The organism is Nocardiopsis sp. B62, assembly GCF_018070675.1.
GTDB lineage: Bacteria > Actinomycetota > Actinomycetes > Streptosporangiales > Streptosporangiaceae > Nocardiopsis > Nocardiopsis prasina.
Genome location: NZ_JAGPXK010000002.1, coordinates 1 through 226,434, shown reverse-complemented (window position 1 = coordinate 226,434; position 226,434 = coordinate 1). Strand labels below are relative to the sequence as shown.

The following is a 226,434-nucleotide window of genomic DNA, read 5'->3' as shown; positions in this document are numbered from 1 at the left end:
GGCCGCGTCCACGGCGGCCCTGGCGGTGATCGCGTTGGTGTGCGCCCGGTCCAGTTCCTCCAGCAGGATGCAGTCGAACGCGACCCGCGCGTCGTGGATGGTCGCTTCCAGCTGACGTGATGCCTCTTCCAGACTCATGCTCCTTCCCTTCCCCAAAATTGGGCACCCGCACACACTCGCCACATGGGCCCCGTCACCCCACAGCCTGGGACGTCCTCCTCCGCGCCTACGATGGTTCCGAATCGCCGCTGTTCACGGCGGTGACGCCGAGGCAGGCACCGGGAGACCGCCCGGTCGGAGAGGGACCCCATGCGCAACCGCTACCCCGGCACCTGTTCCACCTGTTCGGTCCTGGTGGCGACCGGGGAGGGCTCCCTCCTCAGGGTGGATGCCCGCTGGCGCACCTACTGTGTCGGGCACGAACCGCGCCCGGTCCCGCCACCGCGCGGCGAGCACCCCGGCTGGCACACCCTCGACCTGCTCGGGTTCGACACCGAGACCTCGTCGCCGGACCCGGCCACCGCCTTCCTGGTATCGGCCGCCCTGATCGACGGCGACGGCCACCGACGCACGTGGCTGGTCGATCCCGGTGAGAAGGAGATCCCCGCCGGAGCGGTGGCCGTCCACGGCATCAGCACCGAGCGGGCGCGCGCCGAGGGCCGTCCCGCCGTGGAGTGCCTGAGGGAGATCGCCGAGGCGCTCGCCGGACACCTGGGCCGGGGCGGGGGGCTGGTCGTGTTCAACGCGCCCTTCGACCTCACCCTGGTCGACGCCGAGCACCGCAGGCACGGTCTGGGTCCGCTCGCCGAGGCTCTCGGCCGCCCGCCGGAGCCGATCGTGGACCCGCTGGTGATCGACCGCGCCGTGGAGCCCTTCCGGCGTGGCAGGCGCACCCTGGGCGACCTGTGCGCGTACTACGGGGTCCCGCTGACCGACGCGCACACCGCCGGGGGCGACGCCCGGGCCGCGCTGGCCCTGGCATGGGAGATCGGGGCCCGCCACGCCGAGACCGCCGCGCTGACCCTGCCGGAGCTGCACCGGCGCCAGGTGGAGTGGGCCCTGGAGTTCGCCCGCAGGCGGCAGGAGTGGCTGGACCGGGAGAAGCCCGACCACGGAACCGTGATCGACGGCACCTGGCCCTGAGGTGCGGCGCGGCTTTGGAGGTCGGGCCTCGGGGTAGGTCACCGAAAACGCTGACTACCCGGGGGTCCACATGCTCTACCTCGTCCTCGTCCTGCTCGCCGTCTGGCTGATCCTCGCCATCCTCGGAGTGGTGATCAGGGGACTGTTCTGGCTGGCGGTGATCGGCGGTCTGCTGTTCGTCGCGACCGCCGTGTGGGGCTGGCTCCAGAACCGCCGGAGGGTCTGAGGCCCGCCCGGTTCAGGGTTCGAGCGCGGGCCGTTCCTCGCCGCCCAGGCGTCGCACGACCCCGCGCGCACGCACCTCGTCAGCGCCGAGGCGGGTCCGCACCATCCGGACCGCGTCGTCGGTGTGACCCAGCGCGACCAGGTTGCGCACCCGCGCGCGGAGTTCGGCGGGCAGTTCGTCGGGGTGGCCCTGGACCGGGACGTACCCGCCCACGTGCGGGTCGGGCCCGACCCTCGGGGGCGGTTCGGGCTCCGCCACCGTCATGGGCGGGTCCATGTGGGCGAGGACGCGGCGCAGGGCGTAGGAGCCACCGCCGAGGACGACCACGGCACCCATCAGGGCGAACAGCATGAACATCAGACTCATAACGCCCACTTACCCATACTTCGGACACAGCAGGCGCATCACCCCCACACGCTGAGTAATCATTCCCCCAAGTCGGGTCCCCCGTCGGGAAGGTCCTCCGGCAGCAGGGTCCGGAGCTGGTCCACGTCGGGGCTCTCCCCCGACAGCGCCGCCGCCTCGATCCGCCTCGCCTGCCTGGTCAGACCGGCCTCGAACAGCGCGCGCACCCGGTGCCCGCCGCCCTCGGCCAGGCCCCGGGAGTCCACCCCCAGCAGCTCCGACAGCGCACGCCGGGTCGCCTCCGGCACCAGGAGGTCGGCCCGCTCCGCCATCCCGACGAAGATGGCCGCCAGCTCCTCCCTGTCGTAGGAGGAGAACTCCAGGGTCCGCGAGAGCCGCGCCGCCAGGCCGGGGTGGTCCGCGAGGAACCCGGTCGTCTCCCGGGCCCGGCCGGACACGACCACCACGACCTCGTCCCGGTGCTCCTCCATGAGCCGCAGCAGGGTGTCGACCACCTCCTGTCCGACCCCGCGACCTCCGGTGAAGTCCCTGTTCAGCACCTCGGCGTCGGACAGGAGCAGCAGGCCCCCGCGCGCCCGCTCGAACAGTTCGCGAGTGCGCAGCGCGACCCTCCCGGGTCCCCGCTGTCCCGGCGGCCCCACCAGGCTCCCCGGCGAGGCCTCCACCACGTGCCCACGGGGCAGGACCCCCACGGCCGCCAGCAGCTCCCCGTAGAGCCGCGCCACCGTGCCCTTCCCGGTTCCCGGCGGCCCCAGGAACACCAGGTGCCGGGCGGCCGGGGGCCGGTCGCCCTCCGAACGGGCCCGGCACAGGAGGTCTGTCAGCCCCTTCACCTGGCGCTTGACCTCTCCGAGCCCCACCATGCCGTCCAGGCTCGCCAGCAGGGCGTTCACCCGGACCCCGTCCACCGCCTCGGTGGCCGTGGCCCGGCCCTCGGCCACCACACCCCCGAGGTCGTCGGTCCGGATCCGGGTGAGGTCCGCGACGGTCTGGTACCCACCCGCCGTGATGCGTTCGGCCTGGACCCGGAGCACCTCCTCGAACACGGCTCGCGCCTCCCGGCCGTGACCGAAGGAACCCTCCGCGATCCGCCCCCGGAAGTGCCGGAGCAGGAGGTCGCGCGCCCCCTCACCCAGGGTGTAGCCGCGTTCCTCGGCCATGCCCTCGAAGATCCCGCCGAGCTGCTCCGGGGAGTAGCCCTCGAACTCCACGGTGCGCGCCACCCGCGCGCGCAGCTCCGGGTTCGCGTCCAGGAGCGCCCGCATCCCGTTGGTGGGCCCGGACAGAACCACCACCACCTCGTCGCGGAGCTCCTCCATGAGCCCGGACAGGGTGTCGACCGCCTCCTGCCCCGAACCGTCGCCCCGGGACAGCGCGTACGCCTCCGCCACGAACAGCACGCCGCCCCGGGCCCGCTCCACCAGGTCCGCCGTCCTCTGGGCGCTGCCGACCCCGCGGTCGGCCACCAGGTCGTCCCGTGAGGCCGTCACGAACTGTCCCTGGCTGAGCAGGCCGAGCGAGCGCAGGATCTCCCCGTAGAGTCGGGCCACGGTCGCCCTGCCCGACCCGGAGGGCCCGGAGAGCACCAGGTGGCGGCTGACGTTGAGCGGCGGGAACCCCGCCTCCATACGCTTGGCGCTCACCGTCTGGATGTTGACGAGGGCGCGGACCTCCTTCTTCACACGGTCCAGCCCCACCAACCCCTCCAGTTCGGCCAGCAGGGTCTCCAGCGGGCGGGCCCGGTCCCGCACGGTCGCGTCACCGGACTCCTGCGCCGCCGTCCCGCCCTCGTCGGGACGGGCCGCCCCCGTCCCCGCGACCCGGGCGGCCGCCCGGTCGCCGTTCCCGCCCTGGTTGGCGTCCCCGCCCCGGTTGCCGCTGAAGGTGGTCTCCTCCAGGTACACCGACGAGCTGTCGGCGGCCCACAGGCCCTCCTCGTCGTTGCCGGTCACGGTGCACCGCACCAACCGAACCCGGCCGCCCTCCTCCACCATGACCCCGTCCCCGCGCCCGTCCCGGATGGAGGTGTCCTCCAGGGCGGCCACGCCGCCCTCCCCCACCCGGATCCCGCGCTCCCCGCTGCCGGACAGAGTGGAGGAGCGCACCGTGACGTGCCCGCCCTGGACGTAGACGGCGTCCTCACCGCAGTCGGAGAGGTCGGCCTGGTGGAGCTGCACCTCGGTGCCGTCGAGGATGTTGAGCCCGTCCTCGCGGGCGTCCCGCAGCACCATGCCGCGCACCGTCAGGGTGGCGTCCTCACGGCTGTGGATGCCCGAGCCCACGTCGTGGCCGACGATGTCCTCGAAGTAGCCACGGCCGCCCACCACGATCGCCATCGGTCCGTGCCAGCGGCTGACCCTGAGGTCGCTCACCTCGAACCGGGAGCGGACCGAGGCGATGGCGCCGCGCTCCTCCACTCCGCTCTCCGCGACGGACATCCCGGAGACGGTGACCCGGGCGCCGTCCGCGATGAGCAGGGCGGCCTTGCCGATCCGGGTGCACCGCAGGTCGGTGACGTCGGCCTGGCCGCCGTCCACGAGTACCGCGTCCGTGGCGGTGCCGTCCACCGTCAGCCCCTCGACGGTGAGTTTGCCGCCCTCGATCGCCACCCCGGTCCGGGTGGCGTCGGTGATCTCGCAGTCGTTCAGGGTGGCCTCGGAGTCGCCGTGGACGAAGAACGCGTCGGTGTCCTCCTTGCGGGCGCCCTCCACCACCATGCGGGTGAAGGTGGCCCTGGAGCGCTCGTAGACCCGCACCGGCCAGTCGTAGGAGCCCGTGACCCGGAGGTCGGTGAACTCCGCCCGCGCCCGGTCCCGCACGTACACCCCGCCGCCGTCGACCAGCGCGCAGTCGGTGAACTCCGGGGACGCGTTGGCCACGTACAGGGTGTGCCAGTCGTCGTGGGCGCCCGTGAAGACCGTCCCGCTGATCTTCGGGCTGCACCTGCCCTGGACGGCGATCACCGCCCCGGCGAAGTAGCACTCGCTGACACTGCCCTCACTGCCGTCCCAGAGCAGCCCGCTGTCCTCGAACCGGCAGCCGACGACCTCCGCGCGGGCGCCCACCACGTTGACCCGCCGTGGCGCGGTGAAGACGCAGTCCACCGCCTTGAGCCGGGCGTCCTTTTGCACGTACAGCGGCGGGTACTCCTCCGAGGTGCTCCGCACGGAGATCCCGTGGAGCTCCAGGCTGCCGCCCTCGTGCACGTTGAACACGTTGGTCTCGCCGGTGGCGACCACCGTCACGGTCCCGGCACCCTCCTCGGGTGTCACGACCACCCGTCCCCGCACGCCGATCACCAACGGCTCCACGTACTCACCCGGTGCGACGCGCAGGTGCAGGTCCGCCCCGGCGTAACGGTGTTCCCGGACCGCCTTCCCGAGTGAGGAAGTGGCGGCGGGATCTGTCTTCGAGACGCGGACCGTGATCATCCATCGACTCCCATGGGGGTATCGGCCCCGGCGCCGCGCCGGAGGGTCTGCGATAGGTACCGTATCCACCTGGGAGGCCGGGAACCCGGGACGACGCACAGACCTGTGGCCAGGGTCGGTCAGAAACCCCCGAACCCCAGCTCAGCCGACCCCGCCCGATCGGACGTACTCCCGGGTCACCTCTTCGGTGAGGGAACGTACTCCCGGCCCCCCGCCGCCGTTCTCCTGAAGGGTCACGTCGCAGGTCTCGACCACGGCGTCCGGACGGGCGCGTGCGCCCGTGAGCACGTTCCGGCCTCCCGGATCGCAAAGATTCCAAGGGTCGTGGCGCGGCGACACCAGCCCGACACGGCGGCCGTCCCTGGTCACGTCGGCCTCCAGACCGACCCCTCCTCGGCCACGACCGCGTCCTCCGTACGTTCCGAGGTCACCGAGCCCAACGAGGGGACGGGGCACGCGGGGGCTGGCTGTGGACCCGGGCGGTGGACGTCGAGGGTCTGCCTGCATACAGGGGCGGACGAACGTAGCGCGCGACATCACGGGTCCACCGGAGGGAGCTGCGTCCGGTGATCGCGGAGGGGGCGACGTCATGGGCGGCCTGTTCGCCGAGTAGGCCCCTGGACCCTTTTGGCCAACCGGTTGGCCTCCAACGCGAAACGCCACCCCGGTGTGGGGTGGCGTTCTGGCTGGAGCCGCCTATCGGAATCGAACCGATGACCTATTCATTACGAGTGAATCGCTCTGCCGACTGAGCTAAGGCGGCACATCGCCACGCGGTGCGCGTGGCGAAGCAGAAGCCAGTCTAGCGCCTCCGCCGAGTGGCGCGAACCGGCCCCTGCTATCCGGCCTCGAGGTGGCTGGCGCAGACCAGCCCGTCCTCGGGCACGGTCAGCTCCAGCAGGTACTCGTCGACGACCGTGTCCACGCAGGCGTCACCCATCCGGTAACCGGTGTGGCCGTCGCCGTCGCGGGTCACCAGGAAGCCCGACTCCAGTTGGGCGGCGAGCGCCTCGGACCAGGCGTAGGGGGTCGCGGAGTCACGTGTGGTGCCCACCACCATGATCGGGTCGGCGCCGACGGCGTTGAGCTCCCCGAGCGGAGCGACCGCCTCTTCCGGCCAGAACGCGCAGGTCAGCGCACCCCAGGCCAGCATCGGGCCGAACATCGGCGATTCCTCGGCCGCTTCGGCCGCCGCCTCCGCGTAGGCCTCCACCTCCCGTGGGGCGACCGAGTCCGAGCAGTTCACCGCGGTGAGGGCGGCGGTGGAGTTCTCGTACTCGGCCAGGTCGCCGCGCCCGTAGAGGTCGTCACCGAGCAGCAGCAGGCCGGTGCCGTCGCCCTCCTCCATCGCGTCGGTGAGCGCCTCGCGCACGCGCGGCCACCAGTTCTCCGTGTACAGGGCGGCGAGCACGCCGAGTTCGGCGCGGGCACGGTTGACCTCACGGCCGTCGCCCGTGGAGTTGGTCAGGGGCTGGTCCGCGGCGCCCTCCAGGAAGGTGTCCAGCGCGGCGATGCCCTCGTCGACGCCGCTTCCCCGGGCGCCCAACGGGCAGTCGGGTCTGGTGAGGCAGTCCTCGACGAAGGAGCGCAGCGCCGTCTCGAACCCGGTGGCCTGCTCCACGCTCACACTCAGCTGGTCCTGGCTCGGGTCGACCGCGCCGTCGAGCACGAGTGCCCGCACCCGATCCGGGAACTGCTCGGCGTACTGCGCACCGATGTGGGTCCCGTAGGAGGCGCCGAGGTAGGTGAGTTCCTCGTCCCCGAGCAGGCCGCGCAGCACGTCCATGTCGCGGGCCACGTCGGCGGTGCCGATGTTGCGCATGAGCTCGGGGTCGTTCTCCTCACAGGCCTCGACGAACGCCCGGCTGTTGGCCTCGATCTCGGCCAGTCCCTCGGGGCCGAGATCGGCGAGGTCGTCCGCCCCCTCGCCGTCGCCGTAATCCGTGCCCAGGAACGCGTCGATCCCCTCGGCGTCCAGGCAGGTGAGCGGGGTGCTGCGGCCCACGCCGCGCGGGTCGAACCCGACCACGTCAAAGCTCTCGCGGACCGGCTCGCTGACGGTGTAGGGGGCGTGGTCCACGAAGTCGTGACCGGAGCCGCCGGGACCGCCGGGGTTGACCAGCAGCGATCCGACGACCTCGTCGCCGGTGGCGGGGAGCCGCTTCACGGCGATCTCGATCCGTTCGCCGCCGGGTTCGTCGTAGTCCAGCGGCACCTCGAAGACGGCGCACTCGCTGTCGGGCAGGCCGGTCTCGCACTCCTCCCAGGCCAGTTCCTGCTCGGTGACCTCCACCCGGGCGGCGTTGTCGTCGCCGGTCGCGTCCTCGTCACCACCGCTCGTGCAGCCGGAGACCAGCACAGTCCCGGCGAGCAGCGCCGCCAACGGACCCCGATACCTCGTGCCCACCCGTAACCGCCTTCACTCGAATCCGTGGCCACGCCCGTGGGAACGCGGCTCCGGACGACGCCCGTCCGTGCCCGGCCGCGCCGACGCGTGACCGGACCATTCTCCCGTTCGCCGTGGCCGCCCGCGCCCCGGGTCCTATCCCGCCAGGAGCGCGGAGGTCATGGCCTCCATGGCGATCTGCGGGTGCACGTTGGCCGCGATCCGTCCACGGCAGGTCATGATCGCGTCGATTCTGCGCAGCGTGGACTCGGGGGTGCCGGAACGGGCGATCCGTTCCAGGTCCCCGGAGCGCTCGGCCGTGGACAGCTCCACCGACGCGCCCAACTGGAGGGCGAGCACGTCCCGGTAGAAGGCGGCCAGGTCGAGCAGCGCCCGGTCGTAGGAGTCCCGTTTGATCCGGGTGGCTCTGCGCTTCTGCCGCTCGTCGAGGTCCTTGAGCGCCCCCGCCGCGCCACGGACGGCCTTGGCCACGCCCTTGCCGGTGGAACCCTCGCCGAAGGCCGCCTTGAGCTCGTCCTTCTCCTTCTCGTTCAGGGCCGTGGTGAGCGCCTTGGACTCCTCCTCCGCGATCTCGAACAGGCGCGCGGCCGCGGTGACGCAGGCCCCGAGCCCGTCGAGTCCGGCTGGGACGGACAGGACCTCCTCCCGTCTGCGCCGCGCCTCCGGGTCGGTGGCCAGTTGCCGGGCCCGGTCGACCCTGCCGGCCGCGGCCCTGGCGGCCGCCTCGGCGGCGGTCCTGTCCACCCCGTCGCGCTGGACGAGGGCGTCCACGATCTGACCGGTGCCGGGGGTGGCCAGGGTGACCAGTCGGCAGCGGGAGCGGATGGTGATGAGGAGGTCGTCCGGGGTGGGCGTGCACAGCAGCCAGACCGTGCGCGGTGAGGGTTCCTCCACGGCCTTGAGGAGCGCGTTGGAGGCGGCCTCGGTGGCGCGGTCGGCGTCCTCGAAGAGCACGATCCGGAAGTTCCCGCCGGAGGGCTTGGACCCGGCACGGAGCACGAGGTTACGGGTGGCGGCCACACCGAAGCTCAGGCCGCTGGGCTGCACGTACAGCACGTCCGGGTGGGTTCCGGCCAGCACCTGGTGGCAGGAGTCGCAGTGTCCGCACCCCCCGGCCCGGCACTGGAGGGCGGCGGCGAAGGCGCGCGCCGCCTCCTCCCGACCGGACCCGGGCGGGCCGGTGAACAGCCAGGCGTGGGTCATCCCGGCGCCGCGCCCCCCGGCGAGGAGGTCGGCCGCGCCCGCCACGGCACGCCCCAGCTGCGCGCTCGCCGCCTCCTGGCCGACGAGGTCGTCGAAGACCGTCAAGCTTGCCCCCCGGAGCACATGGAATGTCTGGTTCCAGAATAGGAGCCCCCGCCGACACCGGGACCGTTTTCCACAGGCCCTCCCCAGCGGCGAGGCGCACCGGCGCGTCCCCACCGGCGAGGCGCACCGATGAGTTCGTCTCGCTCAGCGAGTCTGTCCTCGTGAGAGGAAGAAGGTGGTCAACGTGAACGCACCCGCACCCGCGCCCCTGGTCGAGGCCTGCCCGGAGTTCGGCAACCCCGGCGCCGAACCGATCCCCTGGGAACGGACCAGCGCCGTCATGGCCGAGGCACCCCTGTACTGGGTGACGACCGTGCGCCCCGACGGCCGCCCCCACGCGACCCCCCTGCTGGGCGTGTGGGTGGACGGCACCGCGTGCTTTTGCACCGGAAGGGAGGAACGCAAGGCCCTCAACCTGTCCGCGAACCCGCACTGCGCCATGAGCACGGGTGACAACGCGCTGGAGGGCGGCCCGGACGTGGTCGTCGAGGGCACCGGCGCACCCGTGGACGACCCGGCCGCGTTGGACCGGATCGCCAGCGCCTACGAGGAGAAGTACGGTCCCGCCGTCACCGCCGAGGGCGGCACCTGGTTCGGGCTCCCCGACGCGGTGCGCGGTTCCGGGGTCCTGGTCGTCCGGGTCACCCCGGTGAAGGCCTTCGCCTTCGGCAAGGCACCCGTGTTCAGCCAGACCCGGTACACGTTCACCTGAGTCCCGGGGCGGCACCCGCCCCGCGCCAGGTGGCCCCGGACAGCGAAGGGGCCCCTCCCACCAGGGAAGGGGCCCCACACTCGCGAACCGGTCCTACTCGGGACGGATCACCGGGATCATGCCCGTGACCGCCTCGGAGCTGGAGTCGATCGGGTCGGGCAGCAGCGGACGCATCCGGCGCTGGATCTCCCGGGTGATCTTCTCCTGCGGCTCACGGGCGTCGAGCACCAGGTAGCGGTCCGGGTCCTGCTCGGCCAGCTCACGGAAGCCCTTGCGGACCCGCGCGTGGAACTCCACCGACTCCGACTCGATGCGGTCGGCCGGCCCGCCCAGCCGCGACAGCCCGTCCTCGGGACGCACGTCCAGCAGCACCGTCAGGTCCGGGACCAGGTCCTGGGTGGCCCACGAGCTGATCCGGCCGACCTCGTCGACCTCCAGGTCGCGCCCGGCGCCCTGGTAGGCGAGCAGCGAGTCCACGTAGCGGTCGCTGATCACCACGGCGCCCCGGCGCAGCGCGGGCAGAATCTCCTGCTCCACGTGGTCGGCCTTGTCGGCCGCGTAGAGCAGGACCTCGGCGCGGTTGGTGATGTGCGAGTTCTCGCGGTCGAGCAGGATGCCGCGCAGGCGCATGCCGAGCTTGGTGGCGCCCGGCTGACGGGTGCCCACCACCTCGAAGCCCTGGTCGCGCAGCCACACCGTCAGCTCACGCACCTGGGTGGACTTGCCCGCGCCCTCGCCGCCCTCCAGGACGATGAAGGCGCCGGTGATCCGTGCGTCCTCCTCCTGGTCGGCGGTGGGCGTGATCCCGCGCAGGGCCGCGAAGAGTTCGGGGAGCAGACCGGGCCCGGCCTCCGGGTCGTCCCGGTTGACCTGCTGGTGGGCGACGATCGCCCCGACGACGGCGAGCAGGCCCCCCGCCATCAGGACCAGACCGCTGCCGTGCAGGTCGTAGCTGAGCGGGCCGCCGAGCGGGATCACGTGGTCCCCGGCGAAACCGGCGACCAGCGGGGCCAGGACGGCGCCCGCGAGCAGGGCCAGCCTGCCCGTGCCGTGCAGGAGGGCGAACGCGGCGCCCCGCTGCTCCTCCTCGACCTCCACGCCGACCAGGGACGTTCCGGTCACCCACGCCAGACCGGCGCCCGTTCCGAGGACCAGCGCCAGGACGGCGGAGAGCACCATGTCGCCGATGGCCCCGGTGAAGAGCAGGGCCAGGGCCGCCAGGACGACGGCCAGCCCGAGCAGGCGGCGCCTGCTGAACTGCTTGAGGACGCGCGGACCGGAGACGATCCCCAGTCCCAGGCCCAGGAAGAGCGCGGCGACCAGGACACCGAAACCGGCGTTGCCCGCGCCGAGGTTCTCCACGTGCGCCCGGCCCACACCGATCACCAGACCGCCAGCGGCGGCCGTGACGGCCAGCCCGACGACCACGCCCCGCACGAGCGAACCGCCGCCGACCGCGGCGCGGCCGGAGAAGACCGCGTGCAGGACGTTCGCGTCGCGGTTGGGGCTCAGCGACGCCTTGGACACCGCGTGCTTGGGCAGCGGCAGCCCCGCGACGACGATCGCGGCGACGAAGAACGTGAGGGCGTTCAGGTAGAGGGCGACGTCCGCCTCGGGGTTGGCCATGGACGGCACGAGCGCGCCCAGCAGGTTGCTGACCGAGGCCAGAACCGCGAACAGCAGGGCCGCGACGGGGGCGGCGCCGTAGGTCGCCAGAAGGGTCAGCTTGTTGGCCTGACCGAGCATCCGCTTGGGGACGAGGGTCGGGATGGTGGCGTCCCGTGCCGGGGTCCACAGGAGGGCGACGATCTCCGCGAGCAGGCTGGCGATCAGCAGCCACTGCAACGTGAAACCGGAGGACAGCAGGCCGACCACGGGGATCGACACATAGAGGAGGCCCCGCAGGACGTCGCCGCCGACCATCGTCCACCGCCGGTCCAGACGGTCCGCGACGGCCCCGACAAGGGGGCTGAGCAGGACCGCGGGGGCGAGTTTGATGGCGACGACGCCGCTGACGGCGAGGTACTGGACAAGGGGGGAGCCGTCCGCGGTGAAGATGGCCGCGAGGGACACCAACGCCAGCAGGCTCAGCCAGTCACCCAGGCTGGAGAGTGAAAGCGAGATCCACAGCCTTCTGAAGGGTGTTATCGCGAGGACGTTCTGCGCCTCGGCCGGCGCTCCCAGGGGTGCAGATCTGCTCATAGCGCTCAAGATTATCGATGAGGGGGATAGGAACTGACAGGCGTGCTCGCCTGTCCAGGTAATTCGGGGGGAACGTTCGGGGTTCACACACGTTTTCGTGTCCCAATCCGTCCCGCACAGCGTAGTACGGAAGATCATCCCCGAACAGGGTCCCGCGTCGCGTATCCGTCACGTCTCCTCCGGGGCCACACACGCCCCAGGGAACCGTGCAGCCGGAGAACCGCGCGCCCGGGCCTCCCCCGTGAGGGTGCACCCGGGCGCGCGATCGGGGCGGTCAGGACTCGTCGGTGGTCCTCTTCGCCGTCGTCTTCGGCTCGCCGGTCTTCTTGGCCGCGGGCTTCTTCGCCGCCGCCTTCTTGACCGTGGTGGTCGCGGTCTTCTTCGCCGCGGGCTTCTTCGCCGGGGTCTTCTTCGCGGCGGGCTTCTTCGCCGGGGCCTTCTTCTTGGCGGGGGCCTTGGCCCGACGCTCGGCCAGCAGTTCGGCGGCGCGCTCGTCGGTGATCGACTCGACCTCGTCCCCCTTGCGCAGGGAGGCGTTGCTCTCCCCGTCGGTGACGTAGGGACCGAACCGGCCGTCCTTGATCACCATCTTGGCGCCCGACTCCGGGTCCTCACCGAGCTCGCGCAGGGGCGGGGCCGCCGCCCGGCGACCGCGCTGCTTGGGCTGGGCGAAGATCGCCTGGGCCTCCTCCAGGGTGACCGTGAACATCTGTTCCTCGGTCTCCAGGGAGCGGCTGTCGGTGCCCTTCTTCAGGTACGGGCCGAAGCGGCCGTTCTGGGCGGTGACGTCCTCGCCGTCGAGCTGTCCCACCACGCGGGGCAGGGACAGCAGGCGCAGCGCGTCCTCCAGGGTGACCGTGTCCAGGTCCATGTCCTTGAGCAGCGAGCTCGTGCGCGGCTTCACCTTGGCGGCCTTCTTCGCCTTGGGCTTGGTCTCGCCCTCGGGCTCCTCCGGCTCCGGGATGACCTCGGTGACGTAGGGACCGTACCGCCCCGACTTGGCCACGATCATGCGGCCGGTCTCCGGGTCCGTGCCGAGCTCGCGGTCCCCGCTGGGCTGGGCGAAGAGCTCCTCGGCCTTCTCCTCGGTCAGCTCGTCGGGGGCCAGGTCCTCCGGGACGTTCACGCGGACGCCCTCGCGGTCCAGGTAGGGGCCGTAACGCCCCACCCGCAGCACGATGTCGGTGCCGGGCAGCGGGAGGGAGCTGACCTCCTTGGGGTCGATGTCGGAGAGGTGGTCGCCCACCAGCTCCTTGAGCCCCGTCTCCTGGTTGCCCTGGGCGTCCTCGCCACCGAAGTAGAACCGTCGCAGCCACGGCAGGCTCTCGGCCTCGCCCCGGGCGATGTCGTCGAGGCTGTCCTCCAGGCGGGCGGTGAACTCGTAGTCCACCAGGTTCCCGAAGTGGCGCTCCAGCAGCTGCACCACGGCGAAGGCCAGGAAGGACGGCACGAGCGCCGTGCCCTTCTTGAACACGTAGCCGCGGTCCAGGATGGTGCCGATGATCGAGGCGTAGGTGGAGGGGCGGCCGATCTCCCGCTCCTCCAGCTCCTTGACCAGGGTCGCCTCGGTGTAGCGCGCGGGCGGCCGGGTGCTGTGCCCCTCGGCCTCCAGGCTCTGCGCCTTGACCGGGTCGTCCTCGGACATCGCGGGCAGGCGGCGCTCACGGTCGTCGAGGTCGGCGGCCGGGTCGTCGGAGCCCTCCACGTAGGCCTTCAGGAAGCCGTGGAAGGTGATGACCTTGCCGCTGGCGGAGAACTCGGCGACCTCGCCGTTGGAGGAGGTCCCCTCGATCCGCACGGACACGGACTCGCCGACCGCGTCCTTCATCTGGGAGGCGACGGTGCGCTTCCAGATGAGGTCGTACAGGCGCAGCTCGGGTCCGGACAGCGGGGTCTCGTTCGGGGTCCGGAAGGTTTCACCGGCGGGGCGGATGGCCTCGTGGGCCTCCTGCGCGTTCTTGACCTTCTTGGCGTACACGCGCGGCTTGTCCGGCAGGTAGTCGCCGCCGTACAGGCGCCGCACCTGGTTGCGGGCGGCGTTGATCGCGCTGTCCGACAGCGTGGTGCTGTCGGTACGCATGTAGGTGATGTACCCGTTCTCGTACAGCCGCTGGGCGACCTGCATGGTCTGCTTCGCGGACAGGTTGAGCTTGCGGGAGGCCTCCTGCTGGAGGGTGGTCGTACGGAAGGGCGCGTACGGCGAGCGGCGGTAGGGCTTGCGCTCCACCGACTTCACCGCGAAACCGGCCCCGGCCAGGCGCTCGGCCAGGCCGCGGGCCGTGGCCTCGTCCATCTGGCGCACGTCGCGGTCGGAGCGGATGGTGCCCTGGGGGGTGAAGTCACGCCCCGAGGCGATCCGCTTGCCGTCCACGGAGGAGAGCGTCGCCGGGAACGTGGCGGGACCGTCGGGGACCCCGGCCTCAGTTGCGTCGAAGAGCGCCTTGAGGTCCCAGTACTCGGCGGAGGTGAACGCCATGCGCTCGCGTTCGCGCTCGACCACCAGACGGGTCGCGACGGACTGCACGCGGCCAGCCGAGAGCTTCGGCATGACCTTCTTCCACAGCACGGGGGAGACCTCGTAGCCGTAGAGGCGGTCGAGGATGCGGCGTGTCTCCTGAGCGCTGACCAGGCGGGTGTTCAGGTCGCGCGTGTTGTTCGCGGCGTGCTGGATGGCGTCCTTGGTGATCTCGTTGAAGACCATCCGGCGGACGGGGATCTTGGGATTGAGTTCCTCGCGCAGGTGCCAGGCGATGGCCTCACCCTCGCGGTCCTCATCTGTGGCCAGCAGGAGCTCGTCGGCGTCCGCCATCAGCTCCTTGAGCTTCTTGACGTGCGCCTTCTTGTCGGAGTTGACGACATAGAGCGGTTCGAAGTCGCTGTCCACGTCCACACCGAGCCGCGCCCAGGGCTGCCCCCGGTACTTGGTGGGGATCTCCGCGGCCTTGGTGGGCAGGTCACGGATGTGACCGATGCTGGACTCGACGACGTAGCCGCGCCCCAGGTACCCGGCGATGGTCTTCGCCTTGGCTGGTGACTCGACGATGACGAGGGCGGTACCCGCCCCCTGGCTTGCGTTGTCCTTCGAGCCGTTCTTGCCGGCGCTGCCCTTCGTGGGTGGCACGCTGTTTCCCCTACGTCTAGCCTTACGTGTTCTGTCGGCCGCGGTCCTTCGGGTCCCGTGGGAACCGACAGTAACCGAACTACGGGCTCTCCCCCGTCGGTGAGCGGGCCTGGCCCCTCATTGGGGGCTCACCCTCCACGGACGTCGGGCCCTCTCCCACCGGCACCCGCAGAATAAGCGCAACCCGAGCCGGTACCGGCCCGTAACCTGCGCTACCGGCCGTGGCGCCGCTCTCCCCCGAACCTTTTCCTGCTCGGGAGAGCACCTGGAACACCCCGAGAAAGTGACTTGCATCACACTTCGGGGTGTCAGGGTGTCTCCGCCTCCAGAATGCGGCGAGTCCTCCCGGATATTCCCGGGAGGACTCGGCTCACGTCCTGAGCTCGGCGGTCGTCACCCCCACCCTCCCGCAGTCCACCGCGTTCCATAACGGAACGGGAGCGCGGAGGCGACTCACCACCACTTCACTTCGGACGTGCACGGCACCTCACTCGGTGCCGGTCGCGGGGACACTGTCCCGACCCACCGCCGCCGCCGTGCCCGGGGAGTTCCGGCTTCCCGCAGTCCACCGCGTTCCATAACGGAACGGGAGGCCGCACTCCCCTGGTCCGGCGGGTGGCCGTGAACGGGCACACCCCCCACTCAGGTCCTGCGGACCGCGTCCGGAGGGACGCCCGGAGGCGTCCGCCGCACGGATCCTGGAACCCGTTCTGTCAGCTACAGGCCGATGCCGGCGGCGCCCAGCAGGTCACCGACCGGGTCGACGGCCGGGATCTCGGAGGCCTTGGGCAGCTCGGAGGCGCGCTCCGGGGCGTGCTCCTGCACCGACTGCGCGGCGGTCTCGCTCAGGTCGTAGCCGACGGGCAGCATCTCGGAGACGGGCACCTCGGGCAGGCGGTCGACGACCGGGACGCTGCTCAGGGCCGAGGACTGCGGCTCGGTCTCCGCGCTCTGGTGCACGACCTTGGAGTCGGCGTCGGTGGCGCTGGCGCCCGCGACACCCGCGACGGCGGCCACGGCGTTGCCCGCGACGTTCACCGGGACGTCGGCGTCGGCGACCAGCTGGTTGCCGCCGAGCACGGAGCCGTTGCCGGAGGTCGCGATGTCGCGCTGGGCCTCCTTGACGACCGCGTCGCTGTCAGTGGCGGCCGCCCCCGCGACACCGCCGACCGCACCGATCGCGTTGCCCGCGACGTTCACGGGGACGTCCAGGTCCACGACGGCCTGGTTGCCGCCGAGCACGGAGCCGTTGCCGGAGGTGGCGATCGACTGGTGCTCGCGGACCGGGGCGGACTGACGCAGGATGCCCGCGTCGATGCCGGAGGTGTCGGGCAGGATCTGCGCGTTGCTCACGGCCTCGCTGACCAGGTCGGTCGCGGTGATCGGAGCGGACTGGTGCTCGACGCGGGGGGCCTCGTGGCTCTGACGGACGATCGCGTCCGCGTCCGTGGCCGCGGCACCGGCGACGCCGCCGACGGCGCCGATCGCGTTGCCGGAGATGTTCACCGGGACGTCCAGGTCACCGACGATCTGGTTGCCGCCGATGAGGGAGCCGTTGCCGGAGGTGGCGATGTCGGGCTCACCGTGCTTGTGGCCGTGCTTGTGACCGTGCCCGTGGTGGAGGACCTTGGAGTCGCTGCCGGTGCTGGAGGCACCGGCGACGCCGCCGACGGCGCCGATCGCGTTGCCGGTGACGTTGACGGGGATGTCACCGTCGACGACCAGCTGGTTGCCGCCCAGGATCGAGCCGTTGCCCGAGGTGTGCACCTCGTTGTGGTGGTGGTCGATCACCTTGGCGTCGGAGCCCGTGCTGGATGCACCGGCGATACCGGCGACGGCGCCCACGGCGTTCCCGGTCAGGTTGACGGGGACGTCCGCGTCGACGACGGCCTGGTTGCCGCCGAGAACCGAGCCGTTGCCGCTGGTGGCGACATCGCTGTCGGCGAAGGCCACGCCGGTGCCCAGAGCAACGAAGCCGGCCGCCATGAGCACGGACTTCGCGGAGGTGCTGGCCCACTTACGCATGTGGGAAGTCCTTTCAAGAGAACAAGTTGATGAGAAGGTGTCGTGTGCGGGCCACAGGCCGTTCCACACTCCTGGGTGGAGTGCGGGCCTTCGGCCGAGGCGCCGGGGATCATCCGGTGGGCTCCGCACCTGGGCGGTGCGTTGTCTGCCGGGCTGGTGGGTGTGGGCGGCGTCCGTCTGCGCTGGCTGCGTGCGGACGTCCACACCCCGTCGATCAGCTCCGCCCTGGTTGGGCGGCGGCTGACGTGAACCCCGAGCACATGGCCTCGGCCGGTGCTACGGGACTCGCGTCAACCCCCGGGCCCTGGGGCGGGCCCGGGAAGCTGATCAGGTCAGGCCCTGGCCCTGCGGCGCTTGCCGAAGAGCAGGAGGCCCGCGCCCGCGGCGACCGTGAGGACCGCCGCGGCGAGCAGCGCGGCGAGGCCGCTCTGGTCGGTGCCCGTCACCGCGAGGCGCTGCTCGTCGGCGGGCGGAGCGGTGGGCGAGGCGGAGTCGGCGGGCTGCTCGGGGGTCCCCGGGGTGGCGGGCGAGGGCTCCTCGGACGGAGACGGCTCGTCCCCCTCCTGCTCCTCCTCGCGGTCCTGCTCACCCTCAGGCTCCTCGGGGGTCTCCACGACGGGGTCCTGCTCGTCGGGGTTCTCCTCGTGCTTGTCCCCCTCCGGCTCCCCGGGCTTGCCGGGCTCACCCGGGTCGCCGGGCTCTCCGGGCTCACCGGGCTTGCCGGGCTCTCCGGGCTTGCCGGGCTTGCCGGGCTCGTAGCCGTCGTAGCCGGGGTGCGGGTTCTTCGGCTTGCCGACCTCGGTCACGCTGGCGTCGCCGTCGGTGCAGTTGGCACCGGCGATACCGAGGACCGCGATGGCGTTCCCGCAGAGGTTGATCGGAACGTCGCCGTCGACGACGAGCTGGTTGCCTCCGCCGAGCGACCCGTTCCCGCTGGTCGTGGTGTCGGCGTGGGCGATGCCGCTGGCGGCGACGAAGAATCCGGTCGCCACGAGGGCGGCGAAGCGGAGGTGGGTTGACTGGGTCATCGGCTGTCCTTTGGTCGACGAGGAGATTTCACTGCTACTCGTGGTGACCGCGGACGGAGTTCCCGGCTATGGAGCCTTGGGAAGAGAGCACGCCCACCGGGAGTCGGCAGGGCGGCTGTGCGCAGGGCGCACGGACCGGCCGCGGTCTGGGAGCGCGGCTAGTCGGGAGAGTAGGAGGGGTCGTCCGCGGCATCGCGAACAACCAGGGTGGGGTCGCCGGGAAGGGCGACCCGCTGGGCCCGAAGCGCCATGTGACCGGCGCGGGCCATGAGGAAACCAGCGGCACCGGGTGCCGGGAAGGACGGGGCGGAGGCACCGGTGGTGTCCGGCCCGACCTGGTGGTGCGAGCCACCGCCGATGAGGCGGATGCGCTCGGCGGAGTCGTCGTCGGAGGCCGTGTCACCGGCGTTCTCCGCGACCTCGTTGGCCACACGCCACGAGGTCTGGGCGACGTGGGCGGCGACCTCGTCCTTGACGCGGGCCACCCGCTCCTCACGCTCACGCTCCGCGCGTTCCCGCTCCTCGGCGTCGGAACGCTCGGCGGTGGGCGCGGAGACGGCGGGCTCCTCCTCGGAGCCCAGGATCGGCAGTCCGAGGGGACCACCGGATTCGGTCACGGAGTCGATACCGCTCCGACCGACCGTTTCGTTCAGGCTCGTGGCCACACTGTCGACCAGTGCGGACTCGCGAAGCGACTCGTCCGTGGAACCGACGACACCCTGGCTGGTACGCGCGACCCCGGCGACGAGGCCGGTGGCCCCTCGCGCGGTGTCGTCGACGGCCTGCCCGGTTTCGTGGACGACCGCGCCGACGGAACTCTCCTCCAGCGCCGCGCCCGTCTCCCGGAGTGCGTTCCCCGGAAGGGAGGACGCCTGCGGAACGACGCTGCCAGCGAGGGCCTCGGTGGACGAGGCGGCCCGGCTGGCGGTGTCGGAGAGTCCGGAGTCCCGGAGCTCCTCGGCGGCCTGACCGGTGCGGTCAGTGATCTCGCCGACGCCCAGGACGCCCCCGCCGAGCCCGCCGGACTGGGAAGCGGTCTCGCTGTTCGCGACACCCACTCCCCCGGCCAGCCAGGCGACGGCGACGATGCCGGACAGGAGCAGCAACCGAGCGTAGGCACCACGGGCATTGCGAGCAGCGCGACTGGAGGAAACCAGCCACCCTCGGCTCGCGAGCACCATGGGATGCCCCTTCGTGTCGTTACTGCTGGACGGTCCCGTGCGGCGACGCCGCAGACGGTCGCACCGCGAAGCCCCGAAAAACAGAGGCCTCGCTGAACTGAAAGCAACACTAGCATCACCGTGAGTGACCATGGGCGAAAAAAAGAACCGCGCCGAGAACTTCCCGACGCGGTCCACCCGGCCCGTCCCCCTATGGGGGAAATAGCCGGTCAGCTCATGCCGACGAACCGGTCCAGCACCCGCACACCGAACTGGAGACCGTCCACGGGGACGCGCTCGTCGACCCCGTGGAACATGCCCGCGAAGTCGAGCTCCGGCGGGAGCTTCAGCGGGGCGAAGCCGTAGTTGCGCACGCCCAGGCGGGAGAAGCTCTTGGCGTCCGTGCCGCCCGACAGGCAGTAGGGCACGGCCTTGGCGCCCGGGTCCTCGGCCAGCAGGGACTCCGACATGGCGTTCACCAGGCCGCCGTCGAAGGAGGTCTCCACCGCGGGCAGGTGGTGGATGAAGTCGCGGCTGACCTTCGGGCCGAGCAGTTCGTCGACCTTCGCGAAGTACTCGTCCTCGGTCCCGGGCAGGAAGCGCCCGTCCACCTGGGCGGTGGCCTCACCCGGGATGACGTTGGCCTTGTATCCGCCGCCGAGCACCGTCGGGTTGAGGGTGTTGCGCAGGGTGGCGCCGATCATCTTGGCGATGGGGCCCAGCCGGGCCACCGTGGCGTCCACGTCCCTCTCGTCGAAGGGAATCCCGAACTCCTCGCAGATCTCCTCCAGGAAGGTCCGCACCGTCGGGGTGAGCTGCACGGGGAACTCGTGCTGTCCGAGCCTGGCGACGGCCGCCGCCAGCTCGGTGACGGCGTTGTCCCGGTTGGTCATCGAACCGTGCCCGGCGGTGCCGCGCGCGGTCAGCTTCATCCACGCGATGCCCTTCTCCGCCGTCTCCACCAGGTAGAGGCGCCGGTTCTCGTTGACCGTGAAGGAGAAGCCGCCCACCTCGCTGATCGCGGAGTCGCAGTCCGCGAACAGTTCGGGGTGCTCGTCCACCAGGTACTGGGCACCCCAGGTGCCGCCCGCCTCCTCGTCCGCGAGGAAGGCCAGCACGATGTCACGCGGGGGCCTGCGCCCCTCCCGCAGCCGCTGACGCAGCATCGCCAGCACCATCGCGTTCATGTTCTTCATGTCGACGGCGCCGCGACCCCACACGCACCCGTCCGCGACCTCACCGGCGAAGGGGTGGTGGGTCCAGTCCTCGGGGGCGGCCGGGACGACGTCCAGGTGGCCGTGGATGAGCAGCGGCGGACGCGAGGAGTCCTCACCGGCGATCCGGGCCACCACGTTGCTGCGCCCGGGGTGCTTCTCGTAGATCCGCGACTCCACCCCGACCTCGTCGAGCTTGGCCGCCACGTACTCCGCGGCCTTGCGCTCCCCCGGCCCGGAGTGGTCACCGTAGTTGGAGGTGTCGAACTCGATGAGCTCACGGCACAGGTCGACGACCTCGACCTCGCCCGCGCTCGGTTCCCTGCCCGGTTCCACCATCTGGTTCTCCCATCTCAGGACGCACCTTTTGGCCTAGAGCCTGTCACGATGACCCCCCGCCGGAAAACTGGTTCGGACTCCCCCAGACCTTTGCTATGGTTAAACCTGTTCGGAGCGACACAGACCGAACAGCCCGGTCCGGGTGGCGGAATAGGTAGACGCGCTAGCTTGAGGTGCTAGTGGCCGTTAAGGCTGTGGGGGTTCAAGTCCCCCCTCGGACACAAAGGAAGGCCCTGCTCAGCAGGGCCTTTTTCGTGCCCGCCCCAGGCGGGCGGCCACCCAGCCATCGCCCCTCGTACTGAACCCGAGCTTCCATGGCCACACCGCCAGGGCCTCGCGGGGCAGCCCCGAGCGGCCCGAGTGGTACGCCACGAGCCGGCCGGGAGCCACCGCGGAGTGGGTCGGATGACCGATTCCGCTACCGGGCGGAGTCGTCCGGTCCGGCTATCCAGCGGCGGTGAATCCACTCGCTCACCCAGAAGACCAGCGGCAGGCTCAGCAACACGGTCAGGATGCGCACGACCTGCACACCGACCACCTGGGCGCTGTCGAGGTCGAGGGCGATCGCCGCGGCCACCATCTCCCCCACACCACCGGGCACCAGCGCCAGCATCGACTCAGCGGGGTCCATGAGCCCCGTAGCGGCGAACAACCACCCGAAGAGAAGCCCAGCGCCCAACACGACCGTCACCGCGAGCGTTCCGGGGCCGAGGATCCGTAGGAACCGCCGGAACACCTCCGGTCCGATGGTGGAACCGATGGCCGTGCCGATCAACAACTGTCCGGTCAGGGAGATCACGACGGGCACCTCCGCGGCGAGGCCGAAGCCGAGGTTCACCGCGGCCGCTCCCACCAGACCTCCTGTGAGGGGCCACAGCGGCATGCGGACCCATCGGAAGACGAGGGCGGCGCCCAGGGAACCCGCCATGACCGCGAGCAGGGGTAGCGGTGTCATGAACCCACCACCGCCAACACCACGGGCAGGAACACGAACACGATGGTCAACAGCCGGACCGCGTGCACGGTCATCACCACGTCCATCTCAGCTCCTTTGTCGATGGCCAGTGAAGTGACCTCGGCCAGACCGCCCGGCGTGACGGCCAGGACAGCGGTGGCCGGGTCGACGTCGTAGCGGGCCATCAGCAGGGCGATGACCAGGAGGTTCACCAGGACGAGCCCGAGATAGGCGGCGATCACCGGGATGGCGACGGAAGCCGTGCTCGCCAGGGAGTCCATGGTGAGCAAAACACCGCTGACCAGACCGACCAGGAGCAGCCCGACATGCCTCAGCGGTCGAGGGAAGGCGGTCGACCGCAGCCGCGATGACCACTCGTGGTTGGCCAGGGCGGCACCGATGGCGCTGCCCAACAGCATTCCCGCGGGCACCCCCATCAGTTCGAGGAGCGAACCCACCACCACTGCCCCGGCCAGCGATCGCAGTACACCCAAGGCCCGGCCCCAGCCGGATTTGTCCGCTTGTGCCGTCACTTGACCTCAATCATTCATCGCTTCGAAACCCCGGCGAACCAGGCACGAAACCCTTGACAGGCGTTTTACCCTTGGAATACCTTTCGTGCACTTGGTATACCAAAGGGGAGTAAATGTCCACCAGCACGACTGACGTTCTCGTTGTGGGCGCCGGCAACGCCGCCATGTGCGCGGCTCACGCGGCCCGGGAACACGGCAGGCGAGTCCTGGTCCTGGAAGCCGCACCCAAGGACCAGGCCGGCGGCAACAGCTACTTCACGGCGGGCGCCACGCGCATCACCCATGACGGTCTGGAGAGTCTCCTGGACCTCATCGAGCCCGATGAGCGACACGGCGACACGGAGGTGCCGCCCTACTCCCGGGAGGAATACGCCGCGGACCTGGAGCGGGTGACCGGCGGGCGCAACGATCCCGAGATGACCTCGACCCTGGTCTCGAACATCGCCGATGACATGCGGTGGCTCGGTTCCAAGGGCCTTCGGTACCGCCTGATGTACGAGCGTCAGGCCTATGAGCGTCCCGACGGCGGCTACCTGTTCTGGGGCGGGCTGCACGTCGGAAACGTCGACGGCGGCCAAGGGCTGGTCCGCGATCACCACCGCGCAGCCAGGGAATCCGGCATCGAGATCCTCTTCGGTGCCCGTGCCCTCCGCCTGATCGAAACCGACGGCGTGGTCACCGGGGTGGTCTACGAACACGACGGCGAAGAACACACCGTCCAGGCCGAGGCAACCGTCCTGGGAAGCGGCGGCTTCGAAGCGAGCAAGGAGATGCGGACCGAGCACATGGGTCCGCAGTGGCACCACGCCATCACCCGCGGAACCCCGTTCAACACCGGCACCATGCTGAACGAGGCACTCAAGCTCGGTGCTGCCAAGGGCGGGGACTGGAGCTCCTGCCACGCCACTCAGTGGGACGCGGGTTTCACGGACAACGAGTCCAACTACGAAGTCACCAACCGGCTGACCCGCCAGAGCTACCCACTGGGCATCATCGTCAATCGCGATGGCAAGCGCTTCCTCGACGAAGGCGCCGACTTCCGCAACCTCACCTACGCCAAGTACGGCAAGGAAGTACTCATGCAGCCGGGCGCCGTCGCCTGGCAGATCTTCGACGCACCGCTGCGTCCCATGCTCCGTCCGCAGGAGTACGAGGTCCCCGGCGTCGGCGAGCACATCGCCGACACACTGGAGGAGCTCGCCCGGCTCTCGGGGATCGACGAGGACGGACTCGTCGAGACCGTCCGGTCCTTCAACGACTCGATCCGCACCTCGGTGGAGTTCGATCCCAACGTCAAGGACGGCCGTTCGGCCGACACCACACCGCCCAAGTCCAACTGGGCCAACCCCATCTCCGAGGGCCCCTTCTACGCCTACCCCGTCACCTGCGGCATCACTTTCACCTTCGGCGGGCTCAAGGGCGACTCACAGGCGCGAGTGGTCCATGAGGACGGATCGGTCATCCCGGGGCTCTACGCCTGCGGGGAGGCCCTGGGCGGCCTGTTCAGCGAGAACTACCCGGGCGGTTCCGGGCTGGCCGCGGGCATCGTCTTCGGCCGGATCGCGGGTCGGTCGGCCGCGTCATGACGGGCAGCACCCAGGTCGAAAGCGTCTACCAGCGGCTTCGCGCCCGCATCCTCGACGGGTCTCTCGAACAGGGATACGACCTCAACGAACGCGCCGTGGCCGACCTCGTCGGCACCTCGCGAACCCCGGTCCGGGAGGCCGTGGCGCGGCTGCTCGTGGACGGGTTGGCCGAACGGTTGGGCCGCAGGACCCGGGTGACCGTGTGGGACGGCGAGAAGATGGGCCAGCTCTACGAGATGCGCAAGATCCTGGAGTCGGAGGCCTGTCGACTCGCCGCGATGCGCAGGAGCGAGAACGCGGTGATCCAGCTGGAGGCCAGCCTCGCTGAGCAGTCCGAGTTGACGGACCCTTCCGCCACCCTGCGCAGGGAACTGAACTACAGGTTCCACTTGATCATCTGGCAGGCCAGCGGTAACCCGTTCCTCATCGAGGCGAACCAGAAGCACGGAGTGCAGTCGATGTCCATCTCCCCCACGACGCTGCGCACGGACCAGCGCTGGAGCACGTCGCTCGATGAACACACGCGGATGGTCGACCACATCAGGGCGCACCGGGCCGAGGAGGCCGCCGACACCATGCGCGACCACATCGAGGCCGCGTTCCGGCAGCGGTGAACCCGTGCCGGCCGTCGATGCACGGTGAACGCGCCATCGGGCCCCTCCGACCCGGCCGCCCCTGACACAACTCAAAGCGATCGAGTCCCCGGCTTGAGAACACCCCGAAGGTCGAAGCGCACCGGGGGGGGTTCAGCGGAATACCGGTCTCACGTCCGGAAAAGACGATGACACCCAACCGCTCGGCTGAGCCGTCCCCGGCTCCTCCCGTGGTGAAGCTCGACCACGCCTGCGTCTTCCCCGACAGACGACATGGTGAAAACGATGGAAGAGGGCGAACATCGGACGGCTCCGGCGCCTGGGGCCCGACAGCCGATCCCCACCCGTTCACGCGCCGAACCGCCCGGCCCGACAACGTTCCATCCGCCGCATATCGAAATCGAATGGTTATACATAAGCCCTCGGGCGCAGCGCTCATAGAGCTTGTCCCGGCCGGGTTCATTTTATCCGACAAGTGGTGCTACAACCGGTCATTCCATGATAATGTGACGCAGATCTCACGTTACTCAACGCTTCCCGAACGTGGATCCTCCGTCACGGAACTCCGCCTTATCACTATGCCCAAAATCCCGAAAGAGAGAATCATGCGCTCCCCCTCATCGCGACCCGCAGTCAATCGAACAAGCAAGCGGAATCACCGCATGCTGGTGGCCGCTGCGGCGATCGCCCCTCTCATTCTTGCGGGCTGTAGCGACAACGGCGGCGCTTACCCCTCGGACTCCATCCAATACATCGTGCCCTACAACCCGGGTGGCGGAGCCGACCCCGTCGGCCGCCAGTTCGTCCAGATGCTGGAGTCGGAACTCGACGCCAGTGGAAACGTCATCAACGTGCCCGGCGGAGACGAGGCGGTCGGCATCACCCAACTGGCCGGTGCCGAGGCCGACGGCTACACCCTGGGGCTCGGTACCTCCGGAGGATTCGTCGCCCAGCCCCTGGTCACCGGTGAGGCCCAGTACGAAACACCAACGGACTTCACGCCCCTGGCCAAGATGTCCGGCACACCCTACGGGTTGTTCGTCTCCCCGGATTCCGACTACGAGACGTTGGACGACCTGGTCGAGGCCGCCGAACGGAATCCGGGGGAGATCCAGATCAGCACCCCCGCCGGCATGGGCAACCCGGCTTTCGTTATCTATTACCTCGAAGAGCTGGCAGGCATCGAGGTATCACTGGTCACCACCGCCGGTGGTACCGGGGAAGCGGCTCTGGAAGTCATGAGCGGACGCCTGGACGCCGTGGTAGGAAACGCCTCCGGGCAGTTGGGGCTGGTCGAGTCGGGTGACCTTCGGGCGATCGCCTACAGCGGCCCGGAGGACTACAGCGACTTCCTCCCCGACGCGGTCCAATTCAACGAGGCCGGATACGACATCCCCTTCACTTCGGACTACATGACCATGGCCCCGGCCGGCCTGGAGGAGGACGTCGAGTCGGCCCTGCGTGATGCCTCCGACACCATCATCATGAGCGACGAGTGGTCCGAGTGGGCCCGCGGGCAGGGCGTACTTCCCCACGTGGCCACGGGTGACGAGCTGGACGCCTACCTGGAGGACATCCAGGCCAACATCGAGCACGGCATCGAACTCGGAAACGACCGCGATAACTGATGGCTGAGACCGAGAACGCCGGCCAAGCGTCAGAAAGATCATCGCAAGGGTTGCAGAACGACCCGAAACGATTGGGTCGCATTCTCTTCGGAGCCCTCTTCCTGGCCATTTTCGTCGGATACTACCTGGCGGGAAGAGAGCTCGACAACGGAACGCTGTCCCAACCGGGCCCGGGGATGATCCCCGGATGGATCGGCATCGCCGGGGCAGCCATCTCCCTCATTGTGATCATTGAATCACTACTGGGACGCTCGGAATCGGGTCAGATCGATTTTCCTCGCGGGCGTGATCTCAAAGACGTCCTCATATTCACAGCCATGGTGGTCGTCTTTTACGCCGTACTGATCCCGATACTGGGTCAGTACATCGCATCGGCACTCTTCGCCACAGCATTCATTCGCGTGGTCGGCCGTGACTCATGGTTGAAATCCATTATTATCGGCGTTGTCATGGGAATCATCTTGACCCTCTTCTTCTCTGAGGCCCTGGGGATTCGACTGCCCAGCGGCATGATCATTTCGTAAGAGGCATAAACCATGGGAACTATTGAAGGCTTTCTTTACGGCCTCGACCTCGCGCTCTCTCCCGAACTGCTGTTGGCGGCCTTCGTGGGTGCGCTGGCCGGCACGCTGATCGGTATCCTTCCCGGTCTCGGGCCGGTCGCCGGTGCCGCGCTGCTGCTACCGCTGACCTTCGCCTACGAGCCCGTGGTCGGCATGATCATGATCGCCGGCATCTACATCGGTACCCAGTTCGCGGGGTCGATGACGTCGATCCTGCTGAACATGCCCGGTGACGCGCAGTCCGTCGTCGCGACCTTCGACGGCCACCCGATGATGAAGAACGGCCGCGGCGGAGCGGCCCTGACCATCATGACCCTCGGGTCGTTCATATCCGGTCTGATCGGGTTGGCCATCGTGCTGCTGGTCCTGCCCGCGGTCACCGGCGTGGCCATGCGGTTCGGCCCAGCGGAGTTCTTCGCTCTGACCGCGGGCGGTCTGCTCGTCCTCGCCAGGATCTCCGGAGGATCCCTGGGGTCGGGGCTCCTACCGATGATCATCGGTGTGGCGCTGGCGACGATCGGGCTGGACGTCAACACCTCGACGAACCGCTTCACCTTCGGTCAGATCGACCTGACCCTGGGGGTCGCGCTGGCCAGTGTCGCGGTCGGTCTCTACGGTCTCTCCGAGCTGATGTTCATGCTCACCGGGGACTCCAAGCGACCCAAACCCAGACGCCTCCGTCTGCGTGAACTGATTCCGACCAAGGAGGAGCTCGGCCGGTCGATCACACCCTGGGGACGCGGTTCCCTGATCGGCTTCGGGTTCGGACTGATTCCTGGTCCGGCGGCCGCGCTCTCCACCTTCGCTTCGTACAAGGTCGAACAGACGGTCTCCAAGCACCGGAAGGACTTGGGCACCGGCGCCGTGGAAGGCGTGGCTGGCCCGGAGGCGGCCAACTCCTCGGCCACCATCGGCAGTATCGTTCCGGTACTGATGCTGGGCATCCCGTTCTCCGCCACCCTGGCCCTGATGATCTCGGCCATGACCGTTCAGGGGGTCCAGCCCGGTCCCCTGTTGGCGACCCAGCGGCCCGACCTCTTCTGGTCGGTGATCGCGTCCATCCTGGTCGCCAACGTCATGTTGCTTCTGCTGAACCTGCCCCTGATCGGGGTGTGGATCAAGCTCATCATGACCCCGATGCGCTACATGGTTCCGTTCATCATCATCATCGCGTCCATCGGGGCCTACAGCATCAACAGCAACTTCATCGACCTGCACATCGTGCTGATCGCTGGAATCTTCGGATACTTCCTGAGGCTGCTCGACTTCTCTCCGGCTTCGCTGCTGGTGGGTCTGGTCCTGGGGTCGATGATCGAGCGCTACTTCGTCCAGGGAATGGTCACCTACCGAGGTGACATCTGGGCGATGGTCGGTGCCTCCGGCATTTCGATCACCATCTGGGCCCTTGTAGTGATCGTTCTGTTCGCCGGGCTCCTCAAGCCCGTCTGGACCGGTCTCAAACGCAGGGTGCGCAAGCCCGTCGCCTAGCGACGACAGGATGCCGCCGATCCCACGGCCGTAGCGGCTCCCCCGAGCACTCTGCTGGAACCGGCGCCTGAACGGCGACCACGCATCACGTGCTCCAGCGGATGGGGGTGTCCACGCCGCCACTCGGTGGAAGGACGGGTGGATCCTGCCGAGGCCCGGGGGGATCGGACCACGCTCCAGGCGTGCTCCGGTCCCCCTCTCGAGCATCCCGGCGCGGGCGGCCGGACATCGTCTCGGCGGACACCGTGCTCGCGAAAGGCGCCCTGGGTGTACTGACCTGAGAGGTTGATTCGGTGCTCGCGCCGATCGACGCCAGCGGCCTCCAGGCAATCTCTCGCAAGACGAGGCCGAACAGGGCCGACGGGGAGACGGACGCCCCGTTCACGGTGAGGTAGCCGGAACGGATTCGGCGGGCGACGGCCGCGCCGTGTTCGGGGTCGGCCTGTCCACACCCCGCCCCCGAGCCCGTACGGGGAGTCTTCGGCGATCCGGACGGCCTCGTCCTCGTCCCCGAACGGGATGACGGAGAGCTCTCCCCCCTCGGACACAAAGGAAGGCCCTGCTGAGCAGGGCCTTTTTTCGTATCCCAGACGGGCGCCCACCGCCTCACTCGTCGCGAGGGCGATGGGCGTCCGCGTCCGGGGAGGTCCCCCGTACGGAGAACTCCTAGTACTCGGTGATCGACGTGGCGATCCCGTCGACGATCTCGACCTCGGCCAGGACCGGGTTCCCGCTCGCGACGGTGGCGTCGAACTCGTCGAAGTCACACGTCACGAGGCCGGTGTCGGGGTCCTGCACACCGTCGGCGCAGGCGTAGATGCCAGCGTGGATGACGGTGTCCTCCGACACGAAGAACGCGGTGTCCTCGACGATGTACTCACCCGGGGCGACGTAGTCCAGGCCGCCCGCCAGGGTGCCGGTGAACCCGCCGGACTCCTCCGGGGCCTCGGGGCCCTCCGGCTCGTGGTGGCTGTCGTTGTCGTACTCGGTGATCGACTCCGCGTTCCCGTTCTCGTCAACCATGGCCTGGACGAAGATACGCGTCTCCCCCTGGGCCGCGGCCTCGAACGACTCCAGGTCGCACTCCACGATCCCGAAGGCGTTCTCGTCGAGACCGTTCTCGGCGGGGCAGACGTGGTGGCCGCCGAGGTAGCGCGTCTCCTCGGTGACGAAGAAGGCCTCCCCGTCGATGATGAACTTGCCCGGGGCGAGGTACTCCAGCTCGCCGTTCCGGGGCTCCGTCACCACAGCGGCACCGGAGTCGTCCCCCGCCTGGGACGAACCGACCGACGACACCGTGTCGATCACTTCCCCCGAGGAACACGCCGAAGAGCCGACGACCACCAGACCGGAGGTCGCTAGGGCCAGGACGGTGGTACGGAAACTGCGCTTCATGCGATTCCTTTCTCCCCAGTGAAGGAGGCTCCTGATAACAGGAAGTTTGTTCTGTCGTGTTCGGGGTACTTTATGAGGTTTTATTTCGAAGCACGCGCGACGGGGGATGGTGCGGCGCTTCGAAAACCCCGGAGGAAACGAGACGCCGGGATGCTCGGCCGTCCCGACGGGCGCTGGGAGGCGCTTCGACCTCTGCCTTCGCCCCTTCGACGCCGGAAGAGACCGCGCCGGGGAGGTCTTCGTCGACGCGCGCCCGAGTTTCGGTGCATAAGTCGCGTACCAAGATGTTTCTCCCTTTCTCCCGTGCGGCGCGGGCCACTCCCGCCTTCGCTCCGCCTGTGTCTGCTGTTCCTTTATGTGCGTTCTGATGGCGGTCGGGGCTATGGAGTTCACCCGAATATCGAGTTTTTTCGGACTCCCAGCCAAGGCTCCGCCCAGTGGGATGAACGTGCCTGGTCAAGCAGGTACGGGACGATGCGCGCGGTCGCACGTCGGACACTGAGCGTGTGTGCGGACCCACGCGCAGGAGGTGCGATAGTGCACGTACCCCTGCCCCTCCTTCTCTCAGGAGCACCCCCATGCACTCTGCCAACCCCCGCCCCCTTCTCCTCGTGGGGGCCGCCCTCTCACTGGCCCTGACCGCCTGTGGCGGGGAAGGCGGCTCGGAAGCCGAGGCCACACAGGAGATCGACACCACCGGGTTCACCTACGGCGACGTTCCCACGGAGAACCAGAAGCGGCCGGGCATCAACGAGTCCCACATGCCCCCGGAGCCCGAGCGAGGCGCTCCCAGGCACGAGATCAACGCGCACACGGCCCTGGTCAAGGTCTCCGAGATGAACTGGACCGCCGATCCCGACGCAACCTCCGAGTGCCCGGAGGTCGACCTGCACGCGGAGGAGAGCTACAGCTGCGTCGTCACCTACATGGGTGAGGAGTTCGAGTACCTGGTCGAGCTGGACGAGGAACGGAGCTCGGAGACCTATGCCGCCGAGAGCGCCCGCCTGGTCACGGGGCCGATCATCGTCGAGCAGCTGGAGCACACCATCCGGGTGTTCAGCCTCCTGCCCTACATCGACTGCGGCTTGGAGGGCGAGGTGGTGGCCGCCACGGTCGACGAGCACGCGAGCACCTGCGTGGCCCTGGACGGCGCGACCGGTGAGACCAAGGAGTACGAGGTCACCTACGGCCTGCTCGGCCCCAACGTCACCCCGCTCTAGGCATACCGGGACCACCGAGGAAACGAGCAGGGGTCCGCTGACCAGCGGACCCCTGTTCGGTGTTCGGACACGGTCAGCGGTGCGTAGCGGAGGCCGCCTTCTCCCTACGGTCGCGCACCAGCGTGACGATGCCGATGGTCACGGTGGTGATCAGTCCCAGAGCGGGCAGGCCGATCCAGGTGAACGCCCACAGCATCTGTCGGGTGGAGGCGGTCTCGACCACGTGCATGGAGGCGACACCGAACTCGACCCCCTCATTGGAGCAGGAGATCGTGTGGGTACCCGGCTCGACGATCTCCAGGACGTGGACCAGGTTCCACTCGTCGGCGCCGTAGGAGAAACTGCTCGCCCCCCGCATCTGCACGTTGCCCGGGGTGCCGGACGGGCGGTGGACCGAGCACCCTCCGCCGAACGAACGACCGAAGACCCCGAGTTCGCCCAGGTGTTCCTCACCGAGCTCCAGCTCGACTTCGAGGTTCTGGTCGACTTCGCTGATGAAGTCCGGGGCGGGGTGACGCACCCAGGGGCCGAGTGCGAGCAGGATGCCGAAGACCACCACCGTGGCCACCAGGGAGACCAGGCTCGCGATGTATCCACCGCGCGGACGGCGGCCTGGCGTTACCAGCGGGGCGGGCTGGACTCCAGGGGGAGGCGGGGGCTGGGGAGGGAGAGACATGTCCGACATCATGCCAGTGGCCCGTGACCGCGGGCGCCGAACTCCCCGCCCGCCCACTGACGAGGACTCCGCCCCAAAGGGCCCTCATAGCTGGATGAGAACGTGCCTTGTGCCAGCCCGCACCACTGCTCGTGGCCCCACAGGGGATCCCCGGGCCGTCGTCGCCCCGGGGATCCCTCGACGTACCGACCGGCAGTCCGGTCAGGGGGTCACTCCAGGGCGGGGGGCGCAGGGGACCCCTGCCTGGTCAGCTCCGCCAGGAGCCCGCCCAGGAGCGCGGTCTCCTCCTCCGTGCCGACGGAGATCCGCAGCCGCCCCGGGTAACCGAGCAGCGAGCACTCGAGCACGTGGACACCGCGCTCGGCGAGCCGCCGTTCCACGCGCACGGCCTCGGCGGGGTCCGAGCACCGCGCGATGACGAAGTTGGTCTGCGTGTGCAGGACCTCGACGAACAGGCCCGAGGCGCCGAGGAGGTCGACCAGGCGCTGACGGCCCCGGATCACCTGGGAGCGGTGCCGTTCCAGGTACGCGTCGTCGGTGATCGCGGCGGCGGCCAGGTGGAGGCTGACGGCGTCCGCCGAGTAGAAGCGCTGCCGTTCCCGCAGGCGGGCGGCGAGCAGGGGCGGGGCGGCCAGGACTCCGAGGCGCAGCCCGGCGAGGCCGAGTGCCTTGGACAGGCTGCGAAAGACGCAGAGGTTGTCCCACTCCCCCAGTCGCGGCAGGTATCCGCGCTCCTCGGAGAAGTCCACGTAGGTCTCGTCGACGCAGACGAGGTCGACCCGGGCGGGCAGCGCGTCCAGCCACTCGCCGGAGACGACGGTTCCCGTGGGGTTGTTGGGCCGGGCGACGAAGGCGACCCCGTGTGGTCCGACACGATCGGGACCGACCGTGGGCTGACCGTCCTCCCCCAGCGGCAGACGGGTGGTGGGCAGACCGTTGGTCTCGGGGCGGGTCCAGAAGGCGTCGAACCCGGGGACGGTGCACCAGGCCCGGTCGGTGAGTGAGGTGAGGAGGTCGATGGCCTCGTCGACGCCGTTGGTCAGGACCAGGCACTCCGGCCTCACGTTCCAGTGAGTGGCGATCTCCCCGCGCAGCAGGGCGCTCGCTCCCCGGGGGTAGCGGTGCAGGGTGTGCTGGAGGGCGAGCAGCCGGTCGACGACGGAGGGGGGCGGCCCGACGGGGGACTCGTTGGAGCTCAGCTCCGCCGTCCTCCCCGGTACCGGCTCCCTTTCGGAGTTCGCGCGCGTCTCGATCAACGTGCACCTCCGGCACTCACTCGCAGGCGGTATCCGAGCAGGAAGCCCGTGGAGTCGACGCGGGGGTCTGCCGTCAGCTGCTGAGCGACCTCGGCCCCCGCCTCGGCGAAGAGTTCGTGCCAGAACCGGTCCCTTTCCAGGCGCTGCTCGGTGAGGTAGTGCACCAGGAAGTACGGGTTGTAGTACGACAGGGCCAGCCGGTGCGCCATCGCGGCGCGATCCGCGATGCGGTTGTCGACCTCGATAACGATCCAGTGCGAGTCCGGGTGGTGGGTGAACACCTCGCGCACGAGGCCGAGCACCGCCTCCCTCCCCTGCTGTTCCAGGAGCTCCTGGAGCACGAAGGCGGAGATGAAGCACACCGGTCCGGGCCCGAGGTCGAGTTCGGGCGCGTTCTCGGCACCGGCCACCCGCAGGCGGACGCGGTCGGCGAGGCCGCGCCGCCGCATGAGCTCCTCCCCCGCGCGGACGCTCGCGGGTTCCGGGTCGACTCCGATGGCCGACAGCCCGGGCAGGAGTTCCATGAGGTCGGCCAGGGAGCTGCCGTCACCGCACCCCAGGTCGACGACGGACTCGACGTCGTCACGGACTTCCCCGAGCAGTCCGACGATCACGGGATAGGCGTCGTACTGGCTGATGCCGCAGCTGCCGACCCCGACGTCCAGCCCGGACCGGGAGGCGAAGCCCGCCCCCTGTTGGAGGGTGCGGCCGAGCTGCTCGAAGGTCTGGGAGTAGCCGCCGACGAGGAGTTTGTACCAGGAGGAGAACACGGCGGTCTCCCGGGCCTTCTCCTCCATGGAGAAAACGCCGTCGTCCTCGCTGAGGTAGCCCTCGTTCGCGAGGTAGTGCAGCACCCCCTCCAGGCGCCGGGGCTGGAGGGAAAGGCTTTCCGACAGCTCTCCCACAGTTCTCGGGCCCGCGTTGAGCTCTTCATGGAGGCCGGTTTCCATGAACTGGTGGAGCACCTGCGCCAAAACGAAGTACCTGACCGGCTGCAAGGCCTCCACCAGCCTGATCTCCAGCCCCGATTTCCTGGTTTCGGGCATGACGAATCCCTTTCACGAGAAATGCACATGTTTCCCTGGAACCCCGGAACTGCTAACGGCCCGGGTCGACCGTGACGACGTGCAGTGCGAGCAGGACGAGCGTCAGCCCGCAGACGATCTGGACCGTCCGGTACCACACGGGTTGGTGGAGGCGTCGGAGTGCGTAGTGGGCGAAGAAGGAGAGGAATCCGAGCCAGGTCACCACCAGGAGGCAGTCGACGAGGCTGAGCAGCATCATCGCGGGCATGGGCGCCCACCCCTGCGGAACGAACTGGGGCAGGACCGCCAGGAAGAAGAGGCCGGCCTTGGGACTCAGCAGGTCAGCGAGCAGACCCTGCCGGAACCACTTCCGCATGGACACGGGCCGGAGCCGGGTGCGACCCGAGGAGGGGGAGGCCGGTTCCGGTTCGGGATCGGGGTCGTAGGAGGGAGCGCGTTCGAGGGCGGTGCGCACCCCCAGGTAGGCGAGATAGGCGGCGCCCGCGTAACGCAGGGCCTCGAAGGCAGCATCCGAACGTGCCACGATCGCGGCGACCCCGATCGCCGCGGCGAACCCCCACGCGAGGGAGCCCAGAGCGGCACCGAAAGAGGCCGCGAGGGCGGGACGCACCCCGTGCATGATGCCGTTCCTCAGGACGATCACGGTGGCGGGGCCCGGGGTGACGGTGACAATGAGCGAGAACACGACAAAAGATGCCAACGCCTGCTGAGCGTCCATACAACCCGTTTCGCGAGGATGCTCATTCGAATATGAATACAAGCTATAACGCACAGTGAGACCAAGCAAGGGGCCAAGGCACGGTTTCCGAAACGACCGACCCGGGAAGCATGTGCTAAATAGTGAAGTTTCGCGCTTCTTAATGGAGAATGCAGCCGCATTTAACCATTGCGTCGCGTGACTTCCGGCCATTTCGGGTGTTTCGGACGGGGCACCCGACAAAGCTGGCCAGCCAGGTGGGGCGCGGCCGCGTCGCAAGCGGAACGTCGATCCTTAGCGTGATATCACATGTACCGAAAGTAACCATGCGGACCGCAGTCGGACCTTCCCGTGCCGAACCGCGCCGACCCCCGACACCCTTCGTGTCCACCTTCGACCACCGTCCGACGCCCGACCCCGCCCGAGGCGCGGCCCACCACATCCAGCCACCTGGCTGTCGGCCTCTGCATGCCCGAAACCGTGGAGAAGTCACCCTTGACCCTGACCAGCCGTCCTTCAGTGATCATCGGGCCGGGCCACCCTGCGCTCGGCCCCTCCCGACCCGCTCCCGCCACCGCCACCGCCGCGGAGTCCACCACCCAGCCGCGGCACTCCACCGCGTCGGCCCAGGGGAGGTCCCATGAGGCGTGAGGCCGTCATCACCGGAATCGGGGTGGTCGCTCCCGGTGCGACCAACGCGACCGCCTTCTGGGACATGCTCACCGCGGGAAGGACCGCGACCCGTGGCATCACCCTGTTCGACCCGACGGGCTACCGGTCCCGGATCGCCGCCGAGGTCGACTTCGATCCCGTCGCGCTCGGGCTGGAACACGAACAGGCCGAACGCATGGACAGATACGCGCAGTTCGCGGCCGTCGCCACCGCCGAGGCGCTGGCGGACAGCGCCGTCCCCCTGACCGACGTCTCGCCCTGGCGCGTCGGCGTGAGCATGGGGACCGCGGTCGGCGCCACCTCCCAGCTGGACCGCGAGTACGCCGTGATGAGCCGTGGCGGCGCGGACTGGGTGGTCGACCCCGGGGCCGCGGGGCCGCACCTGGACCTGGCGCTGTCCCCGAGCTCGCTCTCGGGTGAGATCGCCGAGCGGGTCGGTGCGCGCGGTCCGGTCCGCACCGTGTCCACCGGCTGCACGTCCGGCCTCGACGCCGTCGGCTACGCGGCGCAGACCATCGAGGACGACCTGGCCGACGTGGTGATCGCGGGGGCGGCCGAATCCCCGATCTCCCCCATCGCCATGGCCTGCTTCGACGCCATCAGGGCGACGTCGGACACCAACGACGACCCCGAGCACGCGTCCCGTCCGTTCGACCGGCACCGGAACGGTTTCGTCATGGGTGAGGGGGCGGCCGTCCTGGTCCTGGAGGAGGCGTCGGCGGCGCGCCGCCGCGGAGCGCGCCTCCGCTGCCGGGTGGCGGGTTTCGCCAACCACGGCAACGCGTTCCACATGACCGGCCTGCGCCGCGAGGGGTCGGAGATGGCGCGTGCCATCACGACCGCGCTTGACCAGGCGCGCCGCCCGGCCACCGACGTGGACTACGTCAACGCGCACGGTTCGGGGACCGTGCAGAACGACCGGCACGAGACCGACGCGGTCAAGCGGGCGCTGGGAGAGCACGCCCGCCGGACCCCCATGACGTCGATCAAGTCGATGGTGGGGCACTCCCTGGGGGCGATCGGCTCCATCGAACTCGCCGCCTGCGTGCTCGCCATGGACACCGGGGTGGTGCCGCCCACGGCGAACCTGACCACCCCCGACCCCGAGTGCGACCTCGACTACGTGCCCGTGACGGCGCGTGAGCGCAGGGTCGACGTGGTGCTGTCCGTGGGCAGCGGCTTCGGAGGTTTCCAGTCTGCGGTCGTCCTCGACCGAGGGAGTGAGGTGCGGTCATGAACCTGGTGATCACGGGCCTGGGTACGGTCTCCCCGGCGGGGACCGGGACCCACGACTACTGGGCCGCGCTCGTGGAGGGCCGGTCGCTCATCGCCCCGCTCTCCGACTTCGACACCGACGGCTTCCCTGTCCGTCTGGGCGGCCGGGTGCGCGGGTTCGACCCCCTCGACCACCTGGACGGCCGCTACGTCGTCCAGACCGACGCGTTCACCTGGTTCGCGATGGTGGCGGCCGAGGAGGCGCTGAAGGACTCGGGGTTCGACGTCACGGCCGACCCCTACGCCACCGGGGTGCTCATCTGCTCCGGCGCGGGCGGGGCCGAGTTCGGACAGCGCGAACTGACCGCTCTGTACGGCAGTGGCCCCAGCCACGTGGGCCCCTACCAGTCCATCGCGTGGTTCTACGCGGCCAGCACCGGGCAGGTGTCGATCCGCAACCAGCTCAAGGGCATGTGCGGTGTCCTGGTCACCGACGAACCGGGAATGCTGGACGCCCTGGGGCAGGCGGAGCAGGCCCTGCGCCGCGGCGGCTCGGCGATGCTGGTCGGCGCCAGCGAGTCGGCGATCGGGGCGCCGTACTCCCTGGCCTGCCAGGCGGTTTCCGGGACCCTCACCGACGGCGACGACCCCGAGTCGGTGTACCTCCCGTTCACCGAGCGGACGGTCGGCTACGTCCCGGCGGAGGGCGCGGCCGTCGCGCTCGTGGAGGACCAGGAGCTGGCCAGGGCGCGCGGCGCCCGTGTCCGGGCCGTCGTCGCGGGACAGGCGAGCACCTTCGGTTCGGTCGGGGGCCACGACCCCGGCGGCGAGGGCCTCCTGCACGCGGCCCTCGGCGCGATGCGCCGTGCCGGGGTCACCCCGGACGAGGTGGACGTGGTCTTCGCCGACGCTCTGGGCATGCCCAAGGCCGACGCCGACGAGGCCACGGCGCTGCGTCAGCTCTTTCCCGACGGAGTGGCCGTCACGGCTCCGAAGACGGGCTTCGGCAGGGCGCACGCCGGGGCCGGGGCGCTCGACGTGGCCGCCGCCGTCCTGAGCCTGGAACACCAGGTCATCCCGCCCACACCCCGCGTTCCCGATCCCCCCGCAGGGCTCGACCTGGTCGTCCGGGTGGCCCGGCCCGCCCGCCTGCGTACCGCGCTGGTCCTGTCCCGAGGCATGGGCGGCGGCAACTCCGCGGTCGTCCTCACCAGTCCGCACCACGTCTGACACACACGAGATACGAGGAGAACCATGGCGCAGGAAAAGATCACGTTGGAGGAGCTGGTGGAGCTGATCTCCACCAGTGCCGGGGTACGGACGGACGCGGAGACCGCGGCGGCCCGGACCTTCGAGGACCTGGGCGTGGACTCGCTCGGTGTGCTCGGCATCGTCGCCGAGATCGAGCGCAGGGTCGGCCGCAAGCTGGGCAGCGAGGCGGAGCTGTCGCCCTCTCCCACCGCCCTGATCGCGTTCGTCAACGACGACTCCCCCGCCCTTGTGGAAGGTGTGTGACCCCCATGGCAGTGAAGCTCCAGTACAGCACCACCATCGACGCGCCCTACGACCTGGTCTGGGAGGTGACCAACGACGTGGCCAGGTGGACCGATCTCTTCCCCGGCCACGCGTCCGTGGACGTCATCCACCATGAGGGCGACACCGTCCGCTTCCGGATCACCAAGCACCCTGACGAGCAGGGCCGCGTGATGACCTGGGTGTCCGACCGCACCATGTACCGGGACGAGGGCGAGGCCCGCGCGGTGCGGGTGGAGACCGGACCGTTCGAGTACATGCACCTGCGCTGGGTGTACGAGGACCTGCCCGAGGGCGTGCGTCTGACCTGGCACTACGAGTTCACGGCGAAGGCCGACGCGCCCTACGACGACACCTGGATGAAGGCGCACTTCGACGAGAGCGTGCCGAGGGAGCTGGAGGGGGTCAGGAACACCCTGGAGGCCAGGGCCCAGGCGGCGCTGGCGGAGGAGCCGGTCCACTGACGGATCCGTTCCCCTCGGGGCCCTCGACCGCACCGGCCGGTGACACCGCGCCGGAGCCGAGGGCCCCGAGCGTGTTCGCGGTCCCCTCGGATCAGGAGAGTCCGATCCCGCCGTCCGGCCCCCTGGGGAAGTGAGGGCCGGACGGGCGGGGCGCGCGGGGGTTCAGACCCCGGCGCGCCACTTGCCAAGGGCGACGTCGGGCACGAAGGCGGCCAGCTGCTCCTGGGTGGCCGGGTCGGTGAGGTCGACCCGGCGGCCCTCCTGCGCCGACAGGTAGGCGGCCATCAACAGGCGGGTCACGTCCCTGCCGTCGTGGAGGTCCTCGCGGGGCTGCGCCCCGTCCAGGAAGCACTCGACCATGTGCCGGTTCTCCTCGGTGTAGCCGTAGGTCGCCGCCTCGTCGGGCACCACCGGCATGAGCCCGCCCTCGGCGTTCTGCTTCTCCACCAGGTCCTCTCCGACCCCTCCGGCGATCTCACGGCTGAGGAACACCTTCGACTCGGTGTCCAGGGTGTTGGAGGACATGGAGTACTCGGGGCCCAGGAGTTCGTAGCTGAGCCGCAGCCCCGCGCCGACGTAGCTCCACGACGTGGTGGCCTCGGCGACCACCTGGTGGCCGTCGCCGTTGACGTAGACCACGGTGGCCCTCGCGTAGTCCTCGGAGGGGCTCCTGCGGTAGTCGACCTCGGGGCCGTACCGGTTGACCAGTTCGTCCGCGTAGTGCGGGCGCGCCCACTTCAGGCAGGCGATGGTCGCCTCCACACTGATCGGCCGCAGCCAGTCCCTGGCCTGGGTCCCCGGCGGCGTGAGGAGGTAGCGGGAGGCCTCCACGCTGTGGCACATCATGTCGTTGAGGACCCCGCCGCCCTGGTTCTCTCCCTGCCAGAACCACGCCCGGTGCGGGCCGCTGTGTTCCTCGGAGCAGCGCGCCAGGTAGGGGGAGCCCGAGGCGGAGGCCCCGCGCGCCCAGACCAGCTCGTGGGCGCGCGTCACCCCGGGCGCGAAGACCTGGTTCTCCAGGTAGCCGTGGAGCAGCCCGGCCCCCTCCACGAGCTTCAGGACCTCCTCGGCCTCGGCGACGGTGCGCCCCAGGGGTTTCTCGATCGCGATCCCCCGCAGTTCGGCCCGGCCGGAGGTCACCTCCTCGCAGATCGCCTTGACGGTCTCCAGCCGCACGTGGTTGGGGGTGGTCACCCACACCGCGTGCACGGCGGGGTCGCGCACCATCGCGCGCACGTCGTCGTAGCCGGCGGGGTCGCCCACGCGCAGCTCCCTGGCGACGTCGCCCACCTGTCGAACGGTCTCCGCCGTCCGGCCGCACACCGCCACGACGTCGGCGTCGCGCACGCCCCGGAAGGAACGGGTGTGGAAGTCGGCGATGAACCCGCTGCCGACGATGCCGACGCCGAGCCGACCGTTCACCTGTGAAGTCACGTTGGAGTCTCCCCATCGAGTTGAGCTGTACGGAGTTGGTGGTGGCCGCGGCGGTGCGGGGGGGTGACCGCCACGGCCGTGGGGGGTCAGGCGCGCAGGTGTCTCTGACGGCCGTAGGCGGTGAGCACGACGATCAGAACCAGCCCGAAGAGGATCTGGCGCGGCGCGTCTCCCCACTCGCCGCCGCCGATCTGCATGGTGCGCAGCAGCGCGCTCAGAACGGTGAGCAGGATGGCGCCGACGATGGTGCCGAGGTAGCCGCCGACCCCTCCGATCAGCGCGGTCCCCCCGATCACGACGGCCGCGACGCTGTTGAGCATGTAGTCGGCGCCCAGGTTCGTGTAGACGTTCTGGGAGTAGCCGAGGAGCAGCAGTCCGCCAACCCCGGCGAACAGGGAGGACAGCACGTAGGCGCTGAACCGGATCGCGGAGGGGTTGACCCCGGACAGGTGGGCCGTGGTCCGGTTGGCGCCCACCGCGTAGAGCCGCCACCCGAACGCCGTGCGGCGCAGCAGCCAGATCACCACGACCGACAGCGCGAGCCACAGCCACAGGACCCCGGGGATGCCGAACACCGTGTCGCCGGTGACCAGCTGGTTGAGCAGGGGCGCCGCCGATCCCTCGGGGCGGCCGCCGGTGTAGAGCCGGATGAACCCGGCCACGACCGCGATCATGCCCAGGGTCATCACCAGGGGTGGCACCCGGAACAGCAGGACGCCGATCCCGTTGACCACCCCGATCAAGCAGGCCGAGCCCAGGGCCACCAGCACCGCGAAGAGGAAGCCGTCGTTGCTGCCGTCCATGAATCGGGAGGCGACGATCGCGGACAGGGTGGCCGCCGAGCCCACCGACAGGTCGATGCCCTCTCCCCCGGCGATGATCACCAGGGTCTGGCCGATCGCGATCACCCCGAGGAACGAGGCGACGGTCAGCGTGGTGACGATGTGGCCCCACGAGGCGAAGGCGGGCGAGTAGAAGCTGGCCACGACCCACAGCAGCAGGGTGACCACGCCGGAGATCACCACCGGATCCCTGGTCAGGCGGCGCGCGGTGAGGGTGGTGGTCATCTTCTGCCTCCTGATGCTCCGGACGCCGATCCCTCGCGGGCGGTGAGGAGCCCCGCGAGCGCGATCGCCGCGATGATGACGCAGCCGTAGACGAACTCACGGGCGTTGGTGGGGACACCGGCGAAGAAGACGAGCCCCTGGATGAGGGAGAGCACCACCGCGCCCACCAGCGCTCCGCCGACCCCGCCGGAGCCGCCCCGCAGTCGGGTGCCGCCGATGACGAGCGCGGCGATCGACCCGAGGGTGAGTTCGGTGCCCAGGGTGGGATCGCCCGCCCCGGCGTCGGCCAGCAGCGCCACCCCGGCGAGGGAGGCCACCATGCCGCCGAGGGTGTACGACAGCACGCGCACCCTCGAGACCGGGACGGCGGAGGTGTAGGCGGCCTCGGCGTTGCCGCCCACCGCGTACAGGTGTTGTCCGTAGCGGGTCCCCCGCAGCATCCGCCAGCTGAGGAAGAGGACCACGAGCAGCACGGCGGGGATCGGCACGTACATCGCCAGGACCATCCGGTAGGTCCCGGTGAGGAGCGGGGAGACCTGGCCGCCGGGGGACGGCAGCACGAGGAGGGCCAGCCCGCCGAACACCGAACTCGTGGCGAAGGTCGCCACGATGGGTTGCAGCCGCAGGACCGCCACCACGAGGCCGTTGAACAGGCCGCAGGCGGCGCCGGTGGCGAGCCCGGCGGCCAGGGCCAGCGGCAGGCGGGCGTCGTCCCCCTGCATGAGCACCACCGACACCGCCGAGGACAGCGTGACGATGGTGCCGATGGACAGGTCGATCCCGCCGCCGAGCACGATGATGGTCTGCGCGGCCGCGATGGTGGCCAGTGGCAGGAAGGTGGCGAAGCTGGCGCTGAGGCCGTAGGGCGAGAAGAACCCGGGTTGGAGGATCGCGGAGGCCGTCACCGTGATCAGCAGGAGGAGGCCCACGGCGAGGGCCGGCATGTGTACGGACATCACGGACCGCACCGGACCCGGCAGGTCCTGTGTTCCGGTGCCCCTCAGGAGGTTCATGCTCCGCCCTCCTCGGCGTGACGCGGTTCGGGACGCGGTTCGGGGTCGGGGAGTTCGGTCGTGTGGCCCTCGCGGGCGGCGGCGACGTCGGCACCGGTGACGTGCATGGCACTGGCGATCAGGGTGTCCTCGGTGAGCCGGTCACCGGCCACCTCGTCCACCACCCGCCCCTCGAACATCACCAGTACGCGGTCGCAGACCTCGACCAGTTCGCGGTCGTCGCTGGAGCCCACGATCACGGCCGCGCCGGACGCGGCCAGCTCGGCCACGACGTCGAACATCTCGGCCTTGGCACCGACGTCGATGCCCTTGGCCGGGTCGTCCATCAGCACCACGGCGGGTTCGGTGGGGAACCACTTGCCGACCACGATCTTCTGCTGGTTGCCGCCGGAGAGCGTGGAGACCGGGTCGTTCAGGGAGCCGTAGCGGGTGTTGACGCGTTCGGCCACCGCGCGGGCGGCCGCGACCTCGCGGCGCCTCGACAGGCCCACGCCCAGGAAGGCGCGGCGGCCCACCGAGGGCAGGGCGAGGTTCTCCAGGATGGGGCGGCCCAGGGCCAGGCCCTGGGTGCCCCGGTTGCCGGGTACGTAACAGAACCCGGCCCGGACGGCCTGCTTGGGCGAGCGGGCGCGCACCGGGGTTCCGTCCAGCAGCACGGTGCCGCCGGTCCGGCGGGCGGCGCCGAAGAGGGCGGCCATCAGTTCGGACTGCCCCTGCCCCTGGAGTCCGCCGAGCCCCAGCACCTCACCCGCGCGGACCTGCAGGGAGACCCCGTGGAGGCGGTCACCGGTCAGGTCCCGCACCTCCAGTCGCGGTGGAGCGGCGGGGTCGGTGTCCTGGTCCTTGGCGGCCGTTGCGGCCGGGGCGGTGGCGGTCCCCGAGGCGGGGGTCTCCACTGCGGGAGTCCCCGCTTCGGAGCTCTCCGCTGCGGGGGTCTTCGCTGCGGGGGTCCCCGACCCCCGGGTGCCCGACGGCGCGGCGCTCGGGCGACCCGACATCAGTTCCAGCAGTTCGGCCTCCGGGGTCCCGGCCACCGTCACCGTGGCCACGTCGGTCCCGTTGCGCATGACCGTGGCGCGGTCGCACACGGCGTAGATCTCCGCCAAGCGGTGGGTGATGAACAGGACCAGCACGCCGCGCGCACGGAGTTCGTCCACGACCTCGAAGAGCACCTCCACCTGGCCGCGACGCAGCGAGGCGGTCGCCTCGTCCAGCACGAGCACGCGGGGATCGCGGACCAGCGCCTTGCACACCTCGACGACCTGGCGCTCCCCGGGGTCGAGGTCGCTCACGCGTTCGCGGACCGGCACCCTGCCGCCGAAGGCCGGGGCGAACCGCTCCAACCACGGCAGGGACCTGGCCAGCGCGGCGCGGCGGTCGCGCAGCCCGAACCGGGAGGGCTCCACGCCCAGCACCAGGTTGTCCAGCACGGTGAAGTCCTCGACCAGCGACAGCTCCTGGTACACGGAGCTGATTCCGGCGGTCAGGGTGTCGCGGGGGCCGCGCGGACGGAGAGGTGCGCCGTCCAACCGCACCTGACCGGCGTCCGGGCCGACCACCCCGGTGAGCACCTTCAGGAGGGTCGACTTGCCCGAACCGTTGGGTCCGAGGACGGCGTGCACCGTCCCGGAGTCGGCCTCGAAGTCGGCACCGTCCAGCGCGGTGACCCCTCCGTAGCGTTTGCGCACACCGCTCATGCGCAGAAACGTCGGTGAGTCCACGAGTTCTCTCCCTGCTCCTGTCCGTTCGCGGCCTCCGCCACGGGTGGGTACGCCCGGCTCCCCGCGCGGACTACTCGAAGTAGGCGTCGGCCTCCTCCGGCGTGAGCGCGTGGTCCACGGCGTAGGCGTCGTTCTCGTCGGAGACCTCGGCGAAGCGCTCGTCGAAGGTGTCGTCGGTGATGGTCTCCGGGATGGGCAGCCAGGCGTTGTTGCCGTCGAGGCCGTCGGAGGTGAACTCCTCGCCCTGGAGCATCCGGATCACCACGTGCAGGGCCGACACCGAGACCGACGGCGGGTTGGGCACGCCGATGCTGGTGTAGTCGCCCTCCGAGCGCAGGGCGTCCCACTCGCGCATGTAGCCCACGCGCGCCTCACCGGTCATGACGACGTCGTCCACGAGGCCCTCGGCCTGCAACGCGCGGAAGGCGCCGAGCGCCATGCCGTCCTGGACGAACACGCCGTCGACGTCGGGGTTGCTGGCCAGCAGGTCGCGGGTGACGGTCTGGCCCTGGTTCTGGTCCCACTCGGCGTAGTCGTTGGCGACGACCTCGACCCCGGCGGCGTCGAAGACCTCGCTCGCCCCGGACCAGCGGTCCTCGTTGGCGGGGTGGCCGTCGATGCCGTTGACCGCGATGATCCGGCCGCCCTCGCCGACCTCGTCGGCCAGCCACTGGGCGGAGAGGGAGGCCCACTCCGCCTGGTCGATGACCACGTTGACGACGTTCTCGGACTCCACCGCCTGGTCGATGGCGACGATCTGGATGCCCTGTTCGGCGGCCTCGGCGAACACCTGGTCCAGCGCGGTGGGCGAGTTCGGGTTGACGATGATCGCGTCGACGTCCGAACGGATGAGGTTGCGGATCTGCTGGATCTGGCCGTTGATGTCGACGTCGGCGCTCTCCACGACGAGCTGGTCGACGATCCCCTCGGCCTCGTACTCGCCGAAGGCGGTCTCCAGCTCGGACAGCATCTGCTCGCGCCACTCGCTGCCGATGAAGCCGTTGCTGACCCCGATCGTGAACGGGCCCTCGGCCTCGCCCGATCCGCCGCCGCTCTCGGGGGTGCTGCACGCCGTGGCCAGCAGCGTTCCGGCCACGGCGACGGCGCCCAGCGCCATCGAGCCGCGCCAACGTCGCCCAAGCATGTTGCGATGCATCGTCGAACCCATCGGGGGGACCTCCATCCTGTGAGCTGAGTCACGAATCTACGCATCCTTGTGGCGACCGTCAATAACCTTTTTGATGGCAATCGACAAAAGTCTGCGATGATCCGATCTCTGTTAGCGCAAAAGGACGGAGCGTGGCCGGGAACCCGGGGAGGTTCCTGGGAAACGGAGGACGCCCCCGGCGTTGCCGGGGGCGTCAGGGTCGGGGTCAGGCGGCGGAGTGCTGGTCAGCCCAGCCTGGCGACGAGGGCGCGCAGGGCCTCGGTGCCGATGGGCTCCGAGGCGCTCAGGGGCAGCTCCACCGTGCCGTGCGCGGCGAAGCGGTCCCGGACGGCGCCCAGGACCTCGGGGTCCGCGTCCTCCGGGACCTGGTTGACGATCACGCGGCCCAGCCGGAAGCCCGTCCGCACGAGCTGGGCCGCGGCACGGTCCGTCTCGGCCAGCACCATGCGGCGCGGCACCAGGACGAGCCGGACCTGCGCGTCCTCACGCAGGCGCGCGGCGGCCCGTTCCAGCTTGCGGCGGCGGGCGTGCAGCTTCTCCAAGAGGGGATCGTCCGGGGCGCCGTCGCCATCGCCGCCCACCACTCCCACAGCGAATCGATCGGCGTCCACAGCCCGCTCACGCTGGCGCACCAGCCCCTGGACCCACGGGGTGAGCAGTTCGGGCAGGTCGAGCAGGCGCAGCAGGTGGCCGGTGGGGGCGCTGTCCACCACGAGGCGGTCCCACGTGCCGGGCACCTCCTCCATGGCGTCCATCAGCAGGTCGGCCAGGGCCGACTCCGCCATGCCCGGACCGGCGGCCGCGTGGTCCAGGTGGCGGGTGACGGCGGGCAGGATCTCCCGGGGCAGGGCCGCGCTGGCGTCGTCCCCGATCCTCCTGACCCTGCGGCGCAGTGCGGCGTCCGCGTCGGGTTCGCGGGCCCACAGGTTCTCGCTGACCCGCACCGGGCGGTCGCCCAGGGCGAGGTCCAGCGCGTCGCCCAGCGAGTGCGCGGGGTCGGTGGACACCAGGAGGGTGCGCAGCCCGGCGTCGGCCAGGCCCAGCGCGTGCGCTGCGGCCATGGTGGTCTTGCCGACCCCGCCCTTGCCGCCGAAGAAGACGATGGGGGCCTCCGAGGGTTCGGAGGCCACTCGCTCACGGCGTTCTCGGCCGAACCTCAACAGCACACCCCCGGTCCGCCCAGATCGTCCCGCCCCATGCGCTGGTGCCACTCGTGCAGGTCGGCCACCATGTACGGGATGAGGTCGAGGGTCTCATAGGAGACGGGCCCCTCCACTCCCAGGGTCTCGAGGAGGAGAAGGGCCCGCAGGGTGTCCTCCTGGGTGCGCGCCTCCCTGCGCAGTTCCTGACGCCAGCGCGAGGCGAAGACCTCGTCGTGGAAGGCCTCCAGCCGTTTCCAGGCGTCACGTACGCGGGAGAGCGCACCCGTCGGGTCCACGTTGTTACTTCTCCTTCACGTCGGGGGCGGTGTCCTCGGACGGGGCCGCCCCGGTGTCGTCGGCCTCGGGGAGCTCGCCGGCCCGGCGGGCGGCGAAGGCCTTGCGCAGGGCGAGACCGGCCTCGACGACCAGCCAGATCGCCAGAGCGAAGATGACGAAGTCCAGCGGGGCCAGCAGGAACAGATCGATCAGCGAGTCCGACTTCAGGAACGCGACCAGGTTGACGATCAGCGCCCACGAGGTCATCACCAGCAGGAAGAGCAGCGGGATGAGGATCGCCAGCGGGTTGCGCCCGCGCTTGGTCACCCACACCGCGATCACCGCGAGCGCGAGCCCTGCGGTGAGCTGGTTGGTGGTACCGAACAGCTGCCACAGGGTGCCGAAGGCGAAGTCGCCCGGGATGAGGGCCAGGCACAGCGGGACGATCGAGGCGACCAGGGTGGCCGCGGTGAGGTTGCGCGCCAGCGGACGGAAGCGGATGATCTCGGCGATCTCCTGGACGATGTAGCGCTGGAGGCGCACACCGGTGTCCATGGTGGTGGCGGCGAAGCTGACCACCACGACCACCGCGAAGATGACGCCGATCTCCAGCGGGACGCCGATGTTGTTGGCGAACTGGCCGACACCCTCGACGAAGTTGCCGGTGGCACCGGCGGACGCGGAACCGAAGTCGCTGTAGAGCCCGCGCCAGTCCGCCAGCGGCGAGGCCGAGGCGGCGACGACACCGGCGGTGCAGGCCAGGATCGAGCAGACCGCGAGCGTGCCCTCACCGGCCGCGCCCAGGTAACCGACCATCCGGGAGTCGGTCTCCTTGTCGATCTGCTTGGCCGTGGTCCCCGACGCCACGAGGCTGTGGAAACCGGAGATGGCGCCGCAGGCGATGGTGACGAACAGCAGCGGGAACCAGGGCGGGGAGCCCGCGGGGATGTCGCTGTTGATGACCGGGGCGACGATCGTGTCCCAGCCGACGATCACACCGAGGCCGATGACCACGAAGGCCAGCATCATCTGGTGCAGGTTGATGTAGTCGCGCGGCTGGAGCAGCATCCACACCGGGATGCGGGAGGCCACGAACGCGTACACGAACAGCAGGATGACCCACACCGTGTTGGGGGTCATCCCCATGGCCTCGGAGACACCGGTGATGTCGATCGGGAACATCACGCCGAGCGGGATGCACACGTAGACCAGGGCCAGCGCGATGATCGACGGCACCAGTGCGGCGGTGCGTCTCTTGTAGACGATCTGGCCGACCGCGATCGCCAGCGGGATCTCGATCAGCACCGGCAGGACTGCCGCCGGGTAGTTCACGAACAGGTTCGAGATGACCACCGCGAACACCGCGTTCACCATGGTCAGCAGGAAGAAGATGATCACCAGGAAGAGCGTGCGGGAACGCTTGCTGATGACCTCGCCCGCGAGGGTGCCGATGCTGCGGGCCTTGTGCCGGACCGACACCACCAGGGCGCCGAAGTCGTGCACACCCGCCGCGAAGACGGTGCCGAGCAGGATCCACGCGAGCGCGGGGCCCCAGCCCCAGAAGACCGCGACGGCCGGACCGACGATGGGCGCGGCACCCGCCACCGAGATGAAGTGGTGGCTGAAAACGATGTGACGATTCGTCGGAACGAAATCGACGCCGTCCTTGTAGGTGTGCGCCGGGGTGATGTACCCGGGGTCGAGCGCGTACACCTTCTCTGCCAAATATCGCGAATAGTAACGGTAGCCAACGGCAAACACCGCCACCGACGCGAGTAGGACTAGGGCTGCGGGCATGGCCGAGGCCTACCTTTCACGCTCCGGGTCCAAGTCGTCACCGCGTCCCCTCTGTCCGTGCTCGTCACCTGGGGGGTCGCGGCCGATTCGGAGTATGGGTTAAAGTCACCAGAAATTAACATGCGGCATTCCTCACATATAAGGCCTGACCTTGACTGACCTGATCACGGTTTGGCAGCGATCCACCGTCGCCGAACTCTCCTGGACCACGTCTTCCGGCCCTTCGGGTATTCCCGTGGTTCCACTCATGTGGCGTGACACCCCGTGTGTCGCCCTTCCCTACTCGATGGCCGGGACCGCCCTCTCGCTCTGGGGCCGGACCGCCGCCTTCAGCGTGAGCGCGCAGGACGCGGGCGGACGTTCGGCCGTGGTGGGGACCGGCCCGGTCGAGGTGGTCGAGGACCTCGACGGCTCCGAGTTCGTGGAGCACCTGGTGGAACAGGAGGCGATCAAGCACCCGCCCACACGGCTGCGCGCGGACAGCCTGATCGCGCGCCGGGAGAACTGGTGGTGGGTGCCGCGCCTGATCGTCTCCCTGACCTCGGTCGAGGAGCAGCACGAACTGCACCCCCGCACCCGCGCCGAGGACGCCCTGCTGGTGCGCGACCGCTCGGGCCGCCCTGAGGTCGAGGTGGTCACGGCCAAGGAGTGGTCCAGCAGCGGCGGCGTCACCCTGTGGGCGCGTGGCGGCGCCCCTCTGGAGGGAAGCGGCGAACCCGCCTTCGTGTTCGCGCACCAGTACAGCCCGGACTTCGAACGGTGGGAGCGGTGGTCCCGGAGCGGCCTGCTCACCGGCGATTCCCTTGACGTCACCGACGCTGAGGGCGCCCCCATGGGGGATGCCCCCTCCGGCCCCCTCAGCCCCTACGGCCTGCTGGACCGCCTCTCCAACCACCGTTCCCTGGCCCGCACCTGCCGCTCCGCCATCGCCCAGGCCGAGTCCCGACGAGCCACCTGACCCTTGGGCCGCGCTCCGCTCACCGCCCGGTCCGGGTGGGGGCGGCGCATAGAATTCCCCGGTACCGCCGGACGAGAAGAAACGCGCATGGGGAATCTGAACAGCGAACTCTTCGCGGCGATCGACAGTGTCGCCAGCGGGGCCAACGAACACGCGCTGGCCACGTCGGTCCAGGAACTCATGAAGAAGTACCGGGGCAGGGTCGACCCCCAGGACCTGGTCCTGGCCTCGGACACCGACGTCGTCGCCTACGCCGCCTATCGGCTCCCCGCCACCTTCACCGCCGCGGAGGCCGCCTTCGAGACCGCCGCCGCCTCGATGCCGGGGTTCTCCCCCGCCACCCACCTGGACGTCGGCGGCGGCATGGGCGCCGCCGTGTGGGCCGCCTCCTCCGCCTGGCCGTCCCTGCGCTCCACCACCGTGCTGGAGCAGTCGGCCCCCGCCATCAGCCTGGGCAGGCGGATCGCCCGCAGGTCCACGGCTCCGGCGGTCAGCGGCTCGGAGTGGGAACGCTTCCGGCTCACCGGCGCGGTCCCGGACGGCCCGCGCGTGGACCTGGCCACCATGTCGTACGTGCTCAACGAGCTCACCCCGCAGGTCCAGGAGGAGGTCGTGCGCTCCCTGGCCAAGCGGGCCAGGACGGTCGTGCTGATCGAACCCGGCACCCCCGAGGGGTACGCACGCGTCATCTCAGCCCGAACGCACCTGCTGGCGGAGGGGATGACCGTGGCCGCGCCCTGCCCCCACAGTGGAGCCTGCCCCATCGCTCCCGGCGACGACTGGTGCCACTTCTCCGAGCGGCTCAACCGCTCCGGCATCCAGCGCAGGCTCAAGTTCGGCACGCTGGGGTTCGAGGACGAGAAGTTCTCGTTCGTGGCCGCCACCAGCGACCCTGTGGACCGCCCCGCCAACCGCGTCCTGCGCCACCCCCAAAAGCGCAAGGGCCTGGTCTCGCTGAGCCTGTGCACCTCCGGCCCCGGGATCGAGGAACGGGTGGTGTCCAAGCGCCAGGGGCAGACCTACCGCGCGGCCCGCAAGGCCGAGTGGGGCGACGCCTGGCCGGAGGACCCCGGCCGCTGACTGTGCCCGGGGGCGCGTCCGTTACGCTGCGGCGAGCGCCCCCCGAGTCTGGAATCGAAGCCCTGTGGAACCGCTGCACACCGACGACCCCCGAGAGCTCGGACACTTCCGACTGCTCCGACGCGTGGGCGAGGGCGGCATGGGCGTCGTGTTCCTCGCGGTCTCCGGGGACGACCTCGCCGCGGTGAAGGTCATCCGCCCCGAGTACGCCGGGGATGACGAGTTCCGCGCGCGCTTCGCCAGCGAGGTCGACCTCGCCCAACGGGTCCGCGGCCCCTACACCGCCCGGGTCCTGTCCGCCGACACCGACGGCCCGCGCCCCTGGCTGGCCACCGAGTACGTCCCCGGGCCCTCCCTGCACGACGCGGTGCGCGACAGCGGCCCCTTCCCCGAGGACTCACTGCGGGCCCTGGCGGCGGGCCTGGCCGAGGCCCTGGCCGCCATCCACGGCGTGGGGCTGATCCACCGCGACCTCAAGCCGAGCAACGTCCTTCTCTCCCCGCGCGGCCCGCAGGTGATCGACTTCGGGATCGCCCGCGCCGCCGACGCCACCCAGCTCACCCGCACCGGGCAGACCCTGGGCACCCCCGCGTACATGTCACCGGAGCAGGCCGTGGGGTCGGTCGTCGACTCCCGGAGCGACCTGTTCTCGTTCGGTGGGGTGCTGCTGTTCACCGCCACCGGCCGCCAGCCCTTCGGCACGGGCAACGCACCCGCGCAGCTGTACCGGGTGGTCAACGAGGAACCGGACCTGACCGGGGTGCCGGACGCCCTGCGGCCACTGGTCACGGCGTGTCTGGCCAAGGACCCCGGCGACCGGCCGAAGCTGGGCACCGTCCTGGCCGAACTGGCCGGGGCGGCGCTGCCTCGGGGCGACGAGGACCTCACAGAGTGGTTGCCCGAGGCGGTCGCCACCAGGGTCCTGCGCACCATCGCCGACACCAGGATCGTCCCGACCCTGGCCGTGACCGGCGAGCTGGCCGCGCAGGAGGCCCCGGCGGTCGTCCCCACGGTCGAAGCCTCCGGAGAGGTCCCGGAGGCGGATTCCGCCGAGGAACCCAGGGAGTCCCGGGCCGAGGGCGCCGACTCGGCACCGGATCAGCCGGAGGCGCCCGAACCGGAGCCCGAGCCGGACGAACCCGGGAAGGGCGTCGCGGAAGCCACACGGAGGAGCGTGGCGGGCAGCGCTGGGGCCCCCGCCTCGCCTGCGAACACCGCCGAGCAGGTGCCGTCCCCGGAGGAGCCCGGCTCGTGGGGACCCTGGAAGGTCGGCGCCGCAGCCGTTGTCGCGGTCGCCGTCGTGGCGTTGGTCGTCAACAGTGCGGAGCAGAGCGCGCCACGGGACTCAACCCCGGGGAGCGTCCAGACGGGTGAGTCCAGCCCCACTCCCACCCCCACCCCGACACCGAGCCGTACGCCCAGCGAGTCGAGCACGGGGCACAGCAACCTGCGGGATGTCGTCCACCTTGGCGGGACCGACCGTTTCGCCACGCTGTCCACGGCGGGCGTGAACGTCTTCGAGGCGGACGAGCCTCGTGCGGTCGAGCGGCTCACCAACACCAATGAGAACTTCACTTTCAGCTACTCACGGTTGGCGACCACCCCCGACGGTTCCTTCCTGGCCAGCAAGGCGGTGAAGTCCGCCAACGACGGGGTGGCCGCGATCCACGTGTGGGATCTGGAGGGCTCCGAGCGTCACGTGGTCGATCTGCCCAGGGCCGGCGACGACGGCTTCTTCTGCCTCTCCCCGGACGGGTCGACCCTGTACTTCGGCGAGCACGCCAGCGGCACGGTGACCGCCTACCGCGTGGAAGACGGCGAGGAGCTCTACAGCGTGGACGTCCCCGAGGGCGCCGACTCCCGCTGGCCGGGGTCGATCCTCGACCTGGGGACCTCCCCCGAGGGCGACCTGCTGGTCGCCGCCCTGGACAACGGCGTCGCGGTGTGGGACGCCGTCACGGGAGAACCGCACCCCTCGGTCCCGGAGCTGCGGGAGGCATCCGATGAGTTCGGTGACGCCACGGAGATCAGCGGCGGGTTCGTCGTGTCCGGCACGGGCGAAGGAGTGGCGCTGTGGGATCTGCGCTCCGAGGAGGACCCCACGACGTTCCGACTACCCCGCGACCTCCGGAACACGGAGGCCAGAGTGAGGCAGGTGTCCGTGGGCGACGGCGGGAACCTCATCCTCGCCTCGGGCCACGACGCCGGTCGAAGCAGCAGCTTCCTCGTCGCCTGGGACGCGGAGGGCGAGGTCGTGGCGCAGGGCGACTCAGAGCTGGAGTACGTTGCCCTCTCCGCGTTCCCGGACGACGACCGCGTCCTCGTCTCCACCTTCCCCTTGGAGGGTTCGGGGGATCGGATCGTGTTCCTGGACGGGGACCTCGAGCCCGTGGAGGAGTTCACGGTCCCGAACCGCTGACCCGCCGCACCGCTCACCGGATCAGAGCCAGACCGCCGGGTCGCCGCCCCACCGGGTGGACGCGTGGGCCCAGTTCGTGGGCCCTCCCTCGTAGGAGACCGGCGGGAGCGCGTGGCGCAGCCTGCCGTAGGCGGACGCGGACTCGGTGAGCCAGTCTGCGGGATCGTACCCGCCGCCCTCCACCGGCTCCGGGGCGATGTCGTTCATCAGCCACGCGGCGGTACCCGCCAGAGAGAACCGCAGGTGCCTCCCCCGACCGTCCCCCTGCCGTTCGGTGAGGGCCCGCAGCACTCCGGCGGCCAGCAGGTAACCCGTGCCGTGGTCCAGTGCCTGGGCGGGCAGCGCCCCCGGGCGCCCCTCGGGACCGGCCTCGATCGCCGCGATCCCGCTCGCCGCCTGGACCAGGCTGTCGAACCCCCTCCGGTCAGCCCAAGGCCCCGACCATCCCCAGGCACACAGCTGGGCGACGACCAGCCCGGGACGGCGGGCGATCAGCTCCTCCGCCACCAGACCGTGGCGGTCGAGCCCGCCCGGCCGGTATCCGGTCACCACCGCGTCGGCGGAGTCCAACAGCGTCTCGAAGGAGCTCCGGCCCTCGGCCGTGCCCAGGTCCAGCAGGGTGGAGCGCTTACCCATCCCGGTGTCGGTGTGGCTGTCGGGGTCCTCCTCCAGGCCCGGGGAGTCCACCCGCAGCACGTCGGCGCCCAGCAGCGCGAGGGTGCGGGTGGCGACCGGCCCGGCGATGACCCGGGTCAGGTCCAGCACGCGCACCCCGCTGGCGGGCAGCTCCGCCCGGGCCAGGCGGCGCCCACCCGCCGAGCCCGCGGCCCCGACCTCTGCCAGTGGGAGCCCTGCCGCTCGGAATCCCCCCGGGGCCCCGGGTACCCCGTCCTCTCCGGGCGCGGGTGCCGCGGCGACCGCCAGGCCGCCCTCGGCGTACACCCTCTCCTGGATGTCGTGGGCGGGCAGCGAGGCCAACCTCTCGGCGAGCCCCTCCGGCCCGGTGCCCGGGTCCAGCCCCAGCGCGGCCAGCAGCCGGGCGCGGTGGTGGGGGTAGTTCGCGTGGGTGCGTACCCAGCCGTCCGCCGCCTGCCAGAAGCCGGAGAGCGGGGCGAAGGGGGTCAGCGCACGGCCGTCCACCAACAGGTGGCGTTCGCTGACGAAGGAGGTGGCCACGGCGCCCTCGTCGACGTTCACCCGGGGGACCGGCCCGCCGTTGCGCGCCGCCAGCAGTTCGGCGGCGGCCAACGAGCACGCCCCCACGGTGGCCCGCGCCAGTTCACGCACGGGCAGCACGGCGGGAAGCACGTCCCCCACACCACGGTGGGAGACCCGTTCCGTCAGGTCCGGTTCGCCTCCGATCGCCCGCCACGCCTGTGCCGTCGCCCTGTCCGGTGCACCACTGGGGTTGGTCGTCATGGCGCCATTGTGCCCATCCGGTCCCGGAGTTCCGATGCTCGCCCCGCCCTCGGGCGCGACTCCAGCGCCCTGGATCTCGCTCGGGGCGCACGAGGTTCGTGTGTCGGAGCACACCCGGGCTCACCGCCCTGGCCTCGGGGACGAGCCGCGTAGGCTGCGGTAATGGACGGCCACGCGGACACAGTGGTCCTCAGACCGGGGATCGACGGCATCGCCGAGGTGTTCCACACCCACCTGCGCCAACACGCCTACCCGATGCACACGCACCGGTCCTGGACGCTGCTCATCCTCGACTCCGGAGCCGTCCGCTACGACCTGGGCCGCCACGAGCACGGTGCGCTCGACCGCACGGTGACCCTGCTGCCGCCGCAGGTCCCGCACAACGGCACCCCCACCACCGCGCAGGGGCTGCGCAAACGGGTGCTGTACCTGGAGCCGGAGCAGATCGACCCGGAGCTGGTCGGCCGGGCGGTGGACCATCCGATGTTCGACGACCCCCTCCTGCGTCACCGCATCCACCAACTGCACGGTGCGCTGTTCCGGCAGGGGGACCTCCTGGAGGCGGAGAGTCGGCTCGAACTCGTCTCCGAGCGACTCCGTCAGCACCTGCGCGGCACGGTGGGGTCCGCCACGACCGCCGACGACCCCGGCCTGGCCGACCAGCTGCGCGACCTCCTGGACTCGCGCACCGTGGAGGGGGTGCCACTGGCCGAGGCCGCCGGTCTCCTGCACGCCCACCCCGCCCACCTCACCCGGGTGTTCACCAGGCGGTTCGGCATGCCTCCGCACCAGTACCTGGTGGGGCGGCGCGTGGACCTGGCCCGGAGACTGATCCTCGAAGGGGGGTCACCCGCGCACGCGGCGTCCGCCTCGGGCTTCTACGACCAGGCCCACCTGAACCGCCACTTCAGGCGGGTGCTCGGCCTGCCTCCCGGCCGCTACGCCCGTGCGCTGCGCCAGGGTTCCCCGCAGCGACACCGGCCCCGCGTCAGCGGTGCATCCGCGCGCCCTTGACGATCCTGTCCACCCCGTTCCTGGGGCCGTGGACCGCCAGACCCACCAGGTCCAGGGAGTCCCGGCCGACCGCGCGGACGGCGGCCCGGTTGTCCCGGTCGTTGCCGGTGGCGAACAGGTCGGAGGTGAACACCGCGACGTCGGCCTCCCGGGACACCGCCCGGCCGTGTGCCCTGGTCAGCGTCTCCTTGTCCGCCTCGAACACCATGACGGGCTGGCGGAACATCGGCAGGTAGGCAGTACCGTCGGCGTCCTCGTAGGGCTGGCCGACCAGCTCCGGGACTCGACTTCCCAACCCGCTGACCAGGAATGACGTGACGTTGAGCCGTTGCCAGACGGCCAGGTCGTCACGGAGCAGGACGGCGATCTTGGTGTCGAAGCGCACTGGGGCGTCTGTGGTCTCCATGCGCCCATCCTCGCCAGCGCCACCGCCCGGGGTCTTGTACGTTCCTCACCGGTCTCCGAGGTCCGGGGGCTCGTACTCCAGTCCGATGCCGCGCGCCCAGAGGCGGGTGGCGGTCTCCACCACGACGTCGGGGTCGTGCTCCTCCCCGTAGAGGAACAGCATCCGTGCGGTGTGCTCCACCATGCCGCCGAGCATGCTCGCGGTGGCCTCCACGTCGATGTCGGTCGAGGCCAGTCCCTCCTCCTGGAGACGGCGGGTCCCCGTGCTGATGCGCTCGACGAAGAGCCCTCGGATCTCCAGGAAGAGGGTCCGAAAGACCGGGTGGCGCGGCGATATCTGCTCGATGACCTGCATGATCCGCGCGTTGTCCCGGTAGGCGGTCAGGAAGCGGCCGGTGGCGTGCCTGATCCGCTCCACGGGGCCGGTGCCCGGGGGCGCGGCGGAGCGGGCGGCGTCGAACATCTCCCCGGCCACCCCCTTGGCGACCTCGTGGAAGACCTCGTCCTTGGAGTCGAAGTACGTGTAGAAGCTCCCGTAGGCGATCCCGGCGCGGCCGGTGATCTGGGCGATCCTGGTCTCCTCGAACCCGCGCTCCTCGAACTCCTCACGGGCCGCCTGAACGAGGGCGCCCCGCTTGCGCCGTCCGCGTTCCGTGGGCGGTCGCCCGGTCAGCGTCTGTTTTCCCACTGGTACCCCTCGTCCCCAGGTCCCCTTGGTCACCGCAGGGGAAGGAACTTCGCGATGACCTCGTTCATGATCTCGTAGGTGCCGCCGCCGATGCTGAACACCCGGGCGTCCCTGTAATGGCGCTCCACCTCGGTGCCGCGCATGAACCCCATGCCCCCGTGCAGCTGGACGGCGTTGTCCACCACGTAGTCCATGGCCTCGGTCGCGGTGTTCTTGGCCATGGCCACCTCGGCGATGAGTGGTTCGCCGTCCTGGAGCCGCTCCGCGATCCCCCGCACGTAGGCGGTGGCGACCTCGGTCCGGCGGTGCATCTCCACCAGGCGGTGGCGCAGGACCTGTCGGCGGGACAGCGGACCGCCGAAGGCCTCGCGTTCGCGCACCCACGCCACCGACAGGTCCACGCAACGGCGCGCGATGGCGCAGGCCTGCACGGACAGGCCGATCCTCTCGCTGGCGAACTGGCGCATGATCTGGACGAAGCCCTGGTCCACGCCGCCGACGAGGTGGTCGTCGGGAACCCGGACGTCCGTGAAGGAGAGTTCGGCGGTGTCCGAGGACCGCCAGCCCATCTTGTCCAGCTTGCGAGCCGCGGTGAAGCCGGGGGTGTCCCGGTCCACGACGAACAGCGAGATCCCCTCGTGCCCGGTGCCGGAGGTGCGGGCGGCCACGGTCACGAAGTCGGCCCGGTACCCGGAGGTGATGAAGGTCTTCGCCCCGTTGAGCACCCAAGCGTCGCCGTCTCGGACCGCGCGCGTGCGCAGGTGGGCCACGTCGGAACCGGCGTCGGGTTCGGTGATCCCGAGTGAGCAGACGAGATCCCCGGCCAGGGCGGGTCGGACGTAGTCGCGCACCAGGTGTTCGCGGCCGTCCGCGACCAGGGCGGGCAGAGCGATGGTGTGGGTGAACAGCGAGGCCAGGACCCCGGTGGGCACCCCGGCCAGGACCGCCTCCTCGGAGACGACCAGCTGGTCGATCATCTCCCCCTCACCGCCCACGGACGCGGGCTGGCCGAGTCCGAGCAGCCCGAGCCGTCCCGCCGCCCGGTGCAGGTCGCGGGGCAGTTCGCCCTCGTCCTCCCACTGTTCGACGTGGGGAAGGATCTCCTTCGCCGCGAAGGTCCGCACGGCCTCCCGGAGCGCGGCGCGTTCGGGTGTGTTCCAGCGGTCGGTCCGTGGGGAGTCGGTCGCGGTCATGTACGCACACTCGCATCCGTGTCGCGGGGGTTCCGGCCGGATTCCTGGGAGATCCAGCTCACACTTTGTTATGGTGCGCGGAACATGACAAGTCAGTCAACATGTGTGGTCGCCGGGAGACCGACGCCCGCGTGAGGAGCCCCTGTGGTGGACACAGCCGCACTCGTCGAGGACCTGCGAGCCGAACAGGAGGAACTGGCAGCGCTGCTTCGGGGAACCGACCCCGCCGACTGGGCCCGCCCCACTCCCTCGCCCGGATGGAGCATCACCGATCAGGTCGCCCACCTGGCCTTCTTCGACGAGTCGGCGCTGACCGCCGTGACCGACCCGGAGCGGTTCGCGGCGATGCTCGAAGCGGCCATGGCCGACCCCGAGGGCTACGTGGACACGGCCGCCGCCCCGCTGGCCGCCCTCGCCCCGGACGCCCTGCTCGGCCGCTGGTGTGCGGCCTCGGAGGCGCTCAGGAGCGCACTCCTCGACGCCCCCGCCGGGACACGGGTGCCCTGGTTCGGCCCGCCGATGAGCGTTCCCTCCAAGGCGACGGCACGGCTCATGGAGACCTGGGCCCACGGCCAGGACGTGGTGGACGCGCTGGGCACCACCCGCGAACCCACCGGGAGACTGCGCCACATCGTCCACCTCGCCCTGCGTACCCGGTCCTTCAGCTACCTGGCACGCGGCCTGCCCGCGCCCGAGACCCCGGTCCGCGTGGAGCTCACCGCCCCCGGCTGCGGTCTCTGGACGATGGGACCGGAGGGCGCGGAGGAGGTGGTGCGCGGCGACGCCGAGGAGTTCTGCCTGGTCCTGACCCGCCGCCGACACCCAGCCGACACGTCGCTGACCGCCGAGGGATCCGCCGCCCGGGAGTGGCTGGAGGTGGGCCAGACCTATGCGGGCGGTCCCGGCCAGGGCCGCCGACCCGGTCAGTTCCCCGCCCCGGCCACTGTCACCCGGGAGTCGCGCACCCGAAAGGAGGGCAACCGGACCAACGCGAGGGAACAGAGTTGACCGTTCTGTCAGACCGAGCCCGGGGTGAGAGTGCCCTCGGCCCTGACGAGCCGGTTCAGCTCGTCGAACTCCAACTCGATCCCGAAGGCCTTGAGGACGAGGATCCGGCCATCGGCGGAGAACTGGGGGTCGAGCCCGCGCAGTCGGGCGTAGCTGTAGGAGGCCCTGCGGTGGTCCGTGATGGAGGGGACCCCGGAGACGGCCTGCTGGATGACGCTGATGACGTGGAGCGCGGTGGGCGCGGGGAGCAGGAATCCGGGGTGTTCGAGCAGGAAGCCAGCGCGCGTACCACCCCCGACCGGGCCGTTGTAGGCGGCCCAGCGCCCGGTGAGGACCTTGGCGGCGTCAGTGAGCAGCGACAGGACCTGGTGCGGCATCTCCGGGGAGCCGGGCAGGGCGCTGAAGGGCACCTCCGGCTCGGCCAGCTCGGCGATGCCGTACCTGCGGCCGAGGTCGCGCACGGTCACGGCGAGCCGGTGACCTCGGGCGAGAACCCGGACGGGTTTGCCCAGGCCCACATCCAGGACCCGGGGCCCGGTGCGGCGCTGCCCAGAAGGTGCAACCGGTCGCAGACCAGCTCCGACTCACCGGAGAACTCGAACCTGGGCTCAGCCAGGTCCACGTTCCAGTTGGAGTTCCCGACGACCGTCTCCATGTGGAGCTGGTGCTCCAGGGAGAGGATCGCGGCGTCGTTGAGGAGATCGTGGAAGGTAGGTGTGTTCTGCACGCGCCGGACACTAGCGTGCACCCCGGACATCCGGCGAGAGACCGAGGCAGGGGTCGGTGTGCGGGATGTGGGTGCGGTCCTTCGGTACTTCAGGCGGCGGGTGGTTCCCGGAGGCTAACGGGCCCGGGCGAGGACCTTCTTCTGGAGGGCTTCCAAAGGGCCCTGGCGGAAGCGGCGCAGCCACAGCAGTGAAGCCACCATCAGCACCAGCGACACCACGGCCCACAGGATCAACACCCACCACCGTCCCGTGTCGGCCATGCGGTCGGCCAGTCCGAGGCCGAAGCCGTAACAGACGAACATGAGGATGACGTTCTGGGCCACGTAGCCGGTCATCGCCATGCGGCCGAGGGCGCGGACCCCCGCGACCACGGGACCGGTTCCGCTCGTGCCGTCCAGCAGGCGACCGATCAGGCCGATCAGGCCCACGGCGACCAGCGGAGCCACCACGTAGCGGTCCATGAGGAGCCAGTCGGGCCCGGCGAGGGCGGTGACCACGGTCAGCGGGACGCCGAGGCCCAGCCCCCATCCGAGCAGGCGTGCGCGGATCCCGCGCCCGACCGGGTCGTCGGCGAAGGCACCGGCACGGAGGAGCCGCACCCCCAGGAGGAACATGAACACCATCAGGCCGAACGTGAGGACGGGTTCGAGGCGCAGGCCCAGGAAGTTGTCCAGGCGGAAGGCGACCTGCTCCGGGTAGGAGCCGTGCGCGTAGAGCTCGACCGCCTCGCGGGGCACGGACGTCGGCTGCGTGGACTCGGCCACGAGCGCCGCCGTGACCAGGCCCATGAGGATCACGTGCAGCGAGACCGACACCCACATGACCCCGTTCCGGGCCCGTTCCGAACGGGTGAGCAACCAGGCCACCAACAGGGCGACCACCGCGTACCCCATGAGCACGTCACCGGCGAAGACCAGCGTGAAGTGCACGGTCCCTTCGACGAACAGGAACAGCGCCCGCCACCGGTAGGGCCCCGGCCAGCGTGCGCCCCGTCGCGCGGCCGACTGGAACTGGATGGCCAGGCCCGCGCCGAAGAGCAGCGTGAGCAGGGCGAGGAACTTGCCGTTGGCGATGGTGCGGAAGACGCCCTCGGCCAGGGTCGCCGCGGACGGGTCCGCGTGGAACGGCGTGAACGGGCTGAGTTCGTCGGTGCCGTGGAGGATGGCGGCGTCTCCGCCCGGTCCGGCGAACAGCCACACGTTGGTGGCGAGCGTGCCGAGGATGGCCACGCCCCGCAGGACGTCCAGCAGGGGCAGGCGCCCGCTGGCCGACCGCTCCGCTGGTTCGGCCCCCTGGAGAGCGGTGTTGTCGCCGGTCATGTCAGGCGTCCTCCGTCCCCGCCGCGAAGAGGCGGGCGAAGTGCTGCCGGAGCAGCCGCTCGGCGGTGGCGTCGTCGAACAGGTCCGGGGTGGCCAGCTGGTGCAGGGTGAGCCCGTCGGCGAGGGCCACCAGGGCTGCGGCCTCGGCTCTGGGGTCGAGGTCGGCGGAGAGTTCGCCCGCGCGCTGCGCGGCGCCCAGCCCCTCCGCCAGCCCGTCGACCAGCTGGCGGGTGGTGGTCCGGTGCAGTTCGGCCATCTCGGGGTCGCGGACGGCCGTGGGCAGGAACTCCAGCCAGACGGTGAGTTCCATGCGCCGCTCCTCGTCCATGGGCAGGAGGGTGTGCGCGATCCGGAACATGAGGTCGCGGACGGGTGCGACCCGCTCCACCGCCTCGATCCTCTCCTCACCTCGTTGGTAGAGGTGCTCGACCCCGAAGCGCAGGAGGTCGGACTTACTGCGGAAGTAGCGCTGGACCAGCCCCACAGACCCGCCGAGCTCGTCGGCGACGTCCGCGAAGGTGGTCGCGGCCAGGCCCTTGCGGGCGATGGTGCGCAACAGGGCCTCGGCGACCTGGCGCCGTCTCTCGTCGTGGTCAGCGGTGCGTGGCATATAAAAATATTAGGGACATATTTTTATCTCCGCAACCGCTGCCCTTCTCCGCCCTCCTCGGGTTCCGCGGGCTCGTGTGACCGCCGTGTCCGGTCCGCACCGATAATGCGGGGACGGCGTCCCCTCGACCGGGGGCCTGGCCAAACTGGAGGCGGCGTGGGAGCGGACGGGCGGGGTAGTCAGGACACCCCGCGACCAGCGGTGAGCCGACGCTCCCTGCTGGTCGGCGGGGGCGTGCTCCTGGGCGGAGCCGCGCTGCTGGTCGCATCGGCCCACGCGGCGCGGGAGCGCTGGGACGTGGCGGTGATCGGGGCCGGGGTCACCGGGCTCTCGGCCGCGCGCAACCTCGCCGACCACGGCCTCTCCGTGGTCGTCCTGGAGGCCCGCGACCGGATCGGCGGCCAGCTGTACACCGACCACGGCTTCAGCTCGGTCCCCGTCGAGCTGGGCGCCGGACTGATCCACGGCCGGGAGGCCTACACCTGGGAACTGGTGGCGGAGGCCGGGGTGGAGACCGTGCCGGTGCGCGCCGGGGAGGGGATCTCAGCGCCCGTTCCGACCCCCGAGGCACCGCATGAAGACGAGGACGCCGCCGCCTACCTGCGCCGCATGGGCGTGCCCGAGGACCGGTGGCCCCCGGTGTCCATCGACAACGAGTCCCTGGAGCGGTGGAGCGCCGTGTGGATGCGCGAGTACGGCCTCTTCGACTGGTGGTCCGTGCCCCGAGAGAACTTCCGGGTGGTGGGCGGTTACGACGGCCTCCTGCCACCGCTCTCCCGCGGCCTGGACGTGCGCAGGGAACACACGGTGCGCCGCGTGCGCTGGTCCGGGCGCGGCGTGCGACTGGACGTGTCCTCGCCCGAGGGCGACCAGGAGGTGCGAGCCGACCGGTGCGTGGTGACGCTCCCGATCGGGGTCCTCAAGGCCGGCGACGTGGCCTTCGAACCAGCCCTGCCCTCCGGCCACCGGGACGCCGTCGACGCCCTGGACCGCACCGACGCCCTCAAGCTCGTGTACGAGTTCGACCGCGCGGTCTTCCCCGCCGACGAAGACGCCCTGGGTTGGGACGAGGACACCGGGTTCGTGTTCTGGTGCCTGTCCCGCGCGACACCGGAGGTGGTGGTGGCCTGGGCCGCGGGAGAGCGGGCCCGGGAGCTCCTGGACCTGCCAGCCGATCAGCGGTTCGCCGCCGGGCTGGCCGCACTGGCCGAGGCTCTCGGAGAGGACCCGCCCGCGCCCGTCGCCCGGACCACGCACGACTGGGCGGCCGACGAGTTCAGCCGGGGCGCCTACCTCTTCGTCCCTCCGGGCGCGCACGACGCTCCGGACACGCTCGCGCGGCCTTTGGAGGGGGTGCTGTACTTCGCTGGTGAGCCGACCACCGGGGAGAACACGGTGGAAGGCGCCTATGTCAGCGGCTACGACACCACGGACGCCCTGCTCGCCGACCGGTGAGGCGGGCGGGTCCGGGTGTCCCGAGAACCACACCCTGAACGTTATGCCGGAAATGAACAGTTGTGATGCAATAACCAGTGGGTTCGTGTCCCGCGAGGGCCCCGACACCGCGCATCTGCACAGCAAGTTAGAGGGAGGTTGGCGATGACCAACCGCGCGTACGTGATCGCAGGGTCGGAGGCCACCGGCGGCGCCGGCATCCAGGCTGACCTGAAGGCCTTTCAGGAACTGGGCGTCTACGGCATGGGGACGATCACCTGCATCGTCTCCTTCGACCCCAAGGAGAACTGGGGCCACCGGTTCGTGCCCGTCGACCCCGGTGTCATCGCCGACCAGATCGAGGCGGCCACCACCTGCCACGACCTCGACGTCGTCAAGATCGGCATGCTCGGCACCCCGGACACCATCGACGTGGTCTCCGAGGCCCTCCAGCGCCAGCCGTGGCGGCACGTGGTCCTCGACCCGGTCCTGATCTGCAAGGGCCAGGAGCCCGGCGCCGCCCTGGACACGGACAAGGCCCTGACCGCGCAGATCCTGCCGCTGGCCACCGTCATCACCCCGAACCACTTCGAGGCCCGCACCCTCGCCGGGATGGAGTCGATCGAGACCGTCGAGGACCTCGTTGAGGCGGCCCGCCGCATCCGCGAGCTCGGCCCCCGGCACGTGGTCGTCAAGGGCGGCACCGAACTGCCCGGCCCCGACGCCGTCGACGTCTACTTCGACGGCGAGGAGGTCACCGTCCTGAGCGCGCCGAAGATCGGCGAGGAGCGCGTGAGCGGAGCGGGCTGCACCTTCGCCGCGGCGATCACCGCCGAGCTGGCCAAGGGCGCCGAGGTGGGCGACGCCGTGCGCACCGCGAAGGCCATGGTCCGCGAGGGTATCGCCGAGCGCCTGGCCACCCACGCGCCCTTCGCCTCCGTCGTGCCGATCGCGCCCGCCCAGGCCTGAGGTCCGGGGTGTCTTCGGTCACTCCAGCCACATCCGTCCCCTCGATCATGAATGTTTTCCCGTGAATCGGACATGGCTGTGGGTGGATCCGATCGAAGGAGGCTCACATGTCCGAGGGCGACAAGGCTGAGAACAAGTTCGACGAGTTCAAGGGCAAGGCCAAGGAGGGCCTCGGCAAGGCCACCGGCAACGAGCAGTGGCAGGCCGAGGGCAAGGCCGAGCAGACCAAGTCCAAGCTCAAGCAGGCTGGCGAGAAGGTCAAGGACGCCCTGACCCCGGACGACAAGCCCGACCGCGAATAGTCGCTCCGAACACCAGACTCCAGGGGGAGGTCCCACACGGGACCTCCCCCTCGTCGTGCGGCGGGGTCAGGGCGACTCGGGTGCCGTGTCGCCCAGGGAGAGCAGCAGGGTGCGCATCAGGGCGGCGAGCTGGTCCTGCTCCTCCCTGCTCAGGCCGTCGAGCAGACGGGCCTCGTTGTCCACGTGCCCGGCGACCGCTCCGTCCACCAGTGCCAGACCCTTGTCGGTGAGGGTGACCAGGACACGACGCCTGCTCGCCGGGTCGACCTGACGGTGGACCAGCTCCTTGCGCACGAGGCGGTCGACCCGGTGCGTCATGGCCGCCGAACCCACCATCATCATCCGGACCAGATCCCTGGCGGTCAGCTGGTAGGGCTCACCGGACCGCCGCAGCGTGGCCAGCACGTCGAACTCCCAGCGCTCCAGGTCGTACTCGGCCAGGAGGTCGGCGACCCTGCGCCCCAGCAGCTGCTGCAAGCGGTTCATCCGACCGATCACCCCCATCGGGGAGGCGTCGAGGTCGGGCCGTTCGCGGGCCCACTGGGCGAGGAAGAGGTCGACGGCGTCGTTCATCCGGCGATCATAGCGCCGCGTCCTTGACCAGCCCCGAACCCTTCGCGTAATCTTTCAGCATCGAACAGTTAGACATCGAAGGGTTGGCTGATGACACCCCCCGTCACCGAGACCATCCACGCCCGGGGCCTTTCGCTGGCACCGCTCCTTGAACCCACCCCGCAGGCACCGTGAGCGCGCGCGGACGGATTCTCGGCGACTCGTTGGTCACCGCCCTGGCACCCGTGGTCTGGGGCAGCACCTACCTGGTCACCACCGAGTTCCTCCCACCGGACCGCCCGCTGCTGGCCGCGCTCCTTCGTGCCCTGCCAGCCGGGCTGCTGCTGGTGCTGTTCGCCCGGACACTGCCCTCGGGGGTGTGGTGGTGGCGTTCGCTGCTCCTGGGCACACTCAACATCGGCGCCTTCCTCTACCTGCTGTACGTGGCCGCCTACCTGCTGCCCGGAGGGGTCGCCGCCCTGGTGATGGCGGTCCAGCCGGTGATCGTCATGCTCTTGGCCGCCCTGTTGCTGGGCGACCGGCTCAGGCTGACGCACCTGCTCGCCTGCCTGCTCGGGGCCTTCGGCGTGGGACTGCTCGTGGCGGGCCCGGAGTCCGCCCTGGCCCCCGTGGGGGTCCTGGCGGGTCTGGCCGCCGCCGTGTCCATGGGCACCGGCCTCGTGCTCACCAAGCGCTGGGGGCGTCCTGAGGGGGTGAGCCTGCTGGGCGCCACCGGCTGGCAGCTCACCGCGGGCGGGCTGGTCCTGCTTCCCCCCACCCTGCTCCTGGAGGGCCTGCCCCCAAGCCTCAACGCCGCCAACCTGGCCGGATACACCTACCTGGGACTGGTCGGCGCCCTGCTCTCCTACGTGATCTGGTTCCGGGGCCTGGAGCGGCTGCCCGCGCTGGCGGTGTCCTTCCTGTCCTTCGCCAGTCCGCTCACCGCCACCCTCCTGGGGTTCCTCGTACTCGACGAGACCCTCACCCCCGTGCAGGGGGCAGGTGCCCTCGCCGCGATCGGCGCGGTGCTGCTGGTCCAGCTCACCTCACACCGGCCCGCCCGGAAGGGGAACGAGGGCCAACCCCAGGTGGCCAGAGCCGACCAGGTGAACGAGCCCGGACGGAAACCAACAGATTCCTTCAGACAGGTCACCCCATTGACAGTAGAGAGACCCACAAGGCACCTTAAATAAACAAGAACCCACATTTCCGACCATCGGAGGGCCGGATGCTGGCCGCGCAACGGCGGGAGCTGATCCTCGAACAGGTCCGACGGGACGGCGGCGTCCGCGTCACCGATCTGGTCGACGCCCTCGCCGTGTCAGACATGACCATCCGGCGCGACCTCGACGCCCTGGAACACCGGGGATCACTGGTCAAGGTCCACGGCGGCGCCGTCGCGCCCGAGGGCGCCCGCACCACGGAGCCCGGGTTCGAGGCGAAGTCCACGCTCCAGTCCGAGGAGAAACACGCGATCGCCAGGGCCGTCGCCGGTCTGGTCGAACCACACAGCGCCGTGGGACTGTCCGCCGGGACCACCACCGCTCTGGTCGCCGAGTACCTGCGGGAGACCCCCGGGCTGACCGTCATCACCAACTCGATCCACGTGGCCGAGGTCCTGTACCGCTCCGAGCGCACCGACCAGACCGTGGCGCTCACCGGCGGCTTCCGCACCCCCTCGGACGCCCTCGTGGGCCCCATGGCCCTGGCCTCCGTACGCGGGGTCAACCTGGACACCCTGGTCCTGGGCGTCCACGGCATCCACGAACGGGCCGGGTTCACCACACCCAACCTGATGGAGTCCGAGACCAACCGGGCCCTGGTGGAGGCGGCCGCGACCCTCGTGGTCGCCGCCGACCACACCAAGTGGGGCACCGTCGGGATCAGCACCATCGCCCCCCTGGACCGCTGCGACGTGCTCGTCACCGACACCCGGATCACCCCCACCGCACGTGAGACCCTCCAGGACCGCGTGGGCCGCCTCGTGGTCACCGACGTCCCCCGGGAGCACGGATGAGGAAGACCGCCACACGGCTGGCCGACGGCCGCGAGATCATCTACTACGACGAGGAGGGCGGCGTCCGCGAGGAGGTCCCGGACCGCCGCGACCTGCCGCCCACCGCCTCCGGCTCCGAACTGCGCTGGGACCCGCTCCGACGCGAGTGGGTGGTCATCGCCGCGCACCGCCAGAACCGCACCCACCTGCCACCCAGCGACGAGTGCCCGTTGTGCCCCTCCCACGGCGACCGCCTGACCGAGGTGCCCTCGTCCTCCTACGACGTCGCGGTCTTCGAGAACCGCTTCCCCGCCCTCAGCGGCTCCGAGGGCCGCTGTGAGGTGGTCTGCTTCTCCTCCGACCACGACACCTCGCTCGCCGCGCTCGGCCCCCGTCGCGTCCGCACGATCGTCGACGCCTGGGCGGACCGGACCGAGGAACTGTCCGCCCGGCCCGAGGTCGCGCACGTGTACGTCTTCGAGAACCGGGGACCGGAGATCGGCGTGACCCTGCACCACCCGCACGGGCAGATCTACGCGCTCCCCTTCGTCACCCCCCGGGCCGAGCGCGACCTCGACTCCGCGCGGCGGCACCGCGCCGAGACCGGGGGCGACCTGTTCGCCGACATCCTGGCCGCCGAGAGCGCCGGACCCCGTGTGGTGCTGCGCAACGAGCACTGGACGGCCTTCGTCCCCGAGGCGGCGCGCTGGCCCGTTGAGGTCCACGTCTACCCGCACCGCGCCGTGCCCGACCTGCCCGCCCTGAACTCCGGCGAGCGCACCGCCCTCGCCGAGCTCTACGCCGACCTCCTCGCCCGGGCGGACCGGCTGTACGACACCCCGCTGCCCTACATCTCGGCCTGGCACCAGGCACCCGCCCACGACCCGCAGGCGCGCGGGCTGGCCCGCCTGCGCCTCGAACTGTTCTCCGTGCGCCGCGCCCCGGGCAGACTCAAGTACCTGGCCGGGACCGAGTCCGGCGCGGGCGTGTTCAGCAACGACGTGGCCCCCGAGACCACGGCCCGACGACTCCGAGAGGTCTGATCCGTGAAACTCCTCGTCACCGGCGGTGCCGGTTACGTCGGCAGCGTCGTCACGGCGCTCCTGACCGACGCCGGGCACGAGGTCACCGTGCTCGACGCGCTGCACGCCGGACACCGGGACGCGGTCCACCCGGGCGCGACCCTGGTCGAGGCGGACCTGCGGGCCGCCGCCGATGTGCTCGACCCGACCTTCGACGGCGTGGTGCACCTGGCCGCGAGGTCCCTGGTCGGCGAGTCCGTCGAGGATCCGGGACCGTACTGGGACACCAACGTGGGCGGCACCCTGGCCCTGCTGGAGGCCGCGCGGACCCACGGTGTGCGCCGTCTGGTGTTCTCCTCCACCGCCGCCACCTACGGCGACCCGCCCTCGGACGCGCCGCTGCGGGAGACCGACCCAGCGATGCCCACCAACCCCTACGGGGCGAGCAAGCTCGCCGTCGACCACATGCTGGCCGGGTGGGCGCGGGCACACGGGCTGGGGGCGGTGAGCCTGCGCTACTTCAACGTGGCCGGGGCCCACCTGGGCTTCGGCGAACGCCACGACCCCGAGACCCATCTCATCCCGAACCTGCTCCGGGTGGCCTCCGGGGAGGTCCCGCACGCCACGGTGTTCGGTACCGACTACCCCACCTCGGACGGCACCGCCGTCCGTGACTACCTGCACGTGGCCGACCTCGCCGACGCCCACCTGAGAGCGCTGGAGCACGTGGCGCCCGGAACCCACCGGGTGTTCAACCTGGGCGGAGGCGGCGGCTCCTCGGTGCGCGAGGTCCTGGCCGCCGTACGGCGGGTCACGGGACACCCGGTTCCGGTGGTGGAGGGGCCCAGGAGGGCCGGTGACCCGGCCGTACTGGTGGCCGGAGTCGAACGGGCCCGTCAGGAGCTGGGCTGGGAGCCCTCACGCGGCCTGGACGAGATCGTGTCGGACGCGTGGGCGTTCGCCCGCGCCGGGGAGGTCTCCCGGTGAACGGTGTCGCGACGGAGTTCCGAAGAGCCTTCGGTGCGGACCCGGAGGGGGTGTGGACCGCGCCGGGGCGGATCAACCTCATCGGCGAGCACACCGACTACAACGACGGCTTCGCACTCCCCATCGCCCTGCCCCACGCGCTGACCGTGGCCGCCGCGCGCCGCCCGGACGACCGGGTGCGGCTGCGGTCACGGGAGTTCCCCGACACCTTCGAGGCGCGGCTGGCCGACCTCTCCCCCGGCACGGTGCCCGGCTGGGCCGCCTACCAGGCGGGCGCGCTGTGGGTCCTGGCCGACGAGGGGTACCGAATCGGCGGCTTGGACCTGTTGGTGGAGAGCGCCATCCCCACCGGGACCGGACTGTCCACGTCCGCGGCGGTCTGCTGCGCGACGATCCTGGCCGCCACCGGCCTGTACGGGTCGGGCCCGGCCCCGGCCGAGGTCGCACGGCTGGCCCAGCGGTCGGAGAACGACTTCGTGGGGATGCCCTGCGGGATCATGGACCAGTCCGCGGTCATGCTGGCCGACCAGGGTCGGGCGCTGTTCCTGGACTGTCGTTCGCTGGAGACCGAGCAGGTCCCGTTCGACCCGGCCGCGCACGGGTTGTCGCTGCTGGTGGTGGACACCCGGGCCCCGCGTCGGCTGGTCGAGGGTGCCTACGCCGAGCGGCGCCGCTCCTGTGAGGAGGCCGCCCGCGCCCTGGGGGTCGGGGCGCTGCGGGACGTCTGCGTCGAGGGCCTCCCAGGGGCGCTGGCCGCGCTCCCTGATCCGGTGGTCCGCCGCCGGGTGCGGCACGTGGTCACCGAGAACGCCCGGGTCCTGGAGACGGTGGCGCTCTTCAGGGCTGGTCGTCCCCGCGAGGCGGGTCCGCTGTTCACCGCCTCGCACGCCTCCCTGCGGGACGACTTCGAGGTGAGCGTTCCCGAGGTGGACACGGCGGTGGCGGCGGCCCTGTCCTCGGGGGCGCTGGGAGCGCGGATCACCGGCGGCGGCTTCGGCGGCTGCGTCATCGCCCTGGTGGAGGCCGAGGGCGCGCAGGACTGCGACAAGGCGGTCCGGGCTGCCTTCGCGGAGCGCGGATTCGCCGAACCGGTGGTCTTCAGCGCCCTACCCTCGGCGGGAGCCCGCCGCCTGAGCTGAGCGGCCCGGGGCGCCGGGGCGTCACACCCGGCCGTGGGGAGGACGTCCTCGGCCTGCCGCAGACCGTCAGCCACTCGCCGCGTCACCCTCCGGGGGAACGGTCCCGGGGCAGGAACGAGCGGATGCGCTCAGCCTCGGCCTCGCTGCCGATCTCGCGGTAGAGCCGTTCCGCCTCCAGGAGGTGGTCCATCCAGTTCTTCTCTCCGGCCAGCTGCGTCACCCCGGCGAGCGCCTCGCGGACCCGGGCCATCTGCACGGTGTGGCCCCGGGCCTCGAACCCGGCCAGGGACAGCTCCAGTTCGTCGCGGGCCTCCTCACCACGGCGCTTGCCGTTGAGCGCCCGGCCCCGCTCCAGCCGGACCCTGGCGAGGTTGACCTCGTCCACCGCCCCTCCGCCGGACGGGGCGAACACCTCCCGGGCCGCGTCCAGCCGTTCCAGGGCGTGGTCGAAGCGGCCCAGGGTCACCAGGGACCGTCCGCGCAGGAGGTCCAACACGGCCGTCCCCCGAGGACGGCCCTTCGGGTCCCGGAGCGGTTCGACCAGGTCGAACAGGTCCAGCGCCTCCTGGTCGCGCCGGTCCCGCTGGGCGACGACGCCCCGGGCCTCCAGGGAGGCGGCGCGGGCCCGGTCGTCGCCATGGACCTCGGCCAGCATGAGGGAGGCGACGAACTCCTGGTCGGCGCCCTCCAGGTCCCCGGAGTCGAGCAGGGCCAGGCCCCGGAGGTGGCGGACCCAGGCCTCCAGACCCCTGTCACCGAGCGCGCGGGCCGCACGCAGCCCCGCCGCGAGGAGTTCGGGGGACCGGTCGCCGACCGTCCCGGACTCCTGCTCGGCCCAGTGTGCGCAGGCCCGCAGGGAGTCCATGTGGACGCGCATCCAGTCGTGGGCCTCTTCCGGCCCCTCGAAGTCGGATCGGACGGTGTACCGGGGAGTGTCCTTCATCTGGTCGGTGTCCACGGGTTGGCCCCCTTCGTGGCGATCACGCGCACCGGGCGGTCTCCAGGCCGCCGACGTTCCCGCTGGCCGGACCGGTCCCCGTGCTCACAGTTGCCCATGATGGTCGAGACCGGAGGATTCCACCAGGAGTTTCACGGGGCGCCCAGGGCTCCGCGAAGCGGACTGTTTCGGGAGAAAGACCGCTTGACCAGTGAGGACTCCGGAAGGCGCCCCAGGTCCGCGCGTCCGGACCTGGCCACTCCGGAAGGCGCCCCAGGTCCGTGCGTCCGGACCTGGCCACTTCGGAGAGCCCCCACACAGCCTCCACGGCGCAACGGCGGCCAATGTGGGGCGGGGTCTTGCTGGGAACCTTCCCGTGAGCCAGGGTTGCGGGGGCGGGTGCGAGACCACAGACACCGGGAGGGTCCATGGGAGTGCGGTTCGGACTGTTGGGCACTGGCTTCTGGGCGAGGCAGACCCATGGCGCGGCGCTGGCCGCGCATCCGCAGACCACTCTGGTCGGAGTGTGGGGGCGCGACCCCGCCAAGGCGGCGGAGCTGGCCGACGGGCTCGGCACGCGGGCCTACGAGGACGTGGACGCGTTGCTCGCCGACGTCGACGCCGTCGCGATCGCCCTCCCCCCGGACGTCCAGGGCGACCTGGCCCTGCGCGCGGCCAGGGCGGGGAAGCACCTGCTGCTGGACAAACCGCTCGCCCTCTCCGTGGAGGCGGCGGACGCGGTCGTCGCCGAGACCGAGGCGCGCGGTCTGGCCTCGGTGGTCTTCTTCACCAGCCGTTTCTCCGAATCGGTGAACGACTTCCTGCGCCAGGCGGCGGACGACGGCGGCTGGGACGGTGTGCGGGCGACCCTGTTCGCGTCGATCTTCCAGCCGGGCAACCCCTACGGGGCCTCGCCCTGGCGCCGGGAGAGGGGCGGGCTGTGGGACGTGGGCCCGCACGTGCTCTCGGTGGTGCTGCCCGTTCTGGGCCCGGTCGAGGAGGTCACCGCGGTACCGGGCCCACGGGACAGCATGCACGTGCTCACCCGGCACGCGAGTGGGGCGGTGGGTTCGCTGTCGGTGACGCTGGACGCCGCCCCGGAGGCGGGGGCCTTCTCCGTGGACCTCTACGGCGAACACGGGTGGCGCTCGGTTCCGGGCGGTGACCGGAGCGCCTCGGAGGCATTCGGGTCGGCCGTCGACCGCCTCTTGGCACAGATCCGGGGAGGCGCCGGGGACCCGTGTGACGTGCGGTTCGGCCGGGAGGTCGTGGCCGTCCTCGAGGCGGCGCAGACCTCAGCTGGCTCGGGGCGGACGGTGCGCGTGGTCGAGGCCACCGGATCGCGTCCGGTGGCCTCGGGCTGAGGCGGCGGCCTCGGGTCGCGTCGCTTGGCGGCGGATCAGGCCGTTCTGGTGTTCTTGGAGTACATGCCGTCCGCGAGGTACACGATCGCCGCGGCGACCAGGACCTGGACGATCAGCACGAACAGCCAGAACCCCGTGAAGAGGCTCGCGATCCAGCCACCGATGAAGGCTGCGACGATGCCCAGGAGCAGGGTCAGCCAGATGGGCAGGTGCTGCTTGCCGGGAACGATGAGACGTCCGAGCGCACCGATGATCAGACCAACAATGATCGCGGTGATGATTCCAGTGATCTCCACGAGCCCTCCCCAAGGTAGACGCGTCCTCCACGTTCCCGCTCCGAAGGCCGTGGACACCGGACCAGGCAAAGGTTTTGCCCCCGTTTGTGCACTTCGAGACGTGGTGCCGCAGGACGCAACGATCGCCGGGGACGACCAGGTTCCGAGTCCCGCTCCGCACGGCGCCCGGGCCGAGGGCCGAGGGCCGGACCGATCCGGCTGTGGCCGCCCACAGCCGGGCGAGGGAGTACGGGGCCGCGGACGGGCTGTCTGTGGGGCCCACGGTCACCGGGTCTCCATGTGCGCCGGGTCTCCGTGCTCCGGGTCTCCATGCACCGGGCCTCCGTGCCAACACGGAGGCGCACCGCTCCGCCCGCTCCGTAGGCGTTCGTCCGGGTTCTGCCGTCCGCATAAGGCCACCGGAACCCCTCCCACTACCGCGCTCCCGCGGCGTAGGCTCGAAGGGTCAGGACACGGCAACACGGGAGGCACCGATGTCCGAAGGCGTCCTGCGCACGCTGGACGAGGCCCGCGAGGGGGATCGCTCCCGGGCGCGCCCCGATGAGCCCCTGATGCGCGACCTCATCGGTGACCTGCTCCGCCGCACCCGTGTGGAACAGGGCCGCACCCTGCGCGAGGTGGCCGAGGACGCCCAGGTCTCCCTCCCCTACCTGTCGGAGGTTGAACGCGGACGCAAGGAGGCCTCCTCGGAGGTCCTCGCCGCGATCTACCGTTCCCTGGGCCTGAGCATCGTCGACGTGTTCGGCGAACTCCACCGGCGTACCCTCCTCACCCGGTACGGGACGGCCACCCGCCGTCCGGCCCCCGTGCCCAACCAGGTCGTCAACCGCGTGTCCGTCACGGAGGTCTCCGGCAGACTCGTCCGGAGCGGTCTCGGTGGCGTGTTCACGTCACCCGTCGCGCCGGGCCGCCGCGACGGCGTGGTGTCCCTGGCGGCCTGACCCACCGAACCTCTCTCATCCCCCGCTCATGGACGGCATCGCGTCCGGCCCATCCCAAGCCGCGCGCTGCCAGCGGCCCCGGGCCATCAGGCCCGGGGCCGCACCCCCGACCTCAGGCGGCGACCGAGGGCCTCAGCTCCCGAGTGGTGATGACCCCGTCCACCAGCCCGTACTCCCGCGCCTGCTGGGCCGTGAAGATCTTGTCCCTGTCGGTGTCGGCCCGCAGCCGCTCCTGGGTCTGCCCGGTGTGCCGCGACAGGATCTCCTCCACCTGGGATCGGACCCGCAGGATCTCCGCGGCCTGGATCTCCAGGTCAGCTGCCTCGCCCCGCCCCTCCGTGGACGGCTGGTGCAGCAGCACCCGGGAGTGCTCCAACGCCGCTCGTTTGCCGGGGGCGCCGGCGGCGAGCAGCACCGCCGCAGCGGAGGCTGCTTGGCCCATGCACACCGTGGCCACGTCCGCCCGGACGAAGCTCATCGTGTCGTAGATGGCCGTGAGCGCGGTGTTGGAGCCGCCCGGCGAGTTGATGTACAGCTGGATGTCCAGGTCAGGGCTCTCGTAGTCCAGGTGGAGCATCTGCGCCATGACCACGTTGGCCACGTCGTCGTCGACCGGCGTGCCCAGGAAGATGATGCGTTCGGACAGCAGCCTGCTGAACACGTCGAACGAGCGCTCGCCACTCGGGGTCCGCTCGACGACCATCGGCACCGTGTAGCGCCCGCTCATCTGGTGCCCCCCGTCCGCGCGCCGAAGCCGGTCGATCCCCGGCCCAGGCGCATCGCGCCCTCCATCTGGTCGACCGACGCCACCACGTGGTCGATGAACCCGTAGTCCTGCGCCTCCTCGGCAGTGAACCAGGCGTCCCGGTGCTGGTCCCGGGCGATGGTCTCCTCGCTCTGGCCGCTGTGCCGGGCGATCAGCTCGATCATGGTCCGCTTGGTGTGCGCGAGGTTCTCGGCCTGGATGGCGATGTCGGCCGCCGTACCGCCCAGGCCCCCGGACGGCTGGTGCATCATGATCCGGGCGTGCGGCAGGCTGTACCGCTTGCCGGGCGCGCCGGTGCAGGCCAGGAACTGGCCCATGCTCGCGGCGAACCCCATGACCAGGGTGGACACGTCGTTGGGGACGAAGTTCATCGTGTCGTAGATGGCGAGCCCGGCGGAGACCACTCCCCCGGGGCTGTTGATCGCCAGGGTGATGTCCCGGTGCGGGTCCTCGTCGGCGAGCAGGAGGAGCTGGGCGCAGACTCGGTTGGCGCTCTCCTCGTCGACCTGGGTTCCCAGGAGCACCACGCGGCTCCGCAGCAGGCGGGCGGCCAGTTGGTCGTCGAAGGTTCCGCTCGGTGGGTGCTCCGCGACGAGCTGTTGGTGGATCGGCATGAGCTCTCCTCGGTCCGGCGTCCGTGGAACGGACCGCGTGTCCGTTCCGGCCGGTGGTCCCAGACTGGGCCGGGGAGAGCTGTGACCTCCACCTTTTCGGCCCGGGGCAGATCTGCCACGGGCAGACCGGGCCTCGAGTCCCGTTCCGGAGCGGGCTCGGGCCGGGCTCGAGCCGGGTGAGAGGCGGGCGAGGAGCGGGCTCGGGCCGGGCGAGGAGCGGGCGAGGAGCGGGCGAGAGGCGGGTGACCGTCAGGTGTCGTCTATGGCTTCGCGCAGGTCACGCAGGACGTCGAGGACCACCGGCCGCAGGGACGGCCTTATCGCGTCGAAGACCTGGCGCTGTTTGCGCTCCATGTACTTGCGCCGCTCGGCCAGGACCCGCTCGCCCTCGTCCGTGATGGCGACCACGGTGCTGCGTTCGTCACGCTCGGAGCGGCGCCGGGCCATCATCCCCTTGCGCTCCAGTTGCTGGATCATCCGGGTGGCCGAAGGGGACGACACGCCGACGATGTGAGCAACCGCACCGACACTGGGTTGGTCCATGCCGCGTACCGCTTCCATCAGCAACGACTGTGTCAGGGTGAGTTCTTCGGCACCGCGATGCCCGTGCCCGCCCCGCGATCGGGCATGGAGCGCGGCGTTGATCAGTTCGGTCCACACACGCTGGAACTCCTCGAGTTCGGCAGCGTTGGGCTCGGGTGATTCCTGCTGATCAGAACAGGGCTCGGGGGTCTCGTCGGGCACGAAACGGTCCTCGCAGGCTGGGCAGTGACGCGGGTCCTCGACCCGCGCGGAGGTTTGACGTTTGTGTAGTCTAGCTATTAAATAGCTTGCGCACGCAAGTTCAAGTTAATCCATGCCCCCTCAAAACGGTAACGACACCCCGTCCACCGATCCGGTTGTGGCGGAGTTGTTTGCTGCGGGGGCGTGGACGTCCGCCCGAACACCCGGGTGGGCCCGGACCGGTCCGGGAGGGGCGCATTGACAACAGTGCTGGTCGCGCATTTCATCACAGCTGCGGTCGCACCGTTACTGGTGCGCCTCTGGGGCCGTAACGGCTTCTACGCGCTCGCGATCGTTCCGGGTCTGGCCACCGTGTGGGCCTTCTTCCAGCTCCCCGCCATCCTCAATGGCGAGAGCCTCTCCGAGTCCGTCGCGTGGGCACCCCAGTTCTCGCTCCGGCTCGGCCTCTACATGGACGCCCTCGGCCTGGTCATGACGCTCATCGCCGCCGGCGTGGGCACGCTGATCCTGATCTACTGCGCGCGTTACTTCAACGACTCCGAGCCCGGCATCGGGCGCTTCGCCGGTGTGTTCGTCGCCTTCGCCGGGGCCATGCTCGGCCTCGTGCTGGCCGACGACCTCATCCAGCTCTTCATCTACTGGGAGCTGACCACGGTCTTCTCCTACCTCCTCGTCGGCCACAACGCCGAGATGAAGGAGAGCCGCCGAGCGGCGATGACGGCGCTGACCGTCACCACCTTCGGCGGTCTGGCCATGCTCGTCGGCATGATCATGCTCGGCGAGACCGCCGGGACCTACGTGATCTCCGAGATCGTCGCCGATCCGCCCGCCACGGGCCCCGTGGTCACCTGGGCCCTGGTGCTGATCATGATCGGCGCCATGTCCAAGTCGGCGCTGTTCCCGTTCAGCCTGTGGCTGCCCGCCGCCATGCAGGCACCCACCCCGGTGTCCGGCTACCTGCACGCCGCGGCGATGGTCAAGGCCGGCGTCTACCTGGTCGCGCGTCTCACCCCCGCGTTCGGGGACGTGCCCGTCTGGCAGGGCATGGCCCTGTTCTTCGGTGTGGTCACCATGGTCCTCGCGGGGTGGAAGGCCCTGCGCCAGTACGACCTCAAGCTGGTCCTGGCCTACGGCACCATCAGCCAGCTCGGGTTCCTCATCGCCCTGCTGGGCACGGGGACCCGCGCCGCCGCCCTCGCGGGTCTGGCCATGCTGGTCGCACACTCACTGTTCAAGGCCCCGCTCTTCCTCGTGGTCGGCATCGTCGACCACAGCACAGGGACACGGGACCTGCGTGAGCTGTCCGGTCTGCGCCGGTCCATGCCCACCACCTACTGGGTCTCGATCGTGGCCATGGCCTCCATGGCGGGTCTGCCTCCCACCGCGGGCTTCGCCGCCAAGGAACTGGCCTTCGGCGCCTACACCCACGGCGGAACGCTCGACACCGTGGTCCTGGCCGGTCTGGTCCTGGGCTCGACCTTCACGGTCGCCTACAGCCTCCGCTTCATGTGGGGCGCCTTCTTCGACAAGGAGGGCGTCCAGCCCACCCCGGTCCACGCCCCCGGTGCGCTCTTCCTCACCCCGGCCGTGATCCTGGCTGCGCTGAGCCTGTTCGGCGGCCTCCTCTCCTACTGGGCCGACCCCCTCTTCGCGGTCTACGCCGACACCGTCCCGATGGGGGAACACGAGACGTACCAGAGCTACCTCGCCCTGTGGCACGGCTGGGAGCTGCCGCTCCTGCTGTCCGCGGTCTGCGTGCTCGGCGGTCTGGTGCTCTTCTACTTCCGCAACCGGGTGGTGTGGCTGGGCACCCGCCTGGCCTTCGTCAATCCGGAGCGCAACTACCGGCGGATGCTCGCCGGACTGGAGAACCTGGCCCTCCAGGTCACCGGTAGCACGCAGCGCGGTTCGCTGCCGGTCTACCTCGGCACGATCCTGATCGTCCTGGTGGTGGCCGCCGGCATCCCGATGATCACCGGACAGATCTGGTCCGGACCCAAGCCCGAGCTCCGCCTCTGGGACACCCCGGTCCAGGTCATCCCGGCCCTGATCGTCGTGATCACCTGCCTGCTGATCCTGTTCGTGCGGCGCCGCCTGTTCGCGGTGATCCTCGTCGGTATCGGCGGGTACGGCGTGGCCGCCCTGTTCTACCTGCAGGGCGCCCCGGACATCGCGCTCACCCAGTTCCTCGTCGAGACCGTCAGCCTGGTGGTCTTCGTCCTGGTGCTGCGCCGCTTCCCGTCCCACTTCTCGGCACCGGCCCTCAAGGGCCGCCGGATCTGGAACATGACGATCGGTGTGGCCACGGGTCTGATGGTGGCCACCATGACGTGGTTCGCCCTCGCCGGCCGTCAGGAGCCCTCCATCTCGGAGGGTTACCCGGCCGCCGCCGAGGAGGCGGGGGGCTACAACATCATCTCCGTGCTGCTGGTCGACGTCCGTGCCTGGGACACCATGGGTGAGATCTCGGTGCTCGCCGCCGCGGCCGCCGGTGTCGCCAGCCTGATGTTCGTCCGCCGCCGAGCCCAGCCCCGCAAGGCCCCGGGCGGTGTGATGGCCCTGTCCGTCACCAGCGCCCCGGAGCCCACCAACGGGCACGGCAAGCTGGACCTGGGCAACCTCGCGGTCGCCCCGCAGAACATGCACGTCAAGCCGCAGTGGAACCGCACGTGGCTGCCGGGTGCCGAGAGCCTGCCGACCGAACGCCGGTCGCTCATCTTCGAGGTGGTCTCGCGCTTCCTCTTCCCGGTGATCATGGTCATCTCGGTGTACCTGCTGCTCACCGGCCACACCGACGTCGGCGGCGGTTTCGCCGGCGGCATCGTTGCGGGCCTGGCGTTCATCGTCCGCTACCTCGCGGGCGGCAGGTTCGAGCTGTACGCCACGGCGTGGGTGCAGCCAGGCGCCCTCATCGGCGCCGGTCTGGCCCTGGCCACCGGTACCGGCCTGGCCGGTGCGATCTTCGGCGGAGACGTGCTCGCCGGAGGCGACTGGTACATCAACCTCGGGCTCCTCGGCAGTCCGCACATCACGGTCTCGCTGTTCTTCGACATCGGCGTGTACCTGCTGGTGATCGGACTGATCCTGGACATCCTGCGCAGCCTCGGCGCCCGCATCGACGAACAGATCGAACGGGACGCCGCGCACGCGGAGGAGGGCTCCGCGCCCGGAACCGCCGCCCGCGCCGAGGAGGTCACCTCGTGAACGAGTCACCAAGCCTGACCCTCGTCCTCGTCATCGGTGTCCTGGTCGCGGTGGGTGTCGTGCTCCTGCTGGAGCGCAGCCTGACCCGCGTGCTGCTGGGCTTCATCGTGATGAGCAACGGCGTCAACCTGATGATCCTGGCCATGGCCGGGCAGGCCGGCGGGCCGCCGGTCCTGTGGTTCACGCCGACCAACGACGAGATGACCGACCCGCTACCGCAGGCGATGATCCTGACGGCGATCGTCATCACCCTCGGCATCACCGCGTTCCTGCTGGCCCTGGCCTACCGGAGCTGGCAGCTCGAGGGCAACGACGAGGTCCAGGACGACGCCGAGGACCTTCGGATCGTGCAGGGTGAGGGCCGCCGCGCCGTGCGGCAGCGCTTCATCCAGGAACGCCGACGGCTGCGGGCGGACATCCGCCGCCAGCGCGCCGAACTCCAGGCGACCATCGCCGCGGCCGACGCCCAGGAGCTGGCCGAGCAGGCCCGCATCAAGGCGGAGATCGCGGCGGCCCAGGCCGAGCTGGCCAGGTTCGAGGTCGAGGCCGAGGACGGCCAGGGCGACGAGCGCTCCGAGGAGACCGTGCGCCGCCTGACCGACCGCCAGCAGAGCATGGTCAACCAGGTGACGGAGCTGCGCGGCCGCATCCGGCTGGGACGCAAGCGACTGCGTGAGCACCGGCGCGCCGACCGCGCCGCCGAACGCGAGCTGTGGCGTGAACTGCGCCGCCGTATCCGTTCGCAGCGGCGCCAGGCGAGCCAGACCATGCGGGCAGAGCGGGAACGCCTGGCTCGTGCAGAGGACAGCGAGCTGCAAGGGAACGACTGACCATGGGATGGGACTACTTCTCAGGCATCCTCCACTACCTCATTCCCCTGCCGGTGGTGCTGCCGCTCTTCGCGGCCGGGGTCAAGCTGGCCCTCGGCATCCGCTGGCCCAGGGTCCAGCAGTGGCTGAGCGTCATCAGTCTGGCGCTGGTGCTGTTGATCGGTGCCGCGCTGATGGTGGGCGCCGACATGTTCGGCCCGCAGGCCGTCCAGGTGGGCGGCTGGGACACCCCGATCGGCATCACGCTGGTCGCCGACCGGCTGTCCGCGCTGATGGTGACGGTGTCGGCGGCGATCACGCTGGCCGTGCTGGTGTACTCCATCGGCCAGGGGATGGCGGGCAAGGCCGAGGTGGCACCGCTGTCGGTGTACCAGCCGACCTACCTGATCCTGGTGGCGGGTGTCTCCAACGCCTTCCTCGCCGGTGACCTCTTCAACCTGTACGTGGGCTTCGAGATCCTGCTGACCGCCAGCTACGTCCTGCTGACGCTCGGCGGCACACAGTCGAGGATGCGGGCGGGCGCCATCTACGTGGTCGTCTCGCTGGTCTCCTCCGTGCTGTTCCTCATCGCCATCGCGCTGATCTTCGGCGCGACCGGCACGGTGAACATGGCCCAGCTGGGCGAGCGCCTCCCCGAGATCTCCTCGGAGCTGGCGCTGGTCCTCCAGGTGATCCTGCTGCTGGCGTTCGGCATCAAGGCGGCGGTCTTCCCGCTGGCCGCCTGGCTCCCGGACTCCTACCCGACCGCGCCGGCCCCGGTCACCGCGGTGTTCGCGGGCCTGCTGACCAAGGTCGGCGTGTACGCGATCATCCGGGCGCAGACCCTCCTCTTCCCCGGCACACAGCTCAACGACCTACTCATGTGGGTGGCCCTGGCCACGATGATCATGGGCATCTTGGGCGCCGTGGCGCAGACGGACATCAAGCGACTACTGTCGTTCACCCTGATCAGCCACATCGGTTACATGGTGTTCGGTGTGGCGCTGGGCAGCGAGCTGGGCATGGCGGGCGCGGTCTTCTACATCGCGCACCACATCACCGTGCAGACCACGCTGTTCCTGGTCACGGGGTTGATCGAACGCAGGGGCGGGTCCACCTCCCTGGACCATCTGGGTGGTCTGGCCAAGATCGCGCCGATGCTCGCCATCCTGTTCTTCATCCCCGCGATGAACCTGGGCGGCATCCCGCCGCTGTCCGGTTTCCTCGGCAAGATCGGCCTGATGCAGGCCGGTGTGGACGCGGGCACCCCGCTCGCCTACACGCTGGTCGGCGCGTCGGTCCTGACGAGCCTGCTCACCCTCTACGTCATCGCCCGGGTCTGGAACTACGCGTTCTGGCGGACCCCGTCCGAGGGCATGGTGGCCGAGCCCGGCACCGTGCTGGACGACACCGAGGTCGACGACAGTTCGACGGCGGCGCTCGGCCCGTCCGGCGAGGCGGTCGGCCCGTCCTCCCGGCTCGGTAACACCACGACCGCGGCCACCCCCGTGGTGACCTCGGTGGTCCTGCCGAAGAGCATGGTGGGGGCCACGATCGCGCTGGTCGCGTTCGGGCTGGCCATGACCGTGTTCGCCGGTCCGCTCATCGCCTACTCCTCGAACGCGGCGGTCGAGCTGATCGCCCAGACGCCCTACATCGAGGCGGTCCTCGGAGTCGGAGGTTCACAGTGAACGACCTGAAGACCAGGAAGAACCTGGGGGTGCGGGCGGTCCGCCACCGCCTGGGCAAGGTGCAGATCCCGGTCGCCCTCGGGATGACCGTGGTGTGGATGCTGCTCTTCAACGGCTTCCAGCTGCGCACGGAGTCGTTGGGCGTCGCGCTCCTCGGCTTCACGGTTTCCGTGGTGATCATGATGGTCTTCCCGCTGCCGCCGATCGTTCCGGGATTCCGGTTCTGGCCGGTGCAGGGCGTGCGGATGTTCTTCTACGTCCTGTGGAAGATGGCCGTCGCCAGCTTCCAGGTGACGGTCCAGGTGTTCCGCCCGGGACCGCCGGTGAAGAGCTCGGTGGTGGCGGTGCGGCTGCGCACCGACTCGGACCTGATGCTCGTGTGCACCTCGATCACCGTCTCAGTGATTCCGGGCAGCGTCATCGTCGAGGTGGCCCAGCCCGAGCACATCCTCTACGTACACGTCCTGGGCGCGGAGAGCGAGGCCGAGGCCGAGGAGGCCAAGGTGGACATCCTCAACCTGGAGGAGCGGATCGTGCGAGCACTCGGCACCCGCGAGAACATCGCCGACCTGGAGGCCGCCAAGGCCGCCGGGAAGGAGAGCCCGTGAACACGCTGTGGGTCATCATCGCCGTCCTGCTCGGCGTGGCCGCGCTGCTGGGCACCGCCCGGCTCCTCCTGGGGCCGAGCATCCTGGACCGGGCGCTGTCCGTCGACGTCCTGCTGGCCTCGTCGCTGACCGGGCTCGGCGCCTACGCGGCCTTCTTCCGGGACCCCACGATCCTGCCGACCCTGCTGGTGCTGTCGCTGCTGGGTTTCGTCGGGTCGATCAGCATCTCCAAGTTCGTCGCGCGGCGTCCCGAGGAGCACGTCCGCCCGGAGGACACCATCCACCCGGCGACCACGGAGGAGAGGGAAAGTCGTGAATGAGCAGCTCGTCAACGTCCTCGACTGGATCGCGATCCTGTGCATCCTGGCCGGGGCCATGCTCTCCCTCGTCGCCGGGGTCGGCCTGATCCGTTTCCCAGACCTGCTCTCCCGTATGCACGCGGCGGCCAAGCCGCAGGTCCTGGGCCTGTTGCTGGTCCTGGTGGGCATCGCCCTGCGCCTGCTCCCGCAGGAGGAGACCGGCATCTTCAGCATCGGCACGCTGGTCCTGGTGGGCCTCTTCCAGGTGGTCACCGTCCCGGTCGCCGGTCACATCGCGGCCCGGGTGGGTTACCGGACCGGGCGTATCCGCCAGGACCTCGTGGTCACCGACGAACTCGCCGACCGCCTGGACGCCAAGCGGCGGGCCGAGGAGTCGCGCAGGAGCGGCGGAGGAGCCTCGTAGCGAGGAGGCGCCTACGCGGCCGGGGCCGGAGGAACACTGTTCCTCCGGCCCCGGCCCTTCCCATGGGGCGCGGCCTCCTCACTCCAGCTGTTCCGCCTCCTCGTCGGTCATCAGACGCGACCTGATCAGGAACCGGTTGCCGGTCGGGGCCTCCACGGAGAACCCGGAGCCCCTGCCGGGGACGACGTCGATGGTCAGGTGCGTGTGCCTCCACAGCTCGAACTGGGAGCGCGACATCCACACCGGCACCGGGTCGGGGAGTCCGGCGTCGAGGTCGCCCAGGCGCACGTCGGAGGCGCCGGTCCGGAACTCCCCGAGCGGATAGCACATCGGGGAGCTGCCGTCGCAGCAGCCGCCGGACTGGTGGAACATGAGCGGTCCGTGGTAGGCGGTGAGCTCCCGGAGCAGGGCCGCCGCCGTCTCGGTGAGGGCGACCCGCTCCACTGCCGCGTCGCCCTCCGCCGTCGCGTCGGAGGTGTCCATCAGAAGAACCCCTGCGCCTGCTCGGAGTAGCTGACCAGCAGGTTCTTGGTCTGCTGGTAGTGGTCGAGCATCATCTTGTGGTTCTCGCGGCCGATCCCGGACTGCTTGTACCCGCCGAACGCGGCGTGCGCGGGGTAGGCGTGGTAGTTGTTCACCCACACGCGCCCGGCCTGGATGTCGCGCCCGGCCCGGTAGGCGGTGTTGCCGTCCCGGGACCACACGCCCGCGCCGAGCCCGTACAGGGTGTCGTTGGCGCTCCTGACGGCGTCCGCGTAGTCGTCGAATCGCGCCACGGAGACCACCGGGCCGAAGATCTCCTCCTGGAAGATCCGCATGCTGTTCTGGCCCTCGAACACGGTCGGGCTGACGTAGTAGCCGCCCGCGAGGTCGCCCCCCATCTCGGCCCGGCCGCCTCCGGCGAGCACCCGTGCGCCCTCCTGGCGGCCGATGTCGACGTAGGACAGGATCTTCTCCAGCTGGTCGTTGCTGGCCTGGGCGCCCAGCATGGTCTCGGTGTCCAGCGGGTTTCCCTGCCTGATCCGGCCGACCCGTTCCAGGGCGTCGGCCATGAAGCCGTCGTAGATCGAGCCCTGGACCAGGGCGCGGGACGGACAGGTGCACACCTCCCCCTGGTTGAGGGCGAACATGGTGAACCCCTCCAGCGACTTGTCGTAGAAGGCGTCGCGCTCGGCTGCCACGTCGGCGAAGAAGATGTTCGGGCTCTTGCCGCCCAGTTCCAGGGTGACCGGGATGAGGTTCTCGGAGGCGTACTGCATGATCAGTCGGCCGGTGGTGGTCTCACCGGTGAAGGCAACCTTGCGCACGCGCGGGTTGGAGGCCAGCGGCTTGCCCGCCTCGACCCCGAAGCCGTTCACGATGTTGACCACACCGGGCGGGAGCAGGTCGGCGATGAGGTCGACGAGCACCAGGATGGACGCCGGGGTCTGCTCGGCGGGCTTGAGGACCACGGCGTTGCCCGCCGCCAGGGCCGGGGCCAGCTTCCAGACCGCCATGAGGATCGGGAAGTTCCACGGGATGATCTGGGCGACCACCCCCAGCGGCTCCTGGAAGTGGTAGGCGACGGTGTCGGCGTCGATCTCGGAACTGTGCCCCTCCTGGGCGCGGATGGCCCCGGCGAAGTACCGGAAGTGGTCGATGGCCAGCGGGATGTCGGCGGCCAGGCACTCGCGGACCGGTTTGCCGTTCTCGAAGCTCTCGGCCACCGCGAGCCGCTCCAGGTGCTCCTCCATCCGGTCCGCGATCCGGTTGAGGACGAGCGCCCTTTCGCCCGCCGGGGTGCGGCCCCAGGCGGGCGCCGCGCCGTGCGCGGCGTCGAGGGCGAGTTCGACGTCCTCGGCCCCGCTTCGGGCGACCTCGGTGAAGGTCCGGCCGGTGACCGGGGTGGGGTTCTCGAAGTAACGGCCCCTGACCGGTCTGACCCACTCGCCGCCGATCCAGTTCTCGTAGCGCGGCGCGTACTCGACGACGCTGCCGGACTCACCTGGAGGAGCGTAGATCGCCATGGTGGGGTGCCTCCTTGTGTCGCTGCACGGGGGCGCCGAGGCGCCTGCCCGGCTCCTGGAACAGGGAGGTGTGACGCTAGTTGCACGGAGGTTGCGACCACGTTGCGCGCGGCGCAGGCGCGGCGGGGGCGCTGCGGGGTCGTGTCGCAGTCGAGCCGGGGTCAGGCTCCGAGCCTGCGCAGCCGCCCGCGCAGGGCAGCGTGCCGGGGTGAGTCCGTGTCCAGGGCGCGCAGGGCGGCGGTCAGGACCCGGGGGTCCTCGCGCCACTCAGGCCGTTCGGACCAGGCCAGGAGCGCCTGGGGGTCGGCACCGGTGGCGAGCACCTCGCACACCTCGGCCTGGAGTTCCTCGCGGGCCTCGGCCACCCCCGGCGCCTCGGAGCGCGGCAGCACGGGCCCCTCGTAGACGTTGACGGCCTGGCGGTAGGCGCCCTCGGTCAGGTGGCGGCGTACCTCGTCGAGGTCGGTGGTGAGCGGTCTGCACAGCCGGTAGGGGCGGGAGGCGAGCCACCCCGAGCCCAGCAGGCGGCGCAGTCGGGACATCTCCGCGCGGACCGTGACCGGGGCGGCGTCCCGATCGTGCAGCAGCGCGCCGAGGGCGTGGCCGGTCAGACCGCACGGGTGGCGGGCGAGCAGCAGGAGGATCTCGGAGTGGCGGGTGCTGAGCTCGACGGTCTCCCCGTCGGCCTCGAACAGTCCGTGGTCGCGGCCGAGGGCGCGCAGGCGGGCCGGGCCCGGAGCGGAACCGGACCGGGAGACGGCGTCCCCCTCCGTGCGGGGCGCCGGGAGCATCCCGCTGGTCCGCTGCGCCCGGATCTCCATTTCGGCGGCGGTGGCGGCCACCCTGACCAGGGCCAGGGCCTGCGGTGAGGCGAGGTGGTCCGCGCCGGTGAGGTCAAGGACACCGATGAGCGCGCCGGTGTCGGGATCGTGCAGCGGCGCCGCCGAACAGCTCCAGCGCTGGACGCCCCGGCTGAAGTGCTCGCTGGCGAAGACCTGCACCTCGTGGTCGAGGGTGAGGGCCACCCCGGGCGCGTTGGTCCCCACCGAGCTCTCGTGCCAGTTGGCGCCCTCGACGAAGTGCATGGCCTCGGCGCTGCTGCGCAGGCGGTGGTCGCCCTCCACCCACAGCAGACGGCCGGAGACGTCGCCGACCGCCACGATCTGCGGTCCGGGCGCGGTGTCGAGGAGGAGACGGCGCAGCAGGGGCATGGCAGCGGAGACCGGGTGGGCGCTGCGGTGGGCGTGCAGGGTGGGTCCGGTGAGTTCGAGGCGGGGCAGCGTGCGGTCGGGGTCCACCCCGTGCAGGGCGCTGCGCCGCCAGGACTCCCCCACCACCGGGCGGACCCGGCCGCTGAGCCGTCCGGAGCCGGTGAAGCGTTCGTGCGCGACGGCCACGTCCCGGCGCAGGGTGTCGGGATCGCTCTCCCAAGTCCACGCGTTCCATGCTCCGGCCATCGGCGTGCCCCTTCCTCGCGGCGGTGCGGGCCCCGGAGGCCTCCGTCCCGGGCCCCCGAGTCAACCCGCGCGGAGGGGTCCTGACAAGGGTCTCGGCCGAGGCCACGGGTGAGCTGCCCCGGGCACGTCGCGTGTGTACCCGAACGCGTCCCCGGCTCGGGCCGGACGAGGTCGCAAGGCCCGCGGATCCCTCGTTTTCTCCTCTGTCACAGGGTTCTGGGACACTGCGTGCGTGAACCATCCCCCTCAGCATCCGAGCCCGTACCCCGTTCCGTCCGCTCGGCAGCCCTCCCACGAACGCGGCTACCGGTGGTCCGGCGCCCTGGCCCTCGCCGCCGTGCTGCTCTTCGGCTTGTCCCTCCTGCTGAACAGCAACCCGATCAAGCTCTCCCCGGCCATCACCGAGGAGTTCACGTCGGACGACATGATCGAGCTCGAGGTGGCCGAGGGCGAGGCCGACGCGTGGGCGCTCTTCACCTCCGGTGAAGACAAGGGAACCTGCATGTACTACCCGCCGTCAGGAGACCTGTCGATCCCGCGAACCTGGTACCTGAACGCGGATGGCTACGGCGACTGGGACACCCTGGGGAACCTGGACACCTCGGAGCCCGGCCTCTACAGGATCACGTGCGCCGATTCGGCCAACGACTTCGCCCTGGCGTCCGCCGGTACCCTTCACGCCGTGAAGGCCCAGCTCTTCGTCACCGGCGTGATCGTCTTCTTCGTGGCCCCGTCCGTGCTCCTCGCGGCGATCGTGGTCGGTGTGGTCACGGCACTGCGCCGGAGATCAGCTCGCACGAGGCCCTCCTCCCAGGCGGCCCAGCAGTCCCCTCACCAGATCTGACCGCGAAAGCACGAGGCCCCCATGCCGACCCCCGAGACCGGCGGCCCGACCCCGGGTCCGCAGCCAGGTGAGCCCCAACGGAACCCCACCCCGCCAGGGCTCCAGCCGCCGTGGCCCCCGCAGGGCGCACCGCCGCCACCCCCACGCCGTCTTCCGCCCCGCCACCTGGTTCCCGAACCGCCCCAGCGGCAGGAGGCCGGAGAGCGTCCGCCGGACGTGCGCCCCTCCCGGCTCTGGTACTGGGTAGGCGCGCTCTTCCCGGCGAACCTGCTGGTCAGCATCCTTCTGTTGAGCGATAACCCGGAGGCCTCACCGGGGCTGATCGTCGGCGGAATCCTGACCCCGATCCTGACCTTCATGGTCTCCACGATCACCTGTCTGATCGTGCTCCTCGTGCGTTCCAGCAGGCTCTCCCGCCAACGCGCCGAGCGGGCCCAGCTTGAGCGGGCGGCGACGATGGGGGTGCCCATGGGCGCGCCCATGTTCCACCCCGGGTACGCGCCGCCCCCACCCAGGGTCGAGATCCCGGCGAAGGACATCCGTCCCCGCCGCCGGTGGATGGTGGTCGGCGCCCTCGCCCTTCCCCTCGGCATCGTCCTGGGTGCGACCGCCTTCGGAACCGGGTTCTCCCACCACCAGGCCCCGGAGCACGTCTCCCAGGTGGTCCGGGGCTCCGGCACGACCACGTTCGAGGTCACCGAGGAGCAGACCGGATCCCTGGGCCTGTTCTCCAATGCCCAGTCGGACGAGGAGTACCGGTTCTCCTGCGCGCTGGACGGCGCCGGGGCCCCGAGGTTCACGGAGAAGGTGGTCGGGTTCAGCCATGAGGAGTGGCGGCTGGTCCAGTCCGCCACGTTCAACACCCCCGGTCGGTACATCCTGACCTGCGACGGACCACCCGACCTGGAGTACGTGATCGCGGACACCGACGCCGCCGTCGCCTACGACAACCGGATGCTCGCCGGGGTCGGGGCGATGATGCTGTCCGGCTTCGCCGGCTTCGTCGTGTCGTTGGTCCTGCTGATCACGGTGGGGGCCAAGCGCGGTGAGCACCGCCGTCGGCTCATCCGTGAGTACCAGGCACGGGCCCACGCGACACATCAGGCGCCTGCCCAGCACCGTCCGGTCTGAGGGCCCCGGACCCACGGCGGTGCCGTCCCCGGTTCGGGGCGGCACCGTCGGCGACGATCTGGTCCTCACCTCCGTGCGCCCCCGCAGGCGGCGCGCTCACCCATCGCCACCCCGATCAGCTGCCCGGAGTGTTCGGGATCCCGCCGGTCAGCCAGTGCTACGACGCCCCGGCCGGGACCGCCTCCGTCGAGTACGGGTCCTGCCCCTGAGTGTCAGCGCGGGTCGGGCCCGAGGCGGCCCGGGTGGTCGGCGACCGGGTAGGGGGAGACCGTGCTGGAGTTCTCGTTGACCAGCAGCGACCGGCCCGCCGGAGGGAAGGCCCGCTGCGGGCACGCGGGGCGTTCGCAGACCTTGCACCCCAGGCCGATCGGGGTGGCCGAGCCCGGGTCCGCCAGGTCCAGGCCGGTGGAGTAGACGAGCCGGTCCGCGTGCCGGAGTTCGCATCCCAGCCCGACCGCGAAGGTCTTGCGGGCTGCCCCGTAACCGCCGTACCCCCTGGTCACCGTGCGCGCGACCCAGAAGTACGCGCGACCGTCGGGCATCTGTGCGATCTGTCGTTGGATGACGCCCGGGGCGGAGAAGGCGGCGTAGACGTTCCACAGCGGGCAGGTGCCGCCCGAGCGGGAGAAGTGGAAGCCGGTGGCGGACTGGCGTTTGGACATGTTGCCCGCCCGGTCCACGCGCACGAACGAGAAGGGCACACCTCGCCGCCGGGGGCGTTGCAAGGTGGAGAGGCGGTGGCAGACGGTCTCGAAGCCCACCCCGAAGCGGTCCGCGAGGAGTTCGATGTCGTAGCGCTCGGCCTCCGCCGCCGCCTGGAACTCGCGGTAGGGCAGGATGAACGCGCCCGCGAAGTAGTTGGCCAGACCGATCCTCGCCAGCCGGACCGCCTGTTCGGTGGTGAGCTCCTCCCCCTGGGCGAGCTCATCCAGAAGGGGGCCGTGTTCGAGGAAGGCCAGCTGGGTGGCGAGCTGGAAGGCCCGTTGGCCGGGGCGCAGGTGCGCGGCGAGGGTGAGGACCCGGCGCTCGGCCGAGTAGGCGCGGTTCCGGGTGCCCTCCTCCCCTGGCGCCTCGGTCTCCACCCTGACCCCGTGGCGTTCCTCCAACAGGCGCGCGAGGACCACGTGGGCGCGGCCCGGTTCCACCCCCTGCTGGATGGCGAGTTCTTCGGCGCGTTCGTCGAGTTCGCCCACGTAGTTCTGGCGTTCGTAGAAGAAGTCGCGGACCTGCTCGTAGGCCATCGGTGCCACGGACGACTCCGCGCCGTCGCGGCCCTCCGCGAGCGCGGCGGCCTGCCCGGAGACGTCCCGGTACCGCCGGTGCAGGTCCACCAGGACCCGCGCGACGGAGGGCATGGCGGAGGCGAGTTCGTCGAGTTCGTCCGCGCTCACCTGCCCGCCGGTGGGGACGTCGGTGAGCGCCTCCCGCAGCTCGGCGATCAGCCGCGAGGTGTCACTGGCCGCGAAGAAGCCGGGGTCGACCCCGAAGGCCTCGGTGATCCTCAGGAGCACCGGAACACTGAGCGGGCGCTGGTTGTGCTCCATCTGGTTGAGGTAACCGGCGGAGATGCCCAGCTCACGTGCGAGCTCGGACTGTTTGAGCGAGTGCTCCTGCCGCAGCCTGCGCAGCCGTGGACCCGCGAAGACCTTGCGCACTGTGCCGCCCCTTCCGTCCCCGCCAGGCTAACCCGAAGGTGTCTCACCAGGCGTTAGCAGGCTTAGCGGGGATGGAAGGGGGTCTTAGCTCGTCTCAGCAGTAGTTCAGCGCTTGAGGGTGTTCAGCAGGGTGGCCCACTCGCCGCTCCGGAAGGAGAGGTGGCCCTGCTCCCGATGCTGCGTGTCGCGCACCAGAACGTTCCGCCCTTCCGCGACCTCCACGCAGTTGCCACCTCCGCTACCGGAGTAGCTTGACTTGTGCCAGGCCGTCTTCTCGGCCTTGTTGAAAGCCACCTTGTGCCTCATCCTTCAAATCGTTCACGGCGGATGCGCTGGATGCGCTTGACGGATTCCTCTTGGCTGAGCGCCTGGCTCTGTAGGCGCTGAAAGATACGCGCGAAGAGATCGACCTCTTGGTCCTTCTCCAGGTAGAGGGCTCCTGTCCGGTACTCGATGAGTGCGATGTCCTCGAAGCTGACGTTGTCCAGCAGGTCGGGGAACTGCATGAGCACGAAGCTGCTTCCCGTCACTGGGTGAGCACCGGCCTCGAAGGGGAGCACTCTGAGATCCACGTTGGGCAGCTCGGCGCACTCCAGAAGGTGGCCAAGCTGCTCACGCATGACTTCTGCGCCGCCGACAGCCCGGTAGAGCGCGCTCTCGTTGAACACCGTGTGGAACCGCAGGGGAGTCTCTTCAGTGATCCGCTTTTGGCGCTGCATCCGTACGGTGACGTGGCCCTCTACCTGCTCGTCTGAACCAGCGTCGATGTCAGCGGCAAGGATGGCACGCGCGTAATCCTCGGTCTGGAGCAGCCCAGGAATGACACCGTCCTCGTAGTTGGACACGGTGTGAGCTTCGGCCTCCAGTCCGACATAGGACTCGAACCACTCGGGGATCTCCTGATGGCGGTGCCACCAGCCCAGTTCCTTCTGGCGGGCCAGCGCGACGAGCTTGTCCCGGTCCTCCGTGGAGAGCCCGTAGAACTCGCTGAGCACGTAGACGACCGGCACCGGCCAGGGGTTCTCGGCCTTCTCGTACTTGGTCAGCGTGCCGGGGCTGATGTCCGCGTGCTGCGCCGCTGTTCCGCTCTTGATGCCCGCGCGGAGCCGCGCACGCTTCATGACTCGCGCGATGGTGCGCCGAGTGACGCCTGCTGGACTCTGCCCCACCAATGACCTCCGGAAGTCGGGAGGTGTCCAGTTTGACGCATCCCACACTCCTGGGCCAACTTCCCGCAATCCGTTCTCGGGAAAATTTCCCCAGAACCCATTGCGAGAGCGTCGCTCTCTGTGGATACTTCTAAGCGTAGGGCGATCACACAAGAGTGGATGTTGATTCGAAGGAGAAGTCATGGTCAGTGGTCGGATACCTGGGCCTCGACGACCCGGTGGTGGGGTGGGACGGTCGTCCGCGCGATGGGGCTACTTCGGTGGCAACCCCAAGGACGTGGCTCTGGCACGCGAGTGGTTGTTGCGCAACGCCCGGCTCCAGGACGGGAGCGGGTTCTGGGTCGAGCTGGTGCTGAGTGAACTGGCGACCAACGCCGTGCAGCACACCGCGACCGGAGAGCCGCACGGACGGATGGGGATCTCCTTCGAACTCCTGGGGAACCAGGTCGCGCTGATGAGCGTGGTCGACCAGGGACCCCGGCTGCGCGGCGGCGTGAAGATGCCCCAGGTGGTGGACCGTCAGCCCGGTGAGATGCACCCGGCGGCCGGGGGCTGTGGCTGGTGGACCGGATCGCCGAGTACTGGTGGTGGGAGGGCCGACGCGGCTTCCCGCTGGAGATGCGCGCGATGGTGCGGTTGGACCGGGAACCGGACCTGGGGGAGAGCTGGCTCGCACTTGCCAGCTAGAAAGCACGCCTGTTCGGCCTGGTCAGGCACACACAAAACCGGGCACACAGCAGAACGCCCCGGGGCGGCGCTACCAACACCGACCCCCGGGGCTGATCAACCACCTGACCAAGACAGGGAATCGACTGTGCAGAACTCTACTGGTGGACGCCACCGCAGGCCCCGGATTTCGATGACCTCGCGACTGTGGTGGATGTTCGCCTCGACGGTGGCGTGGGCGCTGTGCCAGGTGATCGGCGCCCCCACCCGAACCGAACCCCTCGGCCGCGACCGCGTCGCACTGTCCCCGGCACCCCGAAGGCCGGAACTGACCCACCACCGGGGACCACTCCCCCGCCCGGAACCCACCGTCCACAGCGACCTGCCAAGCGGCTTGATGGAACTCTGGCCAGAGCACCACCACCGCACGGACTCCCTCGTCCGCCCCTACATGCCCCGAGTACAACGCAGGCCAGCGTGAGCCTGGAGAGTTCGCGAAACTCCACGTGGACCAAGCGTGCCATGTGCACCATTGGTTCCATGAGTGAGATGCCGGTGGAGTCAATCCGCCAGGTGCGTGACCACATCGCCGACGTAGTCGATCGTGCGGACCGGGAGGATGCGCCGACCGTCATCACGAGACGCGGGAGAGAGGTCGCAGCGGTCGTCCCGATCGAACTCCTGCGCCGCTACCAGCAGCTCGAAGAGCAGGAGATCATGCGCATGGTCAACGAGCGCATGAGTAACCCCGAACCCGGGATCCCCATGGAACAGGTGATGGCGGAAATCCTGGAAGGCCCTGAGTGAGCTACCGAACCGTCTTTCGGCCTGAAGCCCGCTCCGAACCGCGAAAGCTGCCAAGGAATGTGGCCATGGCGATATTCCGAAAGCTCACCGATCTGGAGTCGGACCCCTTGGGGTACGACACAACCGCCTTGGTCGGAAACCCTGAGGTCAGGCGACTGCGAGTCGCGGACTACCGAGTGATCTACACGGTGGAAGAGGACCAGTTGATCATCTGGGTGGTGCATGTTGGCCATCGCTCCAGCGTGTACGAGTAAGCGAATCCGCCAGGACACAAGGGCACCGCGAACCCGCTGGCAAGCGGCGCCCGCAGCTCGCCAGGGCAGCTCTCAAGCACCTAGTGGTCACCCTCGAAGTACAGTTCCAGGGCGTCAGTGAGCGCGTCCAGGGCCTCCTGCTCGGTCTCGCCCTGGGAAGCGACCTCGACATCCACGGCACGCGCCACGCAACCCCCCAGCTCGGAATCGGGGCTCACGATGACGTCCAGGCGCGGGTAGCGGTGCATACGGCGAACGTACCGACTCGCACCTGCCCATCCGCGCATCGCGCCCGCTAACGCCGGGGCCGACCTCTGGCGAGAACTTGGCCGACTTAGCGAAAACACACCCCTCGGTTAGCACAACCCAGCAGGTTTCGGGCCTTCCACCTGGCCTTTCTCCCGTGCGAACCTCGGCTGCACAGATACCGCGTCGAGGGGATGAACATGGTGCAGCACCGCGTCCGGGTCCACCGGAGCTCCGAGGGGCCCGCCAAGGAGGAGCAGCTGGCCCACCGGATCGCGTCCGTTGCGACCGACCCGGTCCGGGTCGAGCCCGCCGTGGTGGAGATGATCGGCAACCGGATCATCGACAACGCCGCCGTGGCCGCCGCCTCGCTGCGCCGACGCCCCGTCCGCAGCGCCCGCGCGCAGGCCACCCGGCACCCTCTGAACCCCGGCGCGGCCGTCATGGGCACCCCGGCCTCCACGCGGGTCTCCCCCGAGTGGGCGGCCTGGGCCAACGGGGTGGCCGTCCGGGAACTGGACTTCCACGACACCTTCCTGGCCGCCGACTACTCGCACCCCGGGGACAACATCCCGCCGATCCTCGCCGTCGCGCAGCACCTCGGACGGGACGGCCGTGACCTGGTGCGGGGCATCGCCACCGGGTACGAGATCCAGGTCGCGCTGGTGAAGGGCATCTGCCTGCACGAGCACAAGATCGACCACATCGCCCACCTGGGCCCCTCCGCCGCGGCCGGGATCGGCACGCTCCTGGAACTCGACACCGAGACCGTCTACCAAGCCGTCCAGCAGGCCCTGCACGTCACCACCACCACGCGCCAGTCCCGCAAGGGGGAGATCTCCAGCTGGAAGGCGTACGCCCCCGCGTTCGCCGGGAAGATGGCCGTGGAGTCGGTGGACCGCGCCATGCGCGGCGAGGGCGCCCCCTCCCCGGCCTACGAGGGCGAGGACGGGTTCGTCGCCTACCTGCTCAGCGGCCCGGGGGTCGAGTACGTGGTCGAACTCCCCGCACCGGGTGAGGCCAAGCGCGGCATCCTGGACACCTACACCAAGGAGCACTCGGCCGAGTACCAGAGCCAGGCCCTCATCGACCTGGCACGACGGCTGGGCCCGAAGGTCGGGGACACGTCCCGGGTCCGCTCGATCACCATCCACACCAGCCACCACACGCACTACGTGATCGGCACCGGTTCGGGCGACCCGCAGAAGATGGACCCCACGGCCAGCCGGGAGACCCTGGACCACTCCATCCCCTACATCTTCGCCGTCGCCCTCCAGGACGGCGAGTGGCACCACGAGCGCTCCTACTCCCCCGAGCGCGCCCAGCGGCCGGACACCGTGAAGCTGTGGCACCGGATCAGCACGGTGGAGGACCCGGAGTGGACCCGCAGGTACCACGCCACGGATCCGAACGAGAAGGCCTTCGGCGGCCGCGTGGTGGTGGAGATGGCGGACGGCTCCGTGATCGAGGACGAGATCGCGATGGCCGACGCCCACCCGCTCGGTGCCCGCCCGTTCACCCGCCCGGACTACGTCGCCAAGTTCCGCGCCCTCGCCGAGGGGGTCGTGTCCAAGGACGAGCAGGACCGCTTCCTGGGCCTGGTCGGGCGTCTGCCCGAACTCACCGCCGACGAGGTGCGTCAGCTGTCCTTCGCGGAGGACACCGCCACCGCGCCGAGCGACCTGTCGACCTCGAAGGGGATCTTCTGATGTCGCAGTCCACCACCTCACCCAACGCCAGGCGGCGACTCCTGCGGGAGGGGCTCGCTTCGGACCGGCTCCTGCGGGTGCCCGGCGCGATGAACCCGCTCACCGCAGTCCTCGTCCAGGAACTCGGCTTCGACGGCGTGTACGTCTCCGGCGCCGTGATCGCGGCGGACCTCGCCCTGCCGGACATCGGCCTGACCACCCTCACCGAGGTGGCCGGGCGCGGTGGCCAGATCGCCCGGGTGACGGACCTTCCGACGATCATCGACGCCGACACCGGGTTCGGCGAACCGATGAACGCCGCCCGCACTGTGCGGTCCCTGGAGGAGGCCGGTCTGGCCGGGTGCCACCTGGAGGACCAGGTCAACCCCAAGCGTTGCGGGCACCTGGACGGCAAGACCGTCACGGACACCGGCACGATGGTGCGCCGCGTCCGTGCGGCGGTGAGCGCCCGCCGAGACGAGGACTTCGTGATCTGCGCGCGCACCGACGCGGCCGCCGTGGAGGGTCTGGACGCCGCGATCGAACGGGCGAAGGCGTACGTGGACGCCGGCGCCGACATGGTCTTCCCCGAGGCGATGCGCGGCCCGGCGGACTTCGAGGCCTTCCGCAAGGCGGTGGACGTGCCCCTGCTGGCCAACATGACCGAGTTCGGCAAGAGCGAGCTGCTCACCGTGGAGCAGTTGGAGTCCCTCGGCATGGACATGGTGATCTACCCGGTCACCAGCCTGCGCCTGGCCATGGGCGCCGTGGAGGACGGACTGCGCACCCTCCGCGACGAGGGCACGCAGGCGGGGCTCGTGGACCGCATGCAGACGCGCGCCCGCCTCTACGAACTCATCGACTACGCCTCGTACAACGCCTTCGACGACGACGTCTACAACTTCAGGATCTGAACGGATGTGGTGAGCATGACCGACACGGCGATCCGCAAGGGACTGGCCGGGGTGGTGGTCGACACCACCGAGATCTCCATGGTCGACGAGGCCTCGAACTCGCTGACCTACCGGGGCTACCCGGTGCAGGACCTGGCCGCCTCGTGCACGTTCGAGGAGGTCGCGTACCTGCTCTGGTACGGGGAGCTGCCCACGTCGGGCCAGCTGCGCGAGTTCACCGCCCGCGAGCGGGCCAACCGCGCCCTGGACCGGCACACCCTGGACCTGCTGCGCCGTCTCCCCGAGACCGCGCACCCCATGGACGTGCTGCGCACCGCCATCAGCTACCTGGGCGCCGACGACCCCACCGAGGACGACAACTCGGTCGCGGCCAACCGGGTCAAGGCCGAGGCCATGCTGGCCAGACTGCCCACGGTGGTCGCCGCCGACCACCGCCGCCGTCAGGGTCTGGACCCGATCCAGCCGGACCCGGGCCTGGACTACGCCGAGAACTTCTTCCACATGTGCTTCGGTGAGGTGCCGGAGACCGAGGTGGTGCGCTGCTTCGAGGTGTCGATGATCCTCTACGCCGAGCACAGCTTCAACGCCTCCACGTTCACCGCCCGGGTCGTGACCTCGACTCTCTCGGACATCTACAGCTCCGTGACGGCCGCGATCGGCGCCCTGAAGGGGTCCCTGCACGGGGGCGCGAACGAAGCCGTCATGCACATGCTCCAGGAGATCGGTTCGGCCGACCGCGCCTCCGACTGGCTGGACACCGCCCTGGCCGAGAAGCGCAAGATCATGGGGTTCGGGCACCGCGTGTACAAGCACGGGGACTCCCGGGTGCCGACCATGCGCGAGGCGCTGGACCGGATGGCGGCGCTCAAGGGCGCCGACGATCTCATGAAGCTGTACGAGGCCCTGGAGGCGGCGATGGTGGAGCGCAAGGGCATCCACCCGAACCTGGACTACCCGGCGGGCCCCGCCTACCACCTGATGGGGTTCGAGGTCCCGACCTTCACGCCGCTGTTCGTGATGGCCCGGATCACCGGGTGGACCGCGCACATCCTGGAGCAGCAGGAGGCGAACGCGCTCATCCGTCCGCTGAGCAGCTACACGGGTCGCGAGCGCCGTTCGGTGCCGCTGCCCGCTCAGCGGCTGGCGGGCTGACCACCCGCCGCGACACCGACTGACCCGGCCCGGTCTCCCTCGGGGCCGGGTCAGCGGCGTGCGCCCAGCCGCCGTCCGGGTGCGGGCGACCCCAGGCGCTCGTGGGATGGGGCCCGGATCACCACGCGTGGGGAGATCGCGCCCATGGAGACGCCCCGTGCTGGGTAGTGTCCGGAGGAGCCGAGGAGAAGACGGCCCGAGTGTCTGGAGCGTGCCCGATGAGCGCAGAGCGTGGGGAACACGGGAGCACCGAGGAGGCCAGGGAGGCGTCCGCACGTCTTTGGTCGCTGGCCAGCCCGGTCACCCCGATGGCGATCCGGGCGGTGGCCACGCTGAGGATCGCCGACCACCTGGCCGCCGGGCCGCGCACGGCGGCCGAACTCGGCGCCGCGGTCGGGGCGGACCCGGACGGCCTGGCGCGGGTGCTGCGGTACCTGGTCAAGGAGGACCTGTTCACCCTGGAGGGGGACCGGTTCGCGCTCACCGCCGTGGGGGCGTCCCTGCGGTCGGACCACCCGTACTCCCGGCTGGGCTGGTTCGCGGGGGACGGGGCGCACGGGCGCGCCGACCTCTGCCTGTCCGAGCTGGCCGAGGCGCTGCGCACCGGCCGGAGCGCCTACTCCCTGCGTTTCGACGGCTCGAACTTCTGGGAGGACCTGTCCACCGACCCGGAGCTCAGCCGTTCGTTCGACGAACTCATGAGCGCCCGGATGGTCAACCACTCCGGGACCCTCGCGGAGATGTACGAGTGGCAGGCGCTGGACCACATCGTGGACGTGGGCGGCGGGAACGGATCACTGCTGATCACGCTGCTGGAACGCTTCCACCGGCCGCGTGGGACCGTGGTGGACCTGCCCGGCCCGGTGGCGGCGGCGCGGGCCAACCTCCGGGAGGCGGGTCTGGCCGACCGCGCCGACGCCGTCGAGGGCAGCTTCTTCGATCCGCTGCCGGTGACCGGGGACGCCCTGGTGCTCGGCTGGATCCTGCACGACTGGGACGACGCGTCGGCCGAGGCCATCCTGCGGCGGTGCGCGGAGGCGGCCGGTCCGGCCGGGACGGTGCTGGTGGCCGAGCACGCCGCCGAGGAGGTGGTCAGCGAGCTGGACCTGCGGATGCTGGCCTTCTTCCAGGGCCGGGAGCGCGGCGCCGACGAGCTGGCGGCCCTGGCCGAGCGCGCGGGGCTGTCGGTCGCGGGGAGCCACCGGCACAGGGGGGTCGCGCTGTTGGAGCTCACCCCCGGACACCCCATGTGATCTACATCACACGCAACTTCGTCACCACGGGTAACGTGATCGCCACGGGAATCCGCCCCACTGACCCCGTTGACGCGGGTGCCCCCGGCCTGGCTCCATGGTGCGCACCTCTTCACACCCGCTACTGAGGAGTTCCATGATCAACCGCAGGCTCTTCCTGGGCGGCGCCTCGATCGCCGTAGGGGCTCCCCTGCTCGGCGCGACCGGTTGCGCCACCAGGCCCCAGAACATCGCCCCCGTCTCGGACTCGTCAAACCTGGGAGCGCTCCCGGTGAGCGTCACCAACAACAGCGGACGCTTCGGGGACGACGAGGTCCTCGTGTACGTGGTCGGCACCGACCTCGTCGACGACGTCCACTGCTGGGTCGACTCCGACGGCACGCCCCACCCCGTCAGCGTGGACGACAACACCGACGACGGCTACACGGACTACTCGATCCCCCTGGGCGCCCTCTCGGGCATGACGCTCCCCTACATGTCCGGCCGGATCTACTTCGCCATGGGAGGCAAGCTCGGCATCCGGATCGTCGAGGACGGAGACGGCAACCCCGCACTCCAGCTCCCGGCCGGCTGGGTCGAGGACGACCACGGCTTCGACGTCCTGCACGACTCGGTGGAGTTCACCCACAACGAGGACGGCATGTTCTGCAACACCTCGATGGTGGACCAGTTCAGCGTGCCGATCGGTATCCGGCTGACCGGGAACGAGGACCAGAGCACCGGCTTCCTCCTGCCCGGCGGCCGCGACGCGATCTTCGAGACCCTCGCCGCCGACCCGGACTTCTCGTCCCTGGTCTACGACGGCCACCGGATCATCGCCCCCGGTCACGGGCTCGACGCGGGGATCTTCCCCACTGACTACTTCGACCCGTACGTGGACCAGGTGTGGTCGCACTACGCGGGCACCGACCTGAGCGTCACCACCAACGCGGGGACCTTCACCGGCCGGGTCCAGGGCGACGAGCTGCTGTTCGACGGCGGGGTCTCGCCCATCCCCCGGCCCAGTACCCGTGACGTGCTCTTCTGTGACGGCGCCCTGGCCGCGCCCAACGACGGGATCACGGGCCCCGTGGCGGCGATCGTGGGGGCCGCGCTCAACCGCGCCACCCTGCTGGACCACGCCGCCCAGCCCACCAACGATCCGGCCGAGTTCTACCTGGCCGACATCGCCAACCGCTACGCCGGGACGTTCCACGAGCACACGGAGGACGGCAAGGCGTACGGTTTCGCCTTCGACGACGTCGAGGACTTCGCGTCCTACATCCAGGACCACGGTCCCTCGGGGCTGGAGATCACCCTGACGCCGTTCTAGGACGCCGCTGGGGGCGGCACCACGGACGCGCGCCCCGGTCACCCCGGCCTGATGGGAGCCGGAGGCGGCCGGGGCGCGCACACGTGTCAGGGGGTCGGGGCGGAGGCGTCGGGGACCGGAAGCCCTCCCCCGGAGGAGGCCGTATCCGTGGCCGGCCCCGGAGGGGCCGCCTCCGGTGCCGCGGCCGTCGCCCGCGACCGGTACCAGTTCCGGGCCGACCGGCTCTCGTTGAGCGCCAGGTACAGGAGACCGACCGCGATCTCGAAGAGCCCGGTGACGTCCAGGACCAGCAGTAGCACCAGCCCCGGCAGCAGGTACGACGCCGTGAGCACACGCACGCACCACCGCTGGGCCCGACCTCCCCGGCTCAGGGACGCCGCGACGTACGCCTTGACCAGGAGCATGACCACAGTCGGCAGCATGAGCGCGATCGAGGCGGACCGGCCCGTCCCCGTCTCCTGGTGGATCTCCTCCTCCGTCATGACCGAGAACCCGATCATGGAGAGGACGAGCCCCATCGTTCCGAAGACGACCATGATCCACAGGATGTTGCGCAGGGCTCTGAGTGCCAGGGGCATGCGGCTCGTACTCATGGGGGACTTCCTGGTGAGAGGGCGGCGGGCCTCGGACCGGGCCCGTCCTCGCCGGGTCTGGAGCCTAGCGACCGGATCGGACGTTCCTCACTCGGGATCCACCACCAGGGGACACCGCCCCGGCGCCGACCTGTCACTGACCCCGGTGGGAGGCCGGGTTCTCGGTCTCCTCGTACCAGCGCCTGGCGGACTCGCCCTCGTTGAGAGTGAGGACGACGACCATGAGCACGAGGCCGACGATGCCGCTCTCCCCGCTCAGCATGTTGATCAGCGCGGAGGCGACTCCGACCCCCGCCACCACGCGCACCAGGGTCCGGGTGCGGTAGCCGCCCCGGCCCAGGGTGGAGGCCACGTAGACGTACAGGGCGGTCGTCGCGGCGGCGACGAGCATCAGGAACCAGAAGGTCCCGGAGCTCACACCGGTGGCGCTCTCCAGCTCCCCCGAGCTCACGGTGCTCACGCCCACCACGGCCAGCAGGAGGGCGAGGCCCGCGATGGCGGACATGATGAAGAGGATGACCTGGATGGCGGTGAGCGCGCCGGGTTTGGGGTTCATGGGGGATTCAGCTCCACGCTGGGGTGATGACTGCCCGGGACACCGCGTCCCGAAGCCTGACTCTCCGTGAGACGCCACCCGGCGGGCCGTGGTTCCTCCCCGTGTGACCGACTTCGGCCACTGCGTGCACCGGACGGCCCGGGTGCCCGTTCCCTCGAGTCACCCGGGCCTCCCCCACCCCACCCCACTCAGTCCGAGACGGCCTCCGGGGCCGACCGGCCCGAGCGCTCGCGCACGGACTCCACGATCGCGGAGAAGTCCCGGGGCTGCCCGTCCAGGCCGTCGACGAAGGCGCGGTAGACCTCCGCCGCGCGGGCACCGATGAGCGCCTCCACCCCGGTCTGCTCCAGGGCGCTGGCCGCCAGACCCAGGTCCTTGGCCATCAGCGCGGCCGCGAAGCCCGGCCGGTAGTCGTTGTTGGCCGGGCTGGTGGGCACCGGTCCCGGGACGGGGCAGTAGGTCGTGAGCGACCAGCACTGCCCGGAGGCCGTGGACATCACGTCGTACAGAGCCTGGTGGGTCAGTCCCAGCCGCTCGCCCAGCACGAACGCCTCGCTCACGGCGAGCATCGACGCGCCCAGCACCATGTTGTTGCAGATCTTCGCCGCCTGGCCGCCGCCGGGGCCGCCGCAGTGCACGGCCTTGGCGCCCATCACGTCCAGCAGCGGCCGCACCGTGTCGAGGTCGGTCTCCCGCGCTCCGACCATGAAGGTGAGCGTCCCGCCCTCGGCGCCCGTCACGCCCCCGGAGACGGGGGCGTCCATGGCCCGGTGCCCGGCCTCGACGGCAGCCTCGTTGGCCGTTCGCGCGTCGGCCACGTCCACCGTCGAGCAGTCCAGGAAGAGCGTGCCGGGGCGAGCGGCGGCCAGCAGGCCACCCTCCGCGTCGGCGCCGCCCTGGTAGGCGGTGAGCAGGTGGCGGCCGCTCGGCAGCATCGTGATGACGACGTCGGCCCCGGCCACGGCCTCGGCGGCGGACCCGGCGACCCGGACGCCGGCGCCCGAGGCACGCTCCAGCGCCTCGGGGACCAGGTCGTAACCGGTGACGTCGTGCCCCGCCGCGACGAGGTTGGCGGCCATCGGCCCGCCCATGTTGCCGAGCCCCACGAAGGCGATCGCGGTCATCGAACACCTCCGGTGGCGTCTGCCGCGGCGGCCGGTTCGGCGAGGCCGACCGGTCCGTCCGGGGCGGGGTCGAAGGCGCGGTCGACGTCTGCGTCGGCCACCTCCGCGAGCGTGGCCGGGGACCACCGGGGGTTCCGGTCCTTGTCGATCACCTGCGCCCGGATGCCCTCCGCGAGATCGGGCCAGCCCAGCGCGGCCATCGACACGCGGTACTCCTGTTCCAGGACCTCCTCCAGGGTGTCCAGGGCCCGGGCCCGGCGCAGAGCCGCCAGCGTGGTCTTGACGGCAGTCGGTGACCTGGTCCCGATGATCTCGGCGGCCTTCGCCGCCTCGGGGTCGCCGTGGTCGCGCAGCCGGGACACGATCTCCTCTGCGGTGTCCGCGGAGTAGCAGGCGTCGATCCACCCGCGCCGGGCCTCCAGGGGCGCGGCCGGGACGATCTCGGCGAACCGGCCCACCGCCTCGTCGACCTCGGTCTCCGTACCGGCACGCGTGAGCGCCGCGACGAGGTCGGGGAGCCGCTCGGAGGGCACATAGTGGTCGGCCATACCGGTGTACACCGCGTCCGCGGCACCGATCGGCGTGCCGGTGAGCGCCAGGTGCGTGCCGGTCTCGCCGGGCGCCCGCGAGAGCAGGAAGGTGCCGCCGACGTCCGGCACGAACCCGATGGTGGTCTCCGGCATGCCCACCTTGGAGCGCTCGGTCACCACACGGACGCCGCCGTGCGCGGACACGCCCACGCCGCCGCCCATGACCACACCGTCCATGAGAGCGACGTAGGGCTTGGGGTAGCGGGCGATCCGCGCGTTGAGGTGGTACTCGTCCCGCCAGAAGTCGGCGGCCTGCCGGTCGCCGTTCACCGCGCTGGCCCGGATGGCGCGGATGTCGCCGCCCGCGCACAGGCCGCGTTCCCCGGCACCGTCCAGCAGCACCACGGACACCCCCTCGTCCTTCTCCCAGGAGGTGAGGGCGTCCGCGAGCACCCGGACCATCGAGTGGTCCAGGGCGTTGATGGAGCGCGGGCGGTTGAGTGTGGCGTGGGCGAGCGTGCCCTCCACGCGCAGCAGCACCGTCGCGTCGTCCGGGGTCGGTTCCCCGGGAGTGGTCTCGCTGGTCATCAGGCGGCCCCGGTGAGTCGTCGAGCGATGATGAGGCTCATGATCTCGTTGGTTCCTTCCAGGATTCGGTGCACCCGCAGGTCGCGCACGATCTTCTCAATGCCGTACTCCGTGAGGTAGCCGTACCCTCCGTGGAGCTGGAGGGCCTGGTCCGCGACGGTGTACCCGGCCTCGGTGGCGAACCGCTTGGCCATCGCGCACAGCTGAGCGGCCCCCGGGTCGCCCTCGTCCAGGGCGCTGGCGGCCCGCCACAGCAGGGAGCGGGCGGCCTCCAGGTCGGTGGCCATCTCCGCGAGCCGGAACTGGAGCGCCTGCGCGTTGATGAGCGGGGCGCCGAAGGCCTCCCGGCTCCCCAGGTAGGCGGTGCTGCCCTCCAGAGCTGCCAGGGCGCCCCCGAGCGAGCAGGCGGCGATGCCGAGGCGCCCGCCGTTGAGCCCGTTCATCGCGATGCGGAAGCCGTCGCCCTCGGCCCCCAGGAGGCGGTCGGCGGGCAGCCGGACCCCGTCCATGAGGACCTGGCGGGTGGGTTGGGCGTTCCAGCCCATCTTGGCCTCGTTGGGGCCGAAGGACACCCCGGGGTCGTCGCGGTGCACGACGAACGCGGAGATCCCGGCGGCGCCGTCGCCTCCGGTGCGGGCCATCACCACGTACACCTCGGAGACGCCCGCCCCGGAGATGAACTGCTTGGAGCCGGTGAGGACGTAGGAGTCCCCGTCGCGGACCGCCCGGGTGCTGAGCGCGGCGGCGTCGGAACCGGCGCCGGGCTCGGTGAGGCAGTAGCTGCCCAGGGTCTCCATGGAGCACAGCCCCGGGATCCAGCGGGCGCGCTGTTCGTCGTCGCCGTAGCGGTCGACCATCCAGGCAACCATGTTGTGGATGGACAGGTACCCGGCCAGGGACGGGCAGCCGGTGGCCAGGGCCTCGAAGACGAGGGCGCCGTCGAGTCTGGTCAGGCCCGTGCCGCCGGTGTCCTCGGAGACGTAGAGGCCGCCCATGCCGAGTTCGGCGGCCTTGCGGAGCACGTCGACCGGGAAGTGCTTGGTCTGGTCCCACCCGACGGCGAACGGTGCGAGGTGTTCGTCGGCGAACCCGCGCGCGGTCTCGGCCAGCGCGCGCTGTTCGTCGGTGATCGCGGAGGTCACCGGACGACCGGGATCGTGAACTCCGCGCCCTCCTTGACCCCGGAGGGCCAGCGCGAGGTGACGGTCTTGGTGCGGGTGTAGAAGCGGACGGAGTCGGGTCCGTGCTGGTTGAGGTCGCCGAAGCCGGACCGCTTCCACCCGCCGAACGTGTGGTAGGCGACCGGGACCGGGATGGGCACGTTCACGCCGACCATGCCGGTGTTGACGCGCTGCGAGAAGTCGCGGGCGGTGTCGCCGTCCCGGGTGAAGATGGAGACGCCGTTGCCGTACTCGTGCTCGCTGGGCAGGCGCAGGGCCTCCTCGTAGTCGGCCGCGCGCACCACGGTCAGCACGGGGCCGAAGATCTCCTCCTTGTAGACGCGCATGTCGGGGGTGACGCGGTCGAACAGGGAGGCGCCGGTGAAGAAGCCGTCCTCGTGGCCCTTGACCTTGAGTCCGCGGCCGTCGACCACCAGTTCGGCGCCCTCCTCGACCCCCAGCCCCACGTAGGCGTCCACGCGGTTCAGGGCGTCCCCGGACACCAGGGGCCCGAAGTCGGCGTCGGGGTCGTCCGAGGCGCCCACGGTCAGCCCGGCGATGCGTTCGGTGAGCTTGGCGACGAGGGCGTCGGCGGTCTCCTCGCCCACCGGGACGGCCACGGAGATGGCCATGCAGCGCTCACCGGCGGACCCGTACCCGGCGCCGATCAGGGCGTCGGCGACCTGGTCGAGGTCGGCGTCGGGCATGACGATCATGTGGTTCTTGGCCCCGCCGAAGCACTGGGCGCGTTTGCCGTGCGCGGTGGCCGTGGAGTACACGTACTCGGCGATCGGGGTGGAGCCGACGAAGCCCACGGCGGCCACGCGGGGGTCGGTGAGCAGGGTGTCCACCGTCTCCTTGTCGCCGTTGACCACGTTGAGCACGCCCGGCGGGAGTCCCGCCTCCAGGAAGAGCTCGGCCAGACGGAGCGGGACCGAGGGGTCGCGCTCCGAGGGCTTGAGGATGAAGGCGTTCCCGCAGGCCAGCGCGGGCGCGGCCTTCCAGAGCGGGATCATCGCCGGGAAGTTGAACGGGGTGATGCCCGCGACCACGCCCAGGGGCTGGCGCAGGGAGTGGACGTCGATCCCGGCCCCGGCGTTGTCGGTGAACTCGCCCTTGATCAGGTGCGGGATGCCCGCCGCGAACTCCACCACCTCCAGTCCGCGCTGGAGGTCGCCGTGCGCGTCGGCGACGGTCTTGCCGTGCTCGGCGGACAGGGTCCGGGCGAGGGACTCGCGTTCGGGTTCGACCAGTTGGAGGAATTTGAGCAGGACCCGCGCCCTGCGCTGGGGGCTCCAGGCACCCCATTCGACCTGCGCCCGCTCGGCGTCGGCGATGACCGCCTCGGTCTCCGCCCGGTCCGCCAGGGGGACCCTGGCCTGGACCTGGCCGGTGCTGGGGTCGTACACGTCGCCGAAGCGACCGCTCCGACCCGGGACGTTGGTGCCATGCACGAAATGCGTCAGCTCGCTGACCATGCGTGTTCGCTCCATCCTCGTGGACCACACGAATCTCCGGCCGCGAGCGGTGGCCTGACTTCCGGACGTTCTGCCCGGTCACAGTGGCGGGACCGCGCTGGATTCGCACCAGCTTCCCCGCTCCACGGCTCCCTCACCATATAGTTGGACGTCCTACTAAATCCAGCCCCCTCGCGCTCCCGATCCCCGCGCACTCCGGGGTTGTGGCGCAGAGCGGAGGGTTAGCGTGGGCCCCGTGTGCCGGTGCCCCGCTCGGGAACCGCCCGATACACCGGCGTGCGGAAGGCCGGTCCCCCATGTCCGACTCCACGACCCGGGCGTCGGCGGCACCGCTCGGCGGGCGCTTCTGGGCCTTCTGGTCCGCGTCCCTGGCCTCGAACCTGAGCGACGGCGTGGCGATGATCGCCGTGCCCTGGCTGGCCTCCTCCCTGGCCCCCGACAGCGCGGCCCTGGTGGCCGCCGTCGCCACCGCCGGGCGGCTGCCCTGGCTCCTCCTGGCGCTCCCCGCGGGCGTGCTCGTGGACCGCCTGCCCCGGTTCACGCTGATGGTCTCCGCCAACACGCTGCGACTGCTGCTGTGGGCGCTGCTGGCCCTCGTGGTGTTCTCCGGCTGGGCCTCGATCCCCCTGCTCACGGCCTTCGCGTTCTGCTTCGGCGCCCTGGAGGTCTGTTACGACACCGCCGCCGAGACCACAGTGACCGCGCTGGTTCCCCGGGAGTCGTTGGAGCGCGCCAACGGGCACGTCCGCTCCGGGGCGATCGTGGCGCAGGAGTTCGCCGGGCGCCCGCTGGGCGGGTTCGTGCTGGCCCTGGGCCTGTTCGTGCCGTTCCTGTTCAACATCGCCGCACTGCTGGTGTCGGTGGTGGCGCTCCTGAGGGTCCGCGCGACCTCCCCCGAGCCCGGCGACGCCGGACCCGCGGAGGGTTCCGTTCCCAGGGCACCGCGAGGACCGCGCGGGGTGTGGGCGGACGTGGTCGAGGGCGTGCGGGCCCTGTGGAACCAGCCGCTGCTGCGCGCGGTGGCGGTCATCGCGGTGTTCGTGAACACGGCCTACACGACCCTGCTCTCCACCCAGGTGCTGTTCGTGCGGGACACGCTGGGGCTCGGACCGGCCGGGTTCGGCCTGCTGATGGCCTTCGCCGCGATCGGCGGGGTGATCGGCGGACAGGTCGTCTCCTGGCTGCGCTCCGTCCTTGCGCACGGGACGCTGCCGACGCTCTGCCTGGCCGGGAGCGGACTGCTGTACCTGGTGGTGGCGCTGCTGCCCCTCACCCCGGTGGTGGCCGGGGTGTACTTCCTCAGCGGCGGCCTGGTCCTGGGCTACTCGGTGGCGATGACGTCGATCCGTCAGCGCGTCACCCCGGACCACCTGCTCGGGAGGGTGAACGCCGCCATGCGCACGGTCAGCTGGGGCATGAGCGCCGTGGGCATGGCGGCGGGCGGTGTCCTGGTGGCCGCCCTGACCCCCACCCTGGGCCAGGCTGACGCGCTCCGTGTCCCCTACGCACTGGTGGGCGCGGTCAGCCTGGCGGTGGTGGCGTGCTTTGGCCGACGGCTCGTCGGTCTGGTGCGTGAGCACGACGTCTGAGCCACGGTCGGCCCCCGCGCGGCCCGCACCGGGTCTGGGTGTGCGGGCCGGGGACGGGTGCCGGGAACGGCCGGGTCAGGGCGTGCGGATCGGGGCAGGAGGGTCGCGCCCCGATCCGGTCACTCCCCGGACATCCCCAGGGTGCGGAGTATCCCGTGGGCCTCGTCCACGCGGGCGGGGTAGGCCTCCGGGCTGTCCGCGAGCCGCATCGCCGTGAGATCGCAGGCCATCGCCGTGTGGGCGGCAAGGACGGCGACGTTCTCCACCGTCCCGGCCTCCGTGAGGGCCACGGCCAGGCGAAGCGCCCTCTGCTGCCTGGTGAGCAGGTAGCGGGACCTGAGGTCGATGCTCTCCCGAAGGAGCCGCACCAGCACGGCCGAGTGCGCGGGTGACAGGGCGGCATGGGGCCCGGTGGCAGCGGCGGCCTCACGGAGCAGGGCGAGCGCGGCCCCGAGATCGGTCCCCGGCTTCCGGTCCACCCGCTCGCGCACGTAGGCGCACATGCGGTCCACCTCGGCGCTGTCATCGGCGAACAGCACCTGTTGTTTGTCACCGAAGTACCGGAAGAAGGTGGTGCGGCCGACCTCGGCGCGTTCCGCGATGGCCGCGACCGTGACGTTGTCGAATCCGTGTTCGGCGAAGAGTTGGAAGGCTGCTGACACGATCGTGGCCCTCGCCTTACGACGTTTGCGAGCGTGGAGCGTGTCCGGGGGGTGGTGCATGAGGCGACCCTATCGAGTGGGAACTCGGTTCTCGATGGTACGCGGGACCGGCCATTGGGACGGTGGTCCCGAAACGGACCGAGAGACCGAAGGAGCGGGATGTCTTCCGGGCTGGATGACGGGATGTGACCGGCGTCCCGGGGTTTGGAGGAACCTCGGAGCGAACACCGGTTGGCCCGGGAGTTTATTGCAAAGTGATCTGGTACCGACAACCGCCTTCCACTCGCCGCGGAACCCTTGCCCGGAAAGGGTTCCCTCCACACGGAACTTATCCCTCCAACGGGGCCACCATTTCCCCGAGGTGCGAATTCGCCACCCACGGCAAATCGTTCGGGTTCCTAACTATTCACTGACCGAGGCGTCCGCAACCCCCTCCTGACGCGACTTTGACGCTTCCCTCACCCTCCCCGCCGGGTCGGCCCCGCGCCTTCCGGCGAAGGTCGCCCCCCTGTGCCAGAGTGGAGACCTGACTCACACCTTGGAGTTCGTCATGGCATATCTCCTGGTCATCGGCACGCGCAAGGGGTTGTTCACGGCCCGGAGCGAGGATCGGCGCACATGGGAGGTGACCGGCCCGCACCGGCTCGACGAGGCCAACGACGCGGGTATGAGCCCCGTCTACACGGTCGGGATCAACCCGCGCACCAAGCGGCTGCTCGCCGGGACGGAGAGCTGGCACTTCGGTCCGAGCGTCTGGCACAGCGACGACCTCGGCGCGACATGGACCGAACCGCCGTCCCCACCCATCGCCTTCCCCGAGGACACCGACGGTTCGCTGACCCGCGCCTGGCAGTTCGCCTTCGGCGCCGACCCGGACACGGTGTTCGCCGGGGTGGAGCCGCACGCCCTGTTCAGGTCATCGGACGGAGGCGACAGCTTCGAGCTGGTCCGCTCGCTGTGGGACCACCCGCACCGGGTCAACTGGATGCCCGGCGCCGGTGGCGCCGCCATCCACACGGTCCTGCCCGGCACGCTCGGCGCGGGTCGTCAGTCGCCCGAGGCGATCACCGTGGCCATGTCCACGGGGGGTGTCTACCAGAGCGAGGACGACGGGGCCAGCTGGACGCCGACCAACCGGGGTATCTCCGCTGGTTTCCTCCCCGACGAGGAGCCCGAATACGGCCAGTGCGTGCACAAGGTCGCCGCCGCCCCGGACGGGTCGTTCTACGCGCAGAACCACCACGGGGTCTACCGCAGCGCCAACCCGGCCGTGGACGGCTGGAACCGGATCGAGGAGGGGCTGCCCACCGACTTCGGCTTCGCGATGGTCGCCCACCCGCACGACCCGGACACGGCACTGAACTTCCCCGTGATCAGCCAGGAGGTCCACCTCCCGGCCGGGTACCGGCTGGGCGCCTACCGCACCGAGGACGGGGGGAGGACCTGGCGGGCGGTCAACGAGGGCCTGCCCGAGGAGCCGTACTTCGGGATCGTCCTGCGCGACGCCGCATGCACGGACGGAGCGCGGGTGCCCGGCTTCTACTTCGGCACCCGTTCCGGGGACGTCTACGCGACCACCGACGACGATGACCGCTGGAACCTCGTCACCGCCCACCTGCCCGACGTCCTGTGCGTTCGGGCCACGGAGGTGTGAGATGCGGGTGACCGTGCACCTGACCAGCGTGCTGCGGGTCGACGCCGAGGGCGCCACCCACGTGCCGCTGGAGGTCGAGGACGGCACCGAGCTGCGCGGTGTGCTGGACGCGCTGGCCGCGCGCCATCCAGGCCTGGACCGTCGGATCAGGGACGAGCAGGGAGCCCTGCGCCGGTACGTGAACGTGTTCGTGGACCAGGACGAGTGCCGTTCGGTGGGCGGCCTGGAAGCGCCGGTCCACGACGGCTCGGACGTCCGACTGCTGCCCTCGGTGGCCGGGGGCTGAACGGACGCGGACGCCCCGGAGCAACACTCCGGGACGGCCCCGAACACCGGGGGCGAGTGCGCCCGGGATCCGACCCCCGGTGTACGTCTGCTGGGGGAGGGCCGCCCGTACGCGTCGCTGGTCCCGTCCCGGGTGAGTCGGTCACCGGCGGCCTCGACTCCCGGAGCGCGCTTCCCGTGCTCCACACACGCGTGTGCCCCGGTGGTCTCCTCCAACGCGGACCCGGTCCCCGGTGGTCTCACCTCCTGGAGGGGGCGGCCATCCCGGTGCGGGCAGGCGTGACCCTCCCCGGAGCGACTCAATCCCTGGCGGCCTCGGCCCGGTCCCCGGTGGTCTCGCCTCCTGGAGAGGGTGGCCGTCCCGGTGCGGGCAGGCGTGACCCTCCCCGGAGCGACTCAGTCCTTCGAGACCTCGCCGGGGTCTCCGGGCTGCCCGGTGGAGTCCTGTCCGCCGACGACCCGCCCGAGTTCGGTGGGCGCGGACGTGACCGCCTCCGGGCTGCGGCGCATCGGCATGGGGCGCAGGTAGGTGAGGCCGCGCCAGATCCACTCCAGCGGCCCCAGTCTGAAGCGGACCAGCCACCAGCGGGCGAACAGGGCCATCACCACGAAGTAGGCGGCGGCGATCCCGTACTGCGCCATGAGCGGGATCTCGCCCTCGAACGGCTTCATGGTCAGCAGGAACACGGCGGTGCTGCCCAGGTACACGGTGAGGGTCATCCGGCCCAACGGAGCCAGCGCGCCCAGGGCGCGGGCACCGGTCCGGTCCCGCCTCACCAGCCACCAGACCAGGCCCAGGAAGAAGAGGGCGCCGCCCAGTCCGCCGAGGCTCGCGCCGAAGGAGACCATCATGTCCGACCCCGGGGAGACCACCGGGACGCCGTCGGGACCCATCACCGGGATGCCGTCGGAGTCGAACTCCATGGGGAAGAACAGGTCGGCGCCATAGAGGGCCAGCAGGCCGAGCACCTGCCCCACCAGTCCCGTCCACATCATGCGTGCCGGGAGCCGGGTGGGCTCGTCGGCGCGCTCGGGGTCGAGTTCGGGTCTGCGGGCCAGCCACACGCCCACACAGAAGAACCCGAGGGTCTGCGGGATGAGGGTGACCAGGATGTCCAGCTGGCCGCCCGGGAACAGCGTGCCCAGACCGAACTCGGCGACGGGGGCCGTGGCGAACAGAGCCACCGCGAACCACAGGGGCCGGATCCCCCGCCCGGCCAGCAGGAACGGCATCAGCGGGGCGAGCACCAGCGCGGTGAGCGCGTAGTGGGTGAGGATGTCGCCGTGGAACACCAGCAGGTGCGGCACCCCGAAGAGCACCCCCAGGACCACGTAGCGGCGGAGCATGACGGCCATCGGCCGCCCCCCGCGCCGGGTCGCGGACCGCCAGGCGAGGACGGCCCCCACCCCCAGCAGCACCATGAGCAGCGCGCGGGCCTTCCCTGACATCAGCAGGCCCAGCGCCCCGTCCACGACCGACGCGAGCGTGCTCTGCTCGACCTCTCCGAGGCGCTCGGCCGCGAAGACGACGGTGGGCGCGTTCATCGCCACCACGCCGATCATCGCGAGTGCGCGGGCGACGTCCAGCAGGGCGACCCGTCGCGCGGGTCCCCCGTCAGGTGCGCGCCCTGGCGGTGCGGTGGCCGGGGCCCCGGCCGGGGTCGATGCAGTGGTCACTGGTCCTCCCTCATGGTCGGGACCAGCGTCCCCCGGCGGCCCCTCGCCGCACATCGACCGATCAGTCGAACCCCCGGGGGCACCGAGTCAGCCTTTCGGCCCACCCCCGCCCCCCACCACCCGCCGCGCGTCGTCCGTTCGACCGATGCACGGCCGCCGGACCACGGCCTAGCCTGGTCACCATGCTCCACACCACGGCTCTGAACAGGCTCTCCGCCACCGCTGACGGCCGGTCGCGCCTGTACCCCCTCCTGGTGGCGTTCGCCCTGACGGCGGGGATGATCCTGCTGTGGGTCGCTGATCTGCGGACGGCGCTGGCCATCCCCACGCACTCGGACTGGATGGGACCGCCGACCTCCGCGATGGACTTCGCGGCCTGCGTCTCCGGCGCTCTCTGCGTGCTGCTGGTCGCCCTGGTCGCGCGGCCCTCGGCCGGTCCCCTCGCGACCCTGGCCGCCGGGGTCGTCGCGCCGGTGGCCGTGATGTTCGTGTCGGTGCTGCTGTGGCCCCTGCCCAAGGGCATCTTCGGCTTCCCGATCGCCCTCTCCGAGGCCGTGGGGATGCTGGCGATCCTCGCCCTGGCCGCGTATCGCTGCCGCGGCTGGCAGATCACGGTGGTGATGGTCCTGACCTTCGTCGCCGCCTACTCCGACTACCTGCGGGAACCCTTCGAACTCGAACCGACCGCCGCGCTGCTGGCGGTCGTCGCCGGTCTGGTTCCCGGCCTGTACCTGCGCTGGCGGCGGGCCGAGCGCACGGCCGACGTGGAGCGCGTCCGCGCGACCGAGCGGCTGGCCATCGCCCGCGACCTGCACGACGTGGTGGCACACGAGGTCACCGGGATCGTGGTGCAGGCACAGGCCCTGAGGCACATCGCCGAGCGCGACCCCGAGGCGGTGCGCGCGGCCCTGCCGGATATCGAGGCGGCGGGCACCCGGGCCCTGGAGTCCATGCGGGGGATGGTCAGCCGCCTGCGGGAGCCGGGTGAGGCACCGCTCGCCCCCGGCCCGGCCGAGGGGCTGGACGCGCTCGCGGCCCCGGCCGCGCCCGGGCGCCCCGAGGTGGCCGTGCACGTGTCAGGGCCGGTCCGGGACCTGCCGCCGGAGGTGGGAACGGCGGTGCTGCGGATCGCCCAGGAGTCGGTGACCAACGCGCTGCGCTACGCCCGGGGCGCCACCCGGGTGAGCGTGGTGGCCACGGTCCTGGACAGCGAGGTGGAGGTGCGTGTCCAGGACGACGGCCGGGGCTCCGGGCTTCCGGTGGGCGGCGGGCACGGGCTGGTGGGCATGGCCGAGCGCGCCCGGCTCCTCGGTGGAGAGCTGTCCGCGGGACCCGACGGCGTGGGGCAGGGTTGGACCGTGCGGGGAACCATCCCCGCCCGGCGCGGAGGGGACGGTCAGGGTTGACGATTCGGGTGCTGCTCGCTGACGACCAGCAGATGGTGCGGACGGGGTTCCGCTACATCCTCGACGCCGAGGACGGGATCACGGTGGTCGGGGAGGCGGGTGACGGGGTCGAGGCGGTCCGGCTCGCCGAGCGGCTGCGCCCGGACGTGGTCCTCATGGACATCCGTATGCCGGGGATCGACGGGCTGGAGGCCACCCGCCGACTGGCCGGGCCGGGGGTGGCCGACCCGCTCCGGGTGGTCGTGGTGACCACCTTCGACCTCGACGAGTACGTGCACGCGGCGCTGACGGGCGGCGCGGTCGGGTTCCTGCTCAAGGACGCGGGACCGGCGCTGCTGATCGAGGCGGTGCGGGCCGCCGCCCGGGGCGACGCGATGGTCTCCCCGCAGATCACCGTGCGTCTGCTCCAGCACTTCTCGACGGCCCGGGCACCCCGGCGGGACCTCGCCGAGAGCGGGCTGACGGCCCGCGAACTGGAGATCGTGCGCACGGTCGCGCGGGGGCTCACCAACACCGAGGTGGCGGCGGAGCTGCACGTCACCGTGAGCACGGTCAAGACGCACCTGGCCCGGGTGCAGGAGAAGATCGGGGCCCGCAACCGGGTGGAGGTCGCCGCCTGGGCGTACCGCGGCGGCCTCATGGACTGATCCCGCTCGCTTGACGAAAAAGTGAGCGGGTTCTGACCCGTGAGGCCCGTGTCGTCCCCGTGGGCACACCCACACCAACCGTGATGATCGGTGAGGAAATGGGCACCTGCGACACGACTGCGAGGAACGACCTATGGCCACCATGCGTGCGGCCCGGCTGAACATCACCGACCGAACCCTCACGGTCACCGACGTCCCCCGGCCCACCCCCGGCCCCGGCCAGGTCCTCGTCCGAGTTCGGGCGGCCGGTGTGTGCCTGTCCGACGCCCATCTCGTCGGCGGCGGTCTGACCCCGCTCCACCTCAAGGGGGACACCGTCACCCTGGGGCACGAGGTCGCCGGGGTGGTCGAGGAACTGGGCCCGGAGGTGTTCGATGTCCGGGTCGGCGACCGGGTGGCCCTCCAGGCCGGTGAGCCCGACCGGCACGGTCAGGTGCTCACGAGGGGCGTGGACTACGACGGCGGGTGGGCCGAGTACGCGCTGGCCAGCGAGTCCACGGTGGTGCCCATCCCGGACGAGCTGCCCTTCGAGCAGGCCGCGATCATCCCCGACGCCGTCTCCACACCCTGGGCCGCCGTGACCGCCACCGGTGACGTGCGCCCGGCCGAGGCCGTGGCCGTGTGGGGCGTGGGCGGCCTGGGCGCGCACGCCGTACAGCTCCTGCGGATGGTGGGGGCCGCCCCGATCATCGCCGCCGACCCCGACGAGCGCGCCCGTGCGCGCGCCCTGGACTACGGGGCGGACGTGGCGCTGGACTCCACGGCGCCGGAGTTCCTCACCCGGATCGGCCAGCTCACCCACGGGCGCGGTCTGGACGTCGCCTTCGACTTCGCCGGGGTCCCGATCGTGCGCGAACAGGCCGTCCAGGTCCTCGGCGAGCACGGCCGCCTGGTGCTGGTCGGGCTGACCGACAAGCCCTTGGAGGTCCGGGACGGCTCGCGGTTCAGCTACCTGCGCCAGCAGGTCCTGGGCCACTACGGGTCGGATCCGGAGCACGTGGTGCAGCTCGTGGACCTGGTCCGGGCGGGCCGCCTGGAGTTCAGCCGCTCCGTCAGCGGGAGGTTCCCGCTGGAGGAGGCGCGCCAGGCGGTGGACCGGCTGGAGAAGCGGGTCGGCGCACCGGTCCGCCTGGTCCTGGAACCCTGACGCCTACCAGTTCGAGGGCCTGTAGTCCTTGAGGAAGCAGCCGTGCAGGTCCTCGCCGAGCTCGCCGCGCACGATGGGGTCGTACACGCGGGCCGCGCCGTCCTCCAGGTCCAGGGGCGCGTGGAACCCTTCGGCGGCGATCCGCACCCGGTCCGGGTGCGGCCGCTCGTCGGTGATCCACCCGGTGTCCACGCTGGTCATGAGGATGCCGTCGGTCTCCAGCATCTCCTCGGCGCTGGTCCGCGTGAGCATGTTCAGCGAGGCCTTGGCCATGTTGGTGTGCGGGTGGCCGGGCCCCTTGTACCCGCGCCCGAACACGCCCTCCATCGCGGACACGTTCACGATGTAGGTGCGCCTCGCGGAGGAGGCGGCCATCGCGGGGCGCAGCCGGTCCACCAGGAGGAAGGGCGCGCTCACGTTGCACAGCTGCACCTCCAGCATCTCCACGGGGTCGACCCCGCCGATCCGCTGCGTCCAGCTGTTGACGGGTGCCAGGTCGGGCACCAGGCCGCCCGCGTCGATCGCGCCCGCCTGGTGCGCCCGGTCCGGGTGCGCCGCGCCGGTGGTCAGCGCCAGGGAGGTGAGCATCTCGGGGGTCAGCGTGTGCGGCGCGACCTCGGCCACCTCGGACTCGGTGGCGCCCTCCAGCTCGCGGGGTCGGACCCCGCCGAGCACCAGCGGTTCGGGCAGGCCCTCCCCGGTCAGCGGCTGGGACTCGGCGGCGATCAGCGGCGCGTAGGAGCCCGGCGAGCGGCGCACGGTCTGCGCGGCGTTGTTGATGAGGATGTCCAGCGGTCCCTGCTCGGCCACCGAGTCGGCCAGCCGCACCACCTGGCCGGGGTCGCGCAGGTCGATGCCGACCACCCTCAGCCGGTGCAGCCACTGGTCGCTGTCGGGCATCGCGGCGAAGCGGCGCACGGCGTCGTTGGGAAAGCGCGTGGTGACGGTGGTGTGGGCGCCGTCGCGCAGCAGCCGCAGCGCGATGTACATGCCGATCTTCGCGCGGCCGCCGGTGAGCAGGGCCCGCCGCCCGGTGAGGTCGGTACGGGCCTCCCGGCGCTGCCTGTTGAAGACGGCGCACTCCGGACAGAGCTGGTGGTAGAAGGCGTCGACCTCCTGGTACTTCTGCTTGCACACGTAACAGGGGCGGGCCTTGCGCAGCACCCCGGCGAGCTGACGAGCGGCGTCGTCGGCGTCACCGGTCCCCTCCGCGCCGTCCTCGCCGGAGGCCAGGGCGCGGCTGGTGAGCGCGCGGCCGTTGGTCTCGTCGTCGATCCGGTCCGGGGCGGCCGTGGCGGTGGCGGCGAACACGGCCTTGTCGTGAGCGCTGCGGGCGGCGTTGCGCTCCTTGCGCCGTCGCTCCTTCAGGGCCTTGAACAGCCGGGCGGTACCCCGCTGGAGCGTCAGGGAGTCGTCGTGGTCGACGGGCAGCCCCTCCGCCTCGGCCAACACCTCCAGGCACACCCGAAGCCTGTCCGGGTCGATCCCGTCGACCGTGGTCCGCGTCACCGTTTCCGTCACCACTGCATCCCGCCGCTGTTCCTGGTGGCCTCCTGCCGGGCCACCAGGAACCCTATGCGCACTCCGGGACCGGACGGTCGGTGCGAAGCGGTCACGGGGACAGGCGACCATGGGGGGTGAGCCAGCACTGGGAATCGACGCGTGGGGCCCTGGCGCCACGGGCAGGGAGAGTTTCGTGAGCCAGCAGACGGCCGCCGGCGACGGTGCGGAACGCGAGTTCGTGGTCCTGCTGGACGAGGCGCACGAGCCGGTGGGGGTGGCCGACAAGGCCCTCGTCCACACCGAGCACACCCCGCTCCACCTGGCCTTCTCCTGCTACGTGCTGGGACCGGACGGCCGGGTGCTGCTCACCCGCCGCGCCCTCGGTAAGACCACCTGGCCCGGTGTGTGGACCAACAGCTGCTGCGGCCACCCCGCCCCGGACGAGTCCATGGAGGAGGCGGTGCGCCGCCGCGTCCGCCAGGAGCTGGGGATCGAGCTGACCGAGGTCACCGAGGCCCTGCCGGACTTCCGGTACCGCGCGGTCTCCGCCGAGGGGATCGTGGAGAACGAGTTCTGCCCGGTGTTCTGGGCCCGTACCGAGGACACCCCCGTCCCGGACGCGGACGAGGTCGCCGAGTTCACCTGGGCGGCCTGGCCGGACGTGGCCACACTGGCCGAACGCACACCCTGGGTGATCAGCCCGTGGGCGGCGGAGCAGATTCCGCAGCTCAACGCCGCCCGCTGACCCACGGCGGGGACTCCGCGCGCCTCCTCGCGAAAACCCTGCACATCGCGGCGGGGAAAGAACGTCATAAGCTTGGGCAATGTCGAACACATCCCCTGGCCCCGGGTGGCATCCCGGCGGTCACGACCCCCAGCGACAGCACGCCGATCACGGAGAGCGACGACTCCCTCCGTACCCGCCGCACCACGTGCAGCCCGGCCCTCCGCCCCGTCCCCCGCAGCCGCCGAGGGCTGCCAGCGACATCAGGCCCGGCGGGATGGGCTTCCTCCTCACGAACCTGCTCACCTGCGGCGCTCTCGGCCTGTTCACCTTCGGCTACGTGGCGATCCGCCACAGGTCCGCCGTGGCCGGGGTCCTCGCGGCGCTGTGCGTGCCGCTCCTCGCGGTGTTCGGTTCGAGCGCCGAGGGCAGCGTCCTGGAGAACGTCAGCGCGGGCCTGCTCGTCGTCTACTCCCTCTGCGCCACGGCCTACCTGTTCCACGACATCTACAGCGTGAACTCCAAGCGGAACCGGAGACTGCGCGGCGAACCGGTCGGCGCCGCGCCCACCGGCCCGGCCCCCACCTCTGCGGCTGGTGCCCTCGCCGGCCGGGGCAACTCGGAGCTGCGCGCGATGGCGGCCGACCGCGCCCGTCGGCGTGAGGAGTCCCGGGCCCTGCTCGCGGACGACCCCGCCCTGGCCCGTGAACTGGGGATCGGCCGACCCGACCTGCGCACGGGCTACGACGACGGCGGCCTCGTGGACCTCAACCGGGCCTCCGCCGAGGCGATCGCCGACCTGCCCGGCCTCACCTCGGAGCACGCCGAGGCCCTGGTGACGGAGCGTTCGTCCGCCCCGTTCGTCTCGCTGCCGGACGCGCTCATCCGGGCCCAGCTCCCGGCCCACCTTGAGGACGACATCTCCGGCTACGTCGTCTTCTGATCCCCGCGGCGGGGTAGATAGCAACCACACGCCCCCACCGAGTTGGAGCGCCCCGTGCCCCCTCACGCTCACGGTCCCGTCCGTCCCGCCGCCCTCGTCCTCGACGCCCTCGACACCCTCTTCCCGCTCGGCCCGCTGGAGTGGCGGTTCCGTGAGGCGGGCATCCCCCGGGTGCTCATGACCCGCTGGTGCGACCACCTGCTGCGGGACGCCTTCGCCCTGTCCCTGCTGGGCGGGGAACGCACCTTCGAGGACGTGGCCCGGGGGTCCCTGCGGGACATCACCGGGAACCAGATCGCCCCGGCCGCCGAGGACGTGATCATCAACGGCATCGCCCGGCTCGAACCCCGCCGCGAGGCCGCGTCGGCGCTGGAGGCCGCCCACGAGCGGGGCGTGCGCACGGCGGTGCTCGGCCACGGCGACGGCGAGCAGGTCCGCCTGCTGCTGGAACGCTCCGGTCTACCGCTGGAAGCCCTCGCCGGAGGCGACGGTCCGTCAGCGTGGAAACCGGCCCGCGAGCCGTACCTGGCGGCCGCGCGCGAACTGGGGGTGCCCCCGGAGCGGTTGGGGCTGGTCACGGCGCACGGCTGGGACGCGGCGGGGGGCCGCCGGGCCGGACTGGTGACGGGATGGTCCGCGCACCTGGAGGGACGGTTCCCGTCGGTCTTCCCCAGCCCCGACGTCGAGGGTCGGGACCTGGCCCAGACAGTGGAACGACTCCTCGACCTCCCCGAGCCCGCCTAGTCGGGGGGCTACTCCTCCCAGCTCCGGTCGTACTGGGGGTGGCCCCGGTACACGGACGCCAGGTACTTCACCGCGAGCCGCCAGGCCAGCAGTTCCGACCACGGGTCACCGCCGACGTTCGCCGCCGGAGAGGAGGGGTCGACGATGCGCATGCTCGCGTCGTGCGCCTCGGTGTAGCCGCGGACGATCCCGCGCTTGGCCGCGACCTCGGCCAGCGCCCGTTCCCGGCCGCGTGACCCCACGGGGACGGCCCTGGACGCACGTTCGTCCTCGTCCAGACGCGCCTTCAGGAACTCGACGATGGTCAACGGACAACTCCTCTTCTCTCCCCCCAAAGCCCCCTGCGGGGATCAGTATCTGACATAAGCCCCTCCTGGGCCACTCGGTGACCCCTCCGACCGCCCACGACCCCTACGCACAACCCTCGAACTGGGGCACGTCCGTGACCAGCTCCAGGTCGGTGTCTCCGAACCAGCGGTTCAGGCTCTCGCCGGCCTCACCGCTCAGGTACATCGTGTCGATCGCCCTGTTCACGGCCTCGCAGCCCGCCACGTCTCCGTTCGGCAGACCCACCCCGTACCGCTCTTCGGTGAACGGCTTGTTCACGAACTCGAACGCTTCCGGGTCCTCGTCCAGGAACCCGGCGAGGATCAGGTCGTCCGTGGACACGGCGTCGACCTCGCCCGCTCTGAGCATGTCGACGCAGTCACTGTAGGTCTCCGGCTTCTCGACCTCGGCCACGTCGATACCGAGGCCCTCCTCGACCCGGCTGGCGGAGTTGGAGCCGTCTCCCTGACAGATCACCCGCCCCTCCAGGTCCGCCACCCCGTTCACGCCCTGCTCGCCCCTGCGCACCAGGATGTCCTGCCTGGCCACGTAGTAGGGGCCCGCGAAGGTCACGTCGAGCTTGCGTTCCGCGGTGATGGAGTAGGTCGCCACGACCATGTCCACGTCACCGTCCACCAGCCGTTCCTCGCGCACGTCGGACGTGATGGGCACCAACCGCACGTCCTCGATCCCCAGCTCCTCGGCGATGTGGTTCACCACGTCCACGTCGAACCCCTCGAACTCCTCACCCTTCCTCAGCCCCACGCCGGGCTGGTCGGCCTTGACCCCGACCGTGATCGACGTCTTGTCAAGGAGGGACCGCAAGGGCGGGTCCTCCCCTCCCTCCGCCGAACAGGCGGACAGCGCCATCACCGCCACGGCACACAGAGCCGCCACGGTCCGGCCGCGGCCTCCTCGCCACCACATCGACCCGCTCCTCGTCTCTCGGGGGGTTTCGTCGCGTACGGACGAACCGGCGCCCGCCGCGCTCACCGGTACTCGGCCAATCGGGGGCGGACCCCCGCCACGACCAGGGCGAAGAGCGCGAGGGAGCCGACAGGCAGCCCCAGTGCCCATGGGGACAGCGCCGACCCGCCGTCGCGGATGCCCGCGTCGAACTCGTTCGTGTGCGCGCTGACCAGCACGTCCAGCGCGTCCGTGTGCTGGCGGAACAGCCCGTTCTCGGTGTCGGCCACCCGCATGCGGATGTCGATGGCCCGCGCCGTGTCACCGTCGGCGACGGCCTCACGCAGGCTCTCGTCCGCCTCCTGGAGCGCGACGAAGGTGGAGAGCACCTCCTCCAGGGCGTTCTCCGCGTCATCGTCCTCCAGCAGCGCCCGCTGGGCGTCCTCCCCCAGGTAGCCGAGGGTGCCCGGGTCCTCCTCGTCGGGTACCCCGGACCCCGGCAGTTGCGGGTAGGCGCCCGGGATCTGCCCGACCGCCTCGTAGTAGTCCGGCAGCGTGCTGACCGGGCGGAAGAGCACCTGCTGGGCCCGTTCCAGGTACACCTGCCGGTACGTGTCGGCGTGGTCGTCGTCGATCAGGAACCGGCTCTGGTCGGCCTGCATGTCGGTGGCGATGGCCTTGGCCCGGGACAGCGCCATGGCGGCGTCCATCCCGTCGTTCTTGGCGCGGTGCTCGTGGGCCGCGCTGACGCTCAGCGCCAGGACTGCGCCGACGGACAGCACCACCGCCCCGGCCGTGGCCACCAGCAGCGGGGCGTTGAAGCGGCGGCGGAAGCGCACCCGCAGGTAGAGCTGGAGGGCGAGGAGGGACGCCACCGTCACCACTCCCACGACGGCGACCACCACGCGCCCGCCCGTCACCGCGCCGCGGCCGTCCTCGTGGCTCTGCCGCACGATCGCCGAGGACTCCAACCCCAGGTTGAAGGCCTTGGGCAGCAGTTCGGTGTGCATCCGCTGGGTGGCGCTGCTGTACTCGGCGAGCGCGTCGGCGTCCACCTCCCCCGGGGGCGCCTGCGCGTCCCCGTTGATCAGGAGCGCCCTGCCGACCTCCTGCTCGTAGGCGCCCATCCCGTCCATGAGCGCCTGCACGTTCTCCCGCGCGTTCTCCTGAGCGTCACCGTCCTGGGTGGTCAGCGACGCCACCTGGAGCAGGGCCTCGTTGGCCTCCCGACGGCTGGTGACGTAGCGGTCCATGGCCGCCTCGCGCCCGGACCCGAGGTCGTGGTCGGTGCCCATGAGCAGGACGTCCGCCACGCTGGCGTCCATCGCCGCCAGGTTCAGGTAGAGGTCGGTGGTGTTCATGGCCTGCCGCCCAGCGCCCTCGTCCAGGACCTCCAGGCCGCCACGGGCCTGGTTGAGCGTCACCGACGCGGAACCGAACAGGCCCGCGACGGCCAGCACGCACAGCAGGGTCAGGGTCCACACCCGGGCGGGCGTGGACCTCGTCGACGCCCGCACGCGCGGCCACCAGGTGCGGAGGCGTCGTCCGGGCACGGCCGACGGCGGTGTGGGGGCGCCGCTCTCCGGGCGCCTGGCCGGACGGCCGGGGTCGGGGGGCATCAACGGGGTTCACCCCTTCTGGATGATGATGACGGTCCATGCGCCGACGTAGATCCGGTCACTGTCATTCAGGGGAACCTCCACGTTGTGGGGGATGGGGTTGGCCGTCCCGTTGATGGTGGTCCCGTTGGTCGACCCGGGGTCGAGGAGCGACCAGGTGTCACCGGGGCGGGCCAGCAGGACCGCGTGGATGTGGGAGATGGCCGGGTCTCCCCCGGGCCCGCCCAGGTCGATCTCCGGGGTGAACCCCCTGGACTGGCTGCGACGTCCGACGTGCACACGGTCGCCCTGGAGACTCACCCGGCGCGGCTTGCCCCCGGAGGGGAAGTTGATCCGGCTCGGGTCGAGCATGCCCTGGTTGACCATGTACTGGTAGTAGGCGGGATCGGCCGCGACGACGGCGCGCCACAGCGCGCCCATGGGTGGGCTGTGCGGCGTGGAGGGCTGCCGCTGGTGGCTCCCGGACTGGGAGGCGAAGGCGAAGTCGTGGCCGCACTCCTCACAGAAGCGGCCCGCCCGGGACGTGCCGCACTCCGGGCAGGGGCCGCCCCGGGTCGCCGGTCGGGGTCTGGGGGGCGCCCGGTGGGGGTTGGGCGGGGTCGCGCTCGGGGGGTGAGTGGGGGGCGGTACCGACAGGGCCTGAAGACGCAGTCCGCAGACGTCACAGAAGTCGTTGGCCGTGGAGTGGTGCCCCGACGGGCAGCTCGGCATGGTCCCTCCTACCCGGATCCGGGGGCGCCGCCGGGTGCCGGTCCACCCGGGTGGGGGCGCGTCCGTACGGTCCGGGTCGAGTTGGTGTCGAGGGTCATCTCGTCGACCTTGTCGACGCTGGTCCTGAGCCGCACGGTTCCGGTGGCCGCGTCGACGACGTCGACGACGCGGTCGAGGAGCCTCGCGGTCTCCTCGTTGCCCGACTCGTGTGCGAGCGCGACGGCCCGGCCGAGCCTGGTGGTGGCGGTCGCGTCGTCCCCCTCGCGACGGGCGTCGAGCCCGTCCTGGATCGCCTGGGCCAGTTCGACCTGGCCCGTGTAGTGGGCCACCCGGGGGTTGATCTCGGTGGCCCTGTCCTCGTCCGACGTCCATTCGGTGAGAATGTTCCCGGAGGCGAGGACCTGGTCCTGGGCGTCGCCCTCTCCGGGCAGCACCACCCGGACCCAGCCCGCGCGCAGCTGGCGGCCCGGGTCGCCCGGCCGCACCTCCACGCACACGTGGTAGTCGCGGCTCTCCGTCCCCCAGGAACCGGTGGGGTAGTCCCCGGCCTGGGCGACCCGCTCCACGGCCCGGTGGGTGAGGTCCCGGACGGTGGGCGCCACCTGCTTGACGTAGCGCACCACGGCGTTCTGCGGGGTCCACAGGCGCAGCGCCACGTCGGCCACCGCCTTCCCCATGGAGGCCTGGGCCATCGCCCGGAAGTCCGCCTCCAGATCGGCGGGGTCGGCGACGATGCCGGGGCCGCCGCCGAGCAGCGCGGCGTCGATACGGCGCAACTCCTCCACCTTCCAGTCGGTGCCCACGCCCCGGCAGTCGCACACGAAGCTGCCCTCGAGCCGTTGGAGCACCCTCTCGAAGACCTCGGACATCTCGTTGTTCTGACCGTCGGTGAGCAGGATGGCGTGCCGGATGCCGTCGCCCGCGGTGTCGAAGAGCTCGGCCGCCCTGAGCAGCCAGTTCCCCATGCGCGTGCCGCCGTCGGCGCGGAGCCGTCCCACTGCCTCGAGGGCCGCGGCCCGGGTCGAGGCGTCCACCTCCACCAGGCGGGCGGACTCGGGGAAGACCATCTCGGCCTCGCGGTGCCCGGCCACGACGGCGAAGCGGACCCCGTCGCGCAGGGTCTCGATGGCCGCGCGGGCCGCCCGCTTGGCCGCGTTGATCTTCTCCCCGTACATCGAGCCGGAGGTGTCGACGATGATCACCTCCGAGGCCCGCACCGACGAACCCACCAGCACGGGGCTGTTCGAGGTCACGCTCACCACGGCGTGCACCTCCGTCCCGCCCAGCGGCAGGTACGGGTTCTGGTCGATCTCGACGCGGAACTCGGGCTCGGCGGAGCGGTCAGACCTGTCCGGCACGGGGACCCCCTTGGTCGGTGGGCACGGGAACGACGACGACGGTGATGTTGTCCTTGCCACCGGCCCGCAGCGCGAGGCTGACGTAGGTGCGGGAGGCCTCCCACGGTGCGCTCGACGCCCCCGGCACCGCCTCGGTCAGGTCCCGGGCCTCGGGGTAGTAGTTCCACAGGCCGTCGCTGCACAGCAGGACGGCCCCGGGCCCGGTCGGAGTGACGGTGGAGATGTGCGCGTCGATCTCCCCCGAGTCCGCTCCCATCCAGGCGATGAGCGCATGGGCGTTGGCCGAGCGCATGGCCTCCTCCCGGGAGAGGGCGCCCATCTGCACCATCGCCTCACTCCAGGAGTCGTCCCGGGTGAGCAGGGCGGAGGCGCTGGAGGCCGGACCACCGGAGATCCAGTAGGCGCGGCTGTCACCGACCCAGCCGACCGTGACGGCGCCGCTGACCGGGTCCACCACCGCGGACACGAAGGTGCAGGCCGGGGCGGAACTGGGTGAGTCGGCGATCGCGGCCACCGCCTCGGCCGCGCGGGTCATCGCGGTGGCGGTGGCCTCGCGCGGGTCCGCGCCCCGTCGCACGCGTTCGGCGAGCACGGTCGCGCCTGTCTCGGCGGTGACCCGGGAGGCCTCGTCGGAGCGGGGGGAGCTGGACACCCCGTCGCAGACGACGGCCACGACGGTCCCGGCGGCGTGCGGCGCGTCGTCCTCGACGACCCGGACGGCCATGGCGTCCTCGTTGCGTCTGTGCCGCAGGCCGCGGTCGCTGACGCCGAAGGCTCGCGGGGTGCGCACCTCGACGTGGTCCCGGCCGGTGGGTTGGAGGAAGCCGCACTTCTCGCAGTACCCGTCCGCGACCCGTCCGGGGCACCACACGCACAGGTCGGGGTCGTCCACCGAGACCGGTTCACTGCCCACGGCGGGCGGCGGCCAGTCGGGGACCACGCTCGGCGACGGTGACGGCTCGGCGGGGGCGGGGTCCCGGCGCACCGGCTGGGTGGCCTGGGAGTCGACGTCGTCCCAGTCCGACCCCGGCGCCTCGTCTGCGCTGGACGAGACGGGCGCGGCGGACGAGACGGGCGCGGCGGACGTGGCGGACGCGGCGGACGTGGCGGACGCGGCGGAGGCGGCCGACACAGTGGGGCCCGACGCGGAGACGGCGGGCGCGGCGGACACGTCGTCGACGGCGCCTTGCAGGCTCACCTGGGGCGCGGTGGGGGCGCCCTCGGCCGGGACCAGCCCGGGGCGTTCGACCGTCACCGTCTCGTCCTCCGCGGACACGACCCTGCGGAAGGTCCCGGTCATGCTCGCCTGTGGCGTGGTGGGGACGCGGTCGGGCGGGCCGCCCTTCCCCACCCCGGAGCGCGCGTCCACCGGGAGGGTACGGCCGCAGCCCTCACAGTAGAGGTCGCCCTTCGACACCGTTTCGGCGCAGGCAGGGCAGGTCCGTACCTCGGTCATCGCCGTTCCTTCACTTCTCACAGCAGTGTCACGGGGCGGAGGGAGTTCGCCCTGTCGATGAGCTCGTGGCGTTCCGGCGTCCGGCTGGAGCGGTGGGCCAGGGCCCGGTACCGGCGCTCCAGGTTGGCTCGGACGCCCTCCTCGGTGAACTCCCCACCGAGGAGCCGCTGGCCGGCCGGGGCCGCGCCGCCCGCCCGCAGCCAGCCCAGGGCCGCTTCGAGGACACGGGTGGCGAGCCGGTCGGCGGACTCGCTGTCCAGCCCGATCCGGTCGAGTCGTTCCCCCGCGCGCACGTGGTCGGCGCCGTCGGTGGCGCCGGTGGCGAGCGCGGCGATCAGCGCGGTCTGGGCGTGGACGTACAGGCTGGACAGCTCGGGTACGGCGTCCAGGACCCGGATGGCCGCGGCCCGGTCGCCCTGGGCCAGCCTGACCCTGGCCAGTCCGAAGGCCGCGCTCACGTACGAGTGGTCGGTGGACCACACCGTGGAGTACTGGCGGGCGGCCGTCTCCAGGTCCCCGGTCCGCTCACAGGCCAGCGCCAGACCGAGCTTGGGCGCCACCTCCCCGGGGAGGTGGTCGAAGAGCTCGTCGAAGTGCCCCCGGGCTCCCTCGAAACTGCCGGAACTCAGCTCGGCGACGGCGAGGTACCACATCGTCCGCCAGTCACCGGGGATCGCGGTGCTGAACTGCTGGAGGGCGTCCAGGGCCTCGCCGTGCCTGCCGACCGTGATCAGGGCCCGGGCGAGCATCAGGAGGGTCTCGGGGGACGGCGTCTGGGCCGCTCGCAGGGTCGGGATGAGTTCGGCCGGGGACATGCCGCCGAAGCTGCGCAGGAGCTGGGCCGCTGGGTCGGACGGGTCGATGAGCGGGGCGGGCAGCATCCCCGCGGACTCGGTGGGCGGTGGCGGACTCAGCATGCGGTCGGCGTTGTGCGTCCCCACGTCGGAGACCAGGGTGAAGCTCTCACCGCCGAAGAGCACCGATGCCGCCGGGTGCGGGGTGCCCTCGATGTCGGACAGGACCTCGCGGAGCACCCCGGTGAGCTGGTCGGCCATGTCCCCGGCGTCGTGGAAGCGGGCCTCCAGGTCGATGTTGGTGGCCCGGCGCAGGAAGCGGTCGTAGGACTCGAACCGCTGGAGCAGGGGCACCTCGTGCCGGTCGGGGATGCTGTGCGGGTGCTGGCGCATGAAGCTGAAGTGGAAGCTGAGCACGGCCAGGGCCCGGCCGACCGAGTAGAGGTCGGCGCTCACCGTGGGGCCCGGTCCGCGCAGCTCGCCCTCGGGCACCCGGTAGCCGGGGGTCGTGTAGACGGGGCTGAGCGTGTCGTCCATGCGCCGGACGCCACCGAGGTCGATGAGCTTGATCAGCTCCTCGCTCTGGATGACGTTGTCCGGCTTGAAGTCGCAGTAGAGCAGGCCCCTGGAGTGCAGGTAGCCCAGGGCGCGCAGGCACTCCAGGCCGTAGGCGATCACCTGGCCGAGGGGGAGGACCTCCTCGGCCGAGCCGTTCGCCCGGCGTTCGACCAGCAGTTCCCGCAGGGACTTGCCGCCCACGTACTCCATGACGATGTGGCCGCCCGGGATTCCGGTGCGCGGATCCGGGTGCTGGGAGAAGTTGATGATCTTGACGATGTTGGGGTGCTCGACCTCGGAGAGGAACGCGCGCTCCGCCGCGGCCGCCTTGTGCGCCTCGGCGTCACCGGCGTTGAGCAGGCCCTTGAGGACCACCCAGCGGTTGTTGACGTTGAGGTCACGGGCCAGGTAGATCCACCCGAGGCCGCCGTGGGCCAGGCAGCCGAGCACCTGGTACTGGCCGCCCACCACGTCGCCCTCGACCAGCTTGGGGGTGAAGGAGAACTGGGTTCCGCACTGACGGCAGAACCCCTCGGTGCGGCCCGGCTGTTCACCGCGCGACCGGCCGACCTTCTCGGAGCAGTTGCCGCAGAACCGGTTCTTCTCCGACACGACCGGGTTGGTCATGATCGCGTCGGAGGGGTTGTGGGCCGGGACCAGGGGGACCTGGAGCAGGCCGAGGCCGAGCATGCCGCGCCGGGCGCCGCGGCCGGATCCGCCGCTCCCGCTGGGCGAGGTACCGATGGTCCCGGAGCCGCTGCTCGGTCCGGACCGGCCGGACAGGCGGATGTTCCCCGAGCTGATCGGGTGGGAGTGCACGGCCGCGTCGTCGCCGTCGGAGTCCCGTGTGGAACCTCCCGAGGAGGCACCCGAGGAGGGGACGGACGACGCGTCGGAGCCGCCGACGGACCACCGCCGACCGGGGGCCCGGTGGGGCGCGTAGGAGGGCTGGGTCCGCTCGTCGACGGGGTCCTGGTTCCGGACGGCCGCGCGCCGCGGTCCGGACACCGGCGGACGCGGCGCCGTTGGGGTCGGGGAGGGAGGACGTACGCCCACCGGGGCCAGTCCGCACACCACGCAGAAGCCGTCCTCGATCTGGCCCTGGCAGCCGGGGGAAGTGCACATGGTCATCTAGGTCACACCACCATCAGTCTCGCCGTCAGACGCCCCGTATCCCGGTCTGGTTCTGTCGTCCGGGGAATCGCTTCCCGAAAGTTCCAGAAGCGACCTCTGGTAGGCGGAGAGCGCCCTGGTGGCCGCTCGCAGGTCGCAGGGGGCCTTCCACAGTTTCCAGTGCGCGCGGCCGTGGAGTCCGGAGAGCCGTTCGTGCTCGGCCAGACCGAGGCGGACCGCGCGGGCCCGGTAGGCGTCCAGACGGCCGCGAAGCTCGGCCCGGCGCGCGAAGAGCTCCGAGAGGTTGCGCTCGCACTCCTGTGCGGCGTCGCTGGCCTGGTGCACGTCGTGCTGGACCCGGCCCAGACGGGCGCCCAGACCCCGCCAGTCGCTCCGGGAACGCAGGAGGTCCATCTCCAACAGGGCGGCGCGCAGCCCCGGAACCGGGTCGGGGACGTCCATGGCCCCGGGTTCGGAGATCTTCGCCACGACCCGTTCCCGCAGTGCACGCGCGCGCCGGAGGGCCTGCTCGACGTCGTCGATGGCCGAGACCAGGCGGGCCACGCTCTCGGAGTAGGAGTCGCGCATCCTCAGCGCGTCGCGGAGTTCGCCACGGGTGCGGGCCAGGAGTCCCCGGAGGTGGTCCAGTGACGAGGTGTCCACACGGGCCTCGACGACCAGGACGAGCGGGTCCCGGCGAACGGTCTCCCCCACCCGGACAAGCTGTCGGCGCAGACCCTCGTGTTCGTCCTCGCCCAGTTCCACCTGGTCCGAGAGGGTGCAGACCTCCTGCCACATGGTCTCCAGCTCCGCGAGCCGGGGGTGCAGGACGTCCCAGGCGGTCTCCACCGCCGAGATGACCTCCGTGGCCTTGTCGTAGTCGGCCGACATCCGCGCGATGGCCTCGGCGATGGTGACGCGTTCGGAGTCGGGATCGAGCAGACCGCGTTCGAGCAGGGGTCCGCGGTCCAGCGGCAGGGTGACGGACTGGCCCCTCAGCAGGAAGGCGAGTTCCCTCTGGGGATCCTCGCCGCCGAGTTCGCGGACCAGGTTCGCGCGGTCCAGCACGAGCGCGAAGGCTCCGTGAACCGTCCACAGGCTGTGGAGGTGTGCGGCGGCGTGCTCCCAGCGTTCACGGGTACCGCCCTCGAGGTCGGCGTCCCTGAGCAGCCGGTGTCCCACGTGCTGGTCCAGGTCCGCGAGACGGAGCTTGATGCGGTCGGCCTCGCCCCGCACATGGTTGATGGCGTGGTCGAGAACCTCCCAGCTCATCGGCGTCACCTCGGGATCCGCGTCCCTGCCCACCCGACGAAACACCTCCAGCGGACCGCGGACCGCACCGATTTCTCCCGTTACCTAGGACAAGAGTGTGGCCGCGCCCACTCCGAACCACAAGGGACTCCCGCGTTTACGGCCACGAGCGGCCACAAACGCAACACACATGTCATCTCAGGTATCCCGTCCGCTGGGTACGACAACGGCATGGACAGAACAGAGGAAGAGTTCCCCGGTATCGGCGCCCCTGCACGCAGGGCCCTGAACCGCGCCGGGTACACGCATCTGGAACAGCTGGACGGGGTGAGTGAGACCGAGCTGCTGCGGCTGCACGGCATGGGCCCCACGGGCACCGACATCCTGAGCGACCTCCTGAACGCCCGCGGCATGTCCCTTGAGCCCTAGCCGTCCAGGTGGTCCAGGAGGAAGCGTGCTCGGTCGGCGACGGGGACGCGGGGCAGGGTGACCAGTTCGTACCCGCAGGCCGGGTAGGCCTCGCACATCGCCTCGAAGGTCCGTTCGGCCTCCTCCGGCGACTGGTGGCGTTCGGTGTCCCCGGCGAAGATCTCCGGCCAGGGCGGGGCGACGAACACCGTGCGCCGGTAGCGGAACGCACGGGTGGCCGCCCACAGGTGTGCGGGCACGGGCAGTCCCCGCAGGCGGTGGTACCCGACCAGGTCGGGGACGCCCCGGTCGCACAGGACCAGCCCGTCGTGCTCGGCGGCCTCACGGTGGGATCGCATCTCCCACGCCAGCATCAGCTCGGCGAAGAGGGCGTCGTCCCGCCAGGCCAGGCCGGGTCCGTCGATCTCCCGCTGGTCGCGGATGATCGCGCGACCCGCCTCGACCGTGCGCCGGTGGCCGAGCCCGGCCAGATGGTCGATCAGCGTCGTCTTGCCCGAACCCGGGCCGCCGGTGACGACGACGAGGTGGTCCATCGTGGTTCCTCCTGGTGACTGGTGATGACGGCCGTCGTGGAGCGGCCCGGAGTCCTGGTGGAACGCCACCGCGGTGCGCCGTGCCCGAGTGGGCGCGGCGCACCGCGTTGGTGGGGGCGCCGTCCCGGACTACTCGGCGGCCTCGGCCTCGATGAGGTCGGCCGCGTACGAGGCGCCGCCGTCCCGGAGCCGGGCGCTGATCGCCGCCAGGCGCGCGGCCACCTCCGGGTCCGAGGTCAGGTCCAGCAGGGCCGAGCGCAGTACCTCGGCCGTGGCGTCCGCCGAGTCGATCCGACGGGCCACCCCGGCCGCCTCGAGGTGGTCGGCGTTGTCGAACCCGTCCGTCGCCTGGGGCACCGCGATCATCGGTGTGGCCGTGTACAGGCCTTCGCTGGAGCCGCCCATCCCCGCGTGGGTGACGAAGGCGTCCGCCTGGCGGAGGACGTCCAGCTGCGGCACCCAGGAGTGCACCTCGACGTTGGCGGGGACCTCGCCCAGCTCGTCGATGCCCACGAACCGGCCGACCTGGAGCACCACGTGCCAGCCCGGCAGGTCGCCGAAGGCACGCAGGCACTCGCGGTAGAACCCGGGCAGCCGGGTCAGGGCCGACCCCATGGACACCAGCAGCACCCGCTCGGCCCCCTCGGGGCGCCGCCAGGTGCCCTGGTCCCCGCGCGCGCCCAGGCACGGGCCCACGAAAGTGACCGCGTCCGAGACCGTGTCGGCGAAGGGCTGCATCTCGCGCGGGATCAGGGCCAGGGCCCGGTCCGGGGCCCCGGCGAAGCTCGCGTGGTCCAGCCCCGTGACCCCGTTCTCGGCCAGCCAGGCGTCGAACTTCGCGAAGTGCTCGGTGGCGCCGGGCCGCGCGCGCAGCCACTCCATGACGGTGTCCCCGTGGTCGGCCCAGGCCACGTAGGTGGGTGAGAGCTGGACGGTCGGGACGCCCCAGTTGACGCCCAGGACCCGGGCGGCGTACCCGCCGATGTCGTACAGGAGGAGGTCGGGACGGTCCTCGTCGTAGGCGTCCCGCAGAACGGGCAGCACGTTGATCGCGTCGTCGAGGAAGACGTCCATCCCCTCGACGGGGTCGTCGGACCACTCCTCGTCGCCGGTGGGCAGCGTGGTGGTGAAGCGGACGAGTTCGGCGCCGGTCGAGGCGATCAGCTCGCCGACCCGGTCCACGGGGTCGTTGGCGTAGGTGACCCGGTGGCCGCGGTCGACCAGCTCCCGGATGATCTCCAGGCTGGGCAGGACGTGGCTCACGGCGGGGACACCGACCATGGCGATGTGAAGGCGGCGGGTCAAGGTACTTCTCCAGAGGATCGTCTACGGGTAGGACTGGGGTGCGCCGGTCCCCCGAGGGGACGGCGCGGGGCGTCGTGGACGCCGGGTCCTAGCCGTAGATCTGCTGGAAGTACATGCGCGCCAGGTTAGGGCAGCCCTGCCCGGACGTCCAGCGCTTTTTCGAGGCCACCCCCCGCCAGGAAGGACCCCACGTGACCGCTTCCCCCGTCGCACTGGTCATCTCGATCCGCGCCCTGCCGGGCCGCCGCGAGGACTTCCTCGCCGGGATCTCCCGCAACGCCGCGCACGCCCTGCGGGAGGAGCCCGGCTGTTGGCGCTTCGACGTGGTCGGCGACCCCGGGGACCCGGACGCCTTCTGGGTGTACGAGGTGTTCGCGGACGAGGCCGCGCTGGCGGAGCACCGGCGGTCCCCCCACTTCCGGGCATGGCAGCAGGAGAAGGCCGCGCTGGTCGTCCCTGGCAGCCAGGTCGACCGGCGCGGCCCCCTCCTCGTCAGCGGCGGCTGAGCCGCCCGTGGCCCCGGCTCCGGGCTCGGGCCACGGTTCCCCGGCCCTACGGGGTCCCGGGGTCGTTCGGGCCCTTCTTCGGGGCCCTGTGGCGTCCCGAGCGGGGCGAGGCGGTCTCGTCGTCCCCGGGCGCCTGCTCGGTGTCGCTCCCCTCGCCCCGGTAGCCGTCGGTGTAGCCGCCCGCGTACCCCTCGTCGAACGCGCTCACCGGACGCTCGGCGTCCTCCCCGGTGGCGGCCGTGGCACCGCCCGCCCCGTCGAGGTCCGCGTCGGTGTCGGCGTCCGCGGTGGCGACGGTGTCCTGCTCGCTGGTCGACCGGACGCCGCCCGTGGCGCCGCGCAGCTGGAAGCCCGCGACCGCCATGACCACACCGAACACGATCGCGTACACACCGACGACCAGCATGATCGCCTCCGCGCCCGCCAACGGCCAGAACCACATCAGGAGACCGAAGATCACCGAGAGGGCGCCGACGAAGATCAGCAGCCACTCGGAGCTGATGTGGGCGCGCAGGCGCACGGCGGTGACGATCTCAGCGACACCGGTGACGATCGCCCAGGCGCCGATCAGGAAGACGATGGCGATGATCGCGGCCATCGGCCAGGTGAGGGCGAGCAGACCCAGGACGATGCTCAGTCCGGCCTGGACGCCCAGCGACAACCGGCTCCCCGGTGTGGCGCGGTAGGCGGTGAACGCGAGCGCGACCCCGTCCACCAGCGCGAAGACACCGAAGATGATCGCCAGGGCCAGCAGGCTCGCCCCGGGCCAGACCAGGGCCAGCAGACCGAAGACCACCGCGACCACACCGCGTACGACCAGGACCCACCAGTGACGGCTCAGTTCTCCGAGTATGTCGCCTGTCAACGCGTACCGGACCATGACCAGGCCCCCTTCCTCGTGTGGTCCCGCTCGTGTGCGGGGTCACCCTCTGCCACTTCCCTTAACGTCGCATACGGATGACAGAAAGTACGCAAAATACACGGCAAGGGAGGTTCCTCACCTGGAACTGGGACGCCCGGCGCGCACTCCACACAGACCCTGGAAAACGAACGCCCGCCCTCGTCAGTGACGTGGGCGGGCGGTCGAGGTACTCCGGCGGGGTCAGCCCTGACCGGGGTAGCGGCGCTCGGCGGAGCCGATGTAGTGCTGACGCGGGCGGGCGATCCGGAAGGCCGGGTCGCTGAGCTGCTCGCGGTAGTGGGCGACCCAGCCGGGCAGGCGGCCGATGGCGAACAACACGGTGAACATGTTGCTCGGGAAGCCCATGGTGCGGTAGATGACGCCGGTGTAGAAGTCGACGTTCGGGTAGAGCTTGCGCTCAGTGAAGTACGAGTCCTGGAGCGCGGCGGCCTCGAGCTTGAGGGCGAGCGCGAAGAGCTCGTCGGGGTTGTCGTGGCTGTCGAGGATCTGGCTGGCCAGAACCTTGATCTCCTTGCTGCGCGGGTCGAAGTTCTTGTAGACCCGGTGGCCGAATCCCATGAGACGCATCTCGCGGGCCTTGACCTTCTCCAGGAAGTCCTCGATGGAGATACCGGAGTCGCGGATCTCCTCCAGCATCTCCAGGACGGCCTGGTTGGCGCCGCCGTGGGAGGGGCCGGACAGGGCGTTGATGCCCGAGGCGACGCTGGCGTAGATGTCGGCCTTGGAGGAGCCCACCACGCGCACGGTGGCCGTGGAGCAGTTCAGCTCGTGGTCGGCGTGCAGCACCAGCAGCATGCCGACGGCCTTGTTGAACAGCTCGCCGAGCTCACCGGTGGGGGCCTCGTCGCCGAAGGTCATCCGGATGAAGTTGTCGACGTAGTCGAGCGAGGGGTCCGGGGCGATCGGCGACTCGCCGATGGAGTTGCGGTAGATGCGGGCCGCGATCGTCGGCAGCTTGGCCATCAGCCGGATCGTGGCGAGCTCGACCTGGTTCTCGTCGTCCGGGTCCACGCTGTCGTCGTAGTACGCGGCGAGGGTGTTCACGGCGCTGGAGATCAGTGCCATGGGGTGGCCGTTACGGGGCATCGCGTCGATGAACGCGCCCATGTCGGCCGGGATGTCGGAGTTGTCGCGCAGCTGCTCGGAGAACTCCTTGAGCTGGCCGGGCTCCGGCAGCTCGCCGTAGATCACCAGATAGGCGGACTCGAGGAAGGTGCTGTGTACGGCGAGGTCCTCGATCGGGTACCCGCGGTAACGCAGGATGCCCGCGGCCCCATCGATGTAGGTGATCTTCGAGCTACACGAAGCGGTGTTGCCGAACCCAGGGTCCAGGGTCGTCATACCGGTCGACCCCAGCAGGGTCTTCAGCTCGATGGTGCTCTCACCCTCGGTACCGGTGAAAACCGGCAGCTTCAGCACGCCGCCCTCGTAGTGGAGCTCCACCGTGCGCTCTTTGTCATCGCTCATGCCCGAGGTCAACCTTTCCAGGCGGGGGATACGTGAGGTGCGTCAGACGCGAGGCGATCCGCCGCCGCGACTTGTTCACTCGTTATTGTTCTGTTTTGTTAAACGACGGTTAAGCAAAATCATATAAGTTTCACCGATTCACGAACAGGTGACATGCAACACATACCCAGACGTGATCAGAATTACCGTGGAGTGAAGATTTACAGACTTTGCCGAACGTCGATAACGCCGTGATCGCCCTGAGACATCACGGACGCCGACGGGGTTCTCCCGCCATCCGTCCCTGGCCTCCTGAACCGGTCCCCTGGGCGCCCCGAACCCCCACGCGGGACGCACCCGGAGCCGCTCTTCGGACCGCCCTTCACAGATGCGGACATACCCGAACGGAACTCGGTGCGGCCAGGTGTTCGAACACGCCCTAGCGGCCTGCCCTCAGGGTACCTTCGCCCTGATCACAAGGGCTGAGGCGGGGCACCCCCGACTCGGTGATCTTGGCCTCTGCGCAGCCCGGAGGCGGTGCGGCGGCCACCCTGCGAGTGCCGTCCCCGGTACTCCGGGGACCTGAGTATGTGCCCCGCGCACGAGAGTTCACACGCGTCCCGGACGTGGCATTCGTCCCTCTCGTCACAGCCGGGCGACGACCCCGAACAGGGCACGGCGAATGGCACACCGAACGTGACCGGAGCCGACAACGGGTGACCGGCATTCACCGCCGGTAAACAATGACTTCACGCAATGCCGGAGAATCCGGCCCGCGGTGTACAGCCGGTGACGGGCGCTACTCGCCCTCGTCGACACCACCGGCGAGCAACGCCTCCATGAACAGCGAGGGGTGGTCCCGCTCGATGACGCGCAGACGCCACTTGTTGTGGACCAGGACCAGCAGTTCACCGTCCGAACGGCGCCGCAGGACCTCGGCCCCGGACAGCGCGTGCAGCGTCGGCGCGGACTCCTCGTCCGTGCGGCGAGCCACCGAGTACTCCAACGGTGAGGCCTCGATCGGGCTGCGGAACTCCTGCTCCATCCGGTGCCTGACCACGTCGAACTGGAGCGGGCCGACCGCCGCCAGCACCGGGGCCTGCTCACCTCGCACGTCGGAGGTGAGCACCTGCACCACGCCCTCGGCGTCGAGCTGGGCGATACCGCGCTGGAACTGCTTGTACTTGCCCGCGTCCACCGCGCGCGCCACCACGAAGTGCTCGGGCGCGAAGCTGGGGATCGGCGGGAAGGAGACCTTGGGGCCGTCGAACAGGGTGTCCCCCACCGCCAGCGCGTGCGCGTTGACCAGGGCGATCACGTCGCCCGGGAAGGCCGTGTCGATGGTGGAGCGGTCCGAGCCGAACACCGCCTGGGTGTACTTGGTGGCGAAGGGGCGGCCGGTGGGCGCGTGCGTGAGCACCATGCCCCGGTCGAACCGGCCCGAGCTGACCCGCACGAACGCCATCCGGTCCCGGTGGTTCTTGTCCATGTTGGCCTGCATCTTGAAGACCTGGCCGGAGAAGGGCTGCTCCACCCGGCGCGTGCGGTCCTTGTCGTCGACCTTGGCCGACGGTGCGGGGGCCAGGCCCACGACGGTGTCCAGCAGCTGGCCCACCCCGAAGTTGGACAGCGCGGCGCCGAACAGCACCGGGGAGGACTCGCCCGCCATGAAGGACTCGTGGTCGAAGTCGGCGCCCAGGGCCTCGAGGAGTTCGATCTCCTCCTTGGCCTGCTCCCAGGCGTCCAGCTCGACCTCGGCGGCGCGATCGGAGTCCAGGACCTCCTCGATCGCCTTCTGGGCGCCGCCGGGGGTCCGCGTCATCTTGGTGTACGTGCCGCTCGTGCGGTCGACCAGGCCGCGGAAGTCGCCCGCGATGCCCACCGGCCAGTTCAGCGGGGTCGGGCGCAGGCCGATGCGCTGCTCGATCTCGTCGAGGAGTTCCAGCGGCTCGCGGCCCGGCCGGTCCCACTTGTTCACGAACGTGATGACCGGCATCTTGCGGGCCCGGCACACGTCGAAGAGCTTGAGGGTCTGCGGCTCCAGGCCCTTGGCCGAGTCCAGCAGCATGATCGCGCAGTCGACCGCCGAGAGCACCCGGTAGGTGTCCTCGGAGAAGTCGGCGTGGCCGGGGGTGTCCAGCAGGTTGAGGACGCGGTCGTCGTAGTCGATGCGCAGCGCGGCCGAGGTGATGGAGATCCCCCGGTCCTGCTCCATGTCCATCCAGTCCGAGGTGACGCCCTTGCGATCGCCCTTGCCGTGCACGGCTCCGGCGGAGGAGATGGCCGCGGCGTGCAGCGCCAGCGCCTCGGTCAGCGTCGACTTACCGGCGTCGGGGTGGGAGATGACCGCGAAGGTCCGCCGCCGCTCCGCCTCCTGGGCGACCTCGGACTCCTGCTTGGTCGCTCCCGCCGTGTCCACGCTCATCTGCGCTGCCGCCCCGCCTCGTGTGCTGCCCTGTTTTCGGCCCCGTCCAGCCTACGCGCGCGTGGGTGTGGCTGGGACCCGATCGGGCTACCGGTCCCGCTCGACCGCCTCGGAGACCCGTCGCAGCAGGTCGGAGGGGTCCGTGCCGCTCGGGTAGACCGCCACCAGGACGCGCTCCCCCTCGCCCGCGGCCCGCGCGGACGGGCCGCCCCGCTCCGCTCCGGCGCCGCCGATCAGGGGCGCGGCGAGGTCGGCGATCCTGGTCATCGCCTCGTCGAAGCGGTCCCACACCCCCGCGTCCCCGGGCGCGCGCAGCCAGCCGCGCAGCACGTGGTTGTGGGCGGCGATGACGGCGGCGGCGACCATCTCGACCTCCAGGGAGGGCCGGTCGTCCCCCGCGCTCTGGGCCAGGTAGCGGCTGAACGCGGCCTGGTACCTGGCGGTCATCGCCACCTCCCGGTCCCGCAGCCTGGGGTGGGCGCGCACCAGCCGGTACCGGGGGACGGTGATCTCGGGGTCGCGCACGTAACCCTGGAAGACCAGGCGCGCGGCGGTGACCACCGTGGCCGTCGGGGCCTCGGGGGAGGCCTCCATGTAGCGCACGACCGTCTCGAAGAGTTCGTCGTGCTCGGCGAAGAGGAGGTCCTCCTTGGAGCCGAACCTGCGGAAGAGGCTGCGTCGGCTCACCCCGGTGGCCGCGGCGATGCCGTCCATGGTGGTCCCGTCGAAGCCCTCGTCGGTGAACAGCCGCACGGCCGCGAGCACCGCCTCGCGGGTCGACACACGCGTCGTCGCCACGCCCACCTCCCCCGCTCGTTCCCGGCGATTCGTCCGGCGCCAAGGTATCCGCCCCGTCTGTGTACTTCGCACCGATCATCTCCTACCCTGGCACCGGATGCCATATTCAGGCACGCGGTGCCAAGCGAGGAGAGCGTGATGGGCGACTTCGACCTGTTCAAGACCAACGAGGAGCACGAGGAGCTGCGGGCCGCGGTCCGCTCCGTGGCCGAGGACAAGATCGCCCCGCACGCCGCCGAGGTGGACGAGAAGTCCGCCTTCCCGCAGGACGCGCTGGACGCCCTGGTCGCCACCGACTTCCACGCCGCACACATCTCCGAGGACTACGAGGGCATGGGCGCTGACGCGCTCGCGACCTGCGTCATCATCGAGGAGGTCGCCCGCGTGTGCGCCTCCTCCTCACTCATCCCGGCGGTGAACAAGCTCGGCACCATGCCGCTGATCCTGGGCGCCTCCGAGGAGGTCAAGCAGCGCTACCTGCCGCCGGTGGCGCGCGGCGAGGCGATGTTCTCCTACGGCCTGTCCGAGCGCGAGGCCGGTTCCGACACCGCGTCCATGCGCAGCCTGGCCACCCCCAAGGGCGACGACTGGATCCTCAACGGCCAGAAGTCCTGGATCACCAACGCCGGTGTCAGCGAGTACTACACCGTCCTGGCCGTCACCGACCCCGAGGGCAAACGCGGCCGCAACATCTCCGCCTTCGTGGTCCACGCCGACGACGCCGGGTTGACCCTCGGCGAGCCCGAGCGCAAGCTCGGCATCAAGGGCTCCCCCACCCGTGAGCTGTTCTTCGACGACGTGCGCCTCCCCGGCGACCGCATGGTCGGCGCCCCGGGCGAGGGCCTCAAGATCGCCCTGCGCACCCTGGACCACACCCGCGTCACCATCGGCGCTCAGGCCGTCGGCATCGCCCAGGGCGCCCTGGACCACGCCGTGGCCTACGTGAAGGAGCGCGAGCAGTTCGGCAAGGCGATCGCCGAGTTCCAGGGCATCCAGTTCATGCTCGCCGACATGGCCATGAAGCTGGAGACCGCCCGGCAGATGGTCTACGTGGCCGCCGCCAAGTCCGAGCGCGGGGACGACGACCTCGCCTTCTTCGGCGCCGCCGCCAAGTGCTACGCCTCCGACGCCGCCATGGAGATCACCACGGACGCCGTGCAGCTCCTGGGCGGCGCGGGCTACGTGAAGGACTTCCCGCTGGAGCGCATGATGCGCGACGCCAAGATCACCCAGATCTACGAGGGCACCAACCAGATCCAGCGCATGGTGATGGCCCGCCAGCTCCTGAAGTAGGCCGTCGGCCTCACGACGCCCGCCTCCGGCTCCCGGGCTCGGGGAGGCGGGCGTTCGCCCCTTCCGGGTCAGTGCACCGACTCGCGGACGAACTTCGCCATGGGAACGGGGTCACGGCCCAGGGCGCGGCGGACGTCGCCGGTGACCACCGCCGCCTGACCGTTGGCCACGGCCCGGAACCGTTCGTTGAGGGTGTCCACGTACCGGTCCGACCAACCCATGTTGGTGGCCCGGAAGTAGAACCCGGCCTCGTCGAGCTTCTTGTACCGCCACACGGGGCTCTCGGTCCCCTTGGTCATCCGCACGACCTCGCGGAAAGTGACGGGGGCGGGCCCGGTGAGCGTGTACTCCCGGCCGTGGTGGGAGTCGTCGGTGAGCGCCGCGACGACGGTGTTGGTGACGTCGCGCGCGTCCACGAAGCTGACCGCTGCCTGCTTGCGCAGCGGCAGCTCCAGGCGCCCGTTGCGCGAGCGCGCCAGCCGGGCGAAAAGGCCCTCGGTGAAGTCCTGGTCCAGCCAGTTGGGGCGGACCACCGTCCAGTGGTCGAACAGCTCCCGGACCCTGCGTTCCAGGACCCGCTGCTCGGAGTCGGGCGGGCCGTTCTCGGTCCCCATCGCGGTGGTCAGCACCGCCGTTCGGACCCCGGACCCGGCGGCCTTCTCCAGGAAGGCCCCCGCCCGGTCGGCCAGCCCACTGGCCATGGGAACGGTCACGAAGAGACTCTCCACCCCCTTCAGCGCCGGTTCCCAGCTGGTGGTGTCGGTCCAGTCCAACCGCACCTCACCGTCCCTGGAGGCACCGGCCGCGGGCAGGCCGCGTCTGCGCAGTTCGGTCAGGACACGTCGACCCACCTGTCCGGTGGCGCCGGTGACCAGTGTGCTCATCGGGTGATCCCCCAGGTTCACGCGCGGGTGCTCCGCCTGCTGACGGTACCCACTCCCGGGGGCCAAACGAGCGCGAAACGGTGGGACCGGTCCGTGTCAGGGGCGGACGCGGGGGTCTCAGCCGCGCCCGCGGGAGTGTGTCAGCGACTCCACGCAGACGACGAGGACGATCCCGCAGGCCGCCAGCCCCAGGTTGGCGAGCAGGGCGTTCTCCTGGAGCACGGCGACGTTGCGGACCACCAGGCGGTTGAAGGCGTTGAGCACGATCCCGAGGATCGGCTGCGTCCAGAGGTGGTCGACGGCCCCGCTGATGCCCATGAGGGTGAGAAGGGCACCCAGGCCCTGGAGTGCTCTGCGCATGACACGAGGCTAGGGAGCCCGCACCCTCGCGCGGATCGGCCGCGAGGTGGCCGCGCGCCCTTCCGAGGTCTTCTCCCGGGGGCCGCCACGCGACCAAAGTAGCGACCCGGGCGGCCATCGGTATCGAGTCGGCCCCGTCCCCTCACCTGCGGGTCGTCCACTCCATAGACTCCGAGACGATGAACGACACGACCTCCTCCCGGCAGCGGTACCGGCGCGGCGCGCGCGACTGGGTCGTGGACTCCCTGATGTTCCTGACGGCGCTCGGATTCGGGCTGCTGGGCGTGGTGACCCTGCCCGGGGAACCCCCTCCGCCGGTTCCGCCCGACCCACTCAGGGTCACCGAGCAATTGGTCGCCCTCGCCTGTTGCACGGCACTGTGGTGGCGGCGCCGTTGGCCGGTGGGGATCGCCGTGGTCCTCGTGGCGGCCTCAGCGGTGTCCCAGCTGGCGATGGGGGCGATGCTCGTCGCCCTGTTCTCCCTGTGCGTCCACCGCCCGCCCAGGGTGGGGCTGACGGTGCTCGGCCTGAGCTTCCTGGCATCGTACGTGGGCGCCCTGGTCCACCCCGACCCGCACGGAACCCCCGTCGTGACGACGTTCCTGCTGAGCGCCGTCTTCCAGGGCGCCGCCGCCGGATGGGGCCTCTCGGTGCAGCACCGCCGCCAGCTGTTCGACTCCCTGCGGGAGCGGGCCGCGCACGCCGAGGCCGAGGCCCAGCTGCGCGCCGAACAGGCCCAGCACCGGGTCCGCGAGTCGATCGCCAGGGAGATCCACGATGTCCTGGGGCACCGGCTCTCTCTGCTCAGCGTGCACGCCGGCGCCCTGGAGTACCGGCCGAACGCCCCGGCCGAAGAGGTCGCCCGCTCCGCCGGGGTGATCCGGGAGAGCGCCCACCAGGCCCTCCAGGACCTGCGCGAGGTGATCGGGGTGCTGCGCGCGCCGGTGGGCGAGCTTCCACAGCCCACGATGGCCGACCTCTCCCAGCTGGTGACCGAGGCCGGCGACACCGGCGCCGGGGTGGACCTCGTGGAGGAGTACTCCGGTGAGGTCCCCGAACGCACCGGGCGCACCGCGTACCGGATCGTCCAGGAGGGGCTGACCAACGCCCGCAAACACGCCAGCGGCGCCCGTACGTCCGTGCGGATCTCCGGGTCCCCCGGCCGGGGGCTGAACGTGGAGGTGGGCAACGGACCCGCCGTCCACGACCCGGAGGCGGTCACCGAGGCGCCCGGGGGCGGCCAGGGCCTGGTCGGCCTGGCCGAGCGGGTCTCCCTCGCCTCCGGCCGCCTGGAGTACGGCCCGACCGCCGATGGTGGCTGGCGCCTTTCCGCCTGGCTACCGTGGCCCTCATGAGCGAAACGGAGCGGGACGTGGACCGACGGATCGGTGTGGTGATCGTCGACGACGACGCCCTGGTACGGGTCGGTCTGGTGATGATGATGGGCGGCGCCCCGGACGTGCGCGTGCTCGCCGAGGCCGAGGACGGCGGCGCGGTCCAGGAGCTGGTCGAGCAGCACTCGCCGGACGTGGTCCTGATGGACATCCGCATGCCCACGGTGGACGGCCTGACCGCCACCGAGCGGCTGCGTGCCCTGCCCGACCCACCGGAGGTGCTGGTGCTCACCACCTTCGACGCCGACGAGCACGTGCTGCGCGCCCTGCGGGCGGGGGCCGCGGGGTTCCTGCTCAAGGACACCCCGCCCGAGGAGATCGTGGAGTCGGTGCGGCGGGTGGCGCGGGGCTTCCCCGTGTTGTCGCCGAACGTGACGCGGCGGCTCATGGACCGGGTCGCCCAGACCGATCAGGGAGCACGCGCGGACCGGGCGAGGGCCCGCCTGTCGGTGCTGAACGGGCGGGAGACCGAGGTGGCGGTCGCCGTCGGCGAGGGGCGGTCCAACGCCGACATCGCCGCACGGCTGTTCCTGAGCGTGCCGACGGTCAAGACCCACGTGTCCAGCGTCCTCACCAAGCTGGACCTGAACAACCGCGTGCAGATCGCCCTGCTGGTGCACGACGCCAGGCTCCTCGACGAGGACCGGGGCTGACGCCGCGCGGGTCCTCCCGTCCGGAGGGGACTCCGGATCGCATACTGGTGGCGACCATGGCATCACGGTGAGCACGGGGGCGCGGATGGGCGGGCACGAGGACGACAGCGACGCCGACGTCTACGCGGAGTGGCTGATGCGCCACGGCGCACCCAAGGACGGCTTCCCGCGCCTGGGCACCGAGGCGCGCGTCGCCTACCAACTGGTCCACGACGAGCTCATGCTCGACGGCGTCTCCCGGATGAACCTCGCCACCTTCTGCACCACCTGGGTGGAGCCCGAGGTGCACCGGCTCATGGACGAGTCGCTCGACAAGAACATGATCGACAAGGACGAGTACCCCCAGACCGCCGAGCTGGAGCGGCGCTGTGTGCGCATGCTCGCCGACCTGTGGCACTCCCCCGACCCGGCCGGGACCCTGGGGACCTCCACCACCGGTTCCAGCGAGGCCGCCATGCTCGGCGGGCTCGCCGCCAAGTTCGCCTGGCGCGAGCGCCGCGAGGCGGCGGGCCGGCCCACCGACCGACCCAACCTCGTCTGCGGGCCGGTCCAGGTGTGCTGGGAGAAGTTCGCCCGCTACTTCGACGTCGAGCTCCGCCAGGTCCCCCTGCGCGGTGACAGGTACGTGCTGGAACCGGACGACGTCGAGCGTCACTGCGACGAGAACACCATCATGGTGGTCTGCAACTTCGGCCAGACCTTCACCGGGCTCTTCGAGGACGTCCGTGGCATCACACAGGCCCTGGACCGCTTCGAGGAGCGCACCGGCCACGACATCCGCGTGCACGTGGACGGGGCCAACGGCGCGTTCGTCGCCCCGTTCACCGAGCCCGACCTGGTCTGGGACTTCCGGCTGCCCCGGGTCCGCTCGATCAACGCCTCCGGCCACAAGACCGGACTGGCCCCGCTCGGCGCGGGGTGGGCGATCTGGCGCACCGCCGAGGACCTGCCGGAGGACCTCGTGTTCCGGGTCAACTACCTGGGCGGGGAGGAGGCCACCTTCAGCCTGAACTTCTCACGCCCCGGCGGGCAGGTCGTCTCGCAGTACTACGACTTCGTCCGCCTGGGCCGCGAGGGCTACCGGCGCGTGCACGGGGCCCAGACGGAGACGGCCCGGCACCTGGCCGAGCGGGTGGCCGCCATGGGCCCGTTCGAGATCATCCACGGCGGCGACCCGGACCGGGGCATCAGCGCCGTGGCGTGGCGGATGGTCGGCGACGAGCCCTTCACCCTCTACGACCTCGCCGACCGCCTGCGCACCCGGGGCTGGCTGGTCCCCGCCTACCCGCTGCCCGTGGACCGCCAGGACGAGGTCATCCAGCGCGTGCTGGTGCGGCACGGCTTCAGCCGGGACATGGGCGACCTGTTCCTGGCCGACCTGGAGCGCGCCATCGAGCACCTGCGCGGCCACCCGCCCACGCCCTCGCTCACCCAGGACGAGGCGGGCGGCTTCAACCACGGCGCCGGTTCGTCCACCAGCACGCCCCCGCCGCCCTCCGGGCCGCCTGGTCGCTAGGCGGGGTCGAAGGACTCCGAGATGCGGTCGAGGAGTTCGTGGTTGTAGTCCTGTTCGTCGGCGCTCACCAGGAACAGGGCGTAGCCGATGTCCTCGGTGTGGAAGCCGCGGTTGATGGCGTGCATCTCGCCGTTGCGCCCGCTGAAGGTGAACTCCCAGTCGGCGGCGCTGACGTAGTCGTCGGCCCAGTCGGAGTCCACGTCCTCGATGCCGATCAGCGAGTAGCCGCCGAAGTTCTGGCGGCCGGTCGGCTCGAAGTCGCGCCAGTCGTCACCCGCGTCGTCGTTGGGGTTGGAGGTCTGGTCCACCAGCAGGTAGCCGCCGTCCGGGTTGCGGAAGTAGACCATGTGGCCCTGGCGGTCGACCTCCCAGTTCCCGGGCACGTCCACGGAGAAGCCGCTGGAGTCCTCATGGCGTTCGAGGAAGTCCCACTGGTCGTCCTCCTCGTCGTCCTCCTCCTCGGCCGCCGCTTCCTCCTCCTCCGCGCCGCCCTCACCCTCGGCACCGGCGGAGGCCTCGGTCTCCTCTGTGGCGCCCTCCTCCGGGGCGCCTCCGGCGGGCTGCTCCTCGCTGGAACCGGCCAGCCCGGCGTCCGTGTCGTCCGCCCGGTTCATGCTGACGAACAGCGTGGCCGCGCCGACGGTGACCAGCAGGACGACCGCCGCCACGGCGACCAGCAGCGCCCTCCTGCGGGAGCCCGCCGCGTGTTCGCGGGTGCGCCGGGGCACGCTGGGAGGCGGCGGGACCGGGGCGGGTGCGGCCTCGGCGGCGCTGACCGCGCGGTGCACGGTGCCCTGGTCGGTGACCCGGTTCCAGTCGGACGGGGCCTGCGGGTCGGCCGGTTCCAGGGCGGGTTCGGGGGCGAGGGCGGGCGCCACCATGGTGGTGCTCGTCGATCCGCCGGAGTCCCGGATCTCCCTGAGGAGGGCGCGGACCTCGGTCACCGACGGCCGGTCCTCGGGGCGCTTCTCGGTGAGGGCCTCCAGGACGGGGCGGAGCGCGCCCGCGTTGGACGTCTCCGGCAGGTCCTGGGTGACGATGGCAGTCAGTGTGGCCATCGGGGTGGGGCGGTCGAACGGGAGCGTGCCCTCCACCGTCTGGTAGAGGGTGATGCCGAGCGCCCACATGTCGGAGGCGGAGGTGGCCGCGCGGCCGTGCGCGACCTCCGGGGCCAGGTAGCTCGGGGATCCGATCAGCAGCCCGGTGCTGGTCAGGTGGGTGGAACCGTCCAGGTGGGCGATGCCGAAGTCGGTGAGGACGGCGCGGTCGTTGCCCGCGATGAGCACGTTGCCCGGCTTGATGTCGCGGTGCACGATGCCGCGCTCGTGCGCCTCGGCCAGACCGGCGGCCATCTGCTCGCCGACGTTGGCCGCGCGCGGGACCGCCAGTCCGCCCTCGTCCTTGATGAGGTCGCCAAGGGAGGGACCCCGGACGAGTTCCATCACGATCCACGGGCGGCCGTCCTCCTCCGCCACGTCGAACACCGTGATGATGGACGGGTGGCTGAGCTGGGCGGCGCTGCGGGCCTCGCGGATCATCCGCGTGCGCAGGACGTCGACCTCGTGCGGCGGGAGGCTGGGCGGCGTGGTCAGCTCCTTGACCGCCACCGGGCGGTCCAGCAGTGTGTCCGTGCCGCGCCAGACCCGGCCCATGCCGCCCGCGCCGATGACCTCGTCCAGGCGGTACCGGTTGACCAGGACACGGCCGGGGTCGGATTCCGAACTGTTCATGTGCGCGCGATCCTCTTCGGGGGAGGGGGCCTTCCGGGGGAGGAGGGCGGGACAGGGCAGGGGTCGACGGGAGGGGACCGGGGGACCCTGCCGAGTCTAGGAGGCTGGCCCCGCTCCTTGGTGCTCTCCGGAAGGTGCAAAGGCTGTTGCCCCCGGGACACCAAGCCCCGCAATCACCCCTGAAATGCGCGAATCCCGCCGGGGCCACCGGGGTGACCCACGACGGGACCGCCGAAACCGGGTGTGTCGCCCCGGGGTGTCAGCGCAGCCGGACCGGGAGGGCGTCGACCCCGGAGGAGATGATCGACGGGGCCGGGACCAGGTCGGCGTCGTCCACCGCCACGTGCAGGGCCGGGAAGCGCTCGAACAGGCGCGGCAGCACCTCGTTGACCTCCATGCGGGCCAGGCTCGCCCCCAGGCAGTAGTGGCGCCCGTGGGAGAAGGACAGGTGCGAGCTGTCCTCACGGGTGACGTCGAACTCCTCGGAGGTGGGCCCGTGGCGCGCGTCGTCGCGACCTGCGGAGCCGTAGCCGAGCAGGAGCGGCTCCCCCTTGGGGATCGGCACCCCCGCCAGCTCCATGTCCTCGGTCGTGTAGCGCATGGGCACGTACTGGCCGGGCGGGTCCCAGCGCAGCACCTCCTCCACGGCCTTGGACCACTCCACCTTGCCCGCCACGACCAGGTCGAGCTGGTCCCGGTGGTGGGTGAGCGCGCGAACCGCGTTGGAGACCAGGTTCATCGTCGTCTCGTAACCGGCGCTGATGAACAGCACCAGATTCCAGATGAGCTCGTCCTCGGTGAGCCGGTCCTCCTCGTCGCGGGCGGCGATGAGGGCGGTGGTCAGGTCGTCACCGGGCTCGGCGCGCTTGGCCTCCACCAGCCCGGTGAGCACGCCCCACAGCTCGAAGAAGGTGGCCATCGCCTCCTCTGGGGTGACGCTCTGGTCGAAGAAGACGCCGACGGACCGGTGCAGCCGGGGCCGGGTCTCCTCGTCCACCCCGAACAGTTCGCTGACCACCGTGAGGGGCAGCGGCTGGGAGACGATCGCCCGCAGGTCCACGACCCCGTCCGGGCTCTCCGCGGCCGCCCGTTCCAGGTCGTCCAGGAGCGACTCGACGATCGCGACGACCCCCTCGCGCAGCAGCTCGACCCGGCGCGGGGTGAACGCCTTGGAGACCAGGCGGCGCAGGCGGGTGTGGTCCTCACCGTCCTTGGCCAGCATGTTCTCGTTGATGATCCATGAGATCAGCGGCCAGTCCGCCGGGATCTCACCGTTGTTGAAGGCCGTCCAGTGCTTCTTGTCCTTCTGTACGCGCGGGTCGGCCAGGGCGGCACTGACCGCCTCGTGGGTCGTCACGACCCACGCGTCAACCTCACCAGGAAGTCGGACAGGGACGACAGGGGCGATCTTCCGGAGGTGGGTGCTCTGTGCGCGGAGGTTTCCGGGCGCGAGTCTGACGCGGTCCAAGGGGTTCCTTCCACCGGTGTGGGGGGCGGGGGGTTCTGCGGGGTGAACTGCACGGGAAGGGTGACGGGAATCCAGGACAGTGCGGACAGCTGCCAGCGCAGGTCCTCCGGCGGCACCTCCACCCTGAGCCCCGGCAGGCGGTTGAGGAGGGTGCGCAGCGCGACGATGGTGATCGTGGTGGCCTCCTCGCGCGCCGGGCAGCGGTGCGGCCCGGCGCCCCAGGCCACGTGGGCCCGGTTGCGGGTCTCCTCCATCCGCTCCGCGTTCTCGTCCATGTAGAAGCGGTTGGACGCGGCGAAGCCGAGCAGGATGGGGGAACCCGCCTCGATGACGCGGCCGCCGCCGAGCGGAACGTCCACGCGCGGGTAGATCACCGGGTAGTTGGTGATGGGCGGGTCGTGCCACAGCACCCGGTCGACGATGTCGGCGAGCATGGTCGGGGAGGGCGAGCGGTCGGCCGGGGTGTTCGGGTCGGCCAGCACCTCGCGGACTCCCGCGTTGATGAGGTTGGCCGTCGGCTCGTTGGCGGCGGCGACCACCAGCAGGAGCTGCATGATCACCTCCTCGTCGGTGAGCGCGGCGCGGTGCCGGATCAGCCGGGTGGTGACGTCGTCGCCGGGAGCGCGGTGCTTGGCGGTGACCACCTCCGACAGCGCCCGCTCGGCCTGGGCGTTGGACCGCTCCGCGTCGATGCCCAGCCACAGGTTGCGCATGGCCTCGACGAAGCGCACGCCCTGGTCGCGGTCGAACCCGAACAGTTCGTTGATGACCAGCAACGGCAGCATGCGGGCGTACTCGTTGAGGACGTCGGCCCGGCCTCGCTGACAGAACTGGTCGATGAGCCCGTGGGCGTAGCGTTCGGTGACCTGGACCCACCGCTCGGAGGCGATCGCGCCCAGGCTGTCGGTGATCGCCCTGCGGTACCTCTGGTGCTCGGTCCCGTCGACGAAGAGGGCGTTGGGGCGCGGCACCATCATGGGCAGGACCGCCGCGCCCGCGCTGACGCGGCCCTCGCGGAAGTCCTTCCAGAGACGGGCGTCGTGTCCGAACGTGGTGGTGTCCCGCGACCAGGAGATGAGGGTGGTGTAGTCCGTGACGAGCCACCCGTGCACACCGGGTTCGAGCTCCACCGGGACCACCGGGCCGTGTTCGGCGCGCATGCGCTCGTACACGGCGTAGGGGTCGGGTCGCGGTTCGTGGTGGTACAGCTTCGCGCGGGGACATCCAGATGACACGGGGGGACCTCTGCTGTGCGGGGGGCGGCTGCGGAGGGACGTCCTCTCTGGTGCTCGCGGCGCGCGGGCGCCGGGCCGGCGGGGGTGTGCCGACACGCGTGCGGGCCGCGCGGATCGACGCGAAGCCCCATGGGGCAAGGCTTCGCGCAACCCTAGCGGCCCGCTGGCGCCAGTTACGAGACCTGAGTCACATTGTCGCTACCTGGCGTCGATCTGACCGGTTCCGGTCAGGGGGCGGAACCGGCGCAACCTCTGGCTGTTGGTCACCACGAACACGCTCGACAGCGCCATCGCCGCACCGGCGAGCATTGGGTTGAGCAGGCCCATCGCGGCCAGGGGCAAAGCGGCGGTGTTGTAGGCGAAGGCCCAGAACAGGTTGCCCTTGATGGTGCCGAGCGTGCGCCGGGAGAGCCGGACCGCGTCCGCGGCCGCCCGGAGGTCGCCCCGGACCAGAGTCAGGTCACTGGCCTCGATGGCCACGTCGGTACCGGTGCCCATGGACAGCCCCAGGTCGGCCTGGGCGAGCGCGGCGGCGTCGTTGACCCCGTCGCCGACCATCGCCACCGTGCGGCCCTCGGCCTGGAGCCGGGTGACCACGTCCACCTTGTCCTTGGGCAGGACCTCGGCCACGACCTCGTCGATGCCCACCTCGGCGGCGACCGAGCGGGCCACCGCCTCGTTGTCGCCGGTCAGCAGGATCGGTGTGAGTCCGAGGTCGCGGAACTGGCGGACCGCCTCGGCACTGGTCGGCTTGACGGTGTCGGACACGACCAGCACACCGCGGGCCCGGCCGTCCCAGCCGACCGCGACGGCGGTGCGGCCCTCGGCCTCGGCCGCCCGCATGGCCCGGGTCAGGTCGTCGGGCAGGGGCTGGGACCACTCCGCGAGGAGCGCGGCCCGGCCCACGAGGACGGCGCGGCCGTCCACCACGCCCCGCACACCCAGGCCCTCGACGTTCGCGAAGTCCTCCGGGGCGGGCAGGTTCCCGACCCGCGCCACGGCCCCCGTGGCGATGGCGCGGGCGATGGGGTGCTCGGAGGCGTTCTCCAGGGCGCCCGCCAGACGCAGGACCTCTTCCTCGTCCTCCCCCTCCGCGACGGTGACCCCGGCCAGGGCCATCCGGCCGGTGGTGACGGTGCCGGTCTTGTCCAGCACGACGGTGTCCACGCGCCGGGTGCTCTCCAGCACCTCGGGGCCCTTGATCAGGATGCCGAGTTGGGCGCCGCGGCCGGTGCCCACCATGAGGGCCATCGGGGTGGCCAGGCCGAGCGCGCAGGGGCAGGCGATGATCAGCACGGCCACGGCGGCGGTGAAGGCCGCCCCGGCCGGGTCGCCGGTGCCGAGCCAGAAGCCCAGGGCGGCGACGGCGATCAGGATGGCGACCGGGACGAACACGCCGGACACCCGGTCGGCGAGCCGCTGCACGGCCGCCTTGCCGTTCTGCGCGTCCTCGACCAGGCGCGCCATCTGCGCGAGCTGGGTGTCGGAGCCGACCCGGGAGGCCCGCACGACCAGGCGGCCGCCCGCGTTGACGGTGGCGCCGACCACGGCGGAGCCGGGCGCGACCTCGACCGGGACGGACTCACCGGTGAGCATGCTCATGTCGACGGCCGAGGTGCCCTCCTCGACGGTGCCGTCCGTGGCGATCTTCTCGCCGGGGCGGACCACGAAGCGGTCACCGACCTCCAGCCGGTCCACGGCGACCAGTTCCTCGCGCGCTGCGGGGCCCTCGCCGCGCAGCACGGCGACCTCCTTGGCGCCCATCTCCAGCAGCGCGCGCAGGGCGGCGCCCGCGCGGCGCTTGGACCGCGCCTCGAAGAACTTGCCGAGGAGGATGAAGGAGGTGACGCCCGCCGCGACCTCCAGGTAGATGTTGGCCGACCCGTCGGTGCGGGCGATGGTGAACTCGAAGGGGTGGGTCATGCCCGGGGTCCCGGCGGTGCCCAGGAACAGGGCGTACAGGGACCACAGGAAGGCCGAGGTGACGCCCAGGGACACCAGGGTGTCCATGGTGGCGGTGCCCAGCCGGAGGTTCTTCCACGCGGCGACGTGGAAGGGCAGCGCGCCCCAGACCACGACCGGCGCGGCCAGGGCGAGGGAGGCCCACTGCCAGTAGGTGAACTGGAGCGCGGGGACCATCGCCATCGCGATGACGGGGACGGACAGGACGATGGAGACCAGAGCGCGGTTCCACAGGGCCCGGGTGGGGTCGGCCGGATCGGACGCCTCGGCATCGGTGTCGGGGTCGGCCCGGGGCACGGTGGCGGTGTAGCCCGCCTTCTCGACCTGGGTGACCAGGTCCTCGACGGGGATCCCCTCGCCCTCGAAGCTGACCCGGGCCTTCTCCGTCGCGAAGTTGACGGTGGCGGTGACGCCCTCCAACTTGTTGAGGCGCTTCTCCACCCGGTTGGCACAGGCCGCGCAGGTCATTCCGCCGATCGCCAGTTCCACCGGCCCCACCGCGGCGGACGCCGTCCTGCTGCTACTCATGTGCCGCTCCAGGTGGCTGGTGGTCGACACCGTCGTCGACGTGATCCCTCTCGGTGGTGCCGTGGTCCTGTTCGGCGGGAGCCGGGGACTCCAGGCTCGGGGTGTGTCCCCCGGGCTGGTCCGGCAGGACGGGGCCGACCCGGGTGCCGACCCCGAACGCCGCGACGAACACGACCACGAGACCCACCGCGTACAACGCGAGCTTCGTGGTCACACCCATGTCAGCTCGCCACCTCGTACCCGGCCTCGTCGATCGCGGCGCGCACGGCGGCGTCGTCGATCTGGCTCTCGCCGGTGACGGTCACCTTCCCGCCCTCCAGGTCGACCTTGACGTCAGTGACACCGGAGACCCCGCTGACCTCCTCGGTGACCGAGTTGACGCAGTGTCCGCAGCTCATGCCCTCGACGGTGTAGACGGCGGTGCTGGCCATTCCTGCCTCCTGGTGGGTTCTGCCGCGCTGGCGCACGGGTTCGCGTTCCGACGAGGCCCAATATACCCCCCTGGGGTATGTCACTGTCAAACCCCGGCGGCGCCTCGACCCGGAACGCGCACTCCACGTTACCCCAGGGGGGTACCAAGTGACGAGGAACCCCCGCCTGAACGGGGCGGACACACAGGACGGGGCCCCCGCGGCGCGCGCGGGGACCCCTTGGATCATCGGACACCCCGGGGCACACCTCGACCGCGGCGCACCCGTGACGACCTGGAAGGAACCGGTTCCGGATACCCTCCCCCCGTTTGTCGCCAGCCTCAGGGGCCGGGAGGGGAGGAGACGGGTGGGGAACGGAGCACTGGGGACGTGGAGGCTGGGCACGGGGACGGGGACGGGGACGGGGGACGGGAGTCGGGGAAGTGTGGGCGCTACTCGGCCTTGAGCTCCAGTCGGGCCACCACCCGCTCACTCAGGTGGTGCCCCTCCAGCGTGAACCCGGCCCTGCGGAACATCTCGACCGTGCCCGTGTAGACCTCGGCGCTGGGTGCGCGCCCTCCCGCGGTGTCCACGGGATAGGCCTCCAGGACCCGGCCGCCGCCCGCACGCGCGTACTCGATGGCACCGTCCAGCAACCGGCTGCCCAACCCGCGTTTGCGTCTGCGCGGCGGTAGCCAGAAGCACACCAGGGACCACACCCCGGGTTCGTCGGGATCGGACGGGCGCAGCGTCCGCGAGCGGGACAGGCGGATGAAGTCCCCCCGCGGCGCCACGGAGACCCAGCCGCAGGGGCCGTCTCCGTCATAGGCGATCAGCCCCGGCACACGACCGTCCAGGGTCAGTCGACGCAACTCCTCCTTGTTGTCCAGACCGCGTGTGGACCGGTCGCAGGAGACGCTCGCCGTGTGGTCCTTGGCGCGTCTTCGGAAGAACGTGCACCAGCAGTGCCCGTACGCTCCGGTCGGTCCGAACAGGTTCTCCAGGTCATCCCACCGCTCGGCGGTGGCGGGCTCGATTGAGACGATGGACATCGGACTCCCTCGCGAGGCACAACTCTGACCGCCACAACTGTGATCCAGCACACTAGCGATGATCCGCGGTGACCGAAAGAACACGGATGCCTGAAAGCTCCTACCGTTAGATATTTGTGTGCTTTCAGAAGTGAACCAAGCGCCGACTCAACCGTCCCCAGCCCCCGGGAGAGCACGCGGGGCGCGCCCGAATCCGCTCGGACGCGCCCCCGTTCAGCCCTCGGTCAGGAGGAGAGCTTCTCCTTCTCGTGGGCCTCGACCTCCTCGTGCGGCTCCCAGCACTCCACACCGCGCACGTCCGGCATCCGGTCCCTGGTGAAGACCGGGTCCAGTCCCTGCTTGCGCTGGTCCGTGTAGTCCTTGAGCAGACGGCAGGCGATCACCGTCAATGGGGTGATGGCGATCAGGTTGACCAGCGCCATCATTCCCATCGTGGTGTCGGCCAGGGTCCAGATCAGGTCGATCGACCCCAACGACCCCAGGAAGGTGGCGGCGAGGAAGACCACCTTGTAGCCGAACAGCACGTTCGCGTTGGAGGTCAGGTACTCGACGTTGGACTCGCCGTAGTAGTAGTTGCCGAGCACCGACGTGAACGCCACCAGGAAGATGATGAGCGTCATCAGGTGCAGTGCCCACGGGCCCAGCATGGACATCAGGGCCAGCTGGGTGAGGTCGCCCTCCATCGTGCCGTCGAGCGTCCCCTGGTAGCCGAGCAGGACGATGAAGGCGGTCACCGAGCAGACCACCAGGGTGTCCAGGTAGACCCCGAGGGTCTGCACGAGGCCCTGCTTGACCGGGTGCGTGACCGAGGCGCTGGCCGCCGCGTTCGGCGCGGAGCCGAGGCCCGCCTCGTTGGAGAACATGCCCCGTCGCACGCCCTGGATGATCACCACGCCCAGAGCGGCGGCGGCGAACTCGCCCAGACCGAACGCGTTCTGGATGATCGAGGCGAACATGCCGGGCACGAGCTGCCAGTTCAGCGCCATGACGATCAGGCCGATGACGACGTAGAGCCCGGCGAAGAACGGGATCAGCGCCTGCGCGGTGTTGGCGATCCGGCGGACGCCGCCGAAGATCACCAGAGCGGTGAGGACCACCAGCAGGGCGCCGATGATCGCCGAGAACATCAGGTTGGTCTCGGCACCGAGCTCACCGGCGGAGTTGGCGATCGTGTTGGTGATGGTGTTGCTCTGCACCGCGTTGAACACCATCGGGAAGGTGATGATGAGGATGATCGCGAAGACCACGGCCAACCAGCGCTGGCCCAGCCCGCGCTCGATGTAGTACGCGGGCCCGCCCCGGTACCCGGCCGAGTGACGGACCTTGTACAGCTGTGCGAGCGTGGACTCCACGAAGCTCGCGGCGCACACGACCAGGGCCATCACCCACATCCAGAAGACCGCTCCGGGGCCTCCCAGGGAGATGGCGATGGAGACGCCGATGATGTTGCCGGTGCCGATCCGCGCGGCGGCCGAGATGAAGAAGGCCTGGAGCGAGGAGACCGCCTTCTTGCCGTCGGGCGCGACCTCGGGCTTGCTCTTGAGCACCCGGAACATCTCAGGGAACAGCCGGAACTGCACGAGCCCGCTCCGGAAGGTGATGTAGACACTCACCACGACCAGGAGGGGGATCAGGACCCACGACCAGAAGAAGTCGTCGTTGAAGGTGCCGATCGCGTCCGTGACGCGGGCATCGAGGGTGGGTACTGCGTCTGCCAGTATCACGGGGGTGGGGCTCCTTCACTCCAAACAAGGACAACCGCCGACCCATGCCCCGGAACGGGCACGAAACACCATCCGAGCCGCACCGTTCTCGGATGGTGATACTTCCGTTACTCGGTTATTCGGGCGGTTTCACCCCTCGTGCACGAGGTCCGCGTAGTCCGGGTTCCGCTTGAGGAAGGCCTGGGCGAACGGGCAGATGGGGACGATCCTCAGCCCGCGCTCCCGGATCTGGTCCAGGGAGCGGCGCATGAGCTCGCTGGCCACTCCCCTGCCCTCGAAGGCGGGCTCCACCTCCACGTGCGGAAGCGCCAGGACGCCCTCGGAGATGAGGTGGTAGGCGGAGAAGCCGACCACCCTGCCGTCCGCGCTCACCTCGTAGCGGGATCGTTCCGGCACGTCGACGACGGACAACTCCATGGCCACTTCCCCTGCCTCGTGCGTGTCACACGCGCGTGGTGCGCGTGGTGGGCCCCACAGGATGTCATGTTCCCGGACGAACCCCCCACGCACACCCTCAGGACGGGTTCAGTGCCCCCCGAGGTAGGGGTCGGTGACCCCGCCGGGGCAGGCGAGGGCGTCGATGTCCCAGCCCAGCCGCCCGGCCCCGGCCCGGTACGCGCTCTCCAGGAACCCGAGGACCGCCGCCCTGGGGTCGGCCTGCTTGCGGGCGTCGGAGTAGCGCAGCAGCGCGAGGTGCCCCTGCCCGCTGGACGCCCACTCCGCCTGGGCGGGGCTGAGCGGCTGCTCGGTGAGCCCCTCCGGCTCGGGCGCCGCGTAGGCGTAGAAGCAGGGTTCGGGGACGTTGTCGTCGCCGAACCAGAACCCGAAGCTGACCACCTCTCGCGAGTAGGCCTCGCGCACCAGGCCGCCCACCCGCTCCGGCTGCTGGATCGGGAGCGGTGAGAAACGCGTGACCGCGATGTCGAACGTGTGCCAGAAGTGGTGCACCGGGCTGGTCTTGCCGGAGAAGGAGGCCGCGAACTCCTCCAGGACCAGGTTCACCTGGCTCAGGACGCGCCAGTACCGGTTGGCGTGCTCGGGCACGTACGTGGCGTGGTCGTGGTCGTCCGCGAAGGGGCGACCGGAGTCCGGGAGGTCGAAGGGCGTGGCCGACGGGATGCTGCCGTCCACCCCCAGGCTGTCCAGGGCCGACTGGAACTGGAGGTAGAAGGACGCCACGCTGTGCCCCTGGAGCGGGAAGGCGGCCGTGTGCCCGTCCAGATTCGAGGCGACCAACTCGTGGCGCACGAAGTCGAAGTCCACAGTGAAGACGGGGTTGCCGTCCACCTGCCCCATCGGACGGGACGTGATACCGCTTCCGGTCAGGTGGAAGGGCACGTTCCACCAGTGGTTGCGGCGGGGGCTGTGGGCCAGCCGGACCTTGCCGACGATCTGCTCGAAGCGGTGCAGGGTCTGCTTGGTGTCGTACCACTCGTCAAGCGGGAACGCGGGGAACAGCTCCATGGTGACGGTCTCCTGGTCGGTTCACGTGGGTGGCGCGGCGCGGTGGCCCGGCTCGGTGGCCCGGCTCCGGTGGCCGCCGCGTGGAACGGTCGGTTCACCAGCCCCGGCGGGCGGTCCGCACCGCCTGGCCGGAGGCGGGCGAGTGCCGGTCGCGCGTGCGGTAGACGACGTAGGGACGGAACAGGTAGCCCACGGGCGCGCTGAAGGCGTGCACGAGTCGGGTGAACGGCAGCAGCGCGAACAGGGCCAGACCCATCAGCGCGTGCAGTTTGTAGGGCGCCTCGGCCGCCGACATCGCCGCGATGTCCGGGCGCAGGAACCAGATCGACCGGAACCACGGCGACACCGTCTCCCGGTAGTCGCCGGTGTGCCCGCCCGCGAGCGCGACCCCGGCGAAGTAGACGGTCATCCCCAGGCCGGTCACGATCGCCAGGACCAGGACCACGTACATGAGCTTGTCGTTGCGGGTGGTGGCGCTGAACACCGGACCGGTGGTGCGCCTGCGCCAGATGAGCAGAGTGATCCCGGCGAGCGTGCACACACCCGCCACGATCCCCATCGCCAGGGCGACCACGTGGTACGCGGTGTCGGAGACCCCCAGCGCCCTGGTCCACGTGTCCGGGACCAGCAGGCCCACCACGTGGCCGACGATCACCACCAGCAGTCCGAAGTGGAAGAGCGGACTGCCGATCCGCAGCAGTCGGGACTCGTACAGCTCCGAGGAGCGGGTGGTCCAGCCGAACCGGTCGTAGCGGTAGCGCCACACGAGCCCGCCCACCACGAGCACCAGCACCACGTAGGGCAGCACGCCCCACAGGATCAGGTCCACGGGCCCGGGAGCCCCACGGTTCACTGCGGTTTCCTGGTGACGTCGGTCAGGGGCAGCGGGACCCGGGGCCGCGCGCCATAGGGCTCCATGCCCACGTCCTCGGCGGGCGGCCCCTCCTGGGCCAGACGGCGCACCCGCTCCTCGTCCGCGCGCCGGGGCGGCGGCAGCGTGTACCGGACCGCGTCGACCACCCGCGCGTAGGGCGTGCCGTGCTCCTCCAGGGACCGGGAGAGCAGGTCGAGGCCCGAGCGGAAGTCCACGAGCAGTTCCTGCCCGGCGTCGGCGTCGCCCCGGGCGGCGAACTCCAGCATGACCGCCAGGTGGTCCGGCAGCTCGCGGGCCTCGACCCGCCACCCCGCCTCCGTGTAGACCCGCTTGATCTCGGCCAGCGCGTGGCCGCGGCGCCGGGTGTCGCCGTCCGTGTAGTAGGTCATGTGGAGCGCGCGACGGCGCTTCAGGTCGAACACGTCCACGTAGTGCTCGGCCAGTTCCAGCTCGGGCGTGCTGGAGGCGTGTTCGCAGAACTCCAGCAGGAGGGTGCGGGACTGGCTCTTCGGCAGCTCGGCGGCGGCGCGCGCGGCCAGCGGGAGCCGCTCGAAGAAGAGGGCGTCCGGGTAGCCGAGCAGGACCGAGGCCGCCTGGTGGGTCACCGCGCGGGAGTGCGCCCTGCGCGCGGCCCGGCCGGCGCCGAGCCAGCCCGTCCGCCCGGGTCCGTCCGGGTCGCGGCCGTCCTGGCTCGGGATCACCGGGCGGGTACCGAGCGCGTTCACGCTCCGGCCGTCGCCGGACACGTCCTCCGTGCCGTTGGTGTTGGTGTTGGTACTCATGGTCGACCCCCTTCGAGCGGCCCGGGGTCCGCGCCCCGCCCACCGCCGTCGTCGGTACCGCCACCCCGTCGGGGTGGGAAGAGTCCACTCGGACGACCGTTGCCGTCCCAGTTCAGCAGGTTGACGCGACCGTCGGTGGCGTCCCGCTCCCCGGCGCCGCCCTCACTGGTCTGGCGGTCGCGCAGGGCGTGGAAGGTCTCCACGGTGGCCGCGTCCGGGCGCCCGGAGGCCTCACCGAAGGGGACGTCACCCATCCCGCCCATGCCGGGACCACCGTCGAAGTCGAGGCTGCACCCGATCTCCTCGATGACCCCCTTGTCGGCCTCGTCCACTCCGAAGGCCGTGGGCACCACGTAGCGCTCGTCGTACTTGGCCAGGGCCAGCAGCCGGTACATGTCCTCGATCTCCACACCGGTCATCCCGACCGCCTCGGCTATGGACTCGTCGCGCTCCTGGCCGAGGTTGATCCGGCGCATGTACGACCGCATGGCCGCCAGCCGCCGCAGCACGAGGTCCACGGGCGCGGTGTCCCCCGCGGTGAACAGTTCGGCCAGGTACTCGATCGGGATGCGCAGGGCGTCGATGGCCCCGAAGAGGTGGCCCGCCTCCTCACCGTCGTGCCCCGTCCGGGTGAGCGCGTCCACCACCGGCGACAGCGGCGGGACGTACCAGACCATCGGCATCGTGCGGAACTCCGGATGCAGCGGCAGGGCCACCCGGAAGCGCTTGGCCAGGGCGAGGATCGGGGACCGCTCGGCGGACCGCACCCAGCGGTCGGGGATGCCGTCGCGGCGGGCGGCCGCGCGCACCTCCGGGTCGGAGGGGTCGAGGAACACGTCCAGCTGCGCCTCGTACAGGTCCCGTTCGTCCTCGACGGCGGCGGCCTCACCCACGCGGTCGGCGTCGTAGAGCACCACCCCCAGGTACCGCAGGCGCCCCACGCACGTCTCGGAGCAGATGGTGGGCATGCCCACCTCCACGCGCGGGTAGCAGAAGGTGCACTTCTCGGCCTTGCCCGTCCGGTGGTTGAAGTAGATCTTCTTGTACGGGCAGGCGGTGACGCACATGCGCCAGCCCCGGCAGCGGTCCTGGTCCACCAGCACGATGCCGTCCTCGACCCGCTTGTACAGCGCCCCGCTCGGGCAGGCGGCCACGCAGGTGGGGTTGAGGCAGTGCTCGCAGATGCGCGGCAGGTAGAACATGAAGGTCTCCTCGAAGGAGAGCTTCACCCGGTCCCCGAGCCTGCGCACGATCGGGTCCTGGGAGGCGAGTTCGGGTCCGCCGCCCAGGTCGTCGTCCCAGTTCGCGCTCCAGCTCACCTGTATGGGCTTGCCCGTGAGCGCCGAGCGCGGGCTCGCCACGGGGAAGTCGTCGCCCAGGGGCGCGTTGGTCAGGGTCTCGTAGTCGTAGGTCCAGGGTTCGTAGTAGTCCTGGATGGAGGGCATCACCGGGTTGGCGAAGATGGTCGCGAGGCGCCTGATCCGGCCGCCCGCGCGCGGCACGAGCCGGCCGTCGGGGCGCCGGACCCAGCCGCCCTTCCACCGGTCCTGGTCCTGGTAGGTGCGCGGGTACCCCTGGCCGGGGCGGGTCTCGACGTTGTTGAACCACGCGTACTCGACACCGCTCCGGTTGGTCCACGCCTGTTTGCAGGTGACCGAGCAGGTGTGGCAGCCGATGCACTTGTCCAGGTTCATCACCATGGCGACCTGCGCCATGACCCGGCCGATCGGCCGCCGGGACCCCCGGTCCGCGCGGCCCGCCCGTGTCGGGCTCCGCTCCGCCATCAGTAACGCACCTCCGTCGTCCGCTTGCGCACGACGGTGACCTCGTCGCGCTGGTTCCCCGTTGGGCCGAGGTAGTTGAAGGCGTACGTGAGCTGGGCGTAGCCGCCGATGAGGTGCGTCGGCTTGACCAGCAGGCGGGTGAGCGAGTTGTGGATGCCGCCGCGTCGGCCGGTGGTCTCCGTCTTCGGCACGTCGATGGTGCGCTCCTGGGCGTGGTGCATGTACACCGTCCCGGTCGGCATGCGGTGCGAGACCACCAGGCGCGCGGCAACGACCCCGTTGCGGTTGACCGCCTCGACCCAGTCGTTGTCGGCCGCCTCGATGGCCTCGGCGTCGGCCACGCTCATCCAGATCGTGGGGCCGCCCCGGGACAGGGTCTGCATGAGCAGGTTGTCCTGGTACTCCGAGTGGATGGACCACTTGGAGTGCGGGGTCAGGTAGCGCACGACCACCTCGCGCTGACCGGTCGGACCGATCCGGGGCTCCCCGAACAGGCGACCCATGTCCAGCGGGGGCCGGTAGACCGGCAGAGCCTCACCGAACTCGTGCATCCAGTCGTGGTCCAGGTAGAAGTGCTGGCGGCCGGTGAGCGTGTGCCAGGGCTTGTCGTGCTCGACGTTGATGGTGAAGGGCGAGTAGCGGCGGTCGGCGGACTCCTTGCCGGACCACTCCGGGCTGGTGCCCACCGGGGTGGGTCCGCGCCGGGCGTCGTCGAAGACCACCCGGCGCTCCTCGGCGTGGTGGATCAGCTCGTCCATGTCGGTGCCGGTACGCGCGGCCAGGCGCTCGAACCCCTGCGCGGCCAGGCGACCGTTGCTGGTGCCGGACAGGGCGAGGATCATCTCGCAGGCCCTGACGTCGGTGTCCAGGGAGGGACGGCCGTCCGCGACACCGCCGCGCACGACCCCGTTGTTCTGGCGCAGCCACTCGATCTCCTCGTCGGGGGTGAAGGAGACTCCCTTGACCGGCAGCCCCTTCCCCTCGGCCAGCGGGCCGAGTGCGGCGAGCTTCTGGGCGATCGCCGAGTAGTTGCGGCGGACCGGGACGATGGCCGGCATGGTTCTCCCGGGGACCGGCCGCTCCCCCTCGGCCTTCCAGTCCCTCGGCACACCGTGCGGCTGGGCCAGCTCGCCCTCGGTGTCGTGCTGGTGGGGCACGGCAACCAGGTCGGTGACCTCGCCGAGGTGGTCGGCGGCCAGTTCGCTGAACACCCTCGCCAGCGCGTGGAAGGTGTCGAAGTCGGTGCGGGTCTCCCAGGGCGGGTCGATCGCGGGATTGAAGGCGTGCACGTAGGGGTGCATGTCCGTGGTGGAGAGGTCGTGCTTCTCGTACCAGGTGGCGGCGGGCAGCACGATGTCGGACAGCAGCGTGGAGCTGGTCATCCGGAAGTCCAGGGTGAGCAGCAGGTCGAGCTTGCCCTCCGGGATCTCCTCCCGCCAGGTCACGTCCTCGGGCCGGTCGTCCGGCCCGGCGGGCTCCGACTGGAGGTTGGAGTGCGTGCCCAGCAGGTGCTTCAGGAAGTACTCGTTGCCCTTGGCGGAGGAACCGAACAGGTTCGACCGCCACAGCGTGAGGGTCCGGGGCCAGTTCTTCGGGTCGTCGGGGTCCTCGGCCGCGAACCGGAGCGTGCCGTCCTGGAGCTGGTCGGCGATGTACTCGGCGGGGTCCCGGTTGCGCTCGGCGGCCTCCTTGCCGAGCTCGATCGGGTTGCGGTTGAAGGTCGGGTAGGACGGCATCCAGCCCATGCGCGCGGAGGCCGCGACGAGGTCCGCGGTGTGCTGCCCCCGCACCCGGCCGGGGCCCAGCGGCGACATGAGGGCGTCGGCCCGGTAGGTGTCGTAGCGCCACTGGTCGGTGTGGGCGTACCAGTAGGCGGTTCCGGCCATGAAGCGCGGCGGGCGCGACCAGTCCATGCCCGAGGCGTAGGCGGCCCAGCCCGTGGCCGTGCGGCACTTCTCCTGCCCCACGTAGTGCGCCCAGCCGCCGCCGTTGACCCCCTGGCAGCCGGTGAGGAGCAGCAGCGAAAGGAAGGCGCGGTAGGCGTTCTCGCCGTGGAACCACTGGTTGGTCCCGGCGCCCAGGACGATCATCGCCCGGCCGCCGCTGGCCTCGGCGGTGTCGGCGAACTCGCGCGCGATCCGCACCGCGCGGTCGGCGGGTACGGAGGTCAGGGCCTCCTGCCAGGCCGGGGTGCAGGCGGCGCCCGGGTCGTCGTACCCGGAGGGCCAGACCCCGGGCAGGCCGGGTCGGGACACCCCGTACTGGGCCAGGACCAGGTCGAACACGGTGGTGACCAGGCGGTCGCCGACCCTGCGGACCGGGACCCCCCGGGTGTCGACCTCGGCCGTGCCGTCGGGGGTGTCGAAGCGCGGCAGGGCGACCTCCGCCGCCTCGGCGCCCTGGCCGTAGAAGGTGAGTTCGGGAACGCGGCCCTCCAGGTCCAGGTTCCACTTCCCGAGGCCGTCCTCGCCCCAGCGGTGGCCGACCGTGCCGTTGGGGGCGACCGGCGCGTCCTCCCCCTCCGGCCAGAACACGGGCTTCCACTCGGGGTTGGCCCCGTCCGTGTTACCGGGCAGGTCCGAGGCGGTGAGGAACTTGCCGGGCACGAACCGGCCGTCCCTCCTGTCCAGGGTCACGAGGAAGGGCAGGTCCGTGTAGGCGCGCGCGTACTCGGTGAAGCGCGGGGTGGGCCGCTCGACGAAGCGCTCCCTGAGGATCACGTGCCCCATGGCCATCGCCAGAGCCCCGTCCGTGCCCGGGTGCGGGGCCAGCCACTCGTCGGCGAACTTGGCGGCGTCGTTGAAGTCCGGGGCGACCACCACGACCTTCTGGCCCCGGTAGCGGGCCTCGGCCATCCAGTGGGCGTCCGGGGTGCGGGTCACCGGGACGTTGGACCCCCACAGCACGAGGTAGGCGGCGTCCCACCAGTCACCGGACTCGGGGACGTCGGTCTGGTCGCCGAACACCTGCGGGGAGGCCACGGGCAGGTCCGCGTACCAGTCGTAGAACGACAGCATCGAGCCGCCGAGCAGGTTGACGAACCGGGCGCCCACGCCGTGGGAGACCATCGACATCGCGGGGATGGGCGAGAACCCGGCGATCCGGTCGGGGCCGTACTTGCGGATCGTCAGGACGTGCGCGGCGGCGGCGATCTCCAGGGCCTCGTCCCAGGTGGTGCGGACCAGCCCGCCCTTGCCCCGCGCGCGCTGGTAGCGGCGGCGCCGCTCCGGGTCGGTGGTGATCTCCTCCCACGCCAGGACCGGGTCGCCCAGCCGCTCGCGCGCCTCCCGGTACATCTCCACGAGCACGGCGCGCGCGTAGGGGTAGCGCACCCGGGTCGGCGAATACGTGTACCAGGAAAAGGCCGCACCGCGCGGACAACCCCGGGGTTCGTACTCGGGCCGATCTGGTCCGACTGACGGGTAATCCGTGGCCTGAGTTTCCCAGGTGATGATTCCGTCTTTGACATAAACATCCCAGGAACAGGATCCCGTGCAGTTCACGCCGTGCGTCGAACGCACCACCCGGTCGTGGCTCCACCGGTCCCGGTAGAACGCGTCTCCCTCACGTCCACCGTGCCTGACCTGGGCACGGTCTCCGTCCAGGGGCTCCGAACGAGTCAGGTAGTTTCCCAACCGGAGAAGGCCGTCGCCCGCTCCCCCGCGTTTACTCCGTGCCGCCATAAGGAAAACACCTCGTTTGCCCGCCCGTTGCCCGAAGCGCAGGAAAAAGAGCCCAGGCCCAACCACATTCCGTTAATGAATATGCCTGCTCCGGCACGGATGTCACGTTTCCCACACCGCATTGGGCGACAATCGCCGCAGACCGACTGACGAAGGAGCCGGAATGCGAGCGGAAGTTGGGGAGCGGACGACCCGTTCCGGAACCGCGGGCGGCAACCTCGCCCTCGCCACGGCGGCGTTCACGCTGACCTTCTGGGCCTGGAACCTGATCGGCCCGCTGTCACGGAGCTACAGCGAGGACCTGGGCCTCACGCCCACGCAGACGTCGATCCTGGTGGCCTTCCCCGTACTGGTGGGCTCCCTGGGGCGCATCCCGGTGGGCACCCTGACCGACCGCTACGGCGGCCGGGTGATGTTCACGGCCCTCTGCCTGCTCAGCATCGTCCCGACCCTCCTCGTCGGACTGTCCGCGAACTCCTACCCGATGCTGCTGCTCTGGGGCTTCTTCCTCGGGATCGCGGGCACCTCGTTCGCCGTCGGGATCCCGTTCGTCAACGCCTGGTACCAGGCCAACCGACGCGGGTTCGCCACGGGCGTGTTCGGCGCGGGCATGGGCGGGACGGCGCTGTCGGCCTTCCTGACCCCGCGCCTGGTCGAGGCCATGGGTGTGCTCACCACTCACCTGCTCATGTGCGTGGCGCTCGCGGTGATGGGCGCGGTCATGTGGTTCCTGGCCCGGAACTCGCCCGAGTGGAGCCCGCGGACCGAACCCGCCCTGCCGCGCATGCGCGAGGCGCTCGCCCTCAGGGCCACCTGGCAGGCCTCGGCGCTCTACGCCCTGGTGTTCGGCGGTTTCGTGGCCTTCTCCACGTACCTGCCGACCCTGCTCACCACCGCCTACGACTTCGCGCAGACCGACGCGGGCATGCGCACCGCCGGCTTCGCCGTGGCCGCGGTGATCGCCCGTCCGGTCGGCGGCATCCTGTCGGACCGGATCGGTCCGGTGCGGGTCTGCCTGATCTCCTTCTTCGGCACGTGCGCCTTCGCGGTCGTCCTCGCGCTCCACCCCCCGGCGGAGTTCCCGGCGGGGTTGTCCTTCGTGCTGATCGCACTGTCCCTGGGCCTGGGCACCGGCGCCGTGTTCGCGCTGGTCGCCAAGCTCGTGGACCCGTCCCGGGTGGGTACGGTGACGGGTCTGGTGGGTGCCGCCGGAGGCCTCGGCGGCTACTTCCCGCCACTGCTCATGGGCGTGGTGTACCAGGCCACTGGCGCCTACACGCTGGGCTTCGTCCTGCTGGCGGTGGTCGCGCTCGTCGTGGCGCTGTACACCACACGGGCCTTCCGCGATGTCACCTGACCGCCCCGTCCACAGGCTGTGGACGGGGCGGGGTTCACAGCGCCGCGAGGTCCCGGGCGCGGACCAGGACCGCCGACCGGTTGCCGACCTTCACCCGTTCCAGGGCCCGGACGCCCTCCGGCAGCGGCACCCGGCGGGTGCGCGCCGTCACGACCACCACCGCGCTCCGGGGCAGCACGCGGCCCATCGAGGAGAGCAGGGCGCGGATCGGGTCGCCGTCGGGGACGCTCCCGTCCCAGTGGGTCATCTCGCCATAGGGGACATCAGTGATCACGAGGTCGGCGTCGACCGGGTCCGTCATCGTGAAGACGTCGGCCACCCCCGACTCGTGCGGGAGGTCCCCGCCCATGGCGGCCAACCCGGCGGCCAGGTCGCGGGCGGACCCGGCCCGCTCCACGAACGCCACCCGGCCGAAGTCCCGGGCCGAACGGCGCAGCTCCCGCTCCCGCTCGGCCAGCCCCTCGGCGGTCAGCAGTTCCAGGTTGCGCGCGGCGATACCCACCGCGTCCGCGTCCACGTCGGTGGCCCGCACGTGCGTGAGCTGGTCGCGGTGGAGCAGGCCCAGGACGGCCACCAGGTACCCGCTGCCGCAGCAGGGGTCCCACAGCCGCACCCGGTCGCCCTCCACGTGGACCATCGCCCGTTGGAGGAGTTCACTCGCCATTCTCACGGGAAATCCCGGGTATCCGGGAGCGGACCTCAACACCTGTCCGCTCGCCAGAGCCGAGTGGTCCACACGCTCGGTGGCGTACCGGTAGCTCACAACCGTCCCCCCTGTCACGCGACAACGCCGAAGGCCCGGTGTCTGGGACACCGGGCCTTCGATGATGCGGTCCTGACGGGATTTGAACCCGCGGCCTCCACCTTGACAGGGTGGCGAGCACTCCTAACTGCTCCACAGGACCTCGTTGCAAGAACAACTCTAGCGCGACTTTGGAGCGCTTCGTACCGTGGTCGACCTAGAGTGGCTCACAACGCACCCGAACCCGTGAGAGGACCCCGCGTGAGCGACTCGTCCGCCCCCCTTCCCTCCGGCCCGGACTCCACGCGGGTCGACCGTTGGCTGTGGGCGGTACGCCTCACCAAGACCCGCGCCGACGCCGCCCAGGCCTGCCGCGGCGGGCACGTGCGGGTCAACGACCGGCCGGCCAAACCGGCCATGGTGATCAGGGTCGGCGACCAGGTCAGGGTTCGTCTGCACGGCATGACGCGCATCGTCGACGTGAGCCACGTCATCGTGAAGAGGGTCGGCGCCCCCGTCGCGGCCCGCTGCTACGTGGACCGCACCCCCGCGCAGCCGTCTCAGGCCACCACCCCGGTGATCCGCCGCGACCGAGGCGCGGGCCGCCCCACCAAGCGGGACCGGCGCCAGCTGGACCGGCTCCGCACGGATTTCCCACCCCCCGCCTGAACCCACCAGGAGCCACAGTGCCCTCCACCATCCCCTTGGCCTCAGGACGCGACGCCGACGTGTTCGCCCTGGACGATCACCGCGTGCTGCGCCGGTACCGCGACGCGCAGGACACCGGCCCCGAGGCCGCCGCCATGGCGCACGCGGCCGAGCACGGCTTTCCCACACCCGAGGTGCACCGGGCCGAGGGGGCCGAACTGGAGATGGAGCGGCTGCACGGTCCCACGATGCTCGACGCGGCCCTGGAGGGACGGCTCACCCCCGAAGGAACCGGCCGGGAGCTGGCCGGGCTCCACGCCCGCCTGCACGCCCTCCCCCACAGGTCCGCGGGAGGCCTGCTCCTGCACCTGGACCTGCACCCCGGCAATGTCGTCCTCACCCCGAGGGGCCCGGTGGTCATCGACTGGACCAACGCCCGGGACGGCGAACCGGACCTGGACCTGGCGGTGACCGCGCTCCTGTTGGCACTCACCGGCCTGTGTGGTCCCCGCCCGCTGGCGGCCCTGGCCGGGGCCTGCCTCGATCCCTACCTCAGGAGCGCCGAGGGCGACCCGGCCCGGCTCGTGGACGACGCCGTCGCCCTGCGCCGGGCGGATCCCAACCTCACCCCCGAGGAGGTGTCCCTGCTCCCCCGGGCGGCCGCCCTCGTCCGCCGGGGGCACTGAGAACCCGGCGTCACCGGTCGGCGGGGGCCAGGGGGTTCGCGGCGAGGAAGGCCAGGACGGCCTCGGTCGCCTTGGGCGCCGCCTCGTGCAGGTAGCCGTGCCGGGCACCGGGCAGGACCAGCAGTTCCGCGTCGGGAACGCGCTCGGCGAGCAGTTCCGCGTTGCCGACCGGTGTGAGTTCGTCGTCCTCGCCGTGCACCACCAGGGTCGGAGCCTGGACACGGGGCAGCAGATCCCAGCCGTCGTGCTTCAGGCTGGCCTCGTAGTGGCGGCGCTGCGCGCGCAGCGGGTTGCGGGGCAGCACACGGGTGACCGTCTCCGGGTGCGCCAACGCCCACTCGGGCGTGTAGAACAACGGGCCGATCAGCCCTCGCCCCTCATCACCGCTGGCCTTGCGCAGCGCCAGGGACGCGTGCTCGGGACGCTCCACCTCGTGCTCCCCACCGGGGGCGGTGGAGCCGAGCACCAGGGCGCCGACCCGTTCGGGGGCGATCGCGGCGAGCGTCTGGGCGACCTTCCCGCCCATGGAGAACCCGTAGACGTGCGCGCGCCCGAGTCCGAGGTCGTCCATGACGGCGAGGACGTCCCTGGCCAGGAGTTCCATGCTGTACGCCCGGTCCAGCGGGGCGTCGCTGCCACCGGTGCCCCGCAGGTCCACGCGCACCACCCGGTGGCGTTCGGCGAGGTCCTCGTACACCCCGTCCCACATCTCGTGGTCCAGGGACTGCCCGTGGATCAGTACCAGGGCCTCCCCCGCACCGTGGACGTCGTACCAGATTCGGGTTCCGTCTGCGGCGGTCGCGTGGTTCACGTCAACGGACACTACCCGACAATCCCGGCGCCCACGGGGCGTGGCCGGATGGATCACCGGTTCGTGACCTTCGTCCGCGAACCAAACCCCCTTCTGCGAGCATCTTCCCAGGTCCCATCGTCCTTGGGTGAGGTCCACCCGAACCGGTTGAAGGAGCGCGCATGAGTTCTCCCGTCATCGCCACCGACACCGACCAGGGCCCCCGGCCGAGCCAACAGGACGCCTGCGCGCACCAGGTCGAGTCCGCCTCCGACGGTTGGCGGGCCGCGGTGGCCGACGGGTTCGGGGACCACCCCGACACCGCGCGGGCCGCGCAGCTCGCGGCCGACACGGCCACGTCGGCTCCGGGCGAGGCCGTGGACGCGGTCCTGGCCGCCGCCCGGGCGATCACCCGGGCCCACCCCGGCACCGACTGCGTGATGGCCCACGCCCGCCAGGACGCCCCCGACGACCCCATAGACATCGCGTGGGTCGGCGACTGCCGCGTCTGGACCTGGAGCCCCGGCGAGGGTCTGCGCCAGCACACCCGGGACCACACGCACGGCCAAGAGCTGCGCGACAGGTGGGCCTCGGACGAACTCGCCCGGACCTGCGACCACACGGTCACCACCTCGGTCGCCACCGCGGGCCCCGACGACATCGGCACCACCACCGCGCCCGCTGCCGATCTCACCCTGTTCACCTGCGACGGGGTGCACGACTACGTGGACGAGCGGCTGATGGCCGAGCTGGTCGCCGACCACGCGCACGATCCCGACACCCTGGTCCGCGTCCTGGTGGACGCCGCGCGTGAGGCGGAGAGCACCGACAACGCCACCGCCCTGGTGATCAGGTCGGCCCCGGCCCCCGTCGCCCACCGGACCCGGCAGGAACGCCTCCTGGACGGCCTGGAGAGCTTCGGCGCGCCGGGGTGCCTCCCAGAGAACCCGGAACTCCTGCTGGACGCGCTGGCCGAGGACCGCGCCGCCGGGATCGCCTGCGACCGCTTCCTGCTGCGCGACGGCACCACCTACTGGTGCACGAAGGACTCCGACCACACCGACCACCACGTGAGCTGGCACGGCGTCACCTGGTGAACCGCCTCGGCGCGCACGAAGAAGCCCCCGCCGCCTGGTTTCCCAGGTGACGGGGGCTCTCTGAACTCGATGTGGCTAGGGGCGGGGTCGAACCGCCGACCTTCCGCTTTTCAGGCGGACGCTCGTACCAACTGAGCTACCTAGCCGCGGCGCCGATTCCCTCGGCGACGCACGCGGTCCTGACGGGATTTGAACCCGCGGCCTCCACCTTGACAGGGTGGCGAGCACTCCTAACTGCTCCACAGGACCTTGTTCAGTTGTCACGCCCGGCCTCGCGGCCCTGCGTGTCGCTGCGGTTCTCATTCTGCCAGATACCCGGCAGTGCTCTGACCGCTTCGTACCCCCAACGGGATTCGAACCCGCGCTACCGCCTTGAAAGGGCGGCGTCCTGGGCCGCTAGACGATGGGGGCCCGTGTAGACAGCCCAAGCATAGGGGAGATTCCCACCAACGCCAAAGCGAATGCCCGAGTCAGCCCAAACCCTCCGGGGCCCGCACCGACGCGGGGCCTACGACGACTCCTCGCTCGGGGTCGCACGCTCGTCCTCCTCCTCTTCCGGCTCACCGATCCGCCGGTCGGGGTCCGCCTCGATGTGCCGCTCGACCTGCGCCGACGTGAGCCCGATGCCCCCGAGGTCGATGTCGTCGCGGGCCTGGAGGCGGCCGGTCTCCGCGTCGAAGTACAGGACCGACGCCTGGTACGGCGTGGGACGACCCGAACCGTGGTCCAGACCACGCAGTCCCGCGCCGCCGGTGGAACCCTGCACGAGGAACCTGGTGCCCAGGTCGGTGAGTTCGGTGGAGCGCAGGTGCTCGTTCCCGGCCAGGACCAGCGGAACCACACCGTCGAAGGGCCGGGCCTGGGTGCGCGTGTGCAGGATCGCGACGTCCACGTCGTCCCCGCCGCCCCTGATCGACGCCGCCTGCTCCTCACCAAGAGCGGCCACACCCGCGGCGTCCGGGTTGAGCCGGGTGGCGTCCGGGGTGAACCGGGGATCGCCCGCGCCGTAGAAGGTGAGGCCGCCGACCTCCTCGACGTCACCGTCCAGCACCACCGCGTTGGACTGGGCCGCCACCGCCCGCTGGGTGCCCATGGAGTCGTGCTGGCCGCGCACCCACACGTAGGGCACGTCCAGCTTCCCGATCTCGTCGGCGAAGACGTCCTCCGCCGCGCTGCCGCGATCGGTGAGGTCGCCGGAGTCCACGATCACGTCGACCCCGTACTGCTCCCGCAGCGTGCTGATGATGCTCCACGACGCCGGGTTGAGCTGGATGTCGGACACGTGCAGCACCCGGATGACGGACTCGTCGTCGTCGTACACCGGCAGCGAGGACGTGGCCTCGTAGATCATCGACACGTTGCCGACCAGCCCCGCGAGCTGTTCCTGGTACTCGCTGAACCTGCTGACGACGTCGTCGGCGCTGCCCACCACCTGCGGGGCACCCGCGATGAGCCCGGTGTAGCGCGGCTCCGCGATGGCGCTCGGGTTGAAGGTCAGCCCCGCCAGGCCGCCGAAGCCCACCAGGACGAGCAGCGAGGTGGCCCCGCTCGCCAGGGCGCGCCAGGCGCTCCGGAACAGCAGCAGGCCCATCAGGGCCGCGCCGAGGGTCGCCACGAGCAGGGAGCGCAGCAGGAGGGCGGTCACACCGCTCGTGAGGTCGGCGCCGATCCCCGCGGCCATGCGGTCGATGGCGTCGGGGTCGGCGAACATCTCCTCGGCCGCCGAGAGCCGGATGTCGGTGATGGTCGCTTCGAGTCTCAGGGGCGCCGTGTGGGTGTCGAAGGCCAGCTGACCCAGAGGGGCGACGTTGACGACGGTCTCACCGTGCCACTGGGGGCTCAGGGCGAAGGTGACGTCGGCCGGTCCGATCGGCGTGACCACCTGGCCGCCCAGGGCCAGCCCGAGCCAGCCCCCGACCAGTCCCGCGACGACGACGCAGCTCCACCGCCACACACGTCCGGCACGCCACCGGCGAAGGGTCATTCGGGACCGTTCGAGGGCCCCCCGGTAGTCGTAAGCGCGGATCTCTCCCCAAGACAACACACCCCCATCATGCCGTTGACTGGCGCCGTTCCCAATGTTTCCTCCCGTCCAGAGTGTTATGTCTCTTCCTCGCCACCCCGGGAAGGCAGCACAATGGCAGGCGTGGTTGAACTGACACGCAGGGACTTCGAGGAACTGGTGGCCGACGCCCTGGACCAGATCCCCCCGGAGTTGGCCCGGCTCATGGACAACGTGGTGATCACGGTCGCGGAGGAGTCCCCGGAGGGCCTGCTCGGCCTGTACGAGGGGATTCCGCTGACCGAGCGCGGCGACTCCTACTTCGGGGTGCTCCCGGACCAGATCTTCATCTACCGACGCAACATCTGCGCGATGTGCGAGACCCCGGACCAGGTGGTCGACGAGGTGCTCGTCACCGTCATCCACGAGATCGCGCACCACTTCGGGATCGACGACGCCCGGCTCACCGAACTCGGTTGGGGCTGATCGGGCCGGAGATGCTCACCCAGAGCGATATTCCGAGGGAATAGAGGTCCGAAGATCCCATAAATTCTGGCATCTGGGGACATGATTCCCATTCGTGACACCATTTCGGCGAGTAACGAGCCCCCTCCCCGCCCAACACCCCCGGAGGCCGCACGAGACCCTCCTTCAACGGCACCCACCTGGGAAAACAATCCGAACAGCAACCTTCGGGGGCGATACCGAATCACACCGGGAGACATTACTCGGAGCAACGAATCAGACACGAATTCACCCAACCCGCTTGCCAGCCCGACCCTCTTCCGGAACCGTTGGTCATGGGAACACGACACAGTGTGATTCACCTCTGTGACAGTAAGGGAGCGCCTGGTGGGCAATCCGAGCCTCGACAAGGCCGCCGACGGCGGGGATCCGGGATCTCCGAAGGCGCGGGACGACAAATGGCGGAGCAGTTACCGCGACGTCATGGCGATAGCCGAGTTCCGTTCCATGTGGTTGGCGCACGCCCTGTCGGTGATCGGCGCCAACCTGCTGAACATCACTTCCAGCGTCCTGGTCTACCAACTGACGGACTCGGCCTTCGCCGCCGGGGTCACGCTGGCCGTGATGTTCCTGCCGCCGATCCTCGCCGGTCCGCTGTTCTCCGGGCTCGCGGACATCCTGCCGCGTCGCCAGGTGATGGTGGCCTGTGACGTGATCCGGGCCGTGGTCATCGTCATCGTCGGAATCCCCGGCATGCCGGTCTGGGCGGTCTGGGCGCTGCTGTTCCTCTCGATCCTGCCGTCGATCCCGTTCTCGGCGGCCCGTGCGGCCCTGCTCAGCCAGATCGTCCAGGGCGAGCGCTACGTGGCCAGCACCGCGATCATCCAGCTGACCGCGCAGGTCGGGATGCTCCTCGGGCTGATCGCGGGCGGTGTGATCGTCACCTTCGTCAGCCCCAACATCACCCTGATGTCCACGGGCGTGCTCTTCGTCCTGTCGGCGGTGATCGTGCGCTTCGGCGTGAGGGCCCGCCCCGCTCCGGCGCGTGAGGAGAACGGCGAGAAGCGGCCCGGACTCCTGGTGATGACCCGGGACGGCGCCAAGCTCGTCTTCAGCGACCCCAAGCTGCGCGTGCTGGCCCTGCTCGCCTGGCTCGCGGGCCTGTACTCGATCCCCTACGGGCTGGCCAACCCCATGGCCGCAGAAGCGGGCGCAGGACCCGCCGCGGCCGGGTTCATCATGGCGGGCCAGTCGATCGGGGCGCTCGTGGGCGGTTTCGTCCTCACCCGGCTGATCCCCCCGCCGACCCGAACCCGCCTGCTCGGTCCGCTGGCGATCCTCACCTGCGTGCCGCTGCTGCTCTGGGTACTCCAGATGCCGCTGTGGATGATGATCGCCGCCCTGACGCTCTGCGGGGCGGCCGGTTCGTACCAGTTCGTGGCCAACGCGGCCTTCGTCCTCTGCGTGCCAAAGGAGGGCCGCGGGCTGGCCTTCGGCCTGGTCGCCTCGGGGCTCCAGGCCGCGCAGGGCATCGGCATCCTGCTGTCCAGCTACTTCGTCGAGCTCACCAGCACCAGCACGGTGATCGTCGGTGCCGGACTGCTCGCCCTGGTCTCCGCGATCGCCCTCTCCGTCCCCTGGGCACGGATGTCCAGGGAGGTGGCCGAGCGGATGGAGGCGACCGAGTCGGAGTCGGCCTCCTAGGGCGGGTGAGCGCCGAGCACGGCCTAGCGCTCGGCGCGGTGCTCCACGGGCTGGTCACAGGACTGGTCGGTCTCTCGTTCCTCCCGTGGGGCACACAGCTCGCGCCGCTGCCAACCGGGGTGTGCGCGCAGGGTCCACATCAGTTGTCACTCGACTTTCCCTGGAAGTTACGGATGATCTGCTCCAGCAGCGAACGCCGCTCGCTCTCGGCCGGCATGAGCAGCCAGGCCAGGATGTAGATCGGGATACCGGCCATGCCCAGCAGGGCCAGGACCACGAAGACGATCCGGATGATCGTGGAGTCCACACCGGTGTAGGCGGCGATGCCCCCGCAGACGCCGGTCAGGAAGCGGTCGGTCTCGCTGCGCTGGAGCCTCTTGCTGGCGAAGTTCTCGTTCATACCTCCACCTTGCCCGCTGACGACGACGATTCCCATCGGGGAGAGCCCTGGGCGGTCCCTGATCTCCGTCCCCGAAGGTCCGACGGCGTCGAACCCCGGGACGTTCCTGAGACGTGGCGCACATCAGCCCCGACGTTCGGGGGCGAAGACCTCTCCCAACGTCCGGAAGGCCTCGCCGAGGTGGGCGCGCAGTTCGTCGATCCCCTCCTCCGCCTGTTCCGGGACCATCTTCATGGACTGGCGCATGGAGGCCATGGCGGCGGCTGCCGCCACCTGGGATCGGGTGTCGTCGGCGGGGACCCCCGCGCGCTCGGCGATCGCGGCCGCCACGCTCCGCTCGACGTCGTGGAAGCGCCCCAGCAGACCGGGCAGGAGGTGGGGTTCCCGGTCGATGAGCTGCCTGCGCAGGGCGATCTCGGCACGCTGCTTGCCGAGGTCACCCGAGACGACGAGGGAGGCCATCAGGAGGGAGCCGAGGTCGTCGGTGAACACACCGGTGGGGCCACCGGCCACGAACGCCGCGTGCGCCTCCTCGTCCAGGGAGACGGGGACGTCGTCGAGGAGCGCGTCCTCCTTGGTCGCGAAGTAGTTGAAGAAGGTCCGGGGCGAGACGTCGGCCTCGGCCGAGATCGCCTCCACGGTCACGTTCTCCAGACCGCGCTCCAGGGTGAGCCGCACGGCGGCCTCCCGCAGAGCCCGACGCGTGGCCAGCTTCTTGCGTTCTCGCAGCCCCATAGGTCCTCCCTTGCACGAACAACTATTACAGCCCGCGCAACATTTCTCCATGTGTACTTTTGCACGCTCCCGGGCCACCTTCAGGGTCGCCCCTCCGGGTTCCCTCAGGGACGCGGCCCGCCAGCGCCCGGTGATCATCTCACTCCCCTGCGACCTTCGAACCTGGACCGTCACCCCCCGAGAGAGGCCCCACATGTGCGCGCTGACAGGCGAATCCACTGCTCCGCAACTCCTGTGGTATCCGGTAGGATGTCGTCTTGTGTGACGTTCCCCAGGTCAGCTGGGCACGCCACGGGGCCTTAGCTCAACTGGCAGAGCAGCGGACTTTTAATCCGCGGGTTCGGGGTTCGATCCCCCGGGGCCCTACCACCCTTCACTTGGAAGAACGCCCGCCGGACCCCGGCGGGCGTTGCCGCGTCGGGACCCGATGGGACGCGTTCGGGCCCCCTCTCCCTTCCCTTCGACGGCGGAGCGCGCGGTGTCGGCCGGGCGCCGACCGAGCTTCTCTCAGCACCGCGCCGCCGTCGCCTCCGCCGCCTCGTAGGTGGCCTCGGACAACTCACGCGTGCACGTGCCCGTGGTCAACACGATGCTCACGTGCCCCAGCGTCGCCCGCGTGGTCTTCAGGTCCTCCCCAGCCTCCGAAGCGAACGTGGCCGCGCCGTGCCGCGGATCGTGCAGCCGTACCGGCGGCAGTCCGCCCTCCGGGCTTTCCGGAACACGCGGCTCATCCGACCCGGAGCCGGGCGGCCTCCCTTGACACGGGTGGACACCGGGCCCGGGTCCGCACGCCCCGTCCCCGACTGCCCGCTCCGGCGCTCCTCCAGCGGCGGACGGCCGTGGCCGGGCGGGCCTCCAACACGAGCGGCACGGCACTTTCTGTTTCCGCACCCATTTTTCTGGCACCGCGCGTTGCACCGGATATCGGGATAATGGAATCTTCTGTGCTACTGTCTACGAAGTTGCAGTAGTGGCCCCGTGGAACCTCGCGTTCCTGGGAGATCACCGCAGTGACGGGAAAATCGTCACCTGCGGTTTTCTTCATTTTCGAGCGAGAGGTGCCACCATGGCCACCGGTACAGTCAAGTGGTTCAACGGCGAAAAGGGCTTCGGCTTCATCGAGCAGGACGGCGGCGGCCCGGACGTCTTCGCCCACTACTCGAACATCCAGGCCACGGGCTACCGTGAGCTGGCCGAAGGCCAGGCCGTGCAGTTCGATGCCGTCGCCGGGGCCAAGGGCCCCCAGGCTGAGAACATCACCCTGCGCTAAGCCTGATCCGGGGAGAGCACACTCTCCCCCGCGACGGGGTCCGCCCTCCAGGGGCCGGACCCCGTCTTTTTGTTTCTCCGCCTGATTTCTGGGCGTGGTTTCTCAAAATAGCTTGCTTTACTCGCCCCGGAAATTCTCCAGTCGGGCGTGCAGGTTTCATTCATCCGGTGTACCCGGTTTTCCCTGTGAGGCCGTGAGGCCTCCCGCCCGGCGAACTCCGACGGCGAAAGGCCATTCATGAGTCATCCCCACCCCACCACCAACCGTGCGCGACCGGCCCGGAGCTACGGTCGACAGCGCCCGGGCGGCGCCTCGCGCCCTCGTAACGCGGGCCCCTCCGGGGAGTTCGCGCTCCCCGTCACCGTGACCCCGGCGCTCCCGCCTGCGGACTCCTTCGCGGCGTTGGACATGCCGTCGGCCCTGAAGCGGACCCTGGACCGCCAGGGACTGACGACCCCGTCCGAGATCCAGGCCGCGACCCTGCCCAACTCGCTGGCCGGACGCGACGTGCTGGGCCGCAGCCGGACGGGATCCGGTAAGACCCTGGCCTTCGGCCTGCCCCTGCTCGCCGGCCTCGACGGGCGCCCCGCGGAACCGCAGCGCCCCCTGGCCGTGGTCCTGGCCCCCACCCGGGAGCTGGCACAGCAGGTCGCCGAGTCCTTGGAGCCCTACTCTCGTTCGGTGGGGGTGCGCATCACCACCGTCGTGGGCGGCATGCCCATCCGTCGGCAGACACGCGCCCTACAGCAGGGAACGCACGTGGTCGTGGCCACACCGGGACGGCTGCGCGACCTGATGGAGCGCGGCGACTGCGTGCTGGACCGGGTGGAGACCACCGTCCTGGACGAGGCCGACCAGATGACCGACATGGGCTTCATGCCCCAGGTCACCGCGATCCTCCAGGAGGTGCCGAAGGGCGGGCGGCGCATGCTGTTCTCAGCCACCCTGGACCGGAACGTGGACCAGCTGGTCCGACGTTTCCTCAACGACCCGGTGGTCCACTCGGTCGACCTGTCCGAGGGCGCCGTCTCCACCATGGAGCACCACCTCGTGCACGTCTCGCCCGGCGAGAAGAGGTCCGTCGCCACCAGGATCGCCGCTCGACAGGGCCGGGTGATCATGTTCCTCGACACCAAGCGCGCGGTGGACCGTATGGCCGAACACCTGCTGGCCAACGGGGTGCTCGCCGCGCCCCTGCACGGCGGACGCAGCCAACCCCAGCGCACCCGTACCCTCGACCAGTTCAAGCGGGGCGACGTCACGGCACTGATCGCGACCAACGTCGCGGCGCGCGGTATCCACGTGGACGGGTTGGACCTGGTCGTCAACATCGACCCGCCGACCGACCACAAGGACTACCTGCACCGGGGCGGGCGCACCGCCCGGGCCGGTGAGTCCGGGAACGTGGTCACGCTGGTGATGCCCGCCCAGCGCCGCGACATGACCCGCCTGGTGGCCAGGGCCCGGATCGAACCGCGCACCCTGGGCGCCGGAGCGGACACTCCGGAGCTGGCCGAGGTGACCGGGGCCCGCGAACCTTCGGGACTGCCGGTGACCGTGCGGTCCGCCAGGCCACAGGAGTGCGCCCGCACGCAGGCACCCCGCGGACGTCGCCGCCCGCGCCGCTGACCCCAGGTTCCGCTCCGGAGTCCCCCTCTCTCCGGAACAGGAACACCCCACCTGGAGGCGTCGGCCGGTGCTGACCAGGGCCCACACCGAGTGGGCCCGGCCTGACCGCGACGGTCCCGAAGGGCTCAGGACGGCGCGCCTTCGGCTTCACCGGTCGTTGGCGCGCTGTTGCTCGTTGATGCGCAGGGCCTCCTCCAGCTGGTCCTCGAGGATGATGATCCGGCAGGCGGACTCGATCGGTGTCCCCTCGTCGACGAGTTCGCGAGCGCGAGAGGCGATCTTGAGCTGGTAGCGGGAGTAGCGGCGGTGACCGCCCTCCGAACGCAACGGCTCGATCAGTTTGGCCTGACCCAGAGCGCGCAGGAAGGCCGGCGTCGCGCCGATCATCTCCGCCGCGGCGCCCACGGTATAGGCGGGGTAGTCGTCATCGTCGAACCGGTGACCGGTCTCGGGACGGGGCAAGTGCGTGTCCTTCTTCTCCTGAACGCACGTCGAGGGCCCCAGCGCCGTATGGCGCTGGGGCCCGAGAGTTCAATACCACCTACCGGCCGCTGCCGGTCTTCCGCATCCCGAGGTCAAGCTGCTTCGGGATCGCGGGGATCGCGGTTGTGTGACCGTGGACCACCTTCTTCCGAACCGGGGCCTGCGGTACCCGAGCGGAACTTCTCCTCGCTCGGGCGATCCTGATGGCATCTACTCCTCTCGTTCTCACTTCGTGCACTGCTTTCGACTGCGGTCCAACCGGCCCCCGACGCCGTACAACCGTGCGCCGGTCAAGCCCTACCGCGTCCTACTGTGGCCTCCCCTGTACGAGCGGGAACCCGGTACTGCCGAAAAACGGTACAGCGTTACTGCGTTACTGCGGTCCTACCGGCCCCCGGTGCCTTGACGCACGTGCGCACCGTCGAGCCGTCCATCCCTCCACCGGCGTATCCGGTGGTCCAGCCGTGTGTCTCAGTGGCTATGACAGAAAACGTAGCACCACCAGACAGCCATGTCTACTCTGACCAATACAAGTTTTCGCCCGCCTGAGGGGAAGACTAGTTCTCGCAGTGAAGGAGCCGCCCGTTGCTGAGTAGCGAGCTCGCCGCGCTGGCCGGCGTCACCGTCCGCACCTTGCGCCACTACCACCAGATCGGGCTGCTGCCCGAGCCCCCGCGGTCGAGCGGGGGCTACCGGCGCTACGACGTGGGCCACCTCGTCCGACTCCTGCGCATCACCAGGATGACCTCGCTGGGTGTCCAGCTGTCCGTACTGCCCTCGGTGCTGGACGACCCGGAGGCCGCGGAGGAGCTCCTGGACGAGCTCGACCACCAGGCCGCGGAGGAGATCGAACGGCTCACCCGGCGCCGGGCCGACATCGCGGCGCTGCGACGCAGCGGCACCCCGCCGGATCTGCCCCCGGAGCTCTCGGTCTGGCGCCCCGCACCCGAAGCGGGGACGCCGACGAACATGGCCCGGCACGAACACGAACAGCTGGTCTTGGCCGCACACCTGCTCGGCCCGGCGGCGTTCGGCGCCCTGTTCGGCGGCCCGTCCGTGCCCGCGAACGTCACGGCGCGCTTCTACTCCCTCGACGCCGATACCCCGGACGACGAGGTCTCGTCCCTGGTCAACGAACTCCTCGCGCACGTCAGACCGGTCGTGGCCGGTCTGACCGAACTGCCCCCGCTCGACGCGCGGGGCTCGGCACTGTTGGACCAGCTGAACGCGCAGAACCTCCATCCCGTACAGCAACGCGTGCTGCGCCAGCTCCAGCATCGGTTGGAGCAGGACGACTCCTGAATGTGTCCCACATCACTTGGTTCGGTCTTGAGTCGGACGCGACGTCGGGGTCTGGACTGGGTGCTGCCCGCACCCACCGACCTAGGGATTCGCCATGACCGCATCGTCGAGAACGCTGGCCGTCGAGGAGTTCTTCGGCCCCCCGACCCGGAGTCGCGCCCTACTGTCGCCGGAGGGCACGAGGGTGGCCTACCTCGCGCCGTGGCGGGAGCGGCTCAACGTGTTCGTCCGTGACCTGGACTCGGACTGGGCCGACCCCGACGCCCCGGGGATCCGGCGCGTCACCTCGGACACCCGGCGCAACGTCGAGAGCTTCTTCTGGAGCGCCGACGGCCGATACCTGTTGTTCCAGCAGGACAACGACGGCGACGAGAACTGGCACCTGCACCGTGCCGACATGACCCGGCCCGAGGAGGCCCCGGTCGACCTGACTCCCTATGAGGGCGTACGGCTGATCGGCGCGCAGCTCCCGCCGGATCGGCCCGGGACGGCCCACGTCCAGCTCAACATGCGCCGTCCCGACCTGGTCGACCTCTTCGAACTCGACCTGACGACCGGCGGGCTCACAAGCGTCGCGGAGAACCCCGGCGACGTCGTGTCCTGGCTGCGCGCCCCGAACCGGTTGCTCGCCTTCACCATGGAGGAGGGGGGCGACCACGTGCTCTCGGAGTGGGACGGGGACGACCGGCGCCCGATCGCGCGGTTCTCCGGCACCGACGCCCCCTTCGGGCTCCTGCCCGCCGCGCTCACCCCCGACGGAGAAGGACTGTGGACCGGTTCCGCGCGCGGATCGGACCGCACCCGCCTGGTCCGGGTCGACCTGGACACCGGTGAGGAGACCGGGGTGGACAGCCACCCCGTGTTCGACCTGGACACCCCGCGTCCCGAGGCCGACCCGCGCTTCCCGTCCTCACTCATCCTGCACCCGGGGACCGGGGACCTCCTCGGCGCCCGCTACCTCGGCGCGCGTCAGGAGGTCCACGCGCTCGACCCGCACTTCGCCGCGGTACTGCCCCGACTTGAGGAGCTGTCCGACGGCGACCTCGCCCACGTGTCCTGCGACACCACGGCCCAGCGCTGGGTGGTGGACTTCACCCACGACCGCGACCCCGGCGTCACCTGGTTCTACGACCACGGGACGGGGCGGGCACGGCGCCTGTTCCGACCGTTCCCGCACCTGGACCCGGACCAGCTCGCACCGGTCACCCCGATCACGCTGACGGCCCGCGACGGCCTGTCGCTGCCCTGCCACCTCACCCTGCCGACCGGGGTCGAGCCGCGCGGTCTGCCCACCGTGCTGTTGGTGCACGGCGGACCGTGGTACCGGGACAGCTGGGGCTACGATCCCGAGGTCCAGTTCCTGGCCAACCGCGGCTACGCGGTGCTACAGGTCGACTTCCGCGGCTCCACCGGTTACGGCAAGGCCCACACCCAGGCCGCGATCGGGCAGTTCGCCGGGCGCATGCACGACGACCTGATCGACGCGGTCGACTGGGCGGTCGGCCGGGGGTACACCGATCCGGACCGGGTCGCCGTCTACGGCTGCTCCTATGGGGGCTACGCGGCGCTCGTCGGAGCCGCGTTCACCCCCGACCGGTTCGCCGCCGCGGTCAGCTACACGGGGATGTCGGATCTGGTCGACCTGGTCCGGTCGGTCGTCCCGTTCGCCCGCCGTGGCGTCGAGAACAGCTACCTGCGCTACATCGGCGATCCGGACGACCCCCGTCAGGAGGCCGACATGCTCGCCCGCTCGCCCATCAGCCGGGTCGACGACATCACGGCACCCGTGCTGTTGGTCCACGGCGCCAACGACGTGCGTGTCGACCGCCGCCACTCCGACCGCATCGTCGACGCGCTCCGCGCCCGGGGCGCCGAGGTCGAGTACCTGCTGAACGAGACCGAGGGCCACTGGTTCGTCAACACGGACAGCAACGTCGAGCTGTACGGCACGCTCGAGCGCTTCCTGGCCCGTCACCTGGGCGGACGGTCCTAGACGACGGCCACGCGGGGAGAGCCCGGGCCGGAGCGCGTTCGCCCCCTCCGGACCCGGGCTCTCGCGTGTCTCGGAACGCGCGGCGCTCCGGCTCTCACCCCGGACCGGAGGGGTACGAGCCCCATCCCTGGTTCCGGACGGTGTCCTCGACGTAGTCGGCGAAGTCGCGGGGTTCCCGTCCCAGTGCGCGTTGGACGCCATCCGAGAGACAGGCGTCCTCACCTCGACGGACGAGCGCGCTCAACGCCAGTACCCCGTCCGCCGTGCCGGGCGAGTAGTAGTTCTCCACGAGGTGGGCCCGATAGGCGTCCTCGGTGAGGAAACGCGTGCTGATCGGCCTTCCTGTCGCCTTGGCGATGATCGCGGCGGCGTCGGGCACGGTCAGGGCACGAGGACCCGAGAGTGAGTAGTGCCGCGCGTGATGGCGATCGTCGGTCAGTGCGACCGCGGCGACCGACGCGATGTCCTCGACGTCCACGAAAGGGTGCGCGCCCTCCCCGGTCCCGTGGACCAGGTCGCCGTCGATGACGCCGCGGGCGAAGAACGGCTCCTCACTGAAGTTCTGCGCGAACCACACGGGCCTGAGGATGGTCCATCCGGTGCCCGAGCCGCGTACGATCTCCTCTCGTTCCAGGCCCTCGACCAGGTGCGTATCGACCCATTCGCGCGCCGAGAGGAGGACCAGGCGTCTCACCCCGGCCTTCACCGCGCGATCGACGAAGGCCTCCGTCGGATCCTGAACGGTCGACGCTTCGTGCGGGACCAGGTAGATCGCGGAGGCTCCGTCGATGACGTCACTCCAGGTGCTCTCGTCCTCCCAGTCGAACCGGCTGAAGCCGCGACGTGAGGCGGCACGCACACGGTGCCCCCGCTCCTTCAGCCGTGCGCTCACTCGCCGCCCCGTCTTGCCGGTCGCGCCGAGCACCGTGATGGTCTGAGGTGTGGTCATGCCCTCACCCCATCACGCTCCGATGAGACGGGGAATGTCTCACCGTCGCGTGTGGATGTTCGAGGCTCCACGGCGTCCTTCAGACGAAACCCCAGGTCGAGGCGGGTTCCTCCCGCTCGGACCTGGGGATTTCGTGTGCCGCGGGGTCAGCTCTGGGTGGCGAAGCGCAGGACGGCGCCGATGCCCTCGTCCAGCTCCGCGGCGTCCGTCGGAACCAGCTCCAGCCCGGCACCCGTGGTGACCACGGCCCGGAGGACGGCCGACCTGGCGGGTTCGGTGCGCGACCCGCTCACGCCCATGTCTCGCAGCTCCCGCTCGGTGAGGGCGACCTGCTCACCGGAGTCGCCGATGTGGAGCTCACGGTCGGCTCCGGGGAGTTCGTCGTTCCACAGCAGCGTCTCCACCTGTCCGCGCTGGAGCGCGTGCACGACCGCTTCCATGCCCTCCACGGCGGTGCCGTCCGCTCGTCCGCGCCCGAAGGCGCCCACCGCCTCACGCACGTGCTCGGCGGCCCTGGCGTCCAGCCTCTCGTCCAGCTCCTCCTCAAGGGGCGAGTTCTCCGCGCCGGCGGAACGCGCACCGGACTCCAGGTACTCCACCCGTTCCCTCAGCTTCCCCGGGAAGCGCTCGGCGATGGCGCCGCGCACCTGGACCTCACCGGCGAGCGCGATCACCTCGGCACCGCTGGCCGCCGCTCTCTCCGCGACCGTGTCCGCCACCAGGTTGGCGTTCTGCCCCACCTGCTCGTCCACCGCGCGCTGCATCTGGTTGTGGTGGTAGCCGCCCTCACGGACCTTGTGCACGGGCTTGTCGTCACCGTCCACCCGCGTGACCTCGGTCCTTCCGTCCGCGTACTCGACGGTCAGGTCGGCGCCGACGCTGTCGGCGACGACCAGCACGTGGGGCACCCGGCGGGGCTCGGCCACCATGTACGGGAGCGGGTCGGGCAGGTCCCCGACGCTCGTCTGGAAGTCCTGTGGCGGTCGGGCCACCGTGGAGTCGAAGACGACCTGGTCACCGGCCGCGTACACCACCTGGCCGTGGGCGCCGGGGACCCCCCTCGTGTGTCCGACCACGCTGTCCATCGCGGCGACGGTCTCCTCGGGAGCGCCCTTCTCCAGCAACGCGGTGCGCGCCTGTCCCCAGCGCACCCGGATCGCGTGGTCGGCGTCCTCCGTGTCCCGGGACGTGTTGATGAACAACGACGCCATGGGCGAGGGGCGGTCGTAGAGGGGCTGTAGAAAGGTCAGGTCCATACTGTTTCCTCCGCTCGCTCGGGGTCTTTGCCGTCTGTTTTCTGAGCCCTGCCCACACAGATCGGGCGCAATCATCCGGCGTCCCGGAGTTGGATGTGTGCCATGCCACTCGAGATTGTTTTCGCCAATCATGAATAAGGGCGGCGAAAAGTGGCAGTAATCAAGTGAGAGACCGGCAGCGACGCCACCGATCCCCACACGGAGGAGGGCTTCATGGGCCAGTCAGAGAAACTCAGGGGCAGGGCGACCCACGCGACGGGCAAGGTCAAGGAGTTGGCCGGAAGGGCGACCGGTAACAACCGGCTGCGCAACCGGGGACGCTTCGAAATGTTCAAGGGACGCGCCCTCACCCGCACCGAGGGGTGGAAGGACTCCGTCCGCGGCACCCTCAGGAGTCTGCGCTCCAAAGGGCGCTGAGGATCCGACCGCCTGAAACGGCAGAAGACTCCTCACGTATTCGTCCGGCCCTTCCCGCGAGGGAAGGGCCGACGCGTGTCTCAGGGGCGGCGGGTCGAGAGGACGCAGAACTCGTTCCCCTCCGGGTCGGCGAGTACGACCCAGCTCTGGTCGCCCTGGCCCACGTCGATGTGCCGGGCACCCAGGTCGAGCAGCCGCCGGACCTCCTCGTCCTGTTCCCTGTCGGTGGGGTTGACGTCGACGTGCACCCTGTTCTTGACGGTCTTGCCCTCGGGTACGAGCGCGAACGTCAGCATCGGGGGCACCGGACCCGCCCCCGCGTCACCGGGGGGACCGATCGCGACGAACCCCTCCTCCTGCTCCTCGGCCCTCACCTCGTAGTCGAGGACCGCGCACCAGAACCGGGCGAGCGCGTGCGGATCGGCGCAGTCGAACGCGAGCTCGGTGAACTTGCTGGCCATGTCAGGACCTCCCAGTCGCGTGGTGCGGGGCGGTTCCGCCCTCGCGGACATCCTGCCACCCCCCGCCCCCTGAGTCTCTTGACTTGTCGTTGGCCCAGTTCAGGCTACAGTTATCGAACACGCATTCGATCGCAGTGCCTTCCCCTCTGACTGTGAGCACACGCAGAGAGGGGAGGACCGGTGTTCACGCACCTGCGCGCCACCTCGTCGTTCTCCTTCCGGCACGGCACCGCTCCTCCCGCCGCGCTGGTCGAACGCGCCGCGCTCGACGGCCAACCGGTGGTGGCCCTCACCGACCGGGACGGGCTCTTCGGTGTCGCCGAGCACATCAGGACCTGCGAACAGGCCGGGGTGCGCCCCGCCCTGGGTGTCGACCTCGCCCTCGCCTCCCCCGAGGGCGGCCGGGTCGTGCTGCTGGCCCGGGGCGCGCGGGGCTGGGCGAGCCTGTGCCGCCTGGTCACCGCCGTCCACCGCGCCCCCGCGCCCGTGGCGGTACTCCCCGAGCAGCTGACCGCCCACCACGAGGGCCTGGTGCTCCTGTTGGGACCCGACTCCGACGTGGGCCGCGCCGTGGCCCAGGAGCGGCCCCTGCACGCCCGTGCCCTGCTGACCGCCTGGCGGAGGGTGGGTGTGGAGATCGCCCTGGCACCGCACGACCACGGCGCTTCCGGGCAGCGCCGCACCGCACGGGACATGGTGCGCCTGGCGGACGAGGAACACCTCCTGGCGGTGCTGACCAACGCCGTGCGCTACCCCTCCCCCGACGCCGCGGGGGTGGCCCTCGCCCTGGACCGCATCCGCCAGCACGCCCCCGGCGGCTACCGCCCCGCGCCGCGCACCGAACGCGCCCACCTGGCCACCGGTGAGGAGATGTTCCGGATCGCCGTGGGTGTGTGCGGCGGTGACCGCACGCGCGCCCGGCGGCTGATCTCGCACACCCTCGCCCTGGGCAGTTCCTGCGCGCTGGACCCCGTCGCCGACCTGGGCTGGGGCCGCCTGCACCTGCCCGACCGCCCCGAGGCCACCGCCGACCTGCGCGGCCGTGTCACCGGGGGCGCAGCCCTGCTGGGGTTGGAGGGGGACCGCCGTGCGGACGAACGGGTCCGGTACGAACTGGAGGTCATCGCCCGCATGGGCCTGGAGAGCTACTTCCTGACCGTGGCCGACGCCGCCCAGGCCATCCGGGACAAGCGGATCCGCTGCTCAGCCCGGGGTTCGGCCGTGGGCAGCCTCGTCGTGCACCTGCTGGGCATCTCCGCGATCAACCCCCTGGAGCACGGCCTGCTGTTCGAACGGTTCTGCACCCCGAGCCGCCCCGGCCTGCCCGACATCGACCTGGACGTGGAGTCCGACCGGCGGCTGGAGGCCTACGACGCGGTCATCGCCTCCCACCCCGGGGCCAGCGCGACGGTGGCCATGATGGAGACCTACCGTGCCCGCAGCGCCCTGCGGGACGCCGGTGCGGCGCTGTCGCTGCCCTCGGTGGAGGTGGACCGCATCGCCTCGGTCTTCCCCCGGGTACGGGCCTCCCGCATCAGCGAGACCGCGCGCGAACTCCCGGAGCTACGGAACCTGGACGGCCTGGACAGCGAACACGTGCGCAGGCTCTTCTCGCTCGCGGAGCGGCTGTCGGGCCTGCCCCGGCACGTGGCGATGCACCCGTGCGGGCTGGTGCTCTCGGACCACGCCATGGGCGACCGGGTCCCCACTCAGCCCTCCGGCGCGGGTTACCCGATGGTCCAGGCGGACAAGGAGGACGTGGAGCACCTCGGGCTGCTCAAACTCGACGTCCTCGGGGTGCGGATGCAGTCGGCCCTGGCGCACACCCTGGACGAGATCGACCGCACCTCGGGGCGGCCGCCGGTCCTGGAGGCCCTGCCGGACGGGGACCCCGCCACCGCGCACATGGTCGCGGCCTCGAACACCCTGGGCTGCTTCCAGATCGAGTCCCCGGGGCAGAGGGAGCTGGTGTCGCGGCTGCGCCCGGACGGGGTCCCCGACCTGATCGCCGACATCTCCCTGTTCCGGCCCGGACCCATGGGCACCGACATGGTCTCGGCCTACCTCGGGGCCAGGGAGGGCGCCGAGACGCCCCGCCTGCCCCACCCCGACCTCGCACCGGTGCTGGCCGAGACCGGCGGGGCCCTGCTCTTCCACGAACAGCTCCTGCACGCCATCGACACCATGACCGGGTGCGGGCTGGACCGCGCCGAGGCCATGCGGCGCGCCCTGGGCACCGAGCAGGGGCGCCGTGAGGTGGAGACCCAGGTGCGTTCCCTGATGTCCGAGCGCGGGCACGACTCCCGGACCGTCGAGGAGACCTGGCGGCTGGTGGCGGCGTTCGGCAACTTCGGCTTCTGCAAGGCCCACGCGGCCGCGTTCGCCCTGCCCACGTACCAGAGCGCGTGGCTCAAACGGCACTTCCCGGCCGCGTTCTTCGCCGGGGTGATGACCCACGACCCCGGCATGTACCCGCGCCGGGTGCTCCTCAACGACGCCCGCCGCATGGGCGTTCGGGTGCTCGGCCTGGACCTGAACGCCTCCCAGCGGCACTGGGGCGTGGAACGGGACGGGGAGGGGCGCTGGGGTCTGCGCCCGGCCCTGGCCGACCTGGGGGCCCTCACCGAGGCCGAACTCGACCGCCTGCTGGCCCAGCGTCCCTTCACCGGGCTGCGGGACCTGCTCGCGCGGGGGCCGCTGTCCCGCGAGGCGTTGGACAACCTCGTCCTGGCCGGGGGTCTGGACACCCTCACCGGTGTCACCGGCGCCCCCGGGGCCCCGGACCGGCGCGACGTCCTCGTGCACGCGCACTCCCTGACCCAGGCGCACCACCGGAGCGCGGACTCCCCCGGGCAGCTCTCCCTGGACGAGACGCCCGAGACGGTGCCCGCAGGGGTGGCCGCCCCGATGTCCCACCCCGAACGCGTCGCCGAGGAGGTACGGTCCCTCGGCTACGAGCTCTCCGGGCACCGGCTGGACGAGTACGCGGAGCACTTCGCCAGGCTGGCCTCCACCAGGAACCTGGTCCTGGCCCGGGACCTGCATCGCTTCCCGGACGGCGCGCGGGTCCTGGTGGCGGGGGTGCGGGTCTGCACCCAGACCCCGCCCACCCGCTCGGGCAGGCGCGTGGTCTTCACCAGCATCGAGGACCGCAGCGGGGTCATCGAGGTGGTCCTGTTCTCCGAGGCCCAGCGGCGCTCCGCCAGCGCGGTGTTCGGGTCGGAGCTGCTCGCCGTACACGGACAGGTCCGGCGGGCCGCGCCGGGGGCGCTGCCCACCATCACCGCCACCCGCGCCCTGCCCCTCTCGGAACTCTGAACCGCGGCGTGTCCGCTCAGGCCCGCGTCCCGGCGTCGTCGGTGGCGGGGCGCATCCGCCGGGTGGAGCGGCGGAACGCCCACACGACCGCGACGGCGGCCAGCGCCGTCAGCGGGAAACCCGTCACCGTGTCGGCGATCGCGAGCCCGGTCGTGGAGTCGGCGACGTAGAGCCACTGCCGCACGGCGAACCGGCCGGCGAACATGAGCGTCAGCCCGAGGGTGGCGAGGTCGTGCACGAGCAGCGTGGGCCGGTCCTCGCGCCAGGCGTTGGCGCCCCCGTGGACGGCGTTCCAGATGACCCCGGTCAGCGGTCGGCGAAGGACCAGCGAGACGAACAGGACGACCGCCCCGGCCAGGGACGCCCAGATGCCGATCAGGAAGAAGTCGTTGGCCGATCCGGTCGCGGCGGCCACGCCCCCGGCCGCGGCGACGCCGAAGACCCCGCCCAGCGCGGACATCAGCTTCTCGCCGCGCCACATGCGGAACACGGCCAGCGCCACGGCGACGGCGACCGCGCCGCCGATCGCGGCCGTCAGGGAGAGGAAGGGGACGGTCAGCGCGAAGACCACGACCGGCAGGACGGAGTACAGCATCCCGATCGGGCCGCCGATCCCCTTCAGCATCTCCTGCTTGATGTCGACGGGCGGTTCGGTGGGGGTATTCGCCCCGGCGGTGCCGGAGGTGGTCTCGACGGTGCTGTCGGTGGCGAGCGGTGCCATGTGGTTCCTCTCGTTGGTGTCCGGAAGGCCGGTACCGGGGGGCGTGGGCCCCGGGGGTTCGGTGCCGACCAGCTCGTCCACACTCAGGATTCACCGTTTTCCGGACGGCCAACAGTGACGGAGTGTCATGAGTTGGCGCCACGAATGTCATGGGTGGGTGGTGACACGGCGCGGCCACCCGCCGACCCCGGGCTCACTCCGGGTCGGTGAGGAGGTCCGTGTGGGCCGAGGCGTTGCCCAGGGAGCGGAGCAGCTCCCCGACCAGTCGGTCGGTGGCGCTGCCGGGCTTCTCCAGTTCCAGCTTCGGCACCCGGGTGACCTGCTCGTAGCGCTCGGCGTCGTACTCCGAGCCCGGTGAGGAGCCGCGCTCCCCGTTCCACGAGGACATCCCGTGGGTGTTGGTGACCGCCACTCCCACGTCCCAGCTGCCGCCGTATCCGGCGTCCTCGGACAGGCTGGCGACCAGGTCCAGGAAGGCCCGGACCCGGAAGGCCAGGGTGCCGTCGAAGAACAGGTACCGGCCCTCGAGCCGGTCCGCCGCCCGCCCGCAGTACAGGGACACCTCGCCGCGTTCACGGACGACGAAGCGCAGGTCCCGCTCCTCCAGCACCACCACCGACGACGTGGACAGCTGGCTCGCGATCCCCACGCCGCCCGCGGTGCGAAAGCCCGAGACGAGCTCCCCGAAGACCGGTGACACCCGCGCGGCCGCACCGGCCCGCTCCCTGGTCCGCCGCGAGACCCCGTCGCGGACCAGGTCGAACAGCAGCGGCCGGGCGTCCTCGGCGGCGGTCCAGGCCTTGAACATCCCGGGGATGCGCCGTGAGGGCAGCGCGACCACGTGCAGGTGCGCCAACGCGCCCTCCGGGAACGGGTCCTTCTCCACCTGTTCGCGCAGCGCGGTGCGCACCACGTCCAGCGAGGTGTCCCTGGCCCGGATGAGCCGTTCGACCTCGGTGTCGGGCAGGCGCCGCTTCTCCCTGTCGCCGCGCCCGTAGTACGCGCCGCCCGCCATGTGCGGGGCGAGCGGGGAGGCGGGTACCTCGATGAGCAGGTACCCGTGGCCGGGCAGCTCGCTCTCCAGCCACTCCACCGACACCTGGAGCGGCGGGTCGCAGGAGGAGGCGGCGATCCGGGCCGGGGTCTCCAGGATCTGGTCGACCCACTCGACCGGGGCCAGCTCGAACCGTCCCTCGGCCTTGACCTCCCGCACGCCGACCACGATCAGCCCGCCGTCGATCGCGAAGGACGCCATGTCCTTGGCCTGGTCCTTGGAACCGCGCAGCTGCTGTTTGGCCTCGCGTTTGGGGGTCTCGGTGAACGCGCCCTCGTTCAGGGCCGCCTCGAGTTCGGCTTCGCTGGAGGGACGCCATGTCGGGGGCAGGACTCGATCCATGTCCGCATCATGCCCACTCTCACCGGGAACCCCGCACGACTTCGCGAATCAGGTCCGAGGAGGTCCCTGCTCGACCGGTCAGCTCCCCCTGACGACGGCGGTGTCGGCGGAGTCGGCGGAGTCGGTGAGGGCGGCGAGGAGCCGCTCGGACACCGCCCACCGCTGGGACGAGGGGCCGAAGGTCTCGGCCCGGTGCCGCAGCACGAGCCGCCTGACCTCCTCGCGCTCCTCCGGGGTGAGGCCGGGAGCCATCTCGGTCATGACACCCATGCTGTGGTTCTGCTCGAACGCGCTCGTCGCGCCGTCGAAGGCCTCCCTCAGGGCGGGGAGGTCACGGATATCGGGGCGCTCCCGCATGGCCGCCAGACCGACCACCCGGGTCTCGGCGTCCTCCGACCGCAGCCACTCGCGCACCTCCTCCATCGTGAGGGGGCGCTCCGACGTCGCCCGCCGCGCGCGCCGCATGAAGTCCTCCAGGTGGCGTGCACGCTCCGCACCCGGCTCCATCAGCCTGCGCGTCCACCGGTACTCCTCCGCCAGCGGCGCCAGCAGTTCCCGGGACCGCGCGCGCTCCTGGGAGGCCGTCGCCATGTCCCCACGGCGTTCGGCGGCGTCGGCCCTGCGCTGGTGCTCCTCGGCCCGGAGCAACAGCTTCGTCCCGCCCACCTCCACCCCCTGGATCCGGTGTTCGAAGAAGGGGAAGAGCATGAGCACCGCGCCGACGACCAGCAGGGCCACCGTCCCCAGCCCGTTGTCGCTGACGAACACCGCGACGGCGCCCGCCACGAACCCGACGATCCCCAGGGCGGACGCGCCCCAGCGCACCCAGCGGGACAGGCGCGGGGACAGGGGTTCTGCGGGCATGGGGCAACCTGCTCTCTCCCGGCCGGGGGAACGTCCCGCACGCGGTGGGGCCGGTCCGGTTCCCCGCATGTCGTCGGAAACCCCCTGAGGGCAGGGCTTCGCGCGCCATCGTAGCGAGAGCGGACCAACCGGTGGAAGGGGTCGCGTACGGGGTGTTCGGGACCCGCGCCGTTAGGGTGGCAGGCATGACCGAAGACCGTCGGCGGGCGCCGCTGAGCAGCGAACTCGCGCAACGGGTGGTCGACCTCATCGCACCGACCATCAGCCACAACATCAACGTGATGGACGAGCACGGCACGATCATCGCGTGCATGGACCCCTCACGGGTCGGCAGCCTCCACCACGGGGCCCAGCGGGTCATCGCCGAGCGGCGCAGCGTGCTGGTGACGGTCCCCGAGCCGGGGACCTCCGACCGTCCCGGGGCCAACGAACCGCTGGTGATCGACGGTGAGCTGCGGGGGGTCGTCGGGGTCACCGGCAACCCCCGGGAGGTCGAGGACCTGGCCCGGGTGGTCGCGCTCACCGTCCAGCTGCTCATCGCCCAGGAGTACGAGCAGGACGCGGTGAGCAGGCGGCACACCGAGGGCCGCGACCTCGTGGCGGCGCTGAGCTCGGGCACGACCCGCTCGGACGACGCCCGGGCGCGGCTGACCGCCTCCGGGCTCCCGGCGCCGTGGTCGCTGGCCCTGTGGGCGTCCGCCTCGCCGAGGCCGGGTGGCGGGGTCGCTCCCCCGCAGCTGGCGGAGGCCGCCGCCGCCAAGGTGAACGCCAACAGCGGACGCCGGGCCGCCGTCCTGCACGGGGCGCTCTGGATCATCGGCACCGGCCGCCTCCCGGCCGCCGACTCCCTGGAGCTGCCCAGGGACAGCCGCCACACGCGCACACCGCCCACCGACGACGTGGACGCGCTGATGGCCCACGCCGAGGAGTCGCGCGCGCTGTGCCGGTACGCGGGACTGATCCCCAGCATCGAACGCCCCGGCCCGTGGTCGCGGGAGATCGCCGTGTCCGTGGCCCACCTGTCCCGGCGGACCCTCACCCGCATGACCGCCCGGACCGCGCCCCTCAGCGCGGCGCAGCGCCGGACCGTCGCCGCGATGGCCTCGTCCGTGTCCATGCGCGAGGCCGCCGACTCCGTCTTCGTGCACCGGAACACACTGCTCCAGCGCGTGGACCGCATCCGGGAGGAGACCGGCCTGGACGTCCGGCGGCCGGAGGACCTCACCACAGTGCACATGTGCCTGTACGCGGAGGCGGCACTGGGCGTTTCGCCCATAGTTCCGGGATAAAGCCGCAGGAAGACTGGGCGCTACACCGTCGTAATGCACCGAACCGAATTCTATGATCTCGCTCATGTCCACCGAGTTGCATGCGCATGACGAGAGCGTTGACGCGCCCCCCACCGTCCGGGTCGTGGTGATCCCCGATTCCTTCAAGGGGAGCGCCTCCGCCGTCGAGGTCGCCGAGGCCATGGCCCACGGGGCCCGCGACGCCTACGCCGACCGCGGCCTGCCCGTGTCCGTCGACACCCTGCCCTTCGCCGACGGCGGCGAGGGAACCCTCGACGCCCTGCTCGGCGCCTGGGGCACGGAACCCCTCACGGTGGACACCACCGACGCCCTCGGCCGCCCCACCCGGGCCCGCTTCGGTATCTCGCCGGACGGCGCCACGGGCGTCATCGAGGCCGCCGAGGCCAACGGTCTGCCCGGCGTCGCCGACCTCCCCCTCCAGGCGCGCACCGCCAGCAGCCGCGGGGTCGGACGCCTGGTCACCGAGCTCCTGGACCGGGGCGTGGTGGAGATCCTGCTGTGCATCGGCGGTTCGGCCTCCACTGACGGCGGCACCGGCATGTTCAGCGCGCTCGGAGTGCGCTTCCTCGCCGAGGACGGCTCAGAACTCCCCGACGGGGGCGGCCGCCTCGGTGACCTCGCCTCCCTCGACCTGGACCACCTGGACCCGCGCGCCCGTTCCGTCCGCTGGCGGGTGGCGTGCGACGTCACCAACCCGCTGGTCGGCCCTCGGGGCGCCGCCGCCGTCTTCGGCCCGCAGAAGGGCGCCGACCCCGAGGACGTGCGCGTCCTCGACGCGGGCCTGGACCGGCTGGCCGACGTCCTCGACAAGAGCACCGGCGCCGACCTGCGCGACGTACCCGGTATGGGCGCGGCGGGCGGCATGCCCGTCACGCTCACGGCCCTGCTCGGGGCCGAGGTCCTGCCAGGTTCACAGATGGTCGCCGAGGTCCTGGGCGCCGAGGAGCTGCTCTCCCGCGCCGACCTCGTGCTCACCGGCGAGGGCCGCTTCGACAGCCAGTCCCTGGGTGGGAAGGTCGTCGACGCGGTCCGCCGCCTCACCCCCGAAAACGTGCCCGTCGTGGTGATCGCCGGAAGTGTGTCCGTCGGCCCCGACGAGCTCCGCCGCTCCGGGATCACGGCGGCGTTCTCCATCGCCCAGGGCCCCCGGACCCTGGACGAGTTGCGGGACGAGGCCGTCTCCGCCATCACCTGGACAGCGTTCAACTGCTGTCGGATCCTCCCTCACCATCCAGGCCGGACTGACCCGGTGCCGGCCAGCCCTAAGGAACGACTTCCGTGATCAACCTCGCCATCCTCATCGTGCTCGTGGTGGGCATCGTGCTCGCCACCGCCCGGTGGAAGATCAGCCCCTTCCTCGCACTCATGGGCGCCGCCGTCCTGGGTGCCTTCATGTACCAGCTGCCGCTGGCCGAGATCGTTCCGACCATCACCGAGTCGTTCGGTGGCACCCTCGGCAACATCGGTCTGGTCATCCTCTTCGGCACGATGATCGGCGTGATCCTGGAGCGCTCCGGCGCCGCGATCGCGATGGCCGAGGGCCTGATCAGGATCCTCGGCACCCGGTTCCCGAACCTGACGATGTCCCTCATCGGCTACATCGTCTCCATCCCGGTGTTCTGTGACTCCGGGTACGTCATCCTGAACTCGCTGCGCAAGGCCATCACCGTGCGTACCGGGGTGTCCGCCCTGGCCACCTCGATCGCGCTGATGACCGGTCTGTACGCCACGCACACCCTGGTCCCGCCGACCCCGGGCCCGCTGGCCGCCGCCGAGAACCTCGGTGTCACCAGCAACCTCGGCATGATCATCGCCATCGGTCTGCCGGTCGCCGCTGTGGCCGCCATCGCCGGTCTGATCTTCGCGAGCCTGCACTCCCGCAAGGAGTTCACGCCGCTGCCCGCCGAGACCGAGACCGACATCTCCGGGCAGTCCTACGAGGAGCTGCGCGCGAGCTACGGCCGCCTGCCCAACGGCTTCCTGGCCTTCTTCCCGATCCTGCTCCCGCTGGTGCTCATCTGCGTCGGCTCGGTCGTGAAGCTGCCGTCGCAGCCCATCGGCGACGGGACGCTGTTCGAGGTCATCGCGTTCATCGGCACGCCGGTCATCGCGCTCGCCCTCGGCCTGCTCTCCTCCGTGCTGCTGCTGCGCGGCCACGGCAAGCTCGCCCGGTTCAACGAGCAGATCCACGACTCGGTCCGCCTCGCCGGTCCGATCCTGCTCATCACGGGTGCGGGTGCCGCCTTCGGTGGCGTGCTGGCCGCGTCCCCGCTGACCGAGTTCCTGTCGGAGAACCTGAGCAACCTGGGCCTCGGCCTCGCGGTGCCGTTCCTGATCGCGGCGGCGCTCAAGACCGCGCAGGGTTCCTCGACGGTGGCGATCGTGAGCACGTCCGCGATGCTCGCCCCCATGCTCGGTTCGCTGGGCCTGGACTCGACGGAGGGCATGGTCCTCTCGGTGCTGGCGATCGGTGCCGGCGCGATGGTCGTCTCGCACGCCAACGACTCCTACTTCTGGGTCGTCTCGCAGCTGAGCCGCATCCCGGTCGCGACCGCGTACCGGACGCTCACCCTGGCCACCGCCATCGAGGGTGTCGCCGCGTTCGTCACCATCTGGGTGATCAGCCTGTTCCTGCTGTAGACCGCCACGGGCGGAGCTGACCGGGTGCAGGCGGTCAGACCGCGAGGGGCCCGGGAGGACGAGAGACACCGTCCGCCCGGGCCCTGTGCGCGCCACCGACGGGAAAAGGAGTGTGCCCCCGGTGACGGGTGTGACAGGTTGGGCGCATGCCTGACTATCGCCGCGACCTTCTGCGCGACCAGTACGACCTGACCTGGGCGCTCTTCGAGTACCACCTGGAGCGCCTCGAACCCGAGGACTTCCTCTGGGAGCCCGCCGAACTCTGCTGGACGCTGCGCCGTGGCCCCGGCGGCGTGTGGACCCCGGACTGGGCCGACAGCGAGCCCGACCCCGTACCGGTACCCACCATCGCCTGGCTGACCTGGCACATCGGCTGGTGGTGGACGGTCACCCTCGACCACACCCTGGGGCGCACCCCGCAGGACCGCGCCGAGATCCGGTGGCCGGGCGAGGAGGGGGCCGCGGACTGGCTGCGCGGCATGGGCCTGGACTGGGTCGAGGCGCTGTCCGAGATGGACCTGGACCGGCCCGCCTCCTTCCCCTGGCAGGGAGCGGACGGCAAGACCAACGCGCACACCGCCGCGTGGGTCAACAGCGAGCTGATGAAGAACGTGTCCGAGGTGGGCCAGCTCCGCCTGCTCCGGGCCGCCTCGCGCCGCTAGCGGACCGCCGGAGCCTCCCCGATGACGGCGTCCGCCGAGCTCAGGGGGAGGACGCCCGACCCGGCCCACGGTTGGGGCCCCGCGCCGCCGGGTAGCCCCACAGGTGTCCGAGCAGGTCGGAGTGGCCGCTCCTCCGAGGCGGAGGCGCGGCGGTCTCGGGGGGACGAACAATGGGTGTCGAACGCGGTCTCGACGGACTCCGGAGGGTCCTGGACGGGCTCGGGTTTCCCGTGACCCGGGACGAGGCGGTCGCGGCGGCCCTGGACGCGGGCGCCGACGAGGAGATCGTGAGCGCCCTGAGGTCCATGCCCGACGCCGAGTACAACGAGCCCAAGGAGATCCTGGGCGCCGTGCCGCTGCCCGAGCGCGAGCCGGGCTCGCACACCGAGTCGGCGCGGGCGCGGGAGCGCGGCCAGCACTGAGCGCGGAGGACACCGCCCCTCCCGGGGCGGGCCCGCAGGAAACCGCAGGTCAAGGGCACGTCACACTGAGGTCAAACTCTCAAAGGGGACACCCACGCACATATCCGACAGAGGTTAGGTTAGGCTCTCCTTCATCCCTAGCCCTGGAGGAGAACCACCATGAAGTCCCCCGGCCGCCCCGTCACGGCACTCTCACTCATTCTGGCGTCCTCGCTGGTCATCGCGGGTTGCTCCGCGGGGACCCAGGACGCCGACGACTCCTCCGCCGCCGGGGGCGCCACGGTCGAGGTCGAGGACAACAACGGCACCCAGACCGTGAACTCCCCCGCCACGTCCGTGGTCGCCCTCGACAACCGGACCTTCGAGACCCTCTCCGACTGGGACGTGGAGCTGTCCGCCGCCGCCGTGTCGCTCATGCCCGACACCATCGGCTACACGCAGGACGACTCCATCATCGACATCGGCACGCACAACGAGCCCGACCTCGAGGCGATCGTCGCCGCCGAGCCGGACCTCGTCGTCAACGGCCAGCGGTTCACCCAGTACCAGGACGACATCACCTCGCTGGTCCCCGACGCCGCCGTCCTGGACCTCGACCCGCGCGAGGACGAGCCCTTCGACGCCGAGCTCAGGCGCCAGGTCACCGTGCTCGGCGAGGTCTTCGACAAGCAGGACGAGGCCGCCCAGCTCGTCGACGACCTCGACGCCGCCATCGAGCGGGTCCAGGACGCCTACGACGAGGACGACACCGTCATGGCCGTCACCACCTCCGGCGGCGAGATCGGCTACCTGGCGCCCGGCGTCGGCCGCACCCTCGGCCCGGCCTTCGACATCCTCGGACTCACCCCGGCCCTCGAGGTCGACGGCGCCAGCGACGACCACCAGGGCGACGACATCTCCGTCGAGGCCATCGCCGACTCGAACCCCGACTGGATCCTCGTGATGGACCGCGACGCCGCCGTCGCCGCAGACGAGGCCGGTTACGAGACCGCCGAGAACATCCTGTCCAGCTCCGAGGCGCTCTCCGGGGTGACCGCCGTCAAGGACGAGCAGATCATCCACATGCCCGTGGACACCTACACCAACGAGGGCATCCAGACCTACACCGAGTTCTTCGACGCGTTCGCCGACGCGCTGGAGGCCAGGGCTTGATCCCGCTCGACCCCGGGGCACGCGCCGACGCGAGTGTCGGCGTGTGCCCCCGTGTGAGGCACCGTCGCACCGGGGGTGACCGGGTGTGACTCCCGCGACCCCGTCCCCGTCCCTGTCGCGCGCACGGAACAAGGGGCGGCTGTTCGACTGGAAGCTGCTCGTCGGTGTCGCCGTCGTGGGCGCCCTCCTCGCGCTGTCCCTGGCCACCGGTGTGTACGACGTCCGAGGCGCCGACGACGGCGGCGAGATGTTCGCGATCACCCGGATCCCGCGCACCGTCGGCCTCGTCCTCGCGGGCGCCGCCATGGCCATGTCCGGTCTGGTCATGCAGCTGCTGACCCAGAACCGCTTCGTGGAGCCGACCACCACCGGCACCACCGAGTGGGCCGGTCTGGGCCTGCTCACCGTGATGATCCTGATGCCGGGCGCGAGTATCGGCACCCGCATGGCCGGGGCCGTGCTGGCGGCGTTCGTCGGCACGATGGTGTTCTTCCTGTTCCTGCGCCGCGTCACCCTGCGCTCGTCCCTGATCGTCCCGATCGTGGGCATCATGCTCGGAGCCGTCGTCAGCTCGGTGTCGACCTTCGTCGCGCTCCGGACCGACATGCTCCAGAACCTGGGCGTGTGGTTCGCGGGCAGTTTCACGTCGGTCCTGCGCGGCCAGTACGAGCCCCTGTGGATCGTGGCCGTCGTGGCCGTCGCGGTCTTCGTCGTCGCCGACCGCTTCACCGTGGCCGGTCTGGGCGAGGAGATCTCCACCAACGTCGGCCTGAACTACAACCGGGTCATCCTGCTGGGAACCACCCTCATCGCGGTGGCGACCGGCGTGGTGACCGTGGTGGTGGGGAACCTGCCGTTCCTCGGGCTCATCGTCCCCAACGTCGTCTCGATGTTCCGGGGCGACGACCTGCGCGGGAACCTGCCGTGGGTGTGCCTGCTCGGGATCGGCATCGTCACGGTGTGCGACCTGGTCGGTCGGACCATCATCATGCCCTTCGAGGTGCCCGTGTCCCTCATCCTCGGGGTCGTCGGCGCCTTCGTGTTCATCCTTCTCCTGTTGAGGCAGCGTCGCCGTGGCTGAGTCGACCGTTCTCCGGGAGCGCACCTCCCGGACCCTGCCCACACCGCGCGCCCGCCTCCGCTACCGGATCATCGTCTCCGTCCTCGTGGTCCTCGCCGTCGGCTTCACCTTCGGCCTGCTGGCCTGGGACAACCCGATGCCGGTCGGCTCGGACGGGTTCTGGCGCATCGCCGAGATGCGCGCCACCAACGTGGTGGTCATGGCCGTGGTGGCGATCTGCCAGGCCATCGCCACGGTGAGCTTCCAGACCGTGACCAACAACCGGATCATCACCCCGTCGATCATGGGGTTCGAGGCGCTGTACGTCGCGGTCCAGACCTCGGCCGTGTACTTCCTCGGCGTCGCGGGCGTCCTCGCCGTCAAGGGTCTGCCGCAGTTCGTGCTCCAGATCGCGCTGATGGTCGGCTTCGCGATGCTGCTGTACGGCTGGCTGCTGTCCGGCCGGTACGGCAACCTCCAGGTGATGCTGCTGATCGGCATCATCATCGGCGGCGGCCTGGCGTCGGTCTCCACCTTCATGCAGCGCCTGCTCACCCCCAGCGAGTTCGACGTGCTGGCCGCGCGGCTGTTCGGCAACGTCTCCAACGCCGACGCCTCGTACCTGCCGGTCGCGATCCCGCTGTGCCTGGTGGCCGCGACCCTGCTGGTGCTGAGTTCGCGACGCCTGAACATCGTGGCGCTGGGCCGGGACGCGAGCACCGGGCTCGGCCTGAACCACCGGCGCGAGACCATGCGGGTGCTCTTCCTGGTGTCGGTGCTCATGGCGGTCTCCACCGCCCTCGTGGGGCCGATGACCTTCCTCGGCTTCCTCGTCGCGACCCTGGCCTACCAGTTCGCCGACACGTACGACCACCGGTACGTGTTCCCGGTCGCCGCGCTGACCTGCTTCGTCGTGCTCAGTGGCGCCTACTTCGTCATGCGGAACATCTTCTACGCCAACGGGGTGGTCTCGATCATCATCGAGTTCGTCGGCGGCCTGGTGTTCCTGTTCGTCATCCTCAGAAAGGGCCGACTGTGATCACCCTCGAAGGTGTGCGCAAGGACTACGGCGGCGAGGTCACGATCGGCCCCGTGGACCTGGAGATCCCCCGGGGCGGCGTGACCGCCCTGGTGGGCCCGAACGGCGCCGGGAAGTCGACCCTGCTGACCATGGTGGGGCGCCTGCTCGGCCTCGACGCGGGCACCATCGAGGTCGCCGGGTACGACGTGACGAGGACGCCCTCCAAGGACCTGGCCAAGGTCGTGTCGGTGCTGCGTCAGGAGAACCACTTCGTCACCCGGCTGACGGTGCGCCAGCTCGTCGCGTTCGGGCGCTTCCCCCACTCCAGGGGGCGCCTCACGGCCGCCGACGAGGAGTTCGTCAGCCGCTCGATCGACTTCCTGGACCTCACCGACCTGGAGCACCGTTACCTCGACCAGCTGTCGGGGGGCCAGCGCCAGCGCGCGTACGTGGCGATGGTGCTGTGCCAGGACACCGAGTACGTGCTGCTCGACGAGCCGCTGAACAACCTGGACATGCGCCATTCGGTGCAGATGATGAAGCACCTGCGCCGTGCGGCGGCCGAGCTCGACCGGACGATCGTGATCGTGCTGCACGACATCAACTTCGCGGGCCACTACGCGGATCACATCTGCGCGGTCAAGGACGGCACGGTCGTGGAGTTCGGCCCACCGGAGCGGATCATGACCGACGAGGTCCTCACGAAGGTGTTCGACACCCCGGTGACCGTCATCGAGGGACCCAACGGTCCGCTCGCGGTCTACTACTGAACCGTGTCCGATACTGGGGAGGTGAGCACCCCTCCGGCCGAAGTGACCGTCACCCCCGACCTCGTCCGCGAGCTCCTGCGGGAGCAGCACCCCGACCTCGCGGACCTTCCCGTCACCGCCGTCTCCAACGGCTGGGACAACTCCCTGTTCACCCTGGGGGAGAGCCTGTGCGCGCGAATGCCCAGGCGGGAGGCGGCGGCCCGGCTCGTGGTGAACGAGCAGCGGTGGCTGCCCCGGATCGCCGAGCGCGTGGGGGTCCCCGTCCCGGTTCCACTGCGGGTGGGCCGCCCCGGACACGGCTACCCGTGGCACTGGTCGGTCAACCCGTGGTTCGAGGGCCGCACCCTCGCCGAGATCCCGGTGGGCGAGCGCTCCGACCTGGTCGGACCCCTCGCTCTCTTCCTGTCACGGCTGCACGTGCCCGCACCCGGCGACTCCCCGCACAACCCGGTCCGCGGCGTGCCCCTGCGTGAGCGCGACTCCAGGGCGCGCGAACGCCTGGCCGCCAGTGCCGACCCGCGCGCTCCGGAGCTGCTCGCCCTGTGGGAGGAGCTGCTCCCGACCCCCGAGTGGACCGGTCCGGCGCTCTGGCTGCACGGCGACCCGCACCCCGCCAACCTCCTGGTCGGCTCGGCCGAACGCACCCGCGCCGATGGGCGCCTCGACCTCGTCGCGGTCCTGGACTTCGGCGACCTCACCTCCGGTGACCCCGCCTCCGACCTCGCCGTCGCCTGGCTGGCCTTCGGCCCCGGGGACCGCGCGCGCCTGCGCGCCGACCTGGACCACCTCAGCGGAGTGGACACCCACACCTGGGACCGGGCCCGCGCCTGGGCGCTCCTCTACTCGACCCTGCTGTGCGCCAGCGCTCCCGAACACCCGCTCCTGGGCGCCATCGGGGAGCACACGGTCACCCAGCTGCTGGACGCGTAGGGCGCCCACCGGCCCCGATCCGGGCGGGAGCCTGGTCAGAGCAGGTCCGGCGGAGGCGCACAATGGTCCGAAACCCACCCGGACCCGACAGGTGATGATCGTGAGCAGACCAGGACCGACCGTGAAGTCCCTGATGGAGGCGTTGGAGGGCCCGGTCCACGGGCTGGTCTCGGCGCCCCGGGGGCTGGACGCCCTGGTGCACTCCGTGGTGGTGGCCCACCCCGACGACCCGGTACCCCCGGGTTCCCTGATCGTCGCCCCGACCGGTGGCGCCGAGGCCGTCGCCCTCGCCGAGCGGGCCGTGCGCGGCGGGGCGAGCGCCGTCGCCGTGCCCGGAACCCCGGACGACGGGCTGCGCGACCTCGACCTCGCCGTGCTCTCCGTGGATCCCGCCCTGGCCGCCACCGAGTTCGCGGCCCTCGCACGGACCGCGCTGGACTCCTTCGACCCCGAGGACCGGCACAGGGACCTGTTCTCCCTCGCCCAGACCGTCGCGACCCTGACCGGCGGGATCGTGAGCATCGAGGACGGCGCGAACCGGGTGCTGGCCTACTCGGCCTCCCACGAGGGCGCCGACGAACTGCGCCAGCAGACCATCCTCGGCCGCGACTGTCCCTCGTCCTTCATCGCGCACCTGCGCGCATGGGGCGTGGACGAGCGCATCCGCGCCGGTGAGGTCGTCGAGGTCGCGGAACGCCCCGATCTCGGCGCCTCCCGCAGGAGGGTGGTGGGCATCCGGGCCGGAGACCGCCCGCTCGGCAGCATCTGGGTGCAGCAGGTCGAGCGGCCCCTGTCCCCCACCAGCGACCAGGTGCTCCGGGGCGCGGCACGTCTGGCCGCGGTCCACGTGTCACGTGTGAACAGCGGGTCCCGCGCCAGCGGCCACGACACCGGCGAGCTGTCCATGGGGTTGCTGACCGGCGCCTTCGACTCCGACGCGCTCGCCCGGCACCTGGGTGTCGACCCCGCCACCCCCGTCTCGGTGATCGCCCTGGCTCTGCGGGAGGAGGAGGTGGACCAGCCGTGGCGGCTCCACCAGGCCGCCGAGGTGGTCTCGGTGTACGCGGCGGCCTACCGCAGGAACGCCCTGGTCATCCCGGCCTGCGGGCTGCTCTACGTCCTGCTGCCCACGCCCTCCGGGCAGGCGCCGCTCACATGGGTGCGCGAGCTGGTGGCGATGCTGCGTCAGCACAACGGCACCCCGGTGCAGGGATCCGTGGCGGGGGTGGCGCCCCGGATGCGCGCGGTACCCGGGCTGAAGAAGCACGCGAGCCGGATCCTGGAGGTGATCTCCGACGACCCGGACCGGCTGGTCGCCGACTACGAGGAGACGCGTTCCTCGGTGGTGCTGCGGGAGGTGGTCGAGTACCTCGCGGAGCGCCCCCACCTGCGCGACGAGCGGCTGGACTCCCTCGACGACGACCAGCGCAGGTCCCTCTCGGCCTATCTGGACGCCTTCGGCGACGTGACCAGCGCCGCGACCGGTCTGCACGTCCACCCCAACACACTCCGGCACCGCATCCGGCGCATCTGCGCGCTCACCGGACTCGACCTGGACGACGCCGACCAGAGGCTCCTGGCATCGGTCAGCCTGAGGGTGTGACCCGGGCGCCGGGTCGCGGTCCGGCCGCTCCCGGGTCTCCCCCAGATCACGGCCCACCTGCTGCGATGCCCGTGCGCCCCCGGGTTGTCGCGGCCGACACCGCCCCGCCCGGCTTGTCGTCGGTTCGGACAACGGTGACGGGCGCCACCCGCTCCTAGGCTCCAGGCCGTACTCACGGGCCTAAGCCTCCCGCCCGTGGAACCCCCGTCCCTGTCTGGAGCCCCGTCCATGAGTCCCGAGAGCACGAGCGCGCCCGACGCGCAGCCCCGCCCGCCCAGGGCCAAGGTCCTGGTGGCCAGCCTGACCGGAAGCACGATCGAGTGGTTCGACTTCTTCCTCTACGGCACGGCCGCCGCCCTCGTCTTCAACAAGCTCTTCTTCCCCTCTGAAGACCCGCTCGTCTCGTTGATGCTGTCGTACCTGACCTTCTCGCTGACGTTCTTCATCCGACCGCTCGGCGGCGTCCTCTTCTCCCACATCGGTGACCGGATCGGCCGGAAGAAGACGCTCATCATCACGCTGTCCCTCATGGGCGGCGCGACGATGTTCATCGGGCTGCTGCCCACCTACGACAGCATCGGCGTCCTCGCCCCGATCCTGCTGATCTTCCTGCGGATCGTGCAGGGCCTGGGCATCGGCGGGGAGTGGGGCGGGGCACTGCTGCTCGCCTACGAGTACGCGCCGAAGAACCGGCGCGGCTTCTTCGGTTCCGTGCCCCAGATGGGCATCACCTCCGGCATGCTGCTGGCCAGCCTGGCGCTGACCCTCATGTCGCTGATGCCGGACGACCAGTTCGAGACGTGGGGCTGGCGCGTCCCGTTCGTGGCGAGCGTGCTCCTGGTGCTGCTGGGCCTGTGGATCCGCTCCGGGATCGACGAGACCCCCACCTTCCGCAAGGCCAAGGAGGAGGGGAACGTCGCCAAGCTGCCCGTCGCCGAGACCTTCCGCCACCACTGGCGGGCCGTGCTCGTCGCGGTGGGCGCGAAGATCGTGGAGACAGCGCCGTTCTACGTCTTCGGCACCTTCGTGGTCAGCTACGCGACCGGGACCCTGAGCTTCGACAACACGACCGCGCTCAACGCGGTGACCATCGGCGCGGTCGTGGCGACCGTGTGCATCCCGATCGCGGGCCGGCTCTCCGACACCTTCGGCCGCCAGCGCGTCTACCTGTTCGGCGCCGTCGCCCTCGGTCTGTTCACCGCGCCGTACTTCCTGATGCTGGGGACCGGCAGCAACCTCATGCTGATCCTGGCCACCGTGATCGGCCTGGGTGTGCTGTGGGCGCCCGTGACCGCCACCATCGGCACCCTGAGCTCGGAGATCTTCTCCACTCGCGTGCGCTACACGGGGGTGACCCTCGGCTACCAGATCGGCGCAGCCCTCGCGGGCGGCACCGCTCCGCTGATCGCGACCTGGCTGCTGTCCCGGTTCAACGACTCGTGGGTGCCGATCGCCGTGTACCTGAGCTTCACGGCGGTGCTCTCGATCGTCGCGGTGTCCTTCGCCCACCGGATCTCCGACGTGGAGGACCGTCACCTGCGCGGCGGGAAGGACTCCGAGGTCTGACGGCCCGGTGGAAGGGCGGCGCCCCGCACCGGCGCCGCCCTTCCACCGGAATGTCACACCCGGGTGTGAGCATGGGGTCCTGCCTTCCCTCCAGAGGAGATCCCATGTCCTTTCAGGCCTACCTGGACACCATCGAGGACCGGACCGGGCTGGTGCCGCGCGCACTCGTCGACATCGCCAAGGAGAAGGGGTACGACGACCCCTCGGTGAAGGCGGGCACCATCATCGCGTGGCTGGCCGCCGACTACGGCCTGGGCCGGGGCCACGCGATGGCCCTGGTGCACGTGATCAGGAAGGGGCCGACCATCGACGCCAAACACGTGGGCGCCTCCGGCAGCCACCGGGACGCCTCCACCGAACTCTGGCTCGACGGGAAGGCGACCAACCCGAACAGGACCTGACCCGGTCAGGGCTCGTCGACCACGTCCACCGTCCCGGCCGTGCCGTCGACCCGCAGCAGGTCACCGGTGCGGATCCTGGTGGTGGCGTCCCGAACGCAGATCACCGCGGGTATCCCGTACTCGCGGGCCACCGTGGGACCGTGCGCGATCGGCGAACCCGTCTCCGAGACCAGCCCGGCGGCGGTCATGAACAGCGGGGTCCAGCCCGGGTCGGTCGTGGGGGCCACGAGGATCTCGCCGGGTTCGATCCGGGCGCCGACCGGGTCGAGGACGACGCGAGCCCGTCCCTCGGCCCTGCCCGGCGCGGCGGGCGCCCCGGGCAGGCCGCCCCGCGCCACGGCCGGAGTCGGCAGTGCGGCCTCCACGTCGGTGCCGTCGGTCAACAGTGTCCCCGGCACCGAGCGCCTGCGCAGTTCTCGCTGGTGGAAGCGGCGGCGCTCGGCCACCAGGTCCCGCTGGTCGGTGCCTTCGCGCGCGGCGGCGCGGATCTCGTGCACCCGCAGGAAGAAGACGTCGTCGGCCCCGGCCAGCAGACCCTGGGCGACCAGGCCCTCCCCCGCGAGGAGGAGTTGGCGGCGCATCTCCGCGAACGGCACCAGCCATGCGAACTTCGCGTACTCCCGCATCCCCCCGAGCTCGCGCGAGCGGCGCATGAGGAAGGCGGCGACCGCGCCGCGCACCGGGCGTTCGTGCACGGCCCGGGACCCGAGCTCGGCGAGCCTGGTCACGGCGGCAGCACCGGCCCGCTCGAACCTGCGGTCCGGTGCCAGGTCCGGGTCCTCCAGGCGCAGGTAGTTGGCGACCGATCCGAACACCGGTGCGGGGTCCTCGCTCCACCGGGGCACGCCGATGTCCACCTCGCCCGCCGCCCGGTGTCCGTAGGAGTCCAGGAAGGCGTCCACTCCGACGTCCGGCAGCTCGCCGCGCAGGTACCGGGCGGCGAGCTCCTCCGAAGGCGTGCTGGCGAACAGGTCCCCGTGGGCGCGGGCGCGCTCGGCGATCCCCCACAGGTCCAGGTCCATCTCCGTGGTGACGTTGTGCGGCAGCCCGCCCAGCACGGTGTCGGTCTCCTCCTTGGTGGCCACTCCGTGGAGCAGGGCCGCCGGAGCCGTGGCGGTGACGATCCCGGCGAAGACCGGACCGATCACCTCCCGCAGGTCGCGGCCGAGCATGGCGTCGAAGGCGCTTCCGGTGACCCAGTCCAGCCGTCGCGCCGGGCTCGCCTCCACTCCCGGCCCGCGCAGCGCGCGCAGCCGGGCCACGGCCGCCTGGGCGCGGGCCCGGGCCGCTCGGGGCCGGGCCAGCGCGTACCCGACGCCGACCAGGGAGGGAAGGACGACGGCGGCGATCCGCAGGGCCGTGGAGGCGGAGAACGGCAGTCCGGGGCGGGGGGCGAAACGCGGGTCGCCGAGCACGTGCTCCACCGCCGCTCGTACCCGTGGTCCGTACACCTCCATGCCCGCGGGCAGTCTCCGACGGAGCGGAGCACTACGCAGGAAGGCGGACAGGTCGACGTACAGGCGGCTTCCGACGTCGACCATCAGGGGATCGGGATCGGCGGCGTCGGTGGCGGACCCCCTCCCCGACCACCAGCGGGTCCACACCCGCTGGAGCATGGACAGGCCGAGCGGGGTGAAGGGTCTGAGCATGCCCTGCATGTGCCCGATCTCCATGTAGAAGCGGGGCTGGTCGGGCAGGTCCTGCGGGGGCAGGGGGAAGAGGGCGGTGACGGGCCGGGACTGGAGCAACCACAGGGTGCCGTCGCGGTCGTGGGACCACTCGACGTCCTGCGGGGATCCGAAGAGCGCCTGGAGGCGTCGCCCGGTCGCTGCCAGTTCGAGGACCTGCCCCCGGGTGAGGCAGCCCTCGGACAGGTCGGGGACGCGTCCGTCATCGAGCGCGTAGTGGTCGGGTTCGACCGAGCCGTCCACGACCGCTGTGCCCGATCCGCGAACGGCGTCGACCACGGTCCGGGCCCGGGACCCGGTGAGCGGATCGGCGGTGAACATGACCCCGGCGGTGGCGGGGTCGACCATCCGCTGCACCACGACCGCCATGCGCACATCGGCCCGGTCGATGCCGTTGGCCCGCCGGTAGGAGACGGCGCGTTCGTTGTCGAGGGAGTCCCAGCAGCGCCGGACCGCGTCCACGACGGCGTCCGCGCCCTCGACGTCGAGGTAGGTGTCCTGTTGTCCGGCGAAGCTGGCGTCGGGCAGGTCCTCGGCGGTCGCGCTGGAGCGCACCGCGACCCTGCCCCCGCCCAGGGCCGCGTAGGCCCGGGCGACCCGCTCGGCGGGCACCGTTCCCGAGGCGTACGCGGCGGTCGTGACGCAGAACCCGGCGGGCACCCGCTCGCCGGCCGCCGCCATCTCGCCGAGGTTGGCGGCCTTGCCTCCCACGAGCGCGCCCATGCCCCGGCGGATCTCTTCCAGTGCGACGACGTCGTCCTGTTGGCCCATGCGGTGAGTCTTCCCCGAGCGGGCGTGACCCACCCCGGACCCGCAGGTCAGGCTGCCTGTCGAACCAGTTCGCGGACCTGCTCGGGGAACTCGTAGGGGGCCAGGTGGCCCGCCTTGTCCAGCACGTGCAGGTCGGTATTCAGGAACCGGCGGGCCGGGCCGTGCAGGCGGGCCGGTGAGAAGAACACGTCGTCCGAACCCGTGGCCACCGTGACGTTGTGCCCCTGCCAGGCCAGCAGCGACTCCGTGGGGAGCGGCCCCGGGGCCAGGCTGGTCCGGCAGTGCTTGCCGACCATCGTCATCCACGAGGCGAAGGGGTGGACGGGGTGGCGGAAGTCGGGGCCGCTCATGAAGTTGAGCAGCCGCGTGCTCTTGTCGTCGCGCGGCCCGATCATCCAGGGCAGGGTCACCCGCATCAGCTCGGGCGGGGTGGCGGCGCTGGTCAGCCCGGCCGGGTTCACCAGCACCAGCCCCCTGACCATTTCGCGGGGGCTGGAGGCCAGCGCGACCGCCGCGCCCAGGGAGTGCCCGAGCACCACCGCGGGCCGGTCCACCAGTTCGGGAAGCAGTTCGTCCAACCATCTGCCGTAGGCCTCGGCGCGGTGACCCCGGGGGCGCACACCACAGCTGAGCCCGGGTTGCCCGGGCAGGTCCACGAGGTAGACGTCCCGCTCCGCCGTCATGTCGGAGGCGGGTGAGGCGCTGAGCGCGCTGTTGAAGTTGGTGCCGCTGAGGACCACCACCGGGGTCCCGGGGCCGCCGGGCATGCGAAAGGCGCGGGTCGGGCCGATCGACGTGGTGATCTCCGGGAGGAAGACCAGGTCCGGGTACTCGTCGAGCCGCTCGCGGCACCATCCTCGGACGGTCCGCTCAGCGAGTTCGGAACGGTAGACGCGAGCTCCGTGAAGAGTGGTCTCCGACATGGACGCACCTGGTTTCGGGTAGGGGTCAGCGCTTCGCCGACCAGTCTTCCCGGCACACCTGACCGGCACTCTACGCGCGTTTCCCCAGTTCGACCAACCGCCGGTCACCCTCAGCGACCGAACCAGCGACCACGGGCATGTTACCTGTTCAGGCACTATGTTGGCCGGAGCGCCCTGTGCTCGTTGGTACCTTCTGCCCCCGGTGAAACATGGCCGGAACTGGACATATGCTCCACCATCGACGAACATGGGCGCGGCGCCACTCGCGCCACAGGTGTGCCGGGAAGACTGGTCGGCGTCCCTACGACCCATGTCCGGAGCACGCCGTATGACCACGACCAGCGTGAAGCCTGCGCGCGAGCTGCGCAGAAGCCGCTTCGGTGAGCGCCACAAGCTCCCGGTCGGAAACCCCCGCCCGCACGGCACCAACGGCTACACCACCTCGTGGGGCACCAACGCGCACGGCGAACTCAGTTCCTGCCCGCCGGGACCCGGCTGACCGCGTCCCTGCCGACGCGCCCCGAATCCGCTCCTCATCCGTGTCGCCGCGCGCACCGCACCGGCCCGCCCCCGGGTCCGCCGTGCCTCCACCGCGCGGCTCAACGCCGTGAAAGGACAGTGGCTTGGTGCTGCTGCTTCTGATGATCGTGCTCGCACTGACCGTCGCGATCACACCCTTACTGGACAGACTGCTGGGCCGTAACGCGGGCTGGCCCGTCTCCGCCGTGTTCCTCGGCCTGGCCCTGCTGGTGGCCGCCCAGGCGCCGCAGGTTCTGGGCTCCGGGGTGCCCCTGGAGTTCTCCCGGCCCTGGATGCCGCAGATCGGGGTCTCGTTCCACCTGCGCATGGACGGCCTCGGCTGGCTGTTCACCATGCTGGTGACCGGTATCGGCGCGCTGATCATGGCATACTCGACCCGGTACTTTCCGCCCGGCCGCCGTCTCGGCTTCTACTTCCTGATGTCCCTCTTCGCCCTGGCGATGACGGGTCTGGTCCTGGCCGACGACGTGGTGCTGCTCTTCGTGTTCTGGGAGCTCACCACCATCGCGTCGTTCTACCTGATCGGCCTGTCCGGGGTGTCGGCCAGCCGCCCGGCGATCCGCACGTTCCTCCTCACCGCCATGGGCGGTCTCGCACTGCTCGCGGCGGTCGTGCTGCTCATCGTGCGCACCGGCACCACTCAGCTGAGCGCGATCCTGGCCGACACGTCCTGGACCCAGGACACCGGGTTCGCGTCGCTGGTGGCCGTGCTGGTCGCCGTCGCCGTGTTCACGAAGTCGGCGCAGTTCCCGTTCCACTACTGGCTGCCGGACGCCATGGCGGCGAGCACGCCGGTCAGCGCCTACCTGCACGCGGCCGCGATGGTCAAGGCCGGTATCTACCTGGCCATGCGCTTCACGCCCGCCTTCGGTGAGCAGATGGTGTGGAACACCCTCCTCATCACCCTGGGTCTGACCACGGCGGTGATCGGCGCGGTCTTCGCCCTGCAACAGCACGACCTCAAGAGGCTCGCCGCCTTCTCCACCGTGAGCCAGCTCGGCTTCCTGGTGGCGGTGATCGGTGTGGGCACCCCCGCCGCCCTGGTCGCGGCGGCCGTGCACACGGTGGCGCACGCCCTCTTCAAGTCCGCGCTGTTCATGGTGGTCGGCCTGGTCGACCACCAGACCGGCACCCGCGACCTGCGTCAGCTGGGCGGTCTGCGTCGGCGGATGCCGGTGACCGCGACCGTCGCCGCGCTGTCCGCGCTGTCCATGGCGGGCATCCCACCACTGCTCGGGTTCATCAGCAAGGAGAACCTCTTCGAGTCGCTGCTGCACGCGCCCGGCCCTGCCTGGTTCGGCCCGGTGGCCGGTGCCGTCGCCGTCGCGGCGGCCGCGTTCACCTTCGCGTACTCGTTCCGGTTCGTGTACGGGGCCTTCTGGGGCGAGCCGAGGGGCGACGCCCGGGAGCGCACCGCGACCGAGGCGAGCTCCGGCTTCTGGCTCCCCGCGATCCTCGCCTCGCTGGGCGGCGTGCTCCTCGGCCTGACCGTCCCGGCCCTGGACCCGCTGGTCAACGAGGTGGCCCTGAACGCCACCCATCAGGAGGCCGACGCGCACCTGCTGCTGTGGCACGGGTTCAACGCCGCCCTCGGCATGTCCGCACTGGCGATCGGCCTGGGCGCCCTGCTGTCCTGGCGGAGCCGTTCCGGTGAGGCGCTGGCCGGGCGCGACCTCGTCCCGGTGACGGGTGTGGGGGTCTTCGAGACCCTGTACGACGGGATCATCCGGGCGGGCAGGCGCACCGGCGACCTCACCCGCAGCGACTCCCCCGCCTTCCACCTGGGGGTGCCGATGGTGCTGATCATCGCGCTGACCCTGGTCACCGTGGTGTTCCGGTTGGACCTGCCGCCGCTGGCCGGGCAGACCTCGATGGGCCTGGACTGGCTCCTCGTGGGTCTGATGGTCGTGGCCGTCGGCGCCGCCGTGGTCACCCGCTCCCGGATGGCGGGGCTGGCCCTGGTCGGCGTCGCCGGGTTCACCGTCGCCCTGTGGCTGTTCTTCCTGGGCGCCTTCGACGTGGCCCTCACCCAGCTGCTGGTGGAGATCCTGACCGTGGTCGTCGCGGTGCTGGTCCTGCGCCGCCTGCCGCGCCGCTTCCACAAGGTGCGCGGGCGCCGCACCGTCCTGACCGCCGCGATCGCGATCGGCGCCGGTCTGTCCGCCGGTCTGGCCGCCTACGCCCTCACCGGTCGACGCGAGCTGTCGCCCGTGGCCGACTACCTCCTGGCACACGCCCCGGAGGACACCGGCGGCACCAACGTGGTCAACACGATCCTGGTCGACTACCGCGCGCTGGACACCCTGGGCGAACTCACGGTGCTCGGTGTGGCGGGCCTGATCATCATCGCGGTGATCCGGTCCAGCGACCTGCTCCCAGTGCACTCCTCGCGCCGGGTGGTGGTGGGTCCGGCCAACGCCGCCCACGACCCCACCGACAACACCGTGCTGATGCGCACGGTGGGCCGCTTCCTGATGCCGCTGCTCGTCGTCTGGTCGCTGTACCTGCTGTTCCGCGGCCACAACGAGCCCGGCGGCGGGTTCATCGCCGGTCTCGTGGGCGGCGCGGGCTTCGCGCTGACCTACCTGTCGGCGGCCAGCGACAGGGCGGCGCGCATCCGCCTGGCCTACCCCGCGATCATCGGGGCCGGTGTGCTGGTCGCCGCGTTCTCCGGGTTCCTCGGCTACATGGAGGGCTCGTTCCTCAAGCCGCTGCACGCGGAGATCCCGCTGGCCTGGGGCGACTACTTCCACTTCACCACGGCGTTCGTCTTCGACGTCGGCGTCTACCTGGCGGTGGTGGGCGTCCTGCTCACCGCGCTCAACGAACTGGGGCTCGAACGCGGCAGCCCGGGCACACGCGGTTCGGACGACGGCTCGGACACCGACGCACACGACCTGGACGGCTCCACCACGGGAGGCAAGCGATGACCCTCGCCATCACCATCGGCGTCATGGTCGCCGGGGGCGTCTACCTGATGCTCCAGCGCGGCATGGTGCGTATCGTCCTGGGCCTCATCCTGGTGGGCCACGCGGTCAACCTGCTGATCATGTCGGCGGGCGGCGTGTACCGCCGCGACCTGCCCCTGCTCCAGTTCGGCACCGCGCCCACCGCGGCCGATCCACTGCCCCAGGCATTCGTGCTCACCGCGATCGTGATCGCCTTCTCCATCGCGATCTACATGCTCACCCTCGCCGCCTCCGGCAGCGACGACGACACCGAGGACGCCTCATGAACGCGGCGCTGCTGCCTCTCTTCGTCGCGGTGCCACTGGTCGGCGCCGGACTGCTGATCGTCCTGCGCGGCCCCCTGTGGCTGCGCAGGATCCTGCTGCTCCTGCCCACCACGGTGTCGCTGCTCGGGGCCTCCGGGCTGGTCTGGCTCACCCGGGACGGCGCCGTCTTCGCCCACAACGTGGGTCTGTGGCAGGACGGGGTCGCCATCCCGTTCGTCGCCGACGTCCTCAGCGCGCTCATGCTGTGGACCACCTCGCTGCTGGCGCTGGTGAGCTCGGTCTTCGCGATCGCCACCGGGGACGACCGGCGGTCGTTCTTCTCCCCGCTGGTCCTGGTGCTGACGGCCGGTGTGTCCGGTGCGCTGCTCACCGGCGACATCTTCAACATGTTCGTGTTCATCGAGGTCATGCTGCTGCCCTCGTACGGGCTGCTGGCCATGCTCGGTGCCATGGGCAGGCTGCGGGCCGGACGGATCTACGTCACGGTCAACCTGCTCACCTCGACGATCTTCCTCGCGGGTGTGGCGCTGGTCTACGCAGCCGCCGGGACCGTGCACATGGGAGAGCTGGCCGGGGCCGCGAAGGACGACCCGATGGTCGCGGTCGGCATGGGCGTGGTCATCCTCGCCCTGTCGATCAAGGCCGCCGTCGTCCCTGTGCACGGTTGGCTGGCCCGCACCTACCCGGCCGCCTCCCCGGCGATCACCGCCCTGTTCTCCGGCCTGCACACCAAGGTGGCGATCTACGCGATCTACCGCCTGTACGCACTGGTCTTCGACGGGGACGCGAAGTTCCTGTGGATCGGCGTGGTGGCCTTCACCCTCACCATGCTCATCGGCGTGATGGGCGCGGTCGGCGAGGGCACCACCCGTTCGATCCTGGTGTTCCACATGATCAGCCAGATCGGGTACATCCTGCTCGGGGTCGCCCTGTTCACCGAGCTCGGGCTCATGGCGGGCATCTTCTACCTCATCCACCACATGATCGTGAAGGCGTCGCTGTTCCTGTCCACCGGCGCGATCGAGCACACCTACGGGACGGGCGCGCTGGACCGGCTCGGCGGAATCGCCAGGCGGGAGCCGCTGCTGGCCCTGGTGTTCATGGGGGCCGCCCTGTCCCTGGCGGGCCTGCCGCCGTTCTCCGGGTTCGTCGCCAAGCTGACCCTGGTCGTGGCGGCCGTGGACGACGCCCAGTGGACCGCCATGGCGGTGATGATCGCGGTCAGCCTGATCACCCTCATGTCGATGCTGAAGATCTGGGGCGGAGTGTTCTGGGGCAGGGCCCCGGACGAGGACGACCCGGCGCCCGTCGAGGCGGGCTCCGACGGTGCGGTCGCCACCGCGACGCGCACCACACCGAAGATCCGGACCGCACTGATCGTGCCGGGCCTGATCCTGACAGCCACGACCCTGGGCATCGGTCTGGGCGCGCAGGTCCTGCTCGACCTCAGTGCGCAGGCCGCGGCCGGGCTCCTGGACACTTCCGGATACGTCGAGGCGGTGCTGGGACGATGATCCACCCGATGTGGGCACCCCGTGTGCTCTGGTTCCCCTTCTACGCGGGCGCCGAGATCGTGAAGACCTCCCTCCAGGTGATGTGGGACATCGTCACCCCGGGCAGTTCCGCGACCCCGGCCTTCGTGGAGGTCCCGGTCCGCTGCCGGACCGACTTCGAGTTCACCCTGCTGGCCAACCTGATCTCCCTGACCCCGGGAACGGTCACGGTGGCCGTGCGCCGCGACCCCGCCACCCTGTGGGTGCACGGGCTGTACGTGCAGGACCGCGCGTCCTTCCAGCAGGACATCCACGCGATGGAGGACCGCGTCCTGGCGGTCACCCGCCCGTCGGGGCCTCCGGAGAGCGTCCCGGCCGAGGGGGAACGGAACTGATGCAGCTCATCGACATCGGCCTGGCGGCCATCGTGCTGGCCATGGCCATCGCCGCCTACCGCATTCTGACCGGGCCGTCGGCCGCCGACCGGGGCGCCGCCTCCGACGTCGTCTTCTTCGGCTTCGTGGGGCTGGTCGCCATGCTCGGCTTCCGGCTGGACACCGAACTGGTCGTGGACATCGTCCTGGTGTGCGCGCTGATCGGATTCCTGGCCGCCCTGTCCCTGGCCCGCCTGATCACCGGAGGTAAGCGATGAACGCGCTGGACGTCGCCGGGATCGTCTGCATGGTCGCGGGCGCCCTGGTGTTCCTGGTGGGAGCGGTCGGCCTGCTCCGCCTCCAGGACTTCTACGCCCGGCTGAGCGGCGTGGGGATCGCGGGCGGACTCGGGACGGCGCTGGTGCTGCTCGGCCTGCTCCTGCACTACCCGACCGTGGAGAACGCGGTCAAGATCGGACTGGCCCTGCTCATCCAGCTGGCCACGGCGGCGGTCGGCGGCAACGCCATCGCCCGCGCGGGCTACCTGACCGGTGTGAAACCCACCGAGAACACGGCGTTCGACGACCTCGCCGCCACGGAGCGGGAGGCCTGACGCGCCCCCAGAGGGCCCCGTCCTCCGCGAGCGGGCGGCGGGGCCCTACGCCGTAGGGTGCGCAGTGCCACAGTCGCGGTTCCCGCCAGCTGGGAGGCCGTGTGCTAGGTTCGTGAAGTTGCGGTCGTGGTTTTCCGTTGGACTTCTTCGGATGAGATCACCACGATGCCGTTCCCAGAGCCGGTCTTCTGGCAGTCGTTCTCCGACAGGCACCGGTTCGCCCGCCACGACCCCCAGTTCTTCACGTGGGCCGTGGATATCGAAGTATTTTCCCCCACGCATCTTCGGTGTCACTCGCCGAAGCAGTGCTGTGGACTTCCGACCCGGCCTATGTCGTCGGCGAAAGGTCATCTGTGAACCATCCCCGTGCCAACGCACGTCGTGATCGCTCCTCCAACAACACCGGCTTCGGCTCCCGTGGCGGATCCGGATCCTACGGCCGCCCGCGCCCCCGTCGTTCCTTCGACGGTCCCCGGCGCGGCAGCGGCGGCGGCCAGGGCGGCGGCTCGCGCTTCTCCGGCGGCGAGTTCGCCCTTCCCCAGACCGTCGTTCCCGGGCTGGACCCGGTGGACGACTTCCAGGCGCTGGAGATGCCCTCCGCGCTGAAGGAGACGCTGACCCGCCAGGGTCTGACCACGCCCTCCACGATCCAGGCGGCCACCCTGCCGAACTCGCTGGCCGGCCGGGACGTCCTGGGCCGCAGCCAGACCGGTTCGGGCAAGACGCTCGCCTTCGGCCTGGCCCTGCTGGCCCGTCTGGACGGCCGCAAGGCCGAGGAGCGGCACCCGATGGCCGTGGTGCTGGCGCCGACCCGTGAGCTCGCCCAGCAGGTCACCGACTCCCTCACGCCCTACGCCCGTTCGGTGCGGGTGCGCATGGCGACCGTGGTGGGCGGCATGCCCATCCACCGCCAGGCCCGCTCCCTGCGCCAGGGCGTCGAACTGGTCGTGGCCACCCCGGGTCGTCTGCGCGACCTGATGGAGCGCGGCGACTGCGTCCTGGACCAGGTCGAGGCCGTGGTGCTCGACGAGGCCGACCAGATGACCGACATGGGCTTCATGCCGCAGGTCACCGCGATCCTGGAGCAGGTTCCCGCCGACGGGCAGCGTCTGCTGTTCTCGGCCACCCTGGACCGGAACGTGGACCAGCTGGTGCGCCGCTTCCTCAAGGACCCGGTCGTCCACTCGGTCGACCCGTCCGAGGGCGCCGTCTCCACCATGGAGCACCACCTCCTGCACGTGTCCCACGCGGACAAGCAGGCCACCGCCACCGCGATCGCCGCCCGTGACGGCCAGGTCATCATGTTCCTGGACACCAAGCACGCGGTGGACCGGATGGCGCAGCACCTGCTGGCCAGCGGCGTCCGGGCGGCCCCGCTGCACGGCGGACGTTCCCAGCCGCAGCGCACCCGCACCCTCAAGCAGTTCAAGGAGGGCACGGTGACCGCGCTGATCGCCACGAACGTGGCCGCGCGCGGCATCCACGTGGACGGGCTGGACCTGGTCGTCAACATCGACCCGCCCACCGACCACAAGGACTACCTGCACCGCGGCGGCCGTACCGCCCGCGCGGGCGAGTCCGGCAACGTGGTCACGCTCGTGACGCCCAACCAGCGCCGCGACATGAGCCGCCTGATGTACCGCGCTCGGATCGAGCCGCAGATCGCCCAGGTGGGCCACTCCGAAGACCCGGAGCTGGCCCGCGTGACCGGTGCCCGCGTCCCGTCCGGCGTTCCGGTCAGCCTGCCCGCCGAGCCGCGCCGTGAGAGCCGTCCGCGCGGCCCGCGCGGCCAGGGTGGTCCGCGTGGCGGCGGCTACGGCGCCCCGCGCTCGGGTGGGTCCTCCCGCCCGCGCCGTCCCCGTCGCGCCCCGCAGGACTAGGCACCGACCTCCGCGAGCCCCGTCACGTCCGTGGCGGGGCTCCGTCGTGTCACCTGTCCGAGGTCTCGACACACCGGCCACGAGCGGCACCGCGCGGGCCGCCTGGAGGTGGTGGTGGCTCCCTGCCAGGGGGCACCCTTGTGGGCGCGGGTGCCCGGTGCCTAGACTCCCTGCGCGACCGACCGTGCAAATGTCGGACAACCAGGAGGCCACCGTGACGTCCATGACCCAGCCCACCCGGGCCGAACCCCTGGTCGTGCAGGTCAGCAGGCAGTTCAGGGACCGCATCGCCGCCGGGGACTGGGCCGTCCACAGCCGCATCCCCGGCGAGAAGCGCCTCGCCGAGGAGCTCGGGGTCAGCCGGGGCACCGTCCGCGAGGCCCTGCGCGCCCTCACCGCCGCGGGACTCCTGGAGCCGCGTGTGGGTGACGGCACCTACGTCCGGGCCAGCGACGAGCTCACCGGTCTGCTCGGGCAGGGCGGTGGCACCGAGTTCGAACACGTCCTTGACGTGCGCGCCGTTCTGGAGGTCGCCGCCGCCGAACGCGCCGCCCGCCACCGCACGGACGCCCACCTGGACGCCATGCGCGAGGCCGTGGCCGCCCGTGCCGAGGCCGAGCGCGCCGAGGACGTCGACGCCTACGTGGCCGCCGACTCCCGCTTCCACCGCGCCGTGGTGGAGGCCGCCCACAACCCGCTGCTCACCCGCCTCTACGACGCGCTCCGGGAGAACGTGGTGGAGTCCATCCGGCGCACCACCTCCCTGCCCGAGGTACAGGGACTCAACGACCTGCACGAGGGCCTGCTCGCCGCGATCGAGGACGGCTCCCCCGAGCACGCCCGCGCCATCGCCACGGAGCTCGCCGACGAACTCGGGTTCATCAGCGCCGTCGTCGAGGACGGGGAGCAGTGAGCGCCCCCACCACCGGGGCGCCCGCCCGCACCTGGACGCGCGCCGCCCTGGCCATGGGCTCGGTCCTGGTGATCGCCTCCTGCCTGCGTCCCGCGCTGACCTCGGTCGGCCCCGTCCTGGAGTCCGTGGGCACCACCACCGGACTGTCCAACAGCGCCCTGGGCGTGCTCACCGCGCTCCCTCTGCTCGGCTTCGCCCTCTTCTCCTCGATCGTGCACGGGCCCACAGCCCGGTGGGGAGTGGACCGGGTGGTCCTGGCCGCGCTGGCCCTCCTTGCCGCCGGGATCCTGGTCCGCTCCCTCCCGACCCTGGCCACCCTGTGGCTGGGCACCGCCATGGTCGGCGCCGCCATCGCCTTCGGGAACGTGCTGGTCCCCGTGATCCTGCGGCGCGACCACCCACGGCGGATCGCCCTGTTCACCGGGGTGTCCTCCTCGGTGATGACCGGGTTCGCCGCCCTGGGCGCCGGTCTGTCCGTTCCGCTCGCGGCGCTCGCGGGCGGCTGGCGGGCCTCCCTCGCCCTGTGGGCGGTCCCGGTGGCGCTCGCCCTGCTGGTCTGGGCCGCCCGGGTGCGCTGGGTGCCCTCCCGCGTGCCCGTCACCGCCTCGGCCGACGCTCCGTCCGAACCCACCGGCTCGGTGTGGCGCTCGTCGACCGCATGGCTGGTCACCGCGTTCATGGGGCTCCAGTCCACCGCCTACTTCACGCTGATCAACTGGTTGCCCAGCGTGGAGGCCGCGCGTGGCGTAAGCCCGGAGAGCGCCGGGTGGCACCTGTTCGCGTTCCAGATCACCGGCGTGGTGGCCGGGCTGGCGATCACCACCCTGATGGGTCGGCGCGCGGAGCAGCGCCCCGCCTGCCTTGCGGTGAGCCTGCTCATCGTGGTGGCCATGGCCGGTCTGCTGTGGGTCCCGGCCTGGGGTCCGCTGTGGATCATGGTGGCGGGCGCGGGCACGGGGAGTTCGATCGTGGTGGCCCTGTCCCTGATCGGCCTGCGCGGCCGTACCCAGACGGAGACCACCCGGCTGTCCGGCATGGCGCAGTCCATGGGCTATCTGCTCGCCGCGTGCGGTCCGGTCGCGGCCGGGGTGCTGATCCAGCTCACCGGGTCGACGGATCTGGTCCTGGTGCTGGTGGGCGGCCTGGCGCTGGTCCAGACCGTGGTCGCGCTCTGGGCGGGACGCGACCGCGGGATCTGAACCGGCGCGGCTGCCCCGCTACCCCAGGGACTCCAGGTAGGCGAGCCAGCCGCCGTGGTGGGTGATGTCCTCGGCTCCCGGCACGGCGGCCAGCTCGCAGCCGAAACCCACCACTGTGCGGCCGTCCGCGAGGGTGACCGCGCCGAGTGTCATCGGTGCGGGCAGCGCGGCGAGGAAGGCTCCCAGCCCGGCCGGGGAGACCTCCCAGACCTCGCAGCGCAGCGCCGAGCCCCCGCCGTCCACCCGCAGCAGACCCGGTTTGGGCGGGGTCGTGCGCAGGGCCACCATCCTGTGGTCGGCGCTGGTCATGGTGGCCTCCACGAACCGCGCGCCGAGGTCGGTGAGCTGGTGGTTGAGCGGCTGTCCGCGCAGGTGCGCGCCGAACACGGCCAGCTCCAGCCCGTTGGCGGGCAGGGCCGGGCCGGGCTCGGCCCCGACCAGGAGCCCGGCCAGGTCCAGGGCGACCTGGTCGTCGAAGGCGTCGGTGACCACGGTGACCCCGAACGGGTGTCCGTCGGCGGTACCGGCGGGGACCGCGACGGCGGCGAGGTCGAGGAGGTTGACGAAGTTGGTGTAGGTCCCCAGCCGGGAGTTGGTGCCCACCGGGTCGGCGGCCACCTCGTCCAGCGTCGGGTGGCCGACCGTGGTCGGTACCAGGAGGCCGTCGAACCCGCTCAGGAGCGCCCGCGCGGTCGCCCTGTACCCGGCCAGCCGGTGCTGGTCGGCGGCGAGTCGGCTGGCGGGGAGGTCCGCGGCGGCCAGGATGATCCCGGCGACCGTGGGGTCGGAGCGCCCGTCCCCGCGGTGCGCCTCCAGAAACTCCCCCACGGCGGCGTGGCGTTCGGCGACGATCGCCCCGTCGTACAGCAGCCGCGCGGCCTCCAGCAGCGGGGCGATGTCGACCCGCTCGACCTCCGCCCCCGCTTCGGTGAACCGGTCCACGGCCCGTTGGAAGGTCTCCCGTTCCGCTTCACTGAGCGGGGCCAGTCCCTCCACCGTGGGGACCGCGATCCGGATGGGGTCGCGCGGGGCCAGCCGGACGTCGGCGGGCCAACCACGACTGGCCGGGTCCCTCGGATCGGGCCCGGTCACCACGGCCAGGGCGCGCTGGCCGGTGGCCAGGTCCGGCGCGAACACGGTGACGGTGTCGTAGGGCCTGGCGGCGGGCACGACCCCCGTGTTGGGGACCAGGCCGAGGGTGGGCTTGAGGCCGACGATCCCGTGCAGCGCGGCGGGCACCCGGCCGGACCCGGCGGTGTCGGTGCCGAGGGCGACGTCGACGATCCCCAGGGCCACCGCCACGGCCGATCCCGAACTCGACCCGCCGGAGATCCGGGCGGGGTCGAGGGCGTTGCGGACGGCGCCGTAGGGGCTGCGGGTACCAACGAGCCCGGTGGCGAACTGGTCCATGTTGGTCTTGCCCAGCACCAGCGCGCCGGCCTCCACCAGGCGTTCCACCGCGGTCGCGCTCACGTCGGGCGTGCGCGCGAACCCCGGGTGCGCGGCTGTGGTGGGCAGGCCCGCGACGTCGATGTTGTCCTTGACCGCCACGAGCGTCCCGGCCAACGCAATCCGCTCGGCCTCCGGTGTCCCGGCGGCCGCGGCCAGGCGCTCCTCCAGTGCCCCGGCCTCCGCCACCACCTCCTCCTCGGGTCGCAGGGTGATCCACACCTCCGGCCGGTCGGCCTCGGCGATCCGTCGGTAGGCGGCGCGTACGCGCTCGGTGGGGGTGGGCATCAGGCGGTCCCTTCCTCGGCGATGACGGCCACGGCTCGGCCCGGGTCCAGTCTCTGTCCGGGGCCGACCAGGACCTCGGTGACGGTTCCGGCGACGGGCGCCCGGACCACCACCTCCAGCTTCATGGCCTCCAGGCGCACGACGGGCTGTCCCTCCTCCACGGTCTGCCCCGGTTCCACGTCCACCTTCCACACACTCGCGGACAGGGGCGCCTCCACGAGGGTCGATCCGGGCGGTGGGGTCAGTTCCTCGTGTGCGACCGGCTCGGGTTCGGGGCGGTCCTCGAACTCGCCTGCCGCCTCCCACCGCAGCCGTTCCTCCTCGAAGGCCGCCTCCCGTCGGCTCTCGAACTCCCGGATGGACTCCGCGTTCTCGGCCAGGAAGCGTTCGTGGTCGGCGAGCACGAACTCACCCTGGGTGATCCGGAGTTCGTGGGGCCCGGCGAGCAGGTCCGCGCGGATGTCCAGGAGTTCCTCGGCCTCCACGGGGTACCAGGTGATCCGGTCGAAGAACCGCAGCAACCAGGGGGTGCCCGGTTCGAACTGTCCGTACTGGCGCAGCCCGGACCAGATCGGCACGGTGCGGCCGATCAGCTGGTAGCCGCCGGGGCTCTCCATGCCGTACACGCACAGGTACGCGCCGCCGATCCCCACTCCGGCCTCGGGGGTCCAGGTCCGCGCGGGGCTGTACTTGGTGGTGACCAGGCGGTGTCGCGGGTCCAGCGGGGTCGCGGCTGGAGCGCCCAGGTACACGTCGCCCAGGCCGAGTACCAGGTAGGAGGCGTCGAAGACGATCTCCCGCACGCGCTCCACGGAGTCCAGGCCGTTGACGCGGCGGATGAACTCGATGTTGTCGGGGTTCCAGGGGGCGTCGTCGCGCACGCCGGTGCCGTAGCGCGCGATGGCCTCGTGGATGGAGGGGTCGTCGAAGGACATCGGCAGGCGCAGGGTGCGGCTGGGCACCCGCAGGCGGGAGGTGGGCGGCAGCCCCGCCTCGATCTCCAGGAGCACGCCCAGCAGCGTGCGCAGCGGCAGCACCTCCGGGTCGGTGTGCAGGTGCAGGGAGCGCACGCCGGGTGTGGTGTCCACGATCCCCGCGGGCGCGTGCCGGTCCAGGGCGGCCATGAGGGCGTGTACCCGCATGCGCAGGCCGAGGTCGAGCACCATCGGGCCGTACTCGACCAGGAGGTTGTCGTGGCCACCCCGGCGGTAGGTGACCTCGGGGGTGCCCTCACCAGCGGGGACGCGGGCCAGGACGCCGTCGTCGCCGTCCGCGCCGGTCAGGCGCAGGAGCGGCGCGGCCGTCGGCTCCGTGTGCAGCCGCTCGGCGGCGACCTCGGTGACCGGACGGAACCGCACGGTGTCGCCGGGGCGCAGCTGGCCGATCTTCCACCGGGAGCCGGAGACCACGGTGACCGGGCAGACGAACCCGCCGAGGCTGGGGCCGTCCGGACCGAGGAGCACCGGGGTGTCTCCGGAGAGGTTGACGGCGCCCACGGAGTACGCGGTGTCGTGCACGTTGGAGGGGTGCAGTCCGGCCTGACCGCCGTCCGGACGGGCCCAGGTCTGCTTGGGTCCGGACAGGCGGACGCCGTTGCGGGCGGACTGCGGATGGACCCGCCAGGAGGTGGCGAGGAAGTCGGCCAGGCCCTCCCGGGTGAGGAACTCCGGTGCGGCGTGCGGCCCCTCGGAGACCTCCACGTCCCAGTGCGTGCCGTCGCGGGGCGGCTCCCCTGCGGTGGTGTCCGGGAACCGGGGACGTCTCTCCTCGGGCACTGGGGAGGCCGCGGCCTGGTCGGCGCCGGTCGGGGCCACGCGGAGCACGTCGCCCGGGCGCAGGGCCCGGCCCGCGTGCCCGCCGTACTCACCGGCGGTGAACGTGGCCGCGCTGCCCAGGTACTCGGGAACGTCCAGACCGCCCCGGAAAAGCACGTAGGTGCGCATACCCGGCCCCGGGGCCGCCCCGACGTCCAGCAGGCCCCCAGAGGGCACCTCGACCGGCTCCCATCGGGGTACGGGGACTCCGTCCACGGTCACGTCGGCGGGTGCCCCGGTCACGCACACGGTGGTGGCGTGGGTGAAGCGCAGCGACGGACCCTCCATCGTGCACTCCAGGCCCGGGGCGCCCTCCGGGTTGCCCAGAGCGGTGTTGCCCAGGCGCAGCGAGAGGTCGTCCATGGCTCCCGACGGGGGCACGCCCACCTGCCAGTACCCCGTACGGCCAGGGAAGTCCTGAACGGTCGTGAGGGTGCCCGAGCGCTCCACCTCGACCCGAGGTTCGGGGTCGCCGACCGTCGCGCAGGTGGCGGTGGTGTGCGTGGCCGCGCGCACGTCCTCGTGGACACTCAGGGCGCGCAGCAGGCCGAGGTTGGTCTGCACCCCGTCGATCCGCACCCCGGCCAGGGCGTGGCCGAGCCGGTCCAGCGCGTCCTCGCGGTCACTTCCGCGCACGATGACCTTGGCGAGCAGGGGGTCGTAGTCGCTGGTCACCCGCTGCCCCGCCTCCACCCAGCCGTCCACGCGGACGTCGGCGGGGGCCTCCACCCGGGTGAGCAACCCGGAACTGGGCCGGAAGTCGTGCGCCGGGTCCTCCGCGTACACACGGGCCTCCACGGCGTGGCCGGTGCGGGCCGGGCCCTCGGGCGGGATCCCCGCGAGCACGTCCTCGCCGCGCGCCAGGCGCAGCATCCACGCGACCAGGTCCACCCCGGCGATCTCCTCCGTCACCGGGTGCTCCACCTGGAGGCGCGTGTTGACCTCCAGGAAGGAGGCCTCACCGCGCTCGACGTCGTGGACGAACTCGACCGTTCCGGCGCTGCGGTAGGACACCCCCGCGCAGAGCGCGCGGGCGGTGCGGTGGAGTTCGGCCCGCAGGGCGTCGGGGAGGTCGGGAGCGGGCGCCTCCTCCACCACCTTCTGGTTGCGGCGTTGGAGCGAGCAGTCGCGGTCCCCCAGGGTGACCACGCCGCCGTGGCCGTCGCCGAAGACCTGCACCTCCACGTGGCGGGCCCGGGAGACGAACCGCTCGACGAACACCCCGCCACCACCGAAGTGGGTTCGCGCGAGGCGGCTGACCTGGTCGAAGGCGGAGCGCAGCGCCTCTTCGTCGAAACAGGGGCGCAGCCCGATCCCGCCGCCGCCCGAGGTGGACTTGAGGATGACCGGATAACCGATCTCCTCGGCGGCGGCCACAGCCCGTTCGACGTCGGGGAGGGGCTCGCTGCCCGGAACCATCGGGAGCCCGGCGGCGGCCGCGGCCTTGCGGGCGGTGTGCTTGTCGCCGAACTCCTCCAGGTGGCGGGGCTCGGGCCCGACGAACACGAGCCCGGCCGCCTCGACCGCGTGCGCGAACTCCGCGCTCTCGGACAGGAACCCGTAACCGGGGTGGACGGCCCCGGCGCCGGTGGCGACCGCGGCGGCCAGGACGCGCTCGGTGTTCAGGTAGCTCTCGGCGGCGGGCGCCGGGCCGAGTCGCACGGCCTCGTCGGCCATGCGGGTGTGCGGCGCTCCCGCGTCGGCGTCGGAGTACACGGCGACGGTGCGCAGGCCGAGCGCGCGGGCGGAGCGGATGACGCGGCAGGCGATCTCACCGCGGTTGGCGACGAGCACGGAGTCGAACACGGGGGCTCTCCCTCTGGTCGGAGGCTGGGAGTGGCGGTCAGAACTGGTCGGCGCTCAGCACCATCCGGGTCAGGGCCTGTCCGGCCCGTTCGAGGACGACCTCCATGGACGCGCCCACGTGCTCGTGCAGCGCGCGGTGGGCCGCGTCGAGGCGGTCGGCGAGCAGCAGCTCGACGATCTCGACGTGCTCGGCGACGGTGGAGGAGATCCGGTCCTCGGTGCGGAAGTCGTGCATGCGCACCCGGCGGATGCGCTGGTTGACCGAGACCAGGGATTCGGTGAGGGCGCCGTTGCCGGAGGCCCGGGACAGCGCGGTGTGGAAGGCCTCGTCGAGCAGGACGAACGAGGGGTCGGGGGCGGGAGGAGCGGCGCGCAGCCCCTCCCAGCGCTCCAGTTCGGCGGTCAGGAGGCCCGTGTCGTGCCGGAGGGCGGGATCCTCCATGACGCGGGCGATGCCGCGCAGTTCGAGGACGACCCTCAGTTCGTAGAGGTCGCGCAGCTCGGGGAGGTTGGGGACGCGGACGTAGTAGCCGTTGTCGCGGCGTTCGACCAGACCGTCGGAGTGCAGGCGCGCCAGGGACTCGCGGACGGGGGTACGGGAGACCCCGAAGCGCTCGGCGAGCCGGACCTCGCCCAGGCGGGTGTGCGGCGTGAGGCGGCCGCTCAGGACCTCCTCGCGGATCAGGGCGTGGACGCGGTCGCGGCGGGAGGGGGTCGCGGCCCCCGCGTCGACAGCCCGTGTATACAGCGGTGTGTCCATGGGCCCCGACGCTAGGAAGCCCCTGTTTCAGGGAGGCTGTCGCGCGGTGAAACCCGGGTTGCCCCGTGTTTCGTGCCCGTGAAACCGCCGGGACACGAGAAGAGCGCCCCTCCCGGCTCCCGTCGAACGGTGACGGGGTCGGAAGGGGCGCTCCTGGGAGTTCCGGGACGGTTTCCTCGCGGAGGTCGGAACCACCGCCCCGGGGATGGGCCGCCCGCTCTCTACTTCGGGCGGCCCGTGGATGGCGCTAGAACACCTGCACTCCGAGGGCCCAGCTGAAGAGGGCGTACATGGAGAACATGATGAGCACGAGTGCGGTCATGTTGAACCACAGGCCCGCACGGAGCATCTCGGTGATCTTGACGTAGCCGGAGCCGAAGGCGATCGCGTTGGGCGGCGTGGCCACCGGCAGCATGAAGGACATGGAGGCCGCGAGGACAGCCGGGATGACCAGCGCCAGGACGTCGACGTCCATGCCGACCGCGACACCACCCATGATCGGGAGGAACGTGGCGGCGGTGGCCGTGTTGCTGGTGAGCTCGGTGAGGCAGAGGACCAGGACGACGACCGCGAGGATGAGCGCCCACATGGGCACGCCCTCGAGGATGGCGACGCGGGTACCGATCCACGCGCTCAGGCCGCTGGAGGTGAACTGGGCGGAGATCGCGATACCGCCACCGAACAGCAGCAGGATGCCCCAGGGCAGCTTGAGCGCGGAGTCCCAGTCGAGCAGACGGTTGTTGCGGTCCGCGGGGATGATGAAGAGCAGGACCGCGACGACCATCGCGACCATGGCGTCCGAGACGCTGCCGATCCACGGGATGACCGAGGCGATCGCGTCGTTCTTCGCCAGCATCGGCGCGAAGATCCAGGACATGGCGGCGAAGGCGAAGACCGCGAGCACGAGCTTCTCGGCGCGCTTCATCGGGCCCAGCTTGGCCAGCTCGCCCCGGATGAGCTCCTGGGCGCCCTCGAGGCGCTTGACCTCCGGCGGGTAGATGACCTTGGCCAGCAGGAACCAGGCGATCAGCAGGAAGATGATGGCGAGCGGAACACCGGCCATCATCCACTCACCGAAGCCGATGTGGATGTCGTGGTTCTCGGCGAGGTAGCCGACCATCAGGACGTTCGGCGGGGTGCTGATCAGCGTCGAGACGGAGCCGATGGACGCGGAGTAGGCGATCGCCAGCATCAGGGCGGTGGCGAAGTTGGCGTCAGTCTTGCCGTTGCGCAGCTGGGTGACCAGACCGATCACCGAGAGGCCGACCGGAAGCATCATCACGGCGACGGCGGTGTTGGACACCCACATGCCGATGACGAAGGTCGCGGCGATGAACCCGCCGATGAGGCCGACCGTGTTGGAGCCGACCTTCGAGACGATCAGCAGTGCGATCCTGCGGTGCAGGTCCCACTTCTGCATCGCCAGGGCCAGCATGAAGCCGCCCATGAAGAGGAAGATGACGTCGGACCCGTAGGACGGGGAGACGTCGCCGACACCGACGCCGTCGATGAGCAGCGGGAAGAGGATCAGCGGCAGGAGCGAGGTGGCCGGGATCGGAATGGGCTCGGTGGCCCACCAGATCGCGATCCAGGCGGTGACGGCGGCGACGATGCCACCGTTCACCGACATGACCGTCTCGGTGTCGCCGTCGCCGAGCGGCAGCGCCATGTCCGGCAGCAGGAAGAAGACCAGCAGGCCGACCAGGGGACCCGCGAAGAACCCGATCACCCGGCTCCGCGTGGTGCGTTCCCCGGGTGTGCCCTTGGTCTTCGCCGGAGTCTCGTCCGGTTTCTTGTCGGCGGTGTCCATCGCCATGGTGGCCTCCTGCTTGCTGGTCGGCGGCTGTCCGCGACTCCCCTCCCGGTCGACCGCTGTGTTGCCAGCCGGTTTCTCGGGGGTTACTTCCTCTTGATGAAGAGATGATTGTTACGACTCGCGAGTGTGTGCAACGCAACTGCACAAGAGTTGGGATTCCTCTGACATTGGGCCACTCTGGGTGTGTGTCCTGGGGCACAAAGTGACGCAAAGTACACGCGCGCGATCGCCGTCCCACCCGCCTAAGCTGCGTGTATGCATCCGAGGGAAACTGACCGTCGCACCGTGCTCCTGAGCCTGGCGGGCGCCGTCACCGTGGCGGCAGTGACCGGTTGCACACGTGCGCCAGACCCGGACCCGCCCCGGCTCGTCGTGGCCACAGGCCCCCCGGGTGCCGTCTACCGGGAGATCGGCGGGGAGCTCGCGCTCCTCCTCGACGAACGCCTGTCGCACAACGAGGTGATTCCGGTGGAGACCCGTGCCTCGCACGACAACCTCTACCTGCTGGAGGACGGCGGAGCCCACCTCGGGCTGGCCAACCTCGACTCGGTCCTGGCCACGGAGATCGAGACTCAGGACCTCGTCAGCGCGGTGGGGCGGCTCTACGACAGCTTCGTGCACCTGGTGGTCACCGCCGGGTCCCCCGTGCGCGGGCTGGCCGACCTCGACGGGCTACGGGTGTCCATAGGCGCCTCGGACTCCGGTACCGAGTTCACCACCGAGCAGATCCTCAGTGAGATCGGCGTGAGACCGGAGACGCTCCGGCTCGACCAGGCCACCTCGGCCGAGGCCCTCGCGTCGGGCGAGATCGACGCCATGTTCTCGCTGACCGGGCTGCCCACCCCGGCCATCGCCGACCTCGCGGAACGCACCCCGCTGCGCATGGTCGACCTCGCCGACGTCGCCGACCACATGGTCACCGTGTACCCGGAGGCCTACTTCCCGGCGACCATCCCGGCCACCACCTACGCGGGGATACCGGCCTGCCCCACGATGTCCATCCCGAACCTGCTCCTGTGCCGACAGGACCTGCCCGAGGACCTCGTGTACGTGGTGACGGACACGGTGTACACGGGGGCGTCCCGGCTGGCCGAGCAGCGCCCCGAGGCCGCGCAGATCAACGTGCGGACCGGCATCTCCACGGGGGTCGTGCCCCTGCACGCCGGGGCCGAGCGGTGGTACCGGGACAACAAGCCCGCGTCCGAGGGTGCGGAGGTCCAGGTGAACCCGTCCGAGTCGAGCGACTGACGGTCACTCGTCCTCGGGAGGGGCCGCCGAGGGCAGGGTGATGACCACGCCGAACCCGCGCCGTCCCTGGTCCGCGAGGCCGTCGCCCAGGTTGAGGCGCCCGCCGGACTCACGGACCAGGTCCGCGACGATCGGCAGGCCCAGCCCGGTGCCCTCGGTGTTCTGGTGGGTCGGGGAGCGCCAGAAGCGGTCCAGGGCGGCCTCGCGTTCCTCCTTCGGCAGGCCCACGCCGTTGTCCAGCACCCCGATCCGCACCTGCTCGCCGTCCTCGGCGCGCACCTCGACCCGGGTGCCGCCGGACAGCCGCAGGGCGTTGCTGACCAGCTCGTCGAGGATGCTTCCCAGCCCGCCCGCCGGGGCGTGCGCCCACAGGTGGTCGGGCAGGTCCGTGGTCACCTCGATCCCCCGCGACTCCCCCAGGGCGTTCCAGCGCGCCACCCGGGTGTCCACCACCCCGGTCACCTCCACCACCTCGGTGCCGGTCACGCTCTCCAGCCGGGTGGCGGCCAGGAGGGAGTTCAGCATGCGGTGCATGACGGTGGCCTCGTCGATCGCGATCGCGTGCGCCTCGCGGGCCTCCGCGCCCTTCAGGTAGGGGGCCAGGTTCTCCACCGAGAGCCGCAGGCTGGCCAGGGGGTTGCGGAGCTGGTGGGAGGCCTCGGAGACGAAGGAGCGCTGCCGCTCCAGGGCGCGGCGCACCACCCCCACCATGGTGTTGAAGGAGTCGGTGAGCCGCCGCAGCTCCGGCGGTCCGCTCTCGGCGTCCACGTGGACGTCCAGATCGCCCGAGGTCACCTTCGTGGTCGCCGCGTCCAGCCGGTGGATGGGCTGGAGGACCCAGCGGGACAGCGGCAGTGAGGCCGTCACCAACAGCGCCAGCGGCACCACGCTGAACAGGGCCATCCACCCCCACGTGGTGAGGATGTCCTCGCCCAGGACGTCGGTGGGCGAGACCAGCACCACCGCCCCGGCCACCTCGCTGTCCCGGCCGATGGGTTCGGCGATCACCAGCGGGTCCGAGCGCCAGGGCCACACCGTTGTGGGCGGCTCAGGGCGCTCTCCCGCCAGCGCCACGGAGATCACGGAGTCCATGCCCACGTCCGCGACCAACTCACGCATCCGGTCCCGTTCCCCCGAGCCCGCGACGACCTCGCCGTCGGGGGCTACCAACACCACGGGGATGCCGTAGAGCTGCTCGTACCGGGACATCTCCTGGGTGAGGGCGTTGCTCCGCTCGGCCTGAAGGGCCGTTCCCGCCAGCGAGGCGAACCGGCCCGCGTCGCCCAGGCGGTCGACGTACACGGCCTGGGTCTGCTGCTGGGCGATGACCGTCGCGATCGGTACCAGGACCGCGCCGACCAGCACGAAGGCGATCGGGAGCAGGATGGTCAGGAGACGCCGGAGCACGGGTCAGGCCTCGTCGAGCATGTAGCCCACACCGCGCACCGTGCGGATGCGCGGGGTGGCGCCGATCTTGGCGCGCAGAGAGGCGATGTGGGTGTCGAGGGTGCGGGAGGAGGCCTCCCAGGCGGCGCCCCACACCTGGTCGAGGATCTGGTCCCGGGCGACCACGCGCGGGGAGCGTTCCACCAGCAGACGCAGCAGGTCGAACTCCTTGCGTGTCAGCGGCAGGGGTTCGGCACCCATGTGCGCCTCCCGCAGGTTCACATCGAGGGTCAGCTCACCGACCCGCAGCGGCGGGTCGACCCGTTCGGGCTCGGCCCGGGCCGTCCGGGTGCGGCGCAGCACAGCGTCGATTCGCGCCAGGAGTTCGGCGACCCCGAAGGGCTTGACCACGTAGTCGTCGGCGCCCGCGCGCAGGCCCCGGACCCGGTCGCGTTCCTCGCCCCGGGCCGTGACGGCGATGATCGCGGTCTGCGGTCGTTCCCGGAGCCGCCGCAGCAGGTCGATACCGTCCGCGTCGGGCAGGCCGAGGTCAAGCAGGACCACGTCGGCCGAGGGCGCCGACAGGGCTCGCTCGGCCGTGGCCACCCGCTGTACGTCGAAGGAGGCTGCCCGGAGCGCGGTGACCAGCCCGCGAGCCACCCGGTCATCGTCCTCGACCACGAGAATACGCATGGCTAGCCATAGTAGGCAGAGACCGAGGTGGTCGCCCCACCGGCACGCGTTCGCTCCCGCCCGTGGTCGCGCGAGTGCGCCCGCGAGGTCAGCGGGATGGACGTGGATCCCCCCGGTGGCCGCTCGTCTGGTGTGGAGAGAGTGACCTCAAGGTCAGTGGAGGCCAGCGGAGGTCAGCGGGGGACTGGGCGCCGCTCTTGGGGACCTCCAAGTGCCGCTGGACGGGCACCTCGGCCCGCACACGGGAGTGCCTATCTCCTGCCCACCCACTGAACTCTCCTCTTCGCCACTCACGAAACTGGAAAAGCATCAGCGAAGGAAGGTGGGTCCTCGCGTCGGTGTTCAACGTGTTGGGTGTCGCGGCGGGTCATTGGCCCGGACGGAACTGCGGCAGCGAGGGCGGGTGCGTCCTCGCGTCGGTGTTCAACGTGTTGGGTGTCGTGGCTGGTCAATCGCCCCGACGGAAAAGCATCAGCGAAGGCGGGTGCGTCCCCGCGCCGGTGCGCAACGAGTCGCGTGTCGCGGCTGGTCATTGGCCTGGACGGAACTGCGTCAGCGAGGGAGGGTGCGTCCCCGCGCCGGTGTTCAACGGGTTGCGTGTCGTGGCTGGTCATTGGCCCGGACGGAACTGCGGCAGCGAGGGAGAGCGCTGGGTCGGGGTTGGTGGTGGTCCTCGGGTTGGGAAGGTGCTGCCCGTCCCCGCCCTGGGCGGGGGTCTGGGCGGCGATGTTGGGTGTGGGCATGACG

Annotated in this window: 202 protein-coding genes, 7 tRNA genes, 2 pseudogenes and 1 riboswitch (1 of these 212 only partly in view); of the genes and pseudogenes, 99 read left to right on the top strand and 112 right to left on the bottom strand. The window is 71.0% G+C overall.

The features are described 5' to 3' along the window. Positions 1 to 138 carry the 5' portion of a hypothetical protein gene (locus KBX21_RS03095; RefSeq protein WP_049570891.1) on the bottom strand. It extends 78 nt beyond the left edge of the window, so only the first 138 of its 216 coding nucleotides appear in the window; its start codon is at positions 136 to 138; its stop codon lies off the left edge, out of view. A gap of 171 nt (positions 139 to 309) precedes the next feature. On the opposite strand from KBX21_RS03095, the gene KBX21_RS03090 reads away from it, so the two are divergent. Further along, a complete protein-coding gene (locus KBX21_RS03090) occupies positions 310 to 1,143 on the top strand; it encodes an exonuclease domain-containing protein (protein WP_210840948.1) in 834 nt (277 codons plus the stop codon). A 70-nt stretch (positions 1,144 to 1,213) separates the two neighbouring features. After that, on the top strand, positions 1,214 to 1,369 hold the full coding sequence (locus KBX21_RS03085; protein ID WP_017542887.1) for a hypothetical protein: 156 nt from the start codon (positions 1,214 to 1,216) through the stop codon (positions 1,367 to 1,369). A 12-nt stretch (positions 1,370 to 1,381) separates the two neighbouring features. On the opposite strand, the gene KBX21_RS03080 is transcribed toward KBX21_RS03085, so the two are convergent. The 6 genes from KBX21_RS03080 to KBX21_RS03055 all read right to left on the bottom strand — a co-directional run bounded on the left by KBX21_RS03080 (position 1,382) and on the right by KBX21_RS03055 (position 8,881). Continuing rightward, the gene (locus KBX21_RS03080) at positions 1,382 to 1,735 is read right to left on the bottom strand and encodes a hypothetical protein (protein ID WP_049570898.1); all 354 of its coding nucleotides are present in this window, start codon (positions 1,733 to 1,735) and stop codon (positions 1,382 to 1,384) included. A 59-nt stretch (positions 1,736 to 1,794) separates the two neighbouring features. Next, entirely contained in the window at positions 1,795 to 5,166 is a 3,372-nt protein-coding gene (locus KBX21_RS03075; RefSeq protein WP_210840947.1) for a right-handed parallel beta-helix repeat-containing protein, read from the bottom strand. A gap of 141 nt (positions 5,167 to 5,307) precedes the next feature. Beyond that, the gene (locus KBX21_RS03070; protein ID WP_156208057.1) at positions 5,308 to 5,454 is read right to left on the bottom strand and encodes a hypothetical protein; all 147 of its coding nucleotides are present in this window, start codon (positions 5,452 to 5,454) and stop codon (positions 5,308 to 5,310) included. A gap of 399 nt (positions 5,455 to 5,853) precedes the next feature. Beyond that, a tRNA-Thr gene (locus KBX21_RS03065) sits at positions 5,854 to 5,929 on the bottom strand. Between the two features lie 75 nt (positions 5,930 to 6,004). After that, a complete protein-coding gene (locus tag KBX21_RS03060) occupies positions 6,005 to 7,549 on the bottom strand; it encodes an alpha/beta hydrolase (protein ID WP_210841026.1) in 1,545 nt (514 codons plus the stop codon). Positions 7,550 to 7,708: 159 nt separating this feature from the next. After that, a complete protein-coding gene (locus KBX21_RS03055; RefSeq protein WP_049570907.1) occupies positions 7,709 to 8,881 on the bottom strand; it encodes a DNA polymerase III subunit delta' in 1,173 nt (390 codons plus the stop codon). Between the two features lie 184 nt (positions 8,882 to 9,065). On the opposite strand from KBX21_RS03055, the gene KBX21_RS03050 reads away from it, so the two are divergent. Beyond that, positions 9,066 to 9,593, top strand: a complete 528-nt coding sequence (locus tag KBX21_RS03050) for a pyridoxamine 5'-phosphate oxidase family protein (protein WP_307869139.1) — start codon at positions 9,066 to 9,068, stop codon at positions 9,591 to 9,593. A gap of 93 nt (positions 9,594 to 9,686) precedes the next feature. On the opposite strand, the gene tmk is transcribed toward KBX21_RS03050, so the two are convergent. The 6 genes from tmk to KBX21_RS03020 form a co-directional block, all read right to left on the bottom strand. Beyond that, on the bottom strand, positions 9,687 to 11,795 hold the full coding sequence (gene tmk / locus KBX21_RS03045) for a dTMP kinase (protein ID WP_049570910.1): 2,109 nt from the start codon (positions 11,793 to 11,795) through the stop codon (positions 9,687 to 9,689). A gap of 274 nt (positions 11,796 to 12,069) precedes the next feature. Continuing rightward, complete coding sequence (topA, locus tag KBX21_RS03040; RefSeq protein WP_049570913.1) at positions 12,070 to 14,916, bottom strand: type I DNA topoisomerase; 2,847 nt, start codon at positions 14,914 to 14,916, stop codon at positions 12,070 to 12,072. A 717-nt stretch (positions 14,917 to 15,633) separates the two neighbouring features. Continuing rightward, the gene (locus KBX21_RS03035) at positions 15,634 to 16,941 is read right to left on the bottom strand and encodes a hypothetical protein (protein WP_210840945.1); all 1,308 of its coding nucleotides are present in this window, start codon (positions 16,939 to 16,941) and stop codon (positions 15,634 to 15,636) included. Positions 16,942 to 17,273: 332 nt separating this feature from the next. Further along, a complete protein-coding gene (locus KBX21_RS03030; RefSeq protein ID WP_210840944.1) occupies positions 17,274 to 17,969 on the bottom strand; it encodes a chaplin family protein in 696 nt (231 codons plus the stop codon). A 158-nt stretch (positions 17,970 to 18,127) separates the two neighbouring features. Continuing rightward, a complete protein-coding gene (locus tag KBX21_RS03025; RefSeq protein WP_210840943.1) occupies positions 18,128 to 19,150 on the bottom strand; it encodes a hypothetical protein in 1,023 nt (340 codons plus the stop codon). 209 nt (positions 19,151 to 19,359) lie between these two features. Further along, positions 19,360 to 20,682, bottom strand: a complete 1,323-nt coding sequence (locus KBX21_RS03020; RefSeq protein WP_210840942.1) for a M20/M25/M40 family metallo-hydrolase — start codon at positions 20,680 to 20,682, stop codon at positions 19,360 to 19,362. A gap of 136 nt (positions 20,683 to 20,818) precedes the next feature. On the opposite strand from KBX21_RS03020, the gene KBX21_RS03015 reads away from it, so the two are divergent. After that, positions 20,819 to 20,903, top strand: a tRNA-Leu gene (locus tag KBX21_RS03015). A 197-nt stretch (positions 20,904 to 21,100) separates the two neighbouring features. On the opposite strand, the gene KBX21_RS03010 is transcribed toward KBX21_RS03015, so the two are convergent. Continuing rightward, a complete protein-coding gene (locus tag KBX21_RS03010; RefSeq protein ID WP_210840941.1) occupies positions 21,101 to 21,637 on the bottom strand; it encodes an AbrB family transcriptional regulator in 537 nt (178 codons plus the stop codon). Further along, entirely contained in the window at positions 21,634 to 22,170 is a 537-nt protein-coding gene (locus tag KBX21_RS03005) for an AbrB family transcriptional regulator (RefSeq protein ID WP_049570933.1), read from the bottom strand. The genes KBX21_RS03010 and KBX21_RS03005 overlap by 4 nt, the downstream gene beginning before the upstream one ends. Before the next feature lie 113 nt (positions 22,171 to 22,283). On the opposite strand from KBX21_RS03005, the gene tcuA reads away from it, so the two are divergent. The 5 genes from tcuA to KBX21_RS02980 all read left to right on the top strand — a co-directional run bounded on the left by tcuA (position 22,284) and on the right by KBX21_RS02980 (position 28,028). Further along, positions 22,284 to 23,756 (top strand): FAD-dependent tricarballylate dehydrogenase TcuA, encoded by a 1,473-nt coding sequence (tcuA, locus tag KBX21_RS03000; protein WP_210840940.1) that lies wholly within the window; start codon positions 22,284 to 22,286, stop codon positions 23,754 to 23,756. Next, a complete protein-coding gene (locus KBX21_RS02995) occupies positions 23,753 to 24,370 on the top strand; it encodes a GntR family transcriptional regulator (protein WP_049570939.1) in 618 nt (205 codons plus the stop codon). The genes tcuA and KBX21_RS02995 overlap by 4 nt, the downstream gene beginning before the upstream one ends. 734 nt (positions 24,371 to 25,104) lie before the next feature. Next, positions 25,105 to 25,977 (top strand): tripartite tricarboxylate transporter substrate binding protein, encoded by an 873-nt coding sequence (locus tag KBX21_RS02990; protein ID WP_234003900.1) that lies wholly within the window; start codon positions 25,105 to 25,107, stop codon positions 25,975 to 25,977. Then, positions 25,977 to 26,501 (top strand): tripartite tricarboxylate transporter TctB family protein, encoded by a 525-nt coding sequence (locus tag KBX21_RS02985; RefSeq protein WP_049570945.1) that lies wholly within the window; start codon positions 25,977 to 25,979, stop codon positions 26,499 to 26,501. Before KBX21_RS02990 ends, KBX21_RS02985 begins: the two co-directional genes overlap by 1 nt. A gap of 12 nt (positions 26,502 to 26,513) precedes the next feature. After that, on the top strand, positions 26,514 to 28,028 hold the full coding sequence (locus tag KBX21_RS02980) for a tripartite tricarboxylate transporter permease (protein ID WP_049570950.1): 1,515 nt from the start codon (positions 26,514 to 26,516) through the stop codon (positions 28,026 to 28,028). On the opposite strand, the gene KBX21_RS02975 is transcribed toward KBX21_RS02980, so the two are convergent. Together KBX21_RS02975 and KBX21_RS02970 are read right to left on the bottom strand one after the other, a co-directional pair. Beyond that, on the bottom strand, positions 28,025 to 28,576 hold the full coding sequence (locus KBX21_RS02975) for an aldehyde dehydrogenase family protein (protein WP_307869145.1): 552 nt from the start codon (positions 28,574 to 28,576) through the stop codon (positions 28,025 to 28,027). The two genes, KBX21_RS02980 and KBX21_RS02975, sit on opposite strands and share 4 nt — an antisense overlap. Positions 28,577 to 28,694: 118 nt before the next feature. After that, complete coding sequence (locus tag KBX21_RS02970; RefSeq protein ID WP_210840939.1) at positions 28,695 to 29,423, bottom strand: hypothetical protein; 729 nt, start codon at positions 29,421 to 29,423, stop codon at positions 28,695 to 28,697. A 578-nt stretch (positions 29,424 to 30,001) separates the two neighbouring features. Between KBX21_RS02970 and KBX21_RS02965 the strand changes: the two genes are divergently transcribed. Then, positions 30,002 to 30,643, top strand: coding sequence for a hypothetical protein (locus KBX21_RS02965; protein ID WP_210840938.1), 642 nt, complete (start codon positions 30,002 to 30,004; stop codon positions 30,641 to 30,643). 73 nt (positions 30,644 to 30,716) lie between these two features. Here KBX21_RS02965 and KBX21_RS02960 read toward each other — a convergent pair whose 3' ends face one another. The 4 genes from KBX21_RS02960 to KBX21_RS02945 all read right to left on the bottom strand — a co-directional run bounded on the left by KBX21_RS02960 (position 30,717) and on the right by KBX21_RS02945 (position 34,339). Continuing rightward, positions 30,717 to 31,319 carry a hypothetical protein gene (locus tag KBX21_RS02960; RefSeq protein WP_247665129.1) on the bottom strand — a complete coding sequence of 201 codons (603 nt, stop codon included), beginning with the start codon at positions 31,317 to 31,319 and terminating at the stop codon, positions 30,717 to 30,719. 209 nt (positions 31,320 to 31,528) lie between these two features. After that, positions 31,529 to 32,575 carry a histidinol-phosphate transaminase gene (locus KBX21_RS02955; protein WP_210840937.1) on the bottom strand — a complete coding sequence of 349 codons (1,047 nt, stop codon included), beginning with the start codon at positions 32,573 to 32,575 and terminating at the stop codon, positions 31,529 to 31,531. Then, positions 32,572 to 33,621 (bottom strand): 2-ketoarginine methyltransferase, encoded by a 1,050-nt coding sequence (locus KBX21_RS02950; protein WP_049579883.1) that lies wholly within the window; start codon positions 33,619 to 33,621, stop codon positions 32,572 to 32,574. Before KBX21_RS02950 ends, KBX21_RS02955 begins: the two co-directional genes overlap by 4 nt. 52 nt (positions 33,622 to 33,673) lie before the next feature. Further along, complete coding sequence (locus KBX21_RS02945; protein ID WP_199776698.1) at positions 33,674 to 34,339, bottom strand: LysE family translocator; 666 nt, start codon at positions 34,337 to 34,339, stop codon at positions 33,674 to 33,676. Between the two features lie 619 nt (positions 34,340 to 34,958). On the opposite strand from KBX21_RS02945, the gene KBX21_RS02940 reads away from it, so the two are divergent. The 4 genes from KBX21_RS02940 to KBX21_RS02925 are packed head-to-tail and all read left to right on the top strand — an operon-like array spanning position 34,959 to position 38,202. After that, positions 34,959 to 36,227 carry a beta-ketoacyl synthase gene (locus tag KBX21_RS02940; protein ID WP_210840936.1) on the top strand — a complete coding sequence of 423 codons (1,269 nt, stop codon included), beginning with the start codon at positions 34,959 to 34,961 and terminating at the stop codon, positions 36,225 to 36,227. After that, on the top strand, positions 36,224 to 37,435 hold the full coding sequence (locus KBX21_RS02935; protein WP_210840935.1) for a beta-ketoacyl synthase N-terminal-like domain-containing protein: 1,212 nt from the start codon (positions 36,224 to 36,226) through the stop codon (positions 37,433 to 37,435). Before KBX21_RS02940 ends, KBX21_RS02935 begins: the two co-directional genes overlap by 4 nt. Before the next feature lie 24 nt (positions 37,436 to 37,459). After that, the gene (locus KBX21_RS02930) at positions 37,460 to 37,720 is read left to right on the top strand and encodes an acyl carrier protein (RefSeq protein WP_110049624.1); all 261 of its coding nucleotides are present in this window, start codon (positions 37,460 to 37,462) and stop codon (positions 37,718 to 37,720) included. 5 nt (positions 37,721 to 37,725) lie between these two features. Further along, a complete protein-coding gene (locus KBX21_RS02925) occupies positions 37,726 to 38,202 on the top strand; it encodes an SRPBCC family protein (RefSeq protein WP_210840934.1) in 477 nt (158 codons plus the stop codon). Between the two features lie 162 nt (positions 38,203 to 38,364). Here KBX21_RS02925 and KBX21_RS02920 read toward each other — a convergent pair whose 3' ends face one another. From KBX21_RS02920 to KBX21_RS02885, 8 genes are all read right to left on the bottom strand, one after another. Then, positions 38,365 to 39,636 (bottom strand): Gfo/Idh/MocA family oxidoreductase, encoded by a 1,272-nt coding sequence (locus tag KBX21_RS02920; RefSeq protein ID WP_307869138.1) that lies wholly within the window; start codon positions 39,634 to 39,636, stop codon positions 38,365 to 38,367. 86 nt (positions 39,637 to 39,722) lie between these two features. Next, on the bottom strand, positions 39,723 to 40,703 hold the full coding sequence (locus KBX21_RS02915) for an ABC transporter permease (RefSeq protein WP_210840933.1): 981 nt from the start codon (positions 40,701 to 40,703) through the stop codon (positions 39,723 to 39,725). Continuing rightward, the gene (locus KBX21_RS02910) at positions 40,700 to 41,716 is read right to left on the bottom strand and encodes an ABC transporter permease (RefSeq protein WP_210840932.1); all 1,017 of its coding nucleotides are present in this window, start codon (positions 41,714 to 41,716) and stop codon (positions 40,700 to 40,702) included. Before KBX21_RS02910 ends, KBX21_RS02915 begins: the two co-directional genes overlap by 4 nt. Then, the gene (locus KBX21_RS02905) at positions 41,713 to 43,437 is read right to left on the bottom strand and encodes a sugar ABC transporter ATP-binding protein (RefSeq protein WP_307869137.1); all 1,725 of its coding nucleotides are present in this window, start codon (positions 43,435 to 43,437) and stop codon (positions 41,713 to 41,715) included. Before KBX21_RS02905 ends, KBX21_RS02910 begins: the two co-directional genes overlap by 4 nt. Before the next feature lie 70 nt (positions 43,438 to 43,507). Next, positions 43,508 to 44,581, bottom strand: coding sequence for a substrate-binding domain-containing protein (locus KBX21_RS02900; RefSeq protein ID WP_234004168.1), 1,074 nt, complete (start codon positions 44,579 to 44,581; stop codon positions 43,508 to 43,510). A 248-nt stretch (positions 44,582 to 44,829) separates the two neighbouring features. After that, complete coding sequence (locus KBX21_RS02895) at positions 44,830 to 45,771, bottom strand: ArsA family ATPase (protein ID WP_210840931.1); 942 nt, start codon at positions 45,769 to 45,771, stop codon at positions 44,830 to 44,832. Beyond that, positions 45,762 to 46,043 carry a cory-CC-star protein gene (locus tag KBX21_RS02890; RefSeq protein WP_017542857.1) on the bottom strand — a complete coding sequence of 94 codons (282 nt, stop codon included), beginning with the start codon at positions 46,041 to 46,043 and terminating at the stop codon, positions 45,762 to 45,764. The genes KBX21_RS02895 and KBX21_RS02890 overlap by 10 nt, the downstream gene beginning before the upstream one ends. Before the next feature lie 4 nt (positions 46,044 to 46,047). Beyond that, positions 46,048 to 47,820, bottom strand: coding sequence for a carbon starvation protein A (locus KBX21_RS02885; protein WP_210840930.1), 1,773 nt, complete (start codon positions 47,818 to 47,820; stop codon positions 46,048 to 46,050). A 151-nt stretch (positions 47,821 to 47,971) separates the two neighbouring features. Between KBX21_RS02885 and KBX21_RS02880 the strand changes: the two genes are divergently transcribed. From KBX21_RS02880 to KBX21_RS02870, 3 genes are all read left to right on the top strand, one after another. Then, positions 47,972 to 48,778, top strand: coding sequence for a hypothetical protein (locus KBX21_RS02880; RefSeq protein ID WP_210840929.1), 807 nt, complete (start codon positions 47,972 to 47,974; stop codon positions 48,776 to 48,778). An 87-nt stretch (positions 48,779 to 48,865) separates the two neighbouring features. Next, positions 48,866 to 49,858: a small ribosomal subunit Rsm22 family protein gene (locus KBX21_RS02875; RefSeq protein ID WP_210840928.1), complete on the top strand. Its 993-nt coding sequence runs from the start codon at positions 48,866 to 48,868 to the stop codon at positions 49,856 to 49,858. A 64-nt stretch (positions 49,859 to 49,922) separates the two neighbouring features. Then, a complete protein-coding gene (locus KBX21_RS02870; protein WP_210840927.1) occupies positions 49,923 to 52,277 on the top strand; it encodes a WD40 repeat domain-containing serine/threonine protein kinase in 2,355 nt (784 codons plus the stop codon). A gap of 21 nt (positions 52,278 to 52,298) precedes the next feature. Here the strand turns inward: KBX21_RS02870 and KBX21_RS02865 are convergent, their stop codons facing one another. Then, entirely contained in the window at positions 52,299 to 53,696 is a 1,398-nt protein-coding gene (locus tag KBX21_RS02865) for a CoA transferase (protein WP_210840926.1), read from the bottom strand. 162 nt (positions 53,697 to 53,858) lie between these two features. On the opposite strand from KBX21_RS02865, the gene KBX21_RS02860 reads away from it, so the two are divergent. Beyond that, positions 53,859 to 54,710: an AraC family transcriptional regulator gene (locus KBX21_RS02860; RefSeq protein ID WP_049576746.1), complete on the top strand. Its 852-nt coding sequence runs from the start codon at positions 53,859 to 53,861 to the stop codon at positions 54,708 to 54,710. On the opposite strand, the gene KBX21_RS02855 is transcribed toward KBX21_RS02860, so the two are convergent. The 3 genes from KBX21_RS02855 to KBX21_RS02845 are packed head-to-tail and all read right to left on the bottom strand — an operon-like array spanning position 54,685 to position 56,996. Beyond that, complete coding sequence (locus KBX21_RS02855; RefSeq protein WP_049576736.1) at positions 54,685 to 55,116, bottom strand: DUF2000 domain-containing protein; 432 nt, start codon at positions 55,114 to 55,116, stop codon at positions 54,685 to 54,687. The two genes, KBX21_RS02860 and KBX21_RS02855, sit on opposite strands and share 26 nt — an antisense overlap. Positions 55,117 to 55,161: 45 nt before the next feature. Then, positions 55,162 to 55,803 carry a TetR/AcrR family transcriptional regulator gene (locus KBX21_RS02850; protein ID WP_210840925.1) on the bottom strand — a complete coding sequence of 214 codons (642 nt, stop codon included), beginning with the start codon at positions 55,801 to 55,803 and terminating at the stop codon, positions 55,162 to 55,164. A 29-nt stretch (positions 55,804 to 55,832) separates the two neighbouring features. Next, a complete protein-coding gene (locus KBX21_RS02845) occupies positions 55,833 to 56,996 on the bottom strand; it encodes an acyl-CoA dehydrogenase family protein (RefSeq protein ID WP_210840924.1) in 1,164 nt (387 codons plus the stop codon). Positions 56,997 to 57,140: 144 nt separating this feature from the next. On the opposite strand from KBX21_RS02845, the gene KBX21_RS02840 reads away from it, so the two are divergent. Beyond that, a complete protein-coding gene (locus tag KBX21_RS02840) occupies positions 57,141 to 58,004 on the top strand; it encodes a TIGR03084 family metal-binding protein (protein WP_307869136.1) in 864 nt (287 codons plus the stop codon). A gap of 8 nt (positions 58,005 to 58,012) precedes the next feature. Here the strand turns inward: KBX21_RS02840 and KBX21_RS27195 are convergent. The 3 genes and pseudogenes from KBX21_RS27195 to KBX21_RS02825 form a co-directional block, all read right to left on the bottom strand. After that, positions 58,013 to 58,731: pseudogene (locus KBX21_RS27195) on the bottom strand (DUF6882 domain-containing protein). Between the two features lie 114 nt (positions 58,732 to 58,845). Next, entirely contained in the window at positions 58,846 to 60,051 is a 1,206-nt protein-coding gene (locus KBX21_RS02830) for a DUF418 domain-containing protein (protein ID WP_210840923.1), read from the bottom strand. A 1-nt stretch (position 60,052) separates the two neighbouring features. Beyond that, positions 60,053 to 60,661: a TetR/AcrR family transcriptional regulator gene (locus KBX21_RS02825; RefSeq protein ID WP_049576717.1), complete on the bottom strand. Its 609-nt coding sequence runs from the start codon at positions 60,659 to 60,661 to the stop codon at positions 60,053 to 60,055. A 201-nt stretch (positions 60,662 to 60,862) separates the two neighbouring features. Here KBX21_RS02825 and KBX21_RS02820 point away from each other — a divergent pair, with 201 nt between their 5' ends. The 3 genes from KBX21_RS02820 (at position 60,863) to KBX21_RS02810 (ending at position 63,366) form a co-directional block, all read left to right on the top strand. Next, positions 60,863 to 62,116 (top strand): NAD(P)/FAD-dependent oxidoreductase, encoded by a 1,254-nt coding sequence (locus tag KBX21_RS02820; RefSeq protein ID WP_210840922.1) that lies wholly within the window; start codon positions 60,863 to 60,865, stop codon positions 62,114 to 62,116. 144 nt (positions 62,117 to 62,260) lie between these two features. Then, positions 62,261 to 63,064: a bifunctional hydroxymethylpyrimidine kinase/phosphomethylpyrimidine kinase gene (gene thiD, locus KBX21_RS02815; protein ID WP_017542842.1), complete on the top strand. Its 804-nt coding sequence runs from the start codon at positions 62,261 to 62,263 to the stop codon at positions 63,062 to 63,064. A 107-nt stretch (positions 63,065 to 63,171) separates the two neighbouring features. Continuing rightward, positions 63,172 to 63,366 (top strand): CsbD family protein, encoded by a 195-nt coding sequence (locus tag KBX21_RS02810; RefSeq protein ID WP_049576705.1) that lies wholly within the window; start codon positions 63,172 to 63,174, stop codon positions 63,364 to 63,366. 66 nt (positions 63,367 to 63,432) lie between these two features. Here the strand turns inward: KBX21_RS02810 and KBX21_RS02805 are convergent, their stop codons facing one another. After that, positions 63,433 to 63,939, bottom strand: coding sequence for a MarR family winged helix-turn-helix transcriptional regulator (locus KBX21_RS02805; RefSeq protein ID WP_049576702.1), 507 nt, complete (start codon positions 63,937 to 63,939; stop codon positions 63,433 to 63,435). A gap of 170 nt (positions 63,940 to 64,109) precedes the next feature. Here KBX21_RS02805 and KBX21_RS02800 point away from each other — a divergent pair, with 170 nt between their 5' ends. The 5 genes from KBX21_RS02800 to galK are packed head-to-tail and all read left to right on the top strand — an operon-like array spanning position 64,110 to position 69,062. Then, the gene (locus tag KBX21_RS02800) at positions 64,110 to 65,111 is read left to right on the top strand and encodes an EamA family transporter (RefSeq protein WP_210840921.1); all 1,002 of its coding nucleotides are present in this window, start codon (positions 64,110 to 64,112) and stop codon (positions 65,109 to 65,111) included. A gap of 35 nt (positions 65,112 to 65,146) precedes the next feature. Then, positions 65,147 to 65,935 carry a DeoR/GlpR family DNA-binding transcription regulator gene (locus KBX21_RS02795; protein WP_049576699.1) on the top strand — a complete coding sequence of 263 codons (789 nt, stop codon included), beginning with the start codon at positions 65,147 to 65,149 and terminating at the stop codon, positions 65,933 to 65,935. Further along, positions 65,932 to 66,957: a galactose-1-phosphate uridylyltransferase gene (galT, locus tag KBX21_RS02790; protein ID WP_210840920.1), complete on the top strand. Its 1,026-nt coding sequence runs from the start codon at positions 65,932 to 65,934 to the stop codon at positions 66,955 to 66,957. The genes KBX21_RS02795 and galT overlap by 4 nt, the downstream gene beginning before the upstream one ends. Positions 66,958 to 66,960: 3 nt before the next feature. Further along, the gene (galE, locus tag KBX21_RS02785; protein WP_210840919.1) at positions 66,961 to 67,923 is read left to right on the top strand and encodes a UDP-glucose 4-epimerase GalE; all 963 of its coding nucleotides are present in this window, start codon (positions 66,961 to 66,963) and stop codon (positions 67,921 to 67,923) included. Continuing rightward, complete coding sequence (galK, locus tag KBX21_RS02780) at positions 67,920 to 69,062, top strand: galactokinase (protein ID WP_210840918.1); 1,143 nt, start codon at positions 67,920 to 67,922, stop codon at positions 69,060 to 69,062. The genes galE and galK overlap by 4 nt, the downstream gene beginning before the upstream one ends. Before the next feature lie 82 nt (positions 69,063 to 69,144). Here the strand turns inward: galK and KBX21_RS02775 are convergent, their stop codons facing one another. Further along, positions 69,145 to 70,020: a tol-pal system YbgF family protein gene (locus KBX21_RS02775; protein ID WP_049576691.1), complete on the bottom strand. Its 876-nt coding sequence runs from the start codon at positions 70,018 to 70,020 to the stop codon at positions 69,145 to 69,147. A gap of 407 nt (positions 70,021 to 70,427) precedes the next feature. On the opposite strand from KBX21_RS02775, the gene KBX21_RS02770 reads away from it, so the two are divergent. Continuing rightward, positions 70,428 to 71,363 carry a Gfo/Idh/MocA family protein gene (locus KBX21_RS02770; RefSeq protein ID WP_049576689.1) on the top strand — a complete coding sequence of 312 codons (936 nt, stop codon included), beginning with the start codon at positions 70,428 to 70,430 and terminating at the stop codon, positions 71,361 to 71,363. Positions 71,364 to 71,398: 35 nt separating this feature from the next. Here KBX21_RS02770 and KBX21_RS02765 read toward each other — a convergent pair whose 3' ends face one another. Further along, positions 71,399 to 71,659 carry a GlsB/YeaQ/YmgE family stress response membrane protein gene (locus tag KBX21_RS02765; protein ID WP_017542832.1) on the bottom strand — a complete coding sequence of 87 codons (261 nt, stop codon included), beginning with the start codon at positions 71,657 to 71,659 and terminating at the stop codon, positions 71,399 to 71,401. A gap of 473 nt (positions 71,660 to 72,132) precedes the next feature. On the opposite strand from KBX21_RS02765, the gene KBX21_RS26845 reads away from it, so the two are divergent. Continuing rightward, entirely contained in the window at positions 72,133 to 72,600 is a 468-nt protein-coding gene (locus tag KBX21_RS26845) for a helix-turn-helix domain-containing protein (RefSeq protein ID WP_210840917.1), read from the top strand. 112 nt (positions 72,601 to 72,712) lie between these two features. On the opposite strand, the gene KBX21_RS02755 is transcribed toward KBX21_RS26845, so the two are convergent. The 3 genes from KBX21_RS02755 to KBX21_RS02745 all read right to left on the bottom strand — a co-directional run bounded on the left by KBX21_RS02755 (position 72,713) and on the right by KBX21_RS02745 (position 74,724). Beyond that, positions 72,713 to 73,327, bottom strand: coding sequence for an ATP-dependent Clp protease proteolytic subunit (locus KBX21_RS02755; protein ID WP_049576681.1), 615 nt, complete (start codon positions 73,325 to 73,327; stop codon positions 72,713 to 72,715). Beyond that, positions 73,324 to 73,980 (bottom strand): ClpP family protease, encoded by a 657-nt coding sequence (locus tag KBX21_RS02750; protein ID WP_210840916.1) that lies wholly within the window; start codon positions 73,978 to 73,980, stop codon positions 73,324 to 73,326. Before KBX21_RS02750 ends, KBX21_RS02755 begins: the two co-directional genes overlap by 4 nt. 249 nt (positions 73,981 to 74,229) lie before the next feature. Continuing rightward, complete coding sequence (locus tag KBX21_RS02745) at positions 74,230 to 74,724, bottom strand: MarR family winged helix-turn-helix transcriptional regulator (protein WP_017542828.1); 495 nt, start codon at positions 74,722 to 74,724, stop codon at positions 74,230 to 74,232. Positions 74,725 to 74,970: 246 nt separating this feature from the next. On the opposite strand from KBX21_RS02745, the gene KBX21_RS02740 reads away from it, so the two are divergent. The 6 genes from KBX21_RS02740 to mnhG (KBX21_RS02715) are packed head-to-tail and all read left to right on the top strand — an operon-like array spanning position 74,971 to position 81,759. Then, the gene (locus KBX21_RS02740; protein ID WP_210841023.1) at positions 74,971 to 77,928 is read left to right on the top strand and encodes a Na+/H+ antiporter subunit A; all 2,958 of its coding nucleotides are present in this window, start codon (positions 74,971 to 74,973) and stop codon (positions 77,926 to 77,928) included. Continuing rightward, on the top strand, positions 77,925 to 78,758 hold the full coding sequence (locus KBX21_RS02735; RefSeq protein WP_210840915.1) for a Na(+)/H(+) antiporter subunit C: 834 nt from the start codon (positions 77,925 to 77,927) through the stop codon (positions 78,756 to 78,758). The genes KBX21_RS02740 and KBX21_RS02735 overlap by 4 nt, the downstream gene beginning before the upstream one ends. Positions 78,759 to 78,760: 2 nt before the next feature. After that, on the top strand, positions 78,761 to 80,428 hold the full coding sequence (locus tag KBX21_RS02730; RefSeq protein WP_199776638.1) for a Na+/H+ antiporter subunit D: 1,668 nt from the start codon (positions 78,761 to 78,763) through the stop codon (positions 80,426 to 80,428). Further along, positions 80,425 to 81,036, top strand: a complete 612-nt coding sequence (locus KBX21_RS02725; protein WP_049576662.1) for a Na+/H+ antiporter subunit E — start codon at positions 80,425 to 80,427, stop codon at positions 81,034 to 81,036. Before KBX21_RS02730 ends, KBX21_RS02725 begins: the two co-directional genes overlap by 4 nt. After that, positions 81,033 to 81,356 carry a monovalent cation/H+ antiporter complex subunit F gene (locus KBX21_RS02720; protein ID WP_049576658.1) on the top strand — a complete coding sequence of 108 codons (324 nt, stop codon included), beginning with the start codon at positions 81,033 to 81,035 and terminating at the stop codon, positions 81,354 to 81,356. The genes KBX21_RS02725 and KBX21_RS02720 overlap by 4 nt, the downstream gene beginning before the upstream one ends. Beyond that, a complete protein-coding gene (gene mnhG, locus KBX21_RS02715; RefSeq protein ID WP_049576654.1) occupies positions 81,349 to 81,759 on the top strand; it encodes a monovalent cation/H(+) antiporter subunit G in 411 nt (136 codons plus the stop codon). Before KBX21_RS02720 ends, mnhG (KBX21_RS02715) begins: the two co-directional genes overlap by 8 nt. 78 nt (positions 81,760 to 81,837) lie before the next feature. Here the strand turns inward: mnhG (KBX21_RS02715) and KBX21_RS02710 are convergent, their stop codons facing one another. From KBX21_RS02710 to KBX21_RS02700, 3 genes are all read right to left on the bottom strand, one after another. Next, positions 81,838 to 82,242, bottom strand: a complete 405-nt coding sequence (locus KBX21_RS02710) for a DUF779 domain-containing protein (RefSeq protein WP_210840914.1) — start codon at positions 82,240 to 82,242, stop codon at positions 81,838 to 81,840. Continuing rightward, complete coding sequence (locus KBX21_RS02705) at positions 82,242 to 83,765, bottom strand: aldehyde dehydrogenase family protein (RefSeq protein ID WP_210840913.1); 1,524 nt, start codon at positions 83,763 to 83,765, stop codon at positions 82,242 to 82,244. The genes KBX21_RS02710 and KBX21_RS02705 overlap by 1 nt, the downstream gene beginning before the upstream one ends. 161 nt (positions 83,766 to 83,926) lie before the next feature. Beyond that, complete coding sequence (locus KBX21_RS02700; protein ID WP_210840912.1) at positions 83,927 to 85,222, bottom strand: GAF domain-containing protein; 1,296 nt, start codon at positions 85,220 to 85,222, stop codon at positions 83,927 to 83,929. A 232-nt stretch (positions 85,223 to 85,454) separates the two neighbouring features. Here KBX21_RS02700 and KBX21_RS02695 point away from each other — a divergent pair, with 232 nt between their 5' ends. Together KBX21_RS02695 and KBX21_RS02690 are read left to right on the top strand one after the other, a co-directional pair. Continuing rightward, positions 85,455 to 86,066 (top strand): hypothetical protein, encoded by a 612-nt coding sequence (locus KBX21_RS02695; protein ID WP_210840911.1) that lies wholly within the window; start codon positions 85,455 to 85,457, stop codon positions 86,064 to 86,066. A 288-nt stretch (positions 86,067 to 86,354) separates the two neighbouring features. Next, complete coding sequence (locus KBX21_RS02690; RefSeq protein ID WP_247665127.1) at positions 86,355 to 87,197, top strand: hypothetical protein; 843 nt, start codon at positions 86,355 to 86,357, stop codon at positions 87,195 to 87,197. 212 nt (positions 87,198 to 87,409) lie between these two features. Here the strand turns inward: KBX21_RS02690 and KBX21_RS02685 are convergent, their stop codons facing one another. From KBX21_RS02685 to KBX21_RS02675, 3 genes are all read right to left on the bottom strand, one after another. Next, the gene (locus tag KBX21_RS02685) at positions 87,410 to 88,852 is read right to left on the bottom strand and encodes a short-chain fatty acyl-CoA regulator family protein (protein WP_210840909.1); all 1,443 of its coding nucleotides are present in this window, start codon (positions 88,850 to 88,852) and stop codon (positions 87,410 to 87,412) included. A gap of 105 nt (positions 88,853 to 88,957) precedes the next feature. Continuing rightward, a complete protein-coding gene (locus KBX21_RS02680; protein ID WP_210840908.1) occupies positions 88,958 to 89,158 on the bottom strand; it encodes a DUF397 domain-containing protein in 201 nt (66 codons plus the stop codon). Beyond that, positions 89,155 to 89,973 (bottom strand): helix-turn-helix transcriptional regulator, encoded by an 819-nt coding sequence (locus KBX21_RS02675; protein ID WP_210840907.1) that lies wholly within the window; start codon positions 89,971 to 89,973, stop codon positions 89,155 to 89,157. The genes KBX21_RS02680 and KBX21_RS02675 overlap by 4 nt, the downstream gene beginning before the upstream one ends. Before the next feature lie 229 nt (positions 89,974 to 90,202). Between KBX21_RS02675 and KBX21_RS27190 the strand changes: the two are divergent. From KBX21_RS27190 to KBX21_RS02655, 5 genes and pseudogenes are all read left to right on the top strand, one after another. Then, positions 90,203 to 90,523 (top strand): annotated as a pseudogene (locus tag KBX21_RS27190) (ATP-binding protein); the annotation flags it as partial. A gap of 59 nt (positions 90,524 to 90,582) precedes the next feature. Then, positions 90,583 to 90,708 (top strand): hypothetical protein, encoded by a 126-nt coding sequence (locus tag KBX21_RS26840; RefSeq protein ID WP_282104495.1) that lies wholly within the window; start codon positions 90,583 to 90,585, stop codon positions 90,706 to 90,708. A 172-nt stretch (positions 90,709 to 90,880) separates the two neighbouring features. Further along, positions 90,881 to 91,168, top strand: a complete 288-nt coding sequence (locus KBX21_RS02665) for a hypothetical protein (protein ID WP_210840906.1) — start codon at positions 90,881 to 90,883, stop codon at positions 91,166 to 91,168. Between the two features lie 59 nt (positions 91,169 to 91,227). Continuing rightward, on the top strand, positions 91,228 to 91,494 hold the full coding sequence (locus KBX21_RS02660; protein WP_247665126.1) for a type II toxin-antitoxin system Phd/YefM family antitoxin: 267 nt from the start codon (positions 91,228 to 91,230) through the stop codon (positions 91,492 to 91,494). Further along, positions 91,491 to 91,748, top strand: a complete 258-nt coding sequence (locus KBX21_RS02655) for a type II toxin-antitoxin system RelE/ParE family toxin (protein WP_210840905.1) — start codon at positions 91,491 to 91,493, stop codon at positions 91,746 to 91,748. The genes KBX21_RS02660 and KBX21_RS02655 overlap by 4 nt, the downstream gene beginning before the upstream one ends. 80 nt (positions 91,749 to 91,828) lie before the next feature. Here the strand turns inward: KBX21_RS02655 and KBX21_RS02650 are convergent, their stop codons facing one another. Next, positions 91,829 to 91,996 (bottom strand): type II toxin-antitoxin system HicB family antitoxin, encoded by a 168-nt coding sequence (locus KBX21_RS02650; RefSeq protein WP_247665124.1) that lies wholly within the window; start codon positions 91,994 to 91,996, stop codon positions 91,829 to 91,831. Between the two features lie 198 nt (positions 91,997 to 92,194). Here KBX21_RS02650 and KBX21_RS02645 point away from each other — a divergent pair, with 198 nt between their 5' ends. The 5 genes from KBX21_RS02645 to KBX21_RS02625 all read left to right on the top strand — a co-directional run bounded on the left by KBX21_RS02645 (position 92,195) and on the right by KBX21_RS02625 (position 98,313). Continuing rightward, positions 92,195 to 93,703 carry an MmgE/PrpD family protein gene (locus tag KBX21_RS02645; protein WP_247665123.1) on the top strand — a complete coding sequence of 503 codons (1,509 nt, stop codon included), beginning with the start codon at positions 92,195 to 92,197 and terminating at the stop codon, positions 93,701 to 93,703. Next, the gene (gene prpB, locus KBX21_RS02640; RefSeq protein ID WP_210840903.1) at positions 93,703 to 94,596 is read left to right on the top strand and encodes a methylisocitrate lyase; all 894 of its coding nucleotides are present in this window, start codon (positions 93,703 to 93,705) and stop codon (positions 94,594 to 94,596) included. The genes KBX21_RS02645 and prpB overlap by 1 nt, the downstream gene beginning before the upstream one ends. A 15-nt stretch (positions 94,597 to 94,611) precedes the next feature. Continuing rightward, complete coding sequence (locus KBX21_RS02635; protein WP_210840902.1) at positions 94,612 to 95,748, top strand: bifunctional 2-methylcitrate synthase/citrate synthase; 1,137 nt, start codon at positions 94,612 to 94,614, stop codon at positions 95,746 to 95,748. A gap of 218 nt (positions 95,749 to 95,966) precedes the next feature. Continuing rightward, positions 95,967 to 97,001 carry a methyltransferase gene (locus tag KBX21_RS02630; protein ID WP_210840901.1) on the top strand — a complete coding sequence of 345 codons (1,035 nt, stop codon included), beginning with the start codon at positions 95,967 to 95,969 and terminating at the stop codon, positions 96,999 to 97,001. Between the two features lie 136 nt (positions 97,002 to 97,137). Continuing rightward, on the top strand, positions 97,138 to 98,313 hold the full coding sequence (locus KBX21_RS02625) for a beta-1,3-glucanase family protein (RefSeq protein WP_210840900.1): 1,176 nt from the start codon (positions 97,138 to 97,140) through the stop codon (positions 98,311 to 98,313). 86 nt (positions 98,314 to 98,399) lie between these two features. Here KBX21_RS02625 and KBX21_RS02620 read toward each other — a convergent pair whose 3' ends face one another. The 6 genes from KBX21_RS02620 to KBX21_RS02595 all read right to left on the bottom strand — a co-directional run bounded on the left by KBX21_RS02620 (position 98,400) and on the right by KBX21_RS02595 (position 104,342). Next, a complete protein-coding gene (locus KBX21_RS02620) occupies positions 98,400 to 98,906 on the bottom strand; it encodes a hypothetical protein (protein WP_210840899.1) in 507 nt (168 codons plus the stop codon). A 133-nt stretch (positions 98,907 to 99,039) separates the two neighbouring features. Beyond that, positions 99,040 to 99,462, bottom strand: a complete 423-nt coding sequence (locus KBX21_RS02615) for a hypothetical protein (protein ID WP_210840898.1) — start codon at positions 99,460 to 99,462, stop codon at positions 99,040 to 99,042. 188 nt (positions 99,463 to 99,650) lie between these two features. Next, on the bottom strand, positions 99,651 to 100,586 hold the full coding sequence (gene mmsB / locus KBX21_RS02610) for a 3-hydroxyisobutyrate dehydrogenase (RefSeq protein WP_210840897.1): 936 nt from the start codon (positions 100,584 to 100,586) through the stop codon (positions 99,651 to 99,653). Further along, complete coding sequence (locus KBX21_RS02605; protein WP_210840896.1) at positions 100,583 to 101,704, bottom strand: enoyl-CoA hydratase/isomerase family protein; 1,122 nt, start codon at positions 101,702 to 101,704, stop codon at positions 100,583 to 100,585. The genes mmsB and KBX21_RS02605 overlap by 4 nt, the downstream gene beginning before the upstream one ends. After that, positions 101,704 to 102,846: an acyl-CoA dehydrogenase family protein gene (locus KBX21_RS02600; RefSeq protein ID WP_210840895.1), complete on the bottom strand. Its 1,143-nt coding sequence runs from the start codon at positions 102,844 to 102,846 to the stop codon at positions 101,704 to 101,706. The genes KBX21_RS02605 and KBX21_RS02600 overlap by 1 nt, the downstream gene beginning before the upstream one ends. Next, positions 102,843 to 104,342, bottom strand: a complete 1,500-nt coding sequence (locus KBX21_RS02595; protein ID WP_210840894.1) for a CoA-acylating methylmalonate-semialdehyde dehydrogenase — start codon at positions 104,340 to 104,342, stop codon at positions 102,843 to 102,845. Before KBX21_RS02595 ends, KBX21_RS02600 begins: the two co-directional genes overlap by 4 nt. A 27-nt stretch (positions 104,343 to 104,369) precedes the next feature. Next, positions 104,370 to 104,490, bottom strand: a riboswitch (cobalamin riboswitch). 148 nt (positions 104,491 to 104,638) lie between these two features. Here KBX21_RS02595 and KBX21_RS02590 point away from each other — a divergent pair. Next, the gene (locus KBX21_RS02590; RefSeq protein WP_210840893.1) at positions 104,639 to 105,931 is read left to right on the top strand and encodes an MFS transporter; all 1,293 of its coding nucleotides are present in this window, start codon (positions 104,639 to 104,641) and stop codon (positions 105,929 to 105,931) included. 119 nt (positions 105,932 to 106,050) lie between these two features. Here the strand turns inward: KBX21_RS02590 and KBX21_RS02585 are convergent, their stop codons facing one another. Further along, entirely contained in the window at positions 106,051 to 106,653 is a 603-nt protein-coding gene (locus tag KBX21_RS02585; protein WP_210840892.1) for a TetR/AcrR family transcriptional regulator, read from the bottom strand. 490 nt (positions 106,654 to 107,143) lie between these two features. Here KBX21_RS02585 and KBX21_RS02580 point away from each other — a divergent pair, with 490 nt between their 5' ends. Continuing rightward, entirely contained in the window at positions 107,144 to 108,247 is a 1,104-nt protein-coding gene (locus KBX21_RS02580) for a sialidase family protein (protein ID WP_210840891.1), read from the top strand. 1 nt (position 108,248) lies between these two features. Next, positions 108,249 to 108,533, top strand: a complete 285-nt coding sequence (locus KBX21_RS02575; protein ID WP_017542794.1) for a MoaD/ThiS family protein — start codon at positions 108,249 to 108,251, stop codon at positions 108,531 to 108,533. A gap of 395 nt (positions 108,534 to 108,928) precedes the next feature. Here the strand turns inward: KBX21_RS02575 and KBX21_RS02570 are convergent, their stop codons facing one another. Continuing rightward, complete coding sequence (locus tag KBX21_RS02570) at positions 108,929 to 110,209, bottom strand: DUF418 domain-containing protein (protein ID WP_307869133.1); 1,281 nt, start codon at positions 110,207 to 110,209, stop codon at positions 108,929 to 108,931. 182 nt (positions 110,210 to 110,391) lie between these two features. On the opposite strand from KBX21_RS02570, the gene KBX21_RS02565 reads away from it, so the two are divergent. The 3 genes from KBX21_RS02565 to KBX21_RS02555 all read left to right on the top strand — a co-directional run bounded on the left by KBX21_RS02565 (position 110,392) and on the right by KBX21_RS02555 (position 113,409). Beyond that, entirely contained in the window at positions 110,392 to 111,615 is a 1,224-nt protein-coding gene (locus tag KBX21_RS02565; protein ID WP_156208171.1) for a sensor histidine kinase, read from the top strand. Then, entirely contained in the window at positions 111,612 to 112,262 is a 651-nt protein-coding gene (locus tag KBX21_RS02560; RefSeq protein WP_210840890.1) for a response regulator transcription factor, read from the top strand. The genes KBX21_RS02565 and KBX21_RS02560 overlap by 4 nt, the downstream gene beginning before the upstream one ends. Before the next feature lie 133 nt (positions 112,263 to 112,395). Further along, positions 112,396 to 113,409 carry a zinc-binding dehydrogenase gene (locus KBX21_RS02555; RefSeq protein WP_210840889.1) on the top strand — a complete coding sequence of 338 codons (1,014 nt, stop codon included), beginning with the start codon at positions 112,396 to 112,398 and terminating at the stop codon, positions 113,407 to 113,409. Between the two features lie 3 nt (positions 113,410 to 113,412). On the opposite strand, the gene KBX21_RS02550 is transcribed toward KBX21_RS02555, so the two are convergent. Then, positions 113,413 to 114,930, bottom strand: a complete 1,518-nt coding sequence (locus tag KBX21_RS02550; RefSeq protein ID WP_374225691.1) for an SDR family NAD(P)-dependent oxidoreductase — start codon at positions 114,928 to 114,930, stop codon at positions 113,413 to 113,415. A gap of 175 nt (positions 114,931 to 115,105) precedes the next feature. Here KBX21_RS02550 and idi point away from each other — a divergent pair, with 175 nt between their 5' ends. The 3 genes from idi (at position 115,106) to KBX21_RS02535 (ending at position 117,323) form a co-directional block, all read left to right on the top strand. Then, positions 115,106 to 115,657, top strand: coding sequence for an isopentenyl-diphosphate Delta-isomerase (gene idi, locus KBX21_RS02545; RefSeq protein ID WP_049579658.1), 552 nt, complete (start codon positions 115,106 to 115,108; stop codon positions 115,655 to 115,657). 79 nt (positions 115,658 to 115,736) lie between these two features. Further along, positions 115,737 to 116,579: a helix-hairpin-helix domain-containing protein gene (locus KBX21_RS02540; RefSeq protein ID WP_247665122.1), complete on the top strand. Its 843-nt coding sequence runs from the start codon at positions 115,737 to 115,739 to the stop codon at positions 116,577 to 116,579. A gap of 54 nt (positions 116,580 to 116,633) precedes the next feature. Then, positions 116,634 to 117,323, top strand: coding sequence for an HAD family hydrolase (locus tag KBX21_RS02535; RefSeq protein WP_210840887.1), 690 nt, complete (start codon positions 116,634 to 116,636; stop codon positions 117,321 to 117,323). A gap of 8 nt (positions 117,324 to 117,331) precedes the next feature. On the opposite strand, the gene KBX21_RS02530 is transcribed toward KBX21_RS02535, so the two are convergent. The 8 genes from KBX21_RS02530 to KBX21_RS02495 all read right to left on the bottom strand — a co-directional run bounded on the left by KBX21_RS02530 (position 117,332) and on the right by KBX21_RS02495 (position 127,437). Next, positions 117,332 to 117,631, bottom strand: a complete 300-nt coding sequence (locus KBX21_RS02530; RefSeq protein WP_049579667.1) for a DUF6221 family protein — start codon at positions 117,629 to 117,631, stop codon at positions 117,332 to 117,334. A gap of 103 nt (positions 117,632 to 117,734) precedes the next feature. Next, positions 117,735 to 118,577 carry a glutamate ABC transporter substrate-binding protein gene (locus tag KBX21_RS02525; protein WP_049579669.1) on the bottom strand — a complete coding sequence of 281 codons (843 nt, stop codon included), beginning with the start codon at positions 118,575 to 118,577 and terminating at the stop codon, positions 117,735 to 117,737. A 62-nt stretch (positions 118,578 to 118,639) separates the two neighbouring features. Continuing rightward, complete coding sequence (locus KBX21_RS02520) at positions 118,640 to 120,175, bottom strand: hypothetical protein (protein WP_247665121.1); 1,536 nt, start codon at positions 120,173 to 120,175, stop codon at positions 118,640 to 118,642. A gap of 9 nt (positions 120,176 to 120,184) precedes the next feature. Continuing rightward, positions 120,185 to 120,886, bottom strand: coding sequence for an FHA domain-containing protein (locus tag KBX21_RS02515; protein WP_210840886.1), 702 nt, complete (start codon positions 120,884 to 120,886; stop codon positions 120,185 to 120,187). An 8-nt stretch (positions 120,887 to 120,894) separates the two neighbouring features. Further along, positions 120,895 to 122,244, bottom strand: coding sequence for a VWA domain-containing protein (locus KBX21_RS02510; protein ID WP_210840885.1), 1,350 nt, complete (start codon positions 122,242 to 122,244; stop codon positions 120,895 to 120,897). Then, a complete protein-coding gene (locus KBX21_RS02505; protein ID WP_210840884.1) occupies positions 122,228 to 123,700 on the bottom strand; it encodes a PP2C family serine/threonine-protein phosphatase in 1,473 nt (490 codons plus the stop codon). The genes KBX21_RS02510 and KBX21_RS02505 overlap by 17 nt, the downstream gene beginning before the upstream one ends. A 17-nt stretch (positions 123,701 to 123,717) precedes the next feature. Next, positions 123,718 to 126,183 (bottom strand): serine/threonine-protein kinase, encoded by a 2,466-nt coding sequence (locus tag KBX21_RS02500; protein ID WP_210840883.1) that lies wholly within the window; start codon positions 126,181 to 126,183, stop codon positions 123,718 to 123,720. Next, the gene (locus KBX21_RS02495; protein ID WP_210840882.1) at positions 126,184 to 127,437 is read right to left on the bottom strand and encodes a hypothetical protein; all 1,254 of its coding nucleotides are present in this window, start codon (positions 127,435 to 127,437) and stop codon (positions 126,184 to 126,186) included. A 210-nt stretch (positions 127,438 to 127,647) separates the two neighbouring features. Here KBX21_RS02495 and KBX21_RS02490 point away from each other — a divergent pair, with 210 nt between their 5' ends. Beyond that, positions 127,648 to 127,845 carry a hypothetical protein gene (locus KBX21_RS02490; protein WP_049578385.1) on the top strand — a complete coding sequence of 66 codons (198 nt, stop codon included), beginning with the start codon at positions 127,648 to 127,650 and terminating at the stop codon, positions 127,843 to 127,845. On the opposite strand, the gene KBX21_RS02485 is transcribed toward KBX21_RS02490, so the two are convergent. Then, the gene (locus KBX21_RS02485; protein ID WP_210840881.1) at positions 127,842 to 128,378 is read right to left on the bottom strand and encodes an AAA family ATPase; all 537 of its coding nucleotides are present in this window, start codon (positions 128,376 to 128,378) and stop codon (positions 127,842 to 127,844) included. The genes KBX21_RS02490 and KBX21_RS02485 overlap by 4 nt on opposite strands. Positions 128,379 to 128,507: 129 nt before the next feature. Beyond that, a complete protein-coding gene (locus KBX21_RS02480; RefSeq protein ID WP_210841018.1) occupies positions 128,508 to 129,659 on the bottom strand; it encodes a macrolide family glycosyltransferase in 1,152 nt (383 codons plus the stop codon). Between the two features lie 215 nt (positions 129,660 to 129,874). On the opposite strand from KBX21_RS02480, the gene KBX21_RS02475 reads away from it, so the two are divergent. Further along, positions 129,875 to 130,189: a putative quinol monooxygenase gene (locus KBX21_RS02475; protein ID WP_049578390.1), complete on the top strand. Its 315-nt coding sequence runs from the start codon at positions 129,875 to 129,877 to the stop codon at positions 130,187 to 130,189. A 46-nt stretch (positions 130,190 to 130,235) separates the two neighbouring features. On the opposite strand, the gene KBX21_RS02470 is transcribed toward KBX21_RS02475, so the two are convergent. The 4 genes from KBX21_RS02470 to KBX21_RS02455 all read right to left on the bottom strand — a co-directional run bounded on the left by KBX21_RS02470 (position 130,236) and on the right by KBX21_RS02455 (position 135,786). Next, complete coding sequence (locus tag KBX21_RS02470; protein ID WP_210840880.1) at positions 130,236 to 131,069, bottom strand: HdeD family acid-resistance protein; 834 nt, start codon at positions 131,067 to 131,069, stop codon at positions 130,236 to 130,238. 222 nt (positions 131,070 to 131,291) lie between these two features. Continuing rightward, on the bottom strand, positions 131,292 to 132,578 hold the full coding sequence (locus KBX21_RS02465; RefSeq protein ID WP_049578394.1) for a citrate synthase: 1,287 nt from the start codon (positions 132,576 to 132,578) through the stop codon (positions 131,292 to 131,294). Positions 132,579 to 133,356: 778 nt separating this feature from the next. Continuing rightward, on the bottom strand, positions 133,357 to 134,982 hold the full coding sequence (locus tag KBX21_RS02460; RefSeq protein WP_049578397.1) for a peptide chain release factor 3: 1,626 nt from the start codon (positions 134,980 to 134,982) through the stop codon (positions 133,357 to 133,359). Positions 134,983 to 135,069: 87 nt separating this feature from the next. Beyond that, positions 135,070 to 135,786: a TetR/AcrR family transcriptional regulator gene (locus KBX21_RS02455; RefSeq protein WP_210841017.1), complete on the bottom strand. Its 717-nt coding sequence runs from the start codon at positions 135,784 to 135,786 to the stop codon at positions 135,070 to 135,072. Positions 135,787 to 135,918: 132 nt separating this feature from the next. Here KBX21_RS02455 and KBX21_RS02450 point away from each other — a divergent pair, with 132 nt between their 5' ends. Further along, positions 135,919 to 137,073 (top strand): acyl-CoA dehydrogenase family protein, encoded by a 1,155-nt coding sequence (locus KBX21_RS02450; RefSeq protein WP_049578402.1) that lies wholly within the window; start codon positions 135,919 to 135,921, stop codon positions 137,071 to 137,073. A gap of 68 nt (positions 137,074 to 137,141) precedes the next feature. Here KBX21_RS02450 and KBX21_RS02445 read toward each other — a convergent pair whose 3' ends face one another. Then, positions 137,142 to 137,957: an NAD(P)H-binding protein gene (locus KBX21_RS02445; RefSeq protein ID WP_210840879.1), complete on the bottom strand. Its 816-nt coding sequence runs from the start codon at positions 137,955 to 137,957 to the stop codon at positions 137,142 to 137,144. A 117-nt stretch (positions 137,958 to 138,074) separates the two neighbouring features. Beyond that, positions 138,075 to 138,317: a hypothetical protein gene (locus tag KBX21_RS02440; RefSeq protein WP_049578404.1), complete on the bottom strand. Its 243-nt coding sequence runs from the start codon at positions 138,315 to 138,317 to the stop codon at positions 138,075 to 138,077. A gap of 179 nt (positions 138,318 to 138,496) precedes the next feature. Between KBX21_RS02440 and KBX21_RS02435 the strand changes: the two genes are divergently transcribed. From KBX21_RS02435 to KBX21_RS02425, 3 genes are all read left to right on the top strand, one after another. Next, positions 138,497 to 139,672 carry a sensor histidine kinase gene (locus KBX21_RS02435; protein WP_049578406.1) on the top strand — a complete coding sequence of 392 codons (1,176 nt, stop codon included), beginning with the start codon at positions 138,497 to 138,499 and terminating at the stop codon, positions 139,670 to 139,672. Continuing rightward, positions 139,669 to 140,364, top strand: coding sequence for a response regulator transcription factor (locus KBX21_RS02430; protein WP_199776662.1), 696 nt, complete (start codon positions 139,669 to 139,671; stop codon positions 140,362 to 140,364). The genes KBX21_RS02435 and KBX21_RS02430 overlap by 4 nt, the downstream gene beginning before the upstream one ends. 67 nt (positions 140,365 to 140,431) lie before the next feature. Then, positions 140,432 to 141,880, top strand: coding sequence for a glutamate decarboxylase (locus tag KBX21_RS02425; protein ID WP_307869132.1), 1,449 nt, complete (start codon positions 140,432 to 140,434; stop codon positions 141,878 to 141,880). On the opposite strand, the gene KBX21_RS02420 is transcribed toward KBX21_RS02425, so the two are convergent. From KBX21_RS02420 to KBX21_RS02355, 14 genes are all read right to left on the bottom strand, one after another. Beyond that, the gene (locus KBX21_RS02420; protein WP_210840878.1) at positions 141,877 to 143,610 is read right to left on the bottom strand and encodes a serine/threonine-protein kinase; all 1,734 of its coding nucleotides are present in this window, start codon (positions 143,608 to 143,610) and stop codon (positions 141,877 to 141,879) included. The two genes, KBX21_RS02425 and KBX21_RS02420, sit on opposite strands and share 4 nt — an antisense overlap. 259 nt (positions 143,611 to 143,869) lie before the next feature. Then, the gene (locus KBX21_RS02415; protein ID WP_210840877.1) at positions 143,870 to 144,967 is read right to left on the bottom strand and encodes a cytochrome P450; all 1,098 of its coding nucleotides are present in this window, start codon (positions 144,965 to 144,967) and stop codon (positions 143,870 to 143,872) included. Next, positions 144,964 to 146,250, bottom strand: a complete 1,287-nt coding sequence (locus KBX21_RS02410; RefSeq protein ID WP_049573806.1) for a cytochrome P450 — start codon at positions 146,248 to 146,250, stop codon at positions 144,964 to 144,966. Before KBX21_RS02410 ends, KBX21_RS02415 begins: the two co-directional genes overlap by 4 nt. A gap of 261 nt (positions 146,251 to 146,511) precedes the next feature. Next, a complete protein-coding gene (locus KBX21_RS02405) occupies positions 146,512 to 148,803 on the bottom strand; it encodes a cation-translocating P-type ATPase (RefSeq protein WP_049573802.1) in 2,292 nt (763 codons plus the stop codon). Then, complete coding sequence (locus KBX21_RS02400) at positions 148,796 to 149,023, bottom strand: hypothetical protein (RefSeq protein WP_210840876.1); 228 nt, start codon at positions 149,021 to 149,023, stop codon at positions 148,796 to 148,798. Before KBX21_RS02400 ends, KBX21_RS02405 begins: the two co-directional genes overlap by 8 nt. 1 nt (position 149,024) lies before the next feature. Beyond that, complete coding sequence (locus tag KBX21_RS02395; protein WP_049573796.1) at positions 149,025 to 149,234, bottom strand: heavy-metal-associated domain-containing protein; 210 nt, start codon at positions 149,232 to 149,234, stop codon at positions 149,025 to 149,027. Positions 149,235 to 149,665: 431 nt separating this feature from the next. Beyond that, positions 149,666 to 150,265 carry a GNAT family N-acetyltransferase gene (locus KBX21_RS02390; RefSeq protein WP_049573791.1) on the bottom strand — a complete coding sequence of 200 codons (600 nt, stop codon included), beginning with the start codon at positions 150,263 to 150,265 and terminating at the stop codon, positions 149,666 to 149,668. A gap of 224 nt (positions 150,266 to 150,489) precedes the next feature. Next, positions 150,490 to 151,989: a sodium:alanine symporter family protein gene (locus KBX21_RS02385; protein WP_049573788.1), complete on the bottom strand. Its 1,500-nt coding sequence runs from the start codon at positions 151,987 to 151,989 to the stop codon at positions 150,490 to 150,492. Positions 151,990 to 152,118: 129 nt separating this feature from the next. Continuing rightward, positions 152,119 to 152,406, bottom strand: coding sequence for a GNAT family N-acetyltransferase (locus KBX21_RS02380; protein WP_049573785.1), 288 nt, complete (start codon positions 152,404 to 152,406; stop codon positions 152,119 to 152,121). A 108-nt stretch (positions 152,407 to 152,514) separates the two neighbouring features. Further along, positions 152,515 to 153,453 (bottom strand): DUF5996 family protein, encoded by a 939-nt coding sequence (locus tag KBX21_RS02375; RefSeq protein ID WP_210840875.1) that lies wholly within the window; start codon positions 153,451 to 153,453, stop codon positions 152,515 to 152,517. Between the two features lie 94 nt (positions 153,454 to 153,547). Beyond that, the gene (gene narI, locus KBX21_RS02370; RefSeq protein ID WP_049573779.1) at positions 153,548 to 154,306 is read right to left on the bottom strand and encodes a respiratory nitrate reductase subunit gamma; all 759 of its coding nucleotides are present in this window, start codon (positions 154,304 to 154,306) and stop codon (positions 153,548 to 153,550) included. Next, entirely contained in the window at positions 154,303 to 155,109 is an 807-nt protein-coding gene (gene narJ / locus KBX21_RS02365) for a nitrate reductase molybdenum cofactor assembly chaperone (RefSeq protein ID WP_234003967.1), read from the bottom strand. The genes narI and narJ overlap by 4 nt, the downstream gene beginning before the upstream one ends. Continuing rightward, entirely contained in the window at positions 155,106 to 156,893 is a 1,788-nt protein-coding gene (gene narH / locus KBX21_RS02360) for a nitrate reductase subunit beta (protein ID WP_210840874.1), read from the bottom strand. Before narH ends, narJ begins: the two co-directional genes overlap by 4 nt. Next, positions 156,893 to 160,576, bottom strand: coding sequence for a nitrate reductase subunit alpha (locus tag KBX21_RS02355; RefSeq protein ID WP_049573771.1), 3,684 nt, complete (start codon positions 160,574 to 160,576; stop codon positions 156,893 to 156,895). Before KBX21_RS02355 ends, narH begins: the two co-directional genes overlap by 1 nt. Positions 160,577 to 160,739: 163 nt before the next feature. On the opposite strand from KBX21_RS02355, the gene KBX21_RS02350 reads away from it, so the two are divergent. Further along, positions 160,740 to 161,933, top strand: coding sequence for a nitrate/nitrite transporter (locus KBX21_RS02350; RefSeq protein WP_049573767.1), 1,194 nt, complete (start codon positions 160,740 to 160,742; stop codon positions 161,931 to 161,933). Positions 161,934 to 161,967: 34 nt separating this feature from the next. On the opposite strand, the gene KBX21_RS02345 is transcribed toward KBX21_RS02350, so the two are convergent. Further along, a complete protein-coding gene (locus tag KBX21_RS02345; RefSeq protein WP_210840873.1) occupies positions 161,968 to 162,696 on the bottom strand; it encodes an rRNA methyltransferase in 729 nt (242 codons plus the stop codon). Positions 162,697 to 162,763: 67 nt separating this feature from the next. After that, positions 162,764 to 162,838: transfer RNA gene (locus tag KBX21_RS02340), tRNA-Asp, on the bottom strand. Positions 162,839 to 162,936: 98 nt separating this feature from the next. Between KBX21_RS02340 and KBX21_RS02335 the strand changes: the two genes are divergently transcribed. Beyond that, positions 162,937 to 163,344: an RNA-binding S4 domain-containing protein gene (locus KBX21_RS02335; RefSeq protein ID WP_210840872.1), complete on the top strand. Its 408-nt coding sequence runs from the start codon at positions 162,937 to 162,939 to the stop codon at positions 163,342 to 163,344. Positions 163,345 to 163,361: 17 nt separating this feature from the next. Continuing rightward, a complete protein-coding gene (locus tag KBX21_RS02330; protein WP_210840871.1) occupies positions 163,362 to 164,009 on the top strand; it encodes a phosphotransferase in 648 nt (215 codons plus the stop codon). Between the two features lie 10 nt (positions 164,010 to 164,019). Here KBX21_RS02330 and KBX21_RS02325 read toward each other — a convergent pair whose 3' ends face one another. Continuing rightward, positions 164,020 to 164,820 (bottom strand): alpha/beta fold hydrolase, encoded by an 801-nt coding sequence (locus tag KBX21_RS02325; RefSeq protein ID WP_210840870.1) that lies wholly within the window; start codon positions 164,818 to 164,820, stop codon positions 164,020 to 164,022. 161 nt (positions 164,821 to 164,981) lie between these two features. Here KBX21_RS02325 and KBX21_RS02320 point away from each other — a divergent pair, with 161 nt between their 5' ends. After that, on the top strand, positions 164,982 to 165,896 hold the full coding sequence (locus KBX21_RS02320) for a PP2C family serine/threonine-protein phosphatase (protein WP_210840869.1): 915 nt from the start codon (positions 164,982 to 164,984) through the stop codon (positions 165,894 to 165,896). Positions 165,897 to 165,968: 72 nt separating this feature from the next. On the opposite strand, the gene KBX21_RS02315 is transcribed toward KBX21_RS02320, so the two are convergent. The 4 genes from KBX21_RS02315 to KBX21_RS02300 form a co-directional block, all read right to left on the bottom strand. Beyond that, a tRNA-Phe gene (locus tag KBX21_RS02315) sits at positions 165,969 to 166,042 on the bottom strand. Positions 166,043 to 166,070: 28 nt separating this feature from the next. After that, positions 166,071 to 166,145, bottom strand: a tRNA-Asp gene (locus KBX21_RS02310). An 89-nt stretch (positions 166,146 to 166,234) separates the two neighbouring features. After that, a tRNA-Glu gene (locus tag KBX21_RS02305) sits at positions 166,235 to 166,307 on the bottom strand. 97 nt (positions 166,308 to 166,404) lie between these two features. Further along, positions 166,405 to 167,937: a metallophosphoesterase gene (locus tag KBX21_RS02300; protein WP_210841015.1), complete on the bottom strand. Its 1,533-nt coding sequence runs from the start codon at positions 167,935 to 167,937 to the stop codon at positions 166,405 to 166,407. Positions 167,938 to 168,033: 96 nt separating this feature from the next. On the opposite strand from KBX21_RS02300, the gene KBX21_RS02295 reads away from it, so the two are divergent. Beyond that, positions 168,034 to 168,384 (top strand): metallopeptidase family protein, encoded by a 351-nt coding sequence (locus KBX21_RS02295; protein WP_049573746.1) that lies wholly within the window; start codon positions 168,034 to 168,036, stop codon positions 168,382 to 168,384. A gap of 366 nt (positions 168,385 to 168,750) precedes the next feature. Further along, a complete protein-coding gene (locus tag KBX21_RS02290; protein ID WP_374225690.1) occupies positions 168,751 to 170,067 on the top strand; it encodes an MFS transporter in 1,317 nt (438 codons plus the stop codon). A gap of 139 nt (positions 170,068 to 170,206) precedes the next feature. Here the strand turns inward: KBX21_RS02290 and KBX21_RS02285 are convergent, their stop codons facing one another. Beyond that, entirely contained in the window at positions 170,207 to 170,467 is a 261-nt protein-coding gene (locus tag KBX21_RS02285; RefSeq protein WP_049573739.1) for a PspC domain-containing protein, read from the bottom strand. A 123-nt stretch (positions 170,468 to 170,590) separates the two neighbouring features. Beyond that, the gene (locus KBX21_RS02280; protein ID WP_049573735.1) at positions 170,591 to 171,202 is read right to left on the bottom strand and encodes a TetR/AcrR family transcriptional regulator; all 612 of its coding nucleotides are present in this window, start codon (positions 171,200 to 171,202) and stop codon (positions 170,591 to 170,593) included. A gap of 293 nt (positions 171,203 to 171,495) precedes the next feature. Between KBX21_RS02280 and KBX21_RS02275 the strand changes: the two genes are divergently transcribed. From KBX21_RS02275 to KBX21_RS02265, 3 genes are all read left to right on the top strand, one after another. Next, positions 171,496 to 171,571 (top strand) — tRNA-Lys (locus tag KBX21_RS02275). Positions 171,572 to 172,268: 697 nt separating this feature from the next. Next, complete coding sequence (locus KBX21_RS02270) at positions 172,269 to 172,472, top strand: cold-shock protein (protein ID WP_017542737.1); 204 nt, start codon at positions 172,269 to 172,271, stop codon at positions 172,470 to 172,472. A 237-nt stretch (positions 172,473 to 172,709) separates the two neighbouring features. After that, positions 172,710 to 174,101 (top strand): DEAD/DEAH box helicase, encoded by a 1,392-nt coding sequence (locus tag KBX21_RS02265; RefSeq protein WP_049573731.1) that lies wholly within the window; start codon positions 172,710 to 172,712, stop codon positions 174,099 to 174,101. 147 nt (positions 174,102 to 174,248) lie between these two features. Here KBX21_RS02265 and KBX21_RS02260 read toward each other — a convergent pair whose 3' ends face one another. After that, positions 174,249 to 174,563, bottom strand: a complete 315-nt coding sequence (locus KBX21_RS02260) for a MerR family transcriptional regulator (protein ID WP_210840868.1) — start codon at positions 174,561 to 174,563, stop codon at positions 174,249 to 174,251. Positions 174,564 to 175,169: 606 nt separating this feature from the next. Between KBX21_RS02260 and KBX21_RS02255 the strand changes: the two genes are divergently transcribed. Both KBX21_RS02255 and KBX21_RS02250 read left to right on the top strand, forming a co-directional pair. Continuing rightward, positions 175,170 to 175,886 carry a MerR family transcriptional regulator gene (locus KBX21_RS02255; RefSeq protein ID WP_210840867.1) on the top strand — a complete coding sequence of 239 codons (717 nt, stop codon included), beginning with the start codon at positions 175,170 to 175,172 and terminating at the stop codon, positions 175,884 to 175,886. 94 nt (positions 175,887 to 175,980) lie between these two features. After that, positions 175,981 to 177,879 (top strand): S9 family peptidase, encoded by a 1,899-nt coding sequence (locus tag KBX21_RS02250; protein WP_210840866.1) that lies wholly within the window; start codon positions 175,981 to 175,983, stop codon positions 177,877 to 177,879. A 94-nt stretch (positions 177,880 to 177,973) separates the two neighbouring features. On the opposite strand, the gene KBX21_RS02245 is transcribed toward KBX21_RS02250, so the two are convergent. Continuing rightward, entirely contained in the window at positions 177,974 to 178,828 is an 855-nt protein-coding gene (locus KBX21_RS02245) for an NAD(P)H-binding protein (RefSeq protein ID WP_210840865.1), read from the bottom strand. Positions 178,829 to 178,974: 146 nt separating this feature from the next. Then, positions 178,975 to 180,084 carry a Vms1/Ankzf1 family peptidyl-tRNA hydrolase gene (locus tag KBX21_RS02240; protein WP_049573715.1) on the bottom strand — a complete coding sequence of 370 codons (1,110 nt, stop codon included), beginning with the start codon at positions 180,082 to 180,084 and terminating at the stop codon, positions 178,975 to 178,977. Between the two features lie 213 nt (positions 180,085 to 180,297). Here KBX21_RS02240 and KBX21_RS02235 point away from each other — a divergent pair, with 213 nt between their 5' ends. Further along, complete coding sequence (locus KBX21_RS02235) at positions 180,298 to 180,501, top strand: CsbD family protein (RefSeq protein WP_210840864.1); 204 nt, start codon at positions 180,298 to 180,300, stop codon at positions 180,499 to 180,501. An 80-nt stretch (positions 180,502 to 180,581) separates the two neighbouring features. On the opposite strand, the gene KBX21_RS02230 is transcribed toward KBX21_RS02235, so the two are convergent. Further along, a complete protein-coding gene (locus KBX21_RS02230; RefSeq protein ID WP_210840863.1) occupies positions 180,582 to 180,962 on the bottom strand; it encodes a VOC family protein in 381 nt (126 codons plus the stop codon). Between the two features lie 180 nt (positions 180,963 to 181,142). Here KBX21_RS02230 and dnaE point away from each other — a divergent pair, with 180 nt between their 5' ends. After that, positions 181,143 to 184,280, top strand: a complete 3,138-nt coding sequence (gene dnaE / locus KBX21_RS02225) for a DNA polymerase III subunit alpha (protein ID WP_049573704.1) — start codon at positions 181,143 to 181,145, stop codon at positions 184,278 to 184,280. A gap of 16 nt (positions 184,281 to 184,296) precedes the next feature. On the opposite strand, the gene KBX21_RS02220 is transcribed toward dnaE, so the two are convergent. The 3 genes from KBX21_RS02220 to KBX21_RS02210 all read right to left on the bottom strand — a co-directional run bounded on the left by KBX21_RS02220 (position 184,297) and on the right by KBX21_RS02210 (position 187,261). Continuing rightward, positions 184,297 to 185,001 carry a DUF3159 domain-containing protein gene (locus KBX21_RS02220; protein ID WP_210840862.1) on the bottom strand — a complete coding sequence of 235 codons (705 nt, stop codon included), beginning with the start codon at positions 184,999 to 185,001 and terminating at the stop codon, positions 184,297 to 184,299. Positions 185,002 to 185,194: 193 nt separating this feature from the next. Further along, positions 185,195 to 186,397: a helix-turn-helix domain-containing protein gene (locus KBX21_RS02215; protein ID WP_210840861.1), complete on the bottom strand. Its 1,203-nt coding sequence runs from the start codon at positions 186,395 to 186,397 to the stop codon at positions 185,195 to 185,197. Positions 186,398 to 186,475: 78 nt separating this feature from the next. Further along, complete coding sequence (locus KBX21_RS02210; protein ID WP_210840860.1) at positions 186,476 to 187,261, bottom strand: hypothetical protein; 786 nt, start codon at positions 187,259 to 187,261, stop codon at positions 186,476 to 186,478. 185 nt (positions 187,262 to 187,446) lie between these two features. Between KBX21_RS02210 and KBX21_RS02205 the strand changes: the two genes are divergently transcribed. From KBX21_RS02205 to KBX21_RS02145, 13 genes are all read left to right on the top strand, one after another. After that, a complete protein-coding gene (locus KBX21_RS02205) occupies positions 187,447 to 188,550 on the top strand; it encodes a sugar diacid recognition domain-containing protein (RefSeq protein WP_210840859.1) in 1,104 nt (367 codons plus the stop codon). Between the two features lie 52 nt (positions 188,551 to 188,602). Beyond that, the gene (locus KBX21_RS02200; protein WP_210840858.1) at positions 188,603 to 189,853 is read left to right on the top strand and encodes a glycerate kinase; all 1,251 of its coding nucleotides are present in this window, start codon (positions 188,603 to 188,605) and stop codon (positions 189,851 to 189,853) included. Then, positions 189,850 to 191,211, top strand: coding sequence for a GntP family permease (locus tag KBX21_RS02195; protein ID WP_210840857.1), 1,362 nt, complete (start codon positions 189,850 to 189,852; stop codon positions 191,209 to 191,211). The genes KBX21_RS02200 and KBX21_RS02195 overlap by 4 nt, the downstream gene beginning before the upstream one ends. Before the next feature lie 146 nt (positions 191,212 to 191,357). Beyond that, positions 191,358 to 191,873: a DinB family protein gene (locus KBX21_RS02190; RefSeq protein ID WP_017542722.1), complete on the top strand. Its 516-nt coding sequence runs from the start codon at positions 191,358 to 191,360 to the stop codon at positions 191,871 to 191,873. A gap of 170 nt (positions 191,874 to 192,043) precedes the next feature. After that, the gene (locus tag KBX21_RS02185; protein ID WP_049573682.1) at positions 192,044 to 192,295 is read left to right on the top strand and encodes a DUF2795 domain-containing protein; all 252 of its coding nucleotides are present in this window, start codon (positions 192,044 to 192,046) and stop codon (positions 192,293 to 192,295) included. A 159-nt stretch (positions 192,296 to 192,454) separates the two neighbouring features. Continuing rightward, a complete protein-coding gene (locus tag KBX21_RS02180) occupies positions 192,455 to 193,447 on the top strand; it encodes a siderophore ABC transporter substrate-binding protein (protein WP_049573679.1) in 993 nt (330 codons plus the stop codon). 85 nt (positions 193,448 to 193,532) lie between these two features. Then, positions 193,533 to 194,528, top strand: a complete 996-nt coding sequence (locus KBX21_RS02175; RefSeq protein ID WP_210840856.1) for an ABC transporter permease — start codon at positions 193,533 to 193,535, stop codon at positions 194,526 to 194,528. Further along, positions 194,521 to 195,546, top strand: a complete 1,026-nt coding sequence (locus KBX21_RS02170; RefSeq protein WP_017542718.1) for an iron chelate uptake ABC transporter family permease subunit — start codon at positions 194,521 to 194,523, stop codon at positions 195,544 to 195,546. The genes KBX21_RS02175 and KBX21_RS02170 overlap by 8 nt, the downstream gene beginning before the upstream one ends. Next, positions 195,543 to 196,298 carry an ABC transporter ATP-binding protein gene (locus tag KBX21_RS02165; RefSeq protein WP_017542717.1) on the top strand — a complete coding sequence of 252 codons (756 nt, stop codon included), beginning with the start codon at positions 195,543 to 195,545 and terminating at the stop codon, positions 196,296 to 196,298. Before KBX21_RS02170 ends, KBX21_RS02165 begins: the two co-directional genes overlap by 4 nt. Before the next feature lie 21 nt (positions 196,299 to 196,319). After that, entirely contained in the window at positions 196,320 to 197,228 is a 909-nt protein-coding gene (locus tag KBX21_RS02160) for an aminoglycoside phosphotransferase family protein (RefSeq protein WP_210840855.1), read from the top strand. Positions 197,229 to 197,328: 100 nt separating this feature from the next. Further along, positions 197,329 to 198,831 (top strand): CdaR family transcriptional regulator, encoded by a 1,503-nt coding sequence (locus KBX21_RS02155; RefSeq protein WP_210840854.1) that lies wholly within the window; start codon positions 197,329 to 197,331, stop codon positions 198,829 to 198,831. 228 nt (positions 198,832 to 199,059) lie between these two features. Further along, entirely contained in the window at positions 199,060 to 200,397 is a 1,338-nt protein-coding gene (locus tag KBX21_RS02150; RefSeq protein WP_210840853.1) for an MFS transporter, read from the top strand. A gap of 104 nt (positions 200,398 to 200,501) precedes the next feature. Beyond that, positions 200,502 to 200,798 (top strand): DUF4287 domain-containing protein, encoded by a 297-nt coding sequence (locus KBX21_RS02145; protein ID WP_017542713.1) that lies wholly within the window; start codon positions 200,502 to 200,504, stop codon positions 200,796 to 200,798. A gap of 5 nt (positions 200,799 to 200,803) precedes the next feature. On the opposite strand, the gene KBX21_RS02140 is transcribed toward KBX21_RS02145, so the two are convergent. Together KBX21_RS02140 and KBX21_RS02135 are read right to left on the bottom strand one after the other, a co-directional pair. Further along, positions 200,804 to 203,257 carry a PEP/pyruvate-binding domain-containing protein gene (locus tag KBX21_RS02140; RefSeq protein WP_210840852.1) on the bottom strand — a complete coding sequence of 818 codons (2,454 nt, stop codon included), beginning with the start codon at positions 203,255 to 203,257 and terminating at the stop codon, positions 200,804 to 200,806. Positions 203,258 to 203,304: 47 nt separating this feature from the next. Continuing rightward, positions 203,305 to 204,180, bottom strand: a complete 876-nt coding sequence (locus KBX21_RS02135) for an alpha/beta fold hydrolase (protein WP_049573655.1) — start codon at positions 204,178 to 204,180, stop codon at positions 203,305 to 203,307. Positions 204,181 to 204,508: 328 nt separating this feature from the next. Between KBX21_RS02135 and KBX21_RS02130 the strand changes: the two genes are divergently transcribed. From KBX21_RS02130 to KBX21_RS02085, 10 genes are all read left to right on the top strand, one after another. Next, complete coding sequence (locus tag KBX21_RS02130; protein WP_017542711.1) at positions 204,509 to 204,679, top strand: hypothetical protein; 171 nt, start codon at positions 204,509 to 204,511, stop codon at positions 204,677 to 204,679. A 124-nt stretch (positions 204,680 to 204,803) separates the two neighbouring features. Further along, positions 204,804 to 207,650 (top strand): DUF4040 family protein, encoded by a 2,847-nt coding sequence (locus KBX21_RS02125; protein WP_210840851.1) that lies wholly within the window; start codon positions 204,804 to 204,806, stop codon positions 207,648 to 207,650. Then, on the top strand, positions 207,647 to 207,955 hold the full coding sequence (locus KBX21_RS02120) for a sodium:proton antiporter (RefSeq protein ID WP_017542709.1): 309 nt from the start codon (positions 207,647 to 207,649) through the stop codon (positions 207,953 to 207,955). Before KBX21_RS02125 ends, KBX21_RS02120 begins: the two co-directional genes overlap by 4 nt. Continuing rightward, positions 207,952 to 209,469, top strand: a complete 1,518-nt coding sequence (locus KBX21_RS02115) for a monovalent cation/H+ antiporter subunit D family protein (protein ID WP_049573649.1) — start codon at positions 207,952 to 207,954, stop codon at positions 209,467 to 209,469. The genes KBX21_RS02120 and KBX21_RS02115 overlap by 4 nt, the downstream gene beginning before the upstream one ends. Further along, on the top strand, positions 209,466 to 209,843 hold the full coding sequence (locus KBX21_RS02110) for a Na+/H+ antiporter subunit E (protein WP_049573646.1): 378 nt from the start codon (positions 209,466 to 209,468) through the stop codon (positions 209,841 to 209,843). The genes KBX21_RS02115 and KBX21_RS02110 overlap by 4 nt, the downstream gene beginning before the upstream one ends. Beyond that, positions 209,843 to 210,100 (top strand): monovalent cation/H+ antiporter complex subunit F, encoded by a 258-nt coding sequence (locus KBX21_RS02105; protein ID WP_017542706.1) that lies wholly within the window; start codon positions 209,843 to 209,845, stop codon positions 210,098 to 210,100. Before KBX21_RS02110 ends, KBX21_RS02105 begins: the two co-directional genes overlap by 1 nt. Continuing rightward, positions 210,097 to 210,435: a monovalent cation/H(+) antiporter subunit G gene (gene mnhG, locus KBX21_RS02100; protein WP_049573643.1), complete on the top strand. Its 339-nt coding sequence runs from the start codon at positions 210,097 to 210,099 to the stop codon at positions 210,433 to 210,435. Before KBX21_RS02105 ends, mnhG (KBX21_RS02100) begins: the two co-directional genes overlap by 4 nt. A 353-nt stretch (positions 210,436 to 210,788) precedes the next feature. Continuing rightward, the gene (locus KBX21_RS02095; RefSeq protein WP_049573640.1) at positions 210,789 to 212,315 is read left to right on the top strand and encodes a DEAD/DEAH box helicase; all 1,527 of its coding nucleotides are present in this window, start codon (positions 210,789 to 210,791) and stop codon (positions 212,313 to 212,315) included. Between the two features lie 223 nt (positions 212,316 to 212,538). Further along, the gene (locus KBX21_RS02090) at positions 212,539 to 213,228 is read left to right on the top strand and encodes a FadR/GntR family transcriptional regulator (protein ID WP_247665120.1); all 690 of its coding nucleotides are present in this window, start codon (positions 212,539 to 212,541) and stop codon (positions 213,226 to 213,228) included. Further along, positions 213,225 to 214,427, top strand: a complete 1,203-nt coding sequence (locus KBX21_RS02085) for an MFS transporter (RefSeq protein ID WP_210840849.1) — start codon at positions 213,225 to 213,227, stop codon at positions 214,425 to 214,427. The genes KBX21_RS02090 and KBX21_RS02085 overlap by 4 nt, the downstream gene beginning before the upstream one ends. A gap of 18 nt (positions 214,428 to 214,445) precedes the next feature. Here KBX21_RS02085 and atzF read toward each other — a convergent pair whose 3' ends face one another. The 4 genes from atzF to KBX21_RS02065 form a co-directional block, all read right to left on the bottom strand. Continuing rightward, entirely contained in the window at positions 214,446 to 216,164 is a 1,719-nt protein-coding gene (atzF, locus tag KBX21_RS02080; protein WP_210840848.1) for an allophanate hydrolase, read from the bottom strand. Then, on the bottom strand, positions 216,164 to 219,784 hold the full coding sequence (uca, locus tag KBX21_RS02075; RefSeq protein ID WP_210840847.1) for an urea carboxylase: 3,621 nt from the start codon (positions 219,782 to 219,784) through the stop codon (positions 216,164 to 216,166). Before uca ends, atzF begins: the two co-directional genes overlap by 1 nt. A gap of 37 nt (positions 219,785 to 219,821) precedes the next feature. Continuing rightward, positions 219,822 to 220,544, bottom strand: a complete 723-nt coding sequence (locus KBX21_RS02070; protein ID WP_210840846.1) for a GntR family transcriptional regulator — start codon at positions 220,542 to 220,544, stop codon at positions 219,822 to 219,824. Between the two features lie 247 nt (positions 220,545 to 220,791). Beyond that, positions 220,792 to 222,360 (bottom strand): DASS family sodium-coupled anion symporter, encoded by a 1,569-nt coding sequence (locus KBX21_RS02065; RefSeq protein WP_210840845.1) that lies wholly within the window; start codon positions 222,358 to 222,360, stop codon positions 220,792 to 220,794. A gap of 255 nt (positions 222,361 to 222,615) precedes the next feature. On the opposite strand from KBX21_RS02065, the gene KBX21_RS02060 reads away from it, so the two are divergent. After that, positions 222,616 to 223,608, top strand: coding sequence for a TAXI family TRAP transporter solute-binding subunit (locus KBX21_RS02060; protein ID WP_210840844.1), 993 nt, complete (start codon positions 222,616 to 222,618; stop codon positions 223,606 to 223,608). 3 nt (positions 223,609 to 223,611) lie between these two features. Here KBX21_RS02060 and KBX21_RS02055 read toward each other — a convergent pair whose 3' ends face one another. Both KBX21_RS02055 and KBX21_RS02050 read right to left on the bottom strand, forming a co-directional pair. Further along, a complete protein-coding gene (locus KBX21_RS02055) occupies positions 223,612 to 225,015 on the bottom strand; it encodes a HAMP domain-containing sensor histidine kinase (protein ID WP_210840843.1) in 1,404 nt (467 codons plus the stop codon). A gap of 3 nt (positions 225,016 to 225,018) precedes the next feature. Continuing rightward, the gene (locus KBX21_RS02050) at positions 225,019 to 225,687 is read right to left on the bottom strand and encodes a response regulator transcription factor (RefSeq protein WP_049573608.1); all 669 of its coding nucleotides are present in this window, start codon (positions 225,685 to 225,687) and stop codon (positions 225,019 to 225,021) included. Positions 225,688 to 226,434 lie beyond the last annotated feature (747 nt).

Bases quoted from the DNA above. Each gene is read 5' to 3' on its own strand.
- KBX21_RS03090 (WP_210840948.1), top strand. From the start codon at position 310: ATGCGCAACCGCTACCCCGGCACCTGTTCCACCTGTTCGGTCCTGGTG.
- KBX21_RS03085 (WP_017542887.1), top strand. From the start codon at position 1,214: ATGCTCTACCTCGTCCTCGTCCTGCTCGCCGTCTGGCTGATCCTCGCC.
- KBX21_RS03080 (WP_049570898.1), bottom strand. From the start codon at position 1,735: ATGAGTCTGATGTTCATGCTGTTCGCCCTGATGGGTGCCGTGGTCGTC.
- KBX21_RS03075 (WP_210840947.1), bottom strand. From the start codon at position 5,166: ATGATCACGGTCCGCGTCTCGAAGACAGATCCCGCCGCCACTTCCTCA.
- tmk (WP_049570910.1), bottom strand. From the start codon at position 11,795: ATGAGCAGATCTGCACCCCTGGGAGCGCCGGCCGAGGCGCAGAACGTC.
- KBX21_RS03035 (WP_210840945.1), bottom strand. From the start codon at position 16,941: ATGCGTAAGTGGGCCAGCACCTCCGCGAAGTCCGTGCTCATGGCGGCC.
- KBX21_RS03030 (WP_210840944.1), bottom strand. From the start codon at position 17,969: ATGACCCAGTCAACCCACCTCCGCTTCGCCGCCCTCGTGGCGACCGGA.
- KBX21_RS03025 (WP_210840943.1), bottom strand. From the start codon at position 19,150: ATGGTGCTCGCGAGCCGAGGGTGGCTGGTTTCCTCCAGTCGCGCTGCT.
- KBX21_RS03020 (WP_210840942.1), bottom strand. From the start codon at position 20,682: ATGGTGGAACCGGGCAGGGAACCGAGCGCGGGCGAGGTCGAGGTCGTC.
- KBX21_RS03010 (WP_210840941.1), bottom strand. From the start codon at position 21,637: ATGACACCGCTACCCCTGCTCGCGGTCATGGCGGGTTCCCTGGGCGCC.
- tcuA (WP_210840940.1), top strand. From the start codon at position 22,284: ATGTCCACCAGCACGACTGACGTTCTCGTTGTGGGCGCCGGCAACGCC.
- KBX21_RS02995 (WP_049570939.1), top strand. From the start codon at position 23,753: ATGACGGGCAGCACCCAGGTCGAAAGCGTCTACCAGCGGCTTCGCGCC.
- KBX21_RS02985 (WP_049570945.1), top strand. From the start codon at position 25,977: ATGGCTGAGACCGAGAACGCCGGCCAAGCGTCAGAAAGATCATCGCAA.
- KBX21_RS02980 (WP_049570950.1), top strand. From the start codon at position 26,514: ATGGGAACTATTGAAGGCTTTCTTTACGGCCTCGACCTCGCGCTCTCT.
- KBX21_RS02970 (WP_210840939.1), bottom strand. From the start codon at position 29,423: ATGAAGCGCAGTTTCCGTACCACCGTCCTGGCCCTAGCGACCTCCGGT.
- KBX21_RS02965 (WP_210840938.1), top strand. From the start codon at position 30,002: ATGCACTCTGCCAACCCCCGCCCCCTTCTCCTCGTGGGGGCCGCCCTC.
- KBX21_RS02960 (WP_247665129.1), bottom strand. From the start codon at position 31,319: ATGTCTCTCCCTCCCCAGCCCCCGCCTCCCCCTGGAGTCCAGCCCGCC.
- KBX21_RS02950 (WP_049579883.1), bottom strand. From the start codon at position 33,621: ATGCCCGAAACCAGGAAATCGGGGCTGGAGATCAGGCTGGTGGAGGCC.
- KBX21_RS02945 (WP_199776698.1), bottom strand. From the start codon at position 34,339: ATGGACGCTCAGCAGGCGTTGGCATCTTTTGTCGTGTTCTCGCTCATT.
- KBX21_RS02940 (WP_210840936.1), top strand. From the start codon at position 34,959: ATGAGGCGTGAGGCCGTCATCACCGGAATCGGGGTGGTCGCTCCCGGT.
- KBX21_RS02935 (WP_210840935.1), top strand. From the start codon at position 36,224: ATGAACCTGGTGATCACGGGCCTGGGTACGGTCTCCCCGGCGGGGACC.
- KBX21_RS02930 (WP_110049624.1), top strand. From the start codon at position 37,460: ATGGCGCAGGAAAAGATCACGTTGGAGGAGCTGGTGGAGCTGATCTCC.
- KBX21_RS02925 (WP_210840934.1), top strand. From the start codon at position 37,726: ATGGCAGTGAAGCTCCAGTACAGCACCACCATCGACGCGCCCTACGAC.
- KBX21_RS02915 (WP_210840933.1), bottom strand. From the start codon at position 40,703: ATGACCACCACCCTCACCGCGCGCCGCCTGACCAGGGATCCGGTGGTG.
- KBX21_RS02910 (WP_210840932.1), bottom strand. From the start codon at position 41,716: ATGAACCTCCTGAGGGGCACCGGAACACAGGACCTGCCGGGTCCGGTG.
- KBX21_RS02900 (WP_234004168.1), bottom strand. From the start codon at position 44,581: ATGCTTGGGCGACGTTGGCGCGGCTCGATGGCGCTGGGCGCCGTCGCC.
- KBX21_RS02885 (WP_210840930.1), bottom strand. From the start codon at position 47,820: ATGCCCGCAGCCCTAGTCCTACTCGCGTCGGTGGCGGTGTTTGCCGTT.
- KBX21_RS02875 (WP_210840928.1), top strand. From the start codon at position 48,866: ATGGGGAATCTGAACAGCGAACTCTTCGCGGCGATCGACAGTGTCGCC.
- KBX21_RS02865 (WP_210840926.1), bottom strand. From the start codon at position 53,696: ATGACGACCAACCCCAGTGGTGCACCGGACAGGGCGACGGCACAGGCG.
- KBX21_RS02860 (WP_049576746.1), top strand. From the start codon at position 53,859: ATGGACGGCCACGCGGACACAGTGGTCCTCAGACCGGGGATCGACGGC.
- KBX21_RS02855 (WP_049576736.1), bottom strand. From the start codon at position 55,116: ATGGAGACCACAGACGCCCCAGTGCGCTTCGACACCAAGATCGCCGTC.
- KBX21_RS02845 (WP_210840924.1), bottom strand. From the start codon at position 56,996: ATGACCGCGACCGACTCCCCACGGACCGACCGCTGGAACACACCCGAA.
- KBX21_RS02830 (WP_210840923.1), bottom strand. From the start codon at position 60,051: ATGACCGGCGACAACACCGCTCTCCAGGGGGCCGAACCAGCGGAGCGG.
- KBX21_RS02825 (WP_049576717.1), bottom strand. From the start codon at position 60,661: ATGCCACGCACCGCTGACCACGACGAGAGACGGCGCCAGGTCGCCGAG.
- thiD (WP_017542842.1), top strand. From the start codon at position 62,261: ATGACCAACCGCGCGTACGTGATCGCAGGGTCGGAGGCCACCGGCGGC.
- KBX21_RS02810 (WP_049576705.1), top strand. From the start codon at position 63,172: ATGTCCGAGGGCGACAAGGCTGAGAACAAGTTCGACGAGTTCAAGGGC.
- KBX21_RS02805 (WP_049576702.1), bottom strand. From the start codon at position 63,939: ATGAACGACGCCGTCGACCTCTTCCTCGCCCAGTGGGCCCGCGAACGG.
- KBX21_RS02795 (WP_049576699.1), top strand. From the start codon at position 65,147: ATGCTGGCCGCGCAACGGCGGGAGCTGATCCTCGAACAGGTCCGACGG.
- galT (WP_210840920.1), top strand. From the start codon at position 65,932: ATGAGGAAGACCGCCACACGGCTGGCCGACGGCCGCGAGATCATCTAC.
- KBX21_RS02770 (WP_049576689.1), top strand. From the start codon at position 70,428: ATGGGAGTGCGGTTCGGACTGTTGGGCACTGGCTTCTGGGCGAGGCAG.
- KBX21_RS26845 (WP_210840917.1), top strand. From the start codon at position 72,133: ATGTCCGAAGGCGTCCTGCGCACGCTGGACGAGGCCCGCGAGGGGGAT.
- KBX21_RS02755 (WP_049576681.1), bottom strand. From the start codon at position 73,327: ATGAGCGGGCGCTACACGGTGCCGATGGTCGTCGAGCGGACCCCGAGT.
- KBX21_RS02750 (WP_210840916.1), bottom strand. From the start codon at position 73,980: ATGCCGATCCACCAACAGCTCGTCGCGGAGCACCCACCGAGCGGAACC.
- KBX21_RS02730 (WP_199776638.1), top strand. From the start codon at position 78,761: ATGGGATGGGACTACTTCTCAGGCATCCTCCACTACCTCATTCCCCTG.
- KBX21_RS02710 (WP_210840914.1), bottom strand. From the start codon at position 82,242: ATGGACACCTCCGACGCGACGGCGGAGGGCGACGCGGCAGTGGAGCGG.
- KBX21_RS02705 (WP_210840913.1), bottom strand. From the start codon at position 83,765: ATGGCGATCTACGCTCCTCCAGGTGAGTCCGGCAGCGTCGTCGAGTAC.
- KBX21_RS02700 (WP_210840912.1), bottom strand. From the start codon at position 85,222: ATGGCCGGAGCATGGAACGCGTGGACTTGGGAGAGCGATCCCGACACC.
- KBX21_RS02680 (WP_210840908.1), bottom strand. From the start codon at position 89,158: ATGAGGCACAAGGTGGCTTTCAACAAGGCCGAGAAGACGGCCTGGCAC.
- KBX21_RS02675 (WP_210840907.1), bottom strand. From the start codon at position 89,973: ATGAAGCGTGCGCGGCTCCGCGCGGGCATCAAGAGCGGAACAGCGGCG.
- KBX21_RS02665 (WP_210840906.1), top strand. From the start codon at position 90,881: ATGACCTCGCGACTGTGGTGGATGTTCGCCTCGACGGTGGCGTGGGCG.
- KBX21_RS02660 (WP_247665126.1), top strand. From the start codon at position 91,228: ATGAGTGAGATGCCGGTGGAGTCAATCCGCCAGGTGCGTGACCACATC.
- KBX21_RS02650 (WP_247665124.1), bottom strand. From the start codon at position 91,996: ATGCACCGCTACCCGCGCCTGGACGTCATCGTGAGCCCCGATTCCGAG.
- KBX21_RS02645 (WP_247665123.1), top strand. From the start codon at position 92,195: ATGGTGCAGCACCGCGTCCGGGTCCACCGGAGCTCCGAGGGGCCCGCC.
- prpB (WP_210840903.1), top strand. From the start codon at position 93,703: ATGTCGCAGTCCACCACCTCACCCAACGCCAGGCGGCGACTCCTGCGG.
- KBX21_RS02635 (WP_210840902.1), top strand. From the start codon at position 94,612: ATGACCGACACGGCGATCCGCAAGGGACTGGCCGGGGTGGTGGTCGAC.
- KBX21_RS02630 (WP_210840901.1), top strand. From the start codon at position 95,967: ATGAGCGCAGAGCGTGGGGAACACGGGAGCACCGAGGAGGCCAGGGAG.
- KBX21_RS02625 (WP_210840900.1), top strand. From the start codon at position 97,138: ATGATCAACCGCAGGCTCTTCCTGGGCGGCGCCTCGATCGCCGTAGGG.
- KBX21_RS02620 (WP_210840899.1), bottom strand. From the start codon at position 98,906: ATGAGTACGAGCCGCATGCCCCTGGCACTCAGAGCCCTGCGCAACATC.
- KBX21_RS02615 (WP_210840898.1), bottom strand. From the start codon at position 99,462: ATGAACCCCAAACCCGGCGCGCTCACCGCCATCCAGGTCATCCTCTTC.
- mmsB (WP_210840897.1), bottom strand. From the start codon at position 100,586: ATGACCGCGATCGCCTTCGTGGGGCTCGGCAACATGGGCGGGCCGATG.
- KBX21_RS02605 (WP_210840896.1), bottom strand. From the start codon at position 101,704: ATGACCAGCGAGACCACTCCCGGGGAACCGACCCCGGACGACGCGACG.
- KBX21_RS02595 (WP_210840894.1), bottom strand. From the start codon at position 104,342: ATGGTCAGCGAGCTGACGCATTTCGTGCATGGCACCAACGTCCCGGGT.
- KBX21_RS02590 (WP_210840893.1), top strand. From the start codon at position 104,639: ATGTCCGACTCCACGACCCGGGCGTCGGCGGCACCGCTCGGCGGGCGC.
- KBX21_RS02585 (WP_210840892.1), bottom strand. From the start codon at position 106,653: ATGCACCACCCCCCGGACACGCTCCACGCTCGCAAACGTCGTAAGGCG.
- KBX21_RS02580 (WP_210840891.1), top strand. From the start codon at position 107,144: ATGGCATATCTCCTGGTCATCGGCACGCGCAAGGGGTTGTTCACGGCC.
- KBX21_RS02575 (WP_017542794.1), top strand. From the start codon at position 108,249: ATGCGGGTGACCGTGCACCTGACCAGCGTGCTGCGGGTCGACGCCGAG.
- KBX21_RS02565 (WP_156208171.1), top strand. From the start codon at position 110,392: ATGCTCCACACCACGGCTCTGAACAGGCTCTCCGCCACCGCTGACGGC.
- KBX21_RS02555 (WP_210840889.1), top strand. From the start codon at position 112,396: ATGGCCACCATGCGTGCGGCCCGGCTGAACATCACCGACCGAACCCTC.
- KBX21_RS02540 (WP_247665122.1), top strand. From the start codon at position 115,737: ATGTCGAACACATCCCCTGGCCCCGGGTGGCATCCCGGCGGTCACGAC.
- KBX21_RS02525 (WP_049579669.1), bottom strand. From the start codon at position 118,577: ATGTGGTGGCGAGGAGGCCGCGGCCGGACCGTGGCGGCTCTGTGTGCC.
- KBX21_RS02520 (WP_247665121.1), bottom strand. From the start codon at position 120,175: ATGCCCCCCGACCCCGGCCGTCCGGCCAGGCGCCCGGAGAGCGGCGCC.
- KBX21_RS02515 (WP_210840886.1), bottom strand. From the start codon at position 120,886: ATGCCGAGCTGCCCGTCGGGGCACCACTCCACGGCCAACGACTTCTGT.
- KBX21_RS02505 (WP_210840884.1), bottom strand. From the start codon at position 123,700: ATGACCGAGGTACGGACCTGCCCTGCCTGCGCCGAAACGGTGTCGAAG.
- KBX21_RS02500 (WP_210840883.1), bottom strand. From the start codon at position 126,183: ATGACCATGTGCACTTCCCCCGGCTGCCAGGGCCAGATCGAGGACGGC.
- KBX21_RS02495 (WP_210840882.1), bottom strand. From the start codon at position 127,437: ATGAGCTGGGAGGTTCTCGACCACGCCATCAACCATGTGCGGGGCGAG.
- KBX21_RS02490 (WP_049578385.1), top strand. From the start codon at position 127,648: ATGGACAGAACAGAGGAAGAGTTCCCCGGTATCGGCGCCCCTGCACGC.
- KBX21_RS02485 (WP_210840881.1), bottom strand. From the start codon at position 128,378: ATGGACCACCTCGTCGTCGTCACCGGCGGCCCGGGTTCGGGCAAGACG.
- KBX21_RS02480 (WP_210841018.1), bottom strand. From the start codon at position 129,659: ATGGTCGGTGTCCCCGCCGTGAGCCACGTCCTGCCCAGCCTGGAGATC.
- KBX21_RS02470 (WP_210840880.1), bottom strand. From the start codon at position 131,069: ATGGTCCGGTACGCGTTGACAGGCGACATACTCGGAGAACTGAGCCGT.
- KBX21_RS02465 (WP_049578394.1), bottom strand. From the start codon at position 132,578: ATGAGCGATGACAAAGAGCGCACGGTGGAGCTCCACTACGAGGGCGGC.
- KBX21_RS02460 (WP_049578397.1), bottom strand. From the start codon at position 134,982: ATGAGCGTGGACACGGCGGGAGCGACCAAGCAGGAGTCCGAGGTCGCC.
- KBX21_RS02450 (WP_049578402.1), top strand. From the start codon at position 135,919: ATGGGCGACTTCGACCTGTTCAAGACCAACGAGGAGCACGAGGAGCTG.
- KBX21_RS02445 (WP_210840879.1), bottom strand. From the start codon at position 137,957: ATGAGCACACTGGTCACCGGCGCCACCGGACAGGTGGGTCGACGTGTC.
- KBX21_RS02440 (WP_049578404.1), bottom strand. From the start codon at position 138,317: ATGCGCAGAGCACTCCAGGGCCTGGGTGCCCTTCTCACCCTCATGGGC.
- KBX21_RS02435 (WP_049578406.1), top strand. From the start codon at position 138,497: ATGAACGACACGACCTCCTCCCGGCAGCGGTACCGGCGCGGCGCGCGC.
- KBX21_RS02430 (WP_199776662.1), top strand. From the start codon at position 139,669: ATGAGCGAAACGGAGCGGGACGTGGACCGACGGATCGGTGTGGTGATC.
- KBX21_RS02420 (WP_210840878.1), bottom strand. From the start codon at position 143,610: ATGAACAGTTCGGAATCCGACCCCGGCCGTGTCCTGGTCAACCGGTAC.
- KBX21_RS02405 (WP_049573802.1), bottom strand. From the start codon at position 148,803: ATGAGTAGCAGCAGGACGGCGTCCGCCGCGGTGGGGCCGGTGGAACTG.
- KBX21_RS02400 (WP_210840876.1), bottom strand. From the start codon at position 149,023: ATGGGTGTGACCACGAAGCTCGCGTTGTACGCGGTGGGTCTCGTGGTC.
- KBX21_RS02395 (WP_049573796.1), bottom strand. From the start codon at position 149,234: ATGGCCAGCACCGCCGTCTACACCGTCGAGGGCATGAGCTGCGGACAC.
- KBX21_RS02390 (WP_049573791.1), bottom strand. From the start codon at position 150,265: ATGTCCATCGTCTCAATCGAGCCCGCCACCGCCGAGCGGTGGGATGAC.
- KBX21_RS02380 (WP_049573785.1), bottom strand. From the start codon at position 152,406: ATGGAGTTGTCCGTCGTCGACGTGCCGGAACGATCCCGCTACGAGGTG.
- KBX21_RS02375 (WP_210840875.1), bottom strand. From the start codon at position 153,453: ATGGAGCTGTTCCCCGCGTTCCCGCTTGACGAGTGGTACGACACCAAG.
- narJ (WP_234003967.1), bottom strand. From the start codon at position 155,109: ATGAGTACCAACACCAACACCAACGGCACGGAGGACGTGTCCGGCGAC.
- narH (WP_210840874.1), bottom strand. From the start codon at position 156,893: ATGGCGGAGCGGAGCCCGACACGGGCGGGCCGCGCGGACCGGGGGTCC.
- KBX21_RS02355 (WP_049573771.1), bottom strand. From the start codon at position 160,576: ATGGCGGCACGGAGTAAACGCGGGGGAGCGGGCGACGGCCTTCTCCGG.
- KBX21_RS02350 (WP_049573767.1), top strand. From the start codon at position 160,740: ATGCGAGCGGAAGTTGGGGAGCGGACGACCCGTTCCGGAACCGCGGGC.
- KBX21_RS02320 (WP_210840869.1), top strand. From the start codon at position 164,982: ATGAGTTCTCCCGTCATCGCCACCGACACCGACCAGGGCCCCCGGCCG.
- KBX21_RS02295 (WP_049573746.1), top strand. From the start codon at position 168,034: ATGGCAGGCGTGGTTGAACTGACACGCAGGGACTTCGAGGAACTGGTG.
- KBX21_RS02285 (WP_049573739.1), bottom strand. From the start codon at position 170,467: ATGAACGAGAACTTCGCCAGCAAGAGGCTCCAGCGCAGCGAGACCGAC.
- KBX21_RS02280 (WP_049573735.1), bottom strand. From the start codon at position 171,202: ATGGGGCTGCGAGAACGCAAGAAGCTGGCCACGCGTCGGGCTCTGCGG.
- KBX21_RS02270 (WP_017542737.1), top strand. From the start codon at position 172,269: ATGGCCACCGGTACAGTCAAGTGGTTCAACGGCGAAAAGGGCTTCGGC.
- KBX21_RS02265 (WP_049573731.1), top strand. From the start codon at position 172,710: ATGAGTCATCCCCACCCCACCACCAACCGTGCGCGACCGGCCCGGAGC.
- KBX21_RS02250 (WP_210840866.1), top strand. From the start codon at position 175,981: ATGACCGCATCGTCGAGAACGCTGGCCGTCGAGGAGTTCTTCGGCCCC.
- KBX21_RS02245 (WP_210840865.1), bottom strand. From the start codon at position 178,828: ATGACCACACCTCAGACCATCACGGTGCTCGGCGCGACCGGCAAGACG.
- KBX21_RS02240 (WP_049573715.1), bottom strand. From the start codon at position 180,084: ATGGACCTGACCTTTCTACAGCCCCTCTACGACCGCCCCTCGCCCATG.
- KBX21_RS02235 (WP_210840864.1), top strand. From the start codon at position 180,298: ATGGGCCAGTCAGAGAAACTCAGGGGCAGGGCGACCCACGCGACGGGC.
- KBX21_RS02230 (WP_210840863.1), bottom strand. From the start codon at position 180,962: ATGGCCAGCAAGTTCACCGAGCTCGCGTTCGACTGCGCCGATCCGCAC.
- KBX21_RS02220 (WP_210840862.1), bottom strand. From the start codon at position 185,001: ATGGCACCGCTCGCCACCGACAGCACCGTCGAGACCACCTCCGGCACC.
- KBX21_RS02215 (WP_210840861.1), bottom strand. From the start codon at position 186,397: ATGGATCGAGTCCTGCCCCCGACATGGCGTCCCTCCAGCGAAGCCGAA.
- KBX21_RS02210 (WP_210840860.1), bottom strand. From the start codon at position 187,261: ATGCCCGCAGAACCCCTGTCCCCGCGCCTGTCCCGCTGGGTGCGCTGG.
- KBX21_RS02205 (WP_210840859.1), top strand. From the start codon at position 187,447: ATGACCGAAGACCGTCGGCGGGCGCCGCTGAGCAGCGAACTCGCGCAA.
- KBX21_RS02200 (WP_210840858.1), top strand. From the start codon at position 188,603: ATGATCTCGCTCATGTCCACCGAGTTGCATGCGCATGACGAGAGCGTT.
- KBX21_RS02190 (WP_017542722.1), top strand. From the start codon at position 191,358: ATGCCTGACTATCGCCGCGACCTTCTGCGCGACCAGTACGACCTGACC.
- KBX21_RS02185 (WP_049573682.1), top strand. From the start codon at position 192,044: ATGGGTGTCGAACGCGGTCTCGACGGACTCCGGAGGGTCCTGGACGGG.
- KBX21_RS02180 (WP_049573679.1), top strand. From the start codon at position 192,455: ATGAAGTCCCCCGGCCGCCCCGTCACGGCACTCTCACTCATTCTGGCG.
- KBX21_RS02150 (WP_210840853.1), top strand. From the start codon at position 199,060: ATGAGTCCCGAGAGCACGAGCGCGCCCGACGCGCAGCCCCGCCCGCCC.
- KBX21_RS02145 (WP_017542713.1), top strand. From the start codon at position 200,502: ATGTCCTTTCAGGCCTACCTGGACACCATCGAGGACCGGACCGGGCTG.
- KBX21_RS02140 (WP_210840852.1), bottom strand. From the start codon at position 203,257: ATGGGCCAACAGGACGACGTCGTCGCACTGGAAGAGATCCGCCGGGGC.
- KBX21_RS02135 (WP_049573655.1), bottom strand. From the start codon at position 204,180: ATGTCGGAGACCACTCTTCACGGAGCTCGCGTCTACCGTTCCGAACTC.
- KBX21_RS02130 (WP_017542711.1), top strand. From the start codon at position 204,509: ATGACCACGACCAGCGTGAAGCCTGCGCGCGAGCTGCGCAGAAGCCGC.
- KBX21_RS02120 (WP_017542709.1), top strand. From the start codon at position 207,647: ATGACCCTCGCCATCACCATCGGCGTCATGGTCGCCGGGGGCGTCTAC.
- KBX21_RS02115 (WP_049573649.1), top strand. From the start codon at position 207,952: ATGAACGCGGCGCTGCTGCCTCTCTTCGTCGCGGTGCCACTGGTCGGC.
- KBX21_RS02110 (WP_049573646.1), top strand. From the start codon at position 209,466: ATGATCCACCCGATGTGGGCACCCCGTGTGCTCTGGTTCCCCTTCTAC.
- KBX21_RS02105 (WP_017542706.1), top strand. From the start codon at position 209,843: ATGCAGCTCATCGACATCGGCCTGGCGGCCATCGTGCTGGCCATGGCC.
- mnhG (WP_049573643.1), top strand. From the start codon at position 210,097: ATGAACGCGCTGGACGTCGCCGGGATCGTCTGCATGGTCGCGGGCGCC.
- KBX21_RS02090 (WP_247665120.1), top strand. From the start codon at position 212,539: ATGACCCAGCCCACCCGGGCCGAACCCCTGGTCGTGCAGGTCAGCAGG.
- atzF (WP_210840848.1), bottom strand. From the start codon at position 216,164: ATGCCCACCCCCACCGAGCGCGTACGCGCCGCCTACCGACGGATCGCC.
- KBX21_RS02070 (WP_210840846.1), bottom strand. From the start codon at position 220,544: ATGGACACACCGCTGTATACACGGGCTGTCGACGCGGGGGCCGCGACC.
- KBX21_RS02065 (WP_210840845.1), bottom strand. From the start codon at position 222,360: ATGGCGATGGACACCGCCGACAAGAAACCGGACGAGACTCCGGCGAAG.
- KBX21_RS02060 (WP_210840844.1), top strand. From the start codon at position 222,616: ATGCATCCGAGGGAAACTGACCGTCGCACCGTGCTCCTGAGCCTGGCG.
- KBX21_RS02050 (WP_049573608.1), bottom strand. From the start codon at position 225,687: ATGCGTATTCTCGTGGTCGAGGACGATGACCGGGTGGCTCGCGGGCTG.